This window comes from Candidatus Zixiibacteriota bacterium (genome assembly GCA_017999435.1).
In the GTDB taxonomy this organism is placed as follows: Bacteria; Zixibacteria; MSB-5A5; order GN15; family FEB-12; genus JAGNLV01.
This window is the reverse complement of record JAGNLV010000001.1, coordinates 358,108-555,449: the sequence shown is the minus strand read 5'-3', so window position 1 is coordinate 555,449 and position 197,342 is coordinate 358,108. Positions and strand designations below refer to the sequence as shown.

The window sequence follows — 197,342 nt, the reverse complement described above, 5'->3', positions numbered from 1 at the left end:
ACGGCGTGCCCCGACCGACGATGTCGCCGGGTCAACGGGGTTCGCCAACCAAGGATATTCCGCGATCATCGGGGCTCTGCAGCCAACGACGTTCGCCGGTCAACGGCGTGCCCCGACCGACGATGTCGCCGGGTCAACGGGGTTCGCCAACCAAGGATATTCCGCGATCATCGGGGCTCTGCAGCCAACGACGTTCGCCGGTCAACGGCGTGCCCCGACCGACGATGTCCCCGGGTCAACGGCGTGCCCCGACCGACGACGCGTGCGGGCCAGTGATGCGACCCGAGCCGGGATAAGCGGTGGATGACGGTTGGCGGAGTTCTATAACTCCGGCAGTCCGATCTCCTGAAGGTACCGGTACGTGCTGTCGTAGAAGCGAGGATCTCTGGTCGGGTCATGGCCGGAGCCTCGGGGGACGAAGATCACCATGCCCTGTCGGGCGCGGGTGAGGAGGACGCGGTAGGCATTTTTGAGGTAGACCTTGCGCTGCTCCTGCTTGACTCGCTGCCACGTGGTGCCGCGGAACGAGAAATGCTGCCACCTCCGATTGTCGTACCGGAAATCCCCGTCCCAGGAGACGCAAGTCCAATCGAGCTCGAGTCCCTGGACGTGAAACTCCGTCGCTACATCTTCGAGGTAGTACGAGGAACGCACGTCGTCTTTGCCATCGAGGAACCACTTCACCGGGTTGACGGGTGTGCGTACATCCATGGCGAGCGGTTTCAGGCGTTCGGCCTGAGAGGACACGACGATGCCGTAGCGTTCATTGCCGACCGCCTGATCGCGCAACCACTGCTTGGCGCGGTCGAGGTCGCGGGTGAGGCGGATCGGATACTGGTCGATGAAGTCGTGGAGCAAACCGCGGGCGGCCGCCGCCTCACAGTCAAGTATCTGTTTCACGAAAGCCGAGACTTTCTCGGACCGGAAGGACCGGATGGAGACACCCAGGTGGAGGTCCGGGACGAAGTTCACACGCGCGCGCCCCTTGATGTCTTCGAGAACACGCCCGGCGGCGTACTCGGTGTCGAAGAGACTGTCGGAGATGTGGAGATGCCAATGATCGAAGGAGCGCCGGACCGCCTGAATCCACTCGCCGATGCCGGCCTCCCCGCGGTGGATTTCCTGACCGCCGCCGACAAGGCAGACGATAACGGCCCAATCGTCGCGGCGATCCATGCAGGAGATGAGAAATTCCGGCTCGGAGTAGGGGAAGCCGGCCTGTTTGGAGCGCTTCTTCATGAACGCGGCAGTCTGCAGGCGGTCCCAGGCCCGCTGCGCCTCATCGAACAAGGCGACATGATCGACGGGGGCGCGCTGATCCCGGATGTACTCATCGCGGAAGTGGTGGACGTTCTGAATGAAGGCCTTGACCCTTGTCGTCGCTTCCGTTTTCCGCAATTTCCGTCCCTGCATCTTCTCACGGCGCACCATGTCACGGGCGAGGGCCTCGCGGAGAATGGCAACGAGCGGGCCATTGCCGGATAGGTAGGTACTGTGGAGTTCACTGCCCGGGTCGTTGTATTTCGTCGCGATGTTGAGGCCCACCAGGGTCTTGCCGGCGCCGGGGACGCCGGTGACGAAACAGATGGCTTTCTGCTTTCGGGACCGAGTCTCTTCGATAATGGCGAGCAACCGGTCGGAGGTCTCACCCAGGTTAATGGCTCCGGCATCGTGACGAGAGATCTCGGCGACGTGGTGGCCGGCATAGAGCGCCCGGGCGGCCTCGATAATCGTGGGCGTCGGCCGATAACGACTCGCGCCCCAGGCGGCCGGATCCACCGATGCCGTGGGGACCGTTTCGAGCAGCCGATGAACGAGAGGCTGAAGCCCCGATGCGTTGGTGCAAACCGGTTCGTAAAGCCCGGGTACCCGCGCGTGGGGGCGAATGTCGGTAACCGCTTGGGACGCCTCGGACGCAACGAGGATGGGGATCACGGCGAGGCCATGGCTGCCTTCGTGGAAGTACTTCAGGTCGACGGCGTAGTCACACGCCTGGTCGATGTCCGCAGGGGAGTACACTTTCGCGCCGATCTTGAACTCCATAACGAACACGATCCCGTCGATCAGCACAACCGCATCGGCGCGGCTGCCCATTCGGGGGATGGAGAACTCGAGATGGAGCATGCCGGAGCGGTCGGGGAGGGCACGGCGAAGGATAGCCAGTTCGGCCAGCCAGGCATCACGCTGCTCCTGCAGGATAGTGAAAGTGGAGTTGCGTAGGAGCTCCGCGAGAACCCGGTCCTCGGAGGAAGTCAAAAACCGAGAAATGGGCGCCGCATACCACGACCGCTGCACCGCTGTAGAGGGAAGCTGTTTCATCTGTGCCGGACCCAAACCAAGACTCGTCGCTTTCGGTACTCGCCAATCGACAAGTATGGGGGTGGGTGCGGTGGAGGCAAGTTTTTTCGGCCGGCGAGAATGATTCCGGTCGGCCGTTTGAGATTGCGGCACGCATGCCAGCCGCGGTGCCAATCGCCCCTCGGTTCAGTTGCCCCGCCGTGCAAAAGAGTTGCTCTCGAAATTGCCGCCCCATATATTCCCTCCAGTGACTTGGCTAACTTAGAGGAGTCGGCATGAAGGTATTGGTTGTAGCGCTCCAGAAAGACAATAAGGTTGCGTCGGCTACCTATGAGCTCATCGAAGCCGCCAAAGGCCTCGGCGGCCAAATCAACTCGGTCATCATGGCCGAAAACGCCGAGCCGATGGCGCAGGAAATCGCCGGCCGCGGGGGCGCGGCCAACGGCGGCAAGGTAATCGCAGTCAGCGATTCGCACCTTCGCCATTTCAACGACCAGCTCTACACGGCCGCCCTGTCCGAGCTGATCGCCCGGCACACGCCGGATATCGTGATGGGGCCGGCGACGTTCTACGGCAAAGCGCTGTTTGCGCGGCTGGCGGCCAAAAACGGCGGGGCGATGGTGTCGGATGCGGTCAAAATCAGCGCCGAGAACGGGACGGTGACGGCGGTGCGGCCCCATTTCGGCGGGGCGGTGCTGTCGACCATCAAGAGAAACGCCGCCCAGCAGGGCGGGCCGCTGTTTGTGACGATCCGGCCGAAGATCTACCCCGAGTCCAAGAGTGGGTCGGGAGAAGTGGCCGCGGAGACTGTCAACATCGGGCCGGCCGGGACGACCATCCGCGAGGTCAAGAGCGAGTCGGGGGGGAAGGTGACGCTGACTGAGGCGGATGTGATCGTGTCGGCGGGGCGGGGGATCAAGGGGCCGGAGCATATCCCGATGATGCAGGAGCTGGCGGATGCGATGGGGGCGGCGCTGGGGGCCTCGCGCGCGATTGTCGATGCGGGGTGGATCGCCTACAGCCACCAGGTGGGGCAGACGGGAAAGACGGTAAACCCGAAGCTGTATGTGGCGGTGGGGATCTCGGGGGCGATCCAGCACCTGGTCGGGATGCGCTCGGCCGGGACGATCGTGGCGATCAACAAGGACAAGGATGCGCCGATATTCAACGTCGCCAACTACGGCATCGTGGGTGACGCGTTCGAGATCGTGCCGGCGCTGACGAAGAGGTTCCAGGCGGAACTTCGCAGATAGACCCCGCGGCCCGCGCCGGGGTGAAGCAGAGGACGCCGATCCCAACGGGTCGGCGTCCTTTTTGTGTTTGGCTGCGGGGGCGGCGGTTTGCGCGATGTGCGTGCCAGGATTATTATGGTCCTGACGGGGGTGTTTGCGTCGGTGGCAAAAATGTCAGGACCACCAGGGTCCTGACCTACGAGGGATCCGGGGGGCGGTTTCCATAGATGGTGAAAGATGTCAGGACCGCAAGGGTCCTGACCTACAAGAGATCCGGGGGGCCGACTCGGCGGCCCGGGGGCGTCATCCGCCGCCAGTGGGTGCGGTGGGAATGGAGTCGACGACCACCTCCACGGTGTCGGTGACCGCGCCGCAGGCGTTGCTCACGGTCATGCGGACTTTGTAGGCGCCGGGAATCACAAACTTGTGTGATACATCGTTGCCGATCGCCCCGTCGCCGTCACCGAAGTTCCAACTGACGTCGTCGACCATACCGTTGGTGAGGTTCTGGAAGGTGAAGGTCATGGAGGTGTCGCCGGCCGGAGGATCGATGGAGAAGGCGACGCTGTCGGGTTGGATCGGATTGAAGAGAGCGACGTAATGGAGGCGGGTGCTGACGTCGTGGCCGCACGGTCCATAGGCATCGAGGCGGACGGTGAAGTACCCGGGGTAGGTGTAGGCGTGGATCGGGTTGACGGGCGTCTCGCCGAGGGCGGAATCGATAAAGACGAGGGAGTCGCCGGTGAGGGAGGTGTCGCCGAAGTGCCAGATGAGGGAGTCGAAGTCACCGGCGTAGGTCGGAGTGAAGAGGATTTGGAACTGCGACCAGGAGCGCCAGCAGCCGAGGGGGCTGTTGACGGCCTCGAAGTCGGCGGAGGTGGAATCCCACACGGTGATGAGTCCTGCGAGCGTGTCGGCCTTGACCAGCGAGTAGATGCGGCCGGCGCGGGTGGCTTTCAGGTAGTAAGTCAGCACGGCGTCGTATGTCCCCGGCGTGCGGTAGGTGACGCGGATGCTGTCCTGCGGGCCGGGAGAGCCGGCGCCGACGTTCCAGGTGACGGAGTCGCGCACGAGGCTGTCGGCGGGATTGAGGATGGTGCGGTTCATGAACGACACGGCCAGCGGCAGGCAACCCTCGGCCGTGTCGGTCTCGACGACGAGCTGGGGGGAGGCGAAGACGTTGATGAGGGCGGTGTCGGTGATGACTTTCGAGCCGCAGGGGCCCGCGACCGTGACTGAGACGTTGTACGTACCGGGGGAGAGGTAGACGTGGGTGGGGACAGAATCGGCCGACGAGGAGCCGTCGCCGAAACTCCAGTTCCAGGTGTTGACCGCGCCCCAGTCGTAGATGTTGGGGCTGAAAGTAACGGGGGCGCCGGAGCAAACGACGGTGTCCGAGGCGCCGAAATCGAGCACCGAGGTGCCGACGATGACAGCCCTCTTTTTCTGTTCGGAGTCTACGCCTTCGGTGGCGGTGTTGTTGACGGTGAGGCGCACGGCGTACACGCCGGGTTCGGCGAAAGTATAGGCGGTGTCGGCGTTGAGAATGGCGGAATCGCCGGGCCGGCGGTTCATCACGATGGAGTCGACAGGGTCGATCGAGGAGCCGCGATAGAAGTACCAGACGGCGACGTCGCGCGGACCGACCGACTGATCGTCGAGCGTGACGGCGAGCGGCTCACAGCCGGAATCGGGGGTAACAGCGAATTCGGCGCTCGGGTGGCCGGCGATGAAGTTGTTGACCGTTTCGGTGGTGAGGTCATCGCAGCCGGGGATGACCCAGGCCAGCAAGGCGACAGCGGCAACGACGGGCAGAAGGAGTGTAACGCGGTTCATATTTTCCGGATCCCCACAGCAACAGGTTGATGGCCTAATATAACGCCGGGCGGAGGCGGCGAGTCAACCTCTCTTTTGGCGGCCCGGCGGCTGATAATTGTACGCGGGGCCGGGGGTCAGCGTTCAATCGGGGCGGGTTTCGGGAGCGCCGCGGGCGGTCGAGACACCCGCCGCACAACCCTGCGAAACAGGATAATTGGGTCAGGACCGCTTTGGTCCTGATGGGACGGTCTCGCAGGCGGGGAAGGATATCAGGATAACAAGTAGTCTGACCGAGGCATACCGGCGGGAGCCGGGGGCGCGCTCCCCGGGTCACCGGCCGGAGGATCGGCTCGGCGAATCGCGGGGGCCGAGGCGAAACCGGATGCCCGGCGGGTGCGGGTCGCGAAATGTGATTGACGTGGCGGCCGAGCCGGAGTAAGATGGAGCACCCAAGCGAAGACCCATACGGAAGCGAGAGGAATGTCTATGGCCAACGAGACCGGCGGGGAGGGGCTGCGGACGACGCTGCGGACGCTCTTGAGGGAGACGTTCGAGAAGGTGGAGGGGATCTATCTGGACGGAGGATCATCGCTGCTGGAGACGCTGGAGAAGGTCGATGCCGCGCAGGCCTCGGCGGCGATGCCGGCGATCTCGATTGCGCCGGAGGACGTGGGGGCGGGGGGCGGGACGGGGGCGGGGACAACGATCGCCGGGCAGGTCGAGCATATACGGTTCTACCTCGAGGCGACACGGGCGTACGTGCAGGGGAAGGAGGAGAAGTTCGACTGGAAGAGGAGCTGGCGGGTGACGGCGGTGACGCCGGTGGAGTGGCTGAATCTTCGGCGGCGCCTCCAGGAGGAGTACGAGGCGGTCGGTGCGCTGCTGGGGGATTTCCGCGACGAGCGGGCGGTCAATGGGGCGCTGGCGATCGTGGCGCACACGGCGTACCACTTGGGGGCGATCCGGCAAATGGTGCGGGTGGCCGGGCGGGGGGCGTAACGGAGGGGGCGGACCGCCATGGTGATAGGAGGGTTGAACGCGCAGCGGAGGAGGCCTGCGGTGAAACCGGTCTGGCCGCCGGAAGTCGTCCCGTTCCATTTGATTGGCTTTAATGCCCGCTCAGGCGATATCCTGCATTGCTCGGGCCAAACATGCAGAGAATATGTCAATGTTGTCGGTGAAGTGCAGGAATGGGCTTCTCCCGCTCTCTTTCAGAAGCACCACTCCGTTCTTGTACGGGGTAATGTCGAGCAGTTTTGATAGTCGTAGAGATGCGTTCTTCTCTGTGCCAGTGAACAGCAGTCTCTGGTTCGCTAGATAAATGACCCCGGAGTCGATGTGCGTCAAGACATCTTCGGTGACAGGTTGGATTGCATAGTCTGCCATCCGCCAGTAAACTCCCTTGCAGATCTTGAGTCGAATAGCCGGTCCCCCATACCGGATTCGGCGCATACGACGAGTTTAGTACCAGTCGACGGGTCCTGAGAAATAGCACCGCTCCTTTCGCTGCAATCGAATTGAGACAAGAACGGATGGAGGATCGCCGAACGCAATCCTCCATAGGAGTCGGCAACGGGATAGCGTATCTGCGTCACATGCCTTCTCCGGAAAGGGAATGCCCAATTTGTCGGCCAGTATGTGGAGTTCCTCTTCCTCATCTGGCGACAAGATCCGATCTTCCACAGCCTCTTGAACTCTGGACGTGAGGAAAGACTCCATCCTTGACTGGTAGAGACGATGCTCAATATCGACTGGAAGTCTCATGTCCGCCGCAAGAGTTTTCAAGAAACTCTTCTCATCTTCGGTAACGCAGTCGTCTGCGAGGATCTCCGAAATCGCTCGGTCGTAGACCGCCTCTGCGGTTTCTTGATATATTCTCTGGTGCAGGCGGTCAGAAATGCCAAAAAGTACACGCAGGTGGGCGAGATCGTCAGCCTCGCTACCGTCGATCTTGCGGTCTTTGAGGCACCATGCGAGAAAGCCCCGATAACGTTCCTGTAGGTCGGAAGCGAACTCGACCTGGATGTCACAGCGGTACTTCTCATTCAGGCGACTGATCAGTGTTTCGGGGACTTCGTGAACGTTTGCGGACTCGCCAAGGGCATTTAGAAGCTCGATGAGGCCGTTATCCTCAGGGCTCTTTCCCAGCATTCGCTCAAACACCCCTGGCTTCCGCAGGGGCTTCACGTCGAACGGATGCTCTCGATTGGCATCTGTGTGCATGAAGAACTTCCCTCCTATGCACTTCGTTGTGACCGTTTGCGAACTCCGTCGCCACCTGACAGTGGAGACCTCTTTACCCCTCCCCAATGCAGCGTCTCGTGTCTCTGAGCCTGCCCAAGAACCCACGGGTAATTTAGGCAATTCGCTGGTTCAGCCAGCGGAGATTCCGTCCGCCAAGCTGTGAGAGCGTCGCTATCTGCGATTAAAGCACATCGCGATGGCGGCTTACGCTGATGAATCACCGCCGGGGCCCGACAACCCTCGTTGGCACACAGGCACCACCCACCTCTCCGGGCGGCGGGGCGCCGAACCGGACGGTCAAGCTTCGCGGGGCGATAGTCGATCTAGGACGAAGATAGGGGAGGAGGCTGGATTCCCGCCTTCGCGGGAATGACAAGGGGGAGCGGAAATGACAAGGGGGAGCGGGAAAGACAAGGGGGGGTGATCATCGGGGGCGGGGTGGACGAGGGTCTGACGGTAGCTGGGGGCGGGAATGACAAGGGGGAGCGGCATCGACAGGACGGGGAGGAACGAATAGACGGGGCGGGGAAGGACGAGGGTCCGGCGGGGGGAGGGTCAGTTAGTCGAAAGATCGGAGATGAGAGCAAAGGAAAACAAGGGCCAATAGCGAAGAGACTGGAGTGCCAATGGCGTTACTACTTGAGGTGATCGAGTGGATGGATGTCTCGGGGGACGAGATGATCCATCGAATCCCCAACGAGGGATCGGCCGATTTCAAGCTCGGGGCGCAGCTAATCGTGCGCGACAGCCAGATGGCGATTTTCTTCAAGGACGGGCACGCAGCCGACCAGTTCGCCACCGGCCGGCACACGCTGACCACGCTTAACATCCCGATCCTCACGCGGCTGGCGGCGTTTCCCTTCGGGTTCAACTCCCCCTTCCGGGCCGAAGTGTATTTCGTCAACCTGAAAGTGTTCACCAACCTGAAATGGGGGACGAAACACCCGGTGACGTTCCGGGACAAGGAGCTGGGGCTGATCCGGCTCCGCGGGCACGGGGCCTTCACAATGCAGATCGAGAACCCCTCGCTGTTCCTCAATTCGATCGTCGGGCGGCAGGCGCTCTACGGGACGGGCGATATCCAGGACTACCTCCGCGACGTCATCATCGCGCGCATGAACGACCTGCTCGGGGAGAAGCTCGCCAGCGTGCTGGATCTCCCGGCGGTGTATACGGAGCTGGCGGAGGAGTTCAAGCAGATCGTGAAGGTCGAGTTCGAGAAGTACGGGCTTCGGCTGGTTGATTTTTTCATCGCCTCGATCACGCCGCCGGACGAGGTGTCGAAGATGATCGACCAGCGGTCGGGGATGGAGGCGGTGGGGAATCTCGACCGGTTCCTGAAATTTGAGATGGCGCGGGGGCTGGGCTCGACCGGGGCGGCGGGAGCGGCCGGGGCCGGGATGGGGATGGCGGCCGGGGTGGGGGTCATGATGCCGGGGATGATACAGAAGGTGTTTGCGCCGGAGCAGACGGAACTGCGGCGCGAGCCGGTGGCCACCGTGACCTGTCCGAAATGCCACACCGACACGCCGGAGCAGTCACGGTACTGCTACCGCTGCGGGCACCAGATGGTCGCGCAGAACAGCTGCCCCGAATGCGGCGTGCAGCTTCCGACCGAGGCGAGGTTCTGTTTCGCCTGCGGCAAGAAGCTCGATGCGCCGGCGATCTGCCCGCACTGCAGTGCGAAGCTGATCCCGGGGTCGAAGTTCTGCGGCGACTGCGGAAAGCCGGTGAAGGAAGACTAGCGGGCGGCCCGGCGGCGCGGGGTCGGGCGTCTGCGGACGCCTGATCCGCCGCCGGTGGACCGGCAACCGACAGGACCGGAAAGATGAGTGCGACAGCCAAAACAGCGGGGCACACCCAGGGGTTCTTTATCGCGGTCGGGTGTCCCGGGTGCGGCGGAGAACTCGAGCTGGGCGAGGATTTCTGGGTGCTCCGGTGCCCTTACTGCGCATCGCTCCTGAAGGTCGAGCGGCCGGGGGGAGGCGCGCGGGCGGGGACGGCGGGCGCCGGAGACGGCTCGAACGATCGGCCGGCGGCGTTCGTAGTCGCGGGCCGGGTGCAGGAGTACGAGGTGCGGTTCGGCCTCGACCGGCACCTCAAGGCGCGGGGCGAGCCGCTCACCGGCGGAGGGCTGCGCTTCAAGAAGATCTACTATCCCTACTGGAAGATCGACGCCATCCTGCTCAAGACGCGCAACCGGGTCCGGGTGGTCGAGGAGGTGCCGGAGGACGGACAGCCCTCCTCGTACGAGTCCGACCGGACGGTTCGGCGGACGGAGGTATCGCTCTCCCCCTACCAGATCACGTTTCCGGCGGGTGCGCCGATCGCGGGGGTGCCGTACTCGGCGGGGTTACGGGCGACCTACGTCAAGGGGGCGCCGTTTGCGGAGGAGGAGATCCAGGAGGGGTACCGGGCGCTGCCGGCGACGGTGAGCTGGGCGCGGGCGCGGCAGACGGCGCTGCGGACGGTCGCCAACGTCGGCCGGATCGAGACCGCAGAGTTCGGGCAGAACCGGACGGAGATGTTCCGGCCGCGGGGGACGATCGTGTATTTCCCGTACTGGATCGTGGAGGAGACCGGCGGTGCGGGGTATCGGCGGTGGATCGTGGACGGCGTGACGGGACAGCCGGCGGGGGAGACAGCGCCGCCGCTCGAGGGAGCACCGGAGGCCGAGGCGGTTTCCGAAGCGGCGCCGCTGGAGTTCGGACCGCTGGTAGTGGGGATGCACCGGTGCGGCAACTGCGGGCACGGCCTCCCGGAGGAGCAGTCGTACCTCTACGTCTGCCGGCAGTGCGGCGTGCGGACGACAGTGGAAGAGCACCCGCTGTTTTCAGGGGAGGTGGCCGCGGCCGACCAGCCGGCCGGGCCGGAGGATGTGCTCCTGCCGTTCTGGCTGGTGACGATGACGTCGGAACTGGCGGGGAGGCTTAAGATCCTTGCGGGGGGGATGGGGCAATCGGGGGTGCTGGCGGTGCCGGCGTTTCGGGTGGACAATTTCGAAGCCGCCTATCGGCTGGGGCGGCGGATGACGACGGCGGCGGGGAAGTTCGGGGGGCGGGACCTCGGGGAAGAGACGGAGCGGCTGGCGCCGGTCGGTGTGGGGCCGGCGGAGGCGCTGGTGCTGGCGCGGGCGATGGCGGCGCGGGAGCTTCTGGGCCAGTCGAGCACGCTGGCGCTGCCGGAGGCAGGTACGGGGTTTACGGGACTTCGGCTGTTGTTCGTGCCGTTTCACCGGGAGCACTATTTCTTCATCGACTCGATCACCCAGGCGGTGGCCGTGGAAAAGCGCCTGATTCCGGTCGACTAGCTGGAACTCGTTGGATTCATTGGGGTTTAAGGGGAGACAGCAGGAGGTACGCCGACCGAAAAAGATTGCTATTGACCGAACAATGGTGTATGTTCGAGCCTGACTGCGCGAGAAGAACGGGCCAGGCTGTTTGGTTGGTATACCTTGCTGAAATCACAGAGTCTCATCATCGCCGTAGAAGCCGTGTCAGCGGCTGGTCGCGGCTTTTTTGTTTGAAGGGGTGCGTTTTGGGCAAACTCTACCATCTGGCGGGGCTGACGGTGGTCGCGGCGCTTCTGGCGGCGGCCACGCCGTCACACGGGGCGCTCCGGAAAACATACGAACTCACCGGCGATCCGGACACGACAGCGGCGAGCAACACGGCGATCGACATTGTCGCGCACGCCGGGGGGATCTGGCTGGGGACGCCGGCGGGGCTGAATTTCAGCCTCGACAGCGGCAAGACGTGGCTTTTGTACCGCAAGGGGAACGGGCTGCGGCAGGACGACGTGTCGGCGCTGTTTTCCTCGGGCGACCGGCTGTGGGTGGGGACGGCGTGGACAGAGGCGATCGCCGGGGTCGGGACGGTGACTTATTCGGACACGCTGCAGTACACGAACGACAACGGGGAGACCTTTCCCACGGTCGACCTGAAACGGCCGGGGGCGACGGTGCCGTACGCGTTTGGGCCGGCGAAAACGATATTTGACCTGGCGGTCGGCCGGGCGCAGGGGGACGAGTGGGTGTTCATGGCGAATTTCGCCGGCGGGCTGGTGGGGTCGCGGAGCGGCGGGGAGGCCTGGCGGCGGATCTTCTTCTCCCGGTCGGATTCGATCAACTTCTACCAGACGTATGAGTCAACATCGCCGCCGCCGCTTGCCTACCGGTCCCGCACGTTTTCGGTGGCCGCGGACACGACCCACGGCGATTCGATGTACGTGTGGGCGGGGACGGCGCAGGGGGTGCTCCAGTACGTCTACGCTCCGGCCGCCGACAAGCCGAACTCGAATGCGACGACGGCGATGGTGCTGTGCCCGGAGTGCGTGCCGGGGGAGAGCACCTATGTCTTTGTCGGCGGGGACCGGGGGCTGACGCGGGGCTCGATCCAGGGGCAGCCGTACCGGTCGATGGACACGGGCGACGGGCTGCCGGGGCCATACGTGACAATGCTCGATCATTTCGCGGGGCGGCTGTTCGTGGGAACGCGGGAGAGCCGGGACGGGGCTTCGACCGGGCTGGCGTATTCCGACGATGGTGGCGAGACGTTTGTCGCGGTGGAATCATTCGTCCCCTATTCGGCCGAGTACCACGTAATTCACGACCTGGCGCGGATGGGGGACCGGCTGTATGTTGCGGCGGAACGGGCGGGGTTGTTCGTGTCGCGGGACACGGGGGCGACCTGGACGCCGCTGTGGGTGGATTCGACGCGTCCCTCGGAGGCGAACGGGTGGAACACGGTGTGGGGGCTTGACGCCCACGGCGACACGCTGCGGGTGGGGACGGATTCGGGGATGGCCGTGCTCTTCCTGGATGGGGCGGGGGAATTTGCGGCTGCGGCGACGGAGTTCTATCGCTTCGCCGAGCGCCCGAACCGGAGCGTCGGCGGTGCCGGCGTGGGCAGCGGGACGCGGGTGGTCGAGGTGAAGACGCAGGAGTTCACGGACGGTCTGGGGGGTGTCGATTCGGTGGCGGTCTGGACGATCAACCGCCCGGTGACGGACAGCGGCTCGCCGGCGATTTTCCGAGGGATTCGGATGGAGGATCCACTCAGCCCGGGAGACACTCTCTTCATGTTCGAACCGGGGTACGAGTACCAGCCGCGGCCGTACCTCGCGGGGGCGTTGACGCATGATCTGGCGTTCGTGCGGGACACAGTGATCGCGGCCGGGACGGCGGGCGTGCGGGTGGCGACCGGAGATCTGGCGTTCACGAACGTCTACCACGTGCGGGACAGCACGACGGTCGATGAGTTTGATGAAGATACGGTGACGGTGCTGGCTGTGGCGGGGGACACGGCGCTGGCGGGGGCGAGCTACGGGTTTGCGATCACGGAGGGGCTGCGGGCGACGCTGCCGTACGGCGATGCGAAGCGGTGGCTGATCGTGCGGCCGAATGTCGATTCGCTGGCACCGGATTTCGCACTCAACCACGAACCGCAGAATTCGGGAGTGAGCGGCGCTTTCGAGTCGTGGAATCTCATGGGCGGGTTCATTCCGACGCTGGCACTGCAGGAGCGCGCGGGCCACCCCTACGTGCGGGTGTGGGCGGCCTGCCAGCCGGCGACGGGCGATCTGGAAACGCAGGGGATATCGGTCGGAGAATGGGTGGAGAGCGGGACGCCGGGGGTGTACGCGTTCCAGTGGCGGCCGGTCTACGCGAGCCGGTATTTCGTGTGGAATTTTGCGTTCGTCGACACCCTCGTGTTCGCGGCCGCCGATACGGCCGGGCTGCTGATGGCGCGCGAGTCGGACCTGACGGTGTGGGACACGATCCCCCTGAAGAACGACGATGGCGTGTACCTGGTGGATCCGGGGGAGCCGGTCTACGCGGTGGAGGCGATCGACAGTTTCCTGTGGGTGGGGACGGGGCAGGCCACGGTCAAGGTGCGTTTGGATGGTCTGGTCGCCGAGGGAGCGGTGTTCTATGTCGACTCGTCGACGGCGGCGGACGAGGTGTACGCGTTCCCGGTGCCGATCCGGCAATCGGGCGGGCAGGTCGCCCAGTTCCGGTTCAGTGTGGAGGAGCCGGCGCGGGTGACGCTGGAGATTTATGATGCGGCGATGAATCTCGTGCGGCGGGTGATCGACGGCCGGGAGTTCGCCCCGGGCGTGTACCAGGGGCGCAATTCCGGGGTCCCGACCTGGGACGGGAGGAACGGGAAGGGGGACGAGGTGGCGGTGGGGGTGTACTATTTCAAGGTTGAGTATTCCACGGGCGAGGTCCGGTGGGGCAAACTGGCGGTGATACCATGAGGAACGGGTTCACGAGAGTAATCGCGGCGCTGGCCCTGGCGGCGGCCGCGGGCGGGGCCATTGCGGCGGACGGCGACGGCGGCTACGCCGGGGCGCATTTCCAGATTCCGATCGGGGCGCGGCCGGCGGGCATGGGCGGAGCGTTCGTGGCCGTGGCCGAGGGCGGCGCCAGCCCCCTGTACAACCCGGCGGGTATGGCCGGCGCCCCGAAGAAGCTGTTCGCGACCTCCTACCGGGCGATGGACCTCGACCGCAAGCTCGGGTACGCGACCTTTCTCATGCCGACGCGGGAGCGGTCGGCGGTCGGGTTCACCTGGCTCTATTTCGGGTCGGGGAGCGTCGAGACGCGCACCTCGGAGGGAAAGCCGACGGGCGGGGAGCTGAGCCTGAACAGCCATGCGTTTTCAGCGCTCTTCGCCAAGGCGTTCGAAGAGTATTTTGCGCTGGGGGTCCGGGCCTCGTACCTGCACTCGACGTTCGCGGAGATGAAGGCGTTTTCGGTGGGGATCGACGCCGGGGCGATGTTCAATGTCACGAACATGTTCGACCGGGAGCGCCGGGCGCAGATGGCGGTCCAGGATATCCGGGTCGGAGTGGTGATCAAGAATCTCGCGGCGAAGTACCGCTGGAACTCGGGGGATTACTACGCGGAAACCGGGTCGGACGCGCCGGGGGTCGAGCAGGAGGATGCGATTCCGGTCGAGGCGGCGCTGGGGGTCTCGGCGCGGTTCTTCGAGCGGCGTCTGCTGGCGGCCGCCGATCTGTACAAGAATGTCGAGCAGGACCCGCGGTTTTACGGCGGGGCGGAGTTCCTCGTGACGCCGGAGTTCAGCATTCGGAGCGGGCTGTCGGCCGGGCGGTTCACCGCCGGGACGGGGTATATATTCAAGTTCAAGAACCAGTTGTTAATGATTGATTACGCCTTCGCCACCGACCGGGTGGACGAGGGATCGGAACACATTTTTTCGTTCGACGTGATGTTCTAGCGCATGATAAAAAGACTGGCGATGCTGGCGGCGGCGGCCCTGGCGCTGGGCGGCCCGGGGGCGGGGGCGCAGGACGGGTTGGCGCTGATGAAGGTGGAACCGGGGGCGCGGCCGGCCGGGATGGGGGGGGCGTTCGCGGCCATGCTCGGGTCGGCCGATGCCGTCCCGTACAATCCCGCGGCCGGGCATGTCGCGGAGGCGCTCGCGGTGTCGCTCGGCCACGTGTCGTACTGGGAGAGGATCCGGCTGGAGAGCGGTTTCCTGACAGCCCTGGTGCGGCCGAAGTTGTCGGTGCACGCCGCGGTCCGCTACGCCTCGGTGGACGATCTCGAGCGGCGGACGGCGCCGACGACCGAGCCGGAGGGGCGGTTCGACGCGCAGGACATGTCGCTGAAAGCGGGCGCGGCGTACGAGGCGACCGAGCGGGTGACGGTCGGGGCGTCGTTCGGATGGTTCATGGAGAAGATCGACCAGGCCAACGGGTGGGCGTTCGCGGCCGATCTGGGGGCGACGGTGAGGGTGCGCCCGGATCTCACGTTCGGGGCGGCGGTGACCGGGCTGGGTTCCGACCTCACGCTGCAGGTCGCCGGAGAGGACGCCTCGCGTCCGATCAGCCTCCCGACGACCTGGCGGGTGGGCGGCGCCTACGTCTACGACCGCGTGGCGGGGGCGGCCGATTTCGTGTACCTCGACGACGCCGCCCACGGGCATTTCGGAGTCGAGGTGCGGGCGCACGAGCTGCTGCAGTTCCGGACGGGGTACATGGCGGGCTACGACAGCAAGGGTTTCACGGCGGGGGCCTCGTTCGTGCAGCGCAACGTCACGATCGACTACGCATTCGTACCATATCGGAATGATCTCGGCACGACGCATATGTTCAATCTGAGGCTTACGTTGTAGAGAAAGGATCAGGGACAGGAGAGTATGGCTAAGTACAAGATCGCCTGGATGCCGGGAGACGGCGTCGGCAATGACGTGATGGAGGCGGCGCGGATCGTCTTGGACCGGATGAAGCTCGATGCGGAATACCCGCACGCCGACATCGGGTGGGAATTCTGGCGGACGGAGGCCAACCCGCTTCCGGACCGGACGATCAAAGTGTTGAAGGAGTGTCAGTGCGCGCTGTTCGGGGCGATCACCTCCAAGCCGCGCGATGAGGCGGAGCAGGAACTGAGTCCATCGTTGAGGGGGAAGGGGCACGTGTACTCGTCGCCGATCGTGCGTCTGCGCCAGGAGTTCAACCTGCGGACCAATCTGCGACCGTGCAAGGGGTACGCCGGCAACCCGCTCAACTACAAGGAGGGGATCGATCTCATCGTGTTCCGGGAGAACACGGAAGACCTGTACGCCGGCGTGGAATTCCACCCGCTGCCGGACGAGGTGCGGGCGGCGATCAAGAAGCACAACAAGAGCATGGCGAAGTTCGACCGGCACGCCGGCAAGGATATCGCCGTGTCGCTGCGGATCAACACCCGCGAGGGGTGCCGGAACATCGTGACCGACGCTTTCGAGTACGCCAAGAAGTGCGGGCGGAAGTCGGTGACGGTGGTCGAGAAGCCGAACGTAATCCGGGAGACCTCAGGGCTGATGGTACGGACGGCGCGCGAGGTGGCCAAGGGGTACCCGGGGATCGAGCTGTGGGAAACGAATATCGACGCCATGTGCATGTGGCTGATCAAGAACCCGCTCGACTACGGGGTGATCGTCACCACGAACCTGTTCGGCGACATTGTCAGCGACCTGTGCGCGCAATTGGTCGGCGGGCTGGGGTTCGCGGCCAGCGGAAATATCGGCGATGATTTCGCGGTGTTCGAGCCGACGCACGGGTCGGCGCCGAAGTATGCGGGGCAGTACAAGGTGAACCCGATGGCGATGCTCCTGTCGGTGAAGCTGATGCTCGACTGGCTGGGCGAGACGGCGACGGCCGACAAGCTGGAGCGGGCGATCGCGGCGGTGGTCAAGGAGGGGAAAGTGCGGACGTACGACATGGGCGGGAGCAACAGCACGCTCGAGGTGGCGGAGGCGGTGGCGGCCAAACTCTAGGACGGCCTCCCGCACCCGACGGGGCGGCCGGCAGGCCGCGGCGGAGGGTTGCGGGCGCCCCGGGCGCGCGCGTATCATCTAGCGGTCTCGTCTCACTGTGGAGAGACCAGGTACACTGAGCCGGCGGCCCTGCGGCCGCCGGCGTCGTTATGGGGGTCGGGCTGAGGCGGGCGGTCAGGATTTGCCCGACCGGGCTTCCATGTCCTCGATCAGCCGCGTCAGCCGCTCGACCTTTTCCTCGAGGGCGCGGAGGTCCTCGGTTTTGACCAGCTTGTACTTCTTGGCCTGGTCGCTGTACTTGGCGACTTCCTGCTGCACTTTCCTGACCTCGGCGGCGACTTTGCCGTAGACCTTGGCGGTCGACTTCTCGGCCCTGTCGAGGATTTCCATGACCGCCTTGGTTTTGTCGCCCTTCTCGACCTCGCCGCGCTTGATGAGTTCGTCGACGATTTTTTCGGCGCGGGCCTTGCTGACCTCAAAAGCGCCGATCGAGGCGAGGACAGTGTTCTTGAGGATGCTCATGGTTCTCTCACCTCCAAGTTCGATGATCCGCGTGAAAAGAGCCTGGGACTCCCGGGCCGTGGTCCAGGCGGCGGTTTCGCGGAAGGCAATGCGGCCGAGCACCTCGGCGGTGATGTCGCTGCCGGTGACGGTGTCGACCACCCGGAGCGCTTCGCCGCGGCGCACCAGCGCGGCGAGTTCGCGGTGGGTGATGGTTCGGCTGGCGCGGGTGTCGTAGAGGCGCCGGTTGCTGTACCGTTTGATGAGCCGCATAGACCACCTGCCCTATTATAGTGCGGCGCACCAAAAAGAGCAACAAAAATCGGCGGCCGGAGAAAGCGGGGCCGCGGGTCAGTGCCGGCCGGTGGAGAGCAGGACAATGTTGAGGATTTCCAGGAGCCGTTCGCACGAGAACGGTTTCTTGATGAACATGTCTCCGCCCGATTTGAAGGATCGCCCCATATCGTCGTTGCGGTCTTTCCCGGTGAGGAAGATGATGGGGGTGCCGGCGAGGCGCGGAACCTTCTTGAGCGCTTCGCAGACATCGTACCCGTCCATGCCGGGCATCATGATGTCCAGCAGGATGACATCGGGATTGAAGGCGGTGGCTTTTTCGATGGCCCGGAAGGGCTGGTTTTCCACCATGACGTAGTAGCCGGCTTCGGTGAGGAAGGTTTCGACGATTTCGGTGATTTCGGGTTCGTCGTCGATGACCAGCACCTTGGCTGACGATATGTTGATCTTGTGAGACATTTGTCCACCTTTGTGAAGTCTCCGCCCGGGGCCGAGGGGCCGTCGGGCGCTACATATTTGTTTTCGGCTGTCGGGGGGGAACACTTTACCGGGGGGCGGCAATTTCCCCGGAGGAGCGGGGGGCGCGCGGCGGCGCGGGCGGCCGCGGCGGCGGTGCGGGGACGACGCAAACGGCGGGGGAGACCCGATTTTAATTGCCCCCGCTGGTCGGCCGTCCTATCGTACGCCCATGAAGGAAGCCGCCGACCGGAAATATATCGTCCGCAACCGGAAAGCCCGCCACGACTACGAGATCAAGGAGACGTACGAGGCGGGCATCGCCCTGGTGGGTAGCGAGGTCAAAGCGCTGCGGGAGGGGAAGGTGAATATCGCGGACGCCTACGCGGCGGTCGAGGCGGGCGAGGTGATCCTGAAGAATCTGCACATCTCACCCTTCAAGATGGCGCGGGACAACCACGATCCGACGCGGCCGCGCCGGCTGCTGCTGCACAAGCGGGAAATCCGCAGAATGCGGGCGGCCACCGAGCAGAAGGGGTTCACGCTCATCCCGCTGGGGATCTATTTCCGCAAGAACCTCGCGAAAGTCGAGCTGGCGGTGGCGGTCGGGCGTAAAAAGTACGACAAGCGTCAGGCGATCGCGGCGGCCGAGGCGGGGCGCCGGATCAAGCAGGCGCTGCGCAAGGACCTGTAGACCGCGCGGCAGAGTGTATGAGTAGAATATTCCGGCTCGGTGTCATCACAGCAATTCTCCTGGCCGCCGCCGCGGCCGCGCAGGAGCAGATCGAAGTGCGGGTCGAGGGGGGGACGGAGTCGATCCGGGCGATCCAGCGCGACGGAGTGACGTTCCTATCGCTTTCGGAGCTGGCGGAGGTAGTCGGCGGGTCGCTCGACTGGGAGACGGTCGGGCACACGGTCGTGTATCAGGGGGAGCGGGACCGTTTCCGCTTTCTGATCGGGTCGCCCTGGATGCAGTTGAACGACTCGGCGTACAACCTGGTGCACGCGGTGGAGCTGGTCGAGGGGCAGTTGTTCGTGCCGGCGGCGACGTTCACGCCGTACCTGGACCGGATTGTGCCGCAGCAGGCGACCTGGGCGGAGGAGGCGCGCCGCCTCCGTCTGGACACCGACGTCTACAACGTCACCGACATCGCTTTTTCGCCGAAGGCGAACGGCCTGCTGATCGAGATCTTTCTCAGCACGGCGCTGTCGTACGAGGCGTTCACGACGCAGGGGAACTACCTCAACGTCTCGATCCGCAACGGGGTGCTCAACCGGACGCAGATTCTGTCGCGGCGCGACCGCCGGCTCATGTACGACCTGAACGCCTACCAGGTGACAGGGGCGGCCCAGATTTCGATCCGGCTGATGGATGAGATCAAGGAGTGGCACCACCGTCTGCTCCAGAACCCCCCGCGCATACAGATTTCGATTGCCGACCAGAATTTCGTGCTGGCGCCGGCGGAGCCGGACACGCCGCCGGCGGTGGGTCCGGACAACAGGATCGACGTGATCGTGATCGACGCCGGGCACGGGGGGAAGCAGTACGGGGCGATCGGGCCGACCGGGGCGCGGGAGAAAGACGTGGCCCTCGACATCGCCCGCAATCTGGCCCGGCTGATCCGGAAGGACAAGCAGTTCAAGGTGATCATGACGCGGGACCGGGACACGACAGTGACGCTGGAGGAGCGGGCGAAGATCGCCAACGATGCCGGGTGCGACCTGTTCATCAGCATCCATGCCAACAGCTCGACCAAGCGGCACGTGGCCGGGTGGAACGTTTTCTTCCTGGCCCCCGCGCGGAACGACTCGGCGCGGGCGGTGGCCCAGTTCGAAAACAGCGCGTTCCTGCGCGACCAGGCGCCCCCGCCGGACAGCGAGGAGGCGGGCGGCTCCGAGGAGGCCCTGTTCGGGGATCCCGTCCTGTCGATTCTCAACGAGATGATCATGACGGAATTCCAGAGCGAATCGCATGATTTCGCGATGATGTGCGACCGGGAGTTCCGGCGGGCGCTCAAGACGACCGCGCGGGGGGTCGACCAGGCGGGGTTTTTCGTGCTCAACCGCGTGTACGCGCCCTCGGTGCTGATCGAGACGGGATTCATCTCGAACCGAAACGAGGAGCGCCTGCTGCGGACCCCGGAGTACCAGGAGGCGGTGGCCAAGGCGCTGTACGACGCCGTCAAGCGGTTCAAGGCGAAATACGAGCGGTTCGCGGAGGAGGGGGAGCGCTCGGCCGGGTGAGCGGCGGCGGCCGGCCGGGGCGCGCGTTTTTAATGTTCCGCGGTCGACCGCCGGCGTGTAAATTCCGGCCATGACACAGCACGAAGCTCCGATCGGAATCTTTGACAGCGGCGTCGGCGGGCTGACGGTCGCGCGCGAAGTGTTCGGCCTCCTGCCGGCCGAAGACATCGTCTATTTCGGCGATGTCGGACGGTATCCCTACGGCGGGCGGTCGAAGGAGATCATCACCCAGTTCACCCGGCAGGATATTGCGCTCCTTCTGGAGCAGCAGGTGAAGTTCATCATCTGCGCCTGCAACACGGCCTCGTCGGTGGCGCTGGAGGAGCTCCGGCCGCACTACAGCACCGCGATGATCGGCGTGATCGAGCCGGGGGCGCGCGCGGCGGCCGAGCGGACCAGGAACGGGCGTATCGGGGTGATCGGCACCAACGCCACGATCGGTTCCAACGCCTACGCCCGCGTCATCCACGAGCTCGACGCCAAGCTGAAGGTGTTCTCGCTGGCCTGCCCGCTCTTTGTGCCGCTCGCGGAGGAGGGGTATATCGACAAAGAGGCGACCTGGCTGATTGCGCGGGATTACCTGAAGACGATGCAGGATGTCGACGTGGATACGCTCGTGCTCGGATGCACACACTACCCGCTGCTGCGCCACGTGATCCAGGACGTGATGGGGGAGAAGATCGAGCTGATCGATTCGGGGCAGGAGACGGCGCGCGTGGCGCTGCGGTATCTCGCCGCCCAGGGGCTGCTCAACCCGACCGCGAGAGAGGCGCCGGCCCGCGCGGGCGTGCACAAGTTCTTCGTCTCCGACGTGCCGGAGAAATTCGGGTCGATTGCGACGCGCTTCCTGGGACGGCATATTGAAAACATCACGCGCGTCGATATCAGCGAATACTGAGGGAGGATCGAGCGATGCGGGAAGATTTCGATCATGACGAGAAGAAGTGGCTGATTGTGGTCGGGGTTTTGGTGCTGGTCCTGCTGCTGGTGGCAACCTACCAGTTCTGGCCGGAGGCGCTGCGGGTGTTCGCCTGGCCGGGGTGAGGCGAAGGCGGGCTGTCCCGCGCGTGCGCACGGGGCGAGCGACGAATATTCGTTGGTAAGGCAGGCCAGGACCTTCATGGCCCGGCCGGGGCTATCGTCGTCGAGAGCAGGAATGTCAGGACCACAAGGGTCGTGACCTGCAAAAGATCGGGGGGCCGCCGAGGATGCGGGGGGTTGGGCCGAAGCTAATCGAGGAGGCGGGAGAGCTCGTTTTCGTCGATAATCGGGATCTTGAGTTTCTCGGCTCTGTCGCGCTTGGAGCCCGGGTTTTCACCGCAGACGACGTAGTCGGTGCCGGCCGACACCGAGGACGCGACTTTGCCGCCGTGTTCTTCGATGAGTTTCTGAATCTGCGGGCGGGGCCGTGAGAGGGTGCCGGTGATGACGAAGGTTTTGCCGGCGAGCGGACCACCGGCGCGGCGGCTGCGGCAGGGCGGAAAAGCGACGCCGCCGGCGCGCATCTTCTCGATCATGCGCCGATTCCCCTCGTTGCCGAAGAAGTCGGTAATGTTCCGGGCCAGCACGGGACCGATGCCCGGCGTGGACTGGAGGTCCTCGACCGAGGCGGCGGCGAGGGCATCGAGGGTCTCGAAGCGTTCCGCGAGGATGCGCGCGGCCGTTTCGCCGACGCCGAAGATGCCGAGGGCGTGGAGGACGCGGGGGAGCTCGGCGCGGCGGGAGCGGTCAATCGCATTGAGGAGGTTCTCGGCGCGTTTGTCGGCCATCAGGTCGAGGGGAAGGAGCTGGTCCTTGGTGAGGTAGAAGACGTCGGCGGGGTCGCGGACGACGGCGGCGGCAATGAGCTGGCCGGCGAGTTTCACGCCGAGGCCCTCGATGTCGAAACAGTTTTTCGAGGCGAAATGGATGAGGCGGCGTTCCGTCTGCGCCGGGCAGGCGATGTTCTGGCACCGGTAGGCGGCCTCTCCCTCCGGCCGGACGAGGGGCTCGGTGCAGGAGGGACAAGCTTTGGGAAAGACAATCGGCCGGGTGTGCGCGGGGCGCTTGTCGGCGACCACGCTCACGACCGCGGGGATGACGTCGCCGGCGCGCTGGACGATCACGGTGTCGCCGACGCGAACGTCGAGGCGGGCGATCTCATCCTCATTGTGGAGGGTGGCGCTGGAGACGGTGACGCCGCCGACCGCCACCGGGCGGAGGCGGGCCACCGGGGTGACGGTGCCGGTGCGGCCGACCGAGAACTCGACGCCCTCGAGGATCGTCTCGGCCTGCTCGGCGGAGAATTTCCAGGCGACCGCCCAGCGCGGGGCGCGGGAGATCTGGCCGAGCGCCTCCTGGTGGGCGTAACTGTCGACTTTCACCACCATGCCGTCGATTTCGTAATCGAGCTCGGGACGCGAGGCGGCCAGCCTTGCGAAGGCCCGGTCGACGGCGTCGACGCCGGAGACGAGCTCCATGAAATCCGGCACGGAGAAGCCCTCGCGGCGCAGGAACGCCGCGGTGGCGCTCTGACCGGGCAGGCCGGGGAGAGTGCGCTCGGAGACGCCGTAGGCGAAGAAGACGAGAGGACGGGCGGCTGTGATTTTCGGGTCAAGTTGGCGGAGCGAGCCGGCGGCGCCGTTGCGCGGGTTGGCAAGCATCGGCTGGCCCGCCTCGCGGAGGCGACGGTTGAGGCGCTCGAAAGCGGAACGCTTCAGGATCACTTCGCCTCGCACCTCCAGCAGCGGGTACTTCCGGGCGGCGCCGTGGGAGAGGCGAAGGGGGAGGTTGCGGATGGTGCGGAGGTTGGGGGTGATGTTCTCGCCCGTCTCGCCGTCGCCGCGCGTCGAACCCTCGACGAAGAGGCCGTCGCGGTAAACCAGCTCCACCGCGAGGCCGTCGAGCTTGGGCTCGACGAGATAGGCGACCTCGCCGGTTTCGAGAATCTGGCGGACACGGCGATCGAAATCCTCGAACCCGGCCCGGTCGGTCACTTTCTGCAGCGAGAGCATGGGCAGGCGGTGGCGGACCGGTTCGAAACGTTTCGAGGGAGCGGCCCCGACACGCTGCGATGGAGAGTCCGGGGCGACCAGATCGGGGTAGTCGCGCTCGATAGCGAGGAGGCGGTCGAAGAGGCGGTCGTACTCGGCATCGGTGATTTCCGGGCGGTCCTCGACGTAGTAGAGGACGTCGTGGCGGCGGATTTCGCGGCGGAGTTTTTCGAGTTCATCGATGATCTTGCGGGGCGGGGTCGTCATGCGCGTAATTTGAGACAACGGTCGGGGAGGTGTCAATCATTTTTGGGGGGCCGGGGCTGACATTCAAGGTCCACGCACGGCGATCACAAAGTCTTAGGACAGGACAGAGTTTCGCCAGAACCCGCGCGACGGGGCTTTTGTAGGTCAGGACCTTCAGGGTCCTGACGGGACCGCTCGCAGCGATGGCAAAAATGACAGGACCACAAGGGTCCTGACGTGCAAGAGATCAGGAGGATGGTCTTCGTCGATGGCAGGGGTGTCCGGACCGCGAGGGTCGCGACGTACAAGGAATCCGGGGGGACCGGACCGGTCGTGCGCCAAGGGGTGAAGACGACGCCTAGCCCGCGAAGAAAGAGCGGTGGGAGCGGTGTTTTTTGCGGAATGCGCCGATCTCCTGGCCGGCGAGGTCATCGACGATGTCGCGGATCCAGAGGTGAACCAGGGCATCGCAATCATCGACCGAGGCGAAAACATCCTGTCCGAGAAAGTAGTGGCGGACGGGCGGCCCGGCGGCGAAGGTGAGGCGGAGGAGGGTGCGGGGCGGGTCGGTGGCGAGTGCGGGGACAGAAATAGGGCCGCGGAAATCGAGCCAGCGGAGGTCGGCAGGCTCGATGGCGGGCGGGAGTTCGAGCCCGGGATCGACGGGCCACTGGCGGCGGGGGACGGAGAGTTCGAAAAAGATCAGGCGCCCGGCGCGGTCAAAGTCGAGACGGAGGAGGTCGTTCTCAAGGTAGGAGAAGAAGCGACGGCGGCTGGAGAAGACCCCGACCTGGACATAGAGCGCGTCTTCCTCCAGTTGATAAAAACCCCGACCTGGGAGGATGGGTTCGGTCGGGGCAACAATCCGCAGTCTGACCTGGTCGGCAGGCATAGGCCTAGAGGTTCTTGAGCCGCTCCTTGGCCTGCTCGGCCTCGAGGGTGCCGGGGTGATCGTCGACGAGGCGCTGGAAAGTCTGGCGGGCCTCTTTCTTCTTACCGAGTTCCTCCTGGGAGCGTCCGAGTTTGAACAGGGCGCGGCTGGTGTTGGGGGACGCCTTGAAGGTTTTCAGGAGGAGTTCGAGCTGGGCGATGGCCTCGGGGTATTTGCCGAGGGAGTAATAGGACTCGCCGATCCAGTAGTAAGCGTTTTCGGCCAACTCGTGGCTGGGGCAGGCGGTGAGGAAAGCCTGGAAGGCCTGAATGGCCTGCTCGTGTTCGGCGCGGCGGACGAGGACGAAAGCATCGTCGTACATCGTTCCGCACTCGGCATCGGGGGTCGCCGCGGCGGGCGGCGTGGCCGGAGCGGTCCCGGGGAGCGGCCCCGGCGGGGTGACCGCACCGGAGGAGGACCGGAGCTGGCCTTTGGCCTCGAGCAGGTTGTAGAGCTCGTCGATCCGCTGGAGGAGGTCGCTGTAGTTTTGCTGGAGCTGGTCGATCTGCATCTGGAGCTGGTCGATAGTGACCGAGAGATCGGCGCGGAGACGGCGGTTGTCGGCGGCCTCGCCGGCCACCGTCGTGTCGATGTTGCGGAGCATGTTCTGGGTGTCGATGTTCTGCCGCTGCGTCACCTTGATCTGCTCTTCCAGACGGTCGATCCGCTGGGGAGTGACGCAGCCGGTCAGCGCGATGCCCAGAGCGGCCGCCGCCGTCGCGAGGACGGCGGCAGCAGAGTGTTTGGTGCGAGTCAGCATGACAGCACGACCAATCGGTTCATGCTACTGCGAGAGGACGTGGAACTCGCAGCGGCGGTTCTTGGCCCAGGCGCTCTCATCGTGTCCGGGGACGGCCGGGCGCTCTTTACCGAAGCTGACGGTTTTGAGGCGGGCGGGGTCGATGCCGAGGCCGATGAGGTAGGTCTGGACGGATTTCGCGCGCCGTTCGCCGAGAGCCAGGTTGTATTCCACGGTGCCGCGCTCGTCGCAGTGTCCCTGGAGTTCGACGATGGCGTTGGGGAACTCCTGGAGGAGGGCGAAGTTGCGGTCGAGGGACGATTTGGCATCCGGCCGGAGGTTGTACTTGTCGAAATCAAAGTACACGACTTCCAGTTGCTCGTTCGTGAGCGTTTTGGGGGCGGGCGGCGGCGGCGGCGGGGTGGCGGTGTCCGCCGGGGTCACGACCGGCTGAGTCACCGGCGCTTCCTCGGCCACCTGCTTCTTGCCGCACGACGTCAGGGTCAGGGCGACCAACGCGAGCCCGATCATGGTGATCCACGCGAACTTCTTCATGTCTTCTCTTCCTCCCTAAAGGGAATTATTACTGTTGCTATCCTTAGTCACTTTGCACGCAATCTATCCGTTTGCCGAAAAACGGTCAACATAAAACGAAAAAAAAGCATTCCCGGGGTCGTGTCGCAAATTACACCGCGCGCGCAGCCGATGGTTCTCGCGCGCGGGCCGGGCGGGGGCCGCTCACCGCCGCGGGAAGGGCCCCCAGGCGGGGTTGCTGACGTTTTTGGTCTGGGTAAGCCGCCGCTGGTTGCGGCCGCCGGCGTCCATCGTGTACAGGTCGGTGCCGCCGAGGCGCGAGGAGGTGAATATCACGTGCTTGCCATCCGGGGCAAAGTGGGGGTTTTCGTTGTTGCCGAGGTTGGTCAGCATGTGGTACTCGGAGCCGCCGACATCGACCGAAGCGATGTTGAACCCGGCATCGGTGCGGGTGACGAAGACGACGCGGTCGCCCTGGGGCGCCCAGACGGGGGAGTCGTTGTAGCTGCCGCGGAAGGTGAGGCGACGCTCGTTCAGGCCGTCGTCGTTCATCACGTACAACTGGGGCTGGCCGGTGCGGTCGGAGGAGAAGACAATCCGCCGGCCATCGGGCGACCAGCTCGGAGCCGATTCGATCGAGCGGAGGCGGGTGAGGCGGCTCATGATCCGCCCGCCGATATCAAGGGTGTAGATCTCAGCGTCGCCGTCGAGCGACAGCACGCACGCAATCTTGCGGCCGTCGGGAGCCACCGCCGGCGCGGAGTTGATCCCCTCGTAGGCTGCGATTTTCACGACCTTGCCGTCGTCGACTCCCACCTTGTACAGATCGGCCTTGCCCCCGAGGAACGAGGTGAAGTAGATCTCTCTCCCGTCGGGCGTGAAAGCCGGGGAGAGGCAGATGGAGCCGGTTTTGGTGAGCTGGCGCTCGTTGGCGCCGTCGTAGTCGGCGATGAAGATTTCCTTGAGGTCTTTGCCGAGCTGTTTGACGTAGGCGATCTTGGTGCGGAAAATGCCGGGGTCGCCGGTGAGGCGGTAGACGACCTCATTGGCGACGTCGTGAGACAGCTCGCGCCAGTAGGCGCGGTGGTATTCGACCTGGCCTTTGGCTATCTCCTGGTTGTGCGTGACGTCGTAGAGGCGCCAGTAGATGCGGATGTTGGAGCCGGGGAATTCGGCCTCGAGGCGGACGAGGCGTTCGGCGCCCAGGCGCTCCCACCCGAGGAGGTCGACCTCGGTGATCTCGTACACGCGGAGGTAGAAGGTGTCGAGGGGGACGAGGTCGAAGTCGGCGTAGAAGTCGATGTCGCGCTGGACGACCGCGGTGGCGTGGAGCATGAGCGAGGAGTCCTCGGCGGTGATGTACTGGATCCCGATGTATTTCATCTGGTCGACGCCGACCTTGAGGGGTTCGACGGCGCGGGCCTGGATCGTGTCGAACATGATCTGGCGGACGGATTCGCCGGACTGGCTGCGGGCGGAACTCGCGAACGAGAGGAGTGCGGCGGCGAGGATGGTCGGAAACGACAGTCTCATGTCTTACCTCTGCGAAGGTTTGAAAGGAACGGTGATGCCCAGGACTTCGTCCGTGAATTCACGGGGAAGCGGGGGGAAGGGGGTGGCGCGGCTGACCGCGGTCATGCAGGCGTCGTCGAAATCCGGATAACCGGAGGATTGGTCGACGCGCAGTTCGATGACGCGGCCGGAGCGGATCACCTCGAAATAGATGACGCAGGTGACATCGGGCGGAAAGGCCTGGCGGACGTGGAAACCGGAGGCAATCTTGTTGAAGGCCTGGGTGAACCACCAGGGATAGGTGAAACTGGGGTTGTCGATGGTGGCGCCGCCAAAGGGGGAGCCTTCGCCCACCGGGGCGTTGGTCTGCGGGCCGCTCCCGGCGGCGCCGGAGGGCGATTCTCCGGCGGCGGAGGAAGCCGCGGGGGCGGACTCTTCCGGCTGGGGCTGAGGTTTCGGCTGCGGCTTCTTTTCCGGTTTCTTCTCAGGCTTTTTATCGATGACCGCCTCCTTTTCGACCGGCTTGGGCGGCTCGACCGGAAGATCCGGGTTGGCGTCGACCTCAGGCTGGGGGACGGGCGGGGCCGGGATGGCGGCCGGCTGGCGGCCGGGCAACTGGGCGGGAGCGGTGAGCTGGACCCGGATGATATCGGCGAAGGGAAGTTCGCGTTTCTGGGCCAGCGGGATGGACACCAGGGTCACGACGATGACCACGGTGTGGAGTGCCGCCGAGAAGATGATATCCCGGGTTGCCACAATCGGGGTGCTCCTATCGTCTGCGGCCGCGCCGTCCGGCGGCGTTGTCCTGCGGCGGGGCGGTGACCAGGCCGATCGACTCGATCCCCATTTCTTTGAGCCGGCCGATGACGCCGATGGCGGTGCCGTACGCGACCACGGAATCGCCGCGGAGGTAAACCGAACGAGTCCCCTTGGCGGCCATCTCGTCCTGGAGGTTCTTCTCGAAATTATCCAGCCGGGACCAGACGTCGTTGATGTAGATGCCGCCCTTCTTATCGATCGTGAGGACGATGCCCTCGGTTTCTTCTTCGATGGCGGCGGCGCGGGTCTTGGGCAGATCGACCTCGATGCCGGACTGCAGGAGGGGGGCGGAAATCATGAAGATGATCAGCAGAACGAGGACAACGTCCACGAGATTGGCGATGTTAATGTCCGCCATCGGGCGATAGGGGAGTTTTGTGCGGCCACGGCGCGGCATCAGCGGACCTCCCGTCTCACCCGGGCGAGGAACTCGAGGATGAAATTTTGGGAGAAGTCGTTGGCGTATTTCAGCTTACTGTTCGCCCAGTTGTAGGCGATGACAGCCGGGATGGCGGCGCCGAGGCCGACAATCGTGGCCAGGAGAGCTTCGGCGATACCGGGGGCGACCACCGCGAGGGAGGCGGAGCCGCGTTCGCCGATCGACCAGAAGGCATCCATGATACCGACGACAGTCCCGAGTAAGCCCATGAACGGAGCGGAGTTGGCAGTCGAGGCGAGGAAGATGACGCGCCGCTCCAACTTGCCGATCTGCTCGTTGTGGGTCTTGTCCATGACCATCTCAACCGACGCCAGATCCTCATCGGCCAGACTGTGTTTGACTTCCTGCAAACCGCCGCCTTCGTTTTTGGCCCCGACGATCTCAGTAAGTTCATTGTAGCCGGCGAGGAAGATGTGGGAGACGGGGGCGGAGGAGTGCGATTTCGCCTGGCCGATAGCTTCCGACAGAGAGCGGGCGCGACGGAAAGTCTGGAGGAACTTGTTGTTCTCGGCCTCGACCGCTCTGAACTCGCGGTACTTGGCGAAGATGATGGCCCAGGACGTCAGCGACATGAACACAAGGACGCCCAGAATAAAGATGCCAAATGCGGACGAATTCGATATGATATTCCAGATCGGGCCGGCGAGGATGAAGGGAGCAATCGAAGTATCCATATTCTTTTAAACACCCGTTTCACCTAAAGTTTTCGAGGCGGACGGAATCCATCCGCGTTTCCGAAATCGGAGCCGCAACATATCGGGAGGATCCGGCAGGGTCAACTAAAACAGGCGGAATTAAAAACTTGACTGAGCACGGGCGGGGGAAAATCTTCGATCTCAAGCAGCTTTGCAGGTGGAAAAGGAGAGACAGCATACGTTAACCGGACTCAAGGAGAGGAGAGCGGGCAGATGAAGAAGCTACTTGTCGGCGGACTAGTCCTGTTGTGGGCGCTGACCTGCGCTTTCGGGTGCGGTGGCGGCGAGAAAGCAGAGCCGCAGACCGAGACCCAGATGGAGCCGGCTCCGGAGCAAACGGCGCCACCGGCAGCGGAAAGCGTGGCGGTAGATACGATGGCGACTCCGGACTCGGCGGTGACGGACACGGGCGCCCTGGGCGAGTAGCGGGAGAGGTCGAGGGATCGGGGACATGCGGTACCGAGCGCTGGCGGGGCTGTTGATCCTGGGGGCGGGCGTGCTGGTGCTCGGGTGCGGCAAGGGGGGATCGGAGGCCGATGGGCCCCCTGATCGCGTGCCGCCCGAGACCAAAGTGGCGGAGATGAAAGACAGCACGCGTTTCGACCCGGCCGAGCCGGAAGATACGGCGGCTCACGACCCTGAAGAGGGAGAGCCGGCGACGCCGCCTGAATAACGAAAAGCCGCGAAGCGTCCTGAGCTTCAGCGGGCCCAAAGGGCAGCCCCCCGAAAGGATTCGGGGGGCTGTTGTATTTTGGGGAGCGCCGGCCGGCCGAGGTCACTCGGCAGGGAGGAGGCGCAGGCGACCGTCCAGCAGGAGGCGGTTGAAATCGGCGAACACGGCCGCGGCTTTCGACTCTCCGCCGCAGTGGCCCGCCTCCCGGGCGACCGCCACCAGGCCGGCACGGTCGATGAGCTGACGCAGAATATCCCGGGCGGTGGCGCCCTCCAGAGCGGGCTGATCGGATGGGGTGAGGAAGTACCCGCGGTAGACCTCCTCGGGCCAGGGAAGGCGGAAGGTATCCCACGGGATGACGAAGTAATCGAGGTCGATGGAGAGCGCGAGGGGAGGAGCTCCGGGGCGGAAGCCGAGGCGGCCGTCGGGCGCCACCATCCAGTCGAAGATGTTCCATAGGAGTTCCTCCTGCCCGCGCCGGAGGAGGTTGCCGAAACGGCCGATGGCCGCCAGCTCGGGTCCGAGGTGGCCGGTGAGCTCGATGCGATGGCGGGCGCCGGTGTGGTCGGTGAAGTCGGTGAGGGCCTGGCGCGAAAACACCCCCTCGCCGCCGAGCACGACGGCGTCGGAGAGAAGCCCCAGCTCCATGGCGGCAGGGATCCAGTCATCGTCGTGGGGAGAGAGAACCTCCGCGCACAGATTCAGAACGGAGGCCCCGGTGAGCCCGGCGCGCCGGGCATCGCGCAGGGCCCGCAAACGCTCCCGGTCCGGGGGGAGCGCATCGTGGTGGCGGTCAAGGCAGACGAGTTTGCAGGGGACGGGGAGGCGGCCGCTCTCCTGGGCATGGAAAATGAGGGGCACCACCCACCGGTGATCGTCGTGGATGTAGACGGTGCGGGCGTCGAGCGCGGCGGGGCGCATGTTGTCGAGCCGGCCGAGTTGCGGGAGGATCATGGCATACCTCGCGGCAGTGTGTCGTTGCCGTATGATACGGCGGCCGGGAAGGCGGCGGGCAACAAAAAAGCGGCGCTCGGCGGGACAGCCCGTGGACCCGGGGCGGGCCCCGGCCCGGCGAGCGCGGCCGCCGGGTGCAACCTTGCGGGAACCGGCTCGTATAGTGCAATGGCGGAACGAACGCTATTTGTGGAGGAAAGCCCGATGCGATGGTTGTTGGCGAGTCTATTATGCGCGGCCGTGGCTGCGCCGGCAGGACCGGCGGCCGCGAGAGTGCACGAGCGCGGGACGGGGGACGACGGGGAGCGGTCGGTCACAGTCAAGAGTTTCAGCACGTTCGAGGCGGATGACGCGCGGTTCCACCTGGGTAAGGACGAAATCGTGATCAGCCACCTGAACGATCCTTACGAGGAGATCCGGATCACGTCGGACCGGCGAATGTACCTGGATGACGAGGAGATCCCGCTCACGCCGCCGCAGCAGGACCTGGTGGGGGAGTTTTACCAGATCAGCTATGAGATCCGCGCGGAGGCGAAAGGGATCGCCAAAGAGGGAATCACGCTGGGTCTCAAGGGGGCGAAACTGGGACTCCAGGCTGTGGGGGCCGCGATGAAGATGCTGTTTACGGAGTACGATGAAGAGCAGTTCGACCGCGATATGGAAATCGAGGCGGAGAAACTGGAGGCGCACGGGGAGCAGATCGAGAAGCGGGCGAAACATCTCGAAGACATGGTCGAGCAGTGGGAGGAGCTGGGGCGGCAGATGAAAAGCGAGATCGGTCCCCTTCGCAATATGGAGTGGCTGTAGAGCCGGCGCATTTCCCATCAGTTTGAAGAACGCCTGTACGGTCACACGACCGCTGCAGGCGTTCTGCTTTGGGGGCGAAGGGCGGGGCTTGCCGGGACGGCCGGGGCGCCGTATACCAGGTTTCTTGGAGTAAAAAATGGCGGTGCGACGGATTATTCAACTGGGGGATCCTCTCCTGTGGCAAAGGTCGGCGGCGGTCGCGGAGCCGGGCTCGGCCGAAATCGCGGCGCTGGTGCGCGACCTGGAGGAGACGCTGGCGGCGTTCCGGGCCGCTCACGGATACGGACGGGGAATCGCGGCGCCGCAGATCGGGGTCCTTCACCGGGTGATCTTCGTGCGGACGCCGGACGGGAGTTTTGACGGCCCGATGATCAATCCGCGCATCATCGGGGCGAGTGGGGAGCTGCGGGAGTGGTGGGATTCGTGTTTCAGTTTCCCCGACCTTCTCGTGCGGGTGGCGCGGGCGAATCGGATTCGGGCGGTATATGTCGGGCCGCAGGGGACCCTGCGGGAGCTGGAGGCGGAGGGGGAGTTGGCGGAACTGCTGCAGCACGAGATCGACCACCTGGACGGGATTTTGGCGGTTGACCGGGCGTTGTCGGCGAGATCATTCGCGACGCGGGAGGAGTGGGAGCGGATGGGCCGGCCGCTGTAGCGGCGGGGGGCGCACGAACCCACGTTGACACAATCGTGAATGTGCTTATATTACCGATATCATGACGAGGTCGACGGCGGAGAAAGGGTGATGTGAATGAACGCCCGCGCATTGTTCGCAAGTGCGTGATTGCCGGTTGCGGCAGGCACAGCGGGGGCGGGGATGATCACGGTTCCGACGAATCAACCGACAATTCAAGCGGGGATTGAGGCCGCGGCGGATGGGGATACGGTGTCCGTACTGCCGGGAGTGTACGCGGAGAATATCAACTTTCTTGGGAAAGCAGTGAGAGTGATCGCGGCAGGGGCGGTCACGGATGTGGTACTCGAGCCGGCAGCAGCGACCGCGCCGATCGTGTCGGCGGACTCGGGCGAGGGAGCGGGGGCAGCGATCAAAGGCTTTACTATTCGCAACGGAGCCGGAGGCGGCGTGGCGGTGGCCAATGGCGCGCACATGGCAATCGCGGGCAATATCTTCAGTGGTTTCACGGGGGGAGCTGCAGTGTTGGAGTTTAGCCGCGGCAGCGGGAGCACCAAGGTCTGCATTACCAGGAACATCTTCACCGGCAACTCCAATTGGGCGTGTATGTATGGCTGGCTCGACACCGATTCCGTAGTCATTCTGAACAACACGCTCTGGCAGAATACCGGGGGAGTAGTCCTGATGGATCTCTCGCCGGCCGTTTCGGTAGTGAAGGGCAATATCGTGGCCAATTGCTGCGACGTCCACGGCGAGGGGGCATTCCGCAGCTGGTATGTATACAACGATCAATGGAACGGGGAACCGCAATGCGGCCGAATCGAGTACGACGGCGGCTTGAACGGCTGTTTCGATCCCAGGTTCATTGATCCGTCGGCGGGGGACTTCCGACTTCGAGAGGAGTCGCCGTGTATCGATGCCGGGGACCCATCGGCGGTCTACCGTGATCCGGACGGTTCGCCGAATGATATGGGGGCGATTCCCTATACGGGCACGGACTATCCGGTTCCTCTTGGCTTGAGTTTCGGGACGGGGCGGTTCAACAACGTGACGCCGACAGTCACGCCCATGTTCTGCTGGAGCTACTTCGACACTGCGCTCACCTCGCAGGCGCAGTGGCAAGTACAGGTAAGCAGCGACAGCACTTGGGCAGCGGTCGATTTGTGGGACCCCGGGCCGAGCTTTTCGGCAGATACGAGCGCGGTCTATGCCGGAGCGGATCTTCGCCCCTACCGAAAGTACTACGTGCGCGTGCGCGTCGGTAATGGAGGCGCATGGGGGGACTGGCGCTACTCGGCATTCTCTCCGGTTTCCGATGACATCTTCCTGGTGCCGGAAGATTAGCCGGATCTCAAGGCGGCGATGGACCGGGTTGCCGGGCGCGACACGATTATTGTGGGCGGCGGCATATATTCCGGCAGCGGGTGGGTGAATCTGTCTGTGCCGATCGGCCTGAGTTCAGAGTGGGGAGTCGGGCTGACCATCATCGGGGAGGACGGGCCGAATCTCACGCGAATCGAGTGTGGTGGGCAGGATTTCATGCGGGTGGACACCGCGCGGGCGCTGACTGTGCGAGGAATCAGCGTGACGGGCGCCGGAACAGCGCTCAAGCGGGACGCGCATGCGGCCCTGACGGCGGTCAATTGCGTGTTTGACGGAAACGGGACAGTCGTCCAGGATTCTCCCTCGTGGGGTCACATTACGATCGACTCGTGCCGGCTGATAGGCAATGGAACGGCGTTGTCGTTTGTCGAGCTCGAGACCACTTGGGACATTCGGCGATCGCTGTTCAGGAACAACGAGGTCGGTTTCCACTGCCTGCAGACAAACGGAGCGGACGTCTACGACAACGTATTCACGGGAAACACAGTCGCCCTGCGGATAGGGCAAGGCGCATTCGATATTGGCCGGAATATCATCTTCAGCAACGGCTGCGGTCTCTGGACGCAGGGGACTCCCCAGGGCGCGTTCTTCACGTGCAACGACGTCTTCGGCAATCAGGCCGACTACGTGGGCGTCGTACCCGAGCAGACGGGAACCAACGGGAACGTCTCGCTGGACCCGGAATTCTGCGACACGACGGCGGGATTCCGGATGGTCGCCTCCGGCTCGCCTTGCCTGGCGGAGTACAACGAGTGCGGACAGACCATCGGGTATGTGGTCAGCGGTTGCCCGTGCTGCCGGTTGCGCGGGGATATCACGCATTCCGGCGACATAGCGGTGTCGGATTTGACGGCACTGATCGCGTTCCTGTTCCGGGGCGGGGCGGCGCTGCACTGTGTCCAGGAGGCGGATGTCGATGCGAACGACGCCCTCGGCGTGGCGGACTTGACTGCTCTTGTGGGTTTTCTTTTTCGCGGCGGAGCGGCTCCGCCACCGTGCGAAGGATAGACGAGCCGACGGAGCTAGGCTCGGGACGCATACTCCCGGTATCCGCCGGGGTAGTAGCGGCCCGTCTCCAGGTCGAGGATGTCGGTGGTGATGCGTTCCAGGAGGTAGCGGTCGTGGGAGGCCAGCAGGAGGGTGCCGGTGTACCCGGCTAGGGCGTCCTCGAGGGCCTCGCGGGCGGCAAGCTCGAGATGATTCGTGGGTTCGTCGAGCAGGAGCACATTGGCATCGGAGAAGAGAACTTTGGCCAGGGCGGCTTTGGAGCGTTCGCCCAGCGAGAGGGTGGCGATGGTCTGGAGCACCCGGTCGCCGCGGAGGCCGAGGCCGGCGAGGATGGTGCGGGCGCGGGTCTGCTCGGCCAGCCGTCCCTGGAGAACCTCATCGAGAATGCGCGCGGCCGGGTCGAGAATGTCATGCTCCTGTGAGTAGTAGCCGAGGCGGGCGCGCGGGGTCCAGTGAAAGGCGCCGGAAGTCGGTTCGAGGCGGCCGGCGAGGATTTTGAGCAGGGTCGATTTGCCCGAGCCGTTGGGGCCGATGAGTCCGAGGTGGGCACCGCCGCGAAGCGAAAACGAAAGGCCGCTCAGGACAGAGCGGCCGCCGAAAGCATGGGCGAGGTTGGCGACCGTGAGGGGAAGAGGGGCGTCAAGGGGCGGGCAGGCCAGCGTGATGCGGCGCTCCTTCTCAAGGAACGGCCGCTGGGCCTCCGCCTGTTCGCGCAGGGCGGCGAGGCGTTTCTCCAAAGCGAGGGCGGCGCGCATAGTTTTGGACGAGTCGGCCCCGCTTCGCCCAGAACCGGCATCCCGCTTCTGAATGCTCCCCCTCTTGCTGACCGAGCGCTTGAACTTAAAGTGTTCGGTGCGTTCGGATTCGGCGCGGCGCCGGGCAGCCGCCTCGCGAAGCCTCTTCGCTTTCTGCTGCGCTTCTTCGCAGATCCGCTCGCGGCGGCGGCGGTCGGCCTCGCGCGCCGCGCGGTAAAATGAGTAGTTGCCGGAGTAGACCGTCAGGCGGCCGCGGTCGAGCTCCCATATCTCGTTGGCGCAGACATCGAGGAAACGGCGATCGTGGCTGATGACGATGCAGGGGATGGACAGGCCGGCGAGGTACGTCTCGAGCCACTCGAGGGCGGCGATCTCGAGATGGTTGGTCGGTTCATCCAGCAGCAGCAGATCGGGCCCGAGCAAGAGGAGACGGGCGAGCGCGACCTTGGTCTTCTCGCCGCCCGAGAGGACCGCCAGCGGGCGGCGGAGGAGCGACGGGTGGAGGCGAAAACCGGCGCACAGGTGCGCGATCGCAGCCTCCGTGACCGCGCCGCCCGCCTGGTAAAACAGGTTCACGAGGTCGGCATAGTCAACCGACGACTGGTCGGCCGCGGCGAGGCGGCGGCGGAGATGGTCAAGGTCGGGGCGGGCCGACCAGAGGTAATCCTCGACGGAAGCGTCTTCGGCAAAGGCGACCTCCTGGGGAAGGCTGCCGGTGCGGGTGTCGGGGCGGACGGTCAGGCTGCCGGAGACGGGGGAAAGCTCGCTGCGGATGAGCGCCAGAAGGGTGGTCTTCCCGGAGCCGTTGTTGCCGATGAGGCCGACGCGGGCGGCGTGATCGAGGGAGAAAGAGACGTCGGCAAGCAGGAGCTCGGATTGCGTCTCATAGCGGAAAGAGAGATGTTCGGCGCGGAGCAATTCCATAGAGTTTATTGTCGGCGCACGCTGGTGCGGGCATTCGCGGCCGGGTTTTTCCGGGTCGCGGGGCAGCCTGTCGGAACCTGACCGGCACGACTCACAATACGCTGCGGCGACGGGGGGCGCCAGTTGACTTTTCGCGTTCCCCGCGTTACCCTTGCAGCAACGTGCAATGAGGTTCGACCTGAGGAGAGAATCATGAAGTTCAACGGCAGAGAATACCAGCCCTTTGAAGGGGCGTTTCCCCAGCGGACATACGACGAGCGGTTCACCGGACGGCGCCATGTCAGGACGATCCCGCACCGGCGCGACAAGGTCACGACGCTGGATGCGGTGATGGAGGTGATTCGGGACGGCGACACGATCTCCTATCCCCACTACTACCGGACCGGCGACAAGGGTCTTCGGTTGGTGGTCGAGGCGCTGCGGCGGCACGGGAAGCGGGATATCCGGATCTATGGGAACGCGTTTTTCGATCATGTCGACCCGTGGCTGATCGAGGCGGTGCGGGCGGGCGTGATCGGGGGGATCTACGGGAACGTTTACCGGAAATTCGGGCAATATGTGACGGCCGGGGAGCTGCTGCCCTGGGTGGGGGTCGGGTTTTCGCACGGCGACCGGGTGCGGAAGCTGCAGACCGGGGAGGTGACGGTGCGGGCGGCTTTCGGTCCGGTGCCGATCGCCGACCGCTGGGGGAACGCCAACGGGCTTATGGGGAAACCCGAGCATCTGTGCGGGCCGGTGGGGTTGTTCGACGCCGACGCCGAGTACGCCGAGTATGTCTGTCTCCTGGCGGGGACGGTGTCGGAGACGGCCGTGCTGCCGGCGCCGGTTTCGATGGAGCAGGTGGATTTCGTGGTGCCGGTGGACGATCCGGGGCTCAACGAGGGGATCGGCTCGGGGACGCTCGACATGAACAAGGCGCGCACGAACCCGTTCAACGCCCAGGTGGGGGAGAATATCACGCGGGTGATCCGGGCCGCCGGCGTGGTGAAAGATGATTTCAGCTTCCAGGTCGGGTCGGGGGCGGGGCTGCTGGTGCTGGAGAATATCCGCGCCATGCTCAAGGAAATGAAAGTGCGGGCGAATTTCTCGATCGGCGGGGTGACCTCGCTCCACGTGGACATGCTGGAGGAGGGGACGCTCTACCAATTGATGCACGGGCAGTTGTTCGAGCCGAGCCCGCGGATGTTCGCCTCGATGCTCACCCACCCGCGGCACCACGAGATCACGACCGCCTACTACGCCTCGGTGGCCAACAAGGAGGCGGCGGTCAACCTGCTCGACCTCGCGGTGCTGTCGGCGCTGGAAGTGGACCTGGAGTTCAACCTCAACACCGTCTGCGCGGGGGGGCGGATTATCGGCGGGATCGGCGGCGGACAGGATGTCGCGGCCGGGGCGGCTCTCACGATCATCTTCATGCCGCTGGCAACCGGCAAGGACGGCAAGGGGTTCCCGAAAGTGGTCGACCGCGTCTACACCAGGACCACGCCCGGCGAGGTGGTCGACGTGGTGGTGACGGAGGAGTACGCGGCCGTCAACCCGGCCGGCTCAAGCCGCTGCAAAGAGGCCATTCTCGCCGAGGGAAAACGGCACGGAGTGAAGCTCGTCTCGATCGAGGAACTTCGCGCCCTCTCGGAAAAGAAAGCGCGCGAGTTCGGCACGATCCCGCCGACGCCGCCGGCGACCGGGGAAGTCGTCCACATTATCGAGTGGCGGGACGGAACGCTGCTCGACGTGGTGAGAAAGGCCGGCAAGTAGCGGCGGGGACGAGGCCAAAGTGAGGCGGCGATGATACCGGAAACGGCGGTGCTGGCCCGCGTGTACCGCGGGTCGGCGGTAGAGGCGGTCCACTACGGGTCGGCGGCGGTCGTGGACGCCGCGGGGGAGCTGGTCTGGTACGCGGGGGATCCCTATGTCAAGAGTATGACGAGGTCAGCGATCAAGCCGTTCCAGACGCTCGCGCTGCTGAGGACCGGGGCGGCCGACCACTACGGGTTTGAGCCGCGCCAGCTGGCGATCATGTGCGGGTCCCACAACGGGAGCGACGCGCACCGGGAAGCGGTGAAGGGCAACCTGGAGCGGGCGGGGTTCACGGCGGCCGATCTGCAGTGTGGCGCGCACTGGCCGATCGGGATGGAACAGGCGCGGGTGTTCCCGGCGCACGGGGAGGAGCGCGACCCGCTGCGCCACAATTGTTCGGGGAAGCACTCCGGCTTTCTCGCGCTGGCGAAATTTCTGGGCGATCCTCCGGAGCGCTACCTCGACCCGGCGGCGAAGGGACAGGCGCTGGTGCGCCGGGCGCTCGCCGAGGTGTGCGAGTATCCCGAGGCGCAGATGCCGGCCGGGATCGACGGGTGCAGCGCGCCGAACTACCCGCTGCCGCTGTACAACCTGGCGCTGGGATTCAAGAAGCTGGCGGCGACGGAGGCGGCGGAGGAGGGGCTGCGGGGGGCGCTGCGGCGGGTGCGGGACGCCATGCTGGCCCACCCCGAGATGGTGTCGGGGGAGGGGCGGATCGACCTCGACCTGGCGCGCTCGTTTCCGGGGCGGATGGTGTGCAAGATCGGGGCGGAGGGAATCGAGGGGATCGGCCTGGTCGACCCGCCGCTGGGGATTGCGATCAAGATTGCCGACGGGAGCTGGCGGGCGATGGGCGCCATTTGTGTTGCGATTTTCCGGCAGTTGGGGTTAATTGACGATATCACGCGGTTTCCGCTCTTAGGGCCGCACGAGAACCCCGCGGTGCGCAACGCGCGCGGGATTGTCACCGGGCGGATTGCCGCGGAGGTCGTTTTGAAGCGAGCGTAGGCACGTATGCGCGGATTCGGCTATCGGGTTCCCCACCTGGGACGGGACTACCACCAGCGGTGGGTCAAGCGGGCGACCTAACGGCGACCATGTCACCGGATCGTTCACGGCAGTTTTCACCCAGAACAAAGGAGAAGGCCATGGCCAAGGACCATCCGCCGGTCGAGCCGTTCCGCATCAAGTCGGTGGAGCCGGTGCGGCTGCTGAGCCGGCCGGAGCGCGAGCGCAGAGTCGTCGAGGCCCACTACAACGTTTTCAAGATCGACGCGGCCGACATCTACATCGACCTCCTGACCGATTCGGGGACGGCGGCGATGTCGAACCGCCAGTGGGCGGCGCTCATGATGGGCGACGAGTCGTACGCGGGGGCGACCTCGTTCCGCCGGTTCGAGCGGGCGGTGCGGGAGATTTTCGGCAAGCGGTTTGTTATCCCCTGCCACCAGGGGCGGGCCGCGGAGAACCTGATGTTCTCCACGGTCGCGGAGCGGGGCAAGTACATCATCAACAACACGCATTTCGACACGACCCGGGCGAACACGCTCCACAAGGGGGGGATCCCGATCGATCTGCCCTGCCGGGAGGCATCGCTCGACGAGGCCGCGCCGTTCAAGGGGAACATGGACGTGCCGCGCCTGGAGCAGTTTATCCGCGAGCGGGGGCGGGACCGGATCACGATGGTGATGCTGACGGTGACGAACAACTCGGTGGGGGGACAGCCGGTGTCGATGGCGAACATCCGGGCGGCGGCCCAGGTGTGCCGGGAGCACCGGATTCCGCTGTATTTCGACTGCGCGCGGTTCGCCGAAAATGCCTATTTCATCAAGCGGCGCGAACCGGGGTACGCGCAGAAGCCGATCCGGGAGATTGTCGCGGAGATGTTCAGCTACGTTGACGGGGCGCTCATGTCGGCCAAGAAGGACGCGCTGGCGAATATCGGCGGATTCATCACGCTGGACGATGAAGACCTCTACCGGCGGATCACCGAGCTGATGATCATCGTCGAGGGATTCCCGACCTACGGGGGGCTGGCGGGCCGCGACCTGGACGTGCTGGCGGTCGGGCTGGAGGAAGTCATGGATTTCGACTACCTGGACTACCGGGTGGGGCAGGCGGAGTATTTCGGGGAGCTGCTGAAAGAGGCGGGGATGCCGATTGTCGAGCCGGCCGGCGGGCACGCGGTGTTTGTCGATGCGGGGGCGTTCCTGCCGCACATTCCCGCGGGGCAGTTCCCCGGGCAGACGCTGGCAGTCGAGTTCTACCGGGAAGGGGGGGTGCGGGTGGTGGAGATCGGGTCGCTGATGTTCAGCGATGTCGACCCGGAGACGGGGAAAGTGACAATGGCGCCGAAAGAACTGGTGCGGCTGGCGATGCCGCGGCGGGTGTACACGAATACGCAGTATGAGTACATTGCCGACGTGGCGGCGCGGATCGCGGGACGGAAAGACCAACTGGTGGGGATGAAGGTTGTCCGGCAGCCGCGATTCCTGCGCCACTTCACCTGCGATCTGGCCCCGCTGACGCCGGAGGAGGCGCGGAGCCGGCGCGAATGAGCAGACGGCAGGGCCTCCTGGCGGCGATACTCACAGTGCTGGCGGTGACGGCGGCGGGTTGTGGCGCGGTCCGGATTGAGACCGGGGCCACGCCGGAGGAAGAGACGGCGCGCAGCGAGTCGCAGGCGAGCGCGCTGCGGCGGACCTGGGCCCAGACGTTCGATCAGGCGGACCGGCTGCGCCGGGCCGATCTGCTCAAGACCCACCTCGATTCGACATCGGCGCGGCTCATTCTCGTGGGGCGGCAGTTCGCCGGCGAGTGGCGCGACGGCAACCGGGGGCGCGGGCAGGTGATCCCGGCGGAGGAATTCCGCCGGGTGATCGACAACTCGATCGCCAAGGACCGCCCCATCCTTCAGGCCTGGGAGGACAACCTCGAATACGGCTGGGAGTGGGTGCGGGACTCCAGCCGGTTCGACAGCGGGCTGATCGGGTTGTTCGAGGAGTTCGTGCGGCACTACTACGATGTGTACAGCGCGGTGTTTCTGCCGCAGGCGGACGCCGAGACATATGTCGCGGAGATCGACCGGATGGAAGCCGCGACGCGGAAACTGAGCGAGGAACTGGCGCGCGAACTGAGCCGGCAGCCGTGAGAGAGTGGATGCCGGGAGCAGCAAATGTGCAGGAGATTTCACGGTTTCCGGCACGCCGGGCGCGACGGCGGCCGGGACCAGGGGCGGGTTATCGTGTTTGGCCTTAAGCACTTAGTGCAGGATATGGTGATGAGGATCTTTATTGGCCGAGGTCTTGCGTAAGCAAAGCGCAGAAAGAGCGCCGATAGCGCTTGACATGTATTAGGGAACTTTCTATCCTTAAACGATTTATACAGCTGTGGAGGAGCGACTATCGACCTACGGTTACTGAAGGTTTAAGTTAACTCAATTTGGATCGGTGCAATTGCGTTAAGGCCCGCAGACCGTAGTTCGAAGTGCTTCGGTTCCAGGGCCGGGTGTACGCCCGGTTGGCTATGGACATTCGGCTGTATAGATTGCTCCTCCTGAGCACGTTTGCCCTCATTTTGAGTCTGCCCGTCGCGGCCTCGGCCGACGGCGTCAATCTGGTCTATTCGGACCGGACCGGGCTCCATGCGGTGGTGACGGTCGATCCGGAACGGCTGGAGTCGGCCGTGGAGGCGGATTCCCTGCCCGGGTACTACCGGCTGTTGATGGTTGGGGTACCGTTCGGGGCGGAGGTGGAGTTGGCATCCGCGGACGCGCACAGCCGGTCAGTTCGCCCGGTGCGCCTTACGGACGGGCGGAAGATGTCGAGGCAGGCGCGGCCGCTGGTTGAGGTGTCGGAACCGTTCACGGTACGCGGGCGGCAGATGGTGACGGTGCGGGTGAACCCGGCCGGGCCCGACGGGGGATGTGCCGATTCGATCGATGTGCGCCTCACTTTCCGGGGCGGGCTGATGGAGGGGGCGGCGCCCCGGGATCCGTGGTTCGACCGGGTGTTCGGGGAGCGGGTGGTCAATTACCGGGAGTTCCGCACCTGGCCGGCGCCCGAGGCGCTGAAGACGAAGGCGGCCGCTCCGGGACCGTTTGCCGCGGGGGAGACGTGGTACAAAATCACGGTGAACCGCACCGGGCTGTGCCGGGTGACGGGGAGCCAGTTGCAGCAGGCGGGGCTGGAACTGAGCGGGCTGGCCTCCGACGCGCTCTGTTTGTTCAACGCCGGGGGACGGCGGCTGCCGCTGAACAACGCGACGCCCCGGCCGGAGTTCCGCCAGGCGGCGATCACGGTCGACGACGGCGGGGACGGGCGGTTCGATGCGGCCGACGCGATCCTCTTTTTCGCCGACGCCGGGGACCGCTGGGTCTACGCGCCGGCCACCGCGCCGTTCTGGGAAAACAATCCCTACGAGACGAAGAATGTGTACTGGCTGACGGTCCGGGAGGGGCAGGGGGTGCGGATGGCCACGGAGACGGTCGATCCCTCGGCGCCCGCGGACACCACGATCACGACTTTCACCCGGGTAATGCATCTGGAGCAGGACAACCTGCTGAAGGAGGACGCCGGCGGGGCGATCGACGATTACTACATCTGGTACTGGACGACCGGGCCGACGGTGCAACTGTCGGCGCCGAGCGTCGGGCCGGCGCCCGGAACCTCGGCGCAACTGTACTGCCGGGCCTCGACGCGCGATCCCGACGTCTCCCCGGAGATCGGCTACGTGACGGCGCGGGTCAACGGCGCGGCCGCGGCCCCGAATTACCAGAACCAGTTCCACTGCAGTTTCCGGGTGGACAATCTCACCGATGGGCTCAACACGGTGAATCTCACCATGTGGGGGGCGGACGGCGTGCTCCCCTACCTGGACTACGTGGAGCTGACCTACCAGAGTTTCCTCGCGCCGCTGGGCGGGGTGCTCGACGTGCCGCTCGGCGGGTTCGAAGGGACGGCGCGGCTGGAGGCGGTCGATAATTTCAGCGGGGACCTGGCGGTTCTCCGGCTGGACGACCCGGGCCGGCCGGTGCGGCTGGCCGGGTACACGCGCGCGGCGGGCACGATTGCCTTCACCGCGGCGCTGGCCGGCGAGGGACCGAACCGATTCTACCTGGCCGAAACGGCCGGCGCCTTCGGCCCCCTGGGAATCGAGCGGAGCACCCCGGCCGACCTGTACGCGATCGGCGAGCAGACCGACATGATCATCGTGACCTCGAGACAACTGGTCCCGGCCCTGGCCGAGTACGTGGAGCGGGCGGCCGGCCGGGGGATCTCAAGCCGGGTGGTCGCGGTCGAGGACATCATGGAGAATTTCAGCTTCGGGATGTACGATCCGACCGCGATCCGGGACTACCTGAAGTACGCCTACGAGAACTATCCGTCGCCGCCGCCGCACACGGTGCTGCTGGCGGGGGACGGCAGTTTCGACTACACCAATGCCCTGGGAACGGGAGTGCCGAACGTGGTGCCGCCGTATATCCGGCCGGACGACCGGTCGGCGGCGGACGACAACTACGTCTATTTCGGACGGTACGGCATACTCGATTCGGATACGAGCTACATTTTGGTCGGGGACCGCGGGCTGGACATGATGGTGGCGCGCTGGCCGGTGCAGACGGCGGGGGAGATCGCGACGATCGTGGAGAAGAGCCGCCGCTACGAGACCAGCGCGGCGCTCGGCCTGTGGCGGTCGGTGATTACGGTGGTGGCCGACGATGAGGTCGCCGACAATCAGACGAGCGAGACGTTCCACGTGGAGCAGGCGGAGGAACTGCTCGCGGGGCACGTGCCCCGGACGCTCCACCAGAAGAAGATCTATCTGTACGATTTTCCGCGGGTCGGGCGGGAGAAGCCGGGGGCCAACGACGCGATTGTGCGCCAGATCAACGAGGGGGCGGTGGTCGTGGATTACATCGGCCACGGGAACCCGGACGTGTGGGCGCACGAACACGTGTTCTGGCGGGACCGCGACATCCCCCGGCTGAGCAACTCCGACCGGCTGCCGCTGTTTTTCGCGGCCTCGTGCGCGATCGGGGCATTCGATGATCCGGCGCGCGAGGCGATGGCGGAGGAACTGGTCGTCTACCCGAACGGCGGGGGCATCGCGGTGATTTCGGCGATGCGCGAAGTATGGTCGACGCAGAACGCCGACCTGAATCAGAAAGTGTTCGACCTTCTCCTGACTACGGACAGTCTCACGATCGCCGAGGCGCTGTACATGGGAAAACTCGAGCGGCAGTACAACGGGGGGAGCGTACCCTACGAGATTCTCAACGACCGGTGTTACGAGTATTTCGGCGATCCCCTCGTGCGGCTCGGTCTGCCGAGGCTGCGGATCGCGTTTGACAATCCGCCCGACAGTCTCGTGGCCCTGGGGCGGTCGACGATCGCCGGGCGGGTGCTGGATCGGGAGGGACGGCCGGTGGCGGCCGACGGCCGGCTCGTCATCGAAGCCTACGATTCGGAGCGCGAGCGGCAGTACCGGCTGGCGAGCGGGAACGTGGTGTCCTACCGCCTGACCGGCCCCGCGATCTACCGGGGCACGGCGACGATCCGCAGCGGCGAATTCGAATTCGCCTTCGTCACGCCGCTCGATGTCGGCTACGGCGGAACGGGGGCGCAGATCATGACCTACGCCGAGCTGGCGGGGACGGACGGGGTCGGGGTGATCGACTCGCTCTCGATTGCGGCGGCGGTGGACACGACGCACCGCGACGAGACCGGGCCGGAGATCGCCTACGGGTTTGTCCACTCGGTTGGTTTCAGCGACGGCGGGACGGTGGCCACGGACGACGTTCTCCGGGTGACGCTGGCGGATTCCTCGGGGATCAACCTCACCGGCGGTTTGGGGCACGGCATTACGCTGGTGCTGGACGACCGGTCGGAGACGATGGCGGACCTGACGGACCGGTTTGCCTGCGACCAGGACGATTATACGCGGGGGCAGTTGGAGTACCCGCTGGCGGGGCTGTCGCCGGGGCGGCACACGTTCAAGATCAAGGCGTGGGACAACGCCAACAATTCGGCGACGGCGGCGTTCACGGCGACGGTGGCGGCGGCCGGGGGGCCGGCGCTGGTCGACCTGCTCAACTACCCCAACCCGATGCGGGAGCGGACCCGGTTTTACTACCGGTTGACGACGGCCGTGGAGCGGGTCTGCCTGGAGATTTTCACCCTGGCGGGGCGGCGGATTTGGGTGCATGAGGAGTTCCCGACAGATCCGGGCTACTATGACGATATAGAATGGTATGGGACCGATTTTGCCGGGGACCGGGTGGCCACCGGCGTGTACGTATACAAGGCCACGGCCTACCCGCGGGGCGGGGCGGCGGTGGAGACGTTCGGCAAAGTAGTAGTGGTGAATTAATAGAGACAGGAGCAAAGAGCGATGGTCAGGAAACTTGGAGTCCTTTTCGGTCTGGTGGCGGCGGCGGTGCTCGGTGCATCCGACAGCAGGGCGGAGATTTCGAACGCCGCCGTGCTGTTTCTGCGCATCGCGCCCGGAGCGCGGGCGGCGGGCATGGGCGAGGCGTTCGTGGCGGTTGCAGACGACGCGACGACGACGCACTGGAACCCGGCCGGCCTCGGGGCGTATCCGCTGGCGGACGGCTGGACGGTGGCCCGCGTGCCCGCGGACCTGCTGCCGCTGAAGGCGATCGCGGCGGTCAAGCAGGGCGGCGGCTCGGACTATACGGCCTACGAGATCTGGGCGATTTCGGGCCCGAAAGGGCTGGTGCGGTTCGACAACCGGGCCTGGCACACGGGCGAAGAGTTCAGCACCCGGACCGACCAGACCGTGCGCGGCATCGTGGCCAGCTACTTCAAGGTGCAGGACGAGGACCTGCTCAACCAGATGGTGGCGCGGGTCGCGCGGGCCAACGCCGAGATGTCGCGCGAGGAACTGGCCCTGCTGCGGGACAGCATCCTGGCCGCGCTCCCCGAAGGGTACCGCGACACCGAGTTCCTGACCCAGCGGCTCGACTCGGTGATGACGGCCTACGACGAGGTACGGCTGCGCTGGCCGAACGTCCAGGAGGCGCGCAAGGCGCTCCGCGACGGGCTGGATGACGGCGCGCTCTCGAGCGGCGAGGCGGACAAGCTGAGCGTCGCCATCGAACGCGCCCGCATGCGCTTTATCCCGGAAGAGGTCACGATTCCCTACACGGTGGTGTTCGACGGCGAGCCGACCGCGATTGCGGCCAAGGAGAAGCTCCTCGTCGTGGGAACCTCGGAAGGACTGTTCACCTACGACGGAAAGAGCTGGCGGACGTTCACGGAAAAGGACGGGCTGCCCTCAGATGAAATCCGGTCGCTGCACGCGAGCGGCGCGCAGTTCTTCGTGGGGACGGCGGAGGGGCTGGTGATGTTCACGGGGCGCGATATCGCGGCCGTCGACACGACCGGCACTCTCCCGGCGGGCTACGTCTCGGCGATCGGGGCCGACGGCACGTCGCGCGTGTGGGCGGTGATCGACGGCAAGCTGTACCGGTATGACGGCGCCTCGTGGAGCCGGGGCCGGGCCTACACGATTGCGGTTGGCGACACGCTGGAGAAGATTGCGGAGCGCTTTGCGCTCTACGGGACGGCCTCGGAGCGCCAGTCGCTCGTCGATCTGATCAAGGAGCTGAACCCGCGGGGCCCGCAGGCGCCGGCCGCGGCGGCGGCCGCGGCGCCGGCCCAGGGGGAGCCGCTCGATATCACTAAACTGGCCGAGATGGCGGCAGACACGGCAGCGGCCGACAGCGCGGCGCCGGCGGCGGAGACGGCCGCGGCGGGCGAGGCCGCGACGGCAGAGGAGGCTCCGGCGGCCGAGAGCGGCGGCGAGCCGGACTGGGCGAATCTGCCCCCCGGGGACGTGCTCATTCTCCCCTTCGCGGTGGAGATCAAAGGAAACGTGAACAGCATCGCGGCGCGGCAGGACGAGCTGTTCCTCGGGACCGACTTCGGGTTGCTGTATTTCGACGGCGAGAAGTGGCGGATGCCGGGGTGGAGCGAGTACACGGCGCCGCAGAACCAGACGGTCGAGGATGTCCTGGGCCAGCGGGCGGCGACCAACGGCGAGGCCCGGGAGCGGTATCTCTTGGCGATCCGGGAGGTCAACGGGATCGAATCGACGGTGGACTCCGGCGCGGCGATCCGGATTCCGCAGAACGCCCTGGCGGCGAAGGTGAACCTGGTGCGGCAGCGCGGCGCGAGCGTCTATTTCGCGACCGCCGAGGGGCTGCGCGTACTGGAGGACGGGCGGGTCCAGCGGATCGACGAGAAAGGGATGGGGGAAGCGAACACGATCTACATGGACGCGGTGGAGGATGAGCTGTGGCTGGCCAGCGACCGGGAGATCGTGATCAAGGCCAACGGCCGGAAAGAGTTCTCGCTCATGCACGTGAACTGGCTGCCGGAACTGGCCAGCGACATGTACTACGATTTCATCGCCGGCGTCTTCCAGGTGGGGGATGTCGGCACGGCCGGGTTCAACGTGACCTACCTGACCTACGGGGAGATCACCAACACGAACTCGCTCGGCCAGGTGATCGGGTCGTTCCGCTCGTTCGACGTGGCGGTGACCGGGTCGTTTGGGTTCCCGGTGTCGCAGAAGCTGAAAGTGGGGGTGAGTGCGAAGCTGATCCACTCGCACCTGTCGGATGTCGGGACCGAGAAGGAGAAGGGTTCGGGGACCTCGACGGGGGTGGCGGCGGATCTCGGTCTTCTGTACCAGTGGACGCCGCGGCTGAATATCGGGTTGGCGATCACCAACCTCGGTCCGGACGTGATCTATATCGACGCGGCCCAGGCCGACCCGCTGCCGCGCAACCTCGCGGTCGGGCTCGCCTACAAGGTCCTCCACACCGACTACTACACGTTCCTGGTGACGGCGGAGATGAACAAGATGCTGGTGGGGATCGACCTGTCGTCGGTCAAGGACGAGATTTCCAGCGCGATATTCAACGGCGGCGTGGAGTTCTCCTACGCCAACCTCATCGCCGGCCGGGCCGGGTACATCTACGACCAGGAAGGGCAGGTGAAGGCGGTGACGCTGGGGGCGGGGCTGAAACCGCTGGATTGGCTGCGGGCGGATTTTTCGTATATTCCGAGCAGCAAGGAATCGGTTCTGGATAACACGCTGCGGTTCTCGCTGTCGATTGTGCCGTAAGCGGGCCAGGGAAAGTCAGGCGGTTGTGAGAGAGATAGGACGTCTCGGTCGATTGGCGCTAGCGGCGGTGCTCGTGCCGGCGGCGGTGGCCGCCGGCGACGGCCTGCTGGGAATCCGCAACGTGCAGCACCCGGGGGAGACGGCGGCGGGCGAGAACCGGGTGCACCATCGCTGCCTCACGCCGCCGCGGAACCGGGCGGCCGACCGGGGGCTGGAGCGCGAACACCCGTGGTCGCTGCCGAAGCAGGCGCGGGCGGCCGATTTCGCCGACACCGTGCGCTGCCTCGTGCTCCGATTCAATTTTCAGTATGAAGCGACGGACGATCCGCACACGAGCGGGCGCGGCCGCATGCTGATCCGCGGACCGGAGGCGGACTCGGCCGCCAACCCGACCTATTTCGGCGACGCCGGCAACCTGGTCGATCCGCCGCCGCACGATTCGGCGTATTTCGACGCCCACCTGCGGGCCCTGGCGCGCTACTGGGAGGTCGTGTCCGACAGCGCGATCACGCTGGCCTGGGACATCTACCCGCCGGCGCGGGACTCGGTCTACGAGCTGCCGCACCCGATGAGCTACTACGGGCAGTGCGATTTCGACAGCGTGATCGCCGGCCTCGAGCGGTATTTCATCGACGGGATCCGGCTGGCCGACACGGTGTCGCCGGAGATCGACTTCGGCCGCTACGACGCGATCTTCATGTTCCACGCCGGGAGCGACCGGCAGAATGATTTCGGGCCGAACTCGGTCGGCGTGCCCTACACGTGCAGCGACCTGTTCACGGGGTTCATCCTGTTCGGGGATTCGCTGGCGGTGGACGAGGGGGCGAACTGGGTGAAGACGGCGCTGCTGATGCCGGAGACGGTCAACCAGGACAACCGGGCGACGACGATGAACGCGGTCCTGGCGCACGAGTTCGGGCACCAGCTCGGGCTGGTCGACCTGTACAGCACGGCGACCTTCATGTCGCAGCTGGGGGATTTCGCGCTCATGGACAACAACGGGTTCGGGACGACGGTCGATTTCGGGCTGCCGGTCGGCGGCGTCTACGGGACGATGCCGCTCTACCCCTGCGCCTGGTCGCGGGCCTACCTCGGGTATGTCCAGGTCTACGACTTCCGCGAGGGCACGAGGATCCCGCTGGCGGCGGCGCAGATGGTGCAGGAGGGGATCAAGGTGGCGCGCATCCCCATCACCGAAAAGGAATACTACCTGCTGGAGAACCGGATCATCGAGTACGACGGGCTGCCGACGGGGCAGAAGCAGGACACGGCGACCGGCGTGCTCCAGGGGCCGGTCCAGGTGATCATTACGCCCCAGGGGGACACGGTGGCGGGGGAGTTCACCCGCGAGTACGACTTCCTCCTGCCAGGCTCGGGCATGCTCATCTACCACGTCGACGAGAGCGTCGCCGGACTCGACTACGACGGGGACGGGGTGAACAATTTCGACGACAACCAGCTCCAGTGGGATCCGGCGCGGCGGTTCATTTCGCTGGTGGAGGGGGACGGGATCGTCAATTTCGGCGGCTACTACCGGGCGGGGTGGGGCGCGGCGGCCGACATGTACCGGGACGACCGCAACCGGTCGTTCACGCCGAACACGAACCCGCCGACGATCGACAACACGGGCAACAACACCCACATCCGGATCACGGGGATCACGCGCAAGATCGACACCCTCGGGGCATCGATCGTCGTGCGTGATTCGCTCATGCTGTTCGACGTGGAGACGGAGAATCTCGTGGCCGGGTTCCCGGTGCGGGTCGGGGAGTCGACGCTGCCGTTGTCGCCGATCGCGGCGGATCTCAACGGGGACGGGACCGACGAGATCATCGCGGCGGCGGGCAAGCGGGTGGTGGCGTTCACGACGGACGGGGAGGGATATTTCCACAAGTTTTTCGGCACCTCGGACGAGCTGTTTTTTGACTCGGCCAAGGCGAGAGTGCATCCGGGGCGGCCCTATCCGGTGCCGGTGTTCGCGACGGCCCAGTCAGGGCAAGTCCTTTCGGCCGGGCCGGTTGCCGGCGCTTTCGGGAATCTGAATGACACGCTCCATATAGCAGTAGGGTACCGAAGAGAGTCGGATTCATTGGGCAGGAACGGCAATGTAATCATCTATCGTGCTACGGACTTCGATCAGAATGGCCTAGCTGTATCTGCTGCCGGTTTCGCGACGAATGGTCGAGGTTTCCCGGCGGCGTTAGCTTTTGGCGACGTCTTGTGGGTGCTGACCAGCGAGGGACACGTCTACCGCAGGTCTTCTTTGATGGATTCGGCAATCGAGCTGGGGTCGTTTCCGATGGACGAGTACCACGGTATCTGCCGGGCGGGGAGCGGGCTCGTGCTGGTCGGCGGCGATGAGACGCACACGGTCTGGCACGCCATCGACTCGACCGGGGCCAGCAATGCGCTCACGGTCGACGGCCACTACCGGTTCGGGCCGGTGCTGGCGGATGTCGACCGGGACGGCGTGCCGGAGGCGGCGGGCTTTTCCGCGGAGGGGGATGCGATTCTGATCGCGGTCGACACCACCGTGTCGCCGGCGGCGCTGGAGGTGAAAGCGCAGAAGCGCACCGGGCTGAGCGTGAGGGCCAACCCGGCGGCGGCGGACATGGATGACGACGGCTATCCCGACCTGGTGGTCGGCGGCGTGAACCAGGTGGCCGCGTTCGACCGGCAGCTCACGCTGCTGGCGGATTTCCCGAAAGAACTTGACGACCGGTTCCCGGAGGCGGAGGTGATCGCGGCCCCGGTGGTCGGCGACATTCAGCGGGGGGGGCGGCCGGAGGTGATCGCGCCGACGGAGCCGGGGAATATTTATGCCTATGGCGACCGCGCGGCGACCGGGTTCCCGCTTTCGGCCGGCGAATTCTGTATCGGGTCGCCGCTGGTGGTGCACGACTCGCTCGGCGGGAAGCTCGGGTACCTCGGCCTCGACGGCTGGTTCTACCTGTGGCACACCAATCTCGACAGCGTGCGGAATTACTGGCCGATGGCGGGAGCGGATCCGGCCGGATCATTCGCGCTCGACGGTTCCAAACTCGGCGAGCCGAGGCAGTACGCGGCGGGATTCGACGGGAAGCGGTTCTACAACTACCCCAACCCGGTGACGGAAGGGCGGACGACGATCCGGTATTTTCTCGGACGCGCGGCGCGCTCGGTGGGGCTGACGATCTATGATCTGTCCGGCACCGAGGTGGCGGCGCTGCAGGGGCCGACGGCGGGCGGAGTCGACAACGAACTGGAGTGGGTCTGCGGGAAGGTGACGCCGGGCGTCTACCGGTGCCGGATCGAAGTTGATTTCGGCGGGGAGACGGAGACGGCGTTCACCGACATCGCGGTGCTGAAGTAAGGAGCGGGTATGATGCGGCGCGGGATTGCCGGATGGATGATGTGTCTGGGCGCGGCCGGCCTAGCGGCGGGCGGGGCCGCAGCGGTGGAGCTGACTCCCTCGCCGCTGGAGCAGGCGCAGGTCGAGGTACGCTACGGCCTGGCGGCGGCGGGGAATCTCGACCGGTGGGCCGCGGCCGAACTCGCTCCCGGGGATACGGGACAGGCGGGAACGCTCCCGGGCGAGAAATCGCCGGTCAAGGCGATGCTTCTGTCGCTGGCGGTCCCGGGCGCGGGACAATGGTACTACGGCAGCCGGATCAAACCGTTCGTGTTCCTCGGTCTCGAGGCGCTCGCCTGGGGCCTCCATGCGCACTACCACTATAACGGCGAGGACATGACCGATGAATTCGAGGCGTTCAACCGGGAGCACTGGTCGCAGCAGGCGTATGCGGACTATCTCAACTGGGCCTATGACGGACTGACGATAAAGGACCTCGAGGACACAGTGATTCCCGGCCTGACGCATCATTTGCCGGACACCCGAACGCAACAGTACTACGAGATGACGGGGAAGTACAACCAGTTTGCCTGGGGATGGGATGACGCGAATCTGCAGGGGCTGATGCTGTACGCCGATTATAGTCAGAGCAATCCTCCGCCCAAGATAGACCAGGGAGTGCCGGCATCGCCCCGCCGGGACAAATACGAGGATATGCGAGGGGACGCCAACCACGAGTTCAAGAAGGCGGGCCGGATGCTGGTGGGGGTGGTGGTCAACCACGTGGTGAGCGGCTTGGAGGCGTTCTTCATGACGCGGCACCGGAACCGGCAGCTGCGCGGCGACGACGAGGCGGAGGAGTTCCTGTCGAATCTGAGCATCGAGCCATCGCTGCGGTCGGTCTACAGGTTCCAGGACACGCCCTACGTGCAGGTGAATTACTCGTTCTGAAAAAAGGGACAGCATGAGAATTCGGGTTGCGATAGCATTGGGAATCGGTCTGGTGGCGGGGGGGGCGGTCTGCGCGGCCGCGGTCGGGGCGGCGGGGGTACGGCCGGCGCCCGTGCAGACAAGTCTCGCCACGCAGATCCGGGCGGACGGACTCGCCTGGCGGCCGACCGCGGCGGTCACCGAATGGGAGGACGACGGGACTCTGACGCCGGCGCCGAAGGAGAACCGGCCGCAGGAGGGGAAGAAGAAGTCGCCGGTCAAGGCGGCGGCCCTGTCGGCGCTCGTGCCGGGGCTGGGGCAGCTCTACAACGACCGCGACATCAAAGCGCGCTGCTTCTTCGCCGCCGAGGGACTCACCTGGGTCGCTTTCGGGGCGTTCCGGCTCTACGGCGACTGGAAGAAGGACGACCTGATCGCCTACGCGGCCGTCCATGCCAACGCGCAATTGGAGGGGAAGAGCGACCAGTATCTCGACTGGGTGGGGTTCTACGACAGCATTGACGATTTCAACAGGGCGGGGCGGGTGGGGGACCCGGACCGGCGCTACCTGCCGGATGTGCCGGAATACCACTGGGTGTGGCCCAGCGACGCCGAGCGGGAGACCTTCCGCAGCCTGAAGAATTCGAGCCGGGAGGCATACCGGCGGGGGGACTGGATGCTGTGGGCGGCCGTGATCAACCGGGTGGTGGCGGTGATCGACGCGGTGCTGGATGCGCGCCGGGCCAACCGGGTGGTCGACGAGGGCTGGACGATCGGGGGAGTGCGCTATGATCTGGAATTCCATCCGACATCCCCGACCCGCCAGGTGGCGCTCACGGTGTACCCGGGGTTTTAGGCGGAGTATGCGGGCAGGCGCGGTCAGCGTAGGTGCAGCGGCGGCGGCTATCGCGCTCTCGTGCGGGGGGCCGGGAGGGGCCGGGGATGAAACCGCGGCCCCGCCGGCGCCGGCGGGAGTGATTGTCGAGCAGGTGATCGCCGGAGAGGTGCTCGGCCTCCCGCTGCAGAGCCCCTGGGGACTGGCGGCGGGAACGGACGACAATGTCTACTGCGTCGACCGGGGGAACAACCGCATCATCAAATTCAGCCGGGCTCTTCAACCGATCCGCGATGCGGGCGGGGCGGGGAGCGAGGCGGGTCTGCTCAGCCGTCCGGGTTACGCAGCGGTCGACAACCAGCTCAATGTGTGGGTGGCCGACGAGGGGAACCAGCGGATCTCGCGCTTCAATTCGGACCTCCTGTTCGTGGACGCGACCGAGTTCTACAATGCCGACGACCCGCTGCAATTCGGGGAGCCGGGCGGGGTGGCGGTCAGCGCGCACGGCGAGCTGTGGGCGGGAGACCGCCAGCGCAACCGGATCGCGGTGTTCACGAACACGGGGGCGTTCGACCGGTTCGTCGGCGATTTCGGCTACGCGGGGGGACAGGTGCGGGAGCCGCAGGGGATCCGGGCGGACGGCGCCGGGCGGTACTATGTGTGTGACGGCGGGAACGGGCGGGTGGTCGTGTACGACCGGTACGGCACGATGGTGCGGACGATCGCGCACGACGCGTGGGCGCGGCCGAAGGCGGCGGCACCGGCCGGGGGAGGATTGTGGGTGCTCGACGGCGCGGGGCGGGTGTACTTCTGCGACGCGCGGGGCGGGATTCTGTTCGCGGCCGGGCCGATGCTGCCGGGCAGCGACTCGCCGCTGCGCGAGCCCTCGGACCTGGCGGTGCTCGCCGACGGGCGGCTGCTGATCGCCGACACGGGGAACAACCGCCTGCTGGTCTGCCGGGTGATCAGCGACGCCGGGTAGCGCCGGAGCGAAGGGTCGCCGATGCCACGAGTCACCCTGGCGGTTTTCCTCTGGTGTACGGCGGCGCTGCCGCTGGCGGCGGCGCGGGTGACGCTGGTGGGAGAAGCGATCCCGCGCTGGTACCCGACCGGATCGCGTCTCGTGATCTCAGGATCCGATTCACTGTTTTTCAACGGGCGGCTGCTGGCGGCCGGGCGGGAGTACCGGTTCGATGCAGGGCGCCGGGGGTTCGATCTGTCGGACCTGCACGCCCAGCCGGGGGACACGCTCGTGCTCACCTATGCGCCGGCGCCGTCATGGCTGGCCGCCCGCTACGGCCGGCCCCTGCCGGAGATTGTGCCGCCGGGCGGGGGAACACCCGCGCTCGAGCCGCCGCGGCGGACCGCTCCCCGGAAAGCCTCCGGCGGGCTGGCGCTCTCGGGAGCGAAATCGTTCCGGTTTGCGGCGCGGTCGGCGGGGACGGCGGATTTCAGCCAGTCGCTTGACGTGACCGTGGCGGGGGAACTCACGCCCGGGCTGATGATCCGCGGAGCGGTCTCGGACCGCGGCTATGACGCGGCGTACGGGACGGTGAACAGCCGTCTGAACGAGCTGAACAAAATCAACCTGGAACTGGAGTCGGCGCGCTTCCTCGCGCGGGTCGGCGACATCGAACTGCGGCACCGCCTGGCGGCGCTCCAGGGGCGGACGGCGCGGGTGAGCGGCGCGTCGGTGACGGTGCGCGAGCCCCGGTGGTATGTCGAAACGGCGGCGGCCCGGCCCAAGGGGCTGCACCAAACGGCGCGGTTCCCGGGCGAGGACGGGGTCCAGGGCCCCTACCGGATCGGCCCGCGGGCGCAGCCGATCGTCCCGGGATCCGAGACGGTCTGGCTCGACGGCGAGAAGCTCGCCCGGGGAAGCAACAACGACTACACGATGGATTATCCCGCGGGGTCGATCACGTTCAACGTGAACCATCCGATCGACCGCCGCCGACGGATCGAAATCGACTACGAGGTGCAGGCGACCGATTACCGGGAGGAGGTGTACAGCGGGGGGGGCGGGGCGGCGCTCGGCGATTCGACCTTCGTCCTGGAGACCGGCTGGCTGCGGGAGGGCGACGACCGCGGGTCGCCCCTCGGCGGAGAACTCTCCGAGAGCGACCGGGCGATTCTGGAGGCGGCGGGCGACAGCGCCGCGCCGGCCTACCGGTCGGGCGTGCGGCCGGATACGGCGGGGGCCTACGTGCTGGTGGCCGACAGCCTCCCCGACAGCGTCTACCAGTACGTCGGGGCGGGGGAGGGGGATTACACGGTGACGTTCAGCTATGTCGGGGCTGGGGACGGCGCCTATCGGAACCTGGGCGGAAACCGGTTTCTCTATGCGGGCGCGGGGAACGGGGACTATCTCCCGGTGGTGGCGCTGGCGGCGCCGGAGCGGACCGACCAGTATGTCGCGCGGGGGCGATGGCGGGACCGCGCTCTCGGCGAGGTGACCGCCGAGTACCGCCGCAGCGAGCAGGACCGCAATCTCTTCAGCCCGCGGGGGGACGGCGACAACGGGGGGAATCTCTGGGCGCTGGGTTACGCGCGGCCATGGGGAGAGCCGGGGCGCGGAGACGGGATCACCCTGCAGTCGCGCTTTCGCGAGGGGACCTTCCGTACGCGCGAGCGCCTCTACGAACCGGAGTTCAATCGCCGAAACCACCTGCCGGACGACTACGAGCCGGCATCGGACGAGTGGCGGCACGAGGGCACGGCGAGTTTCAGTCCCGCCGAGGCGGTGACGCTCGCGCCGAGCGGGTCGCTGGTCCGCTGCGACGACGGGACCGAGGCGGAGAGCGGAGGGATGCGGGCGACGGTGCGGCCGGGGCGCGGCGTGGAGGTCGCGGGGGGCGTCCGGTCGGCGACGACGACGGTGGTGGGCGCCGGCCGGCGCTCGGACGGCGCGGCGCGGACGATCGACGGCGGGGTGCAGTATGAGGCGGGCAAGGGATGGCGGATCGAGACCGGAGCGGAGCGGGACGAGCGCACGAATTCGTACGCCGGGCCGCGCCGCGGCACGCGGTTTGTGCGCTACCGGCTGGCGGCCGGCCAGCGGACCGAGCAGGTCCAGGCGGAGCACTATGTCGAGGACACGCTGACCGGGAACTGGCGTGAGGCGCTCCGGCGCACGCGGTTGGAACTGCGCTCGACCCGCCGCATTCGGACACTCGCCTACCAGGCCACCGCCGCCTACCAGTGGCTGGATCAGCCGGAAACTCGGGAGGAGTCGTTTCTCGGGCGGCTGAACCTCCAGTACGCCGACCCGGGCCGGCGCGTGATGGCGGCCGCGACCTACCTCCTCTCCGACGAGACGCGGAATGTGCGCGGGCTGTCTTACCTCGAGGTGGAACCGGGCCGGGGGGACTACGTGTGGGAGGACGGGCAGTATGTGCCCGACCCGAACGGGAACTATGTCCGGGTGGAGGAAATCCTGTCGGACCGGGCGGCCGTGTCGCGGGGGGAGAAGAGCTTCTCGTTCAGCAAGGACTGGGATGGCCTGCTCGTGCGGTTCACCTCGCGGACGGAAGAGGAACTCCTCGCGCAGGGAAAACGCACGGCGCTCTGGGTGCTGCCGTTCTACTCCGATCCCGACGAGGCGTACCAGTTCTACAGCTCGCGCTACGCCGCGGAGGTGCGGCTGATCCCGATCGCGAACGCCTACGCGGTCAATGTGGAGGCGAGTGAGAACCGGGAGGTGCGGACGATCGCGGGGAGCAACCGGGAGCGCCGCGACCGCCGGGGAACGGTGACTTTCCGCCAGGCGGCGGGGCAGAGGAGTTTCGAGGAGGCGGTGACGCTGTTCGACGCCGATCGCGATGCCTACTACTCCGGCGGGGGGGTGATCGAGGGCTGGCAGGCCGAGGCGGCAATCCGGCAGTTGATCGGCCTTCACGAGGTGAGCGGAGGGAGCGGATATCGGAGGGCCTCGGGAGCGGGCGGCGAAGAGTCGCGGCAGTACCTTCTCCGCGGAGGCCTGCGGCTGGCGGTGGTCAGCCGGGGGGAGGTGCGTTCGACCATCGAGCTGTATCGCCAGGAGCTGAGCGGAGTGGCGGGGCTGCCCTCGTATACGCTCACGGACAGCCGGTACGGCCGCCGGGGGGCGATCTGGTCGCTCGAGTTCCGCTACGGGGTGCGGGAGGATTTCCGGGTGAGTGCGGCGATCGACGGGCGGCACTCGGATGATCGAACGGCGCGGGTGACCGCCCGCGGTGAAATGGTGGCGGGGTTCTGATGAAGATGGCGCGCGCGTGGGTGTGGCTCTGGCTGGCGGCCGGGGCGGCCGCCTCGCCGGCCCGGGAGGCGGGGTTCGAAGGGCCCCGACCGGTGAACGCCGCCGCCGTCGAGCGGGCGGCGCGCCAGCCGGCAGTGTCACTGGACTCGCTGGAGCGCATGCTGCAGACGGAAGGTTACATGGATGCGGCGGTGAGCCAGGAGGAGGGCCGGGTGCGGGTGCGGGCCGGGGACCGAGCCCGGTTGCGGGTGGCGACGGTGATCAGCGGAGCGGACACCACGGCGCTTCGATTGGAGGCGTGGTTTCGGGAAGCCGAGGTGACGCGCCTGATCGATTCGCTGCTGGACCGGCGGCGCGAATGCGGCTACTACTATGCTTCGATAACAATAAGCGGGATAGAGCGATCCGGCGATGACATCATGTTATACATGAGCCTCGTCCCCGGACCCGTGATGCGGCTCGGGGAAGTGCATTACCTGGGATTACGGCGCACGAAGCCCGCGACTGCAGTGCGCTATCTGACCGCGAACGCCGGCGACAGCCTGACCGATCGCTACCTCGTGCGGTTGGAGCGCGAGGCAGCGGAGATCCCGTGGCTGCGCTTCCTTCCCCCGGCCACCGTGCGGCCGCTTCCGGGGTTTACCTCGGCGGATGTGGAGCTGCAGTTCGTGGAAGAGCGGCCGCTCCGGCTCGATGTGGGTGGGGGATATATCCCCGATACATCCGAGGCGACGGTCGTGTGGCACGTTGATGCGCGGCTGAACAACCTGTTCGGCGGGGGCCGCCGGGCGCGGGTTCTGTCGGAGCGGCGGGACAAGGACCGCCGGCTCCTGCAGGTGAGCTACCTGCAGCCGCTGTTCTTCGCCGGCCGGGCGGAGGGGCGGATCGAAGCGGCGACGCGGGATTACCGGACGTTGTTTTACGAGTTCGCGCTACGCGCGGGATACGCAGTCCGGCTGGCGCAGGGGGTAACGGCGGGGGTCGATCTGGAGTACCGCGGAGTGGAGCCGGCCGAGGGAGGGCGGTCCTATGATGCGTACGCGGCGGGGTTCAGCGCCCGCTGGGACCGCGTCGATGAGCCGCTGAACCCGGCCAACGGTTTCGAGGCCCGGACGACGATCAGCTATGGACACCGGAAGTATGCGCGCGGCGCGGCCGGGGAGGGAGAGCGGACGCAGTACGGCGAGACGCGGACGGTGTTCGAGGCCCGGGTCTACCGGCGGATCGCGGGGCCGCTGGCGGCGTGCGCCGGGCTGGGATACCGGGGGTTTGAGACGAGCGAGGATTTTCCGCCCCCGGCCGAGCTCAACCTGATCGGGGGTCCGGGGACGCTGCGCGGGTATCGGAACGAGCAGTTCGCGGCGCTGCGGGCGGTGCTGGCGACGATCGAACCGCGCATACGGTTCGGGGCGGGGTATGCATTCGGGTTCTACGACGGGGCCTTTCTGAGCAACCGTGTGTCCGCGGCCGGGGGGGGGCGAACGGAGGAGTCGTATCGGTCGGGATTCGGGGGCGGGGTGGCGCTCACCGACGGAGTGCGGGCCGTGACGGTGGCGCTGGGGTGGAATCCGGAAGTCCCTTTCCGCGAGCCCCGGCTGTCGATCGAAGTCCGCTCGGGGTTTTAAAAGTTGACGCTCCCCGGCCGGGCGCCTAGACTCAGGGCATGCGGCGATTTCTGGATACCATGCGCCTGATCCGGGCGGGCAACTGTGCGCTGGCGGCGGCGGGGGTCGGGGTGGGGGCGTACATGACCTGGGTGGAGCCGGTCTACCTGCGGCCGGCGCTGGCGGCGGCGGCCACGTTCCTCATGTGCGCCGCCGGAAACGCCATGAACGACCTTACCGATATCGTGGGCGACCGCATCAATCACCCGGAGCGGGTGCTGGTGACCGGCGCCTTGGCGCCGGAGTTTGCGCGGCGGCTGGCGATTGCGTGCGCGGCCGCGGCCGCCGCACTGGGAGCGCTGGCCGGGCTGGAAGTGGCCGCCCTCGTGCTGCTGGCGGCGGCACTGCTGGCCGCCTACAACCTCCACTTGAAAAATCTCCCGGTGGCGGGGAATCTGACGGTGGGAGTCCTCGGGGGGATGACGTTTCTCGCCGGGGGAGCGGCGGTGGATCCGACGCTGGCCTGGATCCTCCCGGGGCCGCTGATCCCGGCGGTGTTCGCGGTCCTGTTCCACTTCGTGCGGGAGATTCTGAAGGACGCGCGCGATATCGCGGGGGACCGGGCCGTGGGATCGTGTTCGCTCCCGCTGGCGCTCGGAATCCGGGCCTCGCTGACGGCGGCGCTGGTGCTCTTCGCAGCGCTGGTGGTGCTGACGATCGTGCCGGTGGCGGCGGGCTGGTTCGGGACACTGTACAAGGTGATCACGGTCTACGTGATCGATTTCCCGGTGCTGGCGCTGCTGATCCTGGTGTGGGGGAATCCGACGGCGCGAATGTTGTCGATCGGGTCAACGGCGCTCAAGGCGGGAATGGCGTTAGGCGTTGTCGCGCTGTTGGTTGCTTAACTTTCTGTGAAACCGCCACGGTTCCTCGCCGGTATAACACGATGTTCGGCCCGCCTCAGGCAGGCGGGGTATACGCAGATGCGAAGACCACGGTGTGCAGCAGCATGAAAGCGATTGGGCCCGGCCTGGCAGCTACCATTCTCTTACTTTTTGAAACCGTCGCGGCCGAAGGGTTGTCGGTGTCGCAGGCGCTGGATAAGTCGCACCTGGCGTTTGAGGACAGCGCGGTGTTCACGATCACCCTTTCCTGGCCGGGGCCGCAGTTCGCCTACCGTTTCCCCGAGCCGCTCGATCCGACATTCGAGAAACTGCAGGTGACGCGGTTTGAGACCGCCGTCGCATCGCAAGGAACGGGGGCCGAGGAAACCACCCACAAGACTTTCCGGTACACCCTGGCGCCGCTGGCTCCGGGGACGGGGCGGATCGCGCCGGTGACGATTTCCTACGTGACCTACCCCGACAGCATCCCGGGGGAAGTGGTGACGGAGCCGATGACGGTGGCGGTGGAGCGGCCGGCGGCGGCGCCGGAGGACAAGCCGCGCGGACGGTGGTGGCTGTGGCTGGCCGGCGCGTTGGCGGCGGCGGGGGCGGGGGCGGCGGTCGTGATCCGCAAGGCGCGGCGGCCCGCGGCGGCCCCGCCGGTCAAGACCCCGGCGGACACGGCGCTGGAGCAGCTCGACCGCCTGCACGTCGAGGCGGCCGGCGACCTCAAGAAATTCCAGGCGGGTCTGTACCGCGTGCTCGCCGAGTTTCTGCGGGCGCGGTTCAATATCGACGCCGACGTGCTGGACGACAGCCAGTTGGCGCAGGCGGTCCGGGGGGCGGACCTTCGGGCCGATGTGCGCGACCAGCTCGCCGCCTGGATCGTGACCGCGCGGCAGGACAAATTCCGACCGGTGGCGGGGGCGCCGGGGGAGACCGTGCGCCGCGAGGCCGAAGTGCGCGAGGCGCTGCAAAAGGTGACCTGACGAGTTGAATCCGTATAGATGGAGGTTGCATGCACAGCGAGATACAGGAAATTCAGGCCCGGGTGGAAGGCGAATCGGCGTTCGTCCGGCGGCTGACCGACCAGATGGCGGCCGTGATTGTCGGGCAGAAGTATCTGGTGGAGCGGCTGCTGATCGGAATCCTGTCGAACGGGCACATTCTTATCGAGGGTGTGCCGGGGCTGGCCAAGACGCTGTCGGTGCACACGCTGGCGAGCGCGATCCAGGCCAAGTTCCAGCGGCTGCAGTTCACCCCCGACCTGCTGCCGGCCGACCTGATCGGCACGATGATCTATAATCCGCAGACGGCGGCGTTCTCGGTCAAGAAGGGGCCGGTTTTCGCGAACATCATTCTCGCCGACGAAATCAACCGGGCGCCGGCAAAAGTGCAGTCGGCCCTCCTCGAGGCGATGCAGGAGCGGCAGGTGACGATCGGGGAGACGACTTTCCCGCTCGAGGAGCCGTTCCTCGTGCTGGCGACCCAGAACCCGATCGAGCAGGAGGGCACCTACCCCCTGCCGGAGGCGCAGATCGACCGGTTCATGCTGATGCTGAAGATCGGGTACCCGACGCCCGCGGAGGAGCGGGAGATCATGGAGCGGAACACCGGGATGGGGACGGCGCGGGTGGAGAAGGTGGTCACCCCGGGGGACATTCTCCAGGCGCGCCAGGTGGTGCGCTCGATCTATGTCGACGACAAGGTAAAGGACTACATCGTCAACATCATCTTCGCGACGCGCGAGCCGCAGAAGTACGGGCTGGGGGAGCTGAAGGATCTGATCGCGTTTGGGGCCTCGCCGCGGGCGACGATCTACCTCAATCTCGCGGCCAAGGCGCACGCCTTTCTGCGCGGGCGCGGGTACATCACCCCCGAGGACATCAAGGCGATCGGCCACGACGTGCTGCGCCACCGGGTCCTCCTGACCTACGAGGCGGAGGCCGAGGAGGTCACGTCGGACGACGTGGTGACGAAGGTTTTCGACGCTGTGGAAGTGCCGTAAGATTCGTTTATGCTGCCGAGCGAAATACTCAAGAAGATCCGGCGGATCGAAATCCGCACCAAGCGGCTCGTGAACGACCTGTTCTCCGGGGAGTACCACTCGACGTTCAAGGGGCAGGGGATGGAGTTCGAGGAGGTGCGGCAGTACGAGCCGGGGGACGACATCCGGCTGATCGACTGGAACGTGACGGCGCGGACGGGGTACCCGCACATCAAGAAGTTCCGCGAGGAGCGCGAGCTGTCGGTGGTGCTGTTGGTCGACGCGTCGTCTTCGGGCCGGTTCGGGACGCGCGAGCGGTTCAAGAGCGAGACGGCGGCCGAGCTCGGAGCCCTGCTGGCGTTCTCGGCGATCAAGAACAACGACAAGGTCGGCCTGATCATCTTCACCGACCAGATCGAGAAGTTCGTGCCGCCGCGCAAGGGGCGGGGGCACGTCCTCCGGCTGATCCGGGAGATTCTCTTTTTCGAGCCGAAGCGGACGGGGACGGACGTGGCGGGGGCGCTCGAGTACCTCAACCGGGTGGTGCGACGGAAGTCGGTGGTTTTCCTCATCTCCGATTTCCTCTCGGAGGATTTTCACAGGCCGCTCCAGGTGGCCAACCGGCGGCACGATCTGATCGCGGTGAAGATCTCGGATCCGCGGGAGAGCCGGTTCGACGATGTGGGACTGATCGAGCTGGAAGACGCCGAGACGGGGGAGGTCTATGTCATCGACACGGGGTCGAAGGAGTTCCGGCGGGAGTACGCCGCCCGGGCGGACGAGGATCTCGGCCGCCTGGAGCGGGAGTTCCGCCTGATCAATCTCGATTTCATCAACATCCGGACCGACCAGCCGTATATCAAACCGCTGATCGCGTTTTTCCGGAGCCGGGAGCGGAGGCTGTAGGATGGCGGGACGGCGGGCGACAGCGCTGATGCTCGGACTGGCCTGGGCCGCGGCGATCGCGGGGTGCGGGGGGTCGACCGCCCACGAGGCGGCGATCGAACGCCACAAGAAACTGGCCGCCGAACTGCGCGACAACCGGCTCTACGACGCGGCGGTGGAGGAGTACCGGCAGATTCTGGCCTACGACGATCTCGACGACGGCACCCGGGCGGGCGTCAGTTACCTCATCGGGCGGCTCTATTTCGAGAATATCGGGGACTACGAGCAGGCGGCAGCCTACTACGTGCGCGCCAGAGCGCTCGACCCGGACGGCGATTTCGTGCTGGAGGCGTCGAAAAATCTCGTCACGGCGCTGGAGCGGTCGGGTAATCTCGTGAACGCCAAGCGGCAGCTCGATGTACTGACCGATATCGGGGCGGCGCCGGCCGGGGACTCCGACGTAGCGGTGGCCCGGATGGGGGGCGTGCCCGTGTGGCAGTCGCAGGTCGACGACGCAATGGAAATGCTCCCGCCCGAAGCCCAGAAAGAGTACACGCGCGACCGCGAGGCGCGGGTGCGCTTCATGCGCCAGTACGTGGCCGCGGAGTTGCTCTACCACGCGGCGATCCGGGAGGGGTTCGACAAAGATGCGGAGATCGCGCGGCGGACGCGGGAACTGAACCGGCAGTTGCTGGTGGAAAAGTATGTCCGGGAGAAGGTGGCGCCCCAGATTCAGATCGACACGCTCGACCTGCGCAACTTCTACCTGGCGAACAAGGACAGCCGCTACGGCGGCGCGCCGTTCGATTCGGTGCAGGCGCGGGTGTTGCTCGACTACCAGTCGCAGAAGGCGGAGTCGGCCTTCCAGGACTACCTCGCCCTGCTGGCCCAAAAGGAACGGGTGGAGTTTTTGGACCGGAATGTCAAGTGAGAGGATGATGCGGACGAGACGGCCATACCGGCTCGCGGCGATGGCGGCGGCGGCGCTGGCGCTGGGGCCGGCCGCGCCGGGGGCGTTCGGCCAGGCGGCCGGAGCGGCGCCCGGCGACACGGTCGGGTCGCTGCCGGGAGTGGAGGTGCGCACCTCGGTGGACCGGGCGAAGATCTTTGTCGGCGACCAGGTGACCTACACGCTCACGATCATCCACGACAGCACGATTGACCTGGTGCCGCCGCCGCTCGGGGCCAACCTCGGGGCGTTCCAGGTGCTCGACTACGAGACCGACCGCGTGACCCGGCTCCCCGACGGGCGGGTGCAGAACGAGAGCCGGTTCGTGATCAGCACGTTCACGACCGGGGAGTACGCGGTGCCGCCGCTGCCGGTCATGGCGATCATGCCCGACAGCAGCCGGAAAGTGCTGCTGGCCGAGGCGGTGCCGATCACGGTGGAGTCGATCCTGGCGGCGGGCGACACGCTGATGGACATCAAGCCGCTCGCGGGGGTGCTCGGGCCGGAGGCGTTCGCGAAGGACCGGACGTGGTGGTATGTCGGCGGGGGAGCGGCGGCGGCGGCGCTGCTGGCGGCGCTCCTGTGGGCGCTCCTGCGGCGCAAGCGGAAGCCCGCGGCGGCGGCGGTCGATCTCCGGCCGCCGTGGGAGATCGCCTCCGAGCGGCTCGCCCTCCTGCTCCATAAAAACCTGATCGCCGACGGGCGCTTCAAGGAGTACTACTACGAACTGAGCGACACCCTGAGGTGGTACCTCGGGCGGGTGTACGACCGGAACGTGCTCGACTGGACGACGGAGGAGTTCCTCACGGCGTTTCGGGAGATCGAGCTGCCGCACTCGCTCTACGACGGGGTGGAGGCGTTCATGTCGCACGCCGACCTGGTGAAATTCGCCAAGTACGAGCCGTCGATCGAGCAGACTAAGTACGATTTCGAGTTTGTCCACGCGGCGGTCGACCGGGTGCGGCAGGACGTGTTCCGGCGGCAGCAGGGGCAGGCGGCGGCGGGGGGCGGCCGGCCGGCGCAGCCGGTGGGCGCGGCCGGGGGAGGGACGCATGAGTCTTGAGTTCGCCGGATTCAGCGTCAACCTGCTGGACCTGCTGGAGACGACGGTTTCGCCGGGAGCGATTTTCGCGACCGGGGGGGCAATCGTGCTGGCCATGCTTGCGTACTACTTCACGCGGCGGCGGGCCGCGGCGGCGGCGATCAAGTTCTCCGACCTGCGGATTGTCAAGCGGGCCGGCCGCACGGGGCGGCAGCGGTTCCGCTTCGTCCTGCCTGTCCTCCGCGTGCTCGCCGTGGCCCTGTTGGTGGTGGCGTTCGCGCGCCCGCGGTCGGGGACCGAGTACACCGAGGTGACATCGGAAGGAATCGACATCATGATGGCGCTCGACGTGTCGTCCTCGATGCAGGCGGAGGACTTCAAGCCCCACAACCGGCTCTACGTGGCCAAGGAGGAGATGAAGAAATTCATCGGGCGGCGCATCAACGACCGCATCGGGCTGGTCGTGTTCGCGCGCTACTCCTACACGCAGTGCCCGCTCACGACCGACTACGGGGTGCTCCTGAGTTTCCTCGACCAGATCGATTTCGGACTGGTGGAGGACGGGACGGCGATCGGGATGGCGATCGCCAACGCGGTCAACCGGCTCCGCGAGAGCGAGGCCAAGAGCAAGATCATCGTGCTGCTCACCGACGGCGACAACAACGCCGGGGAGATCGATCCGCTGACGGCCGCCAATCTCGCGGCCACTTTCGGGATCAAGATCTACACGATCGGGGCGGGCAAGCCCGGGAACGCGATGTACCCGGTGGATGATCCGCTGTTCGGAAAGCGCTACGTGTACCGGCCGACGGTGATCGACGAGGAGACGCTCCGCGAGATCGCCGCGCGGACCAACGGGAAGTACTACCGGGCGCGGTCGGGGGAGGAGCTGGATCAGATCTACGCGGAGATCGACCGGCTGGAGAAGACGAAAGTGGAGACGGCGCAGCACATCCAGTACGTGGAACTGTTCCAGCATTTCGCGTTCGGGGCGTTCGGCCTGCTGGTGCTGGAGATGCTGCTCGCCCACACCTATTTTCGGAAACTGCCGTAGGAGCGAGAGAGAGTATGCGTTTCGCCGATCCGGGCAATTTCGTTCTCTTGGCGCTGGTGGCGCTGCTGGCGCTGTTCGCGGGGTTTGCGCTGGCGCGCAAGAAGCGTCTGCTGGCGCGATTCGCCGATATCCCGCTGGTCATGCGCAACGCGCCCTACATCTCGTTCGCCCGCCAGGCCGGCAAGGCCGCTCTGCTCTTGCTCGGGATGGCGTTCCTCACGCTGGCGCTGACGCGGCTGCAGTTCGGGACGCACCTGGAGATGCTCAAGCGGGAGGGGATCGATCTCGTGGTGGCGCTCGACGTGTCGAATTCCATGCTGGCGCGGGACATGGCGCCCAACCGGCTGGAGAAGGCCAAGCAGGAACTCCAGGGGATCATCGGGCGGCTCAAGGGGGACCGGATCGGCCTGGTGGCGTTCGCCGGCGAGGCCTACATCCAGTGCCCGCTCACGCTGGACTACACAGCGGCCGAGTTCCTGCTCGGGGCGATGGATCAGAACTCGGTGAGCGTGCAGGGGACCTCGATCGGGTCGGCGATCGACATGGCCGCCCGGTCGTTCGAGCAGAAAGAGCGGCAGCACAAGGTTCTGCTCCTGCTGACGGACGGGGAGGAGCACGACCGGGGGGCGGAGGCGGCCGCCGAGGCGGCCCGGCGCGAGGGGATCAAGATTTACACGGTGGGGATCGGGAACCCGGCCGGGGAACCGATCCCGCTGTTCGACCGCCGGGGCGCGCAGGTGGGGTTCAAGAAGGACGACAACGGCGAGGTGATCATCACCCGGCTCAACGAGGAACTGCTGCAGAAGATCGCGCTGGCGACGGGCGGCAAGTACTACCACGCGACGGCCGGGGAGATGGAGCTCGACAGGATTTTCGGCGAGATATCCGAGATGGAGAAGAAGGAGCTGGAGGGGACGCTCGTGACGCGCTACGACGACCGCTTCCAGTGGCCGCTCCTGGCGGCCCTGGCGCTGGTGGTGGGGGAGTTCTTTGTCTCGGAACGGCGGCGCGTGCCGCGAAAGGAGCATCATGCGTAGGCTGGTGGCGATCGTGCTGCTCGCGGCGCTGGCGGGACCGGCCCGGGCGGATTTTCTCGACGAGATCCGCGACGGGAGCCGGGCGTACGCGGCGGGGGACTACAAGAAGGCGATGGAGCATTTCCACAACGCCGAGGCGGACCGCCCCGAGGATCCGCGCGTGCAGTACAACATCGGCGGAACCGCCTACGAAATGGGGGACTACGAGATGGCCGAGGAGTATCTCTCCAAGGCGCTCGCGGCCGCCGATGCCGCGCTCGAGGCCAAAGCTCACTACAACCTCGGCAACACCTATTACCGGATGCAGGATTACCCCAAAGCGATCCAGTCGTACGAGAACGCGCTCAAGCTCGACCCGAACGACACCAACGCCAAGATCAACCTCGAACTCGCGCGGCGGATGCTCAAGGAACACACCAAACCCGAACAGCAGCCGAACCAGCAGCAGAACCAGCCGCAACCGCAGCAGGACCAACAACAGCAGCAGCAACAGCAACAGCCGCAGGACCAGGCGCAGCCCGACCAGCAGCAGGAACAGCAGCAGCAGCAGACGGGGGACCAGCAGACCGAAGAGCAGCCGCAGGAGGGGCAGAAGGAGCAGCAGCAGAATCAGCAGGAGATGAAGGAGCAGCAGGTCTCGAAGGAGGACGCGGAGCGGATACTCAACGCGCTGCGCGACGACGAGCGGGAGATCCAGGAACGGCTCAAGCGCCGGGTGCAGGCGCGGGGGAACTACCACGGAAAGGACTGGTGAGGGGATGGCGAGGATGCGGCGAGGGTGCGGATTGGGGCCGGCGGCGGCGCTGGCGATCCTGCTGTGGGCCGCCGGGGCGGCGGCGCAGGGGACGGGGGAGGTGCGGGTGGAGGTGTCGCTGAAACCGGATTCGATCGGCCTCGACGAGCAGGCGCTGCTGGCGGTCACGGTGTCGGGGGCCGCTCAGAACCTCCCCGCCCCGGACATGCCCTCGCTGCCCCGGTTCGAGGTGTACTCGCAGGGATCCTCGAGCAATATCACGATTGTGAACGGGAAAGTGAGCGCCTCGATGACCTACCGCTACCTCCTCGTGCCGACCAAGGCGGGGGTCTACCCGATCGAGCGGATCGCCGTCGTCTACAACAACCGGCGCTACGAGGGGAACAGGGTGACGCTGACGGTGCTGGACAAGGGGACGGCGATGACGCCGGAGATCCGGCGCCAGACGGAGGAGTCGGGGGAGGGGGCGAAGGATTACTTCCTGGAGGCGGTGGTCGACAAGAAGCAGCCCTACGTGAACGAGCAGGTGACGCTCACGCTGAAGTTCCACATCGCGGTGCAGTACTACGGGTCGCCGGAGCTGATCGAGCCGACCACGACCGGGTTCTGGACCGAGGTCCTGGGGAACGAAGCCCCCTACCGCCAGCAGATCGGCGGGCGGGCCTACCGCGTGATCGAGCGCAAGTACGCGCTCTTTCCCACCCAGACGGGGGAGCTGACGATCGGGCAGGCGGCGATCCGGGTGACCGTGCCCGAGCGCCGGCAGTCCACGCGCGACCCGTTCGGAATGTTCAACGACTTCTTCAGCTCCGGGCGCGAGGTGACGGTGCGGAGCAAGCCGGTGACGGTGAATGTGCGGCCGCTGCCGACGGCGGGGCGGCCGGACGATTTCACCGGGTCGATCGGCAAATACGAGCTGACGGCGCGGGCCGACAAGAACGAGGTCGAGGTCAACCAGCCGGTGACGGTGACGTTCCAGGTCAGCGGGACGGGGAACATCAAGGCGGCGGCCAAACCGCCGATCCCCCAGACGGACGATTTCCGGGTGTACGAGGCCTCGAGCAGCGAGAATGTCGGCAAACAGGGGGACCGCCTGGCGGGGACCAAGATCTATGAAGAGGTGTTCATCCCGCGGCGGCCGGGAATGCTCGAGATCCCGGCGATCACCTACAGCTATTTCGACCCGGAGCGGGGAGCCTATGCGACGACCTCGACGAAACCGATCGCCATCCAGGCGCTCAAGCCGGAGGGGTATGTCGCCTCCGGCGATCTCCCCTACCAGGGCGGCGGGGTGGTGGTAGGCAGCGAGGCGCGGGACATTCGGTATATCAAGGAGGATATCGGGCGGCCCGCAAGAAGCGGGCGGATCATTCTGTTGACGCCGCTGTACCTGCTGGCGAACGGGGTGCCGGTGCTGGTGCTGGCGGCGCTCATCGCGGTGCGGAAGCGGCGGGAGAAGCTGGCGGCCAACGTGGGGCTGGCGCGGTCGCTGCGGGCGGGGAAGATGGCCCGCAAGCGGCTGGCGAAAGCGCGCGGGCTAGCAACGGCGGCCCAGGGGCAGGCGTTCTACGCCGAGCTCCACCAGACGCTCACCGCCTACGTCGCCGACAAACTCAACGTCTCCCCCCACGGGCTGACGACTGAGCGGCTCCGGGAGCTGCTCGGGCAACAGGGGGCGGACGAGGGGCTGGTGGCGGCGGTGGCCGATATTCTCCAGCGGTGCGATTTCGCCCGCTTCGCGCCGGCCTCGATCTCGCAGGAAGAAATCACGCGCGCGCTGGCCGACGTAGAAGAGACGATGATTCGTCTGGAGGGTATCCATTTTGCGTAAGCTGGTTCTCATGATCGGGCTGGCGGCGATGCTCGCGGCGCCGGCCGGGGCGGCCGAGGTGGCGGAGGCTTTCCGGCAGGCGAACGCGCGGTACGAGGCGCGGGATTTCGCCGGGGCGGCCGGGGCCTACGAGGACATCCTGAAGTCCGGCACGGCCTCGGCCCAGCTGTACTACAATCTCGGGAACGCCTATTTCAAGCAGGGGGATGTCGGGCGGGCGGTGCTGAACTATTTGCGGGCGCAGCGGCTCGACCCGCGGGACGAGGACATCCGGCACAACCTGGAGTTTGCCCGGCAGTTCGCGCGGGTGAAGATGGAGGGCGTGGAACTGAACCCGATCAGCAGTTTCTTCGCTTCGCTCGTGGGGCCGGTGCGGCTGAACCTTCTGGCCTGGACCTCCTCGGCCCTGTTTGCCCTCTTCTGCGCCATGCTCGCGATCCGCTACGGGCTGGGGTTCCGAGGGGGGTGGGTGCGGCTCGGGGTGGTGGCGGCGCTCGTGCTGGCGACGGCGGCCGCGGGGCTGACCACCTACAAGTACCGCACCGAGTATCTCACCCGGCGCGTGGTGGTCGTGGCTGACGAGAGCCCGGTCTACAACGGGCCGACGGCCAACGCCGACGTCGAGTTTCAGGGAGCGCCGGGGTTGGTGGCGGAGGTGCTCGGCGAGAGCGGCGCCTACCTCAACGTGCTGTTCGAAAACAAGCGCCGGGGGTGGGTGCGCCGGGACCTGGTGGCCGAAGTCTGAGCGAGGGGCGGGCGGGTTTATTTCGTTGACACCCTTGGAGAAGTCGTCTATTATACCTGCCGCGACTTCACCACTGGACAGATCGGGTGTCGATGATATGGAAGAAGAAAAAGTTCTGGGGTACGCTCGTTGCCGTCGCCCTGCTCGCCTTCTGCGTCAAGGATATCAGCCTCACCGATCTGCGCAGCCTCTCCGTGCGTATTGACTACATCTACCTGATCCCGGCGACGGTCTGCACCTTCCTGTACTCGGTGTTCAAGGCGCTCCGCTGGCGCCTGATGGTCAAGACCCAGAAGACGATCCCGGCCTGGAACGCGATCACGCTGTATTCGGCAGGGCAGGTGATCAACGTGGTGATGCCGGCCCTCACGGGACAGCTCGGGCGGATCCTCCTGTTTGCGCGGGCCGAGGGGCTGCGCAAGACGTTCGTGTTTTCGACGATCGTGCTGGAGGTGCTGCTCGACGCGATCACGCTGGTGGCGGCGCTCCTGTTGACCTCGCTGGCGTTCGCGATTCCCGACCGGTACCGGACGGCCGGGTACATCATCGGGCTGGTGACGCTGGTGCTGATCGGGCTGCTCTACCTCCTCCTGCACTACGAGGACCGGGCGGAGAATTTCGGCGGGGCGTGGTGCCGGGCGCGGTGGCCGAAATTCCACGCCGGGATGCAGAAGTCGATCCGGTCGTTCACGAGCGGGATGGAGCTGCTCCGCTCGAGCCAGAACGTCTGTCTCTCGCTCGGGCTGTCCTTTCTGTACTGGGGGGCGCACATCTTTGTCGTCTATTTCCTCTTCCTCGCGTTCGGGTTCGGGCTGCCGTTTTCGGCGGCGGCGATGGTGATGGTCATCAACACCCTGGCGCTCATGGTGCCGATCACGCCGGGGAACGCGGGGACGTTCGAGGTGGCGGTGAGCACGGCGCTCCTGGCGTTCCGGGTGGCGCGGCCGGATGCGGTGCTCTTCGCCCTGGCCCTCCACCTGCTCGATCTGCTCCCGCTCTGGCTGCTCGGGATGTGGTTCTTGCGGACGGAGAAGGTGTCGCTGAAGGATATCCGCGAACAGCACGAGGACCGGCTGATTCTCGACGAGATGGACGAGCGCGGGTCGCTCATCGAGCGGGAGGATCCGCGATGATCCGGTCGTTTCTCTATCTGCCCGGCGAGGGCGTCGACACCCGGGAGGGGATCGCCGATTTTCGGGAGATGACCGAGAAGGAGGGGGCGATCCTGTGGGTGGACCTGTGCAAGCCGAGCGACGAGGAGTCGTACGTGCTCACCCACGATTTCAATTTCCACCCCCTGGCGATCGAGGACGTGATCTCCGAAAAGCCGCGGACCAAGCTCGACGACTACGACCGCTACCTGTTCCTCGTGTTCCAGATTGTCGACTACGTGGGGCGGGAGGAGGGGCTGAAGATCGCCGAGCTCGACCTGTTCCTCACCCAGAACGCGCTGGTCACGGTGCACTACGACGACCACCGGATTTACGACTACCTCTACCACCGGGCGGAGCGGGACGAGCGGCTGATGTCGCGGGGGGTGGATTTCCTGTTCCACGCGGTGATCGACGCGGTGGTCGACAACTACAACGCGACCCTCGACATCCTCGAGTACGAGATCGACAAGATCGAGGACGATGTGCTGGAGGATCTCGACCAGGAGACGCTCCGGTCGATTTTCACCCTCCGCCGCGACATCATCCAGCTCCGCCGGATCGTGATCCCGCAGAAGGAGGTGGTGCTCCACCTGTCGCGGGAGCAGTTCCCGCAGATTTCGACGCGGGCGGCGGTGTACCTGTCGGACATTCACGACCACCTCGTGCGAATCGACGACCTGGCGAATTTCCACCGCGAGATCCTCAACTCGTCGCTCGAAATCTACTACTCCTCGATTTCGACGCGCACCAACGAGGCGATCAAGGTCCTGACCATCCTCAGCGTGCTGTTCATTCCGCCGACCTTCCTCGTGGGCGTGTGGGGGATGAATTTCCGGAACATGCCCGAGCTCGAGTGGCGCTACGGGTACGGGGCGGCGCTCCTGTTCATTTTCCTGATCATCGGCGGGCTGCTCGTCTATTTCCGCAAGAAAAAGTGGATTTAGCGGAAAATTGTTTGAAACTTCCCTTGACAACGGGCCGTTCATCCCCTATAGATACCGACCGGTAGGTATGTAGAGATGGCGAACCGACAGGTGAAAAAGCGCATCCGCCAGAGCCCGAAGCGGCCGGCCGGCGAGCGCCGGGACCAGTTGCTCCGGGCGGCCCACGAGCTGTTCCTCCGGCAGGGCTACCGGGCGACGAGCACGGACGAGATCGCCCGCCGGGCGGGCCTCACGAAGGGGGCGTTCTACTTCCACTTCGCCAGCAAGGAAGACATCCTCATGACTTTCGTCCAGGACTTCGTCGAGGGGCACACGCGGGCGATGGAGCGCCTGGCGGGGAAGCGGCTGACGCCGGCGGGTCTTTTGGCCGAGCTGGGGCGGATCGACGCGCGCATGCCGCTGCGGGAGGCGCGCAAGAATCTCTCGCTGTTGGCGGAAATCATGTACCTGCCGCGCTTTCGCGCGCTGATCCGCCGGGCTTACGAGCGGTCGGTGGCGGTCATGGCGGAGTGTCTCGACCCGGGCTACGGGCGGACGGCCGCCCAGCGGCGGCGGCTGGTCGAGCTCATGCACGCGATCTACGACGGCGTGTGTTTCGCCGGCATGGTGCATCCGCAGCTCGGCAATTTCGAACGACAACTGGAAACATTCAGGCGGCTGACGGCCAAGAAGAGGATACGGAGTAATCGAAAGCATGGTCCCGCGAAAAGTTGAGAAACCGGGCCGGGCGGCCGGGCCGGTGCGGCGGTGGGGCGGGGTGGTGGCGCTGGCGGCGGCTCTGGCGGCGGCCGGCGCCGCGGCGGCGGCCGATGGGGCGCGCCCGGACACGATGGTGCTGACGGCGGCGGAGGTCCGCCGCCTGGCGCTTGAGTACAACCGCGATTACCTGCAGGCGCTCGAGGAGGTGCGGGCGGCCGATGCCGAGGTGGTGAAGGCGCGGGCGGGAGCCCTGCCGGACATCTCCGGTCAGGCCTACTACGACCGCAATTTCCTGATCGCCAGCAATTTCGTGCAGATGGGCGACGAAACGGTGGAGTTCCGGTTCGGGTTCAAGAACTCGTTCGGGGCCGGCATCTCGCTGCGCCAGCCGATCTACCAGGGGGGCAAGGTGTTCACGGCCGTGTCGATCGCCCAGCAGTACCGCAAGTACGCGCGGGCCGGCGCCGCCGAGGCCGCCGCCGAAGTGGCCTACACGGCCGAGGTCCTGTTCTACCAGGTCGGCCTCCGGGAGTCGCAGGTAAACGTCCTCCGGCAGGCGCTCGAAGCGGCCGAGTTGAATGCGGACATGGTCCAGAAGCAGTTCGACCAGGGGATGACCTCGGAGTTCGAGGTGCTCCGGGCGCGGGTGGAGCGCAACAACCTCCTGCCGCAGCTGATCGCCTCCGAGTCGGAGGTGGAGCTGTCGCGGAAGCGGCTGAAGTCATTCCTCGGGCTGGATTTGTCGCGGCCGATTCGGCTGGAAGAGCCGGGGGCCGATGCGGATACGAGTCTGGCGGGGCTGGGGCCGGAACCGGCCTATGTCGACACGGCGCTGGCGCGGCGGCCGGCGATGCAGCAGGCGGACCTGCTGGTGGATATCGCGAAGAAGGCGGTCAAAATCGCCCAGGCCGACTACTGGCCGAATTTCGAGGCCGTGTCGAGCTGGGGCTGGTCGGCGGTGTCGGACGATTTCACGCTCCGCGAAAACAACAGCCGGTCACTCACGGCCGGGTTGATGGTGTCGATGCCGATTTTCGACGGCCTGCGGCGGTCGGGGCAGGTGACGCAGGCGAAGGTGGACCACAACCAGGCGGCGCTGGCGGCCAGCAAGATCCGCGACGACATCCGGCTGGAAGTCGAGCAGTCCTACGATGCGCTCGTGCAGGCGAAGAAGGCGCTCGACATCCAGGGGACGAACATCGCGCAGGCGGAGGAGGGGCTGAAAATCGCCAACGTGCGGTATGAGTCGGGGGTGGGGACGCTCTTGGAGGTGCTCTCGGCGCAGGTGGCGCTGACCGACGCCCGCAGTGCGCGGGTGCAGGCGCTCTTTGCGTTCCGGGTGGCCCAGGCGAAGCTGAAACGGGCAAGTATGATCCAACCGAGTATGGAATAAGTGTATGCAGATGCGACGAATGATTCTGGCCGGCGGCGCGGCGGCCGCCGCGATCCTGGCCGGCTGCGGCGGCGCCCAGCAGGATACGGCCCAGCGGCCGGAGGTACCGGTCCGCGTGCAGGTGCTGGCCCCCTTTGACGGAGCGGTGACGAAGACCTATACCGGCGCCCTGGAGGGACAGAACCAGGCAGCCATCTACACCAAAATCGCCGAGGCGGTGGAGAGCGTGCTCGTCCGCGAAGGGGGGCGAGTGCAGGCCGGGCAGGTGCTGGTCAAGCTCGACCGGACCGGGTCGATGTCCAACTACCAGCAGGCGCTCAGCGTCTACCGGAACGCCGAGAAAAATTACACGAAAATGAAGACGCTCTACGGGCAGGGGGCGGTGAGCGAGATGCAGTATGATGCGGCGCGGACGGAGTACGAGGTGGCGCAGGCCTCGTTCGAGGCGGCCCGGCGGCTGGTGGAAATCCAGTCGCCCATCTCGGGCATCGTGACCTCGGTCAATGTCCGGCGCGGCGACTACCTCGCCCAGGGGCAGATGGTGGCGACGGTGGCCGCGACCGAACGGCTGCGGGTCCGTTTCCAGGTCAAGGCCACCGACGTCGGTCTGGTCCAGGTCGGCGACACGGTCCGCGTGACGGCCGAGACCGCGGCGGAGTCGCTGCCCGGCGTGGTGGCGGCGGTGGCGCAGTCGGCCGACCCGGCCTCCCGCGCCTTCGAGGTCGAGGCTCTCGTGGCCAACGCCGGAGAAAGCTCGTTCCGGCCGGGCATGTTTGTCAGGGTGGAACTGGTCATGGAGCGTCTGCAGGGCGTGCTCGGCGTCCCGCCGAGCGCGGTCGTGGCGCTGAGCAGCGGCGCGGTCGTCTACGTAGTCGAAAACGGCCTCGCCCGTCGGCGGCCGGTGACGCTGGGGACGGAAGCCGGAGGGCGGGTGATCGTGAGCGAGGGACTGCGGCCGGGAGACAGCGTGATCGTCCTCGGCCAGAGCTACCTGGACGACAGCGCCGCGATCCGCGTCACCGATGTGGAGAAGGGCGCCCGATGAAACTCTCCGAAGTTGCTGTCGGCCGGCCGGTCTTCACGACCATGATGATGGCGGCGCTGCTGGTGCTGGGGCTGGCCTCGTACACCGAGCTCCCGATCGATCTGATGCCCGACATCGAGTTCCCCTACTCCGTGATCCAGACGGTCTACCCGGGGGCCTCGGCGGAGACGGTGGAGAGCGAAGTCACCTCGCCGCTGGAAGACGAGGTGAACCTGATCTCGGGCATCCGCCACATCGAGTCGCGCTCGCTGGAGGGCTACTCCTTGGTCATCATCGAATTCGAGTTGGAGCGGGATGCCGCCGAGGCCACCCAGGAGGTGCGGGAGAAGGTGGCCGGGATCCGCAGCGATCTGCCGGACGACATCGAAGAACCGATGGTGCTGAATTTCGATCCCACGGCGTTTCCGATCATGTCGTTGGCTGTGTCGGGAGACCGCACCCCGCGGGACCTGACGACGCTGGCGAAAGACGTGGTGAAGGAGCGGCTGCAGACGATTTCCGGGGTCGGGGGGGTCGCGCTCGTCGGGGGGCACGAGCGGGAGATCCTGCTGGCCCTTGACCTGGACCGTATGGAGACATTCGGGGTGGCGGCGGCCGACGTGCGCAAGGCGGTGGCCGAGGCCAACATGGAAATTCCGGGCGGCCGGATCGACGAGCACGCCCGGGAGTACCTGGTGCGGCTGGCCGGCCGGCTCCCGCGGGTCGAGGATTTCGAGGATGTCATCGTCAAGAGCACGGGCGGCGCGCCGGTCTACCTCGGCGACATCGCGCGGGTGATCGACACCACGGTCGAACAGCGGTCGTTCTCCAGCTTCAACCGCGTCCCGGCCGTGTCGCTGACGGTCACCAAGCAGGCGGGCACAAACACCGTGGAGATGGCCGATCTCGTGCGCGAGACGGTGGGCGACCTGAACCGGGAGCTACCCTCCGACGTCAAGGTGGAGATTGTCGAGGACGTGTCGACGTTTATCCGCGACTCGGTCCACGAGATCCAGTTCAACATCCTGTTCGGCACGTTGCTGGCGGTGATCGTGATCTTCCTGTTCCTGCTGGACGGCCGGCCGACGGTGATCACGGCGCTGGCGATCCCGATTTCGCTGATCGCGACGTTTGCGGTCATGAACTTTTTCGGGTTCACGATTAACATCATGACCCTGCTGGGGCTGTCGCTGGCGGTGGGGATCCTGGTGGACGATGCCATCGTGGTGATCGAGAACATCTACCGCCACATGGCGGGAGGGCGGACCGCCTTTCAGGCGGCCATCTCGGGCACCAAGGAGATCGGGCTGGCCGTCATGGCGACGACGTTCTCGATCGTGGTCGTGTTCCTCCCAGTGGCCTTCATGGAGGGGATTGTCGGGCGCTTCTTCTTCGAGTTCGGCGTGACGGTGGCGTTCGCGGTGCTGGCCTCGCTGTTTGTCGCGTTCAGTCTCACCCCGATGCTGTCGGCGCGGTGGCTGCGCGCCGAGGCGGCCCAGGAAGAGGCGGCCGCCAAGGGCCGGCGTGTCGGCGCCCGGCTGTATGACGTGCTCCTCTACTGGAACCGCGCCTTCGACTGGCTGAAGCCGCGCTACCGGACGCTCCTGGAGAAGTCGCTGCGCGCCCGCTGGGTGGTGGTGCTGGTGGCGGCGGCTGCTTTCGTCCTGGCCTTCGTCATCCCCATGATCGGGCTGGTCGGGGTGGAGTTCATGACCGAGACCGACCAGAACCAATTGGCGATTGACATCGAGACGGCTCCGGGGACGACGCTGGCGGAAACGGTGGAGCGCTTCCAACTGGTCGAGCGGACGGTGCGGGAGACGCTGGCCGACCAGGTGACAAACACGTTCATCACGATCGGGCGGGGGAGCGATCCGGTGACGCGGGGGCGGCTGCTCGTGCAGCTCATCGACCGCAGCGAGCGCGAGCTGTCGGCGCGCCAGCTCATGGACACGGTGCGCGCGCACGTCGCGGGCATCCCGGGCCTGGAGGCTTCGGTCAGTGTCGGGGAGAGCGAAGCGGGCGGCAACAAGTCGATTGAGATTTCCGTCCAGGGGCCCGAGCACGACGAGGTCGTGCGGCTCGCCCGTCGCCTCCAGGCCTACTTCTACGACGTGCCGGGGGTGGTCGACGTTGACAACACGCTCGTCGAGGGAAAACCCGAAATCGCCGTCACCTACGACCGCCGCCTCGCCAGCGACCTCGGGATCTCGCTCCAGGATATTCCGATGACGGTCCGGTGGCTGGTCGAGGGGGACGTGGTCACGCGGTTTAAGGAGGGGGACGAGGAGTACGACGTCCGCATGCGGCTGGACGAGCGGTTCCGGCAGTCGACGGAGAATCTCGGCAGCATCCTCATCAAGAGCGACAAGAGCGGGTCCGACGGGGCGCCGCTGCTGGTCCCGCTCGAGCGCGTGGCCCAACTGCGGAAGACGGCGGAAATCAGCGAGTACTACCGCTACAACCGGCAGCGGGAGATCCGGGTCAACGCCAACGTGACGAGTACGCAGTTCCCGGGGACGGCGACCAACCTGATCATGGAGAAATTCTCCGCCGAGGTGGGGGCGTCGGGCGGGTACGTGGTGGCGCCGGTGGGCCAGCAGGAGATCATGGAGGAGTCGTTCCGCAACATCCTGCGGGCGCTGTTTCTCGCGGTCATCTTCATCTACCTGCTCCTCGCCTCGCAGTACGAGTCGTTCTGGGATCCGTTCTCGATCATGCTGTCTCTGCCGCTCTCGCTGGTGGGGGCGATCATCGGGCTGATCGGATCGTCGTTTTCGATCATGTCGCTCATCGGGATCGTGCTCCTGATGGGGCTGGTGACGAAGAACGCGATTCTGCTGATTGATTTTGTGAAACAAGAGCGGGCGAAAGGTGTTTCAAGGACGGATGCGATCCTGGCGGCCGGGCCGGTCCGGTTGCGGCCGATCATGATGACGACGCTGGCGATGGCGTTCGGGATGTTGCCGCTGGCGCTCGGGATTGGTCCGGGCGCGGAACTGCGCGCCCCGATGGCGCGTGCGGTCATCGGCGGCATTACCTCGTCGATGCTGCTCACGCTCGTGGTGGTGCCGGTGGTGTACACGCTGATCGACGATGCTGTCGGCCTGTTCCGGCGCAAAAAGGCGCCGGGGGCGGTGCTGAAGGAGGATTCGACTGTCCGCGGTTAGACTGGTGACGCCGGGCAAGGCGCTCGGCTACAGCGAACTGTATCTTGATTTCGTGTCGGGCCGGGAAACGGCCCGGCACTTTTATACGCCCGACAACCTGTCGGCCGTGGCCGCGCGGCTCGACGGCGCCGTCTATGCGCGCGACCGGACGGCGGACATCCTGCGGCGGCAGAACCAGGCCTGGGGGGCGGGCGAGCCGACGCTGGCGGCGATCGAGCGGCTGCGCGACCCGCGGGCGGTGGCGGTGTTCGCGGGGCAGCAGGCGGGGCTGTTCGGCGGGCCGCTGCTGGTGCAGATCAAGGCGCTCGGGATCATCCAGGCGGCGCGGCGGATCGGCCGCGAGCTCGGGCGGCCCGCCGTGCCGATTTTCTGGATTGCCGCCGACGACCACGATTTCGCGGAAATCAACCACACCTGGGTGCCGGACCGGGCCGCGGCCGAGCCCGTGAAGATCGTCTACCCGACGGCTCCGGCGGAGGCGGCGCCGGCGGCGGAGATCCGTTTTGCCGACGCCGAGGCGCTCGCGGCGGCCAAAGCGCGCCTGCGCGAAGCACTCGGGGAGACGGAATTCACCCCGGCCCTCTACGGGCTGATCGACCGCTGCTACACTCCGGAGGAGACCTTTGTCGGCGCCTTTGCGAAACTGATGACTGCGCTCCTGGGGGAATTCGGGCTCGTCCTGTTCTCGCCCGCGGATCCGGAGGCCAAGGCGCTCGCGGCGCCGCTCCTTCAGGCGCTCGCGGAGCGGCACGAGGAAGTGCGCGCCCTGGTCGGCCGGACCAACGAGAACCTCCGCAGCCACGGGTACCACGTCCAGGTGGAGAAGAAGGACGAGTCTGTGCACCTGTTTTTCGCGCGCGACGGCCGGCGGCCGGTGCTGCGGCAGAGCGGCGGCGGCTTCCGCATCGGGGACCGGGCGGTCACGGCAGCGGATCTGCGCGCCATGATCGCGCAGGAGCCGGAGCGGTTCTCGCCCGACGTGTTGACGCGGCCGGTGATGCAGTCGTGGCTGTTTCCCGCGGCGGCCCAGCACGGGGGACCCTCGGAGATCGCCTATTTCGCGCAGGTGACGCCGCTGTTCGAGCTGTTCGGGCGGCCGGCGCCGGTGTACCGCGCGCGGCCTTCGGCCACATTCGTCGAGCGCCGCTACGAAGCGATGATGGCGCAGCACCGGATCACGCTGGAGGAGCTGGCCGGAGATATCGAGCAGGTCGTCAACCGGGTGACGGCGGAGTCGTTTCCCCCCGATCTCGAACAGGCGTTCGGGGAGGCGCGGCGGGAGGTCCGGGAGCGGTTCGAGGCGCTGGCGGCGCAGACGCTCGGGTTCGATCCGCAGCTTCAGAGCGCGGCCGCGCAGGCGGCCGGCAGGATCGATTTCCAGATCGTGCAGTTCGAGGGCAAGGTGTTCGCCGCGCACAAACGGCGGCTCGGGGAGGTGCGCGAGCGCCTCTACCGCCTCCACCGGGTGTTGTACCCGCACCGGGGCCTGCAGGAGCGGGCGCTGAATATTGGATATTTTTTGGCCAAGTTCGGCCCGGCCTTTGTCCGGTTCGCGCACGAACGGCTTGACAGCGAGACGGCGGCGCACCAGCTTATTCCGCTGTCGGATGTATAGGAGCCCAACAGATATGGTTATCGGCATCACGTGTTACCCGGTGGCCGGAGGGTCCGGCATCGTGGCCACCGAGCTCGGGCAGCAGTTGGCGCTGCGCGGGCACCAGGTCCACTTCATCTCCTACGCCATCCCCTTCCGGCTCGACCGGTACCAGACGAACGTGCTGTACCACGGGGTGGAGACGACCGCCTATCCGCTGTTCAAGTCGCCGCCCTATACGCTCACGCTGGCGGCGAAGATGGCGGAGGTGACACGGAGTTTCGGCGTGGACGTGCTCCACATGCACTACGCCATCCCGCACGCGGCCTCGGCCTACCTGGCCCGGCAGATGCTCCTGGCGGGGGGCGGGCGGGCGCCCAAGGTGATCACGACGCTCCACGGCACGGACATCACGTTGGTCGGCGCCGACCCGTCGTTCTTCGACATCACCCGGTTTTCGATCATGACCTCGGACGGCGTGACGGCGGTGTCGCGCTACCTGGCGGCCGAGACCGAGGAGGTGTTCAAGCTCGGCAAGGAGATCAGGGTGATTCACAACTTCGTCGACCAGAAGCGGTTCAAGCCGACGACGGGGGACTGCGCACGGTCGGAGTTTGCCCGGCCGGAAGAGTTTCTCGTGTGCCACGTCTCCAATTTCCGTCCGGTGAAACGGACCCTCGACGTGATCGACATTTTCGCCAAGATCACGGCCGAGCTGCCGGCCAAGCTCGTGCTGATCGGCGAGGGGCCCGACACGATCCTCGCGCGCCGCCAGATTACCAAGCGGGACCTCGGGGCGAAAGTGATTTTCCTGGGAAACCAGAGCCGGGTCGAGGCGGTGCTGCCCTGCTGCGATCTGTTCCTGATCCCCTCGGAGGAGGAGTCGTTCGGGCTGGCCGCGCTGGAGGCATTGGCCTGTGGCGTGCCGGTGATCGGCACCTCCGGGACCGGCCTGGCCGAGGTGGTGGATGATTACCGCAACGGGTTCCTGCTGCCGGTCGGGGATACGACCTCGATGGCGCGGGCGGCGGTGTCGCTCCTGCGCCACCCCGAACGGCTGGCCGAGTTCCGCAAGGCCGCGATCGAGAGCGCGACGGTCAAGTTCGGCGCGGAGCGGATTGTCGGCGAATACGAACGCTACTACGAGGAGGTGCTCCGTGGCTGAGGCGGGGCGGCTGGAGGTGCTGGCGATCGCGGCCCACCCGGACGACGCCGAGATCACCTGCGGCGGGACGCTGCTGAAGCTGGCTGCGCTGGGGCGGGCGACCGGGGTGCTCGACCTGGCGCGGGGGGAGGCCGGGACCTACGGGACCGAGGCGGACCGGGACGCGGAAGCATCCGCGGCCGGGCGCGTGCTCGGGCTGGCGTGGCGGGAGAACGCGGGGATGCCGGACGCGGCGATTGAATACACTCAGGCCAACAAGCTGGTCATTGCCCAGTACATCCGGGACCACCGTCCCGAACTGGTCATTCTCCCCCACTGGGAACAGCGGCACCCGGACCACCTGGCGGCCAGCCGGCTCGGCTACGACGCCTGTTTTCTGGCCGGGTTGACAAAGATCGACCTCGCCGGGAAACCGCATCGGCCGCGGAAAATCATCTATGCCTCCTATTTCCGGAACCGCGAGTTCTCCTTTCTCGTCGACATCTCCGCGCACTTCGAGAAGAAGTGCGAGGCGGTGGGGGCCTACCGTTCCCAGTTTTCGGACAACAACATCGCCCGGAATATCTTCCACCCGGGCGTGACCGTGTTCGACCTCATGCGCGACCGCGGGGCGAATCTCGGCCACATGGCGGGGGTGAGGTACGCGGAGGCGTTCACAATCAAGGAAGCGATCCTGGTCGACGATCCCCAGACGATGCCGGTGCGGTCGATCTAGGCGCCGGGCGGGCGCGGATGGTGCTTGACGGCCGGGGCGGCCGCGATGTATCGTACCGCCATGCCCGAAACGGAGAAGGTCGGTCAGGCTGCGGTGACGGCGACGGAGGCGGAGAATCTCCGCGCCGGGCTGCGCGTAACCTGGGTCGGGGTGCTGGTGAGCGGCGCCCTGGTGGCGTTCCAGGTTTTCGCCGGAATCATCGCCAATTCCCAAGCGCTCATTGCCGACGCCACCCACTCGCTGTCGGACCTGTTCGGCAATGTCGTCGTCCTGTTCGGGCTGCGGTGGGGGCGCAAGGTCGAGGATGTCGACCACCACTACGGCCACGGGCGGATCGAGACGATGTCCGGCATGGTGGTGGGGCTGCTGCTCATTGCGGTCGCGATCGGGATTGTCTGGAATGCGCTCGCCACGATCTACCATCACGAGGTGTCGCGGCCGGGGGCGCTGGCGCTCTGGGCGGCGGTGGCCGGGATCGTGTCCAAAGAAGCGCTCTACTGGTGGACGCTGGCGGTCGGCAAGCGGCTCAAGAGCATGGCGATCATCGCCAACGCCTGGCATCACCGGAGCGACGCGCTGAGTTCGGTGGCGGTCCTGATCGGGATCTCGGCCTCCTACCTGAATCCCGCGTGGCATCTCGCCGACGCGATCGCGGCCCTCGCGGTCACCTATTTCATCGGGCGGGTCGGGGGGAAACTCACCTGGGCGGCTTTCCGCGAGCTCTCCGACGCGGCACCCGACCGGGAGATCCTGCTGGAAATCGCGGAGCGGACGCGCGCCACCGCCGGGGTGCGGCAGGTGCACGACCTCCGGGCGCGGCAGTCGGGGGCGCAGATCTTTGTCGAACTCCACATCGTCGTCGACCCGACGATCAGCGTGCGCGACGGCCACACGATCGCCCGCCAGGTCAAGCGGATGATCCTGCGGGATTTTGTCGATGTCACGCGCGTGATCATCCACGTCGATCCGGAGCTGAAAGAGGATCTGGGGGCGATGCTGTCTTAGGGCGGCGCCGGGGCATAGGGGGAGCGGCCTACAACTCCACCTGCTCCGGGGAAACCTGGCCGCTGTCGCGGATCGCTTGGAGCAGGCGCCGGGCCTCGGCGGTGCTCAGGCCGACGCCGAAGCGCACGGGTCTCAGATTGTAATCGAACAGGATCATCCCCTGCTCGCCGCGCCAGCGGAGCGGGTTCCGGCGGTGCCGCACGTTGGCGATGCGGAGACCAGCGGTGTCGACGCGGAAGCGGTGGGCGTTGGCCAGCCGGTAGCGGCGGGCAAAGCCCAGGGGGATGGGGCGGTGGGTGATGGTCAGCGCGCCGCGGCCGAGGGAGATGATCTCGCGGCCGACGGCGAAGCGGGTGTAGGCCCACAGCACCGGCAGACCGGCGGCGAGCCAGGCGACATGGACGATCGGCGGGCCGAGCGGGCGGAAACGGACGATGAGCGAGGCGACCGCGAACGCGGCCCCCAGCGCCCAGATGACCAACAGTGCGGTGAGGTGGAGGCGCGCTCCCTCTGACGTGGCCAGGGCGACCGAGATGCGCAGGCGCGTACGGCCCTGCTCGACGCGCGCTCTCGCCGCACCCTCATGATCCGGATTCTCGACTGCCATGCCGGCCTGTCTTCCGACCTCCCTGAAATTTGGCGGAAGGGGTGGGAATCGAACCCACCGGGGACAGTACGACTGCCCCCCACACGGCTTTGAAGGCCGGGACCGCCACCAGACAGCATCCGCTTCCGGGGGCATGATACGCTTGCGGGGGTGAAAAAACAAGGGGCGAGCCGGGCGCGGCCGGGGGGCGCGCGCTGCCGCCGGCGCCCGCCCGCGGTTCGCGGCGCCGGGAGAAGCGGATGCCCCGCAGCGAATTATGATTGACTCGGGGACGCCGGCGCGCCACTCTTACCCTATGGCCGAGCTCAAACTCGATTCGCCGCTGCAATTCGTCAAGGGCGTCGGACCCCGCAAAGCCGAGGTGCTCGCCCAGCACGGTCTGACCACGGTGCGGGATCTCCTGTCCTACCTGCCGCGCAGCTACCTCGACCGCACCAGCATCACGGCGATCAAAGACGTCAAGGTCGATCAACCGGCGACCGTGGTCGGCCAGGTGAAGGCTCACGGGATGCTGCACGGGAAGCGCCGGCGCTACGAGGTGATCCTGCAGGACGAGACGGGGGCGCTGCCGCTGGTGTTTTTCCAGGGGCTGCGCTACTGGGAGCGGCTCTTCAAGAAGGGGCAGTGGTTCGCCGCCACCGGGACGGTCGGCTACTTCCAGGGTTACCAGATGGTGCACCCGGATCTCGAGCGGCTGGAGGACGAGGGGGACCAGATGATCCACGCGGGGCGGATTGTCCCGGTGTACCCGCAGACGACCGAATTGATCCGGGCGGGGCTGGGGAGCAAGGGGATTCGGCGGCTGACCACTTTCGTGCTCGCCAACCTGGCCGAGCGGATCGACGATCCGGTGCCGAGCGAGGAGACGGCGCGCTGCGGCCTGCCGGCGCGGCATGAGGCGATCGCCAAGATCCACTATCCGGACCGCCGCGAGCAGATCGAAGCGTGCCGGCGGCGCATGGCTTTCGACGAACTCCTGGAGCTGCAGTACCTCGTCCTGCGGTGGCGACAGGAGAAGGTGAAGGCGGTCAAGGAGCACCGGTACGCGGCGCCGGGGGAGAAGCTGAAGAAGATCGGGGAGAGTCTTCCGTTTGCGCTCACGGCGGGGCAGAAGCAGGTGGTGCGGGAAATCTTCGCGGACCTGCAGGCGCCGCACCCGATGGCGCGGCTGTTGCAGGGGGATGTCGGGTGCGGGAAAACGGTGGTGGCGGTGCTGGCGGCCCTCTACGCCGCCGAGAACGGCCTTCAGACGGCGTTCATGGCGCCGACCGAAATTCTCGCCGCCCAGCACTATGGGAACTGGCGGGAGGCGCTGGAGAGTGTCGGGGTGCGGTCGGCATTGTTGACGGCCAGTCTGGCGCGGGCGCAGAAGGAGGCCATCGCGGCGGCCTGCGCGCGCGGAGAGATCGCCATTCTCTTCGGCACGCACGCGCTGATCTACGACTACGTGGAGTTCGACCGCCTGGGGCTGGTGATTATCGACGAACAGCACCGGTTCGGCGTCCGGCAGCGGGGGCGGCTGGCCAAGAAGGGGGACAACCCGGATCTCCTGGTGATGACCGCGACGCCGATCCCGCGCACGCTGGCGCTGACGCTCTACGGCGACCTCGAGATATCGTCGATCACCACCATGCCGCCGGGACGGAAGCCGGTGCGGACGGTGTGGCGGCACTACACGGTGCGCAGCCGGGTCTACCAGTTTGTGCGCGAGGAGATCGCCCGCGGCGGCCAGGCCTACATCATCTACCCGCTCGTGGAGAAGAGCGACCGGCTGGAGCTGGAGAACGTGGAGGATGCTTTCCGGGAGCTCTCGGAGAAGGAGTTCCGGGAGCTGCAGGTGGGCATGGTGCACGGGCGGATCAAGGCGAAGGAGCGGGATGAGATCCTCAGGCAGTTTCGGGACGGGCGGCTGCACATTTTGATGGCGACGACGGTGGTGGAGGTGGGGATCGACAACCAGCGGGCGACGCTCATGCTGATCGAGCACGCCGAGCGGTTTGGCCTCGCGCAACTCCACCAACTGCGGGGGCGGATCGGACGGGGGGCGCAGACGGCGACGCTGGTGGCCCTGGCCCACCCGCCGCTGTCGGACATGGCCCGCCGCCGGCTGGACTATTTCGCGCAGACGACCGACGGATTCAAGATCGCTGAGGCCGATCTGGAATTGCGGGGTCCGGGGGAGATTTTCGGCCTGCGCCAGTCGGGGCTGCCGGAATTACGGGCCACCCGCCTTACCTCGGACACCGACCTTCTCGAGGCGGCGCGCATGCTGGTCGGGCGGCTGCTCCACGAGGCAAACCGCCTTGACAGCCGGCATCAACATCTGTATACCTACCTTCAGGCTCGCACCGCCGGCCGGGAACTGACGCCGGCCGGGGGATAACCGAGGCGGCGGGCCTGACCGGAGGTGACTATGGCCGAAGACACGACCACGCCCGACCCGCTGTTTGTCCAACTGGTCTTGTCGCTCCAGATGGGGGCTTGGCAGCAACTGGGGAAAATCGCCTCGCCGGTCAGCGGCCAGGTTGACCGGGATCTGGCGATGGCGAAAGTGAGCATCGACCTGCTCGGCATGATTCAAGCCAAGACGGCCGGGAATCTGAATCCGGAAGAGAAGCGGATGCTCGATCACGTTTTGTATGAACTTCGGCTGAATTATGTCGATGAGCTGAAAAAAGGGGAGACTCGGCCGGACGCGGGAACCGGGAGCGCCGATGATGCCGGCCGAAAGCCCGAGGACCAGCCGGGCGGGGAGACGGCGGGGTCCGGGAAGTCGGATTGAGGCAAGGAATTGTGGTCCGGCGGGGGCGGCGCAGAGACAACGCCCCGCCGAGGGTGTATAATAAGGAGAGAGACGGCGGGGCGGAATCCGCGACCCCGGACGTGGCTGTTTCTCCTTGATTTTCAAGGATTTTGCGAGTATATTCCGGTGGTGAGATCAACCCAACGAGCGGTGCCGCGGGCGCAGGTGTCTACGGCCGAGATGCGCAGCGCATTCGGGCCGGAACTCGAATTTGACAAACCAATGGCGCCGTTGACGAGTTTCCGCACGGGCGGGACAGCGGCGTGGTTTTTGCCGGTGCGCTCGGCGGAAGCCGCCGCCGGGGCGGTGCAGCAGGCCCGCCGGATGGGTCTGGAGTTTTTTCTGCTGGGCGGAGGATCTAACCTGCTGGTGGCGGACCGGGGCTATGGCGGTCTGATCATTAAAATGGATGTGCGAGGGCTGGCGCGGGTCGATGAGGCGACGATCGAGTGCGGGGCGGGGGAGGATTTGACGGCGCTCGTGACGTATGCGCAGGAGAACGGTCTGGCCGGGCTCGAATTCGCCGCCGGCATCTGGGGCACCGTCGGGGGAGCCATCTACGGCAACGCCGGCGCCTACGGCGGCGAGATCGGCGAAGTTGTCACGGCCGTGACGCTGGTGGACCGCGAGGGGAAGGTCATGACGGTGGACCGCGCCTATTGCGGGTTCGGCTACCGGGACTCGGCGCTCAAGCGCTCGCATGAGATTGTCGTCAGCGCGCGCTTCCGTCTGCAGCCCGGCGATCCGGCGGAGATCGGCCGGAGGGTGCGCGAGATTTTGGCCTCGCGGGCGCAGAAACACCCCGACCGTCTGACGGCGGGTTGTTTTTTCAAGAATATTCCCGATCCCAGGGAGCCCTACGGGAAACTCCCGGCGGGGCGGCTGCTCGAAGAAGCGGGGGCCAAGGGGCTGGCGGTCGGGGGGGCGCGGGTGTTCGAGCGCCATGCGAATATTATCGTGAACGCCGGCGGGGCCACGGCGGCCGACATTGCAGCGCTCGCGGCGCTCATGAAGGAGAAGGTCCGGGAGCGGTTCGGGATCGAACTGCAGGAAGAAGTGATCAGGCTGGGTGAATTCTGAGGGAAAGGAGGACGATTTATCGAGTAGTGACTAACGACTGAAGTATCATTCTGGCACCAGAGTGGTTGTGAAAGCGTTCTCTGCATGGCGCCGTCTGTACGCGCCGTTGATTTTCTGCCTCGCGCTGCCGGCGGCCGGTTCCGCATGGGCCGCATCGGGACTGGCGTGGCGGCTCGAGACCCCGCCCTCGTGGGTTTCGACCTACCAACTGCCGCCGGACCGCAAGTCCGTTGCCCTCGCCGATCCCATCTATCCCCGCCTCTCGTTCGACCTGGAACGCAAGACGGCCAACACCGAATCGTTCTACGAAGAGAAGACTCTCCGCTTTCAGCAGAGCTACTATCGCCGGGGGTCAGAGCAGAAGTCGCTCACGCCGGTGGCAGTGGATGCGCTTTCCTACAATGCCTTCCGCCGGGAGCAGCTGGTGCACGAGCGCCGGGACGAGATCGCCAAGCGGCAGATGGAGCAGGCGCGCGCCAACCGGGGACAGGGAGGGCTGGGGGTCAAGATCAACCTGCCCAAGCGGCTCGACCGGATCTTCGGCGAGGGCGGGGCCGGCCTGCGCGTGAGCGGCTACCGGCGCATCTCGTTTGCCGGACGGTCGCAGTGGACGGACGCCAAGGGGGTGTCGATCAAGCAGAGCAAGTTCCCCTCGCTCAACATGGAGCAGCAGTACCAGTTCGATATTACGGGGACGATCGGCTCGAAAATCACGGTCAAAGTGTCCCAGGACAGCCACACCGAACTCCCGCTGTCCAACAACATCATGATCCGCTACAAGGGGGATGAGGACGACGTTCTCAAGACGATCGAGGCGGGGAACACCAACCTGAGCCTGCCCAACACCCAGTTTGTCGGCTACTCCTCGCAGATCCGCGGCCTGTTCGGTGTCAAAGCCGAGGCCCAGGTCGGGCGGCTGTACCTGACGGGGATTGCGTCGCAGGAGAAGGGCTCCTCGGAGCGGACGACGGTGACGCCGACGGGGGAGGAGAGCGCCCAGATCATCCGCGACTCCGAATACGCGCAGCGGCGCATCTTCGACATCGGCCTGCCCGGCGAATTCCAGCCGGGAGACGAAATCACGCGCCTGCTGGTGTACCGGAAGCTGGAGACATGGCAGAAGGAGCGGCCGGCGAACGCCGCCTACGCGACGCTCGAGGTGTTCCCCGACAGCACCTCGGCGAGCGCGCGTTACTCGACCGAGCGGGTGGATCTCACGGCCATCGACGCCGGCGTGATCCCGGTCGAGGACGACGAGTTCGAGTGGTTCAGCAAGCCGGATTCGAACCGGCACTACCTGGTGTTTTTGCAGCAGCCGCGCGACCTGTCGATCGGCGTGTACCTCGAGGTCAAGCGGGCGGGCGGGGCGGTCGACACGATCGGGTCCAACACCGACGGGACGTTCGAGAATCCGAAGCGGCTGAAACTGCTGTTCAACGAGAACTCGATGCCGTCGTTCAAAACCTGGGGGCTCATGTGGCGGAACTGCTACGCGCTGCCCATGGGCACGAATATCGACGACATCGACGTCAAGATCTACAAGGGTCTGGCGGCGACCGAGAACACCTCGACGCCCAAGGACTACCAGGAGACGCCCGCGGGGACCCAGAGCTACATCGAAATCCTCGGGCTCGACCAGTACAGCCGCTCGAATCAGTTGAAGCAGCCGGACGGGAAGATCGACGATCGGCCGGAGGTGTTCCGGGCGTACGACTGGGGTCTGCTCATTTTCCCGCACCGGGAACCCTTCAACAGCGACACGACCTTCACCGACGCGCAGGGGAGCACCACGCAGCCGCTGGACCTCAAGGTCCCGAACCTCTACTACTACGACGGCGACATCCAGCGGACCAACGCGAGCCAGTATTTTCTGAAGCTGTTCACGAAGTCGCGGAGCAGCGAGATCCGGCTGGGGCGGGCGAACATCATCGAAGGGTCGGAGCGCATCACGGCCAACGGCGTGCAGCTCGTGCGGGGGGAGGACTACCGGATCGACTATGACTTCGGGCGGGTGACGCTCATCTCGGAGCAGGCGCGCGACCCGAACGCCGACGTCGCCATCGACTTCGAGTACGCCCCGTTTTTGTCGGTGCAGAAGAAGACGCTGCTGGGTTTCCGGGCGGAGTACGAGGTGAGCCGGGATCTCAAGATCGGATCGACGGTGCTGTACAAGTCGGACAAGGCGCGCGACCGCAAGCCGCGGGTGGGGGAGGAGACGGCGAAGTCGTACGTGTTCGACGCCGACGCGACCTGGTCGCTGCGGCCGAACTTCCTCACCCGGCTGGCCGACGCGCTGCCGATCGTGCAGACCGAGTCCCCCTCCAACCTCCGCCTGCAGGCCGAGGTTGCGCAGTCGCGGCCGAATCCGAACGTGGACGGCGAGGCGTACGTGGACGACTTCGAGGCCAGCGCGGAGCAGATGACGCTGGGGACAGCGCGGACGCAGTGGACGCTGTCGTCGGCGCCGGCGCACCCGTTCACCGGGGAGGGGGAGCGCGGGCGGCTGCTGTGGCACAATCCCGACCGCCTCCTGCGTTTCGACCAGGTCTACAACCGGGAGACGGCGGCCGGCGAGTCGACGTTCCGGAGCCTGCGGCTCATTTTCCGGCCCAACGTCGTCGACAGCGTCTGGGCGGAGGAGCCGGACACCGGGCAGACGGTCTGGACCCCGCCGGATACCTCGAAGGATCTGACGTACGACTCCTGGGCGGGCATCATGCGCTATTTCGCCAACCGGGTGGACAACGACCGGGTGCAGGTGTTCGAGATCCGGGCGCGCGGCCGGTCCGGGCGCATGCACGTCGAGTTCGGCCGCATCAGCGAGGATGTCGACGGCGACGGGAAGGCGTACACGGAGGATCGGCCGCCCACGGGGGAATTCCTGCCGGAGGAAGACATCGGGCTGGACGGTTTGCCCGACGAGCTGGAACCGCACTACCACCCGCTGTTCAATCCCGATCCCAACCGTGACAACTGGTTTCTGGAGGATGAGGGGGAGTGTCCGCTGCCCACCTGCAGCGGGCTGGACTGGAACAACGACTCGCTCCGGTACGAGTGGCTGAACGGCACGGAGGGGAACCGGGTCGAGCTGGAGAACCTGAATCGGCCGGACGCGGAGATTCTCGGCGATGTGAGCGGGCTGGAAAAGCAGAACGGCTACTTCTCGTACGTGATCGATTTCTCGGCGCCCGCGGACACGGCCCTCGACACGACCAAGACGAAGTATTTCCGGGACCTCTCGTCGTACAAGGTGAGCGCGGACGAGAGCGAGGGGGGCGGGATCAACCCCCCCTGGTATACCTACCGCATCCCGATCCGGGATCCCGAGTTTCTCGACCGGATCGTGATCGACGAGGACGGCGATTCGGCGGCGCTGGCGCCGGCGTGGACGGGCGAGCGCATCCGGCACGTGCGCATCTGGTTTGAGCAGATGCCGGGCCAGACGTGGACCGACACGGTGGAAATCGCCGACTGGTATTTCGTCCAGTCCTACTGGCGGGACACGGTGATCTACGGGGCGGAGGAGACGGGCAGCCAGCTGGTGGCGGCGACCATCAGCGAGGAGGACGGGCGCTTCCGGCCGCCGCCGGGCGTGGAGCCGTACACCGATCCCACCACCAACGTGACCGAGCCGCAGCGGGGGATGATGCTGGAGTTCAGCAACCTCGATTCGCGGGACACGCTCGAGGTGCGCAAGAGCGTGCTCCAGGTGGACAAGTACGCGGGCTACCGCCGCCTGCGCATGTATGTCTACGGCCGGCTCCAGGACCCGGGCGACTACAACAACGTGCTGTTCTTCTTCCGGGTGGGACGCGATTCCCTGAACTACTACGAGCAGCGCCGTGTGCTCCGCGAGGGCTGGGATCCGGAAAACTTCGTCGACATCGACTTCAACGAAATCACGGCCATCAAGGACGCCGCGCAGCGCGGGCGCGAGCCACAGGAGTGGGCGGCCGTCGACACGGTGACGCCCGACGGGCGGCAGCGGATCAGGGGGGATCCGAGTCTCAACGAGGTCAAGTACTTCGTGGCCGGCATCGTCAACAGCGACCCGAGCCGGCTGCCCTCGGGCGAAATCTGGCTGGACGAGCTGCGCGTGAGCGACGTGCGCAAGGACGTGGGAACGGCGGTGCGGTTCGCCGCCAACGGCAACGTCGCCGACCTCGGCTCGTACTCCTTCACCTACCAGACGCAGGATCCGTATTTCCGGGGGCTGTCGAGTTCGACGCGGGGCGGGTCGGACCAGAACCTCGGGAGCGGGAGTTCGGACACGCGGGTCATGTATTCGTTTTCGCTGAACGCCGACCAGTTTGTGCCGCGGTCGTGGAACGCGCGCCTTCCGGTGACCTACTCGTATTCGAAATCCACCCAGCTGCCCCTTCTGCGCACGGGGTCGGACATCGTGCTGCCGGAGGAGGTGCGGCGGCAGGAGCAGGTGGTGTCGGAATCGCAAATGATCTCGGTGTCGGGGCAGGTGAACAAGGCAGGCCGCAATCCGCTGTTCACCCTGCTGCTCAACCGCCTCCAGGGGACCTCGTTCTCGTACCGGCGGTCGCTGCAGCAGTCGCCGCGCGTGCCGTACGGTCTGACCGAAGGCTACAGCGTCCGCTCGGGGTTCGACTTCGGTCTGAAAAAACCGCTCGCCGTGGCTCCGCTCCGGTGGACCGAGTCGGTGCCGATTGTGAAGCGGCTGGCGGGGACGGCGGTGGGTCTGTACCCGAGCCGGTGGACCCTCAGCGGCGGTTTCGACCGGACCCTGACGATCACCGACGACATCGAGGGGAAGCGGCGGACCTCGTTCCAGCGGTCGCTGGACGCCAAGATGGATTTCGCCTACGAGCTGCTCCAGAATCTGGACCTGTCGTTCCGGGCGAACACGCGCCGCGACCTGAGCGATCCCAAGGACGTCAACCTGTCGCTGAGCCACCTGCGCCTGGGGCGGGAAACGCACTTCGATCAGCAGGCGACGGCGAAGTACACGCCGGCGCTGGTGTCGTGGCTGAGCACCGATTTCGGGTTCAGCGGCTCGTACGCGGACGACCTCGAACGGTCATCGGGGGCGCGGCGGTCGACCATGAGCAGCAGCTGGAATCTGACGGGCCGCTTCGACCACATGCGCTTCCTCGGCGGCAAGGGCGGGGAGGACGAGCGCCGCTACCGCGGGAAGGGCGGGATCAGCGGCGGGCGGTCGGACCGCGGGAGCAAGACGGAAGGGGAGGTGAAGGCGGGGAGGCCGTTCTACGATCCGCCGCTGGCGGTGCTCCGTTTCCTCACCGGCTGGATCGACGCGCCATCGTACAACTACAGCGAGACGTTCCGCTATGCCCTGCCGGGGTCGGTGGAACGGCCGGGGCTGAAGTACCGGCTGGGTCTGAGCCGGACGCCGGGGGTGGCGCAGACGGCCGGGTCGACAAACCCGAGCGCGAGCGAGGGGGTGTCGTATGATTTCGGATCGGGATTCACGCTCCTCGGGGGGCTGCAGACGACGGTGAAGTACCGCCAGGGGATCACGCGCGACCTGGTGAAGAAGGGAGACCTGTACGAGGACATATCGACGTCGTGGCCGGATCTGACGATTCAGATCAGGCCGTTCACAACGCTGCCTTTGATCAAGAAGCCGGTAAACAAGTTCATCGACATCTTTTCCCCGCGCACCTCGTACAGCCGGTCAACCCGGGAGCGGCGGGACCTGGGCGGGGACTTTGTCATCTCGCGCTCGACGAGCACCTCGCAGAGCCCGCTGCTGTCGCTCAATTTCAAGCTGTTCAAGGCGCTCTCGCTGACCACGTCGTACTCGCTGTCGAACGAGGAGTCGGACGAGTACAACCGCACCACGGGCGCCTACACCGGGGGCTCCGAGGCGATCCGCAAGACGATCGGCGGCTCGGCGCAGTATTCGTTCGCCGCTCCGAGCGGGATCAGCCTGCCGCTCTTTGGCAAAGTCAAGTTCCGCTCCACCGTCAACATTTCGCTGGACATCAAATTCAACAACAGCGTCAACCGGACGTTCGACGCCAAAGGGAACGTCAACAACATCACCGAGAACGACGAGATGGAAATCCGCCCCGACATCTCCTACACCTTCTCCCAGCAGATCAAGGGGGGCCTGAGCATGCGGTGGCGGGATTCAAACGTGAGCAACCAGAAGACGCACCTGCGGGAGGTCCAGATCTGGATGGAGATCCGCTTCTAGAGCGGCGGCCGGCTACGGGAGACGGTCCTTGCGCAGGGTCAGATGGATGTCCAGGTGTCCGGGTGTCATCTCGCGGCAGGCGACGCCGGCCATGGCGAAGATCCGGCGCGCGGCGATGAAGACGGGCTGGTCGCGGTACTTGTCCGCCAGGTAGACAACTTCCCGGATGCCCACCTGCACGATCAATTTGGCGCACTCGTTGCAGGGGAAGAGGGAGACGTAGAGCGTGGCGCCGTCCAGCTCCCCTTTGTGGGAGGCGTTGGTGATGGCGTTCATCTCGGCGTGGCAGACGTACGCGTACTTGGTGTCCAGGAAGTCCCCCTCGCGCCCCCAGGGCAACTCGTCGTCGGAGCAGCCGACGGGGAAGCCGTTGTAGCCGATCCCGATGATGTGCTTGCGGCGGTTGACGATGCAGGCCCCCACCTGGGTGCTGGGATCCTTGCTGCGGAGGGCCGAGAGCTGCGCCACCGCCATGAAGTACTCTTCCCAATTGATATAATCGGTGCGTTTGCCGGTCATGGCGGCAATTATAGGGGACGGGGGGCGTTTGGGCAAGGTGTTTCGGCCGGCCGGGCCGGGCTGTGCGGGGGGCGGAAGTTCTTGTTGCGCGGCCGGGAAAGTGGCCTATATTGGTTATTAAGATCAACATAATCACCTATTGTCCGGAGAGGTCTGTCCCCCAGGAGGGCGGAAATGAGCAGCGAGTACCTGGTCCTGATTCTGGGCGCGGTGATTCTCGTCGTTCTGGTCGCCGGTCTGTCGGTCAATGTCGCCGTGGCACTGCTCAGACGCCGGCGGGCCCGGCGGGGAACCGGCCGAGGCTCGGTCGGCCGGGGGGGCGCGGCGCGCAGCTAGAACGTGACGCCGAGGCCGGTGATCCAGGCCCAGCCGCGGCCGCTTATCGCCAGCGGCAGGGTGGAGGCGCCGATCTCGTCGGCGTCGACCGTGTCAAAATCGGTGCGCTGGTAGACGGCGCGCCCGGTGACGAAGAGCCGGCGGTTGATCTCCACCAGCAGGCCCGGACCGACATTGTATCCCATGCCTTCGAAGCGCGAGGCGCAGTGGAAGCCGGTGGAGTCGCTGCAGTAGCCCTCGTCCACCGACAGCCACTCCAGACCGACGCCGACGGTGAGGAAGGTGCGCACCGGGCCGAGGGCGGGGGAATAGAGGCGGGCATCGGCGCCGAGGCCGCGCCACGCCGCGTCGCTGCGGCGCTCATGGCACTGCACGGTGTGGCCGGTCTGCCGGTAGCCGAGTTCCACCCCCAAGAGGCCGGTCCGGACGCCGAGGGCCAGCCCCACGCCGCGGCCGGAGCTGGCGTCCGGCACGGCAAACGACCCCTTCACCGAGGAGACAACGTACCCGCCGGAAAAATCCCCCTCCAGCGACCGGTCGGAGAACGTGACGCAGACGTAGCGCACAGCCGGAGAAGACGCTCGCGGGGCGTCCGGTTCGGCCTGAATCAGGGATGTGGCGAGCAGAGCGGACAGCGCAAGCCATCCAACGACGGCGGGACAGAGCCGGCGGTTCATCGATCGTCCTCCTTCCGCGAAGCACGCCGTGCGGCGGCGCCGGGAGCGGCCTCAGCGGGATCTGGATTCTGTATCGGACACTCTGCGTGAACGCTCGGCCTCAGGGCGAGTCCGGATCGGGTGATGCGTATGCTCTGTGCGGAACCTGAACAACCCCGGCGATTAGCCGGACTGGTTGATCCGGAACTCTACCTTCAATATAGCCCTTCCTTGTATTTTGGCAATCTCAATTCTATACGGGCCGAGAGCGCGTTGTGTCAAGCGTCTTGCGCAATTTCTTCTGAGGGCCTATCCATGAGGTTGGGGTCTAAGATATAGGCTATCAGGTCATAGACAATCCGCTCGGCGCTTCGGAGGTTGTTAGGCGAGCGCATTGGCTTGAGTCGGCGTCGGAACTCCACAATCTGCCGTTCGATCGGGTTGGTGGATTTGGGCGTCCGGTGGCGTTCCGACGGGTACTCCAGGCAGGTGAAGCAAGCGGCAATGCCGGCCGACCGTTCACTTCACGAGCATCATTTTCCTCGTTGCCGTGAAACTCCCTCCCATAAGGCGGTAGAGGTAAACGCCGCTGGCCTCGCCGGCGGCATCCCACGTGACCGCATGGATACCCGGGTCGAGTTCCTTATCGATCAGAGTCGTGACCAACTGGCCGAGGTTGTTAAAAACATCGACCCGGACACGGGATTGTTCAGGAAGCGAGAAGGTTATGGTTGTAGTAGCATTAAACGGGTTTGGGAAGTTCTGCGACAAGGTCGGCTCGCCTGGGATCGTCGCTTGGGCTTCCTCGTCCGCCTTGGTGATGTTGCCGAGGCAAACGTCCTGCCAACCGGTGTGTACGCTCTTTCTCAAGGTTTTCGAACTGTCACCTTCGACGTCAAATGCCATAATCTCGATGCCGTAGGTCGTATTCTTCCGGTTCGGGCATATCTCCAGCCGGGGCGAGTCGGTGTAATACTCGGTCCGGACATAGTAGCCTCGGGTGCGAGTGACGCGGTAGTAATCAATGGGGAGCCGTTGGTTGGCCGGGGGCTCCCACTCGATGATGATTTTATTGGAGGGACACGATCCGGACGGCGGGTCGTCGGGGCCCGGGCCGGGTTTGCCGAGGCCCGGGTACGTCTCCGAGGGTACCGGTCCGCCACACTCGCCGGGAGTCTGATAGACATACGGGTCGAAGTAATCCGGGTGCCGGGGCTGGGTTTTGAAAGTAACGATGTCCGTGAACGTAGTGGGACGGCCGGCACGGCAAGCTCCGACCCGATAGCTGTATACCTCGCTTCCAGTGTAGGTCGAATCCCAGTAAGTCACGTAGGGTCCCTCTTGCGGGCCGAGGCTGTCGACCCGTTCCCAGACGCCGGTAGTCGCGGGCTTGCGTTCAATGATATATCCGGCCTCATGGAGGTTGGGATCGGAGAAGTAGACTTCGACGACCTGTTTGAACGGATCCCAGTGCATGCCGGCATCGAAATAATCCGGCGGTATGACACCCGGCCTCCCTGCGAGGGTAATCTGGAAATTAACGTCCGGGTTTCCAGTACACACCTCCTCATTGCACGGGTACCATTGATTGATCGTTTGGCCGAGAATGTTGAATTTGACAAAATAGGCGTATGTCTCGATGTCGCAACCGGAGGTAGTCAGAGTGCCGGGAACGACCCTTCCATGCGGAAACATCGGATTCGGGTTCTCGGCACTCCACCCTTGTGCTCCCCGGTGGCGTATGAGAACTGCCGGCAACTGATCAAAGTAATATTCGGGAAAGTCAAAGTGGTGCACGAGACGCCATGTTTCGACGAAATAGACTCCGGACGCCAGACTCTGCCCCGGCGACCCCTCGTTAACAAAGTAGTGTTCGTGCTGACCTTGGACCATGTTCCTTGAGAAGCTGGTAGCGTTCAAACGAAAGAAGTCATTATGAGCAATGAAGCGGAGGGCGGAGTCAGCCTTGATATTGCCCCAACCATTCTGGGCATCCCAGCCCACATCGCCGCGGTCTTTTGCCATGAGTTCGATGATCTGTTCGATCTCGTCGGCCGTGAGATCCGGCCTATATGACTTCAGGAGGGAGGCAACTCCTGTCGCGATAGGTGCGGCCATCGAGGTTCCGGTTTTTGGCCCGTATGTGTCGTTCAGTTCGGTACTGTAAATGTCTTCGCCCAAGGTGGTGACATCCAACCCAGCGCCGTAATTGGAAAAGGAAGAGAGCTCGCCGGCGATAGTGCAGGACCCAATACCCATCACCGTACGGTAGTCGGAGGGGCGGTGCGCGTCGGTACTTGCATCATTTCCCTTGGATGCCACTAAAAGCACATCGGCCGCCCAGGCGTTGTATGAGGCTGCTGCCATCGCGTTGCCGAAAAAGATGCTCTTGAACGTCTCGCTCCAGAAATTATCGGTATACCCAAAGGACATGTTCAAGACGTCCGCATTGTGATCTCGTAACCAGTTTATACACTGGGCAGCATGATCATCGCGGAATACCACACCCTCAAATACGCCAAGAATGCTGAAGTGCTCGGCGGCTCGGGCCAAGTAGAGCGGCGAACACCAGTTAACCCCGGCGACGCCGATGCCATTGTCGGTGGCGGCGCCCGCTATCCCCGCTACATGGGTGCCGTGATCTTCATCCGGCAGAACCGGCCAGGCATCCGCGCCGCCGCTGGACGCTCGGTACGTTTCAACAATCCTTGAATCCAGGTCCACATGGTTGAGGTCAAAGCCATTATCGATTATGCCGATCTTAACCGTCGGGCTGCCGGTCGTGTATTCCCACGCGAGAGGGATCATGGGATGCCCGCCGCCGGCCCAGTGGGTATCAAAGTGGTTTTGCGCCCAGAAAAGCGGATCGTTAGGAACAACCTCATCGGCCACAAAGTACTGTGCCTGTCCCACGATCTGAAAACTGCTGTCGCCGGCCCACGCTGCCCGCAGGTCCTCCCACCAAACCGAATCGTTAAACTCGATGCGGTAGTACCTGGCGAGGTTAATCAGTCGCACCGTTGTGCCGTCGCGGTTCGTCTTCACGGTATCGCCAGGGTTGAAATCGGGAAATACCTGTTCGACGGAGACGGCGCCGAACGACGTGAGCAAACCCGAGACATCTTCTGATGTACTCAACTGAGAGCCGCTTCCGCTACCCTGGCGAAGGGGAAAGATCCCCTCTTCCGCGACTACATATACCGCATTCGGGAAGTAGCCATCCTGAGCATACGCAGGAACAACCCCGCCTGCCAGGACAAGACAAACTACCACAACCAGAGTTCGTTGCATGGGACCTCCCCTTACCAATCTGATTGAAATGACCGTTTAGTACGTCAGTTGTTTGGGGTTTCCCCCATCGGGATCAATCAGAAAGAGATGGTAGCGATTGTCGGCGCCGGGACGCAATACAGACAAGCGGTTCCCCGTCCGCGAGTACTGGGGCGATATGCCGGTGCTGAATCGGCGGGCACCAGACCCGTCGGGATGAACCTTGTAGAGATTTCCGTAATACCCCCTCCGGGTGATGTTGCCGATGACGATGTCCGATCCGTCTGGTGACCAATCCAAGTGAGCCTGGAAAGCGGGGGCAAACACAACCCGCTCGGAGTCTGAATCCAGTTCCAGGACCCGCACCTCATTATCTCGCCAGTATGAGAGAAACCTCCCGTCGGGCGACAGGTTGGGAAACGACCCCCCGATGATATGAGTGGTATCACCGGTCGCCAGATCCATGCGATAGATCGACGTCGCCCAACCGTTGGCCACGCCTGCATCCTCGTAGTAGAGATACTGACCTGATGGGTCCACCTCAAGAAAGCGAGCATCAAGGCAGTCGCACAGTCGGGTCAGGGATTGCGTGTTGAGGTTGAACCGCCAGAGCTTGAAGTCCAGGCTCATGACCACCAACTCCGAGTCACCCGGCAGCCACACCGCCATCACGGCATTGCCCAACACCGGCCGCCGGTTCTCGCCCGTCGTGTCGATGATGAACACGTGACGGGCAAACATCGAGTCAACTATACCCCGGCTGGTATAGGCGATTTTATCCCCCGACCATGACCAGCGAGGCTCAAAATCCCACGTCTCGACGATCGGATCGGACGGACGAAACGGCCCGTCGCAGGACATCATGAAAACGACCGCCAACGCAACGACCCACTTCACCTTGACCTCCGTAAGCCATCCACACTGTGTGGACCTCTCACATCCGCCTACTCCACAGGCGGAACGGCGCCGACATACGCTACCATTGCTCTCCAATTTCGATTCCCGTGCTCAGGAGGTGAATTGGGAGCCGAGAGTTCCCCTCTCCTGAGCGCTTACCAATGCTACTCCGAAGATGCAGCCCACGATGTCATGACACGTTGATCCGTACCGTCGTCACTCATGAGCCATATCTCACCTCCTTCCACCGTCGGTTTCGAATACGCAAGGCTGCTGCCATCCGGGGACTCGGTGCATGAGAACTCCTCCCCTTACCAATCTGATTGAAATGACCGACTAGAACGTCAGTTGCTTGGGGTTTCCCCCATCGGGATCAATCAGAAAGAGATGGTAGCGATTGTCGGCGCCGGGACGCAATACAGACAAGCGGTTCCCGGTGCGCGAGTACTGGGGCGACAGACCGGTGCTGAATCGGCGGGCACCAGTTCCATCGGGGCGTACCTTATAGAGCTTGCCCCAGAACTCCTTGAGGTTGATACTTCCAATCACTATCTCACTGCCATCGGGTGACCAGTCCATTTCGGCATCCGCTACTGGGGCAAACACGACCCACTCAGAATCGGAAGCCATGTCAAAGCAACGGACCCGGTCATGCCGATAGAACAGCAGTTGCCGGCCGTCAGGCGAGAGGACAGGAAACGATCCCCCGATGATATGAGTGGTGTCACCGGTCGCCAGATCCATGCGATAGATCGACGTCGCCCAACCGTTGGCCACGCCTGCATCCTCGTAGTAGAGGTAGCCTCGATCAGGGTCGATATCGGGGAAACGGCTAAAAGCGTGGTCGACCAGCAGTTGCAGCGAACTCGTGTTCAGATCAAGTACGTAGAGTTTGAAGTCTGCGCCCATGATGACCAGCTGCGTGTCGCCGGGCAGGAAGACGCCGTCGATCGCCCCCGCGACCACAGGATGCCGATTCTCGCCCGTCGTGTCAATGATGAACAGCAAGTAGTCGGGGATCGAATCGGGCAGCCCCGGTGAGGCGTAGACGATCTTGTCGCCCGCCCACGACCAGTGGGGGGGAAGATCCCAGGACTCCGGGTAGATCTCCGGATCAGGACCGATGACGGGATCGTTACAGGCCACTGCCGACGCCAGTATCATCGCCGGAACCCATGAGAGCATCGACTTGACAAACTCAAGCACACTGACCTCCAATCATTCGAAGTTTAGTCTCCGATCACTTCCGCCGCAAGACGAATGCGCCACAGTTTTTGCCGGGTCGCGTCAGTTACGACCCTCACTCGCACTCGGTCCGATTGGTCCTGTTTTGCCGGCCCAGTCGTACGGCCACGGTTACCGACCGTTGACTGTCAGGACAAAGCCGGGCGTTGTATTGGGTGGTGCGGGATGTCCGGCCGAGGGAGCCTGCGCCCGCCTAATTCTACCTCCCGCACCGTGGACGGTTGTCAGTGCACAGGTGTCGCCCAAGACGAAACGATACGTTGATCCGTACCGTCGTCACTCATGAGCCATATCTCACCTCCTTCCACCGTCGGTTTCGAATACGCAAGGCTGCTGCCATCCGGAGACCACGACGGATACTGAGCACCTTCACCCATGATTCTCAGCAGGTTCTTGCCCTCGACCATCAATCCCCAGATCGCTCCGGTTACCGCGCCGAGGAGTCCCGGACCAGCAGGAAGTCTACCTCGTACTTAAACTTGTCAGGTACGAGGTTGACCAGCTGTGTGTCCGATACATACCCGTTCTTTTCGCAAAGCAACTGCGTTTCCCCGAAGCTCTCGGGGTATATCCGATATCTCCCGCTCGAATCAGAAGTTGCCGAAGACACCGGTAGCGCCGTGCCGAGTAGAAAAACAGCCGCACCGGCGATCGGGTCAGTGGTCGCGGAATCGGAGACGGTGCCGGTAATCTCGTCCCGCGACCACAGATCCGGATCAACGTTACCCTTACCTCCACCGAAGACTCCCAGTGACAGGAAGACCGGCAAGATACCGCCGAGCAACGTGTGACTTCTACGCATCCGGAATCCCGTGTGAGGCTCCTGTGAGCAACTACCCTCAAATTCATATATACTGTGTCTGTGCGCCTGTCAAGGACAATTTCGGTAGTGGGTCAGTTTGAATAAGAACACGATAGAATCGATCGGCTATGCCCCATCCGCTCCTACTTCCCGCACCCGATTCGTGCCTCGACCTCCCCGTTCATCGCCATCTCCAACGTCCCCTTCACCGATGGCTTCACTTCCCCCTGAATCAACTCCCACATGTTCGTGACACCCAGCCACCGACAGAATAGACTTTTCTCTGAGAAGTCCACTTCTCGCATGGGCATGTCCTCAGTAACTTCCAGGTTTTCATGGACATGCCCTCTTCTTCATTACCTTCCATAGAAATTACACAAGAGAAGTTAGGCTACTCGAGAGCGGCAAGCCGGCCAATAAAAGGGGCAGGCTTACCGAGCCTGCCCCGTAGTTTGCTCTGCCGACAAAGCGGAACAAATGGCCCGGGAGTGCGCTAACCCTTGTCCCGCCCGGCATCAGGCTTCGGCCCCGATGGTCCGCCGAGATTTTCCATCGCTTTGCGGAAAGCCTCAATCGACGCCGCCCCGGTTTGCTTCGGTCCGGAATTCCAATCGAGAAAGCTCTTGAAGGAGGTCAGCAGGTCGATCGGCACCGGGAAGATGAGCGTGGAGTTGCGCTCGGCCGAGACCTCGACGAGGGTCGAAAGGAAACGGAGTTGCATGGCGCCCGGGGCGGCGCCGATCACGGTAGCGGCATCGGCCAGTTTCTGCGCAGCCTGGAACTCGCCCTCGGCGTGAATGACTTTCGAGCGCCGCTCGCGCTCGGCCTCGGCCTGGCGGGCGATGGCGCGCGTCATCTCGGGCGGGAGGTCGACATTCTTGACCTCCACCACGCTCACCTTGACGCCCCACGGCTCGGTCTGCTCGTCGATGATGTGCTGCAGCTGGGCGTTGATCTTGTCGCGGTTGGCCAGCAGCTCGTCGAGTTCGAACTGGCCGAGGACCGAGCGGAGGGTCGTCTGCGCAATCTGCGAGGTGGCCTCGAAGAAGTTGGCGACGCTGACGATGGCCTTGTTCGGGTCGACGACGGCGAAGTAGACGACGGCGTTCACTTTCACCGAGACGTTGTCGTTGGTGATGACGTCCTGGGAAGGAATGTCATAGGTGATGACGCGCAGGTCGACGCGCACCATTTTGTCGACGATGGGGATGAGGATGATCAGACCGGGGCCCTTGGCGCCGATGAGGCGGCCGAGCCGGAAAATGACGCCCCGTTCGTACTCCTTGAGCACCTTGATCATGTTGAACAGCAGGATCAAGGCGAAAAAGATAACGACGGCCAGAATGGGAAACGTGGTCATACAACTCACCTCTGTCCTTCGAGTTTCTTCACGTGCAGAGTTAGTCCGTCGGTGCGGACGATGGTCACTTTATCGCCAACTTCGAGCGTGCCCTCCGACACGGCCCGCCACAGAGCGCCGTCGACATACACCATGCCCGCGGCGCGGACGGTCGCGGTCTTCCCGATCAGGCCCTCCTCGCCGACGAACACCTGCCGACGGTGGGCCTTGTAGACGAGATAGCCGACGACGAGGACGACGGCGGCGACGCACACGGCTGCGGTGATCAGGACGGACAGCGAGATGCGCAGCGTCGGATCGACGGTATCGTAGAGCATGAGTCCTCCGATGAAAAAGGCGATCAGGCCGCCCAGGGTGAGGACGCCGTAGGACACCACTTTGATTTCGAGGATAAAGAGGATGATCGCCAGGATGATCAGGGCGAGGCCGGCGTAGTTGACGTCGAGCGTCTGGAAGGCATAGAGTGAGAGGATGAGGCAGATGGCGCCGACCACGCCGGGGAGGATCGCCCCCGGGTTGTACAGCTCGATGACCAGCCCGAGCGAGCCGAGGGAGAAGAGGATGAGGGCGACGTTCGGATCGGTGATGATCTGGAGGAGGCGGTAGACGAAGGAGGTCGTGATCTCCTCGACGCGGGCGTCGGTGAGAAACAGGGTGTCGACGGCATCGGGCAGGGCGACAATGCGGAGGTTGATCCGGGCGAGCAGATCGTCGAGATCGTCGGCGCGGAGGTCGACGACGTTGAGTTCGAGGGCCTCGCGGTCGTCGACGGAGACCGACTGGCGGACGGCCTGTTCAGCCCACTCGACATTGCGGCCGCGCTCTTTGGCGGCGGCCTTGATCTGGGCGACCGCGTCGTTGGTGATTTTCTCGTTCATGATCGAGTCGACGGCGCCGCTGCCGACGGGATGGGCGGCGCCGATGTTGGTCGAGGGGGCCATGGCGGCGATGTGGGCGGCGTAGGTGATGTAGACGCCGGCCGACCCGGCCCGCGCCCCGCGCGGCGCGATGTACACGGCCACCGGGACCCGCGAGTTCATGATCGCTTTGGAGATCGTCCAGGTGGACTGGGTGAAGCCGCCGGGGGTGTCGAGCTCGATCACCAGCAGCTCGGCGCCCTTCTCCTCGGCCTGCGCCACCGCCTCCTCGACGCGGTCGCTCGCGACGGCGCCGATCGGTCCCTCGAGGACCATGACGTACACCAGCGGCGGGCGGCCCTCAGCCGACGACTGCGACCGGAGGACCGAGTCCGGGATCATCGCGTAGGGCGGAACGGAGCTGTGGATCTCCCGGAGGGCCTTGCGCGCCTCGGGCGGCACGAGGACGGAGTCCTCGCCGGCCCCCAGCGGGGGGCGATCCTCCTGCTGCGCCAACGAATTTGACAAGAGCAGGGCCGAGGCCAGCATCCACACTGCGGCAATGAGAACCAACCTGAGTCTCATGGCTTAAATATGCTCCTGCTGAGAATCTGTGTCAATCTAAAGAAAGTACGGGCGGGAGCGGGTATTATTCAATGGAATCGGTCGGGGCAAGGCGGGCGAGGGCGCCGGCGGCCGAGGGGCGGGGACGATTCGTGTCCGTCTTCGGCGGCGGGCGGTGCGCCCCTACTTGGCGCGCAGGGCCGACAGCACGCTCAGGCGGGAGGCGCGCACAGCCGGGAGAAACCCGCCCACCACCCCCATGAGTGCGGCAAAGACGAGCGCGCCGGCAATGATTCCGGGGGAGGTCTCGAAGGAGAAGGCCAGCTCGGCGAAGGTGTCCCAATTGGTCGTGGACACCTGGGCGAAGCGGAGCAAAGCGGCGGCCGTGACGCCCAGCCCGCCGCCGACGAGGGCCATCAGCACCGACTCGGCGAGGAAGGCGCTGAGGATGGCGAACCGGCCGAAGCCGAGAGTGCGGAGGGTGCCGATCTCGCGGGTGCGGCCGGCGACCGAGCCGTACATGGTGATCATGGCGCCCACGATCGCCCCGACGGAGAAGATGACGGAGATGACCAGGCCGAGGATGTTGATGTAGGTGGCGGTGAAGCTCGACTGGTCGGCGTAGTACTGCTTTTCGCGGCGCACGTCGACAGCGAGGCGGGGGTCGTTCTCGAGGCGCGCTTTCATACCCGAAAACCGGTCGGGGGATTTCAGGCGCACGGTCACGGACGAGTAGATGGGGCGTTCGAACGCCGCCGCGAGTTGATCGTAGTCGCCCCAGAGCTCGGACTCGAAGCCGGAGTTGTTGTCTTCGAAGATGCCGACGACGGTCCAGTCGCGGGAGGCGAAGCGGACTTTTTCGCCAAGGCCGGCATTTTGGAAGCCGGCGGCGACTTTGGCCCCGGCGATGATCTCGGAGCGGCCGGGGCGCCAGAGGCGGCCGGCGACGAGCGAGATGTCGGGGCGCAGGAGGAGAGCCTCCGGCGCCACGCCGCGGACGGGCACGTTGCTCGTCTCGTCGGAGGACCGTTTGGTCTTGGTGATGAGCACGAGCAGTTCGCCGCTGGCGCGGGGGCGGCCCTCGGGGGTGAGCGCGACGGCCGGGTCGGCCTTGATGATGTTGCCCTCGCGGCGGTAGACGATCGAGGTGATCTCGGTCTGGGCGGCCTTCCGGATGACGACCGCGTTGTTGTCGTCGCCCGTGTCGACCAGCGTCCGGCGCAGCCCGTGGGAGAGCATGAGCACGGCGCAGAAGACGAAGACGACGAGGGCGACGCCGAAGATGGTCAGGGCCGAGGTGAGACGGCGGGTGAAGACGTTGCGCCACGAATATGCCAACAGCAGCCGCATGGGAACGCCTCAGTCGACGACCCGGAGGCCCTCGACAATTGGAGTGTGGAGCGCTTTGAGCGCGGGGAAGACGGCGGCGAGCAGTCCGACAGCGACGGCGGCCGCCCCGCCCAGCGCATAGGTGCCCAGCCCGGTGGCGAAGACGGGGAAGAACGCCGAGAGGGCGGTCCGCACGAGGTTGCCGATCGGCCAGGTGAGGAAGATCCCCAGCGCGCCGCCCAGGGCGGCGATGACGAGCGACTCCCCGACGATGAGGCCGACGATGTGGGGGGTGCGGAAGCCGAGGGTCTTCATCACGGCGTACTCGTTGATCCGCTCGCGCGCCGTCATGGCCATGGTGTTGCCGAGGACGAGCATGATGATGCCGATGACCATGAGGGAAATCACGTTCAGCCCGAGCACGATCGAACCGGCCATGGCGACAAACCCGAGATTGAACGCCTCCTCGGTTTCGGTTTTGGTCTCGGAGGAGGAGTTGCGGAAAGCGCCGTCGATCAGGCCGGAGATTTCGGCGGCGCGGCCGGGATCGTCGATCTGGACCGCGAAGAGGCCGACGTAACCGGCCCGCACGGGCGTCTCGCGGCGCAGGCGTTCGTCGATATAGTCCCAGCGGAGAAACCACGAGTTCTCATCGGTGTTCTCCCTGGCCCCGGTGTAGATGCCGACGATGGTGAAGTCCCAGTCGCCGGGGAAGATCGTGCCGGTGAGGCGCACGGCGTCGCCGACCGACCAGCCGAAGCGGTCGGCCAGCCGGCGGCCGACAAGCGCGCCGTTGCGCTGCCGCCGGAACTGCTCCCGCTGGTCCTCGGGAACGATGAATTCAGGGTACATCTCGAGGTAGGAGGCGGGGTCGATGGCGAACTGGGCGAAGAAGTTTTTGGGGTTGACGTAGATGCCGCCGAACCAGGAGGCGTGCGAGACGGCCGTCACGCCCTCGATCTTGCGGATGCGGTCGGCGTAGGAGAGGGGGAGGAAGAAGGTCAGGGAGACGGCGTGGCGGGTGATGAGGCGGTTGGGCGACGCGGCCTCGGCGCCGGCGTACCAGGCATCGATCGTGCTCCGGATGACGGTGAAGGCCATCACGGCGATCCCCAGGCCGAGGACGGTGAGGAAGGTGCGGAGCTTGTGGCGCCCGGCGTTGCGGAAAATCAGCCTGAGAACGCTCATGCGGCGGCGAGCTCCCCCTTGTCCAGGCGGAGGACCGTGTGCGCTTCCCCGGCGGCCCGCGGATCGTGCGTCACCATGACGATCGTCTTGCCGAACTCCCGGTTCAAAAACGCCAGCAGGTGCATGACGTCCTCGGCCGACTGCTTGTCGAGGTCGCCGGTCGGCTCGTCGGCGAGGAGAAGGTCGGGGTCGGTGACAAGGGCGCGGGCGATGGCGACGCGCTGCTCCTGACCGCCCGAGAGCTGGTTCGGGTAGTGGTGGAGGCGGTCGGCGAGCCCGACCACCGAGAGGGCCGTTTCGACCTGGCGGCGGCGTTCGCTCCTGCGAAGGTCGGTCAGGAAAAGGGGAAGCTCGACATTCTCAAAAGCGGTGAGGACGGGTATGAGGTTGTAGAACTGGAAGATGAAGCCGATGGTGCGACTGCGCCAGCGCGCCAGGGCGGCCTCGGACATCTGCGAGATCTCCTCCCGCCCGACAAAGAGCCGCCCGCCGGAGGGGCGGTCGATCCCCGCGATCAGGTTCAGCAGGGTCGTCTTGCCTGAGCCGGAGGGTCCCATGAGGGCGAGGAATTCCCCTTCCGGGATCTCAAACGTGAGGTTGCGCAGGACAGGGATCTCCAGCGCATCGCGCCAGTACGATTTGGAGATGTTTTCCAGGCGCACGAGGGCGTTCGGCATGGGGACCCCTAGTACGTGATTTCGACCTTGCGGCCCGTCTGCAGCTTGCCGGGCGGGTCCAAAACGACGACCGCGCCTTCGGTCAAGCCGCCTTTCACCTCGGTGTAATCGTTCAGCTCGCGCCCGGCGTCGATCGGGACGGCGGCGACGTAGTTGTCGGGGCCGACGACAAACACCACCGTCCGGCCGTCGCGGACCGTGAGGGCGTCCTTGGGCACGACGAGGACAGGGGCGCGCGGCGGCGCTCCCTCGGCCGGCGTCTCGAGGAAGAAACTCACGCGGGCCGACATCTCGGGCAGCACGCGGCTGTCGAGCGAGTCGAAGGCGACCTTGGTGAGCACGGTGGCGCGGGCGCGGTCGGCGGTCGGAACGATCTTCTTGACGCGGGCGGGGTAGCAGACGGCGGGGTAGGCGTCGAGGACGATCTCGGCCGGGCGCCCGACGACGATTTTTTGAATGTTCGACTCGGAGACGTCAGCCTCCACCTCAAGGGAGTTCATGTCGGCGAGCGTGACGACCGAGCCTTTGGAGGAAGCGGAGGAGGCGAAGGGGGCGACGATTTCGCCGACATCGGCGTTCTTGGTCAGAATGGTGCCGTCGAAGGGAGCGTGGATGTAGGTGTTTTCCAGAGCCACCTCGGCGGCGGCGAGGGCCGCGCGGGCCGCGGCGAGGCGCGCCAGGGCGGTCAGGTAGGCCGATTCGGCCCCCTCGGCGTCGATTTGGGTGACGGCTCCGGAGGCGAAGAGTTCCCGGACCCGGCGATGCTGGCGGCCGGCGGTGAGGGTATCGACCTCGGCGGCTTGCAGTTCGGCGCGCGCCTGTTCCCGCTGGGCGCGGATGTCGGCGTTGTCGAGTTCCGCGATCACCTGCCCGACGCGCACACGGTCGCCCTCTTCGAAGTCGAGGCGGGCAAGCCGCCCGGTGCCCTTGGAGGCGACTTCGGCGCTCCGCTGGGCCACCACGTAGCCGGTCGCGACCAGGTCGGCGGAGGCTTCCGATCCGGTGAGCAGGGTGGCGGCGGCAGTCCGGACTTTCAGAGTCGGTTGGATAAACTCGCGCAGGGCGAAGTAGCCGGCGACGAGTGCGGCCAGGATCGCGGCCCAGGCGATCCAGCGCCCGACGCTCCGGCGGGGGCGGTCGCGGTACTTGCGGCTGCGGTCGATGCGCAGGGAGCCGATGTCGGGCCGGCCGTCGGATTCGCTCATGTGTTCTCGCTTCGGTCGCCGCGGTTGAAAGCACGGATGCAAACGCACCAGTGTATTCACCGGCCGGGCGGTGCGCAAGCGATTAGTTGGCGCCCGGGGCGGGGTCGGGGGGGAGCGGCCGGGCGACGCGCCCAAAGAGCGCGCCGCCCCTCACCAGATGCCGAGGACGTCCTTGGCGTAATCGGAGGCCATCGTCTCCGGGTCCCACACGGGATCCCAGACGAGGAGGACTTCGACCTCGCGCACGCCCTCCAGGGCGGCGACCTCCCGGTGAACCTGGGCCACGAGGATTTCGCCGTAGGGGCAGGCCGGAGTCGTGAGGGTCATCTTGACCTCGACTTTGCCGCCGTCGTGAACGACCACGTCGTAGACGAGGCCGAGGTCGACGATACCGAGGCGGATCTCCGGATCGTAGATCGGCCGGAGCACTTCCATGATTTGTTCTTTGGTCGGAGCGGGCATCACTCGGACTCCTCCGTCGAGACGCTCGGCGGGTCGGCCGGGCGGCCCTGTTCATACTGCCTCAGGCCCTCGATGAGAGTGACCCAGGCCAGGAGCGCGCACTTGACGCGGACCGGGAAGTTGCAGACGCCCCGGAGGGCCTCGACGTCGCCGAGATCGTCGGGGATTTCCGTCTCCTCCCCCTTGAGCATTTTGCGCACGATGCCGGCGATACGCTTGGCCTCCTCGAGCGACCGGCCCTTGATGACCTCGGCGAGAATGGAGCCGGAGGCGGTGGAGATGGCGCAGCCCTTGCAGTCGACGTGGACGCTCTTCACGGTGTCGTCGGCCATCTCCAGGGCGAGCGACAGTTCGTCGCCGCAGGCCGGGTTGTGGCCGTGGGAGGCGACGTCCGGCTGGGTGATCGGTTTCTTTCCGCGGGGAGAGCGGAAGTGGTCGAGGATCACCTCCCGATACATGTCATCGAGATTGGTCATAACCCGAAATACCTCCGCATCTCAAGGAGGGCGTCGACGAGGGCATCGACGTCGGCTTCGTCGTTGTAGATGTAAAAGGACGCGCGGGCGGTGGCGATTTTGCCGAGGAGGCGCATGAGGGGCTGGGCGCAGTGGTGGCCGGCGCGGATGGCGATGCCGCGGGAGTCGAGGAAGGTGCTGATGTCGTGGGGATGGAGGTCGGGGTCGGTGAACGAGATGGCGCCGCCGCGCCGGGCGGGATCGGTCGGCCCCTGGATTTCCAGGCCGGCCAGCGTCTGCAGCCGGTCAAGGGCGTAGCGGGTCAGGTCCTCCTCGTGGCGGCGCACGCGGTCCATGCCGAGGGCCTCGAGGTAGCTCAGCGCGGCGTCGAAAGCGATGACGCCGGCGATGTTGGGCGTGCCGCCCTCGAACTTGTTCGGCAGATCGGCCCAGGTGACGCGGTCGAGACTGACCTCGCGGATCATCTCGCCCCCGGTGATGAAGGGCGGCATGGCTTCCAGCAGCGCGCGCCGTCCCCACAGGACGCCGACGCCGGTGGGGCCGAGCATTTTGTGGGCGGAGAAGGCATAGAAGTCCACCCCGAGCTCGCCGATGCGGACGGGGAGGTGCGGAGCGGCCTGGGCGCCGTCGGCCAGCACCACCGCGCCGTAACGCTTGGCGGCGGCGGCGATCGCGCTCACCGGGTTGATCGTGCCCAGCACATTGCTCATGTGGCAGACCGCCGTCAGCCGGGTGCGCGGGGTGATGAGCCGGTCGAGCGACGCCAGGTCGAGCGTACCGTTGGGCTGAATCGGAATCTGCCTGAGGACAGCGCGTTTCCGGCGCGCGAGCTCCACCCAGGGGACGAGGTTGGCGTGGTGCTCCATCTGGGTGATGACGATTTCATCTCCCTCGCGGAGGTTCTCCTCCCCCCACGTGTAGGCGACGAGATTGATCGATTCGGTGGTCCCGCGGGTGAAAATGATCTCCTGCGGGTCGACGCCGCCGATGAAGCGCGCGGTGTGCTGGCGGGTGCGCTCGTACAGCTCGGTCGACCGCTCGGAGAGGTGGTGCAGGCCGCGATGGATGTTGGCGTTGGAGGTACGGTAGTAGTCGCTTTCGGCCTCGATCACCGCATTCGGTTTCTGGGTGGTGGCGGCGTTGTCGAGATAGACGAGGCGGCGGCCGCGCACCGTTGTGTGCAGGATGGGAAAGTCGGCCCGCAGGCGCTCGATATCGAGCGCCGTCAGCGGCGCGGCAGAGGGGGCGGCGGCATGTGGTTTCATCGGTTGACCTCCCATCACGGCCGTTCACTCGACGGCGACGTAGATGTCCTCACCTTCCACTTTGACTTCATAGGTGTCCAGCGGCAGGATCGCGGGCGGGGCCTCGACGGCGCCGGTGGCGACGTTGAAGCGTGCGCCGTGGCGCGGGCAGACGACCTGCTCCTTGAAGAGGCGGCCGGTGGAGATCGGGGCGCCGTCGTGCGTGCATTCGTTGGCTACGGCATAGATACGCCCGCCCACGTTGCAGACCAGGACGTCGGCGTAGCCCACCCGGTACGCCTTCATCGTGCCGGGCGGGATGTCGGCGACGGCCGCGATTTTGTGATACGGCGCCATGATCTATAGGCCCTCCAGACGGCGCTCGATGAACTCCGCCAGGCGGCCGCGCAGGTCATCGGGGATCTGCCGGAGCGTCGGTTCGACGAAGGCGGAGACGATCATGCGCACCGCGACGTCGCGCGGGATCCCGCGCGAGGCGAGGTAGAACACCGACTCGGGGTCGATCGGGCCGATGGTGGCGCCGTGAGTGCACTTGACGTCCTCGTTGAGAATCTCCAGTTCGGGAATGGTCTCGGCTTTCGGCCCCCGGTTGAGCAGCAGGTTGCGGTTCTCCTGGTAGGCCTCGCAGGTTTTGGCGTGCTGCTCGATGCGGATGAGCCCGGTGTAGGCGGAGACGGCCCGGTCGCGGAGCACGGTTTTGAAATCGATGGTCGAAGTGGAGTTGCCGGCGCCGTGGGCGTGGAGCGTGTGGTTGTCAAAGTGCTGCCCGCCCGAGCCGAAAAGCATGCCGCGGAGGCGGCTGTCGGCTCCCCGGCCGGCCAGCAGAACGCCGAAGTTCTGTTTCGTGATGTTGCCGCCAATGGCGAGGGGGACGGTGAGGACGCGGGCGTCCCGCCCGATCTCGGCCCGGTGCGTCAGGTACATGTTCACGCCCGCCCCGTGGCGCTGCACGCTCACATAGCGGACGCGGCTGTCGTCGCCGGCGGAGATCTCCACGGCGCCGTTGACGTGGGTCACGCCCCCGGAAACGTCCTCCGAGCCGCCGGCGTACTCGTCGATCAGAGTTATCTCGGCGTTGCGGCCGACAATGACGAGCAGGCGCGGAAAGTAGACGGAGGAGCGGTCGCCGCCCTCGCGGAAGAGGTGGATGGGCCGATCGATCGTCTCGCCCTCGGGGACATAGACGAAGATGCCGTCATTCCAGAGGGCGGCGTTGAGGGCCTCGAACTTGCCCAGGTCGGGACCGACGAGACGGTAGAGGTGCTGTTCGACCAGGTCGCCGTGCTGGTCGACGGCGAGGGAGAGGGGTTGGATGACGACGCCGCGGCGGGCGAGCCGGTCGGCGCCGTACGTGGATATTTCGCGGCCGGCGTAGTCGACGGCGAGTGCGGCGAGCGCGCCGCTGTCGACGTGCTGCTTCTCCAGTCCGATGATGGCGTCGCGGTCCTCGACCGGCGGGTGGTCGGCGGCCGACCCGTGCGGGGCGAGAAAGGCGGCGGGGTCGGTGTACCGCCAGAGGTGCAGACCGCGGCGCGGGAACGGCGCGGCGTTGAAAATCTGGGCCGCGCTCCGGCGGGCGTCGCGCAGCCACCGGGGCCCGCGGGCCAGGCCGGGGGCGAAATCCGGGATGGCGTGCTCGGCGCCGGCAGTGTCAAGAGTGGGTGTCGTGCTCATGGCTATCCAATCGAGCCTTCCATCTCGAGTTCAATCAGGCGGTTCAGCTCCACCGCGTACTCCATCGGCAGCTCCTTGGTGAACGGTTCCATGAAGCCATTGACGATCAGCAGTCGGGCCTCGTCCTCCGTCAGACCCCGGCTGGTGAGGTAGAAGAGCTGCTCCTCGGCGACCTTGGAGACGCGGGCTTCGTGTTCGACGCGCACCTGGTCGTGGTCGATTTCCATGGTCGGGTAGGTGTCCGAGCGGGCCTGCGCGCCGATGAGGAGGGCGTCGCACTCGACCGACACCTTGGCGTGGGCGGCGTTCTTGTGAATCTTGACCAGGCCGCGGTAGGAAGCCCGGCCGTTGTCTTTCGAGACCGACTTCGAGGTGATGCGCGACGAGGTATGGGGCGCCGCGTGGATCACTTTCGCCCCGGCGTCCTGGTGCTGGTCGATGCCGGCGAAAGCAACCGAGAGGATTTCTCCCCGCGCGCCTTCGCCCACGAGCTGGATGCACGGGTACTTCATGGTCAGGCGCGAGCCGATGTTGCCGTCGACCCACTCGACCGTGGCACGGGCGTGGGCGGTCGCCCGTTTGGTCACGAGATTGTAGATGTTGCGGGCCCAGTTCTGGATGGTCGTATAGCGGATGTAGGCGCCCTCGAGGGCGATCAGTTCGACGACCGCGGAGTGGAGCGAGTCGGTCGAGTAGACGGGCGCGGTGCAGCCCTCGATGTAGTGGACGCGCGAGCCTTTGTCGGCGATGATGAGGGTGCGCTCGAACTGGCCCATGTTCTCGGCGTTGATGCGGAAGTAGGCCTGGAGGGGGATTTTCACGTCGACGCCCGGCGGCACGTAGATGAACGAGCCGCCCGACCAGACGGCGGTGTTGAGGGCGGCGAACTTGTTGTCGTGGGAGGGGATGACGGAGCCGAAATACTGCCGCACAACGGCCTCGTGCTCGCGCAGGCCCGAGTCCATGTCGAGGAAGATGATGCCCTGGTCGATCAGGTCCTTCTTCATCGAGTGGTAGACGACCTCCGATTCGTATTGGGCCGAGACGCCGCCGAGGAACTTCTTCTCGGCTTCGGGAATGCCGAGGCGGTCGAAGGTTTTCTTGATGTATTCGGGGACGTCGTCCCAGGTCTCGCCCTTCTTCTCGATCGGCTTCATGAAGTAGAAGATGTTGGCGAAGTCGATTTCGTTGAGCAGGGCGGTGTTCCCCCACCGGGGCATTGGCTTGGCCAGGAAAATGTCGAGCGCCTCGTGGCGGCGGTCGGCCATCCAGCGGGGTTCCCCCTTCATGCGGGAGATCATCTCGACGACCTCATGGTTGATGCCGCGGGCCCCTTTGTGGAAATAGTCGACCGGGTCGCGGAAGCCGTACTTGGCGGCGTAGTCCTCGTTGAGCGCGGCCAGGCCGGCGTTCTGATTCTGTTTTGCCGTTTCCGCCATGGGTCACACCTCCGCGACAGCGGCCGACGGGCCGACCAACCAGTCGTAGCCTTTGGCCTCGAGCTCCAGGGCGAGGTCGGGACCGCCGGATTTGACGAGCCGGCCGCGCGACATGACGTGCACGTAGTCCGGCTTGACGTAGTTCAGGAGGCGCTGGTAGTGGGTCACCAGGAGCACGCCGTTTCTCTCGGTGTGGAAACGGTTGATGCCTTCGGCCACCATCTTGAGAGCGTCGATGTCGAGACCGGAGTCGGTCTCGTCCAGCAGCGCCATCGCGGGCTTGAGCATGGTCATCTGGAGGATCTCGATGCGCTTCTTCTCGCCCCCGGAGAAACCGTCGTTGAGGTAGCGGGCGGCAAACTGGCGGTCGATGCCGAGCTCGGCCATGTGGGCGAGGAAAACTTTCCGGAAGTCGGACATGTCGGCTCCCTTGCCCCGGTGGGCCTGCACGGCGGCGCGCATGAAGTTGGCGACCGTGACGCCGGGGATGGCCAGGGGGTACTGGAAGGCGAGGAAGAGACCGGCGCGCGAACGCTCGTCGGCTTCCATCTCCAGGAGGTTCCGCCCCTCGAGCCAGGCTTCGCCCGCGGTGATGCGGTACGACGGGTGGCCCATCAGGGCCAGGGAGAGCGACGATTTCCCCGAACCGTTGGGGCCCATGATGGCGTGGACTTCGCCGGGGCGGACGGTCAGGGAGACGCCGCGGACAACCTCCTTGCCATCGACTTCGACGTGGACATCTTTGAAAGAGAACAGCGGTGTATGGTCAGACATGATGGGTCTTCCTTCATCCTAGAGTGATTGTTGACTCTGTGTGTCACGGGCCAGCCCGTCGATCTCGGCGGGGCGGGGGGTGATATCGGTAGTGGCGGCCGCGCCGCCGAGCAGTTGCTCGGCCCCGATGAGCCCCGGTCCCGCCGGACGCCCGGCGCTGCGCGCCACCAGATCCTGCAGCGTCGTCCGCCCGAGAATGTCCGCGATGTAGGCGGCGAGCGTGTCGAGCACGTGGTGGACGCTGCAGTCGTCCTGATGCACGCACACCTCCCGCCGGCCGCTGAAGCGGGCGCAGTGGTCGGGGTCGATGATCGGGCCGCCCAGGGCGGTCATGACCTGAAGGAGGGTGATGCGTTCCGGCTCCCGGCCGAGACAGAAGCCGCCGCTGCGGCCGCGCACGGCGGTCACCAGTCCGGCTTTGCGCAGTATCGCCAAAAGCTTGGAGGCATACGGGACCGAGAGGCCTTCCAGGTCGGCGATCTCGCTGATCGACAACTGGCCATCCGCCCCTCGGCGGGCCAACGCCAGCAGGCAGCGCAGTCCATACTCTTCGAGCGAGGATATTCTCATCAACAGGCCTCTCGGAATCTGATTGACACCGGGCAATATTTAGCTCTTGGATCCATTATACAAAAAGTTTACGCAAATGTAAACATTTTACGTCCAATAACTGCAAATTTCTCGGCGGGTTCCCTTGATGGAGGTCAAGACCGGTGAAAAAAAGCAAGAAATTCCGGTTTCACAAAAGCTTGCGGCGGACAACGGAATACGCTACCTATAGGGGTCGGAGAACCCGATGGAAAGGTAGACAAGACATCGACTTAATCAACGTCGTCGCCCTTGCGTTCGCCCTGGCGCTCGATGCTTTTGGCGTGGCTATCGCGGTGGGAGTCACAGCCGGAGCGATTGACCGGTGGACGATTTTCCGGCTCTCCTGGCATTTCGGGTTCATGCAGTTCGGGATGCCGATAGTCGGTTGGATGGCAGGAAGTTACCTCACGGGTTGGGTGGGGAGTTTCGGCCGCTGGCTGGCCGCGGCTGTGCTGTTTGCAATCGGAGCCCGCCTGATCTGGGAGCAGGCGAATCCGGAAGTCCGCAAGTGGAAGGGGGATCCAACCCGCGGCGCCAGCCTGCTCGTATTAATGGTCGCCACGTCGATTGATGCCCTGGCGGCCGGGTTATCGCTGGCGCTGGTCGGGGTGGCGATCTTGTATCCATCGATGGTGATCGGGGTGGTCGCCGCCGGGATGACCGTTCTCGGGCTGGCTTTCGGTCACGCCGTCGGGATGAAGCTGGGGCGGATCGCCGGCGTGATCGGCGGCGTCATTCTGATCGCGCTGGCGGTTCGGGCGGTGGTGGGATAGGGCGGAACGCCGGTGCGCCGGTGGCCCCTCACTGCCGGACCAGGCGGAGGCGGTACCCGGCTGCGGCGCCCGCGGCGGACGGCTGGGAGAGAAAGAGCGTGTCGCCGGTCACGCGCCAGGTGAATGCGCCGCGGAGCACGATCGCGGGGCGGAGGATTTTCGGGTAGGCTCCCTCGAGTGTGACGGTGGAATCGGTCCACCGGTACGGTCCGCCGCCGTCGCCGGCCTCATCCTCGGGAATCGTGTCCCCCTCGCCATAGACATACGCCTTGGCGTCGAAGATGAACCAGACGTCGACAGTTTCAGCGTAAGCGGAGTCGGCCGGGTCGGCCGGCGTGAAAGCGGAGGCGCCGACGTATCGTCCCACGAAGGGGGCCGCCTTGGGCGGTTCCGATTTCTCCACGGGCATCAACAAGAATACCGCAGTCACAACGGCATAAGCAAGCACAGTCATACAGGCTCCCGCGCTTCGGGTTGCGGATGCGCCGGGCCGGGCCGCGCGCGGTCGGGGAAGGTGGGCGAAAAGCGCTTGCGGCTCCCGGTCCCAGCAGTTATGATGTGAAAGATTTCACAGGTGCGCAAGACGATACTTACGCGGCGCCGGCCCGCGGCCCGGGGCGGCGGCGATGAAGACAGATGAATCTACCACGATGAGCGGTTTTATCTATGAGAGAATTACTATCCGGCAATGAAGCGGTAGCCCGGGGGGCGTTCGAGGCGGGAGTCCGGCTGGCGGCCGCCTATCCCGGCACCCCCTCGACCGAGATTCTGGAAACGCTCGCCGAGCGGTATCCCTCGATCTACTCCCAGTGGTCGCCGAACGAGAAGGTGGCCTACGAGGTGGGGATCGGGGCCTCGCTGGGCGGCGCGCGCACGCTGGTGGCGATGAAGCACGTCGGGCTGAACGTGGCCGCCGACCCGTTCATGACCCACGCCTACACCGGGGTCAACGCCGGGTTCGTGATCGTGTCGGCCGATGATCCCGAGATGCACTCGTCGCAGAACGAGCAGGACAACCGGCACTTCGCCAAGTTCGCCCAGGTGCCCATGCTGGAACCGTCCGATTCGCAGGAAGCCAAGGACATGACGGTAACGGCGCTGGAGTTGTCGGAAGTCTTCGACACGCCGGTGCTCCTGCGGGTGACCACCCGGATTTCCCACAGCAAGGGGATCGTCGAGCTGAGCGAGGCGGTCAAGGGACCGGACAAGAAATTCGTCAAGGAACCCTCCAAGTACGTCATGATCCCGGCCAACGCGAAGAAACGGCACGTGGCGGTGGCCGAGCGGCTGGCCCGGCTCCGGAGGTTCTCGGAAGAGACGCCCATGAACACGGTCGAGGAGAACGGATCGCGGGTGGGGATCATCACCGGCGGGGTCTCCTACCAGTACGCCAAGGAGGTCATGCCGGAGGCCGACTACTTCAAGCTGGGGATGAGTTACCCCCTGCCGCTGGAGAAGATCGCCGCGTTCGTGCGCGCCCACGAGCAGGCGATCGTGATCGAGGAACTCGAGCCGTTCTACGAAGAGCAGATTCGGGCGGCCGGGATCGCGGTGAAGGGGAAGGAGTATTTCGGGGTGCAGGGGGAGCTCTCGCCGCACCGGGTGGCGGAGGGGCTGTTCAAGGCGGGGGTGATCGAACAGCCGCGGGCGGCGGAGATCCCGCCGGCAGCCGACATGTTTCCGCGGCCGCCGGTGCTCTGCCCCGGCTGTCCGCACCGCGGGGCGTTCATGGCCCTGCGCAAACTCGGAGTCGCGGTCACCGGGGACATCGGCTGCTACACCCTCGGGGCGCTCCAGCCGCTCAAGGCGCTCGACACCTGCATCTGCATGGGCGCCTCGATCGGCAATGCGATCGGGATGGAGAAGGTGCAGGGATTCGGCAAGGGAACGGTCGCGGTCATCGGAGATTCCACCTTCCTCCATTCGGGCGTGACCGGGCTGATGGATGCGGTCTACAACCACAGCAACGTGACGGTGATCATTCTGGACAACCGGGCGACGGCGATGACGGGAGGGCAGATGCACCCGGGGACGGGCCGCACGCTCATGGGCGAGCCGGCCCACGAAATCAACATCGGCCAACTGGTGAGAGCCCTCGGGGTCAAGAACTACCGCGAGGCCGACGCCTACGACTATGAGCAGATGCAGGAGGTGATCCGCGAGGAGATTGACAAGCCGGGGCCGTCGGTGATCCACACCACGCGGCCGTGCGTGCTCATGCCCAAGCGAATCATGGACGAACCCTACCTGGTCGATCTCGACCTGTGCAACGGGTGCGGGGTCTGTTTCAAACTCTCGTGCCCGGCGATCGCGGCCGCCGCGCAGCTCAACGAGAGGGGCAGGCCCAAAGCGACGATCGACATCACGCTCTGCACCGGGTGCACGCTCTGCGCGCAGGTCTGCCCGACGGAGGCCATCCAACTGCAGAGCCAGTTTGCGAAGGAGGGTGCGTGACCATGGCGGACGACCGGTTCAACATACTCATTGTCGGGGTGGGCGGCCAGGGCGTGCTCCTGGCCTCCGAGATCATCTCGGAGGTGGCCATGCAGGCGGGATTCGACGTCAAGAAGTCGGAGGTGCACGGCATGTCGCAGCGGGGCGGGGTAGTCAGCTCGCACGTGAAGATCGCGCCCAAAGTCTACTCGCCGACAATCGGCTACGGCCAGGCGGACGTCGTCATGGCGTTCGAGCAGGCCGAAGGGCTCCGCGCGGTCGACTGGATGAAGGGGGACGGCGTGGCGATCGTCTCGGAGACCACGCTCATCCCGGCGATCGTGACCTCGTCGAAGGAATTCACGTACCCGAAAGACGCGATCGGCGCGATGCGCAAGGTCGCCCGGCGCGTCATCGGCGTCCCGGCCGACAAGATCGCCGGCGAACTCGGCAACCCGCGGCTGGTGAACACCATTCTGCTGGGCGTGCTGTCGAATTACCTCCCCTTCGATCTCGACCTCTGGAAAGAGGCGATCCGGGCGCGGGTGAAGGAGAAGTTCGTGCCGGTCAACCTCGCGGCGTTCGACCGGGGCCGGGCGGTGAAGCTCGCGCCCGTCCACGCCTAGGCGGCGGGCAGGCCGATGGCTGAGAAACTGCTGATAATCAACCCGGGGTCGACCTCGACGAAGGTGGCGCTCTTTGAAGGGGACCGGCGGCTGGCCGAGGAGACGGTCCGCCACGACCCGGCCCGGCTGCGCGCGTTCGACAACGTGGCCGAGCAGTTCGCTTTCCGCATGGAGACGATCGATCCGTGGATCGCCGCCCTCGGCCTCGCGGCGGGGGAGATCGCGGCGGTGGTCGGACGCGGCGCACCGCTGCGGCCGCTCGAGGGAGGCTCCTACCGGATCACGCCGCAGATGCTCGACGATGTTCGGACCATGCGTTACTCCAACCACGCCTCCAATCTCGGCTGCCTCATCGCCCACCACCTGGGGCTCCGCTACGGCGTGCCGGCGTTCATCGCCGATCCGATCACGGTTGACAATTTCACCGACATTGCGCGCGTCTCGGGCGTGCCCGAGATCGAGCGCAAGTGCCGGGTGCACGCGCTCAACATCAAGGAAGTCAGCCGGCGGGAGGCGGAGAAGATGGGCATGACGCTGGCGACGGCCGCTTTCGTGGCCTGCCACATGGGGGGCGGGGTCTCGGTCGCCGCGCTCCGCGGCGGCCGGGTGATCGACGTCAACGACGCCCTTCTCGGCATGGGGCCGTTCTCCCCCGACCGGGCCGGCGCCCTCCCGATCGGCGAACTGGTCCGGCTGTGCTACGCGGGGAAGTACACCGAGAAGGAGATGATCGACAAGCTGTCGAAGCACTCCGGTCTGGCCGCCTACATCGGGGAGTCGGACCTGCGGGCGGTGGAGAAGCGGATCGAGGATGGGGACGAGAAGGCGCTGCGGTATTTCACCGCCATGGCCTACCAGATCGCCAAGGAGATCGGGGTGGCGGCGGTGGCGCTCGAGGGGCAGCTCGACGCGATCATTCTCACGGGCGGGATGGCCCACTCGGCGCGGCTGTGCGGCGAAATCCGGCGCTACGCCGGGTTCCTCGGCGAGTTCCGCATCGTGCCGGGGGAATTCGAAATGGAGGCGCTGGCGGCCGCGGGCGTGCGTTTCCTGAGCGGGAGGGAGCCGTTGAAGGAGTACTGAGGGCCGGGTCCGGGGTGACGGTATGGAGATGATCCCGATACATTCGTCCGGGGCGCTGATCGAGCGCGCGATCGCGATCGCGCGCGAAGGGCGCCGGAAAACGGTGGCCGTGGCGGCGGCGCAGGACGCCGACGTGATCGAGGCGGCGGCGCAGTGCCGTGCGGCCGGCATGATCGAGGCCGTGCTGATCGGGGACGAGGCGAAGATCCGGGCGCTGGCCCGCGAACACGGGCTCGACCTGGGCGGCTGCGAGATCGTGCACATGCCGGATCCCGGCCAGGCGGCCCACTGCGCCGCCCGCCTCGCCTCCGAGAGGCGGGCCGACGCGATCATGAAAGGGTTTCTCCCGACCTCGGCCCTGCTGAAGGTGGTGCTCGACAAGGCCTATGACCTGCGCGGCCCCAACACGCTCTCGCACTGCGCGGTGCTCGACATCCCCGGCTACCACAAACTGCTGAATTTGACCGACGGGGGGATGGTGGTGAAGCCGGAGCCGGACCAGAAACTGCAAATTCTCGAAAACGCGGTGCGGGTGGGACGGGCGCTGGGACTGGCGCCGGTGAAAGTGGCCGTGTCGGGCGCGACCGAGACGCCGGGCGAGGGCGCACCGCAGCGCCTCTCCGATCTCGACTACGTGATCCCCCGCGCGGTCGAGCGGTTTCGCGACGTCGTCATCCAGGGGCCGCTCACGCTCGATGCGGCCATGTCGAAGGAAGCGGCGGAGCGGCACGGCATGGCGGGCGAAGTGGTCGGCGACGCCGACGTTTTCCTGGTGGATACGATCGAGGAGTGCAACGTGGTCGCCAAAGCCCTGGTCAATTTCGCCGGGGCGGTATTCGCGGGGGTCATTGTCGGGGCCAAGGCGCCGGTGTCGCTTGTGTCGCGCACCGACACGGCGACCAACAAAAAGGCCTCGCTTGCGATCGCCTGTCTGCTGGCCGACTACTACGCGCAACAGGGAGTGTGGGAGAGCTGAGCGGCGATGGAGCAGGTTGTCACACAGACACAGGCGCGGCTCGGCGGTCGGGCGCTCCGAGCGGCGGTGATTGCCCCTGGCCGGGGCGAAGTCATCGCCGCCTGCGGGCGCGCCGTGGCGGCGGGTTTGATCGCGCCGGCGGTGATCGGCGATTTTCGGCAGATCGCGCGAGCCGAGGCGGACGCGGGATGCACCCTCGGTGGGATCCGGCGGGTGGAAGCCGCGACCGCCGAAGAGGCGGCGCGCACGGCGGCGCGGATGGCGGCGGCCGGCGAGATCGACCTGGTCATCCGCGGCGGCGACGCTCCCGACATCCTCCGGGTTCTGCTGGCGGAAGGGGCAGGGTTGGTTCGCCCGGGCGGGACGGCCGCGCACGTGGCGATGATCAAACCGGAGAAATACGCGCGGGCCTTTCTGCTCACCGACGCGCTCGCCCACCCGCAGCCGGACTTGAAGCTGAAGGCGGCGTTGATCGAGACCCTGGTGCGGGTCGGGCGGCGGGTGGGCATCGAGACGCCCCGGGTGGCGGTCCTGGCGGCGGTCGAGGTGGTCTACCCGCAGATGCCGGTGACGCTGGAAGCGGCGGTTCTCTCGAAAATGGCGGAGCGCGGACAGATCAAAGGGGCGCACGTGGACGGCCCGCTGTCGTTTGACTGCGCCGTCGATCCGGCCGCCGCCGAGAGCAAGGGGATCCGGAATTCGGCCGTGGCCGGGCGGGCGGACGCCATGCTCGCGCCCAACATCGAGACCGCCCAGGGGGTCTACAAGGCGATGGCACTGTGCGGCCGGGCGCAGATGGGCGGCGTTCTGGTCGGGGGGCGCGTGCCGGTGGCGATGCCGCTGGCGGGGGACGGGGCGGACACGGTCTTTTACTCGATCGTGCTGGCCTGTGCGGTGGGGTAGGGGCATAGCAAGCCGTTACAGCAGAAGGAGGGGTACGGCATGATCGTGCCGGTTGGTATCCTTGCCGCAGGTGTTTTGCTGCTGCAGATGCAGGCGGGAGCGCATCAGAGTGTACAGCAGCACGGGGAGGCAGCGGCTCGCTCCGATTCCCTGGCGCATTGCTGGGACTTGGAGCGCAATGCTCGCCGCGTTATCCCACGGCTATATTGGGACGGTAAGACGGACTCGCTGCGCCTGGTTGTCGCCGGTGTCAGGGAGAAGTGTCCGCAGGCAAGTTTTGACAACCTCGTGGTGCTGCTTTCGATTGACGATGGGACATACGATGAATGTTTGTGTGATTCTGAGATGATCGCCGAGATCTGGTGGGGGTTTTCCCGATACGGGGCCGTCCGCTACCCGAGCTACAATGAGCATCTCCTGTCACAGATTCCGGCGGTGCGCGAGTGGAGCGAGTTCACTGCGCAGTACATCGACGATTTGAAAACCCGTGTGGATTCGAATAGCACGGCGTTTGTGCAGTTGCAGTACTACGTAGACAACGTCCGATACATTCTGCGGCGGCTGGCGCGGTCCGAGCTGCCGGGCACGTGCCTTCAGGACACCTACACGTCGAGCATCGAAGCCCTTCTTCAAACACGGTACCGGCGCCGAGTCCACGTTTATGGCAGAACCGGCATTTGGATACCTGTCGGAGGCAACAAAGTTCTCGGGAACAAACTCGAAGTAGGAGGTCAGTTTGCGGTCCGGGACAACAGGTGGGAGTGCGGGTTGGATTTCGCTGCTCGCTTCCTGGGAGAAAGCGAACCGTACCGAGTGCGCGCAGGCGGCGAGATACGTCAAACGAAGGAATTCCTGGGCTTGTTCGTCGGGTGCTCGACAGCATACGAGGTGATCCGTGCAAGGCGGTGGTCCGCGGACGTGTTCGCTACGGTCGGGTTTGACGGCATCAGGGCGGTTTCGCGCACCGGCCGCAACGAAGCCGAATGGATCAACTCTCCGGCGCTCGGGCTCGGTTTCACTCATCGGGTCTGCTTTGACCGAGGTTGCACCCGGTATTTGGGGTTGCAGTGGCGCTGCACGATCGTCGATTACGTCACCCACGGCGGAAGCGACCTGTCGGGCAACGCGCTGTCTCTCAGCCTCGTCTGGGGAGCGATGTCGTCGGGGGCCGACCGCCATCTGCAACGACTTCAGTACTTTTAGCGGTACAGCGAGTGTTGGGAGAGCTGCAAGAAGAGCTGATGCAGAGAAGAACGCACCTTGCTCTCAGATACTGCACAAACTGTCGAGGCCGTGCGCGGGACCGGAGCCGTGCATGCCCCCTTGGTCAGGTCCAGGGAGCGCATTCTGTATACTGATGCGCTGTTGGCGGGGGCGGCAGCGGTTCCATCAAAAAAGCCGTCGCCTCGGGCGAGGCGACGGCTTGGCAGCATTCGGACGGCGCCGAATCACTTCAGATACCTGTCAAACCACCTGGCGATCCAGGTGAGCCGGGCGATGCGGCGGTCGGGCCGGCCGTGGCGCGAGAGGCCGTGGGGCTCCTCCGGGAACCGCACCATCTCGACCGTCCGGCGCAGACGCTTGAGCATCGTGAACATCTGCTCGGCCTGCTCGATCCCGCAGCGAAGGTCCTGTTCATTGTGGAGGATCAGCACCGGGGTGCGGACGTTCGTGAAGTAGGTGATCGGCGAGCACTTCTCATAGTTGCCGGAGTTGTTCCACGGTGTGCCGTCGAGCTCCCGCTCGAGCGACCAGCCGATATCCGAGGCGCCGTACATGGACATGAAATTGACGACCGAGCGCTGGGTGACGGCGGCCTTGAAGCGGTCCGTGTGTCCGATGATCCAGTTGGTCATGTAGCCGCCGTAGGAGCCGCCGGTGACGCCCATGCGTTTCGGGTCGATGAAGGGCTGTGCGGCGAGGAAGTCGGCGGCGGCCATGCAGTCCTGGTAGTCCAGCCCGCCCCATCCTCCGGAGATCGCGTCGGCCCAGGTCTGGCCGCGCCCCTGCCCGCCGCGCGGATTGGTGTAGAAGACCACGTAGCCCTGGGCGGCGAGCCACTGCATCTCGTGGAAGAACGTGTAGCCGTACTGCATGCGCGGGCCGCCGTGGATTTCGAGAATCGAGGGATACTTCCGATTCGGCCGGAAAGCGGGCGGGTAGACGATCCACCCCTGGACCGCGGTGCCGTCGAACGACCTGAACATGAGGTCTTTCGTCTTTCCCAGCACCACCTCGGAAACGAGGAAGGGGTTCAGAGCGGTGCGGGTCACCGCCCGCTTCTCCCCGCCGTGGACCGCCGGGAAAGTCACGATCTCGCCCGCTGTCGCGAGATCGGAGTAGATGATGGCGGCGGTGCGGGCCGGTGCGGCGAGGGACAACGCTTTCACGTGGCACTTGCCGTCGAACACGCGGGTGGGTTGGCCGCCGCGCGCGGGGACGAAGTACACACTCGTGCGGCCGGTATCGGAGCCGATGAAGAAAATCCGCCGGCTGTCGGGCGACCAGCGGGGGACAGCGACGCCGTGCCCCTCGGCCAGGTCGGAAATGGTCATGTCCAGCGCCATCCGATCGAACGCCGGCATGAGGTCGACCGCTTTGGGGGAGCCGGTGCGGCCGACCGTCCAGATGTGGTGGTTGGTCACTCCCCAGGCGTCGCGCGGATTGTCGTGGCCGATGTAGGCGATGAGGCGGCTGTCGGGGGAGAAGCTCGGCGCCGCCTTGGGGCCCGCCGGGGTAGGGAGACGGTGCTCCCGACCGCCGCCGAACGGGATGACGAAGAGATCGTCGTAGAGCATGTCGACATCGGGGTCGGGGCGGCGGTTGGAGATGTACGCGATCCAGCGGCCGTCGGGCGACACCGCCGGCTGGGTGTTGTCCCGCCGTCCGCCGGTCACCCGTCGCAGCGCCGCGCTCTCGACATCCAGGGTGTAGACCTGGAAACGGTCTTTCGGCACGAACCCGGAACCGTCGAGACGGTAGTACAACCGCGTGATGTGGCGGAAAACGGGCGGCTTCTTCTTGTCCTCCTCTTTCTCGATAAAGTGAGAGTCGTTCCAGCGGAGGGCGAACACGAGATGCCGGCCGTCGGGCGCCCACTGCAAGCTGTCGAGGGCGCCGTCGAGGTCGATGACTTTCCGCTCGGCGCCGCCGGCGGCGCCGATGAGGTAGATGCCGGTCTTCTTGTCGCGGGTCGAGATGAAGGCGATGCGGTCGCCGGCGGGCGACCAGAGCGGCGAGCCGTCGGCCGTCTTGCCGAAGGTGTACTGGCGCTGCGCGCCGGAGCGGAGGTCGCCGACAAACAGGTTGCTGTAGTACTTGAGATCGTCCTTGTCCATCCGCTCCACGGTGTAGGCGACGCGCGACTCATCGGGGGAGATGGCCACGGATGTCGGGATGCGGAGGCGATAGAGGTCCTCGGCCGCGATCGGCCGCTTGCGGGAAGGAGACTTACGGGGGGCTTTTCGCATGAGAGGGGCTTCCTTTCCAATGGAGATCGGGTTGTCACGCGGATACTAGCGTTTAAGCCGCTCCGGCACAAGCGGAAAAGTCGCACGCCCCGGGGGCGGCCGGAGGGGCGGCGGGCGCCGACCGGAAATGTCCAATTTGGTTGCCTTTTCCCGAAAAAGCGATATTTTTGGGGACCAGGCGGCCCGCGGCCGCGTTAATACATTGATTAAACGGACCAAGATAATCGATGTTTAGACATAGCCATTCAGGAGGTTAGCACTTTTGGAAGTCCTGGCTCTGATCGAACAAGTGCGCAAGGCCGAGCCCAGGAAGGGGGCGCGGCCCAAGGATACCGAACCGCTCGAGGAGTATTCGGGGAAGACGCCCGCGCAGTTGCGGCGGATGTTGCGGACGATGCTTCTGGCGCGGCGCATCGAGCGCGAGGAGAAGCTCTTGCTGCGCAAAGGGTACAACCGGTTCTTCATCGGCTGCGGCGGCAAGGAGCTGATGGATGTGTGTCTGGCCGAGGCGCTGCGGCCGAACGACCCTTGGATCGGCTACTACCGAAACAAAGCCTTCGACCTGCACCGCGGCGCTTCGATCCGGGAGAAAATGCTCGAGGCGATCGGCGACGCCCGGGGACAGGCGGGGGGGATGCAGATTCCCGCCCACCCGTCCTACCCCCAGTTCGCCATTCTCCCGCAGGCCTCGCCGACCGGTTCGCACGCGCTCGAGGCGGCCGGTCTCGGGTCGGCGGTCAAGTGGCCGCTGCCGATTTCGGCCCAGTCGTTTTTCCCCGGCGGGGCCTACCCGCAGGACGCCGTGGTCACCTGCTGTATCGGCGAAGGCTCGACCAGCGGCAACGAGTTCGCGCGGGCGGTCTTCTACTCGGTGTTCGACAAGGCGCGCAACATCTACGCGATCTACAACTGCGGCTGGGCGATCTCGGTGTCGGTCGAAGAGCAGTTCCCCGAGGGGGACCCGACCACCCCCTTCGAGGGGTTCAAGCGGTTCGGGCTGAAGATCATGCAGGTCGACGGCACTGAGATCAAGGAGGCCATCCGGGGAGCCGAGGAAATGGCGGCCTACGCCCGGTCCGGCCAGGGCCCCGTGCTGGCCAACATCCGCGTCACCCGCGAGGGTTCGCACTCCGGGTCGGACGACCAGTCGTTCTACATGGACCCGGTCGAACTGGACTGGCACACCTACAACGACTGCATTCTCAAAACCTGCAACACGCTCATTGCCGACCGGATCATCACCCCGAAAGAAATCGGGGAGATCTGGGACGAGCTGGACAAGGAAGTCTCGGAGCAGTCGCGCGAGGCGGTCAAGGGGTATTGTCCCAAGACCACGGAGTTCATCGCGAGCAAGGTCTACGCTTCGACCTGGGACAAGACGCAGGAGACGTGGCGGAAGTACCGGGAGGCGTCCCGGGTCGACCGGGCCGCCAAGTACCGGGAGTACCACGCGAAGAAGTACTTCGCCACCCCCGAGCTGCCGGAGACGATCGGCCCGATGACGATGCGGTTCGCGATCAACTACACGCTCTTCGACCTGTTCGGCATGACCGAGGACGTCCTCCTTTTCGGCGAGGACGTGGCCGACTTCTCCGGCCACATGATCCATGAGGTGGAGAAGCAGGCGGCGCTGAAGGGGAAGGGGGGCGTGTTTCTCGTGTCGAAGAATCTCCAGCGCGAGTTCGGCAACGAGCGCTGTTTCAACACGCCGCTCGACGAGGCGGGGATTCTCGGCCGGGCCATCGGCCACTGCTACCAGGGGCGCCGCCCCATTCCCGAAATCCAGTTCCTCGACTACATGTCCCCCGCCTACCAGCAGCTTAAGGAGCGGATCGCCACCACCTACCAGCGCTCGAACGGACAGTGGACGATGCCGATGGTGATTCGGACCACCTACGGCGGCTACAAGCAGGGGGCGGGGGCGTTCTGGCACTCCGAGGGGAACCTCGGTACCTGGGCGAACATCCCCGGCCTCCTCATCGCCGTCCCCTCCAACGCCTGGGACGCGGCCGGACTGCTGCGGACCGCCTGGGCCTGCGACGATCCGGTGCTGTTCTGCGAATCGGTGGCCATCTACAACCGGCGCGACTGGGAAGGCGTGCCGGTGGAAACGCCGATCCCGCCGATCGACGAGCTGATTCCGTTCGGGGTGGCCAAGGTGTACGACGAAGAGCACAGCGACGTCGGCATCATCACCTACGGCGCGACCGTGCACATCTGCCGGAAAGCGGCCGAGCTGCTCAAGGAGAAGGGGATCCATGTGCGAATCGTCGACCTCCGCACGGTCAAGCCGATGGACGAGGAAGCGATTCGGCGGACGGCGAGGGAGTGCGGCAAGGTCTGTATCGTGACCGAGGACCGGTTCCACGGGGGGATGGCGGCGACGATCTCCGCCGTGATCACGGGCGGCGAGGCGCTCTACAGCCTCGAGGCCCCGCTGCGGGTGCTCACCGCGATCGACAGCCGGGTCGCCTACGGCATGGACGGCGACGCGGCGTGCCTGCCGACGGTGGAGAAAGTGGCGGCGATGGTCGAGGACCTGCACGACAATTTCTGAGCGCGAGGGCGCCGGCGATGAGAGCGAGGCCGCGGCTCCGGCGGGAGCGGCGGCCGCGCTTTTTTTCGGCTCCCGGCGAAGCTGGCGCCGGCCGCTACAGCCAGGCGCGCACCTGCTCGCGGTCCTCCCGCTCGGCGATCAGCCAGGCCCCGGCCAGCGCGCAGATCCCGACGACGCCGAGGCCGACGAAGAACTGTGTCCAGCTCAGGGGCTCAATCGCCCAGCGGGCGAGCCAGGCGGCCGGCCCGGCGATCGCGACCGCGGCGAGAGCCGAGGCCAGCGTGAGGCCCATGGTGCGGACGTACGAGATGCCCAGCTCGCGGCCCACGAACAGCGGGCTCAGCGTCGTGTACACGAGCACCTGCGGCCCGGCGACCGCCGCCGCCATGCCGACCAGGCCGTAGCGCGGGATGAGGTAGATCGACAGGCCGAGTTTCAACGCCGCTTCGATTATCAGGACCACCAGCAGGCGGCCGTGGCGCTCGATGCCGAAGAGGATGGCGTGGCCGACAATCTGGGGCAGGAGGAAGGCGGCCCCGACCACGAGCACCTGCATGACGCCGGCGGCCTCGGCGAATTCCGGCGGCAGCCAGAGATCGACAAAGGGGCGGGCGTAGACGACCACCGCGGCGGCGAGGGCGAACGACACGTATGACACATAGCGCACCGATTTGCGGTAGAGGTCGCGCACCGGGCCGAAATCCCCCTCCGCGTCCTTGTGCGAGACCGCCGGGATGAGCGGAAGGGCGGCGGCGTTGATGAGGTTGCGCAGGTAGCGCATGAGCTGGGCGCCCGGGTGGTAGACCCCGGCCAGGGCGGCCGACCCGATCAGCCCGAGCAGGAAAGCGTCGGTGTTGAAGAGGATGAGCCAGCACAGGGAGATGCCGAACGAGATCTTCGAGTAGCCGAAGAGCAGCCGCGCGCTCGGTTTCTCCACGAAGCGGCGGCCGATGTCGAGCTCGGGGTAGCGCTGCAAAAGCAGCCCCGCGCCGAGGAGGTGGCGCACGACGGTCATGACGAGAATCGCCAGCGCGAGCGCCACCAAGCCGTACCCCCGGCTGAGCAGATACACCATCATGAGCGTCCGGACCACCTCCTCGCCGACCGCCAGCGCGTTCGCCAGGTCGTAGCGCTGAAACGCCCCCAGCGTGTTGCCGAAGGGAAGGGCGATGAAGTTGAAGGCGAGGAAGGCCCCGAGAATCAGCAGCGCCGTCTTCCCCTCCGCGACCGTCTCCGGGTCGGAGATGCGGAAGTAGTCGAAGAACAGCTCGACGAATCCGAAGATGCCGAGGAAGACGAGGGCGCCGACGAAGAAGTACAGCAGGTTGGCGGTGTTGAGGAGGCGGTTGATGCGCTCGAAATCGCGCGCGGCGAGGAATTTGGAGACGTAGCGGGTCAGCGCCGAGGTCAGGCCGGCATCGAGCAGCGAGAAGTAGAAGATCGTCTGAAAGATGATCACCCAGACGCCGTAGCGGCTCCCGCCGAGAACCGCCGCGATGTAGGGGACGAAGAGGAAGGTCACGGCGATGCGCACGAGGTAGGCGAACCACGAGGAGAAGGCGTTGCGGATGAGCTGTCGACGTAATGCGGCCATGGGGTATGTTCCTTGAACGGGAGTGTCGGAGATTCGGCCGGCCGGCGCAAGTTTGAACCGGGGGCGGTTGGGGGCGCCCGAACGGTTCCCGGCGGGCGCCGGGAGGTCGGGGCGGGCCCGGCCGGTCCCGGGTCGGCGGCCAGAGAGCCACGGGCGGAATGAGGCCGGCCCGCCTGGCCGCGCGCTGCAAGTGTCGCTTTTTATATGAAGCTGACTTTTTTCGTGGCCGCCGTGACTACGTAGCAGCGCTCCATGTTTGAGTCTGAATCCGCAGACATGAGGAAGAAGCCCGGCCGTCCGGGCTGATAGCCCGCCGTCGTGCCCACCAGGATCTCGCCGTCCTTGAACTCCACCCGGATCTTGCGCCCGGCCGGGGGGCGCGAGGGGTCGAATTCATTTGAGTGGACATGGCGCGCGTCGCCGGTGAAGTCCTTCACGAAAAACAGCGCTTTCAGGTCGCGCGTGTGAATTTCCATCGGCTTCGCCCCGACGGGATCGGTCATCACGTTCACATGAAAGAGATCCTTGGTCGGGACGAAATCGGCTGTCGTACCTTTGACTACTCTACCGTCGGCGAACCGTACCACCACTTTATTCACAGCCTTCTCCTCTCGCAAAACCAGGCCGCCACGACACTCTTCAATCCGGCCTCTCTGCCGTCAGCGATTCCACCACCCCAAGGTCCGTGCGGTCGCCGGACGTTTGCGGTGCGTGAGAATCACCCGCATGGTAATCCAAATTGACGTGGGCATCAAGTGGAACAACACCGCCGCGTCACCGGCCGGGCCAGAGCCGGGCAGCGCGGGCGGGGCGTGTCGGGGCAGCGCCGGGAACGTTCGGGGACTGCTGCCGGCGAAGGCGGCCGAAAAGGCCGCCGGCGGCGGTGCAGAAAAGCGTTGTCTTTTGCAGCGGACAGCCGCTTAATGCGTGTAAAAGGTGAATTGAGGCGGCGAGAACCCTGAGCTGAGGGAGTGACCGGTGAGCGGAGTGAATCGGGTGAGCGCGTTCCCCCAAACGAGACCGGGTACGGGCGGGCTGCGCGCGGCCGGGGCGGCGGCGCTGGTGGTTTTGAGCGTGCTCTCAGCCGCGGGCGTCCGCGCGGCCGACCGGGCGGAACTGTACGGATTCGCGCCGGCCTATCCGGCGGCGCCGCTGCCGCCGGTGGCCGTGGAGCGGAATCAGCCGTTTCTCACGCACAAGCGGCTGGTGCGGATGGTGCTTGAGATCGACGCGTCCGGCCGGGTGACCGGGGCGGCGGCCGCCGACTCCACGCTGGGGCAATTCGCCAACTACCTCGCGGAGTACCTGTCAGCGCTGCCGTTTGTGCCGGCACATTTTGAGGGTCAGGCGGCCGCGTCGCGGCTGCCGGTCGATTTCCTGTTCGAGCCGATGCGGCCGGCGCCCGAGGCGCTGCCGGCGGTCGATCACACGGGACGGGTGGTCGAGGCCGGGCGGTATTTCGACACCTTTCCCCTCAACGGCATCCGCCCGCCGCGGATTGTCGAGTTCCCCTCGCTGTTTGCGGATCTCCACTGGTCGGATACCGCCTCTGTCTATCCCTACGTGCTCCTGGCGCTCGAGATCGACAGCGCCGGCCGGGTGACGGCGGCCGAGGCGGTGCGCTCGACGCTTCCCTCGTTCACGCAGACAACACTCAACGCCGCCCTCTGGGCGACCTACGACCCGCTCGTCGTGCGGGGGGAGCGCCGGGCGGGGCGCTGTTTCGTGCTGGCCGCCTACTACCCGCAGGTCATCTATCCGACGAAGGTGTGGCGAGCGGAGGCAAGCGCCGGGGCGCCGATTCTCGAGCGGACGCGCGTTCGGCTGATGCCCGATACCGTTGGGCTGCTGGCGCCGCCGGTCCCGCGCCTTCCAACCGGCGACTCTCTCGATGTACCGGGGGCGCGCGTGTACAGCGACCGCGACACGAGCGGGGCGGTTTTTGCTGTCGACCCCAGCGGACGGGTGAGCGTGCAGGCGTTTGACACGAATTCGCGGGAGCTGACAGCCGCGCTGCGGCGAATGGCGGAGCACCTCAAGTTTTATCCGGCGCTGACTTTGGCCGGCGGGCGGGAGTCATTTCGCGGGATGGTGTTTGTAACCGGGCTGCCTAGTGGCCGGCTACGAATAAACTACGTATGGTGAGAACGGCTGCTCCGGCCGGGGCGATGTTTTAAGTTGTTGCGATGTAGGGGCTTGGCGATTGTTGCGGGACAGGGCGGCGGGTATCGGCTGACGCATAAGTTGCGTTCATTTCGCGGGGTAGGCTGCCGGGCAAATTGCTATTTCGTCCATCTTGTTGTCTCCTAATATCTTCCCGCTCACTTCGGGCGCCGGGCCGCTCCGGGCATGGATGTTGAACATGCGAATCCAGGAAACTTCTGTGGACCATCCCCTCGGCCTGGAAGAAACAGCGGGCAGCGGTGTAGAAAAGGAGAGTGTGAGATGGAAAGGACGGTAGGCATGCTGAACATGGTGACGGCGATCAACTTGCTTCTGGCGGCCACCTGTTTCGAAGTGAGTTTCGGTTGGCTTCTCAGCGCGGTTGTGCGCGGGGCGATCGGGCTTGCGGTGTTTCTGTATTTTGGTCTCGCGCTCGGACAGATGGTGAGTGTGATGGAGAGAAATCCGACCGTGTGGTCGGGTATGGACGCATAGGGAAATATTCGCTTGACAAGGGGTGATTTGCACGTATTTTTCGAATCTGTTTAGGAAGTTAATGAGGGAAAAAGGTTTGGAAGCAACGATTTACACACGCGCATGCGTCTGGATGCTGGTAGTGGCGATGCTCGCCACGCTGGGGAATCCGGCGGCGGCCGAGGAGCTCAAGCCGGAGATTCAGCAGATGCTCAACGCCGGCGACACGGCCAAGGCGATCGAGCAGCTTCGCGCGCAAATCGGCTTGGACAACGCCTACCACTACAATTACTACATCCTGGGCATGATCTATTTCAACCAGGAGCGGTATGAGCAGGCGCTGGAGCAGTTTCAGTTGGCGCTCGACCGCAAGACGGGGCATATCGCGTCGTGGTACCAGTTGGGGCTGACGAACCTCGCGCTGGACCGCCTCGACGAGGCCCAGCGGGCCTTCGAGGAGGGGCGCAAGAAAGCGGGCAAGGACAGGCCGGAGATGTTCGACAACGGTCTCGGGCTGGTGGCGATGGCGCGCAAGCAGTATCTCGAGGCGACCAAGCTCTTCCAGCAGGCGACCGTGAAAGATTCGCTCAATGCGTCGTACTGGATCAATCTGGGCGACGCGTATTTCAACCAGGGGGTGGCGCCGCTGGCGGTGACCTACTACCAGAAAGCTTTGACCCTGGACACGGCCTCGACCGAGGTGTACTACCACTGGGCGGAGGCTTGCCTGGAGTTGCGCGATTACAGCTGCGCCATGGACAAGCTGCGGACGGTGCTGCAGTCCGACAGCACGCACGCCCCGGCCTGGCGCCGGGCGGGCGAGATCTATTTCAAAGCCGGGCTCTCCTCGCGCGTCCGGGCCGACCGGATGGAGCGGTTCCGAGAGACGGTCGGATCGTACCGGCGGTTTTTTGAACTCAGCCAGGCGCAGCCGGACTCGGCCCACGTGCGGCCGTATTTCGAACTCGGCATGGCCTACCTGAATCTCAACGCCTTCGATTCGGCGATCGTCTATTTCGACAAGGTGCTCGCCATCCCCTATGAGCCGCGGGACATCTACTACTACTACGGCCGGGCGCTCTGGGGAGCGCAGGACTACGTGAGGGGCGGGGACTTCCTCACCAAGCATCTCGCCTGGGTGGAGGAGCAGGGGGACGGCTACACGTCGTCGGTCAACGAGGCGGAGTTCTACCAGATGCTCGGGGACTGCTGGTTCTACCGGGAGCACGCCGACGAGGGGCAGAAGGCGGCCGACTATACGACGGCGCTGGGGTACTGGAAGCGGTCGCTGGCGCTGGACTCGACGCAGGCGCGAATCGTGTACTACACGGCGGTCGGGTACCACACCCTGGGCAGTTATGACCAGGCGATGACCTACTACGACAAGCGGATTGCGCTCGGGATTGACTCGAGCAATGCGGCGGTCTACAAGAACGCCGGTTTCTGCGCGCTCAACCTGGCCGAGCAGGCGGGCGGCGAATCGGGCGGGGCGGAGGAATTTGTGGAGCCGGGGACGGCGCCGGCGGATCCGGTCGACCCGACGGTGATGTACCGGCGGGGGGCCGAGTACATGCTCCAGTACATGCAGTACCAGCCGGCCGACACGGCGGTGGCCAAGCGGGTGGCCTACGTCTACCTGTACAACCTCGGCGACTGCGAGAACGGGGTGAAGTATTACCAGCGGGTGCTGCAGCTGGATCCGGGGAGCTGCGAGGCGCTGAAGTCGCTCGGCTACGCATACTTCGGGGGCGTGTGCACGAAGGACTACACCAAGGCGATCGAGTATCTCACGCGGGCCAACCAGTGTTTCAGCGCCCAGAAGGCGTGCGCGGACGTGACCACCATGCTGTATATCGCCCAGGCCTACCACCTGCGGGCGGCGGCGAAGCTTGACGCCAGGCAGGACGGGACGAGCGATTTCGAGCAGGCCAACAAGTGGTACGGCCAGGTGCTCAAGTGCGATCCGAACAACGCCGAGGCGAAGAAGGGCCGGGACGAGACTCAGTTTGAATTCTAAGGCTGTGTATTGTGTAAGGCGTCTTTCTGGTAGGAGCGTTAATGGCTGAAAAGGTGAAGCAACAGGACACGCCCAGGCAAGTATCAGAGGACCAGCGGTTCAAGTTTATCGGTTTTGAGGTCTATCCGGGCAAGCCCAAGGATCTGTTTGGAAGCGAGGCTGAACGGACAAAGCTCGTGGAGGCGATTCGGGAGAAGCGCCGCAAGGGGCAGGTGACGCGGGAAGAGTGCAAGCTGTTCGAAGAGCGCGTCACGTGGATCGACAAGATCGTGCTGACCCTGGCCTGTGCGGTAATGATTATTGCTCTGTTCTTTCCGTGGTTTGCGGTCTACAATGAAGTGGTCGATACCGCGGCCGCGCCGCGCGAGGCGATCACCGAGGGGGGGCTGACGGTGTCGGACGCGCCGGCCACGCCGGCGGCCGCTGCGCCGGCCGGAACGACGGCCGGGGAGACGGCGGCGCCCGGAGCGCCATCCCCGTCCAGCGTGCAAAGCGAGCAGGTCAGTCCCTCCGAGGAGGTCATCAGCGGATTCATTGCCCGAAGGCAGGTCCACCGGGAGTACACGCGCGTGTCCGGCCTCGGGGCGCTGGCGGAAATCGGCGGCGCCGGGTCGGTGGTGTTCTCCTCCGGGCTGGGGCTTATGCTCTCGGGTGTGCTGATCATCGCTTTCATCCTCCTCTGTCTCGCCCTGCCGGTGTACACGCTGTACAATCTGTGGGCGGGGAAGGGAACCGCGGACGAACAGGCGCTGCAGCTCAAGCGCATTCTGCGCTACCACTGGGCGTTGCTGGCGATTTTCGGGTTGCTCGTGTTCCTGTCGTTTTTCGGCGGGGAGTACGGGAGTCTGGCGGCGCAGAAGTACAGCAGTCTCGGCGACAGCTACGGGCCGGGCGTGCTGCTGGGGGTGCTGTCCTGGGGATTGATCGTCGCGCTGGCGGCCTCGATCCTGGCGGCGGCGAAGGGTGCGGAAATATAAGTCGGTTGGTGAGTGTGCAATAAAAGGAAACGGAGGCCATTTCAGTGGTTAAACAGACAATCTTCGTCGCGCTCAACGCTATCATAGCGTTCGCCATCGGGTTCGGGCTGTGGTACGGGGTGTTCCGGACATCGGAAACGCCGATTGTCCACTCGATCTACCAGGGCGGGCCGCTCGTCGTTCTCCTGATCATGATTTTCATCATGCTCATCGTGTTCGTGATTGAGCGCTACCTCTCGCTCTATAAGGTGGCCAAGGGCCGCGGGTCGGTCCAGGTGTTTTTCAAGAAGCTGGTCACCCTGATTCAGAACGACGATTTCGACGGTGCGCTGGCGGCCTGCGACAAGCAGCGCGGCACCACCGCGAACGTGCTTCGCGCCGGCGTCGAACGCTACCGCGAGATCAAGGGCAACGCCGAGTATACGCCGGAGAAGCGCATCCAGCTCACCCAGTCGGCGATCGAAGAGGCCAACGCCCTCGAGGGACCGCTCATGGAGCGTAACCTGATCGCGCTGTCGACGATTGCCTCGATCGCGACCATGGTGGGTCTGCTGGGGACGACGATCGGGATGATCCGGGCGTTTGCCGCGACGGGGAATGTCGAGGGCGGCGTGATCGACGCGCAGCAGCTGGCGGTGGGGATTTCCGAGGCCCTGGTGAACACGGCCGGCGGGCTGCTCTCCGGTATCCTCGGGATCTTCTTCTACAACTTCTTCGTCAACAAGGTCGACGCGTTCAACTACACGACGGACGAGGCGACTTTTGAAGTGATGCAGATTCTCAAGCAGAAAGAGGGAATCTAAGGTATGGCGAAGAAACGGCGGGTCGCTATCCGCATCGACATGACGCCGATGGTGGATATCGCCTTTCTGCTGTTGATTTTCTATATGGCGACGACGCAGTTCAAGCCGCCGGAAGCCCGCGCGGTGGAGCTGCCGAAGTCGCACTCGCAGATCGAGCTGCCGGACAAGGACATCATCAACATTACCGTGTCCAAGCTGGACTCGATCTACGTCGACTACGTGGAGAAGGCGACCATCACGATCGAGGGTCAGGACGTCACGACGACGGTGCGCCGGGTGCGGACCGCCGACAAATACAACGTGGCGCAGGAGATCCTCAAGGCGCGCGCCAAGAACATCAAGTCGCTGGTGGTGATCAAAGCCGACCAGGCGGCCAGTTTCGGCATCATGCAGGACATCATGAAGTCCATGCAGGAGAACAACCTCGAGCGGTTCCTCATCATTACGGACCAGGAGACGGAAGCCGGCGGGATGGAGCGCGTCATCTTTGAAGGCTGAGCCAAGCGGCACCGGAACGGCCGCCGGATGCGGCGCCGGAAGGAGAGTGAAGAGACAATATGGCCGGTGAAGTAGTACAACGGGAAGCCAAGGGCAAGAAGAAAGGTCTGCGGCGGCAAAAACGCCGGATCGCGATCCGCATCGACATGACGCCGATGGTGGACATCGCCTTCCTGCTCCTGATCTTCTACATGGTCTCGACCGTGTTCTCGATGCCGCAGGCGATGGAGATCAACCTCCCGCCCGCGGAGCAGATGGATCAGGAGATCGAGGTGAAGGAGTCCAACCTGCTGACGATCCGGGTCGACGGCCAGGGTCGCTACTGGTGGAATCTCAAGACGCCGACGCCCGACAACCTGCCCCTCTTGCTGCCGCCGGATCCCCAGCGCCCCGACACGATCCCCTACCGCCTGTGGGAGGACACGCTGCGCGGGCTGCTGGTGAACCAGAACCGATTGAACCCCAAACTGAACACGCTGATCCTGATCCATAAAGACGGCAGCTACGCTGACATGGTGGACATTCTCGACGAAATCGACCTGATCGAACGTTCCTGGAACGAGTATCAGGCGAAGAAGCTCCGGAAGAAACTGGACGAGCTGAGCAAGGACGAGAAGTTCTCCTACCGGTACGCGATTGGCGAGTGGATGGCGCGCGACGACAAAGTGCAGGAAGCGGCCGAGGCGCAGGCCCGGTTAGGAGGGCTGTTGTAATGGCAGAGACAACGCGGTCCGACAAGGGGCCTTTGGCGATGGCGGCCGGCGGGCGCGGGTGGAGCGTGCTCTACTCTCCCTACGGCGCCTTCGAGATGAAGGCCAAGTACCAGCGGAATTTCCTCTTCGGTACGCTCATCACCACCTCGGTGGTGGCGCTCATCGTGATTGTCGCGGCGATCATTTCGAGCCTGCCCGAGGAGGATTACTCCGACGTGCCGCAGGTGGTGATCAAGACCGTGGCCGATCTGGGTCCGCCTCCCTCGATCGCCCGCAAGCCTCCGCAGGTCCAGGTCGCCCAGCCGCAGGTGGCCGCCCCTAAAGTGGGTATTCCCAAGCCGGTGGCCGACGAGGAAGTGGTCGACGAGGACGTGGTGATCGCGACCCAGGAAGAGCTGGCGGAAATCACCGCCCCGAGCATCTCGGAAGCGGCCGGTTCCGGCGACATCGTCGTCGACATCCAGGAAGAGGATTTCATCCCCGCCCCGGAGGACTTTGTCCCGGTCGAGGTCCAGCCGGAGGTCATCTCCGAGGTGAAACCGGATTACCCGCCGCTCGCCCGGCAGGCCGGGATCACCGGCGACGTCTACGTCAAGGCGCTGGTGGATGAGCAGGGGAATGTCATGAAGGCGATTCTCGCCAAGTCCTCGGGCACGCAGTCGCTGGACGATGCGGCGCTCGAGGCGGCCCACAAACGCAAATACCGGCCGGGGATCCAGAACAACCGGCCGATCAAGGTCTGGGTAACGTACAAAGTTGAGTTCCGGCTCAACGAGTAGCCGACATCGGTTTTCACTCTCCGTTTACAGGGCGCCCGCCGGCTTCGGCGGGCGCTTCTCTTTTGGCCATTTTCCGCTCCCCGATTGCCCCGGCTTCTCCGTCACTCTAGTGAGGGCGTCCCCGCAGACCCGGCCGCCCGTTTCAGGGAAGAATCGCCGGCTCGGCGGGTACTCTCGACAGAGGCGACGGAGGTTCGGTATTCGAAGTGAGAGGAGCCAAGTATGGCGAACCAGGCAAACCCGCTGTACGCGCCCTACGGCGCATACGCGATGAAAGCGGCCTACCAGAAAAACCTGGCGGCGGCGAACCTGCTGACGGCGCTGGCGGTCGGCGCGGCGGTCCTGGCCGGAACGCTCTGGCCGGCGAACGAAGAGCCCGCCCCCCCGCCCGACCGGTCGCGCGTGATCTCGATGATGGATCTCGGGGGACTTCGGCCCCAGAGCATCGTCTACGACGTGCCGGAGCTCGCCGTGCCGCAGCCGCAGCGCCAGGAGGCGGTGGCGGTGGGAATCCCGACGCCGGTGCCGGATGAGGAGTATGCGGGAGAGCGCGACCTCGTGATGGCGTCGCCGCGCGAGATCGCGGAGAATCTCGGGCGGGGCGCGGACGCGGGCGGAGCGACCGGCGTGATCATCGATACCGCCGTCCGCGAGTTCATCCCCGAACCGACGACCTTCGTGCCGACCGAGATCCCGCCGCGCCTGGTCCAGCAGTACAAGGGGGACTATCCCCGGCTGGCCGAGATGATCGGGGCGACCGGGACCGCCCAGGTCTGGGTGCTGCTCGACGAGGAGGGGAAGCCGCGGGAGGCGCGCCTGGCGCAGTCGACCGGGACGCCGGCGCTCGACGAAGCGGCCCTGGCGTGGGCGATGAAGTGCACCTACGCGCCGGGGATCCAGAACGGGCGGCCGATCAAGCTCTGGGTGACGATCAAGTACACGTTTGAGCTGTGACCGATTCGCTCGGGCCGCCCCTGAACGGCTCACGGAGCCGGGACGGCAAGGATCCCCCCGTGGGCCGGTGCAGCAGTCGCAGCGGCCGCGGCCGCCGAAAGCGAGCGCCCCCCGGCGACCAGCCGGGGGGCGGTTTTCTATGCGGAGCCGACGGGCGCGGCTAGCGGTTGTTGGTGCGGGCGGGGAAAGGTTCCGGCGGCTTCCCCGCGACGGTGCGGGCGGTCTCGTCGATCCTGCGGTTCTTCGCCGCGAGGGCCGCGGTGTCGGGCGGGGGCGGGCCGACGCGCCACTCCGCGTCCCTGCCGAACAACTCCGGATGGACATACTTGCCGCGGTCCTCGGACGATTTTGCCGCTTCCACATCGACCGGGTGGGCCTGCGCGTAGAGGTCGTTGCGGACGCCCGTCACCTGCCAGGAGACTTCGATCCCGGGCTTGTCGGTACGAATCGTGAACTGTCCGGCGCTGATCTTCTCAGCGATGATTGCCTGCGCGAAATCACCGATCACCGTGAGCTGATAGCGGAAGTCGCGGTTGTACGCCTCGCAGTAGTCCGGGAGAGTAACGGTCGCATAGCCGGAGGCGTCGGTGATCACGTTGCCGCTGTAGACGTTGAGCATCTCGGGGGATTCGACCTGGGCATGCTGGAGGTATTTGTTGTCGGGGTCCAGAGGGTGGTCGATACGCGACAGGGCACCGCTCCTCCAAATGTTGCCGGTGACTTCAATGTCGCCGACGAAATACCCGGCCCAATTGGTGGAGGCGCTGTTGGCCGTTCCATATATGCCGCACGCGTAGTAGCCGCCGGAGGCATAGCCGTAGGCCCCGTAGTTGTAACCGGGAGAGATGGCATAACCGTGAAACCCATAGCAATTGCCCGCGCCGGTCGAGTAAGCTTCGCCCTTCACGGCCTGATACGTGTTGGAGCCGCCCCCGTTGACTATGCCCTGGGCGCCGATGTAGCCGCCTTCGAAGCGACCGCCGACGCCCCAGTAATCGGCGATGCGGGCGGTGGATTTGACGCCGATGTGATCGGCCTTAAGTGTGGAATCGCCACTGTACTCGACCGCCACAATGACGTCGGGGGAGGTGCTCGCGTAAAGGGCCTCGAAGTAGCCGTTTCGAATACGACTCGACTGGACGCTGATCCCGCGACCGCCGGCGAAGCGGGCGCACACAGAATCCCAGGGATTCAAGGAGTAAGCCTCAAAAGCCACACCGCCGTTCCAATGCTGTGCCAGAAGAGCCGGCCATTGGCCTTTCGCAAAAAAAGCTCCCGCCAGGCCATCCATGTCGGGGCTGCTGCCGACTATGGCAGCGTTCGGACCCAACCAGGTCACGCCGAAGGTGTCTCCGACATGGGCATAGATCGGCCACCCGGACTCGGCAAAGATAGACAGCGCCGGAGATCTCACCCCGCCGGAGGGCTGCCCTATGCGTACTGCGGTCTGATTGCTGGCGACGTTCAGTTTGCCGTTGAAAAAGAGTGCGTCCCAGGTTGAGGGCAGGTGCACGTACGGTCCCACGTCGAGGGTGTCGGCGGGATCGACCGGCTTGAGGATGTGGGCGGGGTTTTGCCACAGGGAGGAACCGGTGAGATCCTGGGCGGGGATCCAGGTGGAACCGTCCCACTTGAGCACCTGGCCGGGGGCGGCCCCGTTCGAGGCAAGATCCTGGCCCAGGATCGAGTGGTCGACGACCTGGGCGGTGGCGATGATGTCATCGGCCACGCTCTCCGCCCGCCAGGCAAGCGAGGACCGGTAGGCATAGGGGACACTCACGATCGGGGTCAGCGGCCGGCCCTCAGGGTAGCCCACGACGGTGATGCCCAAATAGCGGATCGGCCCGGAGAAGATGTTGTCCGGGAACTCGGTCACGCTCCCCAACACCACTTCAAACAGGCCGTCGGCGACGGGAACGTCGGGCCGCGTTTCGGTCCAGAGGTTGACGGTGCCGCCGGTGTCGAAGTACAGGGCAAACCTCATGGTGTAGGAGCCGTCGAGGGGAACACCGGTGTTGTCGGTCAGGCGCCCCTGGTAGGAAAACAGAACAGGGACCTCAGCGCCCGACGCGGTGGAGGCTGTCGCCAGCAGCATGGCTGCGGCGAGGGCGAAACAGGCTGTGCGCATACGCATCTCCTCGTTCGCGGACGTATTCGAAAACGTGTGTGAGCTTCTTCTGCGTTGGACTGACGATTCAATATAGCGCCGCCGACCAGTTTGTCCAGATTCAATAGAAACTGCCGATGGGGGCGCGGTTCGGGCCGTCTCCCATTGGATCGGTGCCAAGCTGTGGGGGAAGCAGCAGACCGGCTGAGTGCGGGGGACCGACCGGCAGGCCGGTGCTTCCGCGCCGCCGCCCCCTCTGCCCGTTCGGACTTTCTAAGCCGTTGTTATTCCCTTATTTACATAGATAACTGCTCATGCGTGCAGTTATTCTTCGGCCACCCTGCACTTTTCGCTTGACAGGGGCACAAATGTGCAGTATATGGGGAGAAACGGAGATTAATCACGTCAGGAGGCGAGGATGACAGGCGAGAATCTTTTTTCCGGCGAGGCGGGGCGGGAGCCCCGGGAGGCGGCGGGGGCGGTGCCGCTGTTCGGGGCGGAGAGTTCATTTGACTGGATGAACACGGCGGTGGCGGGGGGTGGCGATTGCTGTTACCTCGATGCCGCCACCTGTCCGGACTGCAGCAGCGGGATGATTCGCGCGGGGGCTTGTTTCACCTGCCCCATGTGCGGGTGGGGCGGGTGCAACTGACGACGGGCGGACGGTTGCGGGCGGTGCAGGGCGAGGCGAAGAGGGACACTGAGATGCTGAGTGGCCGGCGGAGTGCGGCCGGAAGCGGGAGGACAGATGAGTGTGTTACGGTTGGAGGAGTTGGCGCCATATGGCATTCCCCGCCGGCTGATTGAGCTCTGGCGGGAGCGGCAGGGGGAGACGCTGCTGCCGGTGCAGAGCCGGGCGGTCCGTCGGGGTCTGCTGGGCGCGCCGGGGGAACGGGCCGAGGAAGCGGCGCCGCTGCGCATGTTGATCAGCGCGCCGACGGCGGCGGGGAAATCGTTTTGTGCCGAGATGGCGGTTGCCCGGACACTGGCGGGGCGGCGGAAAGCGCTCGTGCTCGTGCCGCTTCGCTCGCTGGCCGACCAGAAACACCGCCTGCTGGCGGGGACGTTCGGGGCGCTCGGCCTGCGGTGTCTGATTGCGAGCGGCGATTATCCCGAAAACGACCGTGCTTTTGCGGAATCGGATTACGACGTCGCGGTGGCGATTTTCGAGAAATTCGATGGTCTGCTCGGCACCCGTCTCGAAGTCCTGCGCGCGATCGGGCTCCTGGTCGTGGACGAAATCCAGACGGTGTCGGAGCCGGGGCGCGGCGCTGTGCTCGAGCGGCTGCTCACGTGCGTGCGGGCATCGGCATACCGGCCGGGACTGCTCGGCTTGTCTGCGGTGATCGGCGAAGGGGAGAAAGCGGCCGGGCGGCTGGCCGAGTGGCTGGAGGCCGGGCTGGTGGTCGAGAGCAGCCGTCCGGTCGATCTCCTCCGCGGGGTCGCCGCCGAAGGGGCGTTCCGCTACCGCTCGTTCAATTCCGGGCGGGAGGCGAGCGAGCCGTTTGTCCTTGCGCGCGAGCCGGGCGGCGATCTGTTCGAGAGCCTGATCGAGCGGCTGCGCGAGGAACCGGGATCGACGATTGTCTTTCTCAAGTCGCGGCGGGAGACGGTCGAGGCGGCCATGCGGCTGGCGGGGGCGGTCGGCTGGCCGGCGGCCGAGCAGGGAACGGCGGAGTTGGCGGAAGAGGAGCCCTCGGCGTTGAACCGCATTCTTCGCCGGGTCATGGCGCGCGGGGTGGCGTTCCACAACGCGGATCTCTCCCCCCGGCAGCGCCGGGCGGTGGAGGAGAGTTTTGCCCGGCGGGAGGTGCGGGTGATCTTCGCCACAACGACGCTGGCCATGGGGGTGGACCTGCCGGCCGACACGGTGTATCTCGAGACGGTCAAGTACACCGGGGGGCGGCGCGATGCCCGGCCCGCGCTCGTGCCGGTGAGCCGGGCGGAGTTCGACAACATGGCCGGGCGGGCCGGGAGAGCGGCCCGGGCGGAAGTGCGGCCGGGCCGCGCGGTGGCCCTGGCCCAGTCGGAATTTGAGGGCGATATCCTCTGGGAAAACTACATCGCCTCCGGAGAATACACATCGGTGCGGTCGGCGTTCGACTCCATGCCGCTCGCGGACTGGGCGCTGCACGTGCTGGCGACCGGCCTGGCGGCCGATGCGGCGGGACTGGCCGCCGTCTACCGGCGCTCGCTGCGGGCGGTGACGGAGCCGGAGGCGCCGCCCCCCGATTTCGAGGCGGTTCTGGACTTGCTGACGCGGGAGGGAGTGGCCGGGCGCGAACCGGACGGCCTGGTGCGTCCGACCCCGGACGGGGAGACCGCCGTGCAGACCGGGCTGACCTGCGCGCAGGCGGTGCATTACACCCGGCGGCTGCGGGAGAGTCGGCCGGCCGAGGAATTCGGGTGGCTGGCGCTGGCGCTCAGCGGGCCCGACTGGGAGTTGCCCGCGGGACTGCTCAGTCGGCAGGAACTGGCGGACAACGGCCCGCTGCGGCGGTTGTACCGCCGCTGTGACCATTGGCTCGCATCCGCCCGCGTGCTGATCGGCCAGCCGGGGGGACGAGGGCTGACGGAGTACCGCACGGCCGGCGCGCTCAAGGCGGCGCTGCTGCTGGAGCAGTGGCGGCGCATGACGCCGGTCAGGGAGCTGGAGGAGGAATTCCGGGTCCACGCGGGGCAGATCATGGCGATCGGCGATACAGCCGCGCACCTGCTGAGCGGCATTGCCGGGTTGCTCGATAATCTTGACGGCGGCGGAGACAAACTCCGCCCGCTCGTGTTCAGCGTTCGCTTCGGAGTCGTCCCGGAGTTGCAGGGGCTGCACGCAGCCTTCCGCGATATCCTGGCGCGCTCCGATTTTGCGGCGCTGGCGCAGGCGGGAATTGTCCGGGTGCCCGACCTGATCGGACACGACCCGACCGACCTGGGGGAGATCGTGAAGCAGGAGCGCAAACTGCAGAAATTGCTGGCCAGGATAATGGAGTGGAAGAAGGAGGTAAGTATGCGGCAGTCGGAGGTTCTTTCGCGGGTGGCACCCTATCCGGTGCGCGGGTCGGGGCCGCGGCCGGCGTCGGTGGAGATCGACGGATCATGTGAGCGGGAGCGGTATTTGGTGCGGGTGGACGGCCGGCCGGTGTGGCTGACGGGGAAATCGTTCAAGTACTTCACGCGGCTGGCCTGGTCGCGTGTGCAGCGGGACGGGGGGTGGATGTACAAAGAGGATATTGAGCAGGGATTCAACCAGGCGCGCTACCTGTACCGGATGAAGAACGAGATCAACGAACGTCTCGATTCGGAATGGGAGGTGTTCGAGAACAACCGTCTGGGCTACTATCGGTTGAACGCCGATGCGGGGAGGATCCGGCTGAATGTTGAGCGGCTGCGGAACCACCCCGACTGGGAGGTGCGGTCGCTGTTTGCGGGGCAGACCGAGTCGGCGGTCAACTGAGACCGGGCGGCGGGACCGGCCGGGACGCGGACAAGACAATTGACGTATCCCTCGCGGCGCCCGGATCCCCCTCGTCCGGGGCGGTGGGAGCGTTCGCCGGCGGGGCAGGATTTTTTCCTGCCCCGCTTTTGCGCGTTGGGCGGGGGTGCGCGGCAGGAGGTGACAGGGGGGCGCGGCCCGGGAAGCCGCCGGAGCCGGCCGGCGGTACGTATAAAGTGCGGTGGCGCAACGGAATTATGCTTTGACAATCGTTCAGCAACGTGCCTGATTTGTCGAAAACTAGTTGAAGCGAGGAAGCCGCCGATGTTCCTCGCCCCATCGCTATGATAGTACGCAGCAAAAACAAGCTCCCCGTGCTCGTTACCGACCAGGAGCAGCAGTACCCGGTGTTGTCGCTGCTCACCGGCGTGTTGTTCCCGGGCTCGATGATCACCATCCAGGTCGGGCGGCGGTCCAGCATCGACCTGATTCGACAGTGCCACGAGAGGAAGCAGGAGTTTGTGGCGTCGTTCACGCTGTCCCGCCGCGGGGGCGACGACGTCGGGGCGCTGCACGAGGTGGGGGTGCTGGCCGCGGTCCGCGACATCCAGAAGGGCGTGGGGAATTCGCTGATCGTCACGATCGAGGGGCTGCGGCGGGCGGTGCTGGGGGAGGTAGTCCGGCAGGATCCCTACCTCACGGCCACCGTGCTGTTTCTCGAGGACCCGGCGGGCCCCGACAAGGACATCGCGGCCAAGGTCAGGCAGGTCATCGACGTGGTCGATGAAATCACCCATCTCGACCCGAGCTACTCGCCGGAGCAGGTGACGGTGCTCAAGATGAACCAGAAGGATCCGTCACTCTTGGCGGACCGGGCGGCCTCGATATTCCACTTCCCGCTGCCGGCCAAGCAGGAAATCCTCGAATCGGTCGATCTCTCAATGCGCTATGACCGCCTGCTGGCCTCGCTCAACAGCGAACTGATGCGGGTGGCGACGGCGGCCTCGGTGAACGAAAATGTCCGAAGGAACATGGCCGAGGAAGAGCGGCGGGTGTTCCTGCGGCAGCAGTTGGCGGAGATCCGCCGGCAGCTGGGGGAGGATCCCTCGGAGGAGCGGGAGGCGGCGGCCCTGCGGCACCAGATCAAGTCGTCGAACAGCCTTCCCCCCGACGTGGTAGCGCGCGCGACGATCGAGATCGACCGCCTGTCGGAGCTTTCCCCCGCCTCGGCCGAGTACGGGGTGACCAAGAACTACCTGAACTGGCTGTTGTCGCTGCCGTGGGGGAAGGTGACGCCGGAGGACTACTCGATGGCGGAGGTGGCGCGGGTCTTGTCGGCGGAGCACTACGGTCCGACACAGCTCAAGGAGCAGATCCTGCAGCGGCTGTCGGTGCGCAAGCTGCTCGGGGGGACGAGCGAGGGGCCGACGCTGTGTCTGATCGGCGCGCCGGGGACGGGGAAAGCGTCGCTGGCCAAGGCGATGGCGAAAGCCATGGGCAAGCGCCTGGTGCGGATCTCGGTCGGGGGGATCTCGGAGGTGTCGGAGATTAAGGGTTCGCCGCGGACTTTCCTCGGGGCGATGCCCGGGAAAATCGTCCGGGCGATGCGCGACGCGGGGAGCTGTGACCCGGTTGTCCTGATCGAGGATATCGACTACTTCAACATGGACAACGACTCCTCGGTCAACATGGTGCTCCTCGAGGCGATCGACAGCCGGTGGAACAAGGCCTTCCTGGACAACTACCTCGGGGTGCCCTTCGACCTGAGCAAGGCCTTCTTCATCTGCTCGGTGCGGTCGTTCGAGGAGATCCCCGAGCAGTTCGTGCCGCGGCTTGACATCATCGAACTGCCCGCCTATATCGAAAAAGAAAAAATCGTCATCTCGAAGAAGTACATCATCCCGAAGATGTTGCGCAAACACGGGTTGTCGAAGGCGGAGGTGGAGTTTGAGACGAAGGCCCTGACGCGCATCATCTCCAACTACACGATGGAGGCGGGGCTGCTCGTGTTCTCGCAGCAGATCGAGAAGATTCTGCGCAAGATCGCGCTGGAGAAGGCGGAGAAGCCGCGCAAGAACTGGGTGATCCGGCCGGACACTATCGAATTGTATCTCGGGCAGCCGGTGTTCATACCGGAGAAGGCGGAAACCAAGCCGGAGATCGGGTGCGCGACCGGGTTGGCGTGGACCGGGGCGGGGGGGGACCTGATGTTCATCGAAGGGTTGAAGATGAAGGGGGACGGGCAGATCATCACGACCGGGTCGCTCGGGGACGTGATGCGGGAGTCGATACAGGCGGCCCATTCGTATGTCCGGTCAAAAGCGGATGTACTGGGGATTGATTTCAACGACTTCAACGAATTCGACATTCACATTCACTTTCCCTCGGGGGCAATCCCCAAAGACGGACCCTCGGCCGGAATCACGGTGTGTCTGGTGATCGCATCGCTCATGGCCGAGCGGCCGATCCGCAACGAGATAGCGATGACGGGTGAAGTGACGCTTCGGGGACGGGTGCTCCCTGTGGGCGGGATCAAGGAGAAAGTCTCGGCGGCCTACCGGGCCGGGATTCTCACGGTCGTGCTGCCGAAGGAGAACGAGAAGGATTTGAAGGACTTGCCCAAAGAAATCCTTCGCCGCACCGCATTCCGATTCATAGAGCGGGTGGACGAGTTGTTCGAGTTGTGCCTGCTGGATTTCACACCGTCGGCCTATACCCTCGAGAAGATCTTCGCCGAGGAGATTGAGAAGGCGAAGCGGCGGTCGTCGGCGGGGAAGGCGGCGGCCCGCAAGGTGTCGAAGAAGCCGGGCGGGAAGCCCTCGACCAAGCGTCCGCGCACGCGGTAGTCTCACATTCCAATTCATGGGTGCGGGAGGGGCTCAGGCAGGGCCGGGGTTGGCGATTGCGCCCCGCGGGGTCTCTATTTCCCTTGACAGGCGGGGGCCGTCGGAGCATATTTAAGCAGCGTGTAATGGGCAGAAAGTCCTCCGTGTGTCCGGCAGTCAACCTCAGAGTTATGAACCGGCAAGACGTCAGGTGTCAATCGAAGTGAGTGCGGGAAGAGCGGTCCGAAGGTCTGGTCGGCCCGATACACGCGGCGGTTATGGGAATCAGTAGGTGCGGCCCTTCGGCCCGTGGCGGAAGTGACGGCCCGCCGCCGGGGGGGTGCCGGGGTTAAAGAGACGATAAACGGAATTCGCATGGAGGCACACCGATGAAAAGCAAGCTGCTCGTGCTGATGCTGATCCTGTTGCTGGCGGGCGCCGGCCCGGCGGCGGCGCAGTTTCAGCAGGATCCGGATGATGCCGGCGCCGCCGACACAATCGACCTGGTTTATTCCGTGGTGCCGGACCACGCCACCAATCAACTGCATTTGCGGGCTGATCTGTATGGGTTCACGGACGCCAACACCATATTCGGTGTGACGATGGGGTTCAAGTGGATCAACCCGAACCTGCAGATGGACAGCGCCAATTCGCCGGCGGACATCCGCACCGCTTTCGATTTGGGGACCTTCTACTACGAGAACGCGAACATCGCGCTGACCAACACCAACCATCGGTTCATTTTCGGCGGTTTGTCGGCTTTTTCAGTCGGCTTGCAGCCGGCGCCGAACCGTCGCCTCTGGGCGAGCTACTTCTTCACCCTGAGCAGCTGGGGAGAATGCGACACCGTCTCCATCGACACGCTGTTCTGGCAGCCAGGGACGGAATTCAACCTGGTTGACGATAACAACAACGAGATCATTCCCTACTGGACGGGCCGGGAGCGGTACAAGGACACTTCCTGCGCCGAGCCGTCGAACCTGATCGTGACGCCGGATTCGCTGTTTTTCTCGGCCGTGCAGGGAGGCGGGGCGCCGTCGGGGCAGCAGTTCGTCATCAGTTCGGACAACGAGCCGCTGGCCTTCACGGTGACCGAGACGTCGACCTGGATGGCGGTGAGTCCGCTGGCGGGGAACACGCCGCGGAGCATCACGGTGTTGCCGAACATCGTGGGCCTGGCCCCCGCCACGTACATCGATTCAGTCATGGTGGCGGCGCCGGCGGCGGCCAACACGCCGCAGTGGGTGAAAGTGGTGCTCTTGGTGCAGGAGCCGCCGCCGACGATCGCGGCCACGCCGACGGCGTTCTTTTTCAACGCCGTCGCGGGCGGGGCGAACCCGGATCCGAAGACACTGACGATCAAGAACACCGGCGGGCAGGTGCTCAACTGGACGCTGAGCCACAGCCAGGGCTGGTTGTCGCTGGCGCCGATGGCGGGGACGGACTCGGCGGCGGTGACGGTGTCGGTGGATATCACAGGGCTGGCCTTCAACACCTACTACGACACGGTGGTGATTACGGCGGCGGGGGCGACCAACACCCCGGTGCGGGTTCCGGTGACGCTCTCGGTGGGGTCGGATCTGCCGATTATCGCGGTCGATTCGGCGTTCAACTACGTCGTGGTGCCGTGGCCGGCGCGGGAGGTCGGACCGTGGACGATAACGATCCGGAATGACGGCGCGGGGGCAATGAATTTCTGGCTGGAGGAAAACGCCAGCCGAATTCTGAGCATGTCGCCGATGTCCGGGGCGGCGCCGCTGGACGTCCAGGTCACGTTCAAGCTGAACGCGGGCAATGCCGGGGTCGACTACTACGACACGCTTTGGGTGTACTCGAATGAGGCCATCAATTCCCCCTTCCCGGTGGTTTTCCTGTTCCATTATGTGTCCGATCCCGCCCTCATGATCGTGACCGCCGACACCGTGCGCCTGACGCTGTATGAGTGCGAGATGGGGATACGCAACCTGCCGCCGGTCGGCGGGTTCATCGTCGACAATGCCGGCGGGGACGATCCGATGGAGTTTGTGCTCGGTTGGGAGTCTGAGTTGTTCGATATCTCGACCCTGAGCAACGTGGCGCCCGCGACCGTCTCGGTCCAGGCGAATTTCCTGAATCTGCCGATCGGGGTGTACTACGACACCATTGTCGTGACGGCGCGGAAATCGACCAATCCGGCGGACACGGTGATCGTGAAGTACTCGGTCATACCGCCGACGCAGCAGCCCAAGATCTGGGTTTCGAACAGCTCGTTTGTCGTGCCGGCGCAGGAGAACAGCGGGCCGCTGCCGGATATCGGGATGGCGATTCACAATGAATTCGGCGGCTGCATGCCGTGGTACATCGTGGAAAACGTCCCCTGGCTGTTCCCCTCCGACACCTCCGGGATCAACCCGGCGTCGCTGATCTTCGGGGTGAATTCGGACGGGTTCCTGTTCGGAGAGTATCCGGATTCGATCAAGCTGTACGCTCCCTCGGCCTCCAACAGCCCGGGCACAATCCGGGTGCGCCTGAAAGTGTGGCGTTTTCATGGGGACTGCGACTACAACTCGGTGATCAACGTTCTTGACCTCACCTACATGATTTCGTTCCTGTTCCGGGGCGGTCCCCAGCCGCAGCCGACGCAGTTGGTCGGGGATCTGAACTGCGACCACCTGGTGAATATCGCCGACCTCACGTATTTCATCGAATATCTGTTCCGCAACGGTCCTATACCGTGTTGGAACCCGTACAAGTGACGGCCCGGTGAAGGCCGGCTGGAGAGGCGCCGCGGCGGAAAGCCGCGGCGTTTTTCTATGGGCGCGGGGCAAAATGTGCGCCTCGGCTAACAGCCGAATTGGCCTTGACTTACGGGGCGGATCGGTTATTTTGCGGAACGATCGACGCTCCCCGTACATACAGTTGTACCTTGGTCCGCCGACGATGAATAACAAGTGATCGGTCCATAGAGAGTTTGGAGGCACCATTGAGCTCAGCATCGGTGACACGCATCCTGGCGGTTCTGGCGGCGCTTGTGCTGCTTGCGACGGCCGCCGGTTTCGGGGATGACGATGAGAGCCGGGACTGGAACACCGCCCCGGCGTCGGAAATTCACGAGCGTCTGGCGGCGGCCAAGGCGGGGGACCTGCAGCGGCGCACCGCCCTGAAACAGCTCCTCGGCGGGTCCGAAGCGACCACGCAGACGAACTACGACGTCACATTCTACGATGTGAAGCTCCGGATCAACGACACCACCGAGATCGTGTGGGGGCGGGTGACGTTCGTGGCGACGGCGGCCGAGGGGAATGTCGGCAGCGTGGAGGTCGATCTGTTCCTCAACATGACGATCGACTCGATCGTCGGTTCCTCGGGCCAACTGGCTTTCACCCGCCTGGGCAACGTGGTGACGATCGACCTCGACGGCACCTACCGGGTGGGCGAGCAGTTCGCGTTCGATTTCTGGTACCACGGCCACCCGACGGAATCGGCCGGGTTCGGCGCGTTTACGTTCGGCACCTACGGTGCGTACACGGCGATTTCGACCTTGTCGGAGCCCTATTTCGCGCGGACCTGGTGGCCGTGCAAGGACCGCATGGACGACAAGGCGGACTCGTTCAACATCGCCATCGAGGTCGACACTTCGCTCTACGCGGCCTCGAACGGCACGCTTGATTCGATGGTAGCCCACGGCGGCAACACGCACACGTACTACTACCGGGTGCGCTATCCGATGGCGACCTACCTGTTCATGCTGGCGATTTCGGAGTTCCAGGTGTGGTACGACCAATGGGTGTACAACGGGGGCGCCGACACGATGCCGCTGGAGTACGCCGTGTACCCGAGCTGGTACACGGCCTCGCTGTCGAGTTTCGCGGTGACGCCGGGGGCGCTGACGATTTTCTCGGACGTTTTCGGGCCGTATCCGTTTGCGACGGAGAAGTACGGGCACGCGCACTTTACCTGGGGCGGGGCGATGGAGCATCAGACGATGACCTCGCTGACGGCCAACAGTTTCTCCATGTCAACGACGGTGATAGTCCACGAGATGGCCCACCAGTGGTGGGGGGACTTGATCACCTGCAAATCCTGGCGCGACATCTGGCTGAACGAAGGGTGGGCATCCTACGCGGAGGCGCTCTATTACGAGGCGCTGGGCGGCTGGACGGCCTACATCAATCACATGATAGGCATGTACTTCACGGCCGGCGGGACCGTCTACTGCCAGGACACTTCGAGTACGGATGCGATTTTCACGAGCCGCGTGTACGACAAGGGGGCGTGGGTGCTGCACTCGCTGCGCGGGGTGCTCGGGGATTCGCTCTTCTTTGCGGGCGTGCACGCCTACTACAACTCCCCCTACCAGTTCAAGGCCGCGACCACCGAGGATTTCAAGAACGTGTTCGAAGCGGCGACCGGGGTGGAACTGGACTGGTTTTTCAACGAGTGGGTCTACGGCACGTACTACCCGAATTTCTGGTGGTACTGGATGAGCGAGCCGGCCGCCGGGGGCGGCTGGGACGTCTACCTCCGCGTCCGGCAGGTGCAGACCACCGAGCCGCGGGTGTTCACGATGCCGATCAAGTTCACGTTCACCGGGGTCAGCGACACGGTGACGGTGTGGGCGGACGAGAAGATCGAGCGGACGAAGATTCATCTGCCGGCGAACCCCTCGGCGCTGAGTCTCGACCCGATGAACTGGATGATCAAGTCGCAGCAGCGGCTGGCCTGGGACATGTTCGTCATCACGCCGAGCGACGGTCTCGATACGGTGCGGCAATACAGCGCCTACACCGATACCATCGAGCTGCGGGGCGGCTCCGGCTGGCAGACGTGGTCGGTGACGGCCGGCAGTCTGCCGACCGGTCTGAGCCTCTCCAACGAGGGCGTGATCAGCGGGACCACGAGCGACACCGGGCGGTTTGCTTTTACGGTTTTCGTGGACGACAACAGTTACAGCTACACCGACCAGGTCGATTTCACGCTCTACGCGGCGCCGAGCGCCGGGAAGCCCGGGGACGTGACCAACGACGGGCAGGTCAACGTGGCCGACCTGACGCTGCTGATCGACTTTCTCTTCCGGGGCGGTGAGCCGCCGGTGATTCTCAACTCGGCGGATGTCAACGGTTCCTGCGACATCAGCGTGGCCGACGTGACCTACCTGGTGGCGCACCTGTTCCGGGGGGGACCGGCGCCTCTGCCCGGGTGTGTGAACTGACCCAGGGGGGACCATGAGGGTTGGGGCGGCGGCCTCCCGGCGGGGCCGCCGTCGTCGTTTTCGGCCGGGTTTTTGATTGCGCCGAGGCCGGAAAAAGGTATCATTAGGGCAGTCCGCGCGCGACCGTTCTCGCCGGCAAAGGAATTCGAAAAGCGATGGCCACCACCAGGGACATACGGACGTTCCACATTACGACTTTCGGCTGCCAGATGAATCTGGCGGACTCCTCGACCCTGGCCGCCTCGCTGCTCACGCGGGGATACCGCCGGGCGGCCAGTCCGGCCGAGGCTGACTTGCTCATTCTCAACACCTGCTCGGTGCGGGAGAAAGCCGAACAGCGGGTGTTCGGCCGACTGGGCGAGATTTCCCAACTCAAGCGGCGGAAGCCCCATGTGAAGGTGGCGGTTGTGGGCTGCATGGCGCAGCGGCTGGGCGACGAACTGGTGCGCCGGGCCCCGCAGGTCGACATCGTGCTCGGTACCGACCGGCTGTTCGAGCTGCCCGACGTCCTCGAGGGGATCGAGGGGACGCCGCGGATTATGACGGCCTTCGGGCACGAGGATATGGACTCGATCGTCCCGGTCAAAGAGACGCCCTTTTCGGGCTTTGTAACTATCTCGCGGGGCTGCGACAATTACTGCACGTACTGCATCGTGCCGTACGTCCGGGGGCGGGAGCGGGCCCACGCGGCCGGATTCATTCTCGACGCCGTCCGCAAAATGGCGGACGAGGGGGTGGTGGAGGTGACCCTGCTCGGGCAGAACGTGAACAGCTACGCCTGGGAGGGAATCGGGTTTCCCGAGCTGCTGTTGCGGGTGGCGCGGGAGACCGGGGTGCAGCGGGTGCGGTACATGACGTCGCATCCGAAGGATCTCTCGCGGCGGCTGGTTGACGTTATGGCGGACGAGCCGAAGATCATGCCGCACATCCACCTCCCGCTGCAGTCGGGCAGCGACCGCATCCTGCGGCGGATGGGGCGTGCGTACACGCTCGAACACTACCTGAAGATCATCGACTACATCCGCGCCCGGCTGGCCTACGCGGCGCTCACCACCGATCTCATTGTCGGTTTTCCCAGCGAGACCGAGGCGGAATTCGAACAGACGCTCGCGGCGGTGCGGCGGATCGAGTACGACGCGGCTTTCATGTTCCGCTATTCGGTGCGGCCGGGGACGACGGCGGCGCGCTCGGCCGACGACGTGCCGGAGGCGGAGAAGATCCGCCGCCTGAACACGCTCATCGCGCTCCAGCAGCAGATCTCCCACGCCCGGAACCAGCGCGAGGTCGGGCAGGTGCGCTCGGCCCTGGTCGAGGGACCGTCGCGTCGCGACCCGCGGGTGCTGCGCGCCCGCACGGAGGGGAACAAGACGGTGCTGTTCGACAGCGGGCGGGCGAAGCCGGGCGATGTGGTGGCGGTGCGCATCGCGGCCGCCGACGCTTTCACGCTCCACGGCGAGATGGTCGAGGCCGGCGCATGATCGAGCATCTCCCGATCATCCTCCTGCCGGCGGCGGTGGCGCTCACCGTGATTTTTCTCACGGTGCGGCTGCGGTTGTTCGCCGACGAGGAGGCCGCGGGGAGGTGGCTCTTTGTGGCGGGCGGGGCGGTGCTCACGGCGGCGGCGGTCTGGCACGGCGTGCGGCAGACGGCGGCCTACGCCGACTGGTTCGTGGCCGCGGCCTACCCCTATCTCGACCTCGCGCACTTTGCCGTGATCCTCGCCGGGCTGCTCCTGGCGGCGGCGGGCCTGGCGTTCTATGCCGACGGGTGGCAGACGCGGCGCGAGGACATCGAGGTGCGCGACCAGAAGCTGTCGATCCTCGACAACCTCCAGCGGGACGCGCGCGGACCGTACCAACTCGTGGACCTGCTCTCCATGTCAATCCGGGAGATCGTGTCGCACCTTCCGGACGCGGCGGGGGCGGTGTTCCTGCTCAACCGGAAGCACCGGCAGTTCGTACTCACCGCCTCGGTCGGGCTCTCCCAGGAGGAGACCGCGCTGCTGGAGTATTTCCCGCTCCAGCGGAATACCGTCAGTCAGAGTATCGATATCGGCGAGCCGATTCTCGGTCGGAGTTTCAGCTTCATCGAGCGTTCGGGGGCGGAGCGGCCCTCGCGCTTTCAGTCGGTGCTGGTGCTGCCGCTGGTGTCGGGGATGGAGAAGATCGGGGGCATCCTGCTGGTGGCCGAGGCGGAGCACTATTTCAGCCGGGCGGAGATCCGGTATTTACAGCCGGTGGCGGAGTGGATTGCGGAGAAGATCAAGTCGGCGCGGCTGGAGCGGGAGCTGACAGCGGCGGTGCGGCAGAGCGAGGAGCGGGCGCAGCGGGGGGATGACCTGGCGACCCGTCTGCGGGCGGCAACGGCGGCCCTGGGCGCGCGCGACGGGGTGGCGGCTTTCTGCCGGGCGCTCGCGGGCGTCGCCGAGAGCCGCTCCGTCCACCTCTTCGGGCTGACCGGCGGAGCGCTGCAGTTTTACGGCGGGTCGGAATCGCTCGGGGACATTTCGGAGAATTACCGGACGGCGCTGGTGGATGCGCTCGACCGCAACAAGCCGCTCGTGATCAACCAGGAGGGGGTGGGCGACGGCGGGCGGAAATTCGTGGCCGTGTCCAGTCTCGTGGCGCCGCTGGGCGGGCGGGAGGCGAGCGCGCTCCTTCTGCGGCGGGAGGACGGGCCGTTCCGGGTCGACGATGACGATCTCAAACAGCTTGAGCTGTTCGGAGGTCTCGCCCGGCTGGCGCTCCAGCGGGCGGACACCGAGCGGCTCGACCTGACGCGGCGGAAGGGGTTCGAGACGGTGCTGCAGTTGCTGCGGTTCGATGTCGACGTCGAGCCCGACAAGCAGCCCGATTTCTTCACGGCGCACATGGCCCCGGCGCTGCCGGCGGGGAGTCTGGCCGTCCTGTTCCGTCGGGAGAACGACGGCTCGTTCACCGCTGTCGGCGGCGCGCCGGGGGCGGCGGATCTCCGCTTGCTGCCGGGCGAGGGGATCGTGGGGGAGGCGGCCAACCGCGCCGAGGGGCGGTTCGTGTTCAGCCGGGCGGCGGTCGGACGGGCGATCGAGGCTTTGGAATCGGGATCGCGCGAGCAGATGCAGGCGCTCTTCGGCGAGCAGGGCGTGCCGGGCTTCGCCGCGGCCTGCCCCATTTTGAGGCTCGATCGCGTGGCCGCGGTGGCCCTCTTTCTCCTGTACGACGCGACCGAGAGCGAGCGGGGAGAGTGGGAGCGGCTGCTCACCCTGGCCTCCTCGCTGTATTCGGTGCGGCTGACGGTGGCCGAGCTCAACCGGCGGGTGCTGGAGGCGCAGACGACGGGGGGCGGCGTGGATCAGGATCTCGTGGGGCGGATGGTCAACGAGTTGAACAACCACCTCTCCGCCGTGATCGGGAACGCCGAACTCGCTTTCACGCGGACCAATCTCACGGGGGATGTGGCGCAGCATCTCCGCAGCGTCATCGCCGAGGCCGAACAGGCGGCGAAAGCGCTGAAGGATTCGCTGGGACGGATGCGGCTGCCGGCGCCGTCGACGGCGGTGGCGGCGGTCGAGGACAAGTCGCTCGGGGCGGTGGTGAAAGCGGTGCTCCGCCGCCTGCAGGTGGCCGAAAATCTCTACCTGGCCGGCGGGCGGGCGCGCGAAATGGCCGTGCTCGCCGAAGCCGACGGCGTCGTGCCGGTGGCCGAGGAACGCCTCTACGGACTGGTCGAAGAAATGCTCAACCGGTTCGGGGCGGCGGCGGCCGACGACGATGTGCTCACGCTGCGCCTGTATCGGTCGGACGACCGGCTGTGCCTCGATCTCTCGCGGCACCACCGCAATTTCCCGCCGGTCGACAAGGTGGCCGGCTTCGGCGAGTACGAGGGCGCCCCAGAGGCGCTCCGCCAGCGGCCATCGGATACGTTCCTGCGCTACCTGGCCGATAGCGACGTCACCTACGCCCACGACCGCCACACCCAGCCCTCGACTTACCTGTCGTTCCAGTTTCCGACGGCGGCGCCGGGAGGGTCGGCGCGGGCGGCCCGTCCGAAGGAAGCGGTCCGGATTCTGGCGATCGACGACCAGACAGTCATTCTCGATCTGATCGCGGCCATGAGCCAGTCAATGGGCTACGAGGTGGCGGTGGCGTCCTCGGGGCCGGAGGGAATCGCGCTGGCGCGGCGGCAGCGGTTCACGCTTGTGCTGACCGACCTGGCGATGCCGGGGATGTCCGGCCTGGAGGTGGCGGCGGAGATTCGCAAGCTTCAGCCGGACACGCCGATCGTGTTGGTCACGGGGTGGGAGGTGACGACCGACCGGGCGCAGCTTGAGGAGGCAGGGATTGTCCGGGTCCTCTATAAACCCTTTCGGATTGAACAGCTTACAGAGATCATTCGGTCGGCCGTGCAGATCTCACCGATCTGAGTTCGATATTTCCGGTTTCCCGGGGCTCGCGGTTAACTCCTGAATTCCCAAGCCGATAACGGTAGTATGACAGGGAAAGGATTATCCGCGTATGGATCGAATCGGGATTATCGAGCAAATACGCCGGAACGACCGGTTGTTGTCCATTCCGCAGGTGCTCTCGAAAGTGCTGGAAGAGGTGGGGAAGGAGAACTTCTCTCCAGACTCGCTGGCGAAAGTCATTCTCAATGATCCGAACCTGACCAGTCGGATTCTCCATCTGGTCAATTCGCCTTTCTATCATCGCCTGGCGGAGATCAAGACGGTCAACCAGGCGATTTCGGTCATGGGGGTCACGACGGTCAAGTGCCTGGCCCTCTCCACCTCGATCTTCCACCCGGACAAAGTCTCCGCCGAATCGGGGATCGACGCCAAGGCGTTCTTCCAGTACGAGCTGGCGGTCGCCGCGGCCGCCGAGCAGACGGCGAAGGCGGTGAAGTACCGGTCGCCCGAAGAAGCGATGATTGCCGGTCTGCTCCAGGACATCGGGGTGCTGTTCTTCCTCCACCACTATCCCCGGGAGTACCGCAGGGTGGCGCAGCGGAAGGACAAGAGCTGCACGTTGGCGGAGGCCGAACGGGAGGTGTTCAGCATCGACCACACCGAGGTCGGGGGGTACCTTGCGGAGGCCTGGAAGCTGCCCGAGTATATCCGGGCGGCCATTCGCGAGCACCACGAGACGGCGATGGTCGGGGAGCAGCAGACGCTCTCGAACATTGTCCGGATGGCGGTGCTGCTCACCAACGACCATTTCTCCGGGTACGAGCCGCGAATCGAACAGCGGCTCGAGGACATCAACCGGGTATCCCGGGGGCTGGGGATCGAGAAGAAGACGCTCGACGAGATATCGTCGTCGCTGCTGGCGGCCACGATCTCGACGGCGGAATTTCTCGGCGTCGATATCGGGAACGTGGAGGAGATGCTGGTCAAGGCGAACCAGGAAATCTGGAAGTCGTACCTGACGATCGAGAACCTCTTCAAGGAGCGGCAGGCGCTGACCCAGAAGCTCCTGGCGGAGGAGCGGGCGAAGGGGGCGATCGAGTCGAAGAATATCGCCATGGCGACTCTGTCGCACTACCTCAACAACGCGGTGATGGCGATCTACGGGCGGTCGCAACTGCTCCGGATGCAGCACGGCAAGGGAGCGGCGGCGTCGCCGCTGCTGGAGAAGCTCCCGTCCAATCTCGACGTGATCGACCGGTCGGTGAAGAAGATCGTGGCCGTGCTCGAAGAGATGAAAGAGCTCTCGCCCATCGACAAGCAGAAATTCTACAACATGTCGGAGGCGCTGAATATCGACGACCGGATCGCGCGGCGGATGGAGTCGATGGAGACCTCGGGGGATATCGGCGGCGTGCTCACGGCGGCCGAAGAGGCCGCCCATCTCGGCAGTTGACCGGCAGGCGGCGGCGCCGTACCATGGGGTCATGCTGACGTATGTGACAGCCGGCGAATCGCACGGCCCGCAACTGACGGCGATCCTCGACGGTCTTCCGGCGGGGTTCCGGATCGACCCGGCCGAGGTCAATTACCAGTTGGCGCGGCGCCAGAAGGGATTCGGGCGGGGCGGGCGCATGAAAATCGAGCGCGACGAGGCCGAGTTCGTCTCGGGTGTGCGCGGCGGGGTGACCATGGGGGGACCGATCACGCTGGTGATCCGGAACCGCGACTGGGAAAACTGGGCGCGGATCATGCACCCGCTCGAACCGATGCCGGGGGAGCTGGATCTGCGCGACCGGCAGCGGACCGCCGCCACCCGGCGTCCCCGGCCCGGGCACGCCGACCTTCCGGGGGCCGTCAAATGGAACCACCACGACATGCGCAACGTGCTGGAGCGGGCTTCGGCGCGGGAGACGGCGGCGCGGACGGCGCTCGGGGCGCTGGCGCGCCAGCTGCTCGAGCATTTCGGCGTCGAGTTCGCTTCCCACGTCGTGCGGATCGGCGAGGTCGAAGTCCCCCGCGGCTATGACCTCAGCGATCTGACCCGGGTCCGCGAGGTCACGGAGGCCTCGGAAGTGCGCTGTCTCGACGCCGCGGCCGGAGAGCGGATGATCGAGGCGATCCGGGCGGCCCGCGCGGTGCGTGATTCGCTGGGGGGAATTGTCGAGATCATCGTCCGCGGGCTGCCGATCGGCCTGGGCGGGTTCTCGCAGTGGCGGCAGCGGCTCGACGGCCGCCTGGCGGGGGCGCTCATGGCGGTGCCCTCGGTGAAGGGGGTCGAGATCGGCCTGGGTTTCGCCGCCGCAGGGCGGCGCGGGTCCGAAGCGCACGACGAAATCTTCTACGATCCCGACGGCGACCCGCGGCGCAAGCGGTTCCTCCGCCGGACGAACAACGCGGGGGGAATCGAGGGGGGCGTCACCAACGGCGAGGATGTGGTCGTGCGGGTGGCGGGAAAACCGCTCTCCACGCTCAATCGGCCGCTCCGGACGGTGGATGTGGCCACGAAGGAGCCGGGGGAGGCGATGGTGGAGCGGACCGACACCTGCGCCGTGCCGGCGCTGGGCGTGATCGGCGAGGGCGTGGCGGCGCTCGTGCTGGCGGAGGCGTTCCTGGAGAAGTTCGGGGCGGACAACCTGGCCGAAACGGAACGCAACTTCACCACCTATCTCGACACGCAATTCTAGCCCCTTATGTGGCCCTCCGGCCGGTGTGCATCGGGCTGTCGCGGCTGTTGCCCCGGCCGCGGGAATCCGCTATACTGCCCCTGAATCTGGCTGACGGAAAGGGGTAGTCATGAGACGAATGCTTGTGCCGGCGGCCGCGGCGGTGTTGACGGCGGCTCTCATTGTCGGCTGCGGCGACGGAGACGAGCCGACGGGTCCCGCGCCGGATCAGTGGTACACCGAGGCGGTCGACACAGCCGGGCGGACCGGGCTGTTCACCTCGATTGCCGTGGACGGATCGGATCGGCCCCACCTGGTCTACTACAACGAGTTTGGGCCGGACAATTTGAAGTATGCGCACTATGATGGGGCGCAATGGCAATTCGCAGTCATCGATGCCAACACCGCGACCTCGGACCTCGCGCCGCCGGTGATTCTGGTCGACCGGGCCGGCGGGTCGCACGTCGCTTTCATCGACCAGACTGCCGACGAGGTGCGCTACGCCTCCGAGCTGGTTAACGGCTGGCAGGTGGAGACGGTCGACGGGGCGGGGGAACGTTTCTGCGCGCTGTCGATGACGTCTACGGCCGACGGCGTCCCGGTTATCTCCTACGGCAAGACAATCAGCGATTCGGTCGCGGGCCTGTGGCTGGCGGTTCTCGACGTGCAGGCGGACGCCTGGGAAATCGCGGCGATCGATTCGGGGGCCGCGATTGTCGCCTCGTCGGCGGCCATCGATTCGCAGGGGCTTTGCCACGTCGCCTATATCGGAAACGCCGGATACCCGGGATTCGATCTGTACTACGCGGTCGGCTCGCCGGGAGCCTGGGCGATCGACACGGTGGTGGGCGACACCACGGCCTGGTACCAGTGCTCGCTGGGCGTGACGCCGGACGGGGAGCCGCAGATTGCGTTCAACTCGGTCGACCCGGCGGGGATGGCGTATGCGGTGAAGACCGAGACCGGGTGGTCGATCGAAGTGATCGACGGGGCGGCGCTGGGTCCGGCCCCCGAGATGCGCACGCCCGACGGCGAGCAATTGAGTCTGCGGCTCGACGCCGGCGGGGTGCCGCACCTCGCCTACTGGAGCTGGGCCGATTCCTCGCTGGTGTACGCCGTGCGCGGGACCGGCTGGGCGGCGGAGCGGGCGGACAATTCGGGATCGGTGGGCGCCTACTGCAGTCTGGCGCTCGACCACCAGGGACGCCCCCATATTGCCTACCAGGACCGCGACCGCGCGGACCTGAAATACGCGATCAAGCGCTAACGGCGCACTCAACGGACGGCGTGCGATAAATGGAGTCTCACATGATACTGAAGTATTCGGCGGAAGACCCGGCCGGGACCGCAGCCGACTGCCTGGTCCTGTGCGTGACGCAGTATGACAAGCCGGTCGATCCGTATTTGAAGCGGCTCGACGCGGGGACGCGGGGGGGGATCACGCGGCTGCGCCAGACGGAGGAGTTTTTCGGCAAGGACGGGCAGTATGCGGTGATTCTGAGCCCGGAGGGTTTCGCCGCCCCGCAGGTGGTGCTGGTCGGGGTCGGCGAGCGCCGTGTCGCCGGCCATGACGCCTACCGCAGGGCGCTGGGGCGGATCGCGAACCTGCCGGCGCTCACCCGCGCCGAGTCGCTGGCGATCCATCTCGGCACGGCGACGAGGGCGGATTGCTTTCAGGCGGCGGCGGAAGGGTATCTGCTCGGCGGGTGGAAGCAGCGCGAGTTCAAGTCCGGCGAGGAGGCCAAAGACCCGCGGCGGACGACCCGGATCACGTTCATGGTCAAGGGGCGGGCGCAGCTCAGGCCGCTGCAGCAGGCGGTGGAGCGCGGGTGGACGATCGCGGAGGGACAACTCCTGGTGCGGCGCCTGGCCGGCACGCCGTCGAACCGCCTCACGCCCTCGCTCTACGCCCAGGAGGCCGCGGCGCTCGCCCGCCGGCACAAGATCGAGGTCACGGTGCTCGACGAGGCTGCGATCAAAAAGGAGAAGATGGGAGCGCTGCTCGCGGTCGCGCAGGGATCGGCGCAGAAACCGAGGTTTGTCGTGCTGCGCTACCACGGGGGCGGGCGCGGGCAGAAGCCGGTGGTGCTGGTCGGCAAGGGCGTGACATTCGACACGGGCGGGATCAGCCTGAAGGATCCGCTCAACATGCACGAGATGAAGGGGGACATGGCCGGCTCGGCGGCGGTCCTGGCGGCGCTCGTGACGGCGGCGCGCCTGCGGCTCCGGATCAACCTGGTCGGGCTCATGCCGCTGGCGGAGAATATGCCCTCGGGTACGGCCACGCGGCCGGGAGACATCGTAACCTCGCGCAAGGGAAAGACGATCGAGATCATCAACACCGACGCCGAGGGGCGCCTTCTCCTGGCCGACGCCCTCGACTACGCGAACACGTTCAATCCGCAGGCGGTGATCGACATCGCCACGCTCACCGGGGCGACGCTGTACATCCTCGGCTACGCCGGTGCGCCCATCCTGGGGAACCATGAAGGTCTGCTGGCGCGGATCAAAGCTGGGTCCGCGGCCACCGGGGAACGGGTGTGGCCGCTGCCGATCTGGGACGACATGCGGGAGCAGATGAAGTCGCCGATCGCCGATCTGACGAACTCGGGCGGCAAGCCGGCCGGGACCATCGCGGCGGCGGCCTTCCTGGAGAACTTCGTCGGCGACTGGCCCTGGGCGCACATCGACATCGCTTATGTTGATGTGGAGCCGGCCGGCAGGCCGTATGTCCCGAAAGGGCCGACCGGATTCGGGCTGCGGCTGCTGGTGGACCTGCTGATGCGCTGGAAGAAGCTGGAGGGGAAGAAGCGGTAGAGCCGGCGCGGCCCGCACCGGACCGGGATCAGACAGGATAATGCCCGTTCGCGCAGCGCGCGAACGGGCATTGTGGTATCACTCGGCGGGTGGAAGCCTAGTAGCCCAGGACGAGCCGGGCGACGTAGTTGTAGTCGGATTCGCCGCCGGGGTTGTCGGTCCGCTCGAGGCCGTAGACCGCGGCGTCGAGCCGGAGCACCGAGAAGTCGAGACCCATTCCGAAGGAGGGATACCCCTGGCCGAAGCCGCCGCGGAGGGCGAAGAATTTCGCGGGCAGGAATTCGCCGCCGATGTACACGCGGTTGAAGAAGGACATCCCTTCGTGGAAAAAGAGGTCGTCGATGTCGGCGGCCAGCGTCAGTTTTTCGGACAGACGGTAGGCCCCGCCGACGTTGACGACCATAGGGGGAGAATCATCGCCGAGGCTGCCGATCAGGTCGACGAGGTTGGCGCCGAGGGTGAGCCCGCCGCCCGGAGCGTCCCACAACAAGCCGACGTCGAAACCCCAGCCGTTGGTGGTGTACTCCTCGAGGCTGTCGACGACGCTCTCGAAATCGGCGTCCTCGAACGAGGTCTCCAGGGAGGTCTCGCGGCGTTCGATGATCTTGAGGGTGCCGCCGATCCAGGTCTGGCCGGGGAGGATGTTGGCGACCGCGGTGGGCGCTTTGAGGGCCGCCGCGCCGACGATCACGCGATCGATCCGCCCCTTGGCGCCGATGCGCGGCGGGATGATCCCCTTGTCCACGCGGAAGTCCACGTCGCCCGTGCCGTAGACCCCGAGGGCAAAGCCCCGGGTGGCGAAACCGATCTGCGGCGCCGCCTGCGCACCCATCCACTTGTTGTCGAACGGGGCCATGTCGTCCAGCAGTTGCTGCTGGGCCTCGTCGCTGATGTCCGTGAAGTTGTCGAGGGAATCGGCGTTGTCGTCGATGAACTCCACGAGATCCTTGATGTCCTGCGACGCGGTCACCTGGAGGCTCACGATGTGCAGGTCGAAGCCGGCCTTGGCCAGGAGGGCCGGGTTGAACACGACCGCGTTGAAGTTGGCCTGATGCGCGACACCCGTGCCGCCCATGGCGAGCGAGCGGATGTCTTTGAAGCCGACGTTTTCCGAAGCGGTGGCCGGCGAGGCGATCAGCCCGCTCAGCGCGAGGATCGCGGCCAGCCGGTAAATTGTCCTGCATTCCATGCTATATCTCCTGGCACTGCGAATCTTCATCGATCCAGCCGTCGCCGTCGTTGTCGATAAGGTCGATTTCCTCTTCGTTGTACTGCCCGTCGTAGTCGTTGTCGTCTCCGTCATTGACCTTGTACATGTGGGCGACGTCTTTCACGAATCCCAGCATTTCTTTGACGACGTCGACGTCGATGTCGACGCCCACGGAGTCGGAGAGGATCTGGGTGAGGACGTCGGCGGTGAAGTCGATGTTGGTGCTGACGCTGTCGACCAGCTCGTTGAAGATGGCGACGTGGGCGGGATTGCACAGGAGGTCGGCGTCGCCGGCCGACTTGTCGGCGGAGATATACTCGGCCAGGTTTTTCAGGGCGAAACCATCGGCGTTGAATCCCTCGAACCATTCGATATCGAACTGGAAGTCATCGGGGCCGATGGTGCCGTCGAAGTCGATATCGCGCCACTGCAGGATGGAGCGCATACCGACCAGGAGGGCGAGGTCGAGATCGATGTCGCGCGGGCCGAAGTTCCCGTGCGTCTTGCCGTCCCAGATCGGCCGGAGATCGTCGACGGCGGTGCGGACGGCGCCGAAGAGGCGGTTGGCCTTCTCGTCCGGCCAGTTGTCGCCGAAGAACGGCAGCAGGTCGTTGCTGGCGAATTCATCTTCTTCGAGTTCGCTTCCGAGCCGGAGGGCGTTGAAGCCGGAGGCGTGAATGACGGCCTTGGCGTGGTAGTAGCGGGCGTCGGAATTCTCCGGATCTTCGTCCATCGCCTTGGCGAACTGCTCGGCGGCCGCGGCGTAATCGCCCTCGCGCATCAGGGCGTTGCCTTCGGCGATCGGATCGTCCTCAGCCGCCCAGTCGAAGATGTTGCAGCCGACCGTCAGCAAACCGGCGGAGAGCACGACAGCCAGCAGAACAGGGAGCCTACGATACATGGGAACCTCCAGGGACATATAGGATGAGTAGGTTTAGTTCGGGGGCGGGGCGGGGCGCCGAAGACACAGGAGCAGGCGCGTCGGGACCTGCGGGTGAAAGCGGGCGGAGTCCGCGACGGGGGCCCTTGCTAGTCATCATCAGCGTAAATCCCTGCGTTTCGTCCGGCCTGGTCTGGTTGATTGCTCAGCGACCCCGGTGCAACGGACTCGGCGGGTCGCCGGTCACGCGATCGATGGATGAAATCTTCCTTCAGCGGGCACGGGCAACCGGCGCAACGAAGGGGCAGAAAACGGAAGCCGCCGCCTGCTCGTGCCAGACCCTGACACCCCTTAACATACCGTATGAAGTCGTTGATGTCAAGGGAATTATGGCGGCCCCGCCGGCGGACGAGCGCCGGGAAGGGGTCAAAACAAAACCGCCCTCGGGGGAGGGCGGTTGGGGAAGATCGGTTGCCGAAGCGCCGTCAGCGCGGCTGCGGTTTTGACCAGGCCGGGTTCTTGTCCAGGCCGGGCGGGGTCAGACGGCGCGCGCCGTTGCCCGTGATGTCGCAGATCCACACCGACCCGTCCGACGTGGCGAATGTCAGCCACTTCGAGTCGGGCGAGAACGAGGGGGGATTGGTGTAGAGCATGATTCCGACGGGCGGCGAGAAGACGGTGAAGTGCTCTTTCAGGTCGGGCGTGGCGATGCAGACCTGGGGAGCGCTTATATCGTCCAGGATGTAAGCCAACCACTGGTCATCGGGCGACCAGGAGGGGGCGATGCAGCGCAGGTTTTTCGCCGAGGCGGCGCGGATGGAATCGATGGAGATCATCGGGTTGGCCCGGTCAAACACCACCAGCCCCTTCCCCTTAAGGTCGGACATGTGGACGCAGGCGATTTGCCCCTTGCGGTTGGCGGTGGGGAAGGTGAGGAAGTCGTTGCTGAAGTTCTGCCAGTCCTTGCGCAGGATGTTGAACTTCCCGCCGTCCGGGGACATGGTGCAGATCTGGAAGTTGGGGAGGAAGGCGTTGGCGTAGTTGGCGTTCATGTCTTTCCAGAAGACGATCTCGGAACCGTCGAGCGACCATTCCGGGCCGCGGCTGCCGAGGTCCTCGCTGAGCCGCGTCCACCAGAGCGTGTTGTTGGCATAGGCCGAGTCGAGCCAGGCGATGAAGATGTCGTAGACCTTGTGGAGACCGCCGACATTGGGGTCGGGCCCGCGCAGGTCGATCTTGCCGGAGCGGACGAAAGCGATGCGGCGATTGTCCGGGGCCCACGACAGGCTCCCGTCGGCGTTGCCCACCTGCGAGACCAGTTGCTGGCCCGAGCCGTCGGCGTTCATGATCCAGACGTTGCCGTTGCGGAGGAAGGCGATCTGCCCGGTCGGGGGATCGATCTTCCCGGCGCGGGCGGGGGGAAGTTTCTCCGCGGCGGCCGCACTCGCGGCGAGAGCCAGGCCCGCCACGAGCGTCGCCAGCAGGCGCGCGGTCCGGTTGTCAGTACTTCTCAAGATACGTCTCTCCATCTGAGGTTGGCACAGTTCGGTGCAATAACAGGGATCGCGCCGAACTTGTCAACCTCCGCGGCGCCTTCCGACTCAGAAGGCAAAGTACCGTTTCAGTTCCACCTTGCCCCGGAAGCCGGAGAGGTCGAGATCGACGCGGCCATCCTGGTCACCGGTATAGGTGACGATGATCTCCTCGTCTTGAGCATTATACCAGGCAATGTTGGTGAAGTTCAGGTAGAGGTACCCGAAGTCGGCGCCGAGGCTGAGGTTGAGGACGTTGAGCGGGATCTCACCGCCGAGGCCCAGGGTGAAACCGGGGGCGTTGCCCTCAAAGGTCGAATTCTCGCTCTCGGAAGCCGCGGTGGAGAGGTTGAGGTTCTGATACTCGGGCCAGAGTTCCCAGGACGCGTGGTAGTACCCGACGGCGCCGAAGGCGCGGGCGGACAGGCCGGCGGCCGGCCGATCGGGAGCGGGCGCATTGAGGAGGAAGTACTGCAGCCCGGTGGTCACGCCGTAGACTTTGATTTCGCTGGTGAGGTTATCGACCACCGTGGCGCCGCCGCTGGGAGGGGAATAGGTGAGGGGGCCGGCGATATCGGAGCCGAATTTCAGCCAGTATTCTCCGCCGACCGTCCATGCGAGCCGGGGCTTGACGCCCACGGCGAAGTCGACGCCGAAAGTGGACGCCTGGCCCAGCCAGGGGAGATCGGCCTCCGCAATCTGGGCGGAGATGGAGCTGGCGAAACTGTTGTAGTCGTTGTTGCGGTTGATACGATTCAGGGTGTAGTTGAGCGCCACCCAGCCGATTTTCTGCACGTGCTTCTTCTCAACTTTTTTCATGTAGCGGTTGACGATCTCCTGCTCGGTTTCCGCCGAGAGGGTTCCGGCCGCAGACACTAGGAGCGCAAAGGCGCTCACCAGGCACACGAAACGACGCATGGCAACCTCCTGTGAACTGGTAAGAATCAGTTTGTGATTTTATCGGAACCGCTTTCGGGGGACTTGACGGAAGAGCGTGTCTTCGAAGGCGTTCGCGCAAAAATAGGACGGGCGGAGGCGGGGCGCGGGATTGTTCAGATTGTGCACAGCGGAGCGGGGCGGCCGGGCCGGAGCCCAAAGAAAACGGGGCTCGCGAAGAGCCCCGTGGAAATGGCACAGAAAACGGCCGGTCGGGCGGCTAGTCCCCGGCCCTGGGCGGCAGGGAGTAGTCGAGGCCGGCCAGTTGGGAGTACAGCCGCCAGCGGCGGTCACAGTCCTGCTGGCCGAGTTTCAGGAGCATGGCGGCCCGCTCCGGGTCGATGGCTTTGAGCGACCGGAAGCGGATCTCGCTGTAGGCATACTCGGAGAAGGGGATGGACGGCGGCTTGCTGTCGAGCTGGAGCGGGTTCTTCCCCTGCTCGATGAGATCCGGGTTGTAGCGGTAGAGCATCCAGTGGCCGCAGCGGACGGCCTTGTCTTCCTGGTCCATGGAGTGGGCCATGTCGATGCCGTGGGCGATGCAGGCGCTGTAGGCGATGATGAGCGAGGGACCGTTGTAGCGCTCGGCCTCGATCATGGCTTTGACGGTCTGGCCGTTGCTGGCGCCGAGGGCGACCTGGGCCACATAGACGCTGCCGTACGACATCATCATCATGCCGAGGTCCTTCTTGCCGCGCGGCTTGCCGGCGGCGGCGAACTTGGCCACCGAACCCCGCGGCGTCGACTTCGACATCTGGCCGCCGGTGTTGGAGTAGACCTCGGTGTCGAGGACGAGAAGGTTGACGTTCTTGCCGGAGGCCAGGACGTGGTCGAGACCGCCGTAGCCGATGTCGTACGCCCAGCCGTCGCCGCCGATCACCCAGACCGATTTCTTGACGAGGTAGTAGGCGATGCTCCGCAGGGTCGCGACCTTGTCCGAGTCCCCGAGGGAGTCGAGCCGCGCCAGAAGGGCGGCGACGCGTTCGCGCTGCTGCGCGATGCCGGCCTGCTCCGACTGGTCGGCCGAGGCGAGGGCGTCGTACATGTCGGGGACGAGTTCCCGGACGAGGGTGAGGGCGTAGTCCTGGAGCTTGTCGGCGGTGAGGCGCATGCCGAGTCCGAACTCGGCGTTGTCCTCGAACAGGGAGTTGGACCAGGCCGGTCCGCGGCCGTCGGCCCGCCGGCAGTACGGAGTCGTGGGGAGGTTGCCGCCGTAGATCGAGGAGCAGCCGGTGGCGTTGGCGCAGATGGCGCGGTCGCCGAAGAGCTGGGTCATCAGTTTGAGGTAGGGGGTCTCGCCGCAGCCCGAGCAGGCGCCGGAGAACTCGAACAGGGGACGGGCGAACTGCGATCCCTTGACCGTGTCGAGGCGGAAGAGGTCGGGGTCGTTTTCGGGCAGGCGGTTGATGAAGAACTCCCAGTTGGCGCGCTCGCGCTCGCGGATCGGCGCCTGGAGCGTCATGTTGATCGCCTTGCGGCCGGTCTTGGTCCCCTGCGCGTCTTTGGCCTCGACCGGGCAGGCGTTGACGCAGACCTCGCAGCCGGTGCAGTCTTCGGGCGCCACCTGGAGGGTGTAGTACTTCCCGGCGAGCTGCTTGGTTTTGGCCTCGACGAAGGGGAACTCGGCCGGCGCGCCGGCGAGGTCTTTCTTCTCGTACACTTTCGGGCGGATGGCCGCGTGCGGGCAGACGATCGAGCAGATGTTGCACTGCGTGCAGATTTCCCTGTCCCAGATCGGGATGTCGACCGCGATGTTCCGCTTCTCGTACTGGGTGGTCGCCGTCATGTAGGTGCCGTCATCGGGGAAGGCCGAGACCGGCAGATCGTCGCCGCGGCCGGCGATGATTTCGGCGGTCACGTTCTTGACAAACTCGGGGGCATGGGCGGGGACGATGGGCGGCCGGGTGATGGTCGATGTGACCTTGTGCGGATACTTGACTTCGCGGAGGGCGTCGGTGGCGCCGTCGACCGCCGCGAAATTCATCTTGACGACCTTTTCTCCCTTGGCGCCGTAGGTCTTGACGATCGCGTGCTTGATGGCCGTGATCGCCTCGTCGCGGGGGAGGATGTCGGAGATGGCGAAGAAGGCGGTCTGCATGATCATGTTGATGCGGGCGCCGAGGCCGAGTTCCTTGGCCAGGCTGATGGCGTCGATGACGAAGAACCGCGCCTTCTTGTCAATCAGCTGTTGCTGGACCTCGCGGGGCATCCGGTCCCAGACCTCGTCGGGGCCGTAGGGCGCGTTGAGCAGGAAAGTGCCGCCCGGCAGCAGCGGCGTAAGCATGTCGTACTTCTCGAGGAAGGAGAAGTTGTGGCAGGCGACGAATTGGGCGGAGCGGATGAGGTAGGGCTTGCGGATGAGGTTCTTGCCGAACCGGACGTGCGAGACCGTGATCGCGCCCGACTTCTTGGAGTCGTACACGAAGTAGCCCTGGGCGTAGTTGTCCGTGTTTTCGCCGAGGATCTTGATCGAGTTCTTGTTGGCGCCGACGGTGCCGTCCGCCCCCAGGCCGTAGAACAGGCCGCGGAAGGCCTCCCCCTCGAGGTCGAACGAGTAGTCGGGTTCGAGGGAGGTGTGGGTGACGTCGTCGACGATGCCGACGGTGAAGTGGTCCTTGGGCCGGGCGGCGGCGAGGTTGTCGAAGACCGCCTTGGCCATCGGCGGATTGAATTCCTTCGACCCGAGCCCGTAGCGGCCGCCGATGACGAGAGGCGGCTGGGAGAAGGGGGCGATCCCCTTGTCGAGCGCCTCGCGGATCGCCGTCTGGACATCGGTGTACATCGGTTCGCCCACCGAGCCCGGTTCTTTCGTGCGGTCGAGGACGGCGATGCGCCGGACGGTTTTCGGGAGGGCCTGCACGAAGTGCGCGACCGAGAAGGGACGGTAGAGGCGCACCTTGATCACGCCGACTTTCTCGCCCCGGGCCGCGAGGGCGTCGACGGTTTCGTGGACGACCTCGGCGCCGCTGCCCATGACGACCACGACGCGGTCGGCCTCCGGATGGCCCATGTAGTCAAAGAGGTGGTAGCCGCGGCCGACGATCCCCGCGAAGCGGTCCATGGCTTTCTGGACCAGGGCGGGGGCCGCGAGGTAGTACCGGTTCACCGTCTCGCGGTGCTGGAAGAAGACGTCGGGATTCTGCGAAGTTCCCTTGATGGTCGGATTGTCGGGGGAGAGAGCGCGGCGCCGGTGGGCGACGATCAGGTCGTGGTCGAGCATCGCCGCCATGTCGTCGATAGTGATCTCCTCGACCTTCTGCACTTCGTGGGAGGTGCGGAAGCCGTCGAAGAAGTGGACGAAGGGGACGCGGGACCCGAGGGAGGCGGCCTGGGTGATGAGGGCGAGGTCCATGACCTCCTGGACCGACCCGGAGGCCATGAGGCCGAAACCGGTCGAGCGGCAGGCCATGACGTCGGAATGGTCGCCGAAGATCGAGAGGGCGTGGGAGGCGACGGCGCGGGCGGAGACATGGAAGACCGTCGGGGTCAGCTCCCCCGCGATCTTGAACATGTTCGGGATCATCAGGAGGAGGCCCTGGGAGGCCGTGAAGGTCGTGGTCAGGGCGCCGGTGGTGAGGGCGCCGTGGACGGCGCCGGAGGCGCCTCCCTCGGACTGCATCTCGATCACCTCGGGGATGACGCCCCAGATGTTCTTTTCCCCGCGGGCCGACTTCTCGTCGGCGATCTCGCCCATGTTCGACGAGGGTGTGATCGGGTATATGGCGATGACTTCGTTGGTCGCGTGGGCAACGTATGCCGCGGCGGTATTGCCGTCAATCGTCACCATGCGCCGCCGGTGCGGCTGCGGTTTCGGCACGCGCTTTTCCATCGATGAAACAGCTTCTTGCGGCATTCTGAGACTCCTGTAGGTAGCAGCTTGCATTTCCCCGACGGCGACTATCGGCTGTCGTCGGCGCGGGAAACCGTGATATCTTTCTGAGCCTGGTATTTTCCGCTCTTGTCCCGGTACGACCGCAGGCAGTCCTGGTCGCCCTGGAGGAAGAGGATTTGGGCGATGCCCTCGCCCGCGTAGACGCGCAGGGGCACGGGCGCCGTGTTGGCCAGCGAGAGCGTGGCGTACCCCTCCCACTCCGGTTCAAAGGGGGTCACGTTGACGACGAGCCCGGAGCGGGCGTAGGTGGATTTGCCGGTGCAGAGGGTGATGATGTTCCGGGGGATGCGGAAGTATTCCAGGGACCGGGCCAGGATGAAGGAATTGGCCGGGATCGCCAAAGATTCGGCCCGGGCGTCCATCCAGCAGTCGGGGCGGACGTTTTTCGGATCGAGCTCGGCCACGCGGGTCGTGTCGAGGAGCTTGAACTCGTCGGCCAGGCGGAAGTCGTAGCCGTAGCAGGAGACGCCGAAACTGATGCCGGCCCGGATCTGATCGCGGGCGAAGGGCTCGATCATCCGGCGCCGTTCGGCCATTTCAATTATCCAGCGGTCCGCCATCACCGCCATAGCACGCGCGACTCCCTTGTTATTTTCTTCACAAACCTCAAGATACAGCGCGGGTGGCGGGATGTAAACCGGAAACTACATAAAAATCACCTGTCGGGACACGCTAGATAGTGGCGGCCTTGTTCTTCTCCCACGAGAGGAGATCGGCCAGAGAATGTTCTTCGAACACGGAGACGAGACGATCTTCGGCCGCCCGGAGGAGTTCGCGGAGGGCGCAGAAATCGGTTTTCTCGCAGATGGCGTTGTCTTTGATGCACTTAATGAGGTGGTAGGGCCCCTGGATGGCTTCCAGAATCTCCTTGACGGAGATGTCGGCCGGGCCTTTGGCCAGCGTGAAGCCGCCCCGCACGCCACGGTGCGAGCGCACGATCCCGGCCCGGGACAACGACTGGAAAATCTTCGCGAGAAACTTCTCAGGAATGGCCCGTGCCTCCGAGATTTCCGACAGCGGTGTCACGGTCGCGTCGTTGCGCTCGGCCAGGTACAAAACGCCGAGGATGCCGTATTCTTCAGCTTTAGTGAACTGCATGACTAACCTTCTTTCGCTGCGCTTTTCGGAGTCTGCCTGTCATGAGATGTCAGAAGGCGACAAGTGTTACCGAATTTGTTTTCTACATGATACGCAACATAGACAAGGGCGTCAATAAAAAAAGGCAAAAACGCGGATAAAAATGCCGATTTTGTCCTCCGAATGCACAGTGATGACAGCCGTTGACTTTGAGCGGCAATGTAGTACTTTGCGGCTAAGCGGATTACACCGGCACAAGGACAGGAAGGTTATGGCGGAAACCGAACGCGAGAAGAAGAATACGGGGCTTTTGATCGTCTACACAGGCAACGGGAAAGGGAAAACCACAGCCGCCCTGGGGATGTGCGTCCGGGCGGTGGGCTACGACTGGCAGGTGTGCGTGATCCAGTTCGTCAAGGGGAGCTGGAAGTACGGGGAGTTGAAGGGGATCAAGCGGTTGGCGCCGAATGTCGAATTGCACACGGTCGGAGAGGGGTTTGTCGGGATTGTCGACGACACCAAAGATTTCGAGGAACACCGGGCGGCGGCCCGGAAGGGGGTGGCGCTGGCACTGGAGAAGATTCGCTCCCGGGCGTATCCGCTGGTCATCCTGGACGAGCTCAACGTGGCGGTTGACCTCGGCTTGGTGACCGATGACGAGGTGCGCGAGCTGCTGGCCGCCCGCGATGCGGAACAGTCCCTGGTAGTGACCGGGCGCGGGGCGCGCGACTGGCTGGTGGAGCAGGCGGATTTGGTCACCGAGATGCGGGAGATCAAGCACCCCTTTCAGAAGGGGGTGCTGGCGCAGAAGGGGATTGACTGGTGAGGGGCGGCAGAGCTAATTGGTGAGCCGAACCGGCGCCGCGCCGGGAGTGTTTCAGCAGGTGCGGCCGCCCGGCGCGGCCGAAGAGGAAGAACCCTGGACGAGGAGTCTCATGTCTACAGCCGAGAAGAACTACGATATCGTCGTTGTCGGCGCCGGTCCCGGCGGCCTGTGCGCGGGGCTCTACGGGGCGCGGGCGCGGAGAAAGGTCATATGCCTGGAGAAGTACATGCCGGGGGGCCAGATCGCCAACACCGAAGAGGTGGAGGATTACCTCGGATTCGTCCGCATCTCCGGCCACGAGTTGGCCACGCGCATGGCGGAGCACGCCATGAAGTTCGGCCTGGAGGTCGGCTCGGAAGAGGTGGAGGAGATCTATGTGGACGGTGATGATCGGGTGGTGCAGTGCGCCTCGGGCACACGCTACCGGGCCAAAGCGGTGATCCTGGCCACGGGCGGTTCGCCGGTGAAACTCGGCGTGCCGGGCGAGCGGGAGTACGCGGGGCGCGGGGTCTCCTACTGCGCGATCTGCGACGGAGCCTTTTTCCGGGACCAGGTGATCGCCGTGGTCGGCGGCGGCGACGCCGCGGTCGAGGAGGGGGCGTTTCTCACCAAGTTCGGTTCCAAAGTCCACATCATCCATCGCCGAAAAGAGCTGCGGGCGCAGAAGATCATCCAGCAGCGGGCGAAAGACAACCCTAAGATCGAGTTTGTCCTCGAAACGGTGGTGGAGTCGATCAACGGCGATGGCCGCAAGATCAGCGACCTGACGCTGCGCAATGTGACGACCGGAGAGGTCTCGACGCTTCCGGTCGGTGCCTGTTTCATCTTCGTGGGTTTCCGGCCGAATTCGGGCCTCACGCGCGAGGAGCTGCGCAAAGACGCCGGCGGGTACATCATCACGGACGACAAGATGGAGACGTCGATCCCGGGGATTTTTGCCTGCGGCGATGTGCGGGCGCAGTTGGTGCGGCAAATCACCAACGCGGTGGGGGATGGGACGACGGCGGCGGTGGCGGCCGAGAAGTACATCGAGCACCTCGAGGACAAGCGGACGGCGCAATCGGCCTCCCGCTGACACGGGGGCCGTTCGGCGGGTAAAGCGCGGTTGCGGCCGCAGGCGTCGGCCGAGCGGGGCGGACGCACGCCGGCGAGCGACCGCGGCCCCAGCCTGAGGCGGCCGACCGGCGGGAACTAAGTAACTCCCCTGCGGGTGTAAGTCGTATCCTGACACGCCATGGAAACCGGGGGCGGTGCGGATTCGGACGGTGCAGAGATCGCGTCGGCCGGGAGCTGTTCGTTTTTCGCCGGCCGGCCGATAGAGCAATCAGATTCTGGGAGTGGCGTGTGCTGGACTTTCCAGCCACCTGACGTTAGAGTCGGGCATCCCCCTCCGCCACTCCCAGTTTTTTTATGCCTGCCCCGGCCGTTCGGCCGGCTAATACCATCGGGAGGTCGGCCGATAACAGGAGGTATGGAGGCAAGTCGCGAGTCTTTGCTCGATCGGCTGACGGCGGGTTGGAAGCCGGGCCTGATGTCGCGCTTGAGCCACCTGATTATCGTGCAGGTGGTTTTTGTGTTTGCCGCGCTGGTGCTGATTATATTCTCCCCCGGCCACTACTTGTCAGGGCGGGCGGAAACGCCGCGCCTTCCGGATTTCGCGCCGGTCGCAGCGGCGGCGGCCGCCGAGGCGGCGGGCCGGATGCCGGCCGACTACCGCACCGAGGGAGCGGGCGGGCAGGCTCTCGCCGCGCTTCTCGGCGGCCATACGGCGGTCCGGCAGGCGGTGCTCTACGAGCTGGCGGCGGGTCGCCCGGCGGCCCTGTGGGGCTACGGACGGGAGGAGGACTCGCCGCTGCCGCCGTCGTGGACGGACCACGAACTGACCCATCTCCGGCTGAGCGCGGCCGACACGGCGGGCGCGGACACCCACGGCTGGCCGACCGTGCCGCTCCGTTTGACGGAGCAGTTCATCGTCTACGGGGCGCCGGTCGAGTTCAGGGACGGATCGAGCGGGCTGCTGGTCGCGGCCTGGGACCACAACCTGTTCGTGTCGGACCGGAGGGCGCTTGGCTACGCGCTGCTCGTGCTGTTTCTGTGCGCCGGCCTGGTGGCGCTGTTGACGGTGTATCTCATCCACAACCAGTTCACGCAGCCGTTCCGGCGGATGATCCACCGGTTCGAGCGGACCTCCGACGGCGAGCTGTACCACATGCTGGAGAACTGCGGGGAGGGGGAGCTCAACCGGCTGGCGGCGGTGTTCAACAAGTTTTCTCGCACGCTGCTGGCCGACCAGCGGGAGCTCAGCCGGTATGACGCGCAGTTGCGCGACGCGAGCAGTTCGCTGGAGGATTCGCAGCGGCTGCTGGCGGCGGTGATCGACCACTCGCCGGTCGGCGTGATCACGACCGATGCGGGCGGCCGCATCCTGCTGTTCAATCGCCGGGCCGGCGCGATATTCGGCTACCGCGCGGCCGAGGCGCTCGGCCGCCCGATCGCCGACCTGTTCGTCAACGACGTGCAGGCGCAGGCGCAGGCGGAGGGGGAATACGAGGACGAGCACGGCCTGGAGGTGGTGGGGCGGCGGCGTGACCGCTCGCAGTTTGCCGCCTACCTGGTGGCCTCGGCCCTGCGCACCGACGCGGGAGCGGGCATCGGCTACGTCTACATCGTCCGCGACATCTCGCAGCGGAAAGATTTCCAGGCCATGATTGTGCGGCTCGACCGGTACTACACGCGGGGGGAGATGGCCAGCGAGATTGCGCACGAGATCAACAACTACCTCTCGATCCTCATGGGCAATATCGAGCTCGTGCCGCTCCTGCTGCGCAAGGGGAATACCGAGCGGCTGGAGCAGAAGCTCGAGGTGATGCACGGGACGGTGGAGAAGATTGCGCGGTTCACCGACGGGTTGCTGGACGGGAGCCACGACCAGATCCAGTTCGCGCGGTGCGACATCAACCAGCTCGTGCAGGCGGTCGTGGCGTTCCTGCAGCCGCAGAACCGGTTCGACAACACCGCAATCGTGTGCGAACTGTCGCCCGACATCCCCCTGGTGGAGGCCGACCCGGGGCTCCTCCAGCAGTTGCTGGTGAACCTCGTGTACAACGCCGGCGACGCCGTTCTCGGGAGCGAGGGTCCGCGCCGGATCGAGATCCGGACGTTCCCGGCGGCGGGTGCGGGGGCGCCGACGGTAGGGATCACGGTGCGCGACACGGGGCCGGGGGTGGCGCCGGACAAGCTGCCACTGCTGTTCAAGCGGCGCTTTACCACAAAGCCGCGCGGGCACGGGATCGGCCTGATTGCGTGCCGGAAAATCCTCGACTCCCACGGCGGCGACATCGCCTACGCGCACGACGGCGGCGCCGTGTTCAGCGTGACGCTGCCGATCGAGCACCGTTCCCGGGAGTCCGCAGCCTCCCCCGCCGCGGCGGCGGCGGATATTCCCCAAGTCTGATTTTTGTTGCCGCGCCGGGGGGCCGCGGGTAGAATCAACGTGATGGCCGAGCGTGCCAACGGGAAGCCCACCTGGGTGGAGCGCCGGATTCCGGCGATCGGGGCGATTGTGCTGGCAGTCGCGGTGGGCGTGTACGCCTGGATCGGGATCTCGGAGAGCCGCAAAGACAGTCTCGGCCTGCTGGTGACGCAGGGGGCGGCCTTCACCGAGGCGCTGGCCCAGGCCGCGGCCGGGGCGATCGAGGCCGAGGCCTTCTACGACTACCTCGTCCACCTCCGGTTCGAAGAGGTCTTCGTCACGGTGTCGCAGCTTGCGCTCGATCCGCGGACAGCGGCTGAGCTGACCGAGGCCGCTCTCCTGCACGATCTCGACGCGATCTACCTGTGCGATCTCGAGGGGAACGTGCTGGCGACCGGCGCGGCGCCGGCCTGGGAGGGGCTGCTGCCCCAGTTCGTACAGGCCGAGGTCCGAACGTTGGGGGACAACCCGCAGACGAACTACGTACTGCTTCTGGAGCCGGCGACGCGGGAGCACGGCGCCCGCCACTACTATCTCCAGATCGCCAACACACTCGACCGGATCGCCGTGCTGGTCGCCGACGCGCAGTACTACGTCGAGGCGCTCCGCCAGACGCAGATCGGCTACCTGGTGCAGCGGATGGCGGAGGAGCCGGGGGTTGTGTACATCATCTACCAGTCGACCGACGGAATCATCTTCTCCTCGCGGCGCACCGGACCGCTGCTGGCGATCGAGTCGGATCCGTTTCTCACGCAGGCGCTCGATGCCGACACGATCATGCACCGGACCAGCGAGTTCCAGGGGGAGCGGGTGCTGGAGCTCGTGCGGCCGTTCGCGACCAGCGAGTACCCGTTCGGGCTGTTCCGGGTGGGGCTGTCGCTCGGCCGCTACTACAGCGTGTCGCGGCGGTTCGATCTGCAGATGGCGGCGCTCTCGGCGGCGCTGTTCGGGGTGCTTCTGTTCGGCCTGCTCTACCTGGCGGCGCGGCGGAAGCGCCGAGAGCTGGGGCGGCAGTACACGGACATCAAATCGCTCACCGACGTGATATTCGACCGGATGCGCACCGGGGTCGCGGCCGTGGATGATCGGGGGGTGATCACGCTGGCAAACCGGGCCTTCGAACAGATCGTGGGCGCGGCCGGGGTGCTGGGCAGGAACTGGGACGACGCGGTGACGGCGCCGGCGCTCGCGCGGGAGAACCTTCGGCGGTGGATGGCTGCGGGCGAGGAGAAGGAGCTGACGGCCGCGATCGGCGACCGGGAGAAGACGCTCGTGCTGGCGGTTTCGGCGATCGGGCAGCGGCGCGACGAGGGCATGGTGATCGTTCTGTACGACGTGACGCGCCTGAAGGAGTACGAGCGGCGGGCGCTGCGGCGGGCGCGGCTATCGGAGCTGGGCGACCTCGCAGCCGGGGTGGCCCACGAGATCCGCAACCCGCTCAACACGATTTCGATCGCGGCCCAGCGGCTGGCGGCGGAATTCACGCCGACTGCGAACCGCGAGGAGTTTGTCGGGTTCACCGGGCAGATCCGGGCCGAGACACGGCGGCTCAACGACATCATCACGCGCTTCCTCGCTCTCGCGCGCGAGGAGAAGAAGGGGCGGCAGAAGGTCGCGCTCGACCGGCTGATCGCCGACGCCGTGGTGTTCCTCGGGCTGGAGGCCCGGAAGATCGGAATCGCCCTGGAGGCGGAGTGCGAGCCGGGGCTGACGCTCGAAGCCGATCCCGACGAGCTGCGGCAGGTGCTGACGAATCTGTTCAACAACGCGAAAGAGGCGCTGGCGGGGCAGCCGGGGCGGATCCGGGTGCAGGCCCGGCGCGCCGGCGACGGCCGGGTCGCACTCACGTTTGAGGACAGCGGGCCGGGGATCGCCGAGGATCTGCGCGAGCGGGTGTTCGCGCCCTATTTCACGACCAAGGAGGCCGGGACGGGGCTGGGGCTGCCGACCGTGTACCGCATTGTCAGCGACCTGGGCGGGGAGGTACGGGTGGAGCGGAGCGATCTCGGCGGGGCGCGGTTTGTGATCGCGGTCTGAGGGGGGAGATCCACAACCGCAGGGGGGCGGCTGTTCGTGGTCCCAACCGAATGGACTAAAGGGGAGCACCGTGCGGCATTGTCCGCGGCGCGCTTGAGCGGCCGAAGGCGGCTGTTATCTTCCCTACAATGAAAACCCCTGCGCCGTGTATTTCACCTTTCCGTCCAGCACGGTCGCGAGGATCTCGGTGTCGTAGAGGCGCAGCGGGGCGACGCGGGTGGGGTCCTGCGAGAGGATGACGAAGTCGGCCGGGTAGCCGGGGAGGAGGCGGCCGCGGCATTCGGCCTGGCCGGCGGCGATAGCCGGGCCGGCGGTGAAGGCAAAGAGCGCCTCGGCCGCGGTGATCCGCTGCTCCGGATGAAAGACGTCACGGCCAGCGCCGCGCCGGGCCCGCTTTCCGGCGGGACCGGAATCGGGGAAGGCCTCGCCGGGTCCGTGGGCGCGGCGGACGGCGGCGGCGATTCCGGCGAGCGGATCGAGCGGCTCAATCGGCACGTCCGAGCCGAACGCCAGATCAATGCCGAGATCGAGCAGGGCGCGGAAGATGTAAGCGTCCTTGGCGCGCCCGCCCCAGGCGGCGCGGACCATCTCGATGTCGGAAACCGTCTGCTGCGGCTGCACGGAGGCGACAATATTCAATTTCTTCAGGCGCGGGAGATCCCGGCGGCGGACCAGTTGGAGATGTTCGATGCGGTGGCGGGCGGGCGGGCGGAGGGGCGGGGCGGCCGCGAGCGCGTCGAGGACATTCGCGACGGCGCGGTCGCCGATGGCGTGGATGGCGCAGGGAAGGCCGAGGCGGGCGGCCGCGCGCGCAAGCGAAGCGATCTTGCCCGGCGGGGTGACCTCGACGCCGCGGTTCCGCCGGTCGTCGCGGTACGGCTGATAGCACAGGGCGGTCCGGCTCCCCAGGGAACCATCGGCGAAAATCTTGATGCCGGCGACGCGGAGGAAGTCATCGCCGGCGCCGTAGCGGGTGCCGGCAGCGCGCAGTTCGGGCAGGCCCGGGGCGGGGGCGTAGTAGTTGATGCGGAGGCCGAGCGCACCGCGGGCGGCGCGTTCGATGAACCAGGCGAACCCCGCCGGACCATCGAACGAGTGCACGCCGGTGACGCCCCGGCGGTAGGCCTGCGCCAGGGCCCGCCCATAGAGGCGGTCGAGGAGCGGCCGCGAGGGCGCGGGTATGAGCCGGAACACCGGGTCGTAGCCCGGGATCTCGCGGAGGAGGCCGCGCGGAGAACCATCGGGGTCGCGCTCGATGACTCCGCCGGCCGGATCCGGCGTGCGCCGGGTGAGGCCGGCGAGTTCCAGCGCCCGCGTGCTCACCCAGGCCGAGTGCTGGTCATGCGAGAAAATGAACGCCGGGCGGCGGCCGACCACTCGGTCGAGCTGGCGGCGGTCCGGTTCGACTCGTCCGGCGAAGAGATCGGGGCGGTAGCCCTCACCGACCACCCAGTCATCGGGGCCAAGGCCGCGGCAGAAGCCACGGATGAGGCGAAGGCACTCGTCCAGGGAATCGACGCCGTGGAGGTCGATGCGCCCGAGGGAGAGGGCGTAGTAGTAGAAGTGGGTGTGGGCGTCGACAAAGCCGGGCACGACGGTCCGGCGCCTGAGGTCGATGCGGTCGAAACCGGCGAAAGGGCCGACGCCGCGGAGGTTGTCGCCGACGGCGACGATCCGCCCACGCTCGATCGCCATCGAATCGACCGCGAGGCGGCGGTCCTGAGTCAGGATGTTGGCGTTATAGATCAGCGAGCGGGACTTCATAGCGTTCTCCTTTGACGCGGAGGTCGCCCTCGCGGCGGGTGAGCCGGAGGCGATCGGTTTCCTCGAGGATGGGCACGGCGAATTTGCGGGTGAAGCCGAAGCGGTCGCGGAGGTCGGTGATGGCGAGTTCGCCGGTCCGGTCGAGCCGTTCGCGGATGTAGGCGAGGACGGTCTGCCAGGTGTCGGCGAGGAAGATGAAATCGGCGCCGCACTTGTGCCCCTCGCGGGAGTCGAGGATGAAGCGGATCGCCTCGCGGTGCGCCTTGCCGCGGGAGGTCAGATCGGCGAGTTTAGGCGGCGCCCAGGGGTCGGCCCGGAGTGCGGCCATGATCTCGTCGTAGGCGGTGCGGACGGGGCCGGCGAGAGTCATGCCGCGCCCGGCGACGGAGTACTCGTCGTCGTGCCGCACCAGGATCCGGTTCTCCAGGGCGTACTGGATGAGGAGGTCGGTCGTCTCGCGGCCGTAGGGGGAGAGCTGCTGGAGCGTCTCGATCGGGACTCCCTTGAGGTGGGACTTGCGCTCGAAGTGTTTCTCGAGACGTCGCTTGAAGCGCTCGAGAGCCTGGGCAAATGCGGTCGGCTCGAAAACGTATCCCCGGTAGAGGGCGGCCTGGCCGGAGTCGATGAGGCGGGTGACGGCCTGGTTGATGGCGGTCTCGGCGCAGTCGGCGTGTTCGAGCAGGTGCGGGCGGTGGACAGCGGTGCGTTTCTGCAGTTCCGAACGGACGAGATCCTCCAGTCGGCCGCTGCTCCGGAGGAGAAGATAGTCGTAGCGGTCGAGGGCGCGGCGGCGGGGGAAGAAGCGGAGGTGGTCGAGCACCTGGCCGCCGCCGAGCGTGACCATCGGTGTCGGCAGGCGCATGATGCAGCGGTCGCCGATGAGGGCGTAGACGGGCTGGTCGGGCTGGAAGAAAACCAGGCCGGAGCCGCCGGGCCGGATCTCCTCGGCGCGGAAGAGGCGAATCTCCCCCTCGACCTCCGTGGTGCCGACTATGAGGAGGACGCGGCGCCGGTCCTCCAGGGCGACCGGGGCGTTGGGGAGAAGTTCGAGCGAGAGGGCGAGCACCGGATGGTGCGGGAAGTACTCGAGGTCGGTGCGGTCGGTGATGACCCCGCCGCGGAGGAGCTGTTCGCGGTCGACGCCGGTGAAGGAGACGGCGGTGCGCTGGCCCGGTTCGGCGAGGTCGACGCTGTCGCCGCCGGAGTGGAGCGACCGGATTTTGCCGACGGTGCGGGCGGGCCAGACGCCGACCGTCTGGCCGAGGCGCAGAGAGCCGCCGCGCAGGGTGCCGGTCACCACGCCGCCGATGCCGGGCCGGACGAAGGAGCGGTCGATGAAGAGGCGGGCTTTCCCGATGTCTTTGCGCGAGGCGACGAGGCCGGGGAGGCGGTTGAGGTATTCGCGCAGGGGATCGAAACCGGCGCCGGTGGCCGCGGAGACCGCAAAGACCGGGACGTCGTGGAGGAAGGTGCCGGCCAGGCGCGCGCCGATGTCCGCGGTCAGGAGCTCCAGCCAGTCGGGCTCGACGAGGTCGGTCTTGTTGATCACCACCAGGCCGTGCCGTACCCCGAGCAGGCGAACCACCTGAAAGTGCTCCTCGGTCTGCGGCATCCAGCCGTCATCGGCGGCGATCACGAGCATCACGGCGTCGATCCCGCCGGCCCCTGCGATCATGTTCTTGACAAACCGCTCGTGGCCGGGAACATCGATGAAGGCGACGGTGGCGCCGGCGGGCGTGCGGTAGAAGGCGAAGCCGAGGTCGATGGTCATGCCGCGCGCCTTCTCCTCCGGGAGACGGTCGGGGTCGGTGCCGGTGAGGCGTTTGACGAGGGCCGACTTGCCGTGGTCTATGTGTCCCGCGGTGCCAACGACGATCATAGCCGATTACCCGAGGACCGACCGGATGGCTTCGGTGAGAGCCGGCAAATCCTCTGTTTCGACCGCTTTCAGGTCGAGGAGGAAGCGATCGTTTTCGATCCGACCGATGATGGGGAGGTCGCGGTCGCGGAAGGCGGCCAGCAGGGCGGCGGCGTTGCGGGTTTTGGAGAAGCACACGGCGACCGAGGGGATGGCGGCCTCGGGGAGGGCGCCTCCGCCGACGAATGCCTGGGTGGCTTCCACCGAGAGGTCCTCGGGCTGCCCCAGGTCGGCCAGGATTTTCTTACCCCGCTTGTACAGCTCGGATTCGGGGAGGGCGAGCAGGCGCCAGAGCGTGATGTCGGTTTGCCAGGTGCCACCGAGGTAGATGGAGAAGAGGCGCTCGAGGGCGGAGAAGACGATTTTGTCGACGCGCATGGTGCGAAAGAGCGGGTTCTTCTTGATCGTGCGGATGATCTCGGCCCGGCCGACCAGGAGGCCGGCCTGGACGCCGCCGAGGAGTTTGTCGCCGGAGAAGGTTGTGAGCACGGCGCCGGCACGAACCGATTGCTGGACAGTCGGTTCGGAGTAGCCAAGGAGGGGGAGGGTGTCGATGAAGAGGCCGCTGCCGAGATCGTTCATCACCGGGAGGTTGTGCTCGCGGCCGAGCGCGACCAGATCGCGGAGGGAAACCTCCTCGGTGAAGCCAGCCTGGGTGAAATTGCTTTTGTGGACTTTCAGGATAAGCCCGGTGCGCTTCGGGTCGATATTAGAGGCGTAGTCCGCGATCGTGGTAATGTTCGTGGTGCCGACTTCCCGGAGCCGGGCGCCTGATTTGCGGAGAATATCGGGGATGCGGAAGCCGCCGCCGATCTGGACCAGCTCGCCCCGCGAGATGAGGACCTCCTTGCGGGCGGCCAGGGAATTGAGGGCCAGAAAGAGCGCCGCGGCGCAGTTGTTGACAACGGTGGCGGCCTCGGCCTCGGCGAGCAAGGCGAGGTAGCTTTCGGCCGCCCCGCCCCGGCCGCCCCGGCGGCCGGTTTCCAGGCTGAATTCGGTGTTCCCGTAGCCGGTGACGGAGTGCTTGATGGCGTCAAAGAGATCGGCCGGAAGGGGGGCGCGTCCGAGATTGGTGTGGACGACGATGCCGGTGGCGTTGATGACCCGGGCGGCGGCCTGTCGGCCGGCCGCACGGAGAGCGGCCCGGAGGGCGGCGAGAAGGTCGTCGCGGGTCAGCGGCCGGTCTTGGCTCGTCAGCCGGGATTTGGCCTCGGCGACGACGGCCCGGACAACGTCGGCGGCGACCGGACGGGGCAAACGGGCGATGAGATCGGCCAGGCGGGGGTGCTGGAGGAGCTCCTCGACGGCGGGGAAGTCGCGCGGATGGGAAATGATTTTGTCGGTCATAGTGTTACCCGGATCCCGGGGCGCCGCCGGCGGCGCCCGCCTCCCAATAATCGCCAAAGCGGGGGGCAAGTCAACGGAAAAAGCAGGGCCGGGGCCGGGCGCAGACCGGGGGCAGCCCCCGACCGGGGCGGGATCATGGGTCGACCGACTCCCTTTTGTCCACGGTGCGGGGAAATTTCGCCGAACCGCGCAGGATTTTTATTGTTTTTACCGCCATTCCTAGTTTATTGTCCGCTTCCAAAATGGGCGGGTCACCCGACCAACGTCAAACCGGTACCAGGAGACAAGCGATGACGAAGACGAAGCAGGAGATTCTCAGATTAATGGACGACGGCGGGGTGCGCTATATCCGCCTCTGTTTCACCGATATTCTCGGCCGCATCAAGGGTATGTCAATCCCGCGAACGGAGATCGAACAGGTCCTGGAGGAAGGCCAGCCGTTCGACGGATCCTCGGTGGAAGGATTCGCCCGGATCGAGGAGTCGGACCTGCTGGCGATGCCGGACCCGGTGACTTTCCGGATCATGCCCTGGGAGTCGTCGGGGGAGCGGCTGGCCATGATGTTCTGCGACATCGTCCTGCCCGACGGAACGCCCTACGACGGCGATCCGCGGTGGGTCCTGCGCCGGCAGCTGCAGAAAGTGGCCGAGCGCGGCTGGACGTTCTACGTGGGGCCGGAGCTCGAATACTTCTACCTGCGCGACGAGCGGACGACCGACCTGATCGACGTGGACGGGTATTTCGACATGGGGACGGTCGACAAGGGATCGCAGGTGCGCAAGGCGACGGTGAATGCGCTGGAGGCGATGGAGATTCCGGTGGAGTGCTCCCACCACGAGGTGGCGCCCTCGCAGCATGAAATCGACCTGAAGTACCAGGAGGCGCTGGTGATGGCCGATTTCGCCCAGGTCTACAAGTTCGTGGTGAAGCAGGTGGCGATGCAGCACGGGCTGTACGCGACCTTCATGCCCAAGCCGGTTTTCGGCGAGAACGGTTCCGGGATGCACTGCCACCAGTCCCTCTTCATGGGGGACAAGAACCTGTTCGCCAACGGCACCGACCAGTACGGGCTGTCGGAGATCGGCCGGCAGTATACGGCGGGGATTCTCAAATACGTGAGGGAGTTCACGCTGGTGACCAACCAGTGGGTGAATTCCTACAAGCGGCTGGTGCCGGGGTACGAAGCGCCCGTGTACATATCGTGGGGACGCCGGAACCGGTCGAGCATGGTGCGGGTGCCGGCGCACCGTGTGGGCAAGGAGCGGGCCACGCGCATCGAGCTGCGCTCCCCCGACCCGGGGGCCAATCCCTACCTCGCCTTCGCGGCGATGCTGGCGGCCGGGCTCCAGGGGATCGAGCAGCGCCTGACGCTCCCCGACCCGGTGGAGGAAAATATCTACGACATGTCGGAAGAGCAGAAGGCCCGCCTGAACATCGAAGTCCTCCCCAATTCGCTGGAGAATGCCGTGCGGATGTTCGAGGAGTCGCAGCTCATGCGGGAAGTGCTCGGCGAGCACGTCTTCACCAAGCTGATCGAGAACAAGCGCATTGAGTGGGACCAGTACCGCATCCACGTGAGCGCGTTCGAGGTGGAGAAGTACCTCCCGGTCATGTGAGACCGGACCGACGGCCGGGACGAGTGAACGGGTCCGCCTCCGCGGCTGCACGCCGCGGCGGCGGACCCGCTTCTTTTTGGGGGCGGGGCCGTTCAGGCGGCGCGGCGGCCATTGACCGCGGGCCGGGCGGCGACGTATCATGCCAGGGGGAAGTTGCCGGATGATCCGGTGCGAAAGGAGCAAAGGATGCCGTACGTGTCGCTGGGCGATTTTCGCCTCTACTACGAGACGAGCGGACCGGCGGCGAGCGCCGCCGGGCGGGCGCCAGTGGTGCTGCTGCACGGATTCACCCTCGACCGCCGGATGTGGAGCGAGACCCGCGAGTTCCTCGCGCGGGAGTTTCCGGTCATTGTGCCGGATGCGCGGGGGCACGGCCGGTCGGATGCGCCGGCGACCGGGTACAGCCGGGCCGACCGGGTGGAGGACCTCGCCCGGTTCGCCGACCGCCTGGGGCTTGAGCGGTTTCACCTGGTGGGATTGTCGATGGGGGGATCGACGGCTCTCGGGTACGCGCTGCGGGACCAGGCGCGGTTGGTGTCGCTGACGCTCGTGTCGACGAGCGCCGCCGGGTGGAATATCGGCCGGAAGATGGAGCGGGCGGAGGAACAGGGGCGAGAGATCCGCCGCCGGGCGCATCAGGAGCAGGGGGAGGATTTCGCCGCGGCGGCCGCCCGGGGGCTCGCGTACGTGCGCGAGCGGTGGATCGAGTACGGGCTCCGCGTCTACCGCGAGGATCAGCGTTCCATCCGCGACCGGCTGGAACAGATGATGCGCGAGTACTCGGGGGCGGCGTGGCTGGACGAACGCCGGGGGAAGTACCCGAGTCCGGGAAACGACGTCGAGCGGGTGCACACGATCACGGCGCCGACGTTGATCGTCGCCGGGGAGAAGGATAAGGTGTTCGCGCCGCTCGCACAGGAGTTGGGCAAGCGGATCGCGGGCAGCCGGGTGATCATCCACCGGGGCGTCGGGCACATGGTGAACATGGAGATACCGGAGCAGTTTGATGGGGATACGGGGGCGTTTCTGCGGGCGGCAGAGAAGGTTTGACTTTGGCCGGCGAAGGCGTATACTTAGCACCTTGGCGGACCGGCCGGTGAAGGCAAGGCGGCAAGCGAGGGACAAACGGACAGGATGGCAGACGGCAGACGGCCCCGGATCGGCGTATTTCTCTCCGGCGGGGGCAGCAACCTCCAGGCGCTGATCGATGCCTCGAAGTGCGGGATCCTCTCGGGAGAGATCGCGCTGGTGGTGTCAAACCTGCGCAAGGCGTTCGGGCTGGAGCGGGCCCGGCAGGTCCAGATCCCCGTGTTCGTCTACAAGGAGGCGGACTACGCAACCCCGGAGGAGGGGCAGGCGGCGCTCCTGCGCGTGCTGAAGGAGCACGGCGTGGAGTGGATCGCGCTCGCCGGCTACCTGAAACTCCTTCCGGGAAATATCCTCCGCGCATACCCGCGGCGGGTCGTGAACATCCACCCGGCGCTGCTGCCGAAATACGGGGGCAAGGGGATGTACGGACATTTCGTGCACGAGGCGGTGCTGGCGGCCGGGGAGAAGGAATCGGGGCTGACGATCCACCTGGTTGACGAGGCGTACGACCACGGCGCGGTGCTCCACCAACAGCGGGTGCCGATCCTGCCGGGGGACACGCCGGAGACGCTGGCGGCGCGCGTGCTGGAACAGGAACATCGCTGGTACGCCCGGGTGCTGGACAAACTCATTCGAGGTGAATATGGCGGCTGAGACGGATCGGGTGGTGATGCAGACCGAGATCCGCGAGTACCCCCTGATGCGGCGGGGGAAGGTGCGGGACATTTACGATCTCGGCGACACGCTGTTGTTCGTGGCGACCGACCGCATTTCGGCGTTCGACGTGGTCATGCCGAACGGCATCCCCGGCAAGGGGCGGGTACTCACGCAGATGTCGCTGTTCTGGTTCGACTTCCTCAGCGATGTGGTCGAGAGCCACCTGGTCACGGCCGACGTCGACCGGTACCCGGCGGCGCTGCGCGCCTACCGGGAGCAGCTCGAGGGGCGCTCGATGATCGTGGCCAAAGCCGACCGGGTGGAGGCCGAGTGCATCGTGCGGGGGTACATTTCCGGGTCGATGTGGAAGGAACTGCAGGAGGCGCGAAAGCGGGGAACCAACGCGGTGCACGGATTTGAGTTCCCGCCGGCTCTGGGCGAGTCGGAACAGCTCCCCCGCCCGATCTTCACGCCCTCGACCAAGAACGACGACGGGCACGACATCAACATCAGCTACCGCGAGCTGGTGGGGCTCGTGGGCGCGGAGACGGCGCAGCGGTGCCGCGACAGCTCGCTGGCGATCTACACGAAAGCCGCGGACTACGCCCGGACCAGGGGGATTATTATCGCCGACACCAAGTTCGAATTTGGCTACAAGGACGGGCGGTTCATGCTGATCGACGAGGTGCTGTCGCCCGATTCCAGCCGGTTCTGGCCGGTGGACACCTACGCAATCGGCCGCGGGCAGCCCTCATTCGACAAGCAGCCGATCCGCGACTACCTGGACGCGCTGGACTGGAACAAGAAACCGCCGGCGCCGCGGCTGCCGGAGGAGGTAGTGCAGGCCTCGGCGGCGCGCTACCGCGAGGCGCAGCGCCTCCTCACCGGCCGATAGCCGCGCGGCTCATGAAGCAGGAATGACACAACCCGATCAGGGGAAGCAGAGACATGGAAGATACAGTGAAGATCAAACGCGCGCTCATCTCGGTATCGGACAAGACCGGCATCACCCAGCTGGCGCTCGAGTTGGAGAAGCGGGGGGTGGAGATCCTGTCGACGGGGGGGACGCTGCAGGCGCTCAAGAAGGCCGGGGCCCACGCGGTCTCGGTGTCGGCCTTCACCGGGTCGCCGGAGATTCTGGACGGGCGGGTGAAGACCCTCCACCCGCGCATCCACGCCGGGCTGCTCGCGCGGCGGGATGTGGAAGCGCACCTGGAGACGATGACCCAGCACGAGTACAAACTGATCGATCTCGTGGTCGTCAATCTGTATCCGTTCGAGCAGACGGTGGCGAAGGCGGGGGCCACTGACGACGAGGTGATCGAGAATATCGATATCGGGGGACCGTCCATGGTCCGATCGGCGGCGAAGAACCACGACGGGGTGGCGGTGGTGGTCGATCCCGGCGATTACGCCGAGCTGATTGCGGAGATGAACGCGCACGACGGGGGGACGACGCGGGCGTTTCGCCGCCGGTGCGCGGCCAAGGCGTTCGCGCTGACGGCGCGCTACGACACGGCGATCGCCGGATATTTCGCCGGCGCCGGGCAGGCGGGGGCGAAGTTCGCGCCGCAGTACCGCCCGAGTTACAGTCTCCGCTCGGCGCTGCGGTACGGCGAGAACCCGCACCAGGAGGCGGCCCTCTACGCGCGCGACGGGTACGGGGGGCCGACGCTGCTGGAGGCCCGGATCCTGGCCGGAAAGGAGCTCTCGTACAACAACTACGGCGACCTCGACTCCTGCCTGGACATGCTGCTGGATTTCACGGAACCGTTCGCCTGCGTGTTGAAACACGCCAATCCGTGCGGGGCGGCGACCGGGGCAACGATCGCCGAGGCCTACGAGGCGGCCTACGCGAGCGACCCGCTGTCGGCGTTCGGGTCGATCATCGGTCTCAACCGGGAGGTTGACCTCGCGTGCGCCCGGCTCCTCCACGAGACGCCGTTTGTCGAGTGCATGATCGCCCCGTCGTTCACCGACGAGGCGCTCGCGCTCTTGACGAAGAAGAAGGCGCGGCGGATTCTCGCGCTGCCGTCGATCACCCTCGGCTGGCCCCGCGGGCAACTGGCCGACAAGCCGATCCGGGGCGGGCTGCTGCGGCAGGACACCGACGATATCGAGACCAATCCGGACGCGCTCACGGTCGTGACCAAACGCGCGCCCACGCCGGAGGAGATCCGGTCGCTGCTGTTCGCGTGGAAAGTCGTGAAACACACCAAGTCAAACGCCATCGTGCTGGCAAAAGGAACGGCGACGGTGGGGATCGGGATGGGGCAGACCTCGCGGGTGGATTCCGGTTTCATGGCGGTGAAGCGGGCGGGCGAGCGGGCCCGGGGCTCGGTGATGGCCTCGGATGCGTTTTTCCCGATGCCGGATGGCGTCGAGGTGGGCACCGACGCGGGGGTGACCGCGATCATTCAGCCGGGCGGTTCAAAGGGGGACGACGAGGCGATCGCCGCGGCCGACAAAGCCGGGGCGGCGATGGTGCTGACCGGACACCGGCATTTCAAGCATTGAGTCCGGCGCCGGCGGCGACCGGCGCACCGCGTCTGCCAAACTACGAGTCGGATGGGGGCCGGGTTCCGCGGAACCCGGCCCGCGTTTTTCGGGAGCGGGGCGGGCAAAAACTTCCTCTTGACACTGTTTCGGCGGCCGGGACATATTGGCCCCAAGCTTTCGCATTCGATCAAGTCATTAACATCGTCTTCGGTGCGGACCGGGCGGCCACCGGGCGGTCCGGCCCGGCACGTGATTATGCAATTCGGCCACTATCGGTACGCGGCGACGGTCACCATACTGCTCGCGGCGGCGCTCATCGCGATCGGCTTTCTCCTGGTCGACAACGGCCGGCTGCGGCAGATGCTTCGGGATCCGGCGGCGTTCGTGGCCGCGCAGCAGACCGGCTCGGAGGTGCCGCCGCTTCAGGCGGCCGATGTCACCGGCGGCATCTGCCGGCTCTCGTACGGGCCGGGAGAGCCGGCCACGCTGCTGTGCTGGCTCACGATGCGGTCGTCGCGCGGAAAGGACAATATCCCCTTCTGGAACGAGCTGGCGCACCGGTTCGCCGGGCGGAACGTGCGCGTGATCGGGATGTGCACGGGAGAGCCGGATGAAGTGCGGGGGTACGCCGCGGCGCAGGGAGTCGCGTTCCCGGTGATTGCGGCCGGCGACCCCTACATCGTGGAAGCCTATGGCGGCACGGTGGTGCCGCAGACGCTGCTCATTTCGCCAACCGGGCAGGTGGCGGGGCGGTGGCCGGGGGTCGCGGGATCGACGCAGCAGGCGGAGATTGAGGCCCGGGCGGCCGAGGCAGGGAAGCTTGAGCAGAAAACTCCGGAGACGCCGGAGAATGCGATACCCTAACCGTTTGAGGAGGTGAAACCAATGAACGCACTCCGCAGGATGAAGACGCTGGTCCTGATATTCGCGCTCGTCGCGATTGTGACCGGCGGACTCGTGGCGACCTTTGCGGACAATGCCCAGGCGCGGCCGAAGTGCTGCATCTGGGTGATGTACTGCTCCGAGATCCCGCCCTATCCGTGCTGGGACGTGTGCATCCCGGTGCCGTGCCCATAGGGGTGCGCACAGCCGGATGCCGCTGATTGCGGCGCCGCCTCATTCGGGGCGGCGCCTTTTTTTTGCGGGCCGGGGAGGCGGCCCGCCGCCCGCCGGGCCGGCCGAAGAAGTTGATTTTCACCATGATACAGGCTTTCCACGAACTCGGAACCGGCAGAGGAAATATCGTTTGGAAATATCAACTTCCGGTAGTATCTTGCCCGAGGTAGGAAAGGTAGAGGTCAAGGCGCTTACATGCGAAATCGGATACTTGAAATAGTCGTTTTCCTTATAGATTTCATGCAGGGGAACAAGGGGAATCTGGCCGGGAGCGAGGATCTCTCGACGGTGCTCGAGGCCGAGGGGTATTCGCAGGACGAGATCTCGTCGGCCTACTCCTGGCTCCTGCAGCGGTTTGACAACACCCCGGAGCAGTATTTCTCGGAGATCCCGCTCATGAACGCCTCGACCCGGATCCTCACGCCGATGGAGCGGATGCAGTTGGAGCCGGAGGCGCAGGGATTCCTGCTGAAGCTGGTGAATCTGTCGCTGGTGGATCATGAGCAGTTCGAGGGGATCATGGAGCGGGTGTCGGTGTTCGGGTCGAAGTCGGTGTCGCTGGAGCAGATCAAGCTGATCGCGTCGTCGGTGGTGCTGGCCGACCTTGAGGATTTCGATGAGCTTTCGCTGGGCGAGGCGTCGCCCGACCGGTCGCTTCACGTCAACTAATCCATGTCACTGACGAACAAGAAGATTCTCGTCGGTCTCACCGGCGGCATCGCCTGCTACAAAGTCCCCTATCTCGTGCGTGCGCTGGTCAAAGCCGGGGCCGAGGTGCAGGTGGTGATGACCCGGGCCGCCACCGAATTCATCACGCCGCTGACGATGGAGACGGTGTCGGCGCGGCCGGTGGCGGTCGAAATGTTCGCCCACGGGGAGTATGTGGCGACACGGCACATCGATCTCGCGCACTGGCCCGACCTGATCGTGGTGGCGCCGACAACGGCCAACTTTATCGGCAAGGCAGCCTCGGGAATTTCGGATGATCTGCTCACCACGGTGGTGTGCGCCTCGGGCAAACCGATTATGATCGCGCCGGCCATGAATCCGCAGATGTGGCGGAACCCGGTGACGCAGCGCAATCTCAAGACCCTTCTCAGTCTCGGCTACCGGGTGGTGGAGCCGGCCGAGGGGGAGATGGCGTGCGAGGACTACGGCGTGGGGCGGATGGCCGAGCCGGAGGTGATTCTCCGGGCGATCGAGGGGTTCTTCGCGGCGCCCAAGGGCCGGGCAAAAAAAAAAGCCTGACCGGGCGTAGGTTCCTGGTCACGGCCGGGCCGACCCGCGAGGTCATCGACCCGGTGCGCTATATCACAAATTATTCTTCCGGGAAAATGGGGTATGCGATCGCCGCGGCCGCAGCCGAGCAGGGCGCCTCTGTCACGCTCATCTCCGGGCCGGTGGAACTGGCCGCCCCCGAGGGCGTGGTCCTCGTGCGCGTGGAGTCGACCGCCGAGCTGCATCGGGCGGTCGGGGAGCGGTTCGCGCAGTGCGACTGCCTGGTGATGGCGGCGGCTCCCGCCGACTATCGGCCGTCCCGGATCTCATCCGAGAAGATCAAGCGTATCAAGAACTTGCGGCTTGAGCTTGAAGCGACGGGGGATATCCTCAAGGATGTCGCGGCGGGCAAGCGGGCCGGGCAGATTGTGGTCGGGTTTGCGCTGGAGACGACCGACGGGGTGGCCAACGCGCGGCGGAAACTTCGGGAGAAGAAACTCGATCTGATTGTCCTGAACGAGCCGTCGGCGGACTCGGGCTTCCTGACCGACACCAATCGGGTGCAGGTGATCGGGCGGGACGGGGAGGCGGAGGAGTGGCCGCTCTTGGCGAAAGGGGAGGTGGCGCGGCGGCTGGTGGCGCGGGTGGCGGCGATGCTGGGGAAGCGGTAGGGGGAAAAAAGTGACGCCGGTCTGGACCGGCGTCGATACCCCGTAGGGCATATCCTTCGAGACAGTTGTCTCTTACTGGAAGTTGACAGACAACCGCCGCTTAAGTACATTCATTCGTATTTTGGGGCTGGAAAGCGGCTTTGTCAAGCGCAAAATGACTGGGAGGATTGGCTGTGAGCAAAGAAAGTCGCACCATACTCGGTTTGGATATCGGCACGAATTCTGTTGGGTGGGCGGTTCTGAGTCACGAGGGCGGCATGCCGACGGGAGTAGTCGCGGCGGGCGTGCGAGTCTTCGAGGCTGGGTTGGACGAGCTGGAAACAGACGCCCGTGGAAAGTCGCGAAACATGCAGCGCAGGGAGGCGCGGTCGATACGCCGGCGGCTCGAGCGGCAGGCACGACGCACGAGTCGGCTGGCGAACTTCCTACAGACAGTTGGTCTGTTACCGCTGGCGGACATTCGGGACAGCGCGGCGCGACACGAGTTCTTTAAGCGGTTGGATTGTTCCATGGAATCGCCGTATCAGCTGCGGCGTCGGGGGATTTCCGAGCGGTTGGAGCCCTACGAATTCGGACGGGCGCTTTATCACCTGGCGCAACGACGCGGCTTTCTCAGCAACCGGCGTTCGGCGCCCAAGGACGAGGATGAGGCGGGCAAAGTCAGACAGGGAATCCTGGACCTCGAGCGCGAGATGGCTTCGGTGGGAGCGCGGACTATCGGCGAGTATTTCGCCTCAATCGAGGGAGGCGGCACACGCATTCGGGACCGGTACACCGGGCGCCACATGTATGAACAGGAGTTCGACGCGCTGTGGAACACTCAGGCCGGTTTCGCTCCAGACGTGCTCCTCCCGGATCTGCGCGAGAAGATCCGCGAGATTATCTTCTACCAGCGGCCGCTGAAAAGCCAGAAACGCTTTGTAGGGAAATGCGAACTCGAGCCGAAGTACCGACGGGCCTCTTGGGAGCACCTCTCGGCGCAGCGCTTCCGGTATCTTCAGACTGTGAATAATCTGGCGGTGATAGACAAATCAACCGGGGAGGTGAGGGCGCTTTCGTCGGAGGAGCGGGAGGCGATCATCGAAAGGCTGGAGGCGACGGCGGAAGCGACATACAGCAGTTTTCGTGGAAGAGGGGGCATTCCCTCGCTGCGCGGGACGGTGTTCAACCTGGAGCGCGGCGGCGAGAAGAGAATCAAGGGAAACAGAACGGCGGCCCAGTTGGCGGGTGTGTTCGGCCTGGAGCGATGGAGGGATTTGACGGAGGCAGACAGAGAGGCGGTGGTCGAGGACGTGCGGTCGATCGTGAACGACGGGGCGCTGGCGCGGCGAGGGCAGAGGAAGTGGGGACTTGCGCCGGAGCAAGCGAAACGGCTGACCGAGATTCGACTCGAGCCCGGCCATTGCGCCTTCTCCAGACAAGCGCTGGACAAACTCCTTCCGCATCTCCGACAAGGGGCGAAGCTATACGACGCAATCGAGGCGGTGCCGGAGTACCGCGAGCGGATGAATCGTCTGACGGAGGCGGTAGATGAACTTCCGAGCGTGCTGTCCGCGCTTGGCGATATTCGCAATCCGCTCGTGATCCGGTCGCTGACAGAACTGAGGCGGGTCGTCAATGCCGTCGTGCAGCGATACGGCAAGCCCGATTTTGTCAGAGTCGAGTTGGCCCGCGACCTGCGACAGACCGCCAAGGTGCGGCTGGAATTGTCCAAGAAGATGCGCCAAAACGAGCAGGCCAGAATGCGGGCGGCCGAGCGGATCAGGAAGGAAACGGGGATACAGAACCCGAGCCGGGACGACATCCTGAAGATCCTCCTCGCCGAAGAATGCAGCTGGAGGTGTCCGTACACGGCAGAGCCCTTTGGCATACACGATCTGCTCGGGCGGTCACCACAGTTCGATATCGAACACATCATTCCTTTCAGCCGGTGCCTTGATGATTCCTTCATGAACAAGACGCTATGCCATGCGGACGAAAATCGCAAGGTGAAGCATAGCCGAACGCCGTGGGAGGCGTACGGCCGGACAGAGAGGTGGGAGGAGATCATGGGGCGGGTGCGGGAATTCAAGGGGCCGGGGCGCTGGGCGAAAGTGCGCCGGTTTGAAATGAGAGAGGCGGAACACAACGCATTCATCAATGAATTCTGCAGCCGGCAACTCAACGACACACGTTACGCGTCCAAGCTGGCCATGAGATATTTGAGTATGCTCTACGGCGGCGGGAGAACGCAGGGGGTGGACGCCGAAGGAAAGCGGCGCATTCAGGCGTCGGCAGGAATGATCACCGCGCTGGTGCGGCACGCGCATGGGCTGAACGGCCTGCTGTCGCGCGACGATTTGAAGTCGCGCGATGACCACCGGCACCACGCCGTGGACGCGGTGGCGGTCGCGCTGTCCGATACCCGTACGGTCATGCGCCTCACGGCGGCGGCGCGGCGGGCTGAAGCGTACGACAAGCTGTTCAAGGATGTCGAGGAACCGTGGCCGGGATTCATCGGCGACATCAAGGCGGTCATCGACCGGGTCATACCCTCCCGTCGGCTGTCGAGGCGCGTGCGCGGGGCGTTGCACCAGGATACGTTCTACGGAGCCCGCACTGTGGATGGGCGGGCCGTGGTGCACATCCGCAAGCCGCTGGCCGCGCTGCACAAAGGCGATATTGATGACATAGTGGACCCGGTCGTCAGAGCCGCGGTTCGGCGGCGGGTGGAGGAAGCCGGCGGAGACGTCAAGAAGGCGTTCGCGGCGGACGTGGAGAAGCCGTATCTCTCAGGGGGAGGAGGAATACGGATTCCCATCCGGCGAGTGCGCCTGGCCAAAAACCTGGTGACATTCCCCGTCGGGTCCGCCCATCGCCGGCGGCATGTGACCTCGGATGCGAATCACCACATCACTCTGTTTGAAGTGTGTGCGGAAGGGGGCGGGGCTGTGCGATGGGAGGGAAAGGTGGTGAGTCTTTTCGAGGCGACGCAGCGGTTGCGGCGTGGGGAGCCGGTCGTGAGGCGGGATGACTGCAACGGGGGTCGGTTTCTCTTCTCGTTGTCCTGCGGGGACGTGATCGAACTGGATCGCGAGGGAACGGGCAGAGCGCTCTACGTGGTCCGCACTGTCCCTCAATCCAAGCAGATTCGGTTCGTACCGATCCACGATGCTCGGAGGCTGAAGGAGATTCCAAAGTCCGGAATGACAGCTGTCCCGGACAGCTTGAGGAGGCGCAACTGCCGCAAAGTCGTGGTGACGCCTCTGGGGGAGGTGCGGCGAGCGGCCGACTGACGGGGCCGGCAGAGGTCAAGGGGGCTTGTGCCTCTGTCGATAACATGACAAGAGCATGGGCGAGAGATTTCTTGATATTTCGGAGCAACCGGCCCGCCTCAGCATTCGACATCGACAACTCGTCATTGGCGTAGACGGTTCGGAGCAGACGACCCCGCTCAATGATGTATCGGCGCTGGTTGTCTCCAATCCCGCGGTATCCTATACGCAGGGGGTGCTGGCGGGGATCTGTGAGGCGGGAGGTGCGCTCGTGGTGTGCGACGAGAAGCACCTGCCGATAGGAATGCTCGTCTCGCTGCTGGGGCATACCACGCAGGGGGAGCGGCTTACGGCACAGGCCGAAGCACCGCCAACGCTGAAGAAGCGATTATGGCAGCAGATCGTCAGGTCGAAGGTACAGGCTCAAGGGGCTTGTCTACGGCGGGTGCGGGGAGAGGATTTCGGGCTGTTTCGACTTGCGCGAGACGTGCGCTCCGGGGACACATCAAACATCGAAGGGCAGGCAGCGCGGCGGTACTGGCCGGCTTTGTTTGGGACGTCGTTTCACCGGGACAGGAACCGGGCGGACCAGAACCGGTTGCTGAACTACGGGTACGCGGTACTGCGGGCCATGGCCGCGCGCGCAATCTGCGGAGCGGGCCTGCACCCGTCGCTGGGACTTCACCACCACAATCGCTATGACGCCTACTGCTTGGCCGACGACCTGATGGAACCGTATCGCCCGGCGGTGGACCGGGTCGTACTGGGCATGTGCGACACGCGGGGCCCGGAAGGGACCCTCGACGCTGCGGCGAAGCGCCAGCTCATCGGGGGGATCATCGGGACACGGCACGCCGTGGAAAATGAAACGGCAGTGCTGCCGGATATTCTCGCCCATGCGGCCGCGAGCCTGGCACAGGTGTATCTGGGAAGACGGAGAGGACTGTGCCTGCCCGTGGTGTAGCGAAGCATGCGGGCGACAGGGTACCGTCGGAGTATCGCGGTATGTGGGTGCTGGCGATGTTCGATCTGCCGGTCGATTCAAACGTGGCCCGGCGCCGGTACGCGCAGTTCCGGATGCATTTACTGAAGGAAGGGTTCCTGATGCTGCAACTGTCCGTGTATGGGAGGTACTGCGGGAGCGAAGAACGGGCCAACATTTGCCGCAAGCGAATCCGAGAGGCGCTGCCCCCGGAAGGGGAGGTGAGGGTGCTGGCGATAACGGATCGCCAATACGGCAAGATGGAGGTGTTTACGGGGACAAAACGGCATCGACCGGAACAACCGCCGGCTCAATTGATGCTTTTCTGATGGATTTTATTGACGAGAACCCCCTGTTAATCAAACGATTAACAGGGGGCATAATGTACTTAAGCGGCGGTTCCTGTCAAGTCCCAGCCACGGTGACACCGGGGAAATTTCCTTCCGAAATGTACTTAAGCGGCGGTTCCTGTCAAGTCCCAGCTACCAACAAGCAGGATAGCATCGAGATAGAATGTACTTAAGCGGCGGTTCCTGTCAAGTCCCAGC

Annotated in this window: 154 protein-coding genes, 1 tRNA gene and 1 CRISPR repeat array; of the genes, 100 read left to right on the top strand and 55 right to left on the bottom strand. The window is 65.6% G+C overall.

The features are described from left to right. Positions 1 to 321: 321 nt before the first annotated feature. Positions 322 to 2,295: a DUF2075 domain-containing protein gene (locus KA261_02470; GenBank protein ID MBP7696650.1), complete on the bottom strand. Its 1,974-nt coding sequence runs from the start codon at positions 2,293 to 2,295 to the stop codon at positions 322 to 324. Positions 2,296 to 2,573: 278 nt separating this feature from the next. On the opposite strand from KA261_02470, the gene KA261_02465 reads away from it, so the two are divergent. Next, entirely contained in the window at positions 2,574 to 3,551 is a 978-nt protein-coding gene (locus KA261_02465; GenBank protein ID MBP7696649.1) for an electron transfer flavoprotein subunit alpha/FixB family protein, read from the top strand. Positions 3,552 to 3,833: 282 nt separating this feature from the next. Here KA261_02465 and KA261_02460 read toward each other — a convergent pair whose 3' ends face one another. Beyond that, a complete protein-coding gene (locus tag KA261_02460) occupies positions 3,834 to 5,366 on the bottom strand; it encodes a PKD domain-containing protein (protein MBP7696648.1) in 1,533 nt (510 codons plus the stop codon). Between the two features lie 468 nt (positions 5,367 to 5,834). Between KA261_02460 and KA261_02455 the strand changes: the two genes are divergently transcribed. Continuing rightward, positions 5,835 to 6,347, top strand: coding sequence for a hypothetical protein (locus tag KA261_02455; protein ID MBP7696647.1), 513 nt, complete (start codon positions 5,835 to 5,837; stop codon positions 6,345 to 6,347). Positions 6,348 to 6,467: 120 nt separating this feature from the next. Here the strand turns inward: KA261_02455 and KA261_02450 are convergent, their stop codons facing one another. Both KA261_02450 and KA261_02445 read right to left on the bottom strand, forming a co-directional pair. Next, positions 6,468 to 6,734, bottom strand: a complete 267-nt coding sequence (locus tag KA261_02450) for a hypothetical protein (GenBank protein ID MBP7696646.1) — start codon at positions 6,732 to 6,734, stop codon at positions 6,468 to 6,470. A 75-nt stretch (positions 6,735 to 6,809) separates the two neighbouring features. Beyond that, the gene (locus KA261_02445) at positions 6,810 to 7,571 is read right to left on the bottom strand and encodes a hypothetical protein (protein MBP7696645.1); all 762 of its coding nucleotides are present in this window, start codon (positions 7,569 to 7,571) and stop codon (positions 6,810 to 6,812) included. A 647-nt stretch (positions 7,572 to 8,218) separates the two neighbouring features. Here KA261_02445 and KA261_02440 point away from each other — a divergent pair. From KA261_02440 to KA261_02415, 6 genes are all read left to right on the top strand, one after another. Next, positions 8,219 to 9,337, top strand: a complete 1,119-nt coding sequence (locus tag KA261_02440) for an SPFH domain-containing protein (GenBank protein MBP7696644.1) — start codon at positions 8,219 to 8,221, stop codon at positions 9,335 to 9,337. A gap of 83 nt (positions 9,338 to 9,420) precedes the next feature. Further along, positions 9,421 to 10,902: a hypothetical protein gene (locus tag KA261_02435; protein MBP7696643.1), complete on the top strand. Its 1,482-nt coding sequence runs from the start codon at positions 9,421 to 9,423 to the stop codon at positions 10,900 to 10,902. Positions 10,903 to 11,129: 227 nt separating this feature from the next. Further along, the gene (locus KA261_02430; GenBank protein MBP7696642.1) at positions 11,130 to 13,853 is read left to right on the top strand and encodes a hypothetical protein; all 2,724 of its coding nucleotides are present in this window, start codon (positions 11,130 to 11,132) and stop codon (positions 13,851 to 13,853) included. Beyond that, positions 13,850 to 14,839 carry a PorV/PorQ family protein gene (locus KA261_02425; protein ID MBP7696641.1) on the top strand — a complete coding sequence of 330 codons (990 nt, stop codon included), beginning with the start codon at positions 13,850 to 13,852 and terminating at the stop codon, positions 14,837 to 14,839. Before KA261_02430 ends, KA261_02425 begins: the two co-directional genes overlap by 4 nt. Positions 14,840 to 14,842: 3 nt before the next feature. Then, positions 14,843 to 15,739 (top strand): PorV/PorQ family protein, encoded by an 897-nt coding sequence (locus tag KA261_02420; protein MBP7696640.1) that lies wholly within the window; start codon positions 14,843 to 14,845, stop codon positions 15,737 to 15,739. A 24-nt stretch (positions 15,740 to 15,763) separates the two neighbouring features. Then, a complete protein-coding gene (locus KA261_02415) occupies positions 15,764 to 16,882 on the top strand; it encodes an isocitrate/isopropylmalate dehydrogenase family protein (protein MBP7696639.1) in 1,119 nt (372 codons plus the stop codon). 174 nt (positions 16,883 to 17,056) lie between these two features. On the opposite strand, the gene KA261_02410 is transcribed toward KA261_02415, so the two are convergent. Both KA261_02410 and KA261_02405 read right to left on the bottom strand, forming a co-directional pair. Next, positions 17,057 to 17,656 carry a phasin family protein gene (locus tag KA261_02410; protein ID MBP7696638.1) on the bottom strand — a complete coding sequence of 200 codons (600 nt, stop codon included), beginning with the start codon at positions 17,654 to 17,656 and terminating at the stop codon, positions 17,057 to 17,059. Between the two features lie 78 nt (positions 17,657 to 17,734). Further along, positions 17,735 to 18,136, bottom strand: coding sequence for a response regulator (locus KA261_02405; protein MBP7696637.1), 402 nt, complete (start codon positions 18,134 to 18,136; stop codon positions 17,735 to 17,737). A 229-nt stretch (positions 18,137 to 18,365) separates the two neighbouring features. Here KA261_02405 and smpB point away from each other — a divergent pair, with 229 nt between their 5' ends. The 3 genes from smpB (at position 18,366) to KA261_02390 (ending at position 21,275) form a co-directional block, all read left to right on the top strand. Beyond that, positions 18,366 to 18,827 (top strand): SsrA-binding protein SmpB, encoded by a 462-nt coding sequence (gene smpB / locus KA261_02400; protein MBP7696636.1) that lies wholly within the window; start codon positions 18,366 to 18,368, stop codon positions 18,825 to 18,827. Between the two features lie 17 nt (positions 18,828 to 18,844). Further along, positions 18,845 to 20,377, top strand: a complete 1,533-nt coding sequence (locus KA261_02395; protein MBP7696635.1) for an N-acetylmuramoyl-L-alanine amidase — start codon at positions 18,845 to 18,847, stop codon at positions 20,375 to 20,377. A gap of 70 nt (positions 20,378 to 20,447) precedes the next feature. Continuing rightward, positions 20,448 to 21,275, top strand: coding sequence for a glutamate racemase (locus KA261_02390; GenBank protein ID MBP7696634.1), 828 nt, complete (start codon positions 20,448 to 20,450; stop codon positions 21,273 to 21,275). A 331-nt stretch (positions 21,276 to 21,606) separates the two neighbouring features. Here the strand turns inward: KA261_02390 and ligA are convergent, their stop codons facing one another. From ligA to KA261_02350, 8 genes are all read right to left on the bottom strand, one after another. Next, complete coding sequence (gene ligA, locus KA261_02385; protein ID MBP7696633.1) at positions 21,607 to 23,616, bottom strand: NAD-dependent DNA ligase LigA; 2,010 nt, start codon at positions 23,614 to 23,616, stop codon at positions 21,607 to 21,609. Between the two features lie 337 nt (positions 23,617 to 23,953). After that, positions 23,954 to 24,487 carry a hypothetical protein gene (locus KA261_02380; protein ID MBP7696632.1) on the bottom strand — a complete coding sequence of 178 codons (534 nt, stop codon included), beginning with the start codon at positions 24,485 to 24,487 and terminating at the stop codon, positions 23,954 to 23,956. 4 nt (positions 24,488 to 24,491) lie between these two features. Further along, entirely contained in the window at positions 24,492 to 25,286 is a 795-nt protein-coding gene (gene ybgF / locus KA261_02375; GenBank protein MBP7696631.1) for a tol-pal system protein YbgF, read from the bottom strand. Positions 25,287 to 25,310: 24 nt separating this feature from the next. Further along, complete coding sequence (gene pal / locus KA261_02370) at positions 25,311 to 25,796, bottom strand: peptidoglycan-associated lipoprotein Pal (GenBank protein ID MBP7696630.1); 486 nt, start codon at positions 25,794 to 25,796, stop codon at positions 25,311 to 25,313. A 207-nt stretch (positions 25,797 to 26,003) separates the two neighbouring features. After that, a complete protein-coding gene (gene tolB, locus KA261_02365; GenBank protein ID MBP7696629.1) occupies positions 26,004 to 27,332 on the bottom strand; it encodes a Tol-Pal system beta propeller repeat protein TolB in 1,329 nt (442 codons plus the stop codon). A 3-nt stretch (positions 27,333 to 27,335) separates the two neighbouring features. Then, positions 27,336 to 28,067 (bottom strand): energy transducer TonB, encoded by a 732-nt coding sequence (locus KA261_02360; protein MBP7696628.1) that lies wholly within the window; start codon positions 28,065 to 28,067, stop codon positions 27,336 to 27,338. Positions 28,068 to 28,080: 13 nt separating this feature from the next. Beyond that, a complete protein-coding gene (locus KA261_02355) occupies positions 28,081 to 28,527 on the bottom strand; it encodes a biopolymer transporter ExbD (GenBank protein MBP7696627.1) in 447 nt (148 codons plus the stop codon). Continuing rightward, positions 28,527 to 29,243, bottom strand: a complete 717-nt coding sequence (locus tag KA261_02350) for a MotA/TolQ/ExbB proton channel family protein (protein MBP7696626.1) — start codon at positions 29,241 to 29,243, stop codon at positions 28,527 to 28,529. The genes KA261_02355 and KA261_02350 overlap by 1 nt, the downstream gene beginning before the upstream one ends. Positions 29,244 to 29,477: 234 nt before the next feature. Here KA261_02350 and KA261_02345 point away from each other — a divergent pair, with 234 nt between their 5' ends. After that, on the top strand, positions 29,478 to 29,690 hold the full coding sequence (locus KA261_02345; GenBank protein MBP7696625.1) for a hypothetical protein: 213 nt from the start codon (positions 29,478 to 29,480) through the stop codon (positions 29,688 to 29,690). Between the two features lie 25 nt (positions 29,691 to 29,715). Next, positions 29,716 to 29,937, top strand: coding sequence for a hypothetical protein (locus KA261_02340; protein MBP7696624.1), 222 nt, complete (start codon positions 29,716 to 29,718; stop codon positions 29,935 to 29,937). Between the two features lie 102 nt (positions 29,938 to 30,039). Here KA261_02340 and KA261_02335 read toward each other — a convergent pair whose 3' ends face one another. After that, positions 30,040 to 30,891, bottom strand: coding sequence for a UPF0489 family protein (locus KA261_02335; GenBank protein ID MBP7696623.1), 852 nt, complete (start codon positions 30,889 to 30,891; stop codon positions 30,040 to 30,042). Positions 30,892 to 31,095: 204 nt separating this feature from the next. Between KA261_02335 and KA261_02330 the strand changes: the two genes are divergently transcribed. From KA261_02330 to KA261_02315, 4 genes are all read left to right on the top strand, one after another. Continuing rightward, positions 31,096 to 31,698: a hypothetical protein gene (locus tag KA261_02330; protein MBP7696622.1), complete on the top strand. Its 603-nt coding sequence runs from the start codon at positions 31,096 to 31,098 to the stop codon at positions 31,696 to 31,698. A 136-nt stretch (positions 31,699 to 31,834) separates the two neighbouring features. Beyond that, a complete protein-coding gene (locus KA261_02325; protein ID MBP7696621.1) occupies positions 31,835 to 32,353 on the top strand; it encodes a peptide deformylase in 519 nt (172 codons plus the stop codon). Between the two features lie 162 nt (positions 32,354 to 32,515). After that, on the top strand, positions 32,516 to 33,676 hold the full coding sequence (locus KA261_02320; GenBank protein MBP7696620.1) for a right-handed parallel beta-helix repeat-containing protein: 1,161 nt from the start codon (positions 32,516 to 32,518) through the stop codon (positions 33,674 to 33,676). A gap of 18 nt (positions 33,677 to 33,694) precedes the next feature. Continuing rightward, a complete protein-coding gene (locus KA261_02315) occupies positions 33,695 to 34,723 on the top strand; it encodes a hypothetical protein (protein MBP7696619.1) in 1,029 nt (342 codons plus the stop codon). A gap of 14 nt (positions 34,724 to 34,737) precedes the next feature. Here KA261_02315 and KA261_02310 read toward each other — a convergent pair whose 3' ends face one another. Next, the gene (locus tag KA261_02310; GenBank protein ID MBP7696618.1) at positions 34,738 to 36,402 is read right to left on the bottom strand and encodes an ABC-F family ATP-binding cassette domain-containing protein; all 1,665 of its coding nucleotides are present in this window, start codon (positions 36,400 to 36,402) and stop codon (positions 34,738 to 34,740) included. A gap of 192 nt (positions 36,403 to 36,594) precedes the next feature. On the opposite strand from KA261_02310, the gene KA261_02305 reads away from it, so the two are divergent. The 33 genes from KA261_02305 to KA261_02145 all read left to right on the top strand — a co-directional run bounded on the left by KA261_02305 (position 36,595) and on the right by KA261_02145 (position 83,322). After that, positions 36,595 to 38,157, top strand: a complete 1,563-nt coding sequence (locus KA261_02305; GenBank protein ID MBP7696617.1) for a hypothetical protein — start codon at positions 36,595 to 36,597, stop codon at positions 38,155 to 38,157. A gap of 30 nt (positions 38,158 to 38,187) precedes the next feature. Further along, positions 38,188 to 39,207 (top strand): asparaginase, encoded by a 1,020-nt coding sequence (locus KA261_02300; protein ID MBP7696616.1) that lies wholly within the window; start codon positions 38,188 to 38,190, stop codon positions 39,205 to 39,207. Between the two features lie 140 nt (positions 39,208 to 39,347). After that, positions 39,348 to 40,757 (top strand): tryptophanase, encoded by a 1,410-nt coding sequence (locus tag KA261_02295; GenBank protein MBP7696615.1) that lies wholly within the window; start codon positions 39,348 to 39,350, stop codon positions 40,755 to 40,757. Next, complete coding sequence (locus KA261_02290; protein ID MBP7696614.1) at positions 40,754 to 41,350, top strand: hypothetical protein; 597 nt, start codon at positions 40,754 to 40,756, stop codon at positions 41,348 to 41,350. Before KA261_02295 ends, KA261_02290 begins: the two co-directional genes overlap by 4 nt. A 374-nt stretch (positions 41,351 to 41,724) precedes the next feature. Further along, positions 41,725 to 45,570: a type IX secretion system sortase PorU gene (gene porU / locus KA261_02285; protein ID MBP7696613.1), complete on the top strand. Its 3,846-nt coding sequence runs from the start codon at positions 41,725 to 41,727 to the stop codon at positions 45,568 to 45,570. A gap of 21 nt (positions 45,571 to 45,591) precedes the next feature. Further along, complete coding sequence (locus tag KA261_02280; GenBank protein MBP7696612.1) at positions 45,592 to 48,354, top strand: PorV/PorQ family protein; 2,763 nt, start codon at positions 45,592 to 45,594, stop codon at positions 48,352 to 48,354. A 25-nt stretch (positions 48,355 to 48,379) separates the two neighbouring features. Then, positions 48,380 to 51,706, top strand: a complete 3,327-nt coding sequence (locus tag KA261_02275) for a hypothetical protein (GenBank protein MBP7696611.1) — start codon at positions 48,380 to 48,382, stop codon at positions 51,704 to 51,706. 12 nt (positions 51,707 to 51,718) lie between these two features. Beyond that, positions 51,719 to 52,636 carry a hypothetical protein gene (locus KA261_02270; GenBank protein MBP7696610.1) on the top strand — a complete coding sequence of 306 codons (918 nt, stop codon included), beginning with the start codon at positions 51,719 to 51,721 and terminating at the stop codon, positions 52,634 to 52,636. 13 nt (positions 52,637 to 52,649) lie between these two features. Continuing rightward, positions 52,650 to 53,471, top strand: a complete 822-nt coding sequence (locus tag KA261_02265; protein MBP7696609.1) for a hypothetical protein — start codon at positions 52,650 to 52,652, stop codon at positions 53,469 to 53,471. Positions 53,472 to 53,478: 7 nt separating this feature from the next. Then, positions 53,479 to 54,432 carry an NHL repeat-containing protein gene (locus KA261_02260; GenBank protein MBP7696608.1) on the top strand — a complete coding sequence of 318 codons (954 nt, stop codon included), beginning with the start codon at positions 53,479 to 53,481 and terminating at the stop codon, positions 54,430 to 54,432. Between the two features lie 21 nt (positions 54,433 to 54,453). Continuing rightward, entirely contained in the window at positions 54,454 to 57,687 is a 3,234-nt protein-coding gene (locus tag KA261_02255; GenBank protein ID MBP7696607.1) for a hypothetical protein, read from the top strand. After that, entirely contained in the window at positions 57,687 to 59,312 is a 1,626-nt protein-coding gene (locus KA261_02250; protein ID MBP7696606.1) for a BamA/TamA family outer membrane protein, read from the top strand. The genes KA261_02255 and KA261_02250 overlap by 1 nt, the downstream gene beginning before the upstream one ends. Positions 59,313 to 59,350: 38 nt before the next feature. Further along, positions 59,351 to 60,196, top strand: a complete 846-nt coding sequence (locus KA261_02245; GenBank protein MBP7696605.1) for a UbiA family prenyltransferase — start codon at positions 59,351 to 59,353, stop codon at positions 60,194 to 60,196. A gap of 104 nt (positions 60,197 to 60,300) precedes the next feature. After that, positions 60,301 to 61,164: a hypothetical protein gene (locus KA261_02240; GenBank protein MBP7696604.1), complete on the top strand. Its 864-nt coding sequence runs from the start codon at positions 60,301 to 60,303 to the stop codon at positions 61,162 to 61,164. Between the two features lie 29 nt (positions 61,165 to 61,193). Further along, complete coding sequence (locus tag KA261_02235; GenBank protein ID MBP7696603.1) at positions 61,194 to 62,183, top strand: MoxR family ATPase; 990 nt, start codon at positions 61,194 to 61,196, stop codon at positions 62,181 to 62,183. Between the two features lie 9 nt (positions 62,184 to 62,192). Further along, positions 62,193 to 63,068, top strand: a complete 876-nt coding sequence (locus tag KA261_02230) for a DUF58 domain-containing protein (protein ID MBP7696602.1) — start codon at positions 62,193 to 62,195, stop codon at positions 63,066 to 63,068. 1 nt (position 63,069) lies between these two features. Further along, positions 63,070 to 63,978, top strand: a complete 909-nt coding sequence (locus tag KA261_02225; protein ID MBP7696601.1) for a hypothetical protein — start codon at positions 63,070 to 63,072, stop codon at positions 63,976 to 63,978. 7 nt (positions 63,979 to 63,985) lie between these two features. Continuing rightward, positions 63,986 to 65,059 (top strand): hypothetical protein, encoded by a 1,074-nt coding sequence (locus tag KA261_02220; protein ID MBP7696600.1) that lies wholly within the window; start codon positions 63,986 to 63,988, stop codon positions 65,057 to 65,059. Continuing rightward, a complete protein-coding gene (locus KA261_02215) occupies positions 65,049 to 66,092 on the top strand; it encodes a VWA domain-containing protein (protein ID MBP7696599.1) in 1,044 nt (347 codons plus the stop codon). Before KA261_02220 ends, KA261_02215 begins: the two co-directional genes overlap by 11 nt. Positions 66,093 to 66,106: 14 nt before the next feature. Further along, entirely contained in the window at positions 66,107 to 67,129 is a 1,023-nt protein-coding gene (locus KA261_02210; GenBank protein ID MBP7696598.1) for a VWA domain-containing protein, read from the top strand. After that, the gene (locus tag KA261_02205) at positions 67,122 to 67,883 is read left to right on the top strand and encodes a tetratricopeptide repeat protein (GenBank protein ID MBP7696597.1); all 762 of its coding nucleotides are present in this window, start codon (positions 67,122 to 67,124) and stop codon (positions 67,881 to 67,883) included. Before KA261_02210 ends, KA261_02205 begins: the two co-directional genes overlap by 8 nt. Before the next feature lie 13 nt (positions 67,884 to 67,896). After that, positions 67,897 to 69,714: a protein BatD gene (locus tag KA261_02200; GenBank protein MBP7696596.1), complete on the top strand. Its 1,818-nt coding sequence runs from the start codon at positions 67,897 to 67,899 to the stop codon at positions 69,712 to 69,714. Continuing rightward, positions 69,707 to 70,459, top strand: coding sequence for a tetratricopeptide repeat protein (locus tag KA261_02195; protein ID MBP7696595.1), 753 nt, complete (start codon positions 69,707 to 69,709; stop codon positions 70,457 to 70,459). Before KA261_02200 ends, KA261_02195 begins: the two co-directional genes overlap by 8 nt. Before the next feature lie 92 nt (positions 70,460 to 70,551). Then, positions 70,552 to 71,592: a flippase-like domain-containing protein gene (locus KA261_02190; GenBank protein MBP7696594.1), complete on the top strand. Its 1,041-nt coding sequence runs from the start codon at positions 70,552 to 70,554 to the stop codon at positions 71,590 to 71,592. Beyond that, positions 71,589 to 72,557 carry a magnesium/cobalt transporter CorA gene (corA, locus tag KA261_02185; protein ID MBP7696593.1) on the top strand — a complete coding sequence of 323 codons (969 nt, stop codon included), beginning with the start codon at positions 71,589 to 71,591 and terminating at the stop codon, positions 72,555 to 72,557. Before KA261_02190 ends, corA begins: the two co-directional genes overlap by 4 nt. A gap of 75 nt (positions 72,558 to 72,632) precedes the next feature. Continuing rightward, entirely contained in the window at positions 72,633 to 73,271 is a 639-nt protein-coding gene (locus KA261_02180) for a TetR/AcrR family transcriptional regulator (GenBank protein ID MBP7696592.1), read from the top strand. Next, complete coding sequence (locus KA261_02175) at positions 73,252 to 74,649, top strand: TolC family protein (protein ID MBP7696591.1); 1,398 nt, start codon at positions 73,252 to 73,254, stop codon at positions 74,647 to 74,649. The genes KA261_02180 and KA261_02175 overlap by 20 nt, the downstream gene beginning before the upstream one ends. A gap of 4 nt (positions 74,650 to 74,653) precedes the next feature. Further along, the gene (locus KA261_02170) at positions 74,654 to 75,694 is read left to right on the top strand and encodes an efflux RND transporter periplasmic adaptor subunit (protein MBP7696590.1); all 1,041 of its coding nucleotides are present in this window, start codon (positions 74,654 to 74,656) and stop codon (positions 75,692 to 75,694) included. Beyond that, positions 75,691 to 78,843 (top strand): efflux RND transporter permease subunit, encoded by a 3,153-nt coding sequence (locus tag KA261_02165; GenBank protein ID MBP7696589.1) that lies wholly within the window; start codon positions 75,691 to 75,693, stop codon positions 78,841 to 78,843. Before KA261_02170 ends, KA261_02165 begins: the two co-directional genes overlap by 4 nt. Positions 78,844 to 78,847: 4 nt before the next feature. Beyond that, positions 78,848 to 80,458 carry a bacillithiol biosynthesis cysteine-adding enzyme BshC gene (bshC, locus tag KA261_02160; GenBank protein ID MBP7696588.1) on the top strand — a complete coding sequence of 537 codons (1,611 nt, stop codon included), beginning with the start codon at positions 78,848 to 78,850 and terminating at the stop codon, positions 80,456 to 80,458. A gap of 13 nt (positions 80,459 to 80,471) precedes the next feature. Continuing rightward, positions 80,472 to 81,602, top strand: coding sequence for an N-acetyl-alpha-D-glucosaminyl L-malate synthase BshA (gene bshA, locus KA261_02155; protein ID MBP7696587.1), 1,131 nt, complete (start codon positions 80,472 to 80,474; stop codon positions 81,600 to 81,602). After that, entirely contained in the window at positions 81,595 to 82,317 is a 723-nt protein-coding gene (gene bshB1 / locus KA261_02150; GenBank protein MBP7696586.1) for a bacillithiol biosynthesis deacetylase BshB1, read from the top strand. The genes bshA and bshB1 overlap by 8 nt, the downstream gene beginning before the upstream one ends. A gap of 45 nt (positions 82,318 to 82,362) precedes the next feature. Next, entirely contained in the window at positions 82,363 to 83,322 is a 960-nt protein-coding gene (locus KA261_02145) for a cation transporter (GenBank protein MBP7696585.1), read from the top strand. A gap of 28 nt (positions 83,323 to 83,350) precedes the next feature. Here the strand turns inward: KA261_02145 and KA261_02140 are convergent, their stop codons facing one another. Together KA261_02140 and KA261_02135 are read right to left on the bottom strand one after the other, a co-directional pair. Further along, positions 83,351 to 83,929 (bottom strand): hypothetical protein, encoded by a 579-nt coding sequence (locus tag KA261_02140; GenBank protein ID MBP7696584.1) that lies wholly within the window; start codon positions 83,927 to 83,929, stop codon positions 83,351 to 83,353. 30 nt (positions 83,930 to 83,959) lie between these two features. Then, positions 83,960 to 84,056 (bottom strand) — tRNA-Sec (locus KA261_02135). Positions 84,057 to 84,224: 168 nt separating this feature from the next. Between KA261_02135 and recG the strand changes: the two genes are divergently transcribed. From recG to sprA, 4 genes are all read left to right on the top strand, one after another. After that, the gene (recG, locus tag KA261_02130) at positions 84,225 to 86,312 is read left to right on the top strand and encodes an ATP-dependent DNA helicase RecG (GenBank protein ID MBP7696583.1); all 2,088 of its coding nucleotides are present in this window, start codon (positions 84,225 to 84,227) and stop codon (positions 86,310 to 86,312) included. A 30-nt stretch (positions 86,313 to 86,342) separates the two neighbouring features. Then, the gene (locus KA261_02125) at positions 86,343 to 86,711 is read left to right on the top strand and encodes a DUF1844 domain-containing protein (GenBank protein ID MBP7696582.1); all 369 of its coding nucleotides are present in this window, start codon (positions 86,343 to 86,345) and stop codon (positions 86,709 to 86,711) included. Positions 86,712 to 86,954: 243 nt separating this feature from the next. After that, the gene (murB, locus tag KA261_02120) at positions 86,955 to 87,812 is read left to right on the top strand and encodes a UDP-N-acetylmuramate dehydrogenase (protein MBP7696581.1); all 858 of its coding nucleotides are present in this window, start codon (positions 86,955 to 86,957) and stop codon (positions 87,810 to 87,812) included. Between the two features lie 67 nt (positions 87,813 to 87,879). Next, positions 87,880 to 94,005: a cell surface protein SprA gene (gene sprA, locus KA261_02115; protein MBP7696580.1), complete on the top strand. Its 6,126-nt coding sequence runs from the start codon at positions 87,880 to 87,882 to the stop codon at positions 94,003 to 94,005. A 12-nt stretch (positions 94,006 to 94,017) separates the two neighbouring features. Here the strand turns inward: sprA and KA261_02110 are convergent, their stop codons facing one another. Beyond that, a complete protein-coding gene (locus tag KA261_02110) occupies positions 94,018 to 94,524 on the bottom strand; it encodes a dCMP deaminase family protein (GenBank protein MBP7696579.1) in 507 nt (168 codons plus the stop codon). 174 nt (positions 94,525 to 94,698) lie between these two features. Here KA261_02110 and KA261_02105 point away from each other — a divergent pair, with 174 nt between their 5' ends. Then, positions 94,699 to 94,860, top strand: coding sequence for a hypothetical protein (locus KA261_02105; GenBank protein ID MBP7696578.1), 162 nt, complete (start codon positions 94,699 to 94,701; stop codon positions 94,858 to 94,860). On the opposite strand, the gene KA261_02100 is transcribed toward KA261_02105, so the two are convergent. The 21 genes from KA261_02100 to KA261_02000 all read right to left on the bottom strand — a co-directional run bounded on the left by KA261_02100 (position 94,857) and on the right by KA261_02000 (position 115,570). After that, positions 94,857 to 95,537, bottom strand: a complete 681-nt coding sequence (locus KA261_02100; protein ID MBP7696577.1) for a hypothetical protein — start codon at positions 95,535 to 95,537, stop codon at positions 94,857 to 94,859. The two genes, KA261_02105 and KA261_02100, sit on opposite strands and share 4 nt — an antisense overlap. Before the next feature lie 257 nt (positions 95,538 to 95,794). Next, on the bottom strand, positions 95,795 to 96,022 hold the full coding sequence (locus KA261_02095; GenBank protein ID MBP7696576.1) for a transposase: 228 nt from the start codon (positions 96,020 to 96,022) through the stop codon (positions 95,795 to 95,797). A 13-nt stretch (positions 96,023 to 96,035) separates the two neighbouring features. Then, entirely contained in the window at positions 96,036 to 98,807 is a 2,772-nt protein-coding gene (locus tag KA261_02090; GenBank protein MBP7696575.1) for a S8 family peptidase, read from the bottom strand. 36 nt (positions 98,808 to 98,843) lie between these two features. Further along, on the bottom strand, positions 98,844 to 99,683 hold the full coding sequence (locus KA261_02085) for a hypothetical protein (protein ID MBP7696574.1): 840 nt from the start codon (positions 99,681 to 99,683) through the stop codon (positions 98,844 to 98,846). Between the two features lie 336 nt (positions 99,684 to 100,019). Further along, on the bottom strand, positions 100,020 to 100,889 hold the full coding sequence (locus KA261_02080; GenBank protein ID MBP7696573.1) for a hypothetical protein: 870 nt from the start codon (positions 100,887 to 100,889) through the stop codon (positions 100,020 to 100,022). A gap of 263 nt (positions 100,890 to 101,152) precedes the next feature. Continuing rightward, positions 101,153 to 101,335 carry a PD40 domain-containing protein gene (locus KA261_02075; protein ID MBP7696572.1) on the bottom strand — a complete coding sequence of 61 codons (183 nt, stop codon included), beginning with the start codon at positions 101,333 to 101,335 and terminating at the stop codon, positions 101,153 to 101,155. Positions 101,336 to 101,355: 20 nt separating this feature from the next. Beyond that, entirely contained in the window at positions 101,356 to 101,730 is a 375-nt protein-coding gene (locus KA261_02070) for a carboxypeptidase regulatory-like domain-containing protein (protein ID MBP7696571.1), read from the bottom strand. Positions 101,731 to 102,223: 493 nt separating this feature from the next. Beyond that, complete coding sequence (locus KA261_02065; GenBank protein ID MBP7696570.1) at positions 102,224 to 103,090, bottom strand: slipin family protein; 867 nt, start codon at positions 103,088 to 103,090, stop codon at positions 102,224 to 102,226. 5 nt (positions 103,091 to 103,095) lie between these two features. Continuing rightward, positions 103,096 to 104,349 (bottom strand): nodulation protein NfeD, encoded by a 1,254-nt coding sequence (locus tag KA261_02060; GenBank protein MBP7696569.1) that lies wholly within the window; start codon positions 104,347 to 104,349, stop codon positions 103,096 to 103,098. Positions 104,350 to 104,694: 345 nt separating this feature from the next. After that, positions 104,695 to 105,861, bottom strand: a complete 1,167-nt coding sequence (locus KA261_02055) for an ABC transporter permease (protein ID MBP7696568.1) — start codon at positions 105,859 to 105,861, stop codon at positions 104,695 to 104,697. A 9-nt stretch (positions 105,862 to 105,870) separates the two neighbouring features. Further along, positions 105,871 to 107,028, bottom strand: a complete 1,158-nt coding sequence (locus KA261_02050) for an ABC transporter permease (GenBank protein ID MBP7696567.1) — start codon at positions 107,026 to 107,028, stop codon at positions 105,871 to 105,873. After that, positions 107,025 to 107,705: an ABC transporter ATP-binding protein gene (locus KA261_02045; protein MBP7696566.1), complete on the bottom strand. Its 681-nt coding sequence runs from the start codon at positions 107,703 to 107,705 to the stop codon at positions 107,025 to 107,027. The genes KA261_02050 and KA261_02045 overlap by 4 nt, the downstream gene beginning before the upstream one ends. Before the next feature lie 8 nt (positions 107,706 to 107,713). Next, positions 107,714 to 108,910 (bottom strand): efflux RND transporter periplasmic adaptor subunit, encoded by a 1,197-nt coding sequence (locus tag KA261_02040; protein ID MBP7696565.1) that lies wholly within the window; start codon positions 108,908 to 108,910, stop codon positions 107,714 to 107,716. A gap of 150 nt (positions 108,911 to 109,060) precedes the next feature. Next, positions 109,061 to 109,372: a DUF59 domain-containing protein gene (locus KA261_02035; protein ID MBP7696564.1), complete on the bottom strand. Its 312-nt coding sequence runs from the start codon at positions 109,370 to 109,372 to the stop codon at positions 109,061 to 109,063. Then, complete coding sequence (locus KA261_02030; protein MBP7696563.1) at positions 109,372 to 109,848, bottom strand: SUF system NifU family Fe-S cluster assembly protein; 477 nt, start codon at positions 109,846 to 109,848, stop codon at positions 109,372 to 109,374. The genes KA261_02035 and KA261_02030 overlap by 1 nt, the downstream gene beginning before the upstream one ends. Then, a complete protein-coding gene (locus KA261_02025) occupies positions 109,845 to 111,113 on the bottom strand; it encodes a cysteine desulfurase (protein ID MBP7696562.1) in 1,269 nt (422 codons plus the stop codon). Before KA261_02025 ends, KA261_02030 begins: the two co-directional genes overlap by 4 nt. Positions 111,114 to 111,137: 24 nt before the next feature. Beyond that, positions 111,138 to 111,449 (bottom strand): non-heme iron oxygenase ferredoxin subunit, encoded by a 312-nt coding sequence (locus KA261_02020; GenBank protein MBP7696561.1) that lies wholly within the window; start codon positions 111,447 to 111,449, stop codon positions 111,138 to 111,140. Between the two features lie 3 nt (positions 111,450 to 111,452). Next, entirely contained in the window at positions 111,453 to 112,787 is a 1,335-nt protein-coding gene (gene sufD, locus KA261_02015; GenBank protein ID MBP7696560.1) for a Fe-S cluster assembly protein SufD, read from the bottom strand. Positions 112,788 to 112,789: 2 nt separating this feature from the next. Beyond that, positions 112,790 to 114,226 (bottom strand): Fe-S cluster assembly protein SufB, encoded by a 1,437-nt coding sequence (gene sufB, locus KA261_02010; GenBank protein ID MBP7696559.1) that lies wholly within the window; start codon positions 114,224 to 114,226, stop codon positions 112,790 to 112,792. A gap of 3 nt (positions 114,227 to 114,229) precedes the next feature. Next, positions 114,230 to 115,000 carry a Fe-S cluster assembly ATPase SufC gene (gene sufC, locus KA261_02005; protein MBP7696558.1) on the bottom strand — a complete coding sequence of 257 codons (771 nt, stop codon included), beginning with the start codon at positions 114,998 to 115,000 and terminating at the stop codon, positions 114,230 to 114,232. Positions 115,001 to 115,018: 18 nt separating this feature from the next. After that, on the bottom strand, positions 115,019 to 115,570 hold the full coding sequence (locus tag KA261_02000) for an Rrf2 family transcriptional regulator (GenBank protein ID MBP7696557.1): 552 nt from the start codon (positions 115,568 to 115,570) through the stop codon (positions 115,019 to 115,021). Positions 115,571 to 115,872: 302 nt separating this feature from the next. Between KA261_02000 and KA261_01995 the strand changes: the two genes are divergently transcribed. Next, positions 115,873 to 116,364, top strand: a complete 492-nt coding sequence (locus KA261_01995; protein MBP7696556.1) for a manganese efflux pump — start codon at positions 115,873 to 115,875, stop codon at positions 116,362 to 116,364. Between the two features lie 28 nt (positions 116,365 to 116,392). Here KA261_01995 and KA261_01990 read toward each other — a convergent pair whose 3' ends face one another. Next, positions 116,393 to 116,773: a hypothetical protein gene (locus KA261_01990; GenBank protein MBP7696555.1), complete on the bottom strand. Its 381-nt coding sequence runs from the start codon at positions 116,771 to 116,773 to the stop codon at positions 116,393 to 116,395. 257 nt (positions 116,774 to 117,030) lie between these two features. Here KA261_01990 and iorA point away from each other — a divergent pair, with 257 nt between their 5' ends. Genes iorA through KA261_01960 form a run of 6 tightly spaced genes read left to right on the top strand, consistent with a single transcriptional unit; the run spans position 117,031 to position 123,588 of the window. Next, positions 117,031 to 118,818 (top strand): indolepyruvate ferredoxin oxidoreductase subunit alpha, encoded by a 1,788-nt coding sequence (iorA, locus tag KA261_01985; protein ID MBP7696554.1) that lies wholly within the window; start codon positions 117,031 to 117,033, stop codon positions 118,816 to 118,818. A 2-nt stretch (positions 118,819 to 118,820) separates the two neighbouring features. Next, positions 118,821 to 119,423 carry an indolepyruvate oxidoreductase subunit beta gene (locus KA261_01980; GenBank protein MBP7696553.1) on the top strand — a complete coding sequence of 201 codons (603 nt, stop codon included), beginning with the start codon at positions 118,821 to 118,823 and terminating at the stop codon, positions 119,421 to 119,423. 15 nt (positions 119,424 to 119,438) lie between these two features. Then, positions 119,439 to 120,506, top strand: a complete 1,068-nt coding sequence (gene buk, locus KA261_01975; protein ID MBP7696552.1) for a butyrate kinase — start codon at positions 119,439 to 119,441, stop codon at positions 120,504 to 120,506. A 28-nt stretch (positions 120,507 to 120,534) separates the two neighbouring features. Next, on the top strand, positions 120,535 to 121,482 hold the full coding sequence (locus KA261_01970) for a phosphate butyryltransferase (GenBank protein MBP7696551.1): 948 nt from the start codon (positions 120,535 to 120,537) through the stop codon (positions 121,480 to 121,482). A 6-nt stretch (positions 121,483 to 121,488) separates the two neighbouring features. Continuing rightward, positions 121,489 to 122,385: a phosphate butyryltransferase gene (locus tag KA261_01965; GenBank protein MBP7696550.1), complete on the top strand. Its 897-nt coding sequence runs from the start codon at positions 121,489 to 121,491 to the stop codon at positions 122,383 to 122,385. A gap of 39 nt (positions 122,386 to 122,424) precedes the next feature. Beyond that, a complete protein-coding gene (locus tag KA261_01960; protein MBP7696549.1) occupies positions 122,425 to 123,588 on the top strand; it encodes a hypothetical protein in 1,164 nt (387 codons plus the stop codon). Positions 123,589 to 123,833: 245 nt separating this feature from the next. Here KA261_01960 and KA261_01955 read toward each other — a convergent pair whose 3' ends face one another. Further along, positions 123,834 to 125,855, bottom strand: a complete 2,022-nt coding sequence (locus tag KA261_01955; GenBank protein ID MBP7696548.1) for a S9 family peptidase — start codon at positions 125,853 to 125,855, stop codon at positions 123,834 to 123,836. Between the two features lie 262 nt (positions 125,856 to 126,117). Between KA261_01955 and KA261_01950 the strand changes: the two genes are divergently transcribed. Continuing rightward, positions 126,118 to 128,412 carry a hypothetical protein gene (locus tag KA261_01950; GenBank protein ID MBP7696547.1) on the top strand — a complete coding sequence of 765 codons (2,295 nt, stop codon included), beginning with the start codon at positions 126,118 to 126,120 and terminating at the stop codon, positions 128,410 to 128,412. Between the two features lie 94 nt (positions 128,413 to 128,506). On the opposite strand, the gene KA261_01945 is transcribed toward KA261_01950, so the two are convergent. Both KA261_01945 and KA261_01940 read right to left on the bottom strand, forming a co-directional pair. Beyond that, positions 128,507 to 130,006: a polysaccharide biosynthesis protein gene (locus KA261_01945; protein MBP7696546.1), complete on the bottom strand. Its 1,500-nt coding sequence runs from the start codon at positions 130,004 to 130,006 to the stop codon at positions 128,507 to 128,509. A 200-nt stretch (positions 130,007 to 130,206) separates the two neighbouring features. Then, the gene (locus KA261_01940; protein MBP7696545.1) at positions 130,207 to 130,605 is read right to left on the bottom strand and encodes a hypothetical protein; all 399 of its coding nucleotides are present in this window, start codon (positions 130,603 to 130,605) and stop codon (positions 130,207 to 130,209) included. Positions 130,606 to 130,984: 379 nt separating this feature from the next. Between KA261_01940 and KA261_01935 the strand changes: the two genes are divergently transcribed. The 9 genes from KA261_01935 to KA261_01895 all read left to right on the top strand — a co-directional run bounded on the left by KA261_01935 (position 130,985) and on the right by KA261_01895 (position 139,384). Continuing rightward, positions 130,985 to 132,151, top strand: a complete 1,167-nt coding sequence (locus KA261_01935) for a hypothetical protein (GenBank protein ID MBP7696544.1) — start codon at positions 130,985 to 130,987, stop codon at positions 132,149 to 132,151. Between the two features lie 300 nt (positions 132,152 to 132,451). Then, positions 132,452 to 132,664, top strand: coding sequence for a hypothetical protein (locus tag KA261_01930; protein ID MBP7696543.1), 213 nt, complete (start codon positions 132,452 to 132,454; stop codon positions 132,662 to 132,664). A 76-nt stretch (positions 132,665 to 132,740) separates the two neighbouring features. Then, on the top strand, positions 132,741 to 134,660 hold the full coding sequence (locus tag KA261_01925) for a tetratricopeptide repeat protein (GenBank protein MBP7696542.1): 1,920 nt from the start codon (positions 132,741 to 132,743) through the stop codon (positions 134,658 to 134,660). Between the two features lie 41 nt (positions 134,661 to 134,701). Then, complete coding sequence (locus tag KA261_01920) at positions 134,702 to 135,637, top strand: hypothetical protein (GenBank protein MBP7696541.1); 936 nt, start codon at positions 134,702 to 134,704, stop codon at positions 135,635 to 135,637. 44 nt (positions 135,638 to 135,681) lie between these two features. Continuing rightward, positions 135,682 to 136,440, top strand: a complete 759-nt coding sequence (locus KA261_01915) for a MotA/TolQ/ExbB proton channel family protein (protein ID MBP7696540.1) — start codon at positions 135,682 to 135,684, stop codon at positions 136,438 to 136,440. A 3-nt stretch (positions 136,441 to 136,443) separates the two neighbouring features. Next, positions 136,444 to 136,938 carry a biopolymer transporter ExbD gene (locus KA261_01910; protein ID MBP7696539.1) on the top strand — a complete coding sequence of 165 codons (495 nt, stop codon included), beginning with the start codon at positions 136,444 to 136,446 and terminating at the stop codon, positions 136,936 to 136,938. Between the two features lie 59 nt (positions 136,939 to 136,997). After that, a complete protein-coding gene (locus KA261_01905; GenBank protein MBP7696538.1) occupies positions 136,998 to 137,651 on the top strand; it encodes a biopolymer transporter ExbD in 654 nt (217 codons plus the stop codon). Beyond that, complete coding sequence (locus KA261_01900) at positions 137,651 to 138,430, top strand: energy transducer TonB (GenBank protein ID MBP7696537.1); 780 nt, start codon at positions 137,651 to 137,653, stop codon at positions 138,428 to 138,430. Before KA261_01905 ends, KA261_01900 begins: the two co-directional genes overlap by 1 nt. Positions 138,431 to 138,652: 222 nt before the next feature. Then, positions 138,653 to 139,384: an energy transducer TonB gene (locus KA261_01895; GenBank protein MBP7696536.1), complete on the top strand. Its 732-nt coding sequence runs from the start codon at positions 138,653 to 138,655 to the stop codon at positions 139,382 to 139,384. A gap of 160 nt (positions 139,385 to 139,544) precedes the next feature. Here KA261_01895 and KA261_01890 read toward each other — a convergent pair whose 3' ends face one another. Further along, positions 139,545 to 141,512 (bottom strand): hypothetical protein, encoded by a 1,968-nt coding sequence (locus KA261_01890; GenBank protein ID MBP7696535.1) that lies wholly within the window; start codon positions 141,510 to 141,512, stop codon positions 139,545 to 139,547. A gap of 397 nt (positions 141,513 to 141,909) precedes the next feature. On the opposite strand from KA261_01890, the gene KA261_01885 reads away from it, so the two are divergent. From KA261_01885 to KA261_01835, 11 genes are all read left to right on the top strand, one after another. Beyond that, positions 141,910 to 142,143: a hypothetical protein gene (locus KA261_01885; protein ID MBP7696534.1), complete on the top strand. Its 234-nt coding sequence runs from the start codon at positions 141,910 to 141,912 to the stop codon at positions 142,141 to 142,143. A gap of 96 nt (positions 142,144 to 142,239) precedes the next feature. Then, positions 142,240 to 144,942 (top strand): DEAD/DEAH box helicase, encoded by a 2,703-nt coding sequence (locus KA261_01880; protein MBP7696533.1) that lies wholly within the window; start codon positions 142,240 to 142,242, stop codon positions 144,940 to 144,942. Between the two features lie 323 nt (positions 144,943 to 145,265). Continuing rightward, positions 145,266 to 147,767, top strand: a complete 2,502-nt coding sequence (lon, locus tag KA261_01875) for an endopeptidase La (GenBank protein ID MBP7696532.1) — start codon at positions 145,266 to 145,268, stop codon at positions 147,765 to 147,767. Between the two features lie 368 nt (positions 147,768 to 148,135). After that, entirely contained in the window at positions 148,136 to 150,481 is a 2,346-nt protein-coding gene (locus tag KA261_01870) for a hypothetical protein (protein ID MBP7696531.1), read from the top strand. Positions 150,482 to 150,708: 227 nt separating this feature from the next. Further along, positions 150,709 to 152,937, top strand: coding sequence for a putative Ig domain-containing protein (locus KA261_01865; GenBank protein MBP7696530.1), 2,229 nt, complete (start codon positions 150,709 to 150,711; stop codon positions 152,935 to 152,937). A gap of 155 nt (positions 152,938 to 153,092) precedes the next feature. Then, the gene (gene miaB / locus KA261_01860; protein ID MBP7696529.1) at positions 153,093 to 154,415 is read left to right on the top strand and encodes a tRNA (N6-isopentenyl adenosine(37)-C2)-methylthiotransferase MiaB; all 1,323 of its coding nucleotides are present in this window, start codon (positions 153,093 to 153,095) and stop codon (positions 154,413 to 154,415) included. Further along, positions 154,412 to 157,339: a response regulator gene (locus KA261_01855; GenBank protein MBP7696528.1), complete on the top strand. Its 2,928-nt coding sequence runs from the start codon at positions 154,412 to 154,414 to the stop codon at positions 157,337 to 157,339. The genes miaB and KA261_01855 overlap by 4 nt, the downstream gene beginning before the upstream one ends. A gap of 91 nt (positions 157,340 to 157,430) precedes the next feature. Next, entirely contained in the window at positions 157,431 to 158,774 is a 1,344-nt protein-coding gene (locus KA261_01850; GenBank protein MBP7696527.1) for an HDOD domain-containing protein, read from the top strand. Between the two features lie 31 nt (positions 158,775 to 158,805). After that, positions 158,806 to 160,005 (top strand): chorismate synthase, encoded by a 1,200-nt coding sequence (gene aroC / locus KA261_01845; GenBank protein MBP7696526.1) that lies wholly within the window; start codon positions 158,806 to 158,808, stop codon positions 160,003 to 160,005. A 109-nt stretch (positions 160,006 to 160,114) separates the two neighbouring features. Next, complete coding sequence (locus tag KA261_01840; GenBank protein MBP7696525.1) at positions 160,115 to 161,251, top strand: hypothetical protein; 1,137 nt, start codon at positions 160,115 to 160,117, stop codon at positions 161,249 to 161,251. 41 nt (positions 161,252 to 161,292) lie between these two features. Further along, positions 161,293 to 162,801, top strand: coding sequence for a leucyl aminopeptidase (locus KA261_01835; GenBank protein MBP7696524.1), 1,509 nt, complete (start codon positions 161,293 to 161,295; stop codon positions 162,799 to 162,801). Positions 162,802 to 162,898: 97 nt separating this feature from the next. On the opposite strand, the gene traF is transcribed toward KA261_01835, so the two are convergent. The 7 genes from traF to KA261_01800 form a co-directional block, all read right to left on the bottom strand. Continuing rightward, complete coding sequence (traF, locus tag KA261_01830) at positions 162,899 to 163,990, bottom strand: conjugal transfer protein TraF (protein ID MBP7696523.1); 1,092 nt, start codon at positions 163,988 to 163,990, stop codon at positions 162,899 to 162,901. Position 163,991: 1 nt separating this feature from the next. Then, positions 163,992 to 164,912, bottom strand: a complete 921-nt coding sequence (locus tag KA261_01825) for a tetratricopeptide repeat protein (protein ID MBP7696522.1) — start codon at positions 164,910 to 164,912, stop codon at positions 163,992 to 163,994. Between the two features lie 464 nt (positions 164,913 to 165,376). Next, the gene (locus KA261_01820; GenBank protein ID MBP7696521.1) at positions 165,377 to 166,405 is read right to left on the bottom strand and encodes a PD40 domain-containing protein; all 1,029 of its coding nucleotides are present in this window, start codon (positions 166,403 to 166,405) and stop codon (positions 165,377 to 165,379) included. Positions 166,406 to 166,492: 87 nt separating this feature from the next. Continuing rightward, a complete protein-coding gene (locus tag KA261_01815; protein MBP7696520.1) occupies positions 166,493 to 167,341 on the bottom strand; it encodes a hypothetical protein in 849 nt (282 codons plus the stop codon). A 238-nt stretch (positions 167,342 to 167,579) separates the two neighbouring features. Continuing rightward, entirely contained in the window at positions 167,580 to 171,188 is a 3,609-nt protein-coding gene (gene nifJ, locus KA261_01810) for a pyruvate:ferredoxin (flavodoxin) oxidoreductase (protein ID MBP7696519.1), read from the bottom strand. Between the two features lie 68 nt (positions 171,189 to 171,256). Continuing rightward, on the bottom strand, positions 171,257 to 171,820 hold the full coding sequence (locus KA261_01805; GenBank protein MBP7696518.1) for a dCTP deaminase: 564 nt from the start codon (positions 171,818 to 171,820) through the stop codon (positions 171,257 to 171,259). A gap of 103 nt (positions 171,821 to 171,923) precedes the next feature. Next, complete coding sequence (locus KA261_01800; GenBank protein MBP7696517.1) at positions 171,924 to 172,349, bottom strand: Rrf2 family transcriptional regulator; 426 nt, start codon at positions 172,347 to 172,349, stop codon at positions 171,924 to 171,926. 250 nt (positions 172,350 to 172,599) lie between these two features. On the opposite strand from KA261_01800, the gene cobO reads away from it, so the two are divergent. From cobO to KA261_01780, 4 genes are all read left to right on the top strand, one after another. After that, positions 172,600 to 173,154: a cob(I)yrinic acid a,c-diamide adenosyltransferase gene (cobO, locus tag KA261_01795; protein MBP7696516.1), complete on the top strand. Its 555-nt coding sequence runs from the start codon at positions 172,600 to 172,602 to the stop codon at positions 173,152 to 173,154. Between the two features lie 109 nt (positions 173,155 to 173,263). Next, positions 173,264 to 174,229 carry a thioredoxin-disulfide reductase gene (trxB, locus tag KA261_01790; protein ID MBP7696515.1) on the top strand — a complete coding sequence of 322 codons (966 nt, stop codon included), beginning with the start codon at positions 173,264 to 173,266 and terminating at the stop codon, positions 174,227 to 174,229. A gap of 456 nt (positions 174,230 to 174,685) precedes the next feature. Then, positions 174,686 to 176,608, top strand: a complete 1,923-nt coding sequence (locus tag KA261_01785) for a PAS domain S-box protein (protein ID MBP7696514.1) — start codon at positions 174,686 to 174,688, stop codon at positions 176,606 to 176,608. Between the two features lie 42 nt (positions 176,609 to 176,650). Then, positions 176,651 to 178,663 (top strand): PAS domain S-box protein, encoded by a 2,013-nt coding sequence (locus KA261_01780; GenBank protein ID MBP7696513.1) that lies wholly within the window; start codon positions 176,651 to 176,653, stop codon positions 178,661 to 178,663. A 123-nt stretch (positions 178,664 to 178,786) separates the two neighbouring features. Here KA261_01780 and KA261_01775 read toward each other — a convergent pair whose 3' ends face one another. The 3 genes from KA261_01775 to KA261_01765 are packed head-to-tail and all read right to left on the bottom strand — an operon-like array spanning position 178,787 to position 183,692. Then, positions 178,787 to 180,427, bottom strand: a complete 1,641-nt coding sequence (locus KA261_01775) for an amidohydrolase (GenBank protein MBP7696512.1) — start codon at positions 180,425 to 180,427, stop codon at positions 178,787 to 178,789. After that, positions 180,402 to 182,306: a selenocysteine-specific translation elongation factor gene (gene selB / locus KA261_01770; protein MBP7696511.1), complete on the bottom strand. Its 1,905-nt coding sequence runs from the start codon at positions 182,304 to 182,306 to the stop codon at positions 180,402 to 180,404. Before selB ends, KA261_01775 begins: the two co-directional genes overlap by 26 nt. Positions 182,307 to 182,312: 6 nt before the next feature. Beyond that, complete coding sequence (locus tag KA261_01765; GenBank protein ID MBP7696510.1) at positions 182,313 to 183,692, bottom strand: L-seryl-tRNA(Sec) selenium transferase; 1,380 nt, start codon at positions 183,690 to 183,692, stop codon at positions 182,313 to 182,315. A 290-nt stretch (positions 183,693 to 183,982) separates the two neighbouring features. Here KA261_01765 and KA261_01760 point away from each other — a divergent pair, with 290 nt between their 5' ends. The 13 genes from KA261_01760 to cas2 all read left to right on the top strand — a co-directional run bounded on the left by KA261_01760 (position 183,983) and on the right by cas2 (position 197,123). After that, positions 183,983 to 185,308 (top strand): glutamine synthetase, encoded by a 1,326-nt coding sequence (locus KA261_01760; protein MBP7696509.1) that lies wholly within the window; start codon positions 183,983 to 183,985, stop codon positions 185,306 to 185,308. Between the two features lie 186 nt (positions 185,309 to 185,494). Then, positions 185,495 to 186,358, top strand: a complete 864-nt coding sequence (locus KA261_01755; GenBank protein ID MBP7696508.1) for an alpha/beta fold hydrolase — start codon at positions 185,495 to 185,497, stop codon at positions 186,356 to 186,358. Positions 186,359 to 186,442: 84 nt separating this feature from the next. Next, positions 186,443 to 187,051, top strand: a complete 609-nt coding sequence (gene purN / locus KA261_01750; protein MBP7696507.1) for a phosphoribosylglycinamide formyltransferase — start codon at positions 186,443 to 186,445, stop codon at positions 187,049 to 187,051. After that, entirely contained in the window at positions 187,041 to 187,949 is a 909-nt protein-coding gene (locus tag KA261_01745) for a phosphoribosylaminoimidazolesuccinocarboxamide synthase (protein MBP7696506.1), read from the top strand. Before purN ends, KA261_01745 begins: the two co-directional genes overlap by 11 nt. 53 nt (positions 187,950 to 188,002) lie before the next feature. After that, positions 188,003 to 189,571 (top strand): bifunctional phosphoribosylaminoimidazolecarboxamide formyltransferase/IMP cyclohydrolase, encoded by a 1,569-nt coding sequence (gene purH / locus KA261_01740; GenBank protein MBP7696505.1) that lies wholly within the window; start codon positions 188,003 to 188,005, stop codon positions 189,569 to 189,571. Positions 189,572 to 189,808: 237 nt separating this feature from the next. After that, entirely contained in the window at positions 189,809 to 190,417 is a 609-nt protein-coding gene (locus KA261_01735; GenBank protein ID MBP7696504.1) for a TlpA family protein disulfide reductase, read from the top strand. A gap of 21 nt (positions 190,418 to 190,438) precedes the next feature. Next, positions 190,439 to 190,630 (top strand): hypothetical protein, encoded by a 192-nt coding sequence (locus KA261_01730; GenBank protein ID MBP7696503.1) that lies wholly within the window; start codon positions 190,439 to 190,441, stop codon positions 190,628 to 190,630. 234 nt (positions 190,631 to 190,864) lie between these two features. Next, positions 190,865 to 191,338 (top strand): DUF494 family protein, encoded by a 474-nt coding sequence (locus tag KA261_01725; GenBank protein ID MBP7696502.1) that lies wholly within the window; start codon positions 190,865 to 190,867, stop codon positions 191,336 to 191,338. Positions 191,339 to 191,341: 3 nt separating this feature from the next. Next, positions 191,342 to 191,917, top strand: a complete 576-nt coding sequence (locus KA261_01720) for a hypothetical protein (GenBank protein MBP7696501.1) — start codon at positions 191,342 to 191,344, stop codon at positions 191,915 to 191,917. After that, entirely contained in the window at positions 191,812 to 192,558 is a 747-nt protein-coding gene (locus KA261_01715; GenBank protein MBP7696500.1) for a hypothetical protein, read from the top strand. The genes KA261_01720 and KA261_01715 overlap by 106 nt, the downstream gene beginning before the upstream one ends. A 509-nt stretch (positions 192,559 to 193,067) precedes the next feature. Continuing rightward, positions 193,068 to 195,833: a type II CRISPR RNA-guided endonuclease Cas9 gene (cas9, locus tag KA261_01710; protein MBP7696499.1), complete on the top strand. Its 2,766-nt coding sequence runs from the start codon at positions 193,068 to 193,070 to the stop codon at positions 195,831 to 195,833. A 55-nt stretch (positions 195,834 to 195,888) separates the two neighbouring features. Continuing rightward, on the top strand, positions 195,889 to 196,776 hold the full coding sequence (gene cas1, locus KA261_01705) for a type II CRISPR-associated endonuclease Cas1 (protein MBP7696498.1): 888 nt from the start codon (positions 195,889 to 195,891) through the stop codon (positions 196,774 to 196,776). Positions 196,777 to 196,817: 41 nt separating this feature from the next. Next, complete coding sequence (gene cas2, locus KA261_01700; protein MBP7696497.1) at positions 196,818 to 197,123, top strand: CRISPR-associated endonuclease Cas2; 306 nt, start codon at positions 196,818 to 196,820, stop codon at positions 197,121 to 197,123. A gap of 52 nt (positions 197,124 to 197,175) precedes the next feature. After that, positions 197,176 to 197,342: a CRISPR direct-repeat array (repeat unit 36 nt; unit sequence AATGTACTTAAGCGGCGGTTCCTGTCAAGTCCCAGC).

Coding starts and splice junctions, on each gene's coding strand:
- KA261_01895 (MBP7696536.1), top strand. CDS start 138,653: ATGGCGAACCAGGCAAACCCGCTGTACGCGCCCTACGGCGCATACGCG.
- KA261_02230 (MBP7696602.1), top strand. CDS start 62,193: ATGCTGCCGAGCGAAATACTCAAGAAGATCCGGCGGATCGAAATCCGC.
- KA261_02055 (MBP7696568.1), bottom strand. CDS start 105,861: ATGCGGCTGCTGTTGGCATATTCGTGGCGCAACGTCTTCACCCGCCGT.
- KA261_01765 (MBP7696510.1), bottom strand. CDS start 183,692: ATGACCGACAAAATCATTTCCCATCCGCGCGACTTCCCCGCCGTCGAG.
- aroC (MBP7696526.1), top strand. CDS start 158,806: ATGCTGACGTATGTGACAGCCGGCGAATCGCACGGCCCGCAACTGACG.
- iorA (MBP7696554.1), top strand. CDS start 117,031: ATGAGAGAATTACTATCCGGCAATGAAGCGGTAGCCCGGGGGGCGTTC.
- KA261_01825 (MBP7696522.1), bottom strand. CDS start 164,912: ATGTATCGTAGGCTCCCTGTTCTGCTGGCTGTCGTGCTCTCCGCCGGT.
- KA261_01735 (MBP7696504.1), top strand. CDS start 189,809: ATGCAATTCGGCCACTATCGGTACGCGGCGACGGTCACCATACTGCTC.
- traF (MBP7696523.1), bottom strand. CDS start 163,990: ATGGAATGCAGGACAATTTACCGGCTGGCCGCGATCCTCGCGCTGAGC.
- KA261_01930 (MBP7696543.1), top strand. CDS start 132,452: ATGGAAAGGACGGTAGGCATGCTGAACATGGTGACGGCGATCAACTTG.
- KA261_01870 (MBP7696531.1), top strand. CDS start 148,136: ATGAAAAGCAAGCTGCTCGTGCTGATGCTGATCCTGTTGCTGGCGGGC.
- KA261_02140 (MBP7696584.1), bottom strand. CDS start 83,929: ATGGCAGTCGAGAATCCGGATCATGAGGGTGCGGCGAGAGCGCGCGTC.
- KA261_02345 (MBP7696625.1), top strand. CDS start 29,478: ATGAAGAAGCTACTTGTCGGCGGACTAGTCCTGTTGTGGGCGCTGACC.
- murB (MBP7696581.1), top strand. CDS start 86,955: ATGGCGCCGTTGACGAGTTTCCGCACGGGCGGGACAGCGGCGTGGTTT.
- bshA (MBP7696587.1), top strand. CDS start 80,472: ATGGTTATCGGCATCACGTGTTACCCGGTGGCCGGAGGGTCCGGCATC.
- KA261_01970 (MBP7696551.1), top strand. CDS start 120,535: ATGATCCCGATACATTCGTCCGGGGCGCTGATCGAGCGCGCGATCGCG.
- selB (MBP7696511.1), bottom strand. CDS start 182,306: ATGATCGTCGTTGGCACCGCGGGACACATAGACCACGGCAAGTCGGCC.
- KA261_02075 (MBP7696572.1), bottom strand. CDS start 101,335: ATGGTCGAGGGCAAGAACCTGCTGAGAATCATGGGTGAAGGTGCTCAG.
- KA261_02200 (MBP7696596.1), top strand. CDS start 67,897: ATGCGGCGAGGGTGCGGATTGGGGCCGGCGGCGGCGCTGGCGATCCTG.
- KA261_02170 (MBP7696590.1), top strand. CDS start 74,654: ATGCAGATGCGACGAATGATTCTGGCCGGCGGCGCGGCGGCCGCCGCG.
- KA261_02125 (MBP7696582.1), top strand. CDS start 86,343: ATGGCCGAAGACACGACCACGCCCGACCCGCTGTTTGTCCAACTGGTC.
- KA261_02250 (MBP7696606.1), top strand. CDS start 57,687: ATGAAGATGGCGCGCGCGTGGGTGTGGCTCTGGCTGGCGGCCGGGGCG.
- KA261_01725 (MBP7696502.1), top strand. CDS start 190,865: ATGCGAAATCGGATACTTGAAATAGTCGTTTTCCTTATAGATTTCATG.
- KA261_01960 (MBP7696549.1), top strand. CDS start 122,425: ATGATCGTGCCGGTTGGTATCCTTGCCGCAGGTGTTTTGCTGCTGCAG.
- KA261_02325 (MBP7696621.1), top strand. CDS start 31,835: ATGGCGGTGCGACGGATTATTCAACTGGGGGATCCTCTCCTGTGGCAA.
- KA261_01955 (MBP7696548.1), bottom strand. CDS start 125,855: ATGCGAAAAGCCCCCCGTAAGTCTCCTTCCCGCAAGCGGCCGATCGCG.
- KA261_01920 (MBP7696541.1), top strand. CDS start 134,702: ATGGCTGAAAAGGTGAAGCAACAGGACACGCCCAGGCAAGTATCAGAG.
- KA261_02260 (MBP7696608.1), top strand. CDS start 53,479: ATGCGGGCAGGCGCGGTCAGCGTAGGTGCAGCGGCGGCGGCTATCGCG.
- KA261_01775 (MBP7696512.1), bottom strand. CDS start 180,427: ATGAAGTCCCGCTCGCTGATCTATAACGCCAACATCCTGACTCAGGAC.
- KA261_02175 (MBP7696591.1), top strand. CDS start 73,252: ATGGTCCCGCGAAAAGTTGAGAAACCGGGCCGGGCGGCCGGGCCGGTG.
- KA261_02350 (MBP7696626.1), bottom strand. CDS start 29,243: ATGGATACTTCGATTGCTCCCTTCATCCTCGCCGGCCCGATCTGGAAT.
- KA261_01835 (MBP7696524.1), top strand. CDS start 161,293: ATGATACTGAAGTATTCGGCGGAAGACCCGGCCGGGACCGCAGCCGAC.
- KA261_01880 (MBP7696533.1), top strand. CDS start 142,240: ATGAGTGTGTTACGGTTGGAGGAGTTGGCGCCATATGGCATTCCCCGC.
- KA261_02220 (MBP7696600.1), top strand. CDS start 63,986: ATGCGGACGAGACGGCCATACCGGCTCGCGGCGATGGCGGCGGCGGCG.
- KA261_01840 (MBP7696525.1), top strand. CDS start 160,115: ATGAGACGAATGCTTGTGCCGGCGGCCGCGGCGGTGTTGACGGCGGCT.
- KA261_02235 (MBP7696603.1), top strand. CDS start 61,194: ATGCACAGCGAGATACAGGAAATTCAGGCCCGGGTGGAAGGCGAATCG.
- KA261_02450 (MBP7696646.1), bottom strand. CDS start 6,734: ATGGCAGACTATGCAATCCAACCTGTCACCGAAGATGTCTTGACGCAC.
- KA261_02310 (MBP7696618.1), bottom strand. CDS start 36,402: ATGGAATTGCTCCGCGCCGAACATCTCTCTTTCCGCTATGAGACGCAA.
- KA261_01945 (MBP7696546.1), bottom strand. CDS start 130,006: ATGGCCGCATTACGTCGACAGCTCATCCGCAACGCCTTCTCCTCGTGG.
- KA261_01780 (MBP7696513.1), top strand. CDS start 176,651: ATGGCCGAGCGTGCCAACGGGAAGCCCACCTGGGTGGAGCGCCGGATT.
- KA261_02215 (MBP7696599.1), top strand. CDS start 65,049: ATGAGTCTTGAGTTCGCCGGATTCAGCGTCAACCTGCTGGACCTGCTG.
- KA261_02060 (MBP7696569.1), bottom strand. CDS start 104,349: ATGATCCCGGACTCGGTCCTCCGGTCGCAGTCGTCGGCTGAGGGCCGC.
- KA261_01910 (MBP7696539.1), top strand. CDS start 136,444: ATGGCGAAGAAACGGCGGGTCGCTATCCGCATCGACATGACGCCGATG.
- KA261_01980 (MBP7696553.1), top strand. CDS start 118,821: ATGGCGGACGACCGGTTCAACATACTCATTGTCGGGGTGGGCGGCCAG.
- KA261_02280 (MBP7696612.1), top strand. CDS start 45,592: ATGGTCAGGAAACTTGGAGTCCTTTTCGGTCTGGTGGCGGCGGCGGTG.
- corA (MBP7696593.1), top strand. CDS start 71,589: ATGATCCGGTCGTTTCTCTATCTGCCCGGCGAGGGCGTCGACACCCGG.
- KA261_02070 (MBP7696571.1), bottom strand. CDS start 101,730: ATGCGTAGAAGTCACACGTTGCTCGGCGGTATCTTGCCGGTCTTCCTG.
- miaB (MBP7696529.1), top strand. CDS start 153,093: ATGGCCACCACCAGGGACATACGGACGTTCCACATTACGACTTTCGGC.
- KA261_02355 (MBP7696627.1), bottom strand. CDS start 28,527: ATGCCGCGCCGTGGCCGCACAAAACTCCCCTATCGCCCGATGGCGGAC.
- KA261_02180 (MBP7696592.1), top strand. CDS start 72,633: ATGGCGAACCGACAGGTGAAAAAGCGCATCCGCCAGAGCCCGAAGCGG.
- KA261_02465 (MBP7696649.1), top strand. CDS start 2,574: ATGAAGGTATTGGTTGTAGCGCTCCAGAAAGACAATAAGGTTGCGTCG.
- KA261_02020 (MBP7696561.1), bottom strand. CDS start 111,449: ATGGCGCCGTATCACAAAATCGCGGCCGTCGCCGACATCCCGCCCGGC.
- KA261_02045 (MBP7696566.1), bottom strand. CDS start 107,705: ATGCCGAACGCCCTCGTGCGCCTGGAAAACATCTCCAAATCGTACTGG.
- KA261_02100 (MBP7696577.1), bottom strand. CDS start 95,537: ATGAACCGCCGGCTCTGTCCCGCCGTCGTTGGATGGCTTGCGCTGTCC.
- recG (MBP7696583.1), top strand. CDS start 84,225: ATGGCCGAGCTCAAACTCGATTCGCCGCTGCAATTCGTCAAGGGCGTC.
- KA261_02000 (MBP7696557.1), bottom strand. CDS start 115,570: ATGAGAATATCCTCGCTCGAAGAGTATGGACTGCGCTGCCTGCTGGCG.
- nifJ (MBP7696519.1), bottom strand. CDS start 171,188: ATGGAAAAGCGCGTGCCGAAACCGCAGCCGCACCGGCGGCGCATGGTG.
- sufD (MBP7696560.1), bottom strand. CDS start 112,787: ATGAGCACGACACCCACTCTTGACACTGCCGGCGCCGAGCACGCCATC.
- KA261_02390 (MBP7696634.1), top strand. CDS start 20,448: ATGACACAGCACGAAGCTCCGATCGGAATCTTTGACAGCGGCGTCGGC.
- KA261_02110 (MBP7696579.1), bottom strand. CDS start 94,524: ATGACCGGCAAACGCACCGATTATATCAATTGGGAAGAGTACTTCATG.
- KA261_01745 (MBP7696506.1), top strand. CDS start 187,041: ATGGCGGCTGAGACGGATCGGGTGGTGATGCAGACCGAGATCCGCGAG.
- KA261_02460 (MBP7696648.1), bottom strand. CDS start 5,366: ATGAACCGCGTTACACTCCTTCTGCCCGTCGTTGCCGCTGTCGCCTTG.
- ligA (MBP7696633.1), bottom strand. CDS start 23,616: ATGACGACCCCGCCCCGCAAGATCATCGATGAACTCGAAAAACTCCGC.
- ybgF (MBP7696631.1), bottom strand. CDS start 25,286: ATGCTGACTCGCACCAAACACTCTGCTGCCGCCGTCCTCGCGACGGCG.
- KA261_02405 (MBP7696637.1), bottom strand. CDS start 18,136: ATGTCTCACAAGATCAACATATCGTCAGCCAAGGTGCTGGTCATCGAC.
- KA261_02065 (MBP7696570.1), bottom strand. CDS start 103,090: ATGACCACGTTTCCCATTCTGGCCGTCGTTATCTTTTTCGCCTTGATC.
- KA261_01760 (MBP7696509.1), top strand. CDS start 183,983: ATGACGAAGACGAAGCAGGAGATTCTCAGATTAATGGACGACGGCGGG.
- KA261_02300 (MBP7696616.1), top strand. CDS start 38,188: ATGATACCGGAAACGGCGGTGCTGGCCCGCGTGTACCGCGGGTCGGCG.
- KA261_02305 (MBP7696617.1), top strand. CDS start 36,595: ATGAAGTTCAACGGCAGAGAATACCAGCCCTTTGAAGGGGCGTTTCCC.
- KA261_02420 (MBP7696640.1), top strand. CDS start 14,843: ATGATAAAAAGACTGGCGATGCTGGCGGCGGCGGCCCTGGCGCTGGGC.
- KA261_01855 (MBP7696528.1), top strand. CDS start 154,412: ATGATCGAGCATCTCCCGATCATCCTCCTGCCGGCGGCGGTGGCGCTC.
- KA261_02225 (MBP7696601.1), top strand. CDS start 63,070: ATGGCGGGACGGCGGGCGACAGCGCTGATGCTCGGACTGGCCTGGGCC.
- cas9 (MBP7696499.1), top strand. CDS start 193,068: ATGGAATCGCCGTATCAGCTGCGGCGTCGGGGGATTTCCGAGCGGTTG.
- KA261_02255 (MBP7696607.1), top strand. CDS start 54,454: ATGCCACGAGTCACCCTGGCGGTTTTCCTCTGGTGTACGGCGGCGCTG.
- KA261_02270 (MBP7696610.1), top strand. CDS start 51,719: ATGCGGCGCGGGATTGCCGGATGGATGATGTGTCTGGGCGCGGCCGGC.
- KA261_01890 (MBP7696535.1), bottom strand. CDS start 141,512: ATGCGCACAGCCTGTTTCGCCCTCGCCGCAGCCATGCTGCTGGCGACA.
- KA261_02330 (MBP7696622.1), top strand. CDS start 31,096: ATGCGATGGTTGTTGGCGAGTCTATTATGCGCGGCCGTGGCTGCGCCG.
- KA261_02245 (MBP7696605.1), top strand. CDS start 59,351: ATGCGGCGATTTCTGGATACCATGCGCCTGATCCGGGCGGGCAACTGT.
- KA261_02210 (MBP7696598.1), top strand. CDS start 66,107: ATGCGTTTCGCCGATCCGGGCAATTTCGTTCTCTTGGCGCTGGTGGCG.
- lon (MBP7696532.1), top strand. CDS start 145,266: ATGATAGTACGCAGCAAAAACAAGCTCCCCGTGCTCGTTACCGACCAG.
- sufC (MBP7696558.1), bottom strand. CDS start 115,000: ATGTCTGACCATACACCGCTGTTCTCTTTCAAAGATGTCCACGTCGAA.
- smpB (MBP7696636.1), top strand. CDS start 18,366: ATGAAGGAAGCCGCCGACCGGAAATATATCGTCCGCAACCGGAAAGCC.
- KA261_01885 (MBP7696534.1), top strand. CDS start 141,910: ATGACAGGCGAGAATCTTTTTTCCGGCGAGGCGGGGCGGGAGCCCCGG.
- KA261_02290 (MBP7696614.1), top strand. CDS start 40,754: ATGAGCAGACGGCAGGGCCTCCTGGCGGCGATACTCACAGTGCTGGCG.
- cas1 (MBP7696498.1), top strand. CDS start 195,889: ATGGGCGAGAGATTTCTTGATATTTCGGAGCAACCGGCCCGCCTCAGC.
- KA261_01720 (MBP7696501.1), top strand. CDS start 191,342: ATGTCACTGACGAACAAGAAGATTCTCGTCGGTCTCACCGGCGGCATC.
- KA261_01850 (MBP7696527.1), top strand. CDS start 157,431: ATGGATCGAATCGGGATTATCGAGCAAATACGCCGGAACGACCGGTTG.
- KA261_01800 (MBP7696517.1), bottom strand. CDS start 172,349: ATGCAGTTCACTAAAGCTGAAGAATACGGCATCCTCGGCGTTTTGTAC.
- pal (MBP7696630.1), bottom strand. CDS start 25,796: ATGATCGGGCTCGCGTTGGTCGCCCTGACCCTGACGTCGTGCGGCAAG.
- KA261_01900 (MBP7696537.1), top strand. CDS start 137,651: ATGGCAGAGACAACGCGGTCCGACAAGGGGCCTTTGGCGATGGCGGCC.
- KA261_02455 (MBP7696647.1), top strand. CDS start 5,835: ATGGCCAACGAGACCGGCGGGGAGGGGCTGCGGACGACGCTGCGGACG.
- KA261_02410 (MBP7696638.1), bottom strand. CDS start 17,656: ATGCGGCTCATCAAACGGTACAGCAACCGGCGCCTCTACGACACCCGC.
- KA261_02395 (MBP7696635.1), top strand. CDS start 18,845: ATGAGTAGAATATTCCGGCTCGGTGTCATCACAGCAATTCTCCTGGCC.
- KA261_02415 (MBP7696639.1), top strand. CDS start 15,764: ATGGCTAAGTACAAGATCGCCTGGATGCCGGGAGACGGCGTCGGCAAT.
- KA261_02315 (MBP7696619.1), top strand. CDS start 33,695: ATGGACCGGGTTGCCGGGCGCGACACGATTATTGTGGGCGGCGGCATA.
- buk (MBP7696552.1), top strand. CDS start 119,439: ATGGCTGAGAAACTGCTGATAATCAACCCGGGGTCGACCTCGACGAAG.
- KA261_02030 (MBP7696563.1), bottom strand. CDS start 109,848: ATGACCAATCTCGATGACATGTATCGGGAGGTGATCCTCGACCACTTC.
- KA261_01805 (MBP7696518.1), bottom strand. CDS start 171,820: ATGGCGGTGATGGCGGACCGCTGGATAATTGAAATGGCCGAACGGCGC.
- KA261_01785 (MBP7696514.1), top strand. CDS start 174,686: ATGTCGCGCTTGAGCCACCTGATTATCGTGCAGGTGGTTTTTGTGTTT.
- KA261_02025 (MBP7696562.1), bottom strand. CDS start 111,113: ATGAAACCACATGCCGCCGCCCCCTCTGCCGCGCCGCTGACGGCGCTC.
- KA261_02240 (MBP7696604.1), top strand. CDS start 60,301: ATGAAAGCGATTGGGCCCGGCCTGGCAGCTACCATTCTCTTACTTTTT.
- KA261_02165 (MBP7696589.1), top strand. CDS start 75,691: ATGAAACTCTCCGAAGTTGCTGTCGGCCGGCCGGTCTTCACGACCATG.
- KA261_02425 (MBP7696641.1), top strand. CDS start 13,850: ATGAGGAACGGGTTCACGAGAGTAATCGCGGCGCTGGCCCTGGCGGCG.
- KA261_02145 (MBP7696585.1), top strand. CDS start 82,363: ATGTATCGTACCGCCATGCCCGAAACGGAGAAGGTCGGTCAGGCTGCG.
- KA261_02050 (MBP7696567.1), bottom strand. CDS start 107,028: ATGAGCGTTCTCAGGCTGATTTTCCGCAACGCCGGGCGCCACAAGCTC.
- KA261_02435 (MBP7696643.1), top strand. CDS start 9,421: ATGAGTGCGACAGCCAAAACAGCGGGGCACACCCAGGGGTTCTTTATC.
- KA261_02335 (MBP7696623.1), bottom strand. CDS start 30,891: ATGATCCTCCCGCAACTCGGCCGGCTCGACAACATGCGCCCCGCCGCG.
- purH (MBP7696505.1), top strand. CDS start 188,003: ATGGAAGATACAGTGAAGATCAAACGCGCGCTCATCTCGGTATCGGAC.
- KA261_02090 (MBP7696575.1), bottom strand. CDS start 98,807: ATGCAACGAACTCTGGTTGTGGTAGTTTGTCTTGTCCTGGCAGGCGGG.
- cas2 (MBP7696497.1), top strand. CDS start 196,818: ATGTGGGTGCTGGCGATGTTCGATCTGCCGGTCGATTCAAACGTGGCC.
- porU (MBP7696613.1), top strand. CDS start 41,725: ATGGACATTCGGCTGTATAGATTGCTCCTCCTGAGCACGTTTGCCCTC.
- KA261_02445 (MBP7696645.1), bottom strand. CDS start 7,571: ATGCACACAGATGCCAATCGAGAGCATCCGTTCGACGTGAAGCCCCTG.
- trxB (MBP7696515.1), top strand. CDS start 173,264: ATGTCTACAGCCGAGAAGAACTACGATATCGTCGTTGTCGGCGCCGGT.
- sufB (MBP7696559.1), bottom strand. CDS start 114,226: ATGGCGGAAACGGCAAAACAGAATCAGAACGCCGGCCTGGCCGCGCTC.
- KA261_02380 (MBP7696632.1), bottom strand. CDS start 24,487: ATGCCTGCCGACCAGGTCAGACTGCGGATTGTTGCCCCGACCGAACCC.
- tolB (MBP7696629.1), bottom strand. CDS start 27,332: ATGAGACTGTCGTTTCCGACCATCCTCGCCGCCGCACTCCTCTCGTTC.
- KA261_02265 (MBP7696609.1), top strand. CDS start 52,650: ATGAGAATTCGGGTTGCGATAGCATTGGGAATCGGTCTGGTGGCGGGG.
- KA261_02440 (MBP7696644.1), top strand. CDS start 8,219: ATGGCGTTACTACTTGAGGTGATCGAGTGGATGGATGTCTCGGGGGAC.
- KA261_02105 (MBP7696578.1), top strand. CDS start 94,699: ATGAGCAGCGAGTACCTGGTCCTGATTCTGGGCGCGGTGATTCTCGTC.
- KA261_02320 (MBP7696620.1), top strand. CDS start 32,516: ATGATCACGGTTCCGACGAATCAACCGACAATTCAAGCGGGGATTGAG.
- KA261_01815 (MBP7696520.1), bottom strand. CDS start 167,341: ATGCGTCGTTTCGTGTGCCTGGTGAGCGCCTTTGCGCTCCTAGTGTCT.
- KA261_02040 (MBP7696565.1), bottom strand. CDS start 108,910: ATGAGCGAATCCGACGGCCGGCCCGACATCGGCTCCCTGCGCATCGAC.
- KA261_01990 (MBP7696555.1), bottom strand. CDS start 116,773: ATGCCCGTGGAGAAATCGGAACCGCCCAAGGCGGCCCCCTTCGTGGGA.
- KA261_01730 (MBP7696503.1), top strand. CDS start 190,439: ATGAACGCACTCCGCAGGATGAAGACGCTGGTCCTGATATTCGCGCTC.
- KA261_02190 (MBP7696594.1), top strand. CDS start 70,552: ATGATATGGAAGAAGAAAAAGTTCTGGGGTACGCTCGTTGCCGTCGCC.
- KA261_02035 (MBP7696564.1), bottom strand. CDS start 109,372: ATGCCCGCTCCGACCAAAGAACAAATCATGGAAGTGCTCCGGCCGATC.
- KA261_02205 (MBP7696597.1), top strand. CDS start 67,122: ATGCGTAGGCTGGTGGCGATCGTGCTGCTCGCGGCGCTGGCGGGACCG.
- purN (MBP7696507.1), top strand. CDS start 186,443: ATGGCAGACGGCAGACGGCCCCGGATCGGCGTATTTCTCTCCGGCGGG.
- cobO (MBP7696516.1), top strand. CDS start 172,600: ATGGCGGAAACCGAACGCGAGAAGAAGAATACGGGGCTTTTGATCGTC.
- KA261_02295 (MBP7696615.1), top strand. CDS start 39,348: ATGGCCAAGGACCATCCGCCGGTCGAGCCGTTCCGCATCAAGTCGGTG.
- KA261_02340 (MBP7696624.1), top strand. CDS start 29,716: ATGCGGTACCGAGCGCTGGCGGGGCTGTTGATCCTGGGGGCGGGCGTG.
- KA261_01965 (MBP7696550.1), top strand. CDS start 121,489: ATGGAGCAGGTTGTCACACAGACACAGGCGCGGCTCGGCGGTCGGGCG.
- KA261_01755 (MBP7696508.1), top strand. CDS start 185,495: ATGCCGTACGTGTCGCTGGGCGATTTTCGCCTCTACTACGAGACGAGC.
- KA261_01905 (MBP7696538.1), top strand. CDS start 136,998: ATGGCCGGTGAAGTAGTACAACGGGAAGCCAAGGGCAAGAAGAAAGGT.